A 223,569-nucleotide genomic window follows, 5' to 3' on the forward strand; every position below is an offset into this window, starting at 1 on the left:
GCGGGCGATGGGTTTGCGGTTTGTGTGTGGTTTCGCGACTTGCACAATACCGTATTCCATCGTCCGTTTTCTTGTAAATCAACCGATTATGCGTCGGTCAGCGCCTTAAGTAAGTGCCATTCGGGGCAGACCCAGGTGCAGTTGGCGATCTGGCGGCAGCGAAACACGCTGAAGGGGTCGTCGAGCTCAGCCAGGCGCTCGTCGGTGGCGGTATCGCGGCTGTCGATCAGGAAGCGGTAGGCCTGGATCAGACCGGCCGGACCGATGTACTTGTCCGGGTTCCACCACCAGGAGGGACAGGCCGAGCTGCAGCAGGCACAGAGGATGCATTCGTAGAGGCCATCGAGTTTCTCGCGATCCGCCGGGCGCTGCAGACGCTCGATGGCCGAGGGCGGGTCGTCGTTGATCAGCCAGGGCCGGATCTTCTCGAACTGCCGGAAGAACAGCGCCTGGTCCACCACCAGGTCGCGAATCACCGGCATGCCGGGCAGCGGACGCAGGGTCAAGGTGTCGGAGTCGCCCAGCACCGCCTCCACCGGGGTGATGCAGGCCAGGCCGTTCTTGCCGTTGATGTTCATGCCATCGGAGCCGCACACCCCTTCCCGGCAGGAGCGCCGATAGGCCAGGGTGGGATCTCGCTGCTTGAGGTCCTCGAGGACGTCGAGCACCATGGCCTTGCGAAAACGCTCCTCGACTTCCACGGTTGCCATTCTCGGCAGGTCGTCCTGCTCGGGATGATAGCGATAGAGATGCACCTTGATCATGGGCTAGCCCCCGGCTGGCTTCAGAAAAGTCGATGCGGTACGACTCATGTTCATACGTCAGTTCCTCCCGTCTGTGGCGACCTCCCACTACCGTGAACCGCCAGAGCCAGCGCACGAGCATTAAGATGCATACATTTTGCTTCTTACAGGATAGCCGTCGGAACAGAGGGATCAAGTCGGCCTTCAGCGTGTCCCGCCTCCGGCCTTGAGCCCCAGCCGCCTGGCGAGCTTGTGCAGGTTGCTGGGATCCACCTCCAGCCGCCGGGCGGCCGCCGCCCAGCGCCCGCCACAGGCGACCAGGGCCTCGCGGATCGCCTGGCGCTGAACCTGTTCCACTCGCTCACGTAGCGTCGGTGGCGCGATCTCGTCCGCCCCCTTCGCTATCTCCAATGCACCACCGGACACTTCCGCACGGCCGGGAATGTCGAGCCACTGTGGCACCAGGGTGATGATATCGTCGCGCCGCGCCCCCTGGCTCAATGCCTTGATCGCCGCCCGGCCGATCACGTGCTCGAGCTCGCGCACGTTGCCCGGCCAGGCGTAGGCGAGCAGTGCCGCTTCGGCGTCCGGCGAGAGCCGCAGGCTGCGCACCCCGAGCCGGGCGCGGTTGATCTCCAGGAAATGGCCGGCCAACACCAGCACGTCGCTCCCCCGCTCACGCAGCGGCGGGATCGCCACCGGGTAGGCCGACAGCCGGTGGTAGAGGTCGGCGCGGAAGTGGCCGTCGCGTACCCCGTCGGCCAGGCGACGATTGGTGGCGGCAATGATTCGCACGTCGACCCGGCGCGGGGTGTCCTCGCCCAGGCGCTGCACTTCGCCTTCCTGCAGGGCGCGCAGCAGCTTGGCCTGAACGGGCAGCGGCAACTCGCCTACCTCGTCGAGGAACAGGGTGCCGCCATCGGCCGCCTCGAAGCGACCGGCACGCTCGGCGGTAGCACCGGAGAAGGCCCCCTTCACATGACCGAACAGCTCACTCTCGGCCAGGGACTCTGGCAGCGCGGCACAGTTGACCTGCACCAGCGGCGCGGCGCGGCGGGAAGAGCGCCGGTGCAGGCGACGCGCGAAGAGCTCCTTGCCCACCCCCGTCTCCCCCGTCAGCAGTACCGGCAGGTCGGAGGCCGCCACCACGTCCAGCTCACCCAGCAACCGCTGGAGCACCGCACTGTGGCCGAGGATGTCGCGCGCCTCGGGCACCTCGAGGGGCACACTACCGTCCTGCTGTGCCATGCGCAGGGCGCGCAGATCCCGCTCCAGGCGGCTGACCCGTACCGCCGCCTCGACCAGCAACGCATAGCGCTCCAGGGCCATGCGATCGGCGGCATCGAAGGTGCCCGCCTCCAGCGCATCCAGGGTCAATACGCCCCAGGGTTCGGCTTCCACGTGCAGGCTGATGCCCATGCAGTCGTGAACGTGCAGCGGCTGGCCAGGCTGCTGCTCCACCAGGCCGTCGTAGGGGTCCGGCAGGCTGGCATCCGGCGGGAATAGCGTGGTGTGCCGGCTGGCGAGGATGGTGGCCAGGCGCGGGTGATGGGCCACCTCGAAGCGCCGCCCCAGCGCCTCGCGCACCAGCCCCTCCATGGCCACTGGCACCAGGGCATTCTCCTCCAGGCGCAGCAGGCAGACGGCACCGCAGCGAAACCCCTCGCGCAGGGTGCGCACCAGACGCTGCAGGCGCACGGCGCTGGGCAGGTCGGCGACCAGGTCCGCCAGCAGGGTCTCGTCGAGCATGGTGATTTTTACCTTTCAGGGTTCATTTTACCCGAGATTATTCGGGTAATTTTTACCCTTATGCCGGGGATACCGCAAGAGACGGGCGCTCGCAACCTGGCACGTCCCTTGCTACTCAAGAGTGCCATCCAACTTTATCGAGGAGTCCACACCATGAGCCTGCTGGAACAGAGCGTCGGTCGCACCGCCTTGACCCTGCCCGGTGCCACCCGTGTCTTCCATGACCATAATATCGATTTCTGCTGTGGCGGCCGCCTCGGCCTGCGCGAGGCGGCCGAGCGCGCGGGGCTGGCTGCCGACGCCCTGGTCGCCGAGCTCGAGGCACTGCCGGCCGGTGCCAGCGACGAGCGCGACTGGCAGTCGGCCAGCAACGACGAGCTGATCGACCATCTCCTCACTCGCTACCACGAGGTCCACCGCCAGCAGTTACCCGAGCTGGTGCGCATGGCACGCCGCGTCGAGCAGGTCCATGGCGAGCGCGACACCTGCCCCGACGGGCTGGCCGACCTGCTCACCACGATCCACCAGGAGATGGAGAGCCACATGCAGAAGGAGGAGCAGATCCTCTTCCCGATGCTGCGCCGAGGCCTGGGTGCCCAGGCCCAGGGGCCCATCGCGGTGATGCGCCACGAGCACGACGACCACGGCGAGCATCTCGCCCAGCTGATGGCGCTGACCGACGACATCACCCCGCCGAAGGGTGCCTGCACCACCTGGCGCGCCCTCTACACCGGGCTGCGCGAGTTTCGCGACGACCTGATGCAGCACATCCACCTGGAAAACAACCTGCTCTTCGAACGCGCCGGCTGAGCCGGTCGCACACGCGATGGTGCGTCGCCGCGACCAACGGTGACGCACCGGGGAGGCCACCATGAAAGCCATCGTTCTGGAACGGCTGCACGCCGACCACCACCGCTACGAGGCGCTGCTCTGCATCCTCGATCGTCAGCTGCAGATCGCGACCTGTGAGGAGATCCCCGACTACCGACTGCTGGCGCGGCTTTGCCACTACCTCACCCGGCAGCCCGAGGAGTGGCATCACCGAGTGGAGGATAGCCTCTTCGAGCACCTCGCCGCGCGCCGCCCCGACAGCCGCGACACCCTCGAGGTGCTGGTCGAGGAGCATCGACGCATCACGACCTACGGCCGCGAGCTCGAAGAGGCGTTTCACCGCCTGGCAGACGAAGCGCCGGATGCCGAACTGGAAACCCGCCGGCTCGACCTGGCACGCGCCTTCAGCGAGCTCTACCACCACCACCTGCATACCGAGAACCGCCACGTCTTCCCCCTCATCGAGCAGTGCATCCCCGCCGAAGAGCTGGACAGGATGTCGCCGCGGATCTCGCTCTCGAGTCCTGCCGAAGGCAGCCCCAGCTTCCAGCGGCTCTACCGGCAAATTGCCGACAAGCGCACAGGCCTGCGCCTGGGGCACGGCGAACAGGCCGACTTCTGTCCGCTGTGCGACGCCAAGCCCGACTGAGTCGCCCTGAGGCGCGCCATGGACGAAGGGCCGATGCCGTCTGCGTGCCAGCGAGCACCACACCCTCGGGTTAAGCCGACGTACCAGAGGAAACGCCGCACGGGATGAGGCACGCTACTCTATAGTAGTGACATGAAACTCTTTGCCCTGAATACCAGCAGGCCCTTCGGCGAGCGGGTGGCGAAGGCCCTCGGCATCTCGCTGGCCGAGCATGAGGAGCGCGACTTCGAGGACGGCGAGCACAAGACACGCCCGCTGGTCAGCGTACGCGGCCAGGATGTCTTCGTGATCCAGAGCCTGCACGGCGAGCCAGGGCACAGCGTCAACGACAAGCTGTGTCGGCTGCTGTTCTTCCTGGGTGCCGTGCGCGAAGCCAGCGCTCAGCGTGTCACCGCCGTCATCCCCTATCTGGCTTATGCACGCAAGGACCGCCAGACCAAGCCCCGGGACCCGGTGACCACCCGCTATATGGCCATGTTGCTGGAGGCCATGGGGAGCGATGCGGTCATGACGCTGGATGTCCACAACCTGGTGGCGTTCCAGAACGCCTTTCGCTGCCGCTCGCACGCCCTGGACACTCGTCTCCTGTTGGGTACTCACATGCTGGCCCGCTGTGACGGCCCGGTCGTGGTAGCCTCGCCCGACCCCGGCGGCGTGAAGCGGGCACAGGGCTTCCAGGAGACCTTCCAGACCCTGCTGGGCCGCCACGTCGGCTCGGCCTTCATGGAAAAGCGCCGCAGCGAGGGTGTCGTCAGCGGGACCGCCCTGGTTGGCGACGTCGCCGGCGCCACCGTGCTGGTAGTGGACGACCTGATCAGCACGGGGGGCACGCTGCTACGCGCCGCCGAGGCCTGCCTGTCGCGGGGCGCGCGGTCGGTATACGGCCTGGCGGCACACGGCCTGTTCGTCGGCGACGCCGGCCAGGCAATCAGCGACTCACGACTGACGAAGGTCATCGTCACCGACACCGTACCGCCTCACCGCCTCGATCCCACGGTGGTCCGCGAGCACCTGGAGATCGTCAGTGCCGCCCCGCTGTTCGCCGAAGCGATCCGCCGGACCCATGAGGGTGGGTCGCTCACCGAACTCCTGGAGGCGCCAGGCTAGCGCAGGCCTTCTCCGCCATCGCCAGATAGGCATGGGCCAGCGACTGCCATTTTTCCGGATGGCCAGCGTCCGCGTCGAGCAGGTGGGAAAGCGCCAGGCGCGCCCGGAGGCAGGCCCGGTAGGCCGTGTAGAAGGCCAGCAGCGGCGCGGCGGGACGATCGTCGAGCGCCGGCACGCAGTCACGGATCAGTTGCTCGCCGATCCAGGGTGCCCCCAGGCGCTCGCACTCCATGCCTAGAAAGGCCAGCTCGTCGAAGGGATCCACCTGCCGCAGGGCCCGGCTGAACTCCAGGCAGTCGATGATCACCGGCGGCTCGGAGAGGCAGACATGCTCCGGGCGCAGGTCGCCATGCCCCTCGACGATGCGGCCCTCGTGCACCCGCCGCTCCAGCAGCTCGCCCTCCTCCGTGATCCGGGCGATCTTCGCCAGTACCGCCTCCACCCGGCTCGAGGGAAGCCCGAAGCGCGGATCGGTGAGCACGGCCCGGTTGATGTCCTGCTCATGAGCGAACTGGACAACGTACGCCTCGGGCGCAATGGGCTCCGGCGCCAGCCCCCGGTAAAACTGCGTGAGCCGCTCGGCCACCCGGGTCACCTGCGGGCGTGTCACCGTGCCACGTTCAATGGCCACGTCCAGCATGGTGTGCTCGGGCAGGCGCCGCATCACCACCAGCCAGTCCAGGGTCCGCCCGCCGCCCTGCAGGGCAAGGCAACCAGTCGGGGTAAGGTCGAGCGGCGCCACGCCCAGGTAGACCGTCTCGGCCAGGCGCCGATTGAGGCGCACCTCCTCGCGGCACAGCCACTCCCGCACCCTCAGGGAGCGACCATCACGCGACGCGTACTTGATGGGCTTCTTGAGCTTGTAGACGCGCCCGCCGACCAGGAACACCCAGGACATATGGGTTTCCCGGGTCTCCACCTTCTCCACGTCATCCGCATACGCCTCGGGACGGGAGAGAAACGCGACCTTGTCCGCCAAGGTGATCTCCCGCTCTGGCGACGACGGTTTCGGCGGCTGTTCGGCCATCGACAACACCCTCCTGTGACATCCACGCGTTCGTCCATCCGCATCTTCCCAAGGCTAACCCATCGCTGGCGCGGATGTACCACCCCGCACTGGATGCCGATGCCATGACCCGCGTCAAAGGGTACGGCGGGGCGGTCGACTAGGATGGTCGAGGCTGACACGCGATCCACAAGAGGAGTCCCCATGGAGCTCGTCTGCCCCGCCGGCAACCTGCCCGCCCTGAAGCGTGCCGTGGACGAGGGGGCCGATGCCGTCTATTTCGGCTTCCAGAACGCCACCAACGCCCGCCAGTTCGCCGGGCTCAACTTCACCGAGAAGCGCGCCCGGGAGGGGATCGCCTACGCCCATGCCCGCGGCAAGCGCGTGTTCTGTGCCATCAACACCTACCCGCAGCCCGACGGCTGGGCGCAGTGGACCCGCGCCGTGGACCAGGCCGCCGAGCTCGGCGTCGACGCCCTGATCCTGGCCGACATGGGGCTGCTCGACTACGCCGCCCGCCGCCATCCGGACCTCGCCCGCCACCTCTCGGTGCAGGGCTCGGCCACCAGCCACGAGGCGCTGCGCTTCTACCACGAGCAGTTCGGCATCAAACGTGCCGTGCTGCCCCGGGTGCTGTCGATCACCCAGGTGCGCGACCTGGCCGGGCAGAGCCCGGTGGAACTCGAGGTGTTCGCCTTCGGCAGCCTGTGCATCATGGCCGAGGGGCGCTGCTACCTGTCGTCCTATCTCACCGGCGAGTCGCCCAATACTCGCGGGGTCTGCTCGCCGGCGGCCCAGGTGCGCTGGGAGGAGACCCCCGAGGGGCTGGAGTCGCGCCTGGGCGGCGTGCTGATCGACCGCTACGCCGAGGGCGAACGGGCCGGCTACCCGACCCTGTGCAAGGGGCGCTTCGAGGTCGGCGGCGAGACCTACCATGCCATCGAGGAGCCCACCAGCCTCAACACCCTGGAGCTGCTCCCGGAGCTCGCCGAACTCGGCATCAGCGCGGTGAAGATCGAGGGCCGCCAGCGCAGCCCGGCCTATGTGTCGAAGGTCGCCGGCATCTGGCGCCAGGCGCTCGACCGCCTGGAGCGCACCCCCGAACGCTTCCACCCCGACCCCGCCTGGATGGCCGGCCTCGGCGAGGTCTCCGAGGGTGCCACCACCACCCTGGGCGCCTACGAGCGTCGCTGGAAATAGGAGGCCCCATGCCAACCCCCGACACCCTCAAGCTGTCGCTGGGCCCGGTACTCTTCTACTGGACCCGCGAGCGCTACGCCGACTTCTACCGCGAGGCCGCCGACTGGCCGATCGAGATCGTCACCCTGGGCGAATCGGTCTGCTCGCGCCGCCGCGACATGAAGCTCGACGACTGGTTAGGGCTAGGCCGCGAGCTGGCCCAGAGCGGTAAGCGGGTGGTGCTGGCGAGCCAGACCCTGATCGAGTCGGAGGCCGACCTGCGCGACCTGCGCCGGCTCTGCGACAACGGCGAGTTCGTGGTCGAGGCCAACGACCAGAGCGCGCTGCAGCGCCTCTCCGCCAATGGGCTGCCCATCGTCGCCGGGGCGGCGCTCAACCTCTACAACCCGGCGACCCTGGCGGTGCTGGCCCGCGTCGGCATGCAGCGCTGGCAGGCCCCGGTGGAGATGTCGCGCGATGATCTCGCCCGGCTGCTGGCCGACTGCCACGAGGCGGGCCTCGACGCTCCGTGCGAGGTGTTCGCCTACGGCCACCTGCCGCTCGCCTGGTCGTCGCGCTGCTTCACCGCGCGGCGCTACCAGAAGCCCAAGGACCGCTGTCGGTTCGTCTGCCAGAAGCACCCGGAGGGCCTCGCCCTGCGCTCCCAGGAATCGCGCGAGGTGTTCACCCTCAACGGCATCCAGACCCTCTCCGGCGCCTGCCAGGACCTGCGCCACGAGATCCCGGCCATGGCCGGGATGGGCGTGGCGGTGGCCCGGCTGAGCCCGCGTGCCGAGGGCATGGGCGAGGTGGTGGCCGCCTTCGATGCCGCGCGTCGCGGCGCACTTCCCACCCCCGACCCGTTGAGCCTGGTGGACGCCGAGATCTGCGACGGCTACTGGTACGGCCGCCCCGGCATGGACAACACCCGAGGAGCGACACTCCCATGAGCCGCCTCGCCACGACCATCGATACGGTGGCGCTGCCGGCCCTGCGCCTGCCCATCGCCGGCTTCGACGCCCGTGACGACCAGGCCTTCCCGGGGCACCGGGCGGCGGTGGTCTACCTGCAGGGCTGCCCGCTGCAGTGCGGCTACTGCGAGACCGCGAGCACCATGGCCGCTCCCCGCCGCGGCACTCCGGGGGAGTGGGAGGCGATCGAGGCGCTGCTCGCCGCACGGACCGGCGAACTGGACGCTGTGGTGTTCAGCGGCGGCGAGCCCACCCTGCACGCCGACCTGCCGGCCGCCGCCGACGCCTGCCGGGCCCTGGGCCTGGCGGTGGGGCTGCATACCGCCGGCACCTATCCCGAGCGTCTGGAGCCCCTTCTGCCCCGGCTCGACTGGGTGGCGCTGGATACCAAGGGGCGCGGCGTCGATTTCGACCGCATCGGCGGGCGGCGCGGGATCTGGCAGCGCCACGCCCGCAGCCTGTCGCTGCTGCTGGAGGGCGGCATCCCCTTCGAGTGTCGCACCACGGTGCACTGGCGCGACTTCACCCTGGAGGCGCTGGAGCGGCTGGCCATGACCCTGGCCGACTGCGGCGTGCGCCGCTACGCCATCCAGCTCGCCCGACTGGAGCGCTGCCGGGATCCAGCCTACTGCCGGCCGGTGGCCGACGCCCCGCCCCGGGAGGCGCTGGAGACCCTGGTGCGGCGGCTCGGGCGCCACTTCGATCAGGTCGAGCTGCGCGATTGAAGCTGTTGCCATTATGCTAAGCTACTGTAATTGAAAAGCGATCAGGAGGGCATGATGCGGCTGACAGCTCATCAGCAGCACGTCATCCGGCAGGCCGCCCGCGACTGCTTCGGCCCCGGCGCGCGCGTGACCCTGTTCGGATCCCGCGCCGACGACAGCGCCCGCGGCGGCGACATCGATCTGCTTATCGAGACCGAAATGACCGATGTCGACGACATCGTGCGGGCCGAGATCCGCTTCCAGGTCAAGGTCCAGCAGGCGCTGGGCGAGCAGAAGATCGATCTGCTGATCGACTATGCCGGCCGGGGCGAACATCCGCCGATCTTCGAGATCGCCGAACGCACCGGTGTCAGGCTATGACCGATGCCACCCAACATCAGCTGACCGATGCCTGGCGACAATGCCAGCGCCACTATCACCACCTGCAGCATGCGCTGGGGTCCATGAAGGACCAGCTTCCGCTCACAGGACAAAAGCTCTCCTCTCTGGACGACGACTCCATCCAGGCTCTCGACCAGTTCGTGCTTCGCTTCGGATGGCTGCAGGACGCCATGGGTACTCGGCTGCTGCCGGCGACTCTCGCCGTCCTCCAGGAGCCTTTTGAGGACCGGCCGATGATCGACAAGCTGAACCGCCTGGAGAAGCTGGGGTTCCTCGAGAGCAGCGATCAGTGGCAACAGCTGAGAGTCATCCGCAATCGCTTTTCCCATGATTACCCCGATGACCCCGAGAAGAATGCTGCCCTGCTCAATCTGGCCATTCGATCGATAGACGACGTCATGGCAATCCTGCAGCGCATCGAGACAAAACTCTCTCTCCCGCCACTCGAGCAGGAGCAGTAACCCCCAATGCCACCGCCCCGGGCCACTCTCGTGACCCGGGGCGGTGGGCTGTCGCCGGCAGGCGGTCAGCCTGCCCGCGCTCTTGTTAGCCGCACCGTTGTTACCCGCACTTGGACCAGCCGCAGCCGGCGTAGCAGGTGGGGCAGCCGTCCATCATGATCAGCTCGCCGTTGCACTCGGGGCAGTGGCCGACCACGGTGGGATTGCCACCCTTGTCGTGGGCCTTGCGCTCGGCCTTCTCGATCTCCTCGGGGGTCGGCGGCTGCCAGGGGTGGCCGCTGGCCAGCCGCTGGGCGTAACGGCTGACCAGGTCCTCCACCGGTACCTGGTTGCCGTCCTGATCGAGGAAGCCGCGGCGGTAGAGGATCTGCTGGATCGACCAGGCGATGGCCGCGACCTCGGAGTCGTGGAACATCGGCTTGCCCCAGCGGTTCATGCCGCAACGCACCAGGCCCTTGTCCCAGGCCACCTTGCGCAGGTCGGCCACCGCCTGGGTGACGTAGCCGCCGCGGGCGGCCAGCGACAGGCTGCGCATGGTGGCGGTGATCCACTGGTGTTCGCTGGAGAGCTGGCCGGAGGGGAAGAAGAACTCCACCGGGCGCTCGATCACCACCCGCTTGCCACCCAGCACGCCCTCCACGGGCATGAAGGAGACCAGCAGGTAGACCTTCTTGCGCCCCTCGGCGCCGACGTAGGAGATCTTCTCCGACACGGCCTCGAGCGTGCCCTCGGGGCGCGAGGGAATGCGCACCGTGAGCGGGTTCTCCTCGGCCAGCGGCGGCGCTTCCACCGCCTTCTTGACGCTGTAGGAGACGATCTTCGAGGTGATTTCGACGGCCATCAGGCGGCTCCTCTGGAAAGTTGTGGGGTGGCATTAAGCTTCCATCGCTCGGGGCTGATCCGGCACACGCCATTATTACCACTTGCCATAGGTGCCTTCCTTCAAGGCGTCGTAGAGATTGGCCGCATTGTGCTCCTCGCCGTCGTAGATCACCTTCTCGTCGCCCTTGAGCTCCAGGATCTCGCCGTTCTCGAGTTCGAAGACGTAGGTGGTGTTCTTGAGGTCGTCCTCGCGCACCAGTACGCCCTGGAAGGCCTCGGGGTTGAAGCGGAAGGTGGTGCAGCCCTTGAGCTGGCTCTCGTAGGCGTCGAGGTAGAGGCCCTTGAAGTCGTCGAAGGCGAAGTCGGTGGGCACGTTCACCGTCTTGGAGATCGCCGAGTCGACCCAGGCCTGGGCCGCCGCCTGCACTGCCACGTGCTGCTTCGGGGACACCGCATCGGCGGTGATGAAGTAGTCGGGCAGGTCGCTCTCCACGGCGTCGGCGGCGACGAAGTGACGGTAGGCGGCGAGCTCGAAGGAGACCACCTCGACCTGCTCCTTGGTCTTCTTGCCCGCCTGGATGACGTTGCGGAAGTAGCGGTGCGAGAACGACGGCTCGATGCCATTGGAGGCGTTGTTGCCCAGCGACAGCGAGATGGTGCCGGTGGGTGCGATCGACGAGTGGTGGGTGAAGCGCGCGCCGTGCTCGGAGAGTGCGGCGACCAGCTCCGGCTCGACCTCGGCGACCTTCTGCATGTAGCGGCTGTAGCGAGCGTGCAGCAGGCGGCCCGGCACCTTGTCGCCGACCTCGTAGCCGTCCTTCGCCAGCTCCGGCCGCTCGCGCAGCATCTTCGGCGTGATCTCGAAGTCCTCGGCGAGTATCGGCGCCATGCCCTTCTCGCGGGAGAGTTCCAGCGCCTGCTTCCAGCCCTCGATGGCCAGCGTGCGGCTCACCTCCTCAGTGAAGGCCAGCGACTCGGCGGAGCCGTAGGGGATCTTGAGCATGGTCAGGGTCGAGCCCAGGCCCAGGAAGCCCATGCCGTGGCGGCGCTTGGCCTCGATCTCGCGACGCTGGCCGGCGAGCGGCAGGCTGCTGATCTCCACCACGTTGTCGAGCATGCGGGTGAAGATCGCCACCACCTTGCGGTAGCGCTCCCAGTCGAAGCGCGGCTTCTTGCCGAAGGGCTCGATGACGAAGCGTGTCAGGTTCACCGACCCGAGCAGGCAGGCGCCCTCGGGCGGTAATGGTTGCTCACCGCAATTGTGTGCATGAAAACAATTGGCATCGAAGGTATTGAGGCCCGGCACCTGGACGTCGTACACCTCCTCGATACCCGCTTCTTCATGACCCACTACCCGTGCAACAAATCGCTCTCGATTGAGGCGACGACAGTAGCCATCCAGGAGGGTGTCCAGACGAGCCTGCTTGTCACAGTCGCCAAAGCCGATACGTGAGGCAAAGCACTCGAGATTTTCACCGCTGATGACCAACTCATGCTGAGGCAATGTCGCATAGCCACGATGCCCGCCATGGCCATCCGGTAGCTGGCGGTTCGCTGCCTTGCGCCGATCACGGTAGATCGTGGAGATGATGCCCAAGCGATGCAGCATCCGTTGCACGGCCTCGAGACGCGGTAAATCTGATTGCGATAAGCGCACGCTGACACCCTTGGCCTGGCCGCCCTGAACCGACCCATCGGCATCGAAGAAGCCGCGCAGAAAGCCGACATAAGCACGCGATGAGGCTCGCTCCAGCTCGGGCGTAATGGCCTTGTCACCCGGCCGGATACCCATCTCCAGAGCCAATTCACGCAGCGCTGACGTCGATAGACGATACTCCTCGCGACCACTCACCCGTTGCCAGCCTGCAAAATCGGCGCGATGAGGCAGGCTACGAGCGGCCTTCTCGGCCAATGCCATAATGGAACGTCCCCCTGCCCCGAGACCCTCGGGATGGCCATTGGCAACGGCGGCGCCCGACCAGATGGAAAGCACCGCCTTGTCGCGCTTGATCGTGCCATCACCGACCAGCAAACCGAGCAGGTAACCCTGGTTCTCGTCCAGCGCACCGGTCCACTCGGCGCCGGCACGGTGATCATTGAGAAGCACACGATCCCCCTCCCGCAGCTCTCCGGCAGCACACCACACCGTCTCTGTACGATGCCTCGTGAACGCGGACACACGGCGTACGCGGTGGTCGCTAGTCAGCTTGAGGCTGTAGCCTTCTGCCGTGCGCAGCCGAATGACCGGTTTTCTTGCCGTCAGGAAGAACCCTTCGGGTCCACTCTGATGCGCTTCACCATCAACCACTGCGGTAAAGGGGCGACCAATGAGCTGGGAGACCTGACGAGGCCCCTCGGTGGTCTGCACCCAGGTATCCGCCGTCACGCACGGGTTGGTGGCGCGGATCTCCTCGCAGAACCAGTTGTTGTTCATGCGATTGACCTGGTCGATCAGGATGAAGCCCGGTTCGGCGAAGTCGTAGGTCGAGCGCATGATGGTGTCCCACAGCTCGCGGGCCTTGATCACCTCGACGATGCGGCAGGCCACGCGCCCCTCGTCGTCGACGGTGTAGCCCTCCTCGATCACCGGCCAGTCGCGGTAGATGAGCTCGTCGGGACCCACGTCCTCCTTCTCGCCGGGGTGCAGCGGGAAGGCCAACGGCCAGTCGGTGTCGTTCTTGACCGCCTCCATGAACTCGTCGGTGATCAGCAGCGAGAGGTTGAACTGACGCAGCCGGCCGGCCTCGCGCTTGGCCTCGATGAAGGCGCGCACGTCGGGATGGCCGACGTCGAAGGTGCCCATCTGGGCACCGCGGCGCCCGCCCGCCGAGGCCACCGTGAAGCACATCTTGTCGTAGATATCCATGAACGCCAGGGGGCCGTTGGTACCGGCCCCGGCGCCGAACACGAAGGCCCCCTTGTGGCGCAGAGTGGAGAACTCGTAGCCGATGCCGCAGTTATGAATGACCATCAGACCATTGTTACCGGCCAGATAGTTGTGATGACGCTCTACGGTGAAGTCATAGAAGGTCTCGCCGATATCCAGCCCGCGTCTGATCGACTCGATGGGTCGCAAGCATCGCGCAAGGTCCAACAACGGTTTCAGATGAGGGAAGCGCTCCTCCCACCGATCCAGCCATACACGGCTGATCACATCGCGCAGATGATAGCCATGGTAGAAGCCCAGCACCTGCCGTTCCTTGTGCCCAAGCAAGGTGGCCTCCTTCTCCAGGGCATCACGGAGCGACGGTGGCACCTGGTAGCGGTCATACATGCCGGCTTGGCTGGCGTGGTCATGGATGCGCTGACGCTTGCCACTGTCGGCCATGTACCGAGCGATACGCCTGAGGAAGTCGGAATCGGATATCTTCAGCGTGAAGCCGCCGCCATCTCGAATCAGATGCCCCCGATACCGATGCTCCCGAGGTTTGCGCCGGCCTAAGCCAGCATTGACACCGAATAGCCCCAGCAAGTTCTTGAGGGTCATCAGGAACGCGTTATTCTGCGCGGCGATCGTGACACTGCCCCTTTCCTTGCTGACCGTCCCATCGGTATCGATCAGACCGGCCAGAAATGGCAGAAAGTAGCGCTCCGGATGTCGCGATATCCACTGAGGCACCCGAAGGGTCTGGGACTTCTTGCCGATCTGGTCGTCAACCAGCTCCGCTGCCTTGCTTGCCGAAAAGCTGGATACGGTATAGTCCCATACCAACGTGCCATTATGGGTAGCGGCAGTCATGACACGTGCCTGAGAGCCGCAGAATTCCTGGAAGAACCTGGCATAGCGCTCCACGACTTCTCGCTCTGCAGCACGTATCTTGAAAATCAGGCGCTTCCCTGCGGCATGCGCCCGTTCCGCCCATACGGACCGGGTAGGCTTATAGTCCATGTGCTTTTCATAGGCACTGCCATCGCCCAGGTGGGCACCGGCAAACCATGCCTTCAGTGCCGACGTTTCCTCGGCGGTCCAGGGAAAGACATGGTGGACCAGTCCATCGGTTTCCATCACATCGCCGGCCTGAACATAGGAGAAACGCCCCTGGCGATGCACCAGCACGGGGTGCCGAACGGACGTCTTCAGTGACACCCCGTTGGACACGAGCTCGATATTCTCCTCGCGCGGCACATGGGTGGTCATGTGCCGCTCAATGTGACGCATCTCGAACCGATGAGACTCTCGGTCATAGCAGAGCATCCGACCATGCCGCTCACGCACGGCCTGTTCGGCATTGACCACGCCCTGTTCGGTGACGACCCAGGTATCCGGCGACACGCAGCCCGCCTTGAGGGTCATGCCGGCATCCACCACCGAGTCGAGGATGTCGTGCATGGAGTCGCGGATGGTCCGCGACACGGTGCAGTTGATCAGGCTCACCGCCGCCTTGTAGTCGTCGGCCCCGGCGTTGGACATGATCCGCCCGGCCGGGATGGCGCCGTTCTCCAGCGCCCAGCGGAACTTCGGCAGCCAGGCCTCGGCCTGGTCGCCCTCCACCGCGGCCAGGGCGCGGGCCACCCGCTCCCAGGTCGCCGCCACGTCCTTGTCCACTGGCCGCCCGTGGCGATCCTTGAGCCGGTACTTGGAATCCCAGATGTCGCGGGAGGGCGCCTGCATCGGTACCTCGTGGGATGTCTTGACGGCCTTGGCGGGAGTGCTCATTCAGGGGTCTCCAGAGAAGTCTAGGATAACGGGGGTCAGTGATCGCGGCGCGCCAGCCGCTCGAGCCGTACCAGCCACTCGCCGAGGCGGCCCTGGGCCAGGCCCTCCTCGCGGCCGTCGAGCAGGTTCTTGACCGTCAGGCCCAGCTCGGTGTCGCCCTCGATCAGCAGGCGGCGCTGGAAGAACAGGGCGTCGGGATCCTCGCGGCGGGTCGCCAGGAACAGGAACTCGCGCCAGCCGCCGCGAATGGTGGCCTCGCCCCCATCCGGGCTAAGCCTGAAGCGCTCCCCCTCGAGGGTCAGTGTCAAGGTCACGCCCAGGTCCTCGACCCTCAGGGTGATGCGGCGTCCCTCGAGAGCATCGAACTCGCCCTCGGCCAGCGGCTCGGCGAAGGTGCGGTTGAGGAGCGGTTCGAGCAGGCGCCGCTTGACGGCGACGGGCACCCGCGGGTCGAGGGCACGGATCAGCCGGCTCGGGGCAGGCGGGCGCGGCAGTGACAGGGACGGGAAAGGCAGGGACATGCCAACTCTCCTGATGACGATGCGGCCAGGGCCGCCGAAACGCTCATCCTAGGCCTCATGAAAGACGCTCGCACTGACATGCGTCAAGCCGTCGTCCGCACCGTGTATCCCGATGAGCCAGTACCATATATAGACTATTGGGCAGGCTCAAGCACAAGATGTGCAAAAATGTCGCGGGGTCCCCGCTGCCGCCGCAGGGCCGGCGGCGACGGAAACGCCGGTGTCGCGGGCCAGTTCAGAAGGAGGAGCCGTTCACCCCCACCGGCCAGGGGGCTATCGTTGAACCACAATCTATTAATTAATACTAATGAGCCAGACTGGTGCACAACTTTTCACGATTTTAAAGGGATTTCGCCTCAACATAATGTCAAATCCCTGCATAACCCATGCGTTTGCTGCATAATGGTGCATTGCCTTATAGTGCTGCCGACCCGTTTCGACCGCACAGGAATCTTCCCATGCCCTACGTCCATGACACCCTCGCGGCCCTGCGCAGGAGCAGCCCGGCCCAGACCGAGTTCTACCAGGCCGCCGAGGAGGTGCTGGAGTGCCTGCGCCCGCTCTTCGAGCGCAGCCCCCACTACCTCGACCACAGCATCATCGAGCGCATCGTCGAGCCGGAGCGCCAGATCATGTTCCGCGTCTGCTGGACCGACGACGCCGGCAAGGTGCAGGTCAACAAGGGCTACCGCGTCCAGTTCAACTCCGCCCTCGGCCCCTACAAGGGCGGACTGCGTTTCCACCCCAGCGTCACCTCGGGCACCATCAAGTTCCTCGGCTTCGAGCAGATCTTCAAGAATGCCCTGACCGGGCTGCCCATCGGCGGCGGCAAGGGCGGGTCGGACTTCGACCCCAAGGGCCGGTCGGACGGCGAGATCATGCGCTTCTGCCAGGCATTCATGAACGAGCTCCATCGCCACATCGGCCCGACCACCGACGTGCCGGCCGGCGACATCGGCGTGGGGGCCCGCGAGATCGGCTACCTCTACGGCCAGTACAAGCGCCTGACCGGCCGCTACGAGGGCGTGCTGACCGGCAAGAGCCTCAACTGGGGCGGCTCCCTGGGTCGCAAGGAGGCCACCGGCTACGGCGCCGTCTACTTCGCCGAGAACATGCTCGCGGCCCGTGGCGAGACCCTGGAAGGCAAGACCTGCCTGGTCTCCGGTGCCGGCAACGTGGCCATCTACACCATCGCGAAGCTCCATGAGCTCGGCGCGACCCCTGTCACCTGCTCCGACTCCCGGGGCACCCTCCATGACCCCCGCGGCATCGACCTGGCACTGCTCAAGGAGCTCAAGGAGCTCAAGCGCGTCTCGCTGGAGGCCTACCTGGAGAAGCACCCCGAGGCTTGCTACCTCGCGACGGGCGACTACCCGGCCGACGGCCATGCGGTCTGGCGCATCGAGGGCGACGCGGCCTTCCCCTGCGCCACCCAGAACGAGCTGACCGAGGCCGACGCCGAGGCCCTGCTGGGCAACGGCGTGACCTGCATCAGCGAGGGGGCCAACATGCCCTCCACCGCCGCTGCCGTGGACCGCTTCCTGGCGGCGAAGATCGCCTACGGCCCCGGCAAGGCGGCCAATGCCGGTGGCGTGGCCACCAGTCAGCTGGAGATGGCCCAGAACAGCAGCATGGCGCAGTGGCCACTGGAAAAGGTCGACACCAGACTCAGGGAGATCATGGCCAACATCCACCGCCAGTGTGCCGAGACCGCCGCCGAGTTCAACGCCCCCACCAACCTGGTGCTGGGCGCCAACATCGCCAGCTTCCGCAAGGTGGCCGATGCCATGATCGAGCAGGGCGTCGTCTGAGCTCACTGCCGAGCTCGCGACCAGCCGGCATCGGTCGAAAGCGACACGGCGCCCCGCGGGGCGCCGTCTTCGTCTGGATTCGGCAAGGTACTCAAACGGTGCGCGAGTAGCGCCCCTCGCTGCGTGCCAGATAGGCATCGAAGGCCATGGCGGCGTTGCGCATCATCAGTCGCCCGGCGGGCAGCACCTCGATCTCGCCCTCGCCGATCGCCAGCAGGCCGTCGGCTTCCATCTCGGCGAGTTCGTCGAGGGCGTCGGCAAAGGTGTCGCGGAAGTCGATGCCGTGATCGCGTTCGATGGCGGCGAAGTCGATGCGGCCGTGGCACATCAGGGCATTGATCACATCGCGGCGCAGGCGGTCGTCGTCGCTGAGCCGGTAACCCCGAAAGACCGGCAGGCGGCCGGCCTCCAGCCGATGCTGGTACTGGGCGGTCTCCTTGACGTTCTGGCTGTAGCTGTCGCCGACCTTGCCGATGGCGGTGATGCCGAGCCCGATCATGTCGCAGTCGGCATGGGTCGAGTAGCCCTGGAAGTTGCGCTGCAGGGTGCCGTTCTCGCGGGCCAGGGTCAGCTCGTCCTCGGGCAGCGCGAAGTGGTCCATGCCGATGTAGACATAGCCGGCCGCGGAGAGCCGGTGGATGGTCAGCTCCAGCAGCTCCAGCTTGCGCTCGGGGGGCGGCATGTCCTCGGGACGGATCAGGCGCTGGGCCTTGAACAGCTCCGGCAGGTGGGCATAGCTGTAGGCGGCGATACGGTCTGGCCGCAGGGCGATGATCTTGTCCAGGGTGACGTCGAAGCTCGCCACCGTCTGCAGCGGCAGGCCGTAGATCAGGTCGACGCTGACCGACTGGAACCCCGCCTCGCGGGCCGCCTGCACCAGGGCCACCACCTGCGCTTCGCTCTGGACCCGGTTGACGGCCTGCTGGACGTCCGCATCGAAGTCCTGCACGCCGAAGCTCAGCCGGTTGAAGCCCAGCGCGCGCAGCTCATGGATCTGCCCGGGGGTGACGGTGCGCGGGTCCACCTCCAGGGACAACTCGCGCTCCTGCGGCGGGGCGAAGTGGAAGGCCGCATCCAGCGCCGCCATCAGCTCGCCGAGCTGGGCGTTGCTCAGGTAGGTCGGCGTGCCGCCGCCCAGGTGCAGCTGGGTCATGCGCCGCGAGGCATCGAACAGTGCCCCCTGGCCCCGGATCTCCTGCTTGAGCCACTCGAGGTACTCGGCGGCGCGCTCGGTGTTGTGGGTGATGATCTTGTTGCAGGCGCAGTAGTAGCACAGGCTCTTGCAGAAGGGGATGTGCACGTACACCGACAGCGGCTTGGGCGACTCGGCCCGATTGCTGCGCTCCGCCGCCGCGCGGTAGTCATCCTCGGCGAAGGCCGCGTGGAACTGCGGCGCCGTGGGGTAGGAGGTGTAGCGCGGCCCCGGGCGGTCGTACTTCTCCACCAGGGGGCGATTGAATTGCAGATCGTGTGGCATGGCGTGGAACGGCCTCTTGAAGCCTGTCTTCGAGCAACAACGGGGCAGCGCTCGCGCACCCCGCCGAATAGGGGAAGTATGCCATCCGCCATCCGCAGCGTCGGTACCCTTCAAGAGGTAGCTGACCCAGATCAAAGTAGGGAGGGCATGAGGCAGGCAGGCATTGACTTGGGCCCTTAACATTCATGTAAATTACACCTTATGACACCTCCCGGAGGACGCCATGCGGCCGACCCCGATGATTTCACGACTCGCCTGGAACACCCTGGCCTACGGCTGTATCGGCCTGGGGGCGGTCGGCGTCATGGTGCCGCTGCTGCCGACCACCCCGTTTCTGCTACTGGCCGCCTGGGCCGCCCCCAAGGGGTCGCCGCGCCTGGCACGCTGGCTGTGGTCGCACCCGCGCCTGGGCCCGACCCTGCATGCCTGGCACGCGCAGCGCGCCGTCCCCCGCCGCGCCAAGCGGCTGGCCTGGGGGCTGCTGGCGATGAGCTGGCTGGTGCTATGGCTGGGAGGGGCGCCGCACCCCGTGCTGGCGCTGACGGCGGTACTCTTCGGCGGTGTGGGTACCTTTCTGCTGATGCGACCCGATGCCGCAGCCAGGTCCATCGAGGGCGGCGGGAAAGTGGTAGAATGAAGACCGGTTAGCTCATCGTCCTTAATCGACCCCAAGCCTCGAGGCGCTGGATCCCACCATGCATCTGACCCGCTTCACCGATTACTCCCTGCGCGTGCTGCTCTTCCTGGCCGTCAAGGGCGAGGAGCGCTCCACCATTCACGAGATCGCCGAGCGCTTCGATGTCTCTCACAATCACCTGATGAAGGTGGTGCAGGAACTCAGCCACAAGGGCTACATTACGGCCATCCGCGGCAAGAACGGTGGCCTGCTGCTCAGGAAGGCCCCGGAGGCGATCACCCTCGGCGCCGTGGTGCGCGACACCGAGCACGACCTGCAGCTGGTGGAGTGCTTCGGCGACCACAACGAGTGCCTGATTACCCCGGCGTGCCGCCTCAAGCCAATACTGGGCGAGGCACTGAAGGCCTTTCTCGCCGTGCTCGACCAATACACCCTGGCCGACATGCTGGGGACGCAGCGCCCCGAGCTCGCCCAGCTGCTGCGCATCGAGCCGGCGCCCCGAGCATAGCCGGCGTGCCGAAATGGCGTATGCTGACACACGTCAGTACCTCGCCATGAGCCTGCTGGCACCATGGAACCCTTCGCCCCGGAACCCCGGGTCGCTTGAAGCCAACAAAGATGCACCATGGAGATTGGTTATGAAAAGACTGGCCGCCACCACCCTCACCGGCATCGCCGCCCTGGCACTCTCCGCCCTCGCCCAGGCGGAACCCGACGGCGAGGCGATCTACAACCGGGCCTGCATGGCCTGCCACATGACCGGCGCCGCCGGCGCCCCCATCAAGGGCGACGCGGACGCCTGGGCACCCCGCCTGGAACAGGGCCTGGAGACCCTCTATGACCACTCCATCAATGGCTTCCAGGCCATGCCGGCGAAGGGGGGGCAGGTGAACCTGAGTGACGAGGAGGTCAAGGCCGCGGTCGACTTCATGCTCGAGCCGGTGCTCTGAGACCGAGCCAGCCAGCAGGCCCGGCGGGACCACCCGCCGATGCAACGGGGCGCCATGCAGCATTCGCAGCAAGGCGCCCCGTGACGCTTCCCTCCTGAAGCCCCTTCCCCGCCACTTCGACGCTTCTACCTCCTTGGGGTTACTCCCACAGGCTTGACCCACGTCACCTGCGCCATGACCCATGTCAAGTTGGGCCTACTGGCCAGCTGGCATGATAGAGCCAATTCCAAAAGATTCATATTAAATACCTGTTTGCAAACCGCCCCACGCCACAGGTACGGAAACTAAGGACCCCTCCATGTCTCGCCGGCGCACGCTCCCCCTCCTGGCTCTCTCCTGGCTGCTCGGCCTGCTGCTGCTGGCGAGTGCCCTGCCGGTGAAGGCCATCGAGCTCGAGCAGGTGAGGCCGGACTTCCCCGAGGCGACCCGCCTCTCCCACGCCTATGTGCATGACGTGGCCGCCGCGCCCTGGGCCACGCCGGACGACGATGCCTTCATCCTGGCCAGCGAGGCGTGGTACGTGGTCGGCCATGACCGGCGCGGCGGCATGGGGCACACCCTGGCCTCGTTCCGCGAGCCCCATCACGCCGAGGCGTTCCGCGACACCCACGGCGGCCGGCTGCTCGCCTTCGCCGACATCGACCTGGCGCTGCTCGCCGAGCTGGGCGGCAGCGGCATGCCGGAGACCTCCGGACACGCCGGCCACTGAGCCTTGCCCTCTGCCCCCGAGCCCGCCGGGACAGCCTCGGCGGGCTCTGCTAGCATCCGGGAGTCGTCTCCACGCCACCCAGGATGCTGCTGCCGATGTCATCGCCGGTCACCCGCCTCGCTCGCCTGCTTCCCGCCCTGCTGATCGCGCTGGGCCTGGCCGCCTCCGCCCAGGCCACCACCTTCAACACCGGCGATGTCGAGGCCCATGGCGCCTGGCACTCGCTGACCCTGACGCTGGGCGAGGAGCGCCACTTCCGCGCCATGGAGGGGCGGAGCTACGGCGATTCGCTGCTCAGCGTCAACGTGACGCCGGGGGGCTGCGACCTGCCCTGGCTGGAGCTGCGGGTCGAGCTCGACGAGCACCAGGCCGAGAGTCGCACGGTCAACCGGGTGCCGGTCGATCTGCGGGTCGACCACGAGACCATCCACAGCGGCTGGGCCGAGTTCGTCACCCTGCGCGGCGACAGCGGCTTCTACGTGCACTTCCATCTGGAGGAGCAGCCGCTGCTGCTCGAGGAGATGCGCGCCGGCGAGACCCTGCGCCTGCGCCTGATGCGGGCCGAGGACGACCCCTGGTTCATGACCTTCGACCTCGACGGCGCCGAGGCGGCGCTGGCCCGGATGCTGCGCCAGTGCCGGGCGGCGGCCCCCTGACGGCCAGGCGTTCGGCGCAACGGCCGCGTAGCGAGGGACTCCGCCGGCGGAGTCGACGCAGGGTCAGACCACCTCCACGTCCAGTGGCAGCTCCTCGGCCGGCACCGGGCGGCCGAACAGGTAGCCCTGGAAGGCTCGGCAACCGCGCTCGGCCAGCCAATGCCGGTGGGCCTCGCTCTCGACGCCCTCGGCGATCACCTCGAGCTCCAGGCTGCGGGCCAGCGCGATGATGGTGGCAACGATAGTGGCATCGGTGGGGTCATCGAGCAGGTCACGCACGAAGGACTGGTCGATCTTCAGTTGGTCCAGCGGCAGCCGCTTGAGATAGGCCAGCGACGAATAGCCGGTACCGAAGTCATCCAGGGCGAAGCCGACGCCCAGCGCCTTGAGACGCTGCATCTTCTCCCGGGCGTCTTCGCTGTCTTCCAGAAAGAGGGTCTCGGTCAATTCCAGCTTGAGCCGCTCGGGCTTCGCTCCCGTGGCGACAAGGATGCGCTCGAGTCGCTCGACGAAATCGGGCGCCCGGAACTGGGCACGGCTGACGTTCACCGCGATGGTCAGGTGGTCGGTGGCCGGCGCTGTCGCCCACCCGGCGAGCTGCCGGCAGGCGGTCTCCAGCACCCAGAGCCCCATCGGCACGATCAGGCCATTCTCCTCGGCGACGGGAATGAACACCTCCGGCGATACCAGGCCGCGCTCGGGGTGCTCCCAGCGCAGCAGCGCCTCGACGCCGGTGGTCCGCCCCTCGTCATCGACCTGAATCTGATAGAAGAGCCGCAGCAGCCCATCGGCGAGGGCCTGTCGCAGGTCGGCCTCGAGCCTGGCCCGCTCCATGACCCGGGCCTGCATCGCCGGGTCGAAGAAGCACAGCGCATGGCGACCCGCCGCCTTGGCCTGGTACATGGCCAGGTCGGCCTGCTGCAGGATATCGTTCACCGAGGCGTAGTCATCGGTGAACAGGGTAATGCCGATGCTGCCGCTCACCTGGCAGCGCATCGTGCCCAGCAGGCAAGGTTCCACCAAGCTCGCCAGCAGCTTCTCGCCGACCCGCTCGGCCACCATGGCGGCCTCGTCGGCCTCCCGCCCCAGGTCGTGCAGCATCACCACGAACTCGTCGCCGCCCAGGCGCGCGATGGTGTCGGTCTCGCGGGTGATGGCGGTGAGTCGCTCGGCGATGGTCAGCAGCAATTCGTCGCCGCGGTGATGTCCCAGGCTGTCGTTGATGGTCTTGAAGTTGTCGAGGTCGATGAACATCACCGCCCCATACTCGCCGCTGCGCCGGCTCTCCTTCAGTGCCGACTCGAGCCGGTCGATCAGCAAGCGGCGATTGGGCAGGCCGGTCAGGGGGTCGTAGAAGGCCAGCTGGTGGATCTCCTCCTCGGCGGCCTTGCGCTCGGTGATGTCGCTCAGGGTCGCCACGTAGTTGGTGACCCGGCCGTCATCGTCCTTCACCGCACTGATGGTCAGCCACTGGGGGTAGATATCGCCGCTGCGGCGACGGTTCCAGATCTCGCCCTGCCAGCGGCCCCTGTCGCCGAGGGTGTGCCACATGCGCTGGTAGAAGAGGTCGTCATGGCGCCCGGAGTGGAAGACCCGCGGGGTCGCGCCGATGATCTCCTCGGCGGCATAGCCGGTGACCTGGTGGAAGGTGGTGTTGGCCTGCAGGATCCGCCCGTCGGCATCGGTGATGAACATGCCGAGGTGGGTCTCGAAGGCCAGGGCGGCGATACGCAGCTGGGCCTCCTGCCCCTGGCGGCGGGCCATCTCCCGCTGCCGTTCGGCGAGGGCCTGCCAGCGACACCAGCGCCTCCGCCTTGCGCCCTGCCGCGATACCACCCTGCCCCTTGTTGTTGTTGTCATTGCCAGTGCTGCCCCTGGTCCCTGCTCGCCTGCCCGACGGAACCTCATTGGGCCCAGCGGCACATCACGATGTATCGGCCCCCGGCCGGAAACGGCGCCTCCCTGCCCTTACCTCGATGCCCCCCTCCATGGCGGGCGCCCATTATGCCAGCATATGGCCCGGTAGCCGACAACCGACAGGGGCCTAGATCACCTTGCGCCTCAGCAGGCCGGTGACCGCCTCGCCGATCAGCACCAACACGATGATGGCGATGAGGATGGTGGCCACGGTGGGCCAGGCGAAGGTGTCGATGGACCCCTGCAGGATCACGCCGATGCCGCCGGCCCCCACCAGCCCCAGCACCGTGGACTCGCGGATGTTGATGTCCCAGCGCAGGATGACGATGGCGAAGAAGGCCGGCATCACCTGGGGCACGACGGCGTAGGCGATCACCTTCGCCTTGGAGGCGCCGGTCGCTTCCATGGCCTCCACCGGGCGGCGGTCGATCTCCTCGATCGCCTCGCCCATCAGCTTGCCGATGAAACCGATCGAGCGGAACATGATCGCGAGGATCCCCGCCAGCACCCCGGGGCCGAAGATCGCCACGAACAGCAGCGCCCAGATGATGGTGTTGACCGAACGGCTGGAGACCAGGATGAAACGCCCCAGCCACAGGCAGGCACGGTTGGGCGTGGTGTTCTGGGCGGCGATATAGGAGACCGGCAGGGCGATGAAGATCGTCAGCATGGTCGCGAGCGTGGCGATGTGCACCGTCTCGATCATCGCATTGATGATCTCCCCCAGGCGTCTGGGATCGGGTGGCCACATGCGCGCCCCCAGGCGCGAGATCTGGTTCGGCGCGTCCCAGACCCACGGCCAGAAGATATCGATGTCGCGCACCGCCCAGTAGACCACCATCATCGTCCCCAGCAGGACGGCGTAGCGGATCAGGCGTTCCTTGCGGTCGTAGCGCCGCCAGACGCGATCGGCCAGCAGGTCGGCTTGATCTACCATATCTTCTTCCTCACCCAGCCGCTGATGCCCTCGCTGACCAGGATCACCGCGATGATGATCAGCAGGATGGCGAACGCGAAGTCATAGTCGTAGCGCCCGAAGGCATTCATCAGGGTGCCGCCGATGCCCCCGGCGCCGACGATGCCGACCACCGCGGAGGCCCGCAGGTTGCTGTCGAGCTGGTACATGGAGAGCCCCACCTGGCGCGGCAGGATCTGTGGAAACACGGCATAGACCAGGGTGGCGAAGTAGCCCGCGCCGGTCGCCTTCATGGCCTCGACCTGCCCCCAGTCGATCTCCTCGATCTCCTCGGCGAGCAGCTTGCCGACGAAGCCGATGGAGTAGAGGGTCAGGGTCAGCACGCCCGCCAAGGGGCCGAAGCCCACCGCGGCGACGAAGAGGATGGCAACGATCACCGGGTGGAAGCTGCGCGAGACGATGATCACCGCACGACCCAGCAGATAGATTGGCTTGGGCGCTACGTTCTTGGCCGCCATCACGGCGAAGGGGATCGACAGCATGACGCCCAGCAGGGTGGCCAGGACGGCGATCTGCAGGCTCTCCTTGAAGCCGGTGAGCAACAGACCGCCGCGCTCGAAGCTCGGCGGGAAGCCACCGCCGAAGATACGCGCCGCCCGCGGCAGCCCTTCGGCGATGCGCTCCCAGTTGAACGGCAGGCTGCCCAGGGCCCAGATCAGGTAGGCCACCACCGCCAGCCACAGGCCGTAGCGCAGCCAGGGATTGGCGATGAAGGGCGGCTTGCGCCAGGTCCGGGGCGCCGTCCCGGTGGCGTCAGAGCGGGTCATGGGTCACTCCCCGCTCACCCTTTTTCGGCTTCTCTGCGGCGGGTGGCGTGGTGAGGTCCTCCTCGGGCGCCTCGATGCCGCCGTAGATGGCGTCCAGGGCGTCCTTGGTGAAATCGCCGGGCGCCCCATCGAAGATCATCTTGCCGTGACGCAGGCCGACGATGCGTTCGGTGTAGGCCTTGGCCTGGGCCACGTTGTGGATGTTGATCAGCACCGGCAGCGACAATTCGCTGGCCAGGCTCTGCAACAGCTTCATGATCTGCTCGGAGGTGCGGGGATCCAGTGAGGCGGTGGGCTCGTCGGCGAGCAGGATCTCCGGCTCCTGCATCAGCGCCCGCACCACCCCGACCCGCTGGCGCTCGCCACCGGAGAGGGCGTCGGCGCGCTTGTTGGCATAGTGGGCGATGCCCACTCGCTCCATCAGGGTGAAGGCGCGTTCGATGTCCTCGCGGGGGTAGCGCCGGGTGATCGCCTGGTAGAGATTGACGTAACCGAGCCGGCCGGCCAGCACGTTCTCCATCACCGTGAGGCGATCGATCAGGTTGAAGCCCTGGAAGACCATGCCGATCCGGCGCCGGGCGCGGCGCAGCGCGGCGCCCCTGAGGTTGACCAGCTCGTTGCCGTTGAGCCGGATCGAGCCCGAGGTGGGTTCGACCAGGCGATTGATGCAACGCAGCATGGTGCTCTTGCCGGCCCCCGAGGCGCCGACGATGGCGACCACGCTGCTGCCCTCCACCACTAGGTCCAGCTCCTTGAGTACCGGCTCGTCGTTCCCATAGCGCTTGACCAGCTTCGAGATCTCCAGCATTCACCCACCTCGCTATGCAGAAACCGACCCCCGGCCAGCGGCCGGGGGCTCACACCGTCTCGGACAGGAGACCCGCAGGTCTGTCAGGCTTACTCCTGATCCAGGTCTTCGCGGGTGTAGCGAACGTCGTTGGCCTGCTGGATGGTGCGGATCACCTGCCAGTCCTCCTCGTAGTTGATGGGGATAAACTTCTCCACGCCCTCGAACTCGTCGCCCAGGGCGGTCCCGACGAAGTCGAAGCTGAAGAAGGCTTCCTCGATCTTCTCGACCAGGTCGGGGTGCAGGTTGTGGGCGTAGTTGTAGGAGGTGGTGGGGAAGCGGTCGGACTCGTAGATGATCTTGACGTCCTCCTCGTCGTAGAGGCCACGGGCGGCCATCCGCTCGACCACCTCGGACGCCACCGGGGCGGCGTCGTAGTCCCGGGCCACCACGCCGAGCATCGACTGGTCGTGGCTGCCGGAGTAGACCACCTCGTAGTCCTCGTCGGGGACGACGCCGAGCTCGGGGAACAGCGCCCGGGGCGCCTGGTTGCCGGAGTTGGAGGTCGGCGAGGTGTGGGCGACCCGCTTGCCCTTGAGGTCCTCCATGCTGTCGATGCCGGAATCGACATGGGTATAGACCTGCAGGGTGTAGCCGAACTGGCCGTCATCGGAGCCCATCAGCGCGAAGGGTACGGCACCGGCCAGGTTCACCGCGAAGGGCGTCGGCCCGGTGGAGAACCCGGCGATGTGCAGGCGACCACTGCGCATCGCCTCGACCTGGGCCGAGTTGGACTGCACGGCGAAGAAGCGCACGTCCCGCCCGGTCACCTCCCTGAGGTGATCGATGAACGGCTGCCAGATATCGGAATAGATGGCCGGGTCTTCCACCGGGGTAAAGGCGAAGATGAGGGTATCGGGGTTCGCCCACTCCGACTCATCCGCCGGCAGGTCGGCGACCATGTCACCATCCTCGTCGCAGTAGAGGCTGTCGAGATCGCCCCGGGGGCAGTCGGCGACTGCCGGGGAAGCGAAGGCCAGCAGAGCCAACGAGGCGCTGGCCAGGGCCGCGGCGAAGAGCTTGCCGGAGTCGAGTTTCCTGGATACAGGGAGCGTGTTCATGGCGTGTCTCTCTTTGGCTTGTAGTTATTATGATAATGGCAAAGCATTGATCGAAAGCGAACACAGCATGGCTCGTATGCTCGATTTCGAACACGACACTCTCAATCTAGGAGTCTTGACGATAGCATGTCAACCGAATTCCTCAACGCCCCCGAGGCCTGGCGCAACCGCTACCTGTTGATGCGCCACGGCCATAGCCTAGCCAACGCGCAGGGGCTGATCATCAGCGACCCACGCGCAGGCCTTACCGACTACGGACTCTCTGCCGAGGGCGAGGCGCAACTCGCCCGGCTCGTCGACGCCTGGACCTGGCCCCGCCCCACCCGTATCCATCACTCGGACTTCCTGCGCACCACCCAGACCGCGGCCCGGGTGGCGGCGCGCTTCGGCCTCTCGCCCTGCCCCGAACCACGCCTGCGCGAGCGTCACTTCGGTGACTTCGAGGCCCGTTCCGCCGAGCTCTACCTCAGCGTCTGGGCACAGGACGAGCGCGACCCGTCCCACCGGATCCATGGCGTCGAACCGGTGGTCGCCGTGGCCGAACGGATGCAGGCAATGATCGCATCGCTGGAGCAAGACTTCAGCGACGAGACGGTGCTGCTGGTGAGCCATGGCGACCCGCTGCAGATTCTGCTCACCGCGCTGGAAGGACGACCGTTGAATCGGCACCGGGACCGCCCCCCCTTGATGCCGGCGAGCATCACCCTGCTGGAAGGAGGGCGCATGGCATAATGGGCATCCATCGATGGCGGGAGTAAAGACAGTGGCGGCACTGCTGTTTCGGCTGAACAACGTACCCGACGAGGAGGCCGAGGAGGTACGCCGGCTGCTCGCCGAGCACGGCTTCGATACCTACGAGACCCGCGCCGGTTTCTGGGGGCTGGGCGTGGCGGCGATCTGGCTGCGCGACGAGGCTCAGCACGAGGCCGCCCGCGAGGTGATCGACCGCTATCAGCAGGCGCTGGGCGAACGGGTGCGACGCGAGCGACACGAGCTCGACGCCCGCGGCCTGGGCCCCAGCCTGTGGCGCCACCTGCGGCGACACCCCTTGCGGGTGGTGCTGCTCACCGCCGCGGCCGTGGGCATCCTGGCCCTTTCCCTGCTTCCCTTCCTGGGGCTGATCGACTGACTCGAACGCCCCCGCCCCCCGAGCGTTGACCGCAAGAGCATCGAGCGAAGGCTCATGACGACGCCCGGGTCGCGTGGTGTCAGCCCTGCTGGAGCAACAGCTCCACCCGGCGGTTGGCGGCACGCCCAGCGGCGCTGTCGTTGCTCTCCAGCGGCTGGGTATCGGCATAGCCGATGGCCCGCAGCCGCGTCGCCGGCACGCCCTGCTCGGCAAGGTAGCGCAACACGGCGATGGCGCGCCCGGTGGAGAGCTCCCAGTTCGATGGGAAGCGTGGCGTGGCAATGGGGATATCGTCGGTGTGCCCCTCTACCGAGACCCGGCCATCGAAGTCGGCCAGGGTAGCGACCAGGCCGCGCAGGATCTCGCGGCCGCCGGCAGTGAGTTCGGCCTGGCCGCTGGAGAACAGCAGGTTGTCGTCGATGCGCAGAGTGACGCCCCGATTCCCCTCGACGACGCTGACCCCCTCGATCTCGAGCCCCCGGAAACGCGGCTGCAGGCCATCGTGGCGGGGCTGAAGTCCCGATGCCATCACGCCGATTGCGCCCCTGCTGCCGGCCACCGCCTGGGCGGCCGACTCGGCCATCGGCGACACCTGGCGCGTCGCCTCGCCGCCGTGCTCGCTGCCGGTCACCCTCAGGCCGTTGCCGGCCAGCGACAACAGCAGCACGAACAGGGTGATCAGCAGGGTGAGCACATCGAGGTAGCTCACCAGCCAGCCTTCACCATCGTCGCCCCCCGGCGCCTCCGGCAGCAGCGACTCCCGGGCGTGTCGATCAAGCATGCTGGCCGACCTCGTCGCCGCCCGGCCGGGGCTTGCCGGGCTCACGGATCTCGTCATGGTAGTTGGCCACGAAGGAGTTGAGCGTCTCCTCGATAAAGGAGGGCAGGCGACGCTTGGTGATCAACGAGATCCCCTCGAGCACCATGTTCATGGCGATCAACCGCTCCTCGGTGCGCCGCTCGAGCTTCACCGCGATGGGCTTGAACACCAGGTTGGCCAGCAGGATGCCGTAGAAGGTGGTGAGCAGCGCCACCGCCATGCGCGGGCCGATCACGTGCAGGTCGCCGGCCTCCATCACCTCGAGCATGTTCACCAGCCCCACCAGGGTGCCGATCATGCCGAAGGCCGGGGCATAGGTGGCCATGGTACGGAAGATCTGCGCCTCGGCCTGCTCGCGGGCCTTGAGCCGGGCGATGCGCCAGCGCAGCAGGTCGAAGATCTCCTGCTCCCGGGTGTTGGCGATCACCAGTTGGATGCCGGTGCGCAGGAAGGGGTTGCGGGTGTGCTCCAGGGCCTCCTCCACCGCGCGCACGTCGCCCTTGAACCACAGCCGCGACATGTCCACCAGCTCCTTGATGTCGTCACGGGTGTAGGTGTTCTCGCGGCGGAATACCAGCCCCACCAGGCGAACCACCCGCACCACCTCCTTGAGGGGGTAGCTGATGAAGGTGGCCGCCATGGTGCCGGCCAGCACGATGGCCAGTCCCGGCAGGTTGATGAAGCTCTGGGGCGACTCGGCGGTGAAGAGCAGGACGCTGGCCAGCAGCACGCAACTGGCGAAGATACCGATGAGCGTCGACGGGTTCATGCATGGCTCCTTGCCGGAATAGAAGGGCTTCATCGAGATATCGGCCGCGACGGGCCAAGCTTTACGTCACGTCGCGGACAAGACGCCTGACACAATGATACTCTCCGTTACATCGCCTGCCAGCCACGATCACGACCCTCGGCGGGCGCCTCGCTGCAGGGAGCCATACCATGTCAGAACCGAGGGAAGCCGCCGCCTTCGCCATCGCGCTGCAACCCATCCACGACGCCGATGACCGCCATGTCGCCGACCGCCTGTGCTACCGCCATCACGGCGAGGCGCACGGCGATCCGGTCGCCGCCACCGCGCGGGCCCTGGCCACCGCCATCTACGAGCTGGACGAGGGCAAGCGGCTCGGCCCCCGGGAGCTGATCATCGACCTGCCCATGGAGTGGCTCGAGCGTACCGACCTGCTGCCCTCGCCGGCGCGGCTGGTGATCATCGGCCTGCCGCGCGACCTGCCCGCGACACCCGAGTTCATGGACACCCTCGAGCAGCTGCGCGAGCGCGGCTATCGACTGCTGATGCCCGCCGCCGGCCTGCAGGGCGAGGGGCGGGCGTTCGCTCCGCTGGTCGACCTGATCCGGCTGCGCCACCCCGACGAGCTCGACGCCGACCAGCTGCGCGCCCATCGTCTGCGCGGCACCCGGCTGCTGGCCGAGGAGATCCATGACCCCGACCGGCTCGAGCGCTTCCGCGCCCTCGACTGCCACTACTACGACGGCCGCTACCTGGCCGAGCCGGCCTTCTACGCCGCCCGCCCGCGCGGCCGTCACGGCAACCGCGCCGCCCAGCTGCGCCTGGTCAACGAGCTCTACCGCGAGGATGCCGACCTGCAACGGCTCTTCGAGCTGCTGATCCAGATGCCTCACCTCCATGTGGCGATCCTGCGTCGCGCCAACTCCAGCCTGTTCGGCCAGGGCACGCAACAGACCGACCTCAAGCGGGCCATGCAGGTCATCGGGCTGAACGAGCTGCGCCGGCTGGTGATGACGCTGTCGCTGGCCAGCGACCTGCCCTCGTCGAAGCTCAAGGTGCGCATGGCGCTGATTCGTGCCTTCATGTGCCGCAACCTGGCCACGCCCTTCCGCAACATCGACCCCGAGGACGCCTTCACCACCGGGCTCTTCTCGATGATCGGACCGCTGCTCGACGAGGCCCAGGATGCCCTGCTCGCGGAGCTGCCGCTGGATGCCGCCGTGGCGCGGGCCCTCAGTGATCGGGAGGGCCACCTCGGTGCCCTGCTGACCCTCTGCGAGGAGCACGAGCGCCAGGTCGCCGAAGGCGGCGCCACGGCCAGCCCCGACCGGCTGCAGCAGTGCTATCTCGATGCCCTGGACGAGACCGATGCGCTGATGAGTCGGCTGTAACCTCCCCCACAGGGATTCAATCGTCGCGCAGCCGGGCTCGCAGCCGGCTCACCGCCTGGCCGTGGAGCTGGCAGACCCGCGACTCGGTGACCCCCAGCACGGCGCCGATCTCCTTGAGGTTGAGCTCCTCCTGGTAGTAGAGCGCCATCAGCAGCTTCTCGCGCTCGGGCAGCGCTGCAATCGCCTCGACCAGGCGGCCACGCTGCTCGCCGTCGACCAGGGCGTCGAAGGGCGAGGCCAGCGGGTCGGAGCCGCGCGGCTCCCCTCCCTCCGCCACCAGCTCCTCGAAGGGCAGCAGGTGGCCGTTGTTGGTGTCGCTGAGCAGCTGGCGGTACTCGGCCAGGTCCATCTCCAGCTCGGCGGCGATCTGGTGCTCCTCGGCCGGCCGTCCCATGCGCTGTTCCAGGCGCCGCACCGCCTCGTCCACCGCCCGGGCATTGCGCCGGACGCTGCGCGGCAGCCAGTCGCGACTGCGCAGCTCGTCGAGCATGGCGCCACGGATGCGCTGGCTGGCGAAGGTGGCGAAGCTCGCTCCCTGGCCGGCGTCGAAGCGCCCCATGGCCTCCAGCAGGCCCATGGTGCCGGCCTGGATCAGATCGTTCAGCTCGATGCTCACCGGCAGCCTGACCTGCAGCGCCAGCGCCTGGCGCCGTACCTGGGGCAGGTACTGCGTCAACAGCTCACTCTGGTCGATCTTGCCTTTTGCGGTATACATCCCGTTCGACTGCTCCCGTCAGGACCTTCTCTCGGCGCGAGTTGTACTCAGCGATAGTTGACGATCACCTGTAGCCCCTGCACCGCCACCGCCTGCCGCTGGCCCGGCACCAAAGCGAAGCGGAAGTGCAGCGGCGTATCCGCCACCAGCCCGGCCAGGGCACGGCTGCTGCCCTGGCCCGCCCCCAGCGTCATGCACCCCGACGCATGGCAGAGCCGGGCCCGCACCGACTGGCCGGGCGGCAGCCGGAACTGCCAGGCCACGGTCTCGATCCGCCCCCCCGCGACCGGCCCCGGCGGCGTCAGCGCCGATGACGCCACCTCGCGCTCGGCCAGGGCCACCCGCACGCCCGGCGCCGTGGCCACCCAGCTACCGGCGGCGAGTGCCGGCCCGGCGACCAGCGCCGTGACCAGTATCGCTACCCGGCCGAGCGCCCCCAGGCTAGCGACGCTCATGCCAGCACCACCAGCTCGATGCCCAGATAGGCCGCGGCGGCCTGCTGCAGGTTGTCGAGCAGGCCCCGGCGGGAGATGCCGGGCGGATGCACCGCCAGCAGGCGCCGCGGACCGGGACGCTCGGCGAGCCCGGTCAACACCCGCCAGGCACGGCGGAAGGCCTCGGCATCGCCCTCCACCCACAGCGCCCAGCGCGATTGCTGGGCGGCCAGCAACGCCAGATGGGGACTCGTGACCCCGACCGGGACCACCTGCCAGGCCGCCGGGTCGCCCACCCAGCGCCGCCCCTCACCGGCCCAATGGTCGAACAGGGCGGCGACCCGCCTGGCCTGCCGCGGGGAGCCGTCGGGCAGCCCCACCACCATCAGGGTGACCGGGGATGACATGCGCGCGACCGCCGACGACGGCGGCCGAGCGGCCGGTGAGCCGCCCATCGCCAGCTCGCGCAGCGCCTCGGCCACATACCGCGGACAGCGTTCGCCGTTTGCCGGTGCACTGGACGCCCACTGCCGCAATCCGGCGGCCTGATCGGCCCCCATCAGCCGAGCCCCGCATGGCCCGCCGCCCCCAACTGGCGAAAGGCGTCACGCGCCACGCCGAGATAGAGCAGCGCCTCGAGCAGTGACTCGGCACTGCGCCGACGGCGCCCACCGAGCAGCCCCAGCAGCTCGGCGCGCAGGTCCATCGCCCACTGGGCCTCGCTACGCTCCAGCTGGCCGGCCACCGCGGCCAGGCCGGCGGCGAGCGACAGCCGCAGCGTTGGCGTCATTCCCGGGTAGGCCTCATCGAGCCGCTGAAGCGCGCGGCGGGTCAGCCGTGGCAGGGCCTCGGCGTCGAGCTGGCCGAGCAGCAGCACCACCGCCTCGTCGCCTAGCCACTCGGGCGCCAGCCAGCAGCGGCGCCCCAGCCGCCGGCCGTTCTCGCGCTCCACCAGCTCGCCGAACCAGGCTCGCAGTGGCGCCATTGAGGTCGCGCCGCTCAGCGAGAGCCGTGCCAAGTGGATCCTGGTGTCGCGTCCCTTCAGCCGGCGTATCGGCTCGGCCAGGGGGGCGGCCAGGTCGGCCAGGGTGCCGAGGGCACGCCGCTCACCGGCGTGGACCACGCGCTGGGTGGCCCGGGCCTGGGCGACCCAGGCCCTGTCGCGGGCCGCCAGCCACGCCCGGGCCTCATCGCCGGGCGGCGCCGGCAGCAGGTGGACGCCGGCCCCATGGGCCCGCTCGGCCCAGTCGAGCCGCGCCACCTGGCCCGCCGGCTGACGGTGCTGCAGTCGCGGCAGGGCCGACCAGCCGCCTGAGCCGTCGAGCAACAGGTCGGGCAACGACCAGTTGCCGCCCCGCACTCGGGCCCGCGGCGCCCAGAGCATGCCGCTGGCACGCTCGCCTTCGGTGTCGAACAGGGTCGCCAACCGTTCGTCCTGGAGGCTCGACGGCAACGCCGAGAGCGTCCAGACCGCCTCGAGCGCGGTGAAGCCGGTGATGTGCTCGCGCAGGCCGCCGAGCACCGCCGACAGGCGCCGCCCCTGGCCGAGCAGGCCACGCACGCCGCCGGCAGAGGCCGGTTCCGGTGCTGGCGTGGCGATGCGGGTCGCCAGTGCCTGGTGCACCAGCGTCGTGGTGTCGGCGACCGCCAGGTCCTCCGGCACCCGCTGGCCATGGGCGACGAACAGCAGTCGCAGGCCGTGGCGCATCAGGGCATCGAGCAGCGGCCCGGTGCGCCCCGCCTCGTCCTGTTTGCTGATCACGCAGTCGTCCAGCGAGGCCCCGGCGGCGCGGGCCGCCTGGCGGTAGTTGGTGATCACCTCCTCCAGGGTCTCCGGCTGACTGGCGGCGTTGAGCAGCAGCACCAGGCGCACCGCCACCGGCCCGCCCCGCAGCCGCGCCACCTGCTCGATGAGGCGCCGGTCGCGCTGGCTCATGCCCACGGTGTCGATGATCACGAAGCGCTTGTCGGCCAGCCTCGACAACAGCTCGTCGAGCGGCTGCGCGGCATCCAGGGCATGCATGGGAATGTCGAGCAGCCCGGCGTAGATGCGCAGTTGCTCATGGGCGCCGACACGGAAGCTGTCGGTGGTCACCAGCGCCACCTGGTCGGGGCCGTGGCGCATCACGTAACGCGCCGCCAGCTTGGCGGTGGTGGTGGTCTTGCCGACCCCGGTCGGTCCCACCAGCGCCAGGATCCCCCCCTGCTCGAGCAGCGCAGCCTCGTCGTCGAGCACCGCCAGGCGAGCGCTCAGCTGGCGGCCGAGCCAGGCCAGCAGGCGCGCCTCGTCGGCGTCCTGCAGCTCCGGCGGCAGGCCGGCGAGCAGCTCGTCGGCGATGGCCCGGCCGAAGCCGGCCTCGGCCAGCCATTGCGCCAGTCGCTCGCGACGGCCGGCCTCGGGGGCTCGCTCGGCCCGGGACCGGGACAGCAGGGCGCGCATGTCCTGCATCTCCTTGAGCAGCTGCGCGCTCGTGGCCTGGAAGGCGTCGGCATCGCCTCCCGGCGTCGACGCCGGGGTGGACGCGACCGGCTCGCGATGCCGCGGAGCGGCAGCCGGCCCCGGGGTGGGCCGGGCGTCGGCGGAGGGGCCGGCCAGGGCCTCGGCCGCCTGGTCGGCCAAGGCGAGGATCTCCACCCCGGTCTCGGTGTGGTGATTGGCCAGGATCAGGGCATCGTCGCCCAGGGCGGCGCGCACCTGGCGCATCGCGTCGCGGCTATTGGTTCCGGTGAATCGCATCACGCTCATCTACTCGGTATCCCTCTCATTCATTGTCCGCCCACCAGCTGGGTAACCCGCAGGGTCCGATCGTCGGGAATCTCGGCCTGGGACATTACCACCAGGTGACGCAGCCGCCGGCGCAGGAAGCGCGCCAGCACCGGGCGCAGGACGTGCTGTACCACCAGCACCGGCGGCTCGCCGCTGGCCTCCTGGCGCTCCAGCGCCTGCTCGGCCTGGGTCATCAGGGTCTCGGCCAGCCCCGGCTCCAGGGCGCCGCTGCCGTTCATGGCCTGCATCAGCACTTGCTCGAGCTGCGCCTCCAGGCCGATCACCCTGAGCTCCCCCTCGCCGGGGAACCACTGCTGGACGATGCTGCGGCCCAGGGCGATACGCACCAGGGCGGTCAGTTCGCCGGCGTCCTGCTGCTGGCCGGCGTGCTCGGCCAGGGTGTCGAGGATGGTACGCAGGTCGCGGATCGAGACCTCCTCGTCGAGCAGGTTCTGCAGGATGCGCTGGAACACCGTCAGCGAGAGCGCCTTGGGGACCACCTCCTCGACCAGCGACTTCTGCTCCTCGCCGAGCTTGTCGAGCAGCTTCTGCACCTCCGCACGCCCCAGCATCTCGGCGGCGTGGTGGTGCAGCAGGTGGTTGAGGTGGGTGGCCACCACGGTGCTGGCGTCGACCACCGTGTAGCCGTAAACCTGGGCGTGCTCCCGCTGGCCGCTGTCGATCCATACCGCCGGCAGGCCAAAGGCCGGGTCCCGGGTCGGGGTTCCCTGGAGCTCGCCCGACACCTGGCCCGGGTCGATCGCCAGCCACTTGCCGGGATAGGCCTCGGCGCGGCCGATCTCGGCGCCCTTGAGGGTGATCACGTAGGCGTTGGGCCCGAGTTCCAGGTTGTCGCGGATATGCACCACCGGCGGCAGGAAGCCCACCTCCTGGGCGAACTTCTTGCGCACGCTCTTGATGCGGCCGAGCAGCTCGCCCTCCTGGCGCTGGTCGACCAGCGGGATCAGCCGATGACCGACCTCGAGGCCCAGGGTATCGACCAGCTGGACGTCGTCCCAGCTCGCTTCGGGGGCCTCCGGCACCGGCGGCGGCTCGGCGGCGAGCGCCTCCTCGACCTGGCGCTGCTCCTTCTGGCGGATCAGCCACCAGGCCAGGCCGCCGAGCAACACGGTGAAGATCAGGAACACGACGTTGGGCATGCCCGGCACCAGCCCCAGCAGCCCCATGACCGCCGCCGCCAGGATCATCACCTGGGGGTTGACGAACAGCTGGCTGATCATCTGCTGGCCGACGTCCTGGTCGGTGTTGACCCGGGAGACGGTGACGCCAGCGGCGGTGGAGATCACCAGCGCCGGGATCTGTGCCACCAGGCCGTCGCCGATGGTCATCAGGGTATAGGTACGCGCGGCGCTGCCGAAGTCCATGCCGTGCTGCAGCATGCCGATCAGCAGCCCGCCGATGATGTTGACCACCATGATGACGAGGCCGGCCATGGCGTCACCGCGCACGAACTTGCTGGCGCCGTCCATGGAGCCGTAGAAATCGGCTTCCTGGGCGACCTCGGCACGGCGCTTCCTGGCGTCGTCCTCGCCGATCAGGCCGGCGTTGAGGTCGGCGTCGATGGCCATCTGCTTGCCGGGCATGGCGTCGAGCATGAAGCGCGCGCCCACCTCGGCGATGCGGCCGGCGCCCTTGGTGATGACCATGAAGTTGATGACGATCAGGATCAGGAACACCACCAGGCCCACGGCGAAGTTGCCGCCGACCAGGAACTGGCCGAAGGCCTCGATCACCTTGCCGGCGGCATCGCCGCCCTGGTGCCCCTCCATCAGGATGACCCGGGTCGAGGCCACGTTGAGCGACAGCCGCAGCAGGGTGGTGAACAGCAGCACCGCCGGGAAGGCGGCGAAGTCCAGCGGCTTCTGGGTGAACATGCTGACCAGCAGCACCATCACCGCCAGCGCAATGTTGAAGGTGAAGAACAGATCCAGCGCGAAGGGCGGCAGCGGCAGGATCAGCATCGACATGACCAGCAGGATCAGCAGCGGCCCGGCGAGCAGCTTCATGCGCACGTCGCCCATCCAGTCGCGGTGTCCCAGATAGTCTCCCCAGGCCTTCATGCGTCAGCCTCGCGGTGGCGGCCCGGAATCGCCAGGGATTCCGGTACCGGCAGGTCCTCGGGTGTCGGTGGCACCTCCCCCCCCTCCTGTGGCACCCGCCGCAGCCGGAAGGCCCAGGCCAGGACCTCCGCCACGGCGGTATAGAGTGCTTCGGGGATCTCGGCGTCGAGATCCACGTGATGGTAGAGCGCCCGGGCCAGCGGCGGCGCCTCGAGCCGCGGCACCGCGTGTTCCTCGGCCAGTTCGCGGATGCGCGCGGCGACCTGATCGGCCCCCTTGGCCACCACCCGCGGTGCGGCCATGCCGGTCTCCTCGTACTTCAATGCCACGGCATAGTGGGTCGGGTTGGTGATGATCACGTCGGCCTCGGGCACCTGGCTCATCATCCGCCCCCGGGCCATGGCCTGCTGCTGCTGGCGGATCCGCGCCTTGACATGGGGGTCGCCCTCCGACTCCTTGTGCTCGCGCTTGACCTCCTCCTTGCTCATGCGCAGCTTCTTGGCATGGCTCCACAGCTGGTAGGGCACGTCGATCAGGATCACCACCAGCAGGGTCAGCACGATCAGCCCGCAGGCCAGGGCCGCCAGTTGCAGGGCGCTGGCCAGGGCCAGCTGGATCGGCTGATCCATCAGGCTCATGTAGGTGCCGCGGTGACTCCACAGGAAGGCCACCGCCACGCTGCCCACCAGCAGCGACTTGGCGATCGCCTTGGCCAGTTCCACCAGCGCCTGGACGCCGAAGATGCGCTTGAGCCCCTTCAGCGGGTTGAGCTTCGACAGCTGCGGCTTCAACGACTTGGCCGAGATCAACCAGCCGCCGAGCAGCGCCGGCGCCGTCAGCGCTACCACGGTCAGCAGCAGGAACAGCGGCAGCATCGCCAGCAGCGTCCGCTCGCCCAGGTCCAGGGCGTGGCTGAGCATCGGCGTGGTTTCCAGCGCGTGGCGCCGCTCGAACAGGAAGGCCTGTTCCATCACCAGGCCCAACTGATCGTAGAGCATCGCGCCCATGGCCCACAGCCCGCCCACGCCGCCGAGCAGCAGCATGAAGGTGGTCAACTCCCGGGAACGGGCGACCTGGCCCTCCTCGCGCGCCTTCTCCAGGCGGCGTGGCGTGGCCTCTTCGGTCTTTTCCTGATCGCTGCTCTCGTCGGCCATGGCCAGTCTTCGGGACACTCGTGTGGACCCTGGCCATTGTGGTGACTGGTGGGAAGGGGCAATACGCCGATAAGCGCCGATAATCGTGTCCTGTTCACGACTATCGACGTCGGGGAAGGGAAAGGCTTTCCAGTCGTGCCGGTCAGAACCCCAGCTGGTCGAGCAGGTCGTCGACCTGGTCCTGGCTGCTCACCACATCGACGGCTTCCGCCTTGACCTGGGGGCCGTTGAGCAGGCCCTCCTCGCGCTTGCGCGCGTCGGACTGGCGCTGGCCGTCGGCGCGGCGCTGCATATCATTGCGCTTCTCGCCTTCGGGCACGCTGTCGATCAGCACCTGTACCAGCTGGCTCTCGATCTCGCGGATGACGTCCATCATCTTCTTGATCACCTGGCCGGTCAGGTCCTGGAAGTCCTGGGCCATCATGATCTCGAGCAGCTCCTTGCTGGTGGCCTGGGTCTGCGCCGGTACCTCGGCCAGGTAGGCGCGGGTCTCGGTGACCAGCTCCCGCGCCTCCTCGAGCGCCTTGGGCGCGGCGAACCACTCGGCCCAGCGCCGGTCCAGCTGCTCGGCTCGCTCGCTGAGCCGGTTCTGCAACGGCTGGGCGCGGTCGATGGCGTTGAGCGCCCGCTCGGCGGCCTGCTCGGTCATGGCGGCCACGTAGTTGAGCCGGTCCCGGGCATCGGGAATGGCCTCGGCGGCCCGCTCGATCTCCTTGTCGAGACCGAGCTCGCGCATGCTCTCGCGCAGCATGCGGGTCAGGTGTCCGATGCGCTGCACCAGGTCGTCGCCGGCCCCCGCCTGGGCGATATCGGGCTGCTCGTTCGTGCTCATTGTTCGGTCTCCTTCACCCCGGTGGCCTCACATGCCCAGCTTTTCGAAGATCTTGTTGAGCTTCTCTTCCAGGGTGGCGGCGGTGAAGGGCTTGACCACATAGCCGTTGGCGCCGGCCTGGGCCGCGGCGATGATGTTCTCCTTCTTGGCCTCGGCGGTCACCATCAGCACCGGGAGGTGCTTGAGGCCGTCATCGGCGCGGATCCGCTTGAGCATCTCCAGCCCATCGAGGTTGGGCATGTTCCAGTCGGAGACCACGAACTCGAAGCCGCCGGCCCTGAGCTTGCCAAGGGCGTCCTGGCCGTCCTCGGCCTCCTCCACGTTGATGAAGCCGAGCTCCTTGAGCAGGCTGCGCACGATGCGACGCATGGTCGGAAAGTCATCCACCACCAGGATGCTCATGTTCTTGTCTGCCATCGGGATTCCTCTATCGATTCAGGGCATGCGGGATGGCCGGCGGCCGAACCGCCGGTCGGGTTCGGTAGCTATCGCGTCAGAATTCTTCCCACTCGTCCTCGGTGACCGCCTCGCGGCGTGACGGACGAGGGGCCGGCACCTGCCGGCCGGTAGCCGCCTGGCTGGCCGGCGGCAACGCTGCGGTGGAGCGGTCGGCCTGCGGCAGCGCGGGCTGACTCGCCATCCCGGCCAGGCGGAACACCGCCACGGCCCGCTCCAGGCGGCTCGCCTGCTCCTCGAGCGAGGCCGCGGCGGCCGAGGCCTGCTGCACCAGGGCGGCATTCTGCTGGGTCACCTGGTCCATCTGCCCCACCGCCTGACTGACCTGCTCGATGCCGTCGCTCTGCTCCTGGGACGCGGCGGAGATCTCGTCCATGATGTCGGTGACCCGGCGTACCGCAGTGACCACCTCGTCCATGGTCGTGCCGGCCTGCTCGACCAGCGTCGCGCCCTCCTGCACCTGGGCCACCGAGCCCTCGATCAGCGCCTTGATCTCCTTGGCGGCATCGGCGCTGCGGCTGGCGAGGTTGCGCACCTCGCCGGCCACCACCGCGAAGCCGCGGCCCTGCTCGCCGGCCCGGGCCGCCTCGACGGAGGCGTTGAGCGCCAGGATATTGGTCTGGAAGGCGATCGAGTCGATCACCCCGGTGATGTCGGCGATCTTCTGCGAGCTGGTGGAGATGCCGTGCATGGTCTTGACCACGCGATCCACCACCTCGCCGCCACGCTCGGCGGTCGAGGAGGCATCCAGCGCCAGGCCGCTGGCCTGGCGGGCGTTGTCGGCGTTCTGCTTCACGGTCGCGGTGAGCTGCTCCATGCTCGCCGCGGTTTCCTCGAGCGAGGCGGCCTGCTGTTCGGTACGCGCGGAGAGGTCGGCGTTGCCGCCGGCGATCTCGCGGCTGCCGACATGGATCGAGCCGCTGCTGCCACGCACGTCGGTGACGATCCGCGTCAGGCTCTGCTGCATGTCGCGCATCGCGGTGAAGAGCTTGCTGATCTCGTTGCGACCGAGCACCTGGATCTCCCGGGAGAGGTCCGCCTGGGCGATGGCCTCGAGGCTCGCCACCGCGGCATCCAGCGGGCGAATGACGATGGCGCGCAGCCCGAGGTAGATCAGCACCACCAACAGGCCGATCAGCGCCAGCACGCCCAGCCCGATCCACTCGAAGCGTTGAGCCTGGTCACGGAAATCGGCGACCATCCCGTGGGTACGCTCGAAGCCATAGGCGACGAAGGCCGTCATGCTCTCCGCCAGTGCGGTCGAGGGCGCCTCGAGCTCTTCGCGCAGCCGGTTGAAGCCGGGGGTGTCGAGCTGGCCGAGCCTGTCGTGCTGTCGGCGGGCCAGGGCGAGCACGGCCTGGAAGTCGTCATCGAGGGCGCCGGCCAGGGCCTGGGCCCGCTCGGACTTGGGCGCGCTCGCGAAGCGCTCGAAGCGCTGCTCGGCACGCTCGAGCTGATCCGCCGCCACGGCGGTCTGCTCGTTGGCCTCGCCCATGCGACCGATCATGATCAGGTTGGAGGCGACCTCGAGGTTGACGCGGGCCTGGCTGAGCAGGGCGTCGGCGCGGTTGATCTCGTTGAGCTGCTCGGTGCTGACCTGGTTCAGGGTGGTCAGCGCATGATTGGCATTGCGCTCCGCCACGTAACCCATGGCGGCGATCACCGCGATGAACGCCACGAAGCATCCCAGGACGACGACCATCGCCGCATGGATGCTGATATTACGCAGAAGTCGTGTCATGCCGGCCTTTCCTCGTATAGACGTCGGTATCGTGTGGTTTTCCCTGGTGTTTTCCGTGAAACGGTCCTACACGCGCTGGGCACGGCCGGAGGCCGCCACCAGCGCCATCAGCCGCGGCGCGATGTCGTCGAGCGCCACCACCTCGCTGGCGCCGCCCAGGGCGATGGCCTCGCGCGGCATCCCGAACACCACGCAACTGGCCTCGTCCTGGGCCAGGGTCGGGGCGCCGGCCTGGCGCATCTCGAGCAGCCCCGCCGCGCCGTCCTTGCCCATGCCGGTGAGCAGCACGCCGATGGCGTTGCGCCCGGCGTGGGTCGCCGCCGAGTGGAAGAGCACGTCCACCGAGGGCCGGTGCCGGTTGACCGGCGGTCCGTCGTCCAGCCGTGCAACGTAGTTGGCGCCGCTGCGTGCCAGCTTCAGGTGAGCCTCCCCCGGGGCGATGTAGGCGTGGCCCGGCAGCACCCGTTCGCCCTCCTCGGCCTCCTTGACGCTGATCCGGCACAGCCGGTCGAGCCGCTCGGCGAAGGAGCGGGTGAAGCCGCCCGGCATGTGCTGGGTGATCAGGAGCGCCGGACTGTTGGCCGGCAGCGGCTCCAGCACCCGGCGGATCGCCTCGGTACCGCCGGTGGAGGCGCCGACGATGACCAGCTTCTCGCTGGACACCAGCGGCGCCTCGAGCCGCACCGGCGGCGGGGCATCGCGGCGGGTCGCCTGGCGCGGCCGCGAGCGCGAAGCGGCACGGATCTTCTCGGCGATCTCCTCGGCGTACTCCAGCATGCCGCTGCGGATGCCCAGCGAGGGCTTGGCGACGAAGTCCAGCGCGCCCAGCTCCAGGGCGCGCAGGGTCACCTCGGAGCCGGCCTGGGTCAGCGAGGAGACCATCAGCACCGGCATCGGACGCAGCCGCATCAGGCGCTCGAGGAAATCGAGCCCGTCCATGCGCGGCATCTCCACGTCCAGGGTCAGCACATCGGGGTTGTGCCGCTTGATCAGGTCCCGGGCGGCGAGGGGATCCGCCGCCACCGCCACCACTTCCATGTCCGGCTGGCGGTTGATGATCTCGCTGAGCAGGTCGCGGATCAGCGCCGAGTCGTCGACGCACAGCACCCTTATCCTGGCTGCACTCAAGGCAGGCCTCCTCATCCCTTCGGCGCGACGGCGCAGGATGGCACCGCCTCGAGTTCTGGCTTCATGGTCGTTTATCGGCGGTGAGCCGCGGGACTTTAGGCGGGAGATGCTCAATTTCCCGTCAGGCCCGCGTGTAGACCGTCTGCCCCCGCAGCCGGAACGCCTTGCTGATGTAGGAGAAGTTCTCGGAATGGCCGGCGAACAGCAGGCCGTCGGGCTTGAGCAACGGGGCGAAGCGCTCGAGGATCCGTGCCTGGGTCTCCTTGTCGAAGTAGATCATCACGTTGCGACAGAAGATGGCGTCGAAGGGCCCCTTGAGGGCCCAGCCCGGAGCCAGCAGGTTGAGCGACTCGAACTCCACCAGGGCCCGGATGTCGGGCCGCACCCGGGCCAGCCCCGCCTGGCGTCCCGTGCCCTTCTGGAAGAAGCGCTTGACCCTCGCCTCCTCGAGCTTGTGCACCTGCTCCAGCGGATAGACGCCGGACCGCGCCCGGCCCAGGGCATCGGTGTCGATGTCGGTGCCGATCACCCGAGCCTCCTGGGCCCGGGGGCCCAGGGTCTCGGCCAGCGTCATGGCAATGGAGTAGGGCTCCTCGCCGGTGGAAGCCGCCGCGCTCCAGATCCGCACCGGGCCCGACCGGGTGCGCAGGTGCTCGGCCAGCAGCGGGAAGTGGTGCGCCTCGCGGAAGAAGGCCGTGAGGTTGGTGGTCAGGGCGTTGGTGAAGGCCTCCCACTCGCGGGCCTCGGGCTGGCGCTCGAGTCGTGCCAGGTAGTCGCCGAAGCGGGTCAGGCCGTGATGGCGCAGGCGCTTGGCGAGCCGACTGTAGACCATCTCGCGCTTGTGTTCGGCGAGCACGATGCCGGCGCGCCGGTAGATCAGCTCGCGAATCCGTGCGAAGTCGGCATCGGTCAGCTCCAGATCCCGCTCCAGTCCCCCGGAGGACGACCAGCCACCGGCGGTGAACGCCGGCGGTTCCCGTGATTCGATCAAAACGCCTCCCACTCCTCGACATCGGCGGCCTGGCGACGCACCGGCGGCCGCGACTCGCCCTGGCCGGCTGCGGGCAGGGCGCGGGGCGGGCGGGCGATGCCGCCGGCTCCCTGGTCGGCGGCCCGGGTGCGCCGCTCCTCGAGGCTCGGCGCCCGCTCCATGCCGGCGCCGCGCAGACGGAAGGCCGACACGGCGATCGACAGCAGCTGCGCCTGGCGCTCCAGTTCGGCCGCGGCCCGGGCGCTGGCCTGGACCCGCGCGGCGTTCTGCTGGGTGACCTGGTCCATCTCGGCGATGGCCTGGTTGATCTGGCCGATGCCGCCGCTCTGCTCCTCGGAAGCCGCGGTGATCTCGCCCATGATGTCGTTGACCCGGATGGTCGCCGCCACCACCTCCGCGATGGCCCCCTCCGCCCGCTTGACCACCTCTGCGCCGGAGCCGATCTCCCGGGAGGAGCCGTCGATCAGCGTACGGATCTCCTTGGCGGCGTCGGCCGAGCGTCCGGCCAGGTTGCGGACCTCGCCGGCCACCACGGCGAAGCCACGCCCCTGCTCGCCGGCCCGGGCCGCCTCCACCGAGGCATTGAGCGCCAGGATATTGGTCTGGAAGGCGATGGAGTCGATGACGTCGATGATCTCGGTCATCTTGCGCGAGCTCTCGGTGATGCGCCCCATGGTCGCCACCACCTCGCGCATCAGCTCGCCGGTCTCACCGACACGGCCGGCGTTCTCGGTGGCCAGGCCGCTGGCCTGGCGGGCGTTGTCGGTGTTCTGCTGCACGGTGGTGGTCATCTCCTCCATGCTCGAGGCGGTCTGCTGCAGCGACGCCGCCTGCTGCTCGGTGCGCGAGGAGAGATCGTCGTTGCCGACGGCGATGTCGCGGGCCGCCGGGGTCACCACCGCGATGCCGCCGTGGACATCGCCGACGATGCTGCCGAGGCTCTTGCGCATGATGTCCAGGGCCCCCAGCAGCCTGCCGACCTCGTCGCGGCGGCGCGCCGGCACCCGCGCGGCCAGGTTGCCGGCGGCGATCTGCAGGGTGAAGGCCATGGCCTCACGCAACGGCCCGAGTACCGCCCGCAGCGTCATCACGCCCAGCAGCACCAGCAACAGCAGCCCCACCCCCAGCACCCCGACCTGGGCCAGCAGCATCTGCCGCTGGCCGGCCTCGGCGCTGGCGGCCATCGCCCCGGCGGCCTGGCGCTCGCGCTCGATCAGTGCATTGACCGTGCCCACCAGCTCCCCCGACGACGCCAGCAGCGGCGCCAGCTCGTTGTTGAGCGCCATCAGCGCATCGAAGGGCTCGCCGGTGAGCGATGCCGCCATCGGCAGCAGCCCCTCGTGCAGATAGCCGTTCAGGGCCTCGCCGAAGGCACGAGTCTCGGGCGCGTGATTGACCTCGCGGGCCATGAAGTCGGCCCAGATCGCCTCGAGGCGCTCGACGGCCCGTTCCAGACCCGCGGCGCGCTCCTCGCGCACGTTCATGATCTCCATGCGATCCCGGCCCGCGAGGCTCTGGGGCGCCTCCGCCACCAGTTGGCCGATCTGCTGCAGGCGCACCACATCCTCGAGACCGTCACGGTTGAGCTCCACCAGCCGCTCGCCGGAGGTCTGGAGGCCGAACAGCCCCATGCCCCCACTGGCCAGCAGCAGCAGCGCCGCCACGCCGACCATCAGGGTGATCCGCGCCCGCATGGAAGCGAGATTGAGGCGTGCCAGGGCCCCGCGCAGCCCGCGACGGCGCAGGCGTCCCCGCTCCAGGCGCAGGCGCTTGCCCTGGCCGGCGCGAATCCGGGCATAGTCCGCCTCGGCCCGCTCGATCGCCTCGCGGGTCGCCTTGACCCGGACGGAGGCGTAGCCGACAACCTCGCCCTCCTCGACGATGGGGGTGACGCTGGCGTCGACCCAGTAGTGATCGCCGTTCTTGCACCGGTTCTTGACCAGCCCCCGCCAGCTCTCGCCGGCAGCGAGGGTCTCCCAGAGATTGGCAAAGGCCTCCGGCGGCATGTCCGGGTGGCGCACCAGGTTGTGGGGGGCCCCGACCAGTTCGTCGTGGCTGAAGCCGCTGACCTCGACGAAGGCCGGGTTGGCATAGGTGATCCGCCCCTTGAGGTCGGTACGGGAGATCAGGAAGTGATCGTCCTGGAGCTGGTACTCCTGCCGGGTGACAGGTTGATTGTTGCGCATCGTCGTTTCCCCCGTTGGCGACTCTCGGCGCCGCTCTTGTCGAATGGGTGGGTGTCGATGGAGGCGAGCCCGGCTGACGCACCGACTCACTCGCTGGCGTGCTCGACCAGCGCCATCTCCTCACTGGTCAACAGCTTGTCGATGTCCACCAGCACCAGCATGCGGTCCTCGAGGCTGCCCAGGCCGCTGAGGAAGTCCGACGACAGGGTCACGCCGAACTCCGGTGCCGGCTTGATCTGGTCGGGCGACAGGGTCATCACGTCGGAGACGCCGTCGACCACGATGCCCACGATCCGCTCCTCGACGTTGACCACGATCACCACCGTCTGGCCGCCGTACTCCACCCTGTCGAGGCGGAACTTGATACGCAGGTCGACGATCGGCACGATCACGCCGCGCAGGTTGGTGACCCCCTTGATGAAATCGGGGGCGTTGGCGATCCGCGTGACGTTCTCGTAGCCGCGGATCTCCTGCACCTTGAGGATGTCGACGGCGTACTCCTCGTCGCCCAGCGAGAACACCAGGAACTCACGGTGGTGGGCTTCGGCCGCGGTCAGGGCCATGTCGGTCGTCTGGCTCATGAGGATGTCTCCAGCGCTTGGTGGGATAAGGCTTCGAGAGAGTGGGCGGCGCGCCCGGGACGGCGCGCCTCCTTCTTGCTCCGGCTCAGGCGGTGCAGGCCGGTGATGTCGAGGATCAGGGCCACGCTGCCGTCCCCCAGGATGGTCGCCGCCGACACCCCCGGCACCTTGCGATAGTTGGTTTCCAGGTTCTTCACCACCACCTGCTGCTGGCCGACCAGGTCGTCCACCAGCAGGGCATAGCGGCGCCCCTCGCCCTGCACGATCACCGCGATGGTCTCGGTGAGCTCGGTCCTGGCACCGGGTACGTCCAGGGCCTCGTGGACCGCCACCACCGGCAGGTACTCGTCGCGCACCTTGAGCACCACGTCGTCGCCGGCCATGGCGTAGAGGTCCTCCCTGGCCGGCTGCAGCGACTCGAGCACCGCCGACAACGGCAGGATGAACATCTCGCCGCCCACCTTGATCGACATGCCGTCGAGGATCGCCAGGGTCAGCGGCAGCACGATACGGATCGTCGTGCCCTCGCCGGGCGTCGACACGATCTGCACCTGCCCGCCCATGCCCTGGATGTTGCGCTTGACCACGTCCATGCCGACGCCACGACCGGAGACGTCGGTGACCTCCCTGGCGGTGGAGAAGCCGGGGGCGAAGATCAGCTGCCACACCTCGTCGTCGCTCATGGTGTCCGCGACGCCCAGGCCATTCTCGCGGGCCTTGGCCAGCAGCCTGTCGCGATCGAGGCCGGCCCCGTCGTCGATCACCTCGATAAGGATGCTGCCGCCCTGGTGCCGGGCCGAGAGCGTGAGCCTGCCGGTGCGCGGCTTGCCCGCGGCCGCGCGCACCTCGGGCGACTCGATGCCGTGATCGAGGCTGTTGCGCACCAGGTGAGTCAGCGGATCGATGATGCGTTCGGTGAGGCTCTTGTCGAGCTCGGTGGACTCGCCCTCGGTGACCAGCTCGATCTCCTTGCCGAGCCTGCCCGAGGTCTCGCGCACGACGCGGGGAAAGCGGCTGAAGACGAAGTCCATGGGGATCATGCGGATCGACATCACCGCCTCCTGCAGGTCCCGGGCATTGCGCTGCAGCAGGCTCATGCCGTTGAGCAGGGCGCTGTCGGGGACGACGTCCATCTCGCCGACGGTCTGGTCGAGCATCGACTGGGTGATGATCAGCTCGCCCACCAGGTTGATGATCTGGTCGACCTTGTCCACCGAGACACGGATCGAGGTCGACTCGCCGCCCCCCTTGGCCGCCGGCTTGGGCTTGGCCGGGGGCGCCTTCTTCGCGGCCACAACCGGCTCGGCGGCGGCCTGCGGGGCGGGCGGCTCGGCAGCCACCGGAGCAGTCGACGCCGGCGGTGCCGCGACGGCCGCCGGTGACTCGCCGCCGGCCGCGTGCACCTCGATCTGCTCGGGCTCGATGATGAAGCACATCACCGCCTCGATGTCGTCGGCGTCGGCGGTGGTCTCGAGCGTGACCTCGTAGCGGGCCGCGTCGCCGGACCGGGCACGCACCTCGCCGAGCTGGCCGAGCTCCTCGACCAGCAATTGGCGGTTCTCGTCGCTCACCCCCAGCAGGGCCACGATCAGCTGACCGGTGGCCGAAGCCTCCGACTCGACCACGGGCTCGGGGGCCGGTTCGGCTACCGCCGCCGGGGCGCTTCCGCCGTCGAGGTCCTCGCCGATCTCCTCCAGCGCCAGCTGCTGCAGGGTCCTGCAGATGCGCTCGAAGGCCTCCTGGTCCGGCTCGTTGCCGTGGCGATAGGCATCCAGCTGGTCGTGAAGCATGTCCTTGGTTTCCAGAAAGGTGTCGACGATGTCACGCCGCAGGGCGAGCTCCCCGCGACGCGCATGGTCGAGCAGGTTCTCGAACAAGTGGGTCGTCTTCTGCAGCGCGTCGAAGCCGAAGGTGCCGGCACCACCCTTGATCGAGTGCGCGGCGCGGAAGATCGCATTGAGCTGTTCGGGGTCCGGCTCCTCGACATCCAGTGCCAGAAGGCAGCGCTCCATGTCGGCGAGCAGCTCCTCGGCTTCCTCGAAGAAGGTGTCGTAGAAATCGGTGATATCCATCCGCGTTTTCCACCCTGGGGTTATGGGAGGGCCTCAGGGCCCCTGGTCGCCACCGAGGGCCTGGCGCAGGCTGTCGGTGAACCGATCCACCGGGGCCAGGTCGATGGAGCGGGTCTCTCGCCGCCTGAGCAGCGACGGCATGCCGGGGCCATCCAGCAGGCTGGGCGAACGGATCCGCTCGCTCACCTGCGGGAAGAGCACCAGCAGTTCGATGCGGCGGTTGATCGGGTCGACCGGGGCGGTGTCCGGCATCGGCACTCGGTCGGCGAAGCCCGACACCCGCAGCAGCTTGTCCGGCTCCAGCCCCCCGACCACCAGCTCGCGTCGCGAGGCGTTGGCGCGGTCGCCGGAGAGCTCCCAGTTGCTGTACCCGCGATAACCGTTGAGATAGGCCAGGCTGTCGGTATGGCCGCTGAGGCTCAGATCGTTGGGCAACTCGTTGAGCAGCGGCGCGATGGTGCGCAACAGGTCGCGCATGTAGGGCGCCACCCGGTCGCTGCCCAGGGCGAACATCGGCCGCTGCTCGGTATCGAGCAGCTGGATCCTCAGCCCCTCCTGGGTCAGGTCGAAGCGCAGCTGCGGGCGCAGCTGGCGCAGCTCGGGGTCGGCCTCGATCACCGCCTCGATGCGCCGCTGCAGATCCATGAAGAAACGTCGCTGCTCGTCGCTGGGACGGGGCTGGGAGCGCATATCGATACGCGCCCGCTCACCGTCGGCGTGCGCCGGATCCGGCCCGCCCCCGGGGATGGGCCGGGTGCTGCCGGTGATCCGCTCCCCGCCGGTGATGGCACCGACCAGCGGAGTACGGAAATAGTCGGCGACCCCCTCGCGCTGCTCCGGCGACGCCGCGGCGAGGATCCACATCACCAGGAACAGCGCCATCAAGGCCGTCATGAAGTCGGCCAGGGCGATCTTCCAGCTGCCGCCATGGCGGTGGTTGACCACCTTCTTGCGGCGGATGATGATCGGCCGCCGCTCCCCCGCCGTACTCATGCGTTACCCGCACCCGACCTGGCGTTGCGCACGTACTCCTCGAGCTCGTTGAAGGCGGGACGCTCGGCGGTGTGCAGCGCCTTGCGCCCGAACTCCACCGCCAGTTGCGGCGCATAGCCGTGCAGGCTGGCCAGCAGGGTCACGCGGATGCACTGCAGCATCTTCTCCGCCTCCTTGGCCTGGCGTTCGATGCGGCTGGCCACCGGGTTGATGAAGCCGTAGCCCATCAGGATGCCGAGGAAGGTGCCGACCAGGGCATGGGCGATCATCACGCCCATCTCGTCGGGGCCGGCATCGGCGGTGCTCAGTGCCCTCACCACCCCCATCACCGCGGCCACGATGCCGAAGGCCGGCATGGCGTCGCCGACCTTGGCGATGGCGTCGGCGGGAATGTGCGCCTCCTGCTCGAAGGCCTCGATCTCGTGGAGCATCAGCTCGTCGATCTCCATGGGATCCATGCTGCCGCTGACCATCAGGCGCAGGTAGTCGGTGAGGAAATTCATGATCATCGGGTCGGCGAGCACCTGGGGGTGCTCGTTGAACAAGACACTCTCGGCGGGATTGTCGATGTCGCGTTCGATGCCCAGCATCCCCTCGCGCCGAATCTTGGAGAGCAGCTTGAACTGCAGCGCCATCAGCTCCATGTAGAGCGCCTTGTCGTACTTCTTGGAGCGACGCAGCCGCGAGAAGATACGGAAGGTGGCCTTGATCGCCTTGCCGTTGTTGGCGGCGATGAAGGCGCCGATACCGGCCCCGCCGATCATCAGGAACTCGGTGGGCTGGTAGAGCGGGCCCAGGCTGCCGCCGGCCAGCACGAAGCCACCGAACACGCAGAGGATGACGACGATATATCCAAGGGGTATCAGCACTGCCGGTGTCCTTTTCTCACAACGTTTCTCGTCCCGCGGCTGGCGTTACACCATCGACGTCCCCTACACGCGGCACGGCGAGCGGGAGCGTCATATCCGTTATCGGCAAGGGCGGGAGGGACTTGAGGAGGAGGACGGAAAAAAACGGGGACACGCCCCCCGAACGTCGGACGCCCCGCGAGGGGGCGTCAGCGATCGTCCTGCCGGCGGGCCGGGATCAGGCCTGGTGGCGCAGGGCCTGCCCCTGGCCGCTGGCGACGGCGACTACCGCCGCCTTCTGGCGCTTGCGGGTCTTGCCCGCCCGGGAGGGGGGCTGGCAGATGCCGCATACGTAGTCGTGGGAGGGGCTATGGGCGTGGGCGACGAAGTGGCCGCCACAGCGGGTGCACCCCGAGAGCTGCAGCAGGTCGCTCTCGAAGAAGCGCACCAGGGTCCAGGCCCGGGTCAGGCCCAGCACCGCCTCGACGCCGTCGATCTGCGCCTGCTCCCGGTAGAGCCGGTAGGCGCGCACGAAGGCCTCCATGCGCTCGCAGCCATGGTCTTCCCGCAGCCGCAGGTAGATGTTGTAGAACAGCGAGGAGTGGATGTTGGGCAGCCAGGTGATGAACCAGTCGGCGGAGAACGGCAGCATGCCCTTGGGCGGCGACATGCCGCGGACTTCCTTGTAGAGCTTGATCAGCCGGGCGCGGCTGATGTCGGTTTCGGTCTCCAGCACCTGCAGCCGGGCGCCGAGCTCGATCAGTTCGATGGCCAGCTGCACCTGCTGCATCTCGGCGACCAGGCTCTTCTGTGACATGGTTCAGGCCCCCATGGCCAGCTCGCCCGGGCGGCAAGCCAGCAGCAGCGACGCATGGAAGCGGGAGAGCCCCTGCTCGCGCTGATTATGGGTCACCTGACGCAGCCGCTCGGCGCTGTCGTGGCCAAAGTGACACAGCAGCTGGTTCGTTCGCGCCAGCTTCGCCAGTTGCCGGGAAGTGAGCGACTGCAGCAGCTCCGCCATCTCGTCGTCGATCTTGAGGCGGAACATCGCCGAGGTCCGGTCACTGTGCAGCATGCGCTGCGCGAGCAGCAGATAGGCGAGGTTGAGTTCCTCGATCTCGTCCAGAAGGCTGGTATCGTTCATGGTTCCCTGCGCCTGAGTGGGCCCGCGTGCGGAAGCGACACACGAGGTCATTGCTCTTTTCCGCAGCGGTCATGCTCTGTCGTCACGATCGTCGGTGCGGACTTGATTTCAGTTCGCCATCCGATTGTGAACATTTATTGCCAGCTTGCAATCGTCCGAAACGGCACAGTCAGGAACGGAGAAAATCGGCTCAGGAAATGCCAGAAGAAAAGATGAGAAAAATCATACTCATGGCATGACAGAGCATGATGAGTGTCTATATTGCAACAAAGTTTGCTTTGGGTTTTTACAAAACAATATCTTTTTTTTACAAAAAACTACCTGGTTTTGGCCTGCCCTCGGCCTCATCGGCGATCTCACGCACCCAGACCAGCAACTCGGCGATGACCCGGTAGAGACGCGGCGGAATCCGCTCGTCGAGATCCAGGTGCATCAACAGCGCCACCAGCTCCGGCGCGTCATGCACATGGATGCCCTGACGCCGCGCCTCGGCCATGATGCGCTCGGCGAGCTCGCCATAGCCCTTGGCCACCACCCGCGGGGCATCGTCGCCATCGCGGTAGGCCAGCGCCACGGCCCGCTTGCGTCGTTCCCGGGGCTTGTCGCTCATGGTGTTTCCTCCGCACCGGCCGTTCTGACCCCCACCCTGACATCGGCCAGGCCGCAGGCCTCGAGGCGAGGCGTCAGCCGAGAGAGGCCCTGTTCGAGCTCACGCACCACGCCGGGCTCCCGGGCGCTGAGCTCGAGGTCCAGCCGCTCGCCGCGCAGCCAGAGGTCGACGCCCACCTCCCCCAGGCCGGCCACCTGCAGGGTCATGGCGGAGCGCCACCCCGGCGATTCACGCTCCCGGCGGTCGGCCTCGTCGTCCGGGGCCTCCTGCCCCTCCCGCTCGCCCGGAGGCAGGTGCACCACCAGCGCCATGAAGATGCCCGTCCAGACGTCGCCTTCCCAGCGCAGCACCGGCATGGCCAGCATCTCCAGCTGATGGCGCACGACGCCCTGCAGGCTCTCGTGCAGCGGCTCCCGCGGCGCGGGAGCCGGTCGGCTCATCGCCTCGGACGGTGGCGCCTCCCCCGCTGCCGGGATACCGGGCTCGCGCCCGGCGGCACCCGCGGCGGTGAAGGTCGTGCCGGCCGGCAGCGGCATCGGAGACGTCGCCACTCCCGCCGCCACCGGCCCGGAGGCGGCCGGCGGCCCGGCCCCGCGCTCGACGCCGGCCGGTGCTCCGCCGCCCCTCGCCCGGTCCGCCCCGGACAGCGGCATGTTCGCCGACAGGGGGGCCAGCTGCTCGCGGGCGGCGGCGGGTGAGGCGGGGGAGAAGCTCCGGGTGCGCCACATCTGCGGCTCGCGCAGCAGCTGCTCGCGGGGCAACTCGCCGCGGAACCAGCGCGCCAGATGGGATTCGTAGAACAGGCCGCTGTCACGCACGCTGCCCTGCAGGCGCTCCGCCAGCAGGGTCGGCTTGGCGTCCCCGTCGGTGACCAGCGGGAGGGGCGGGCGCACCACCGAGGGGGGCGCGGGAAAGCGAATCAGCAGGTCGGCGATGGAACGCGCCGCGGGGCTGAAGTGGGTCTGGGTCGAAGGCGGCGGCGCCTCGCCGGTGGGCCGGGGCCCGGCAGGCGCACCCTCGCCCTGCCGGGCCGTGCGGGCGACTTCCGACAGGGGCGAGGAAGGGGCGCGGGCATCGAGCCGGGAATCGCTGTGCAGTGCCCGGGGCGCCTCGGCGGGCGCGACCGGCTTGACCGGCTCGTTGAGTGCCCTGGGCGGCGGGGTGTCGACCCGCTTGCCGAGCACCTGGTGCAGCAGGGTGTCGATGAGCAGGTTGATCCCGCTCACGACGGCTTCTTGGTGAAGCGCTGCTCGGCCTCGATCGTCTGCGGCCCGTAGGTGCGCGACAGGGCCAGTTGCTGCCGCCCGCTGCCGATCAGGCGATCGAGCTCGTCGCGGCGCGCGACGAGGCGCTCACGGATCTCGAGGTCCTGCTCGAGGATGCGCTCGAGCAGCTCGGCCTTGCGTTCGCCCACTTTGTCGTCGAGGGGCAGCTCGGCATCCAGCCGGCCGAGACGCTCGACCTCCACCACGTACTGCGTTTCCTGGTCGACCAGCGCCTCCCAGTCGGCACCCCGGGCCGAATCGAGCATTCGCGAGGAGCGGTCGAGCAACGCCTCGTAGGCGCCGAGCAGGACCTGCTGGGCATTGCCGCCCCCGGGCGGTCTCTGGTGATGTCTCATCGTCAGCCCCCCGTGGCCTGGTCGCCGATCTCGCGCCAGGCGGAGGCCACGTCGTCGAGCAGCGCCTCGGCCTGGGTCAGGCTCGGCTCGTCGTTGTGCAGGTTGGCGGCCAGCAGCAGCCGCGCGATGTAGTCGTAGAGCGCGGCCAGCCGCTCGGCGATCTCGCCGCCCCGCTCGGCGTCGAGCGCCGCCATCAGGCCGTTGTTGACGATATCCAGGGCCTTGGAGATCGCCTTGCCCTTCTCCGCCGTGTTGCCGGCCTGCATGTGGAGGCGGGCGGCACGGATCGAGGCCTGGGCCCCGTCGAACAGCATCACGATCAACCGATGGGGGCTGGCGGCCATGACCCCGCTCTCGACCCCGACCCGGGCATAGGCACCGGCTCCGCGGCCGTAGGCCGCCGCTCCACGCATGGCACTCATGTCATCTCACTCCTGTCGTCTCGCTCGGGCCGGGCTCATGCGGGCGGCACCGACTGGGCCCCGATCACTTCTTGTTGCGCCCGAGCTGGGCATTCATCATGTCGAACTGCTGGGTCAGGTAGGCGCTGGTCTGGTTCATGTTGGCGATCATCGCGTCGAGCTGACCGAACTGGGTGCGGTAGCGCGAGAGGGTCGCCTCGATGGACGTCTCCAGGCGCGCATAGCGGTCGCCCAGGCTGCCGAGACGCGTCTCCAGCCCGCGCTTGGCGTTGTCCAGCAGTCCACGGTCCTTGAGGATCTCGCCCAGCGTCTGGTCGAGCTTGCCGGCCAGCCCACCGGCCTTGTTCTCGCCGGCGAAGAAGTCGGTCAGCGCCTGGCGATCGTTGACGATCACCTCGTCGAGACGCTTCTCGTCGAGCTTGAGGGTGCCGTCGCGCTGCAGGCTGATGCCGATGTCGGAGAGCGCGCGGAACTCGCCTTCCCCCACGCCCCCGGTGAGCACGCCACGCAGCCGCGACTCGACGCTGCGCAGGGTGCCGTCGCCGAGCAGCTCGCCGGCGACGCCGGCGTCGGCGTCGAAGCGGGTCAGGCCGCCGATGGTGCCCTGGAGGTCGTTGTAGGCCTTGACGAAATGGGTGACCGCCTCGCGCATCTCCCGGTTGTTGAGCTCCACCCTGACGGTGGATTCGCCCGCCTCGGCGAGGTTCAGGGTCACGCCCTGGATGGCGCCCTCGACCTGGTTCTTCTGGCTGGTGATGGCGATGCCGTTGACGGTCAGGGTGGCGTTGCGGGCCTCGACCGTCTGCGTCATGGTGCCGGCGGGGCTGCCATCCCCCCCATCCAGCGTGAAGTCGAAGCCATTGTCGCCGGTCAGCGACACCGACTGGATCGCCGCCTGAGTGCCGGTGTCGTTGCTGCTCAGCACCAGCCGGAAGGGCGCCTCCGGGTCGCCGTCGTTGACGATGGACGCGGTGACGCCGCCTTGCTGGGCATTGATGGCATCGCGAATGTCGGCCAGCGAACTGCCGGCTTCCACGCCGAAGGCCAGGGTCTTCTGCTGGTCGCCGCTGCCGACCACGATCTCCATGTCACCGCCGAAGCTGGCTCCCTCGGCGAAACCGCCGGTGGCGATGCTCTGGGACCGCGCCAGCTGGGTCACCTCGACGTCGTAGCGCCCCGGCACCGCGGTGGCGCCGGCGGCGGCCTCGACGCTGCTGCCGGTCACGTTGCTCGAGACGCTCTGGTAGAGCTTGGCGTCGTTGAGTTTGGCCGCCGCGGACTGGAACGACGACAGGGCGCTGCTCAGCTTGCCATAGGCGGAGAGCTTCGCCTGGTGCGATGCCTGCTGCTGCTTGAGCGGCTCGAGCCTGCCGCGCTCGGCATCCCGGAGCTGATCCAGCAGGCCGTTGAGGTCGAGCCCCGACCCGATGCCGAGGGCAGAAATTGTAGCCATGACGTGTCCCTTTCGATGCTGACCAGTGTGACAGGCACGGTGCCGGATATTACGGCGAAAAGCCTCGGCCTGATGGGCTATTTCCCGTTATCGGCGACAAGCCGCGCGACTTTAATCGGCGTTGTCCGTAAAGTCGGCGAGCGATGGCCAGACAAGGCAAAAATCAGCGAAAAAGCGGAGTTTACTTGGGTGTAAATGAGCATTTTAAGCTGATTTTTAACGCCGTATGGGCGAGCGCAGACAGTTTTCGGACAACGCCTGGGCTTAGGTGGAAACCGGCACCTCACCAACCGGCTTGCCCAGCCGCGCCAGCCGCTCGCCCTGCAGCACCTCGCCGAGCGACTCGCCCGGGGGCACGGCGTCCCCGGCGAGCTGTACCCGGGCCGGCTGCCCGCGCGCGTCCAGTCCCTGGACCCAGGCCAGCTCGCCACCCGCGTAGCGCACCAGCGAGCCGATCGGCAGCAGGCCGAAGTGGCGGATGTAGCGCTTTACCCAGCGCGGGTCGAAGCGCGCGGGATGGCCGAGGAGGTGACGATAGATCGCGGCGATGCTCCAGGCGGGGCGATCCGGCCGATCGCGGCGCATGGCCTCCACCACGTCCACCACCATGGCCAGGCGCGTCAGCTCGTGAAGCCGATCCCCCTCCAGTCCAGCGGGATAACCGCTGCCGTCGAGGCGTTCGTTGATGCGCTCCACCACGGCCTCCACCACGCCGCCGGCGAGCCATTGGCAAGGCTCGAGGCGCGGCCGCAACAGCGCCACATGCGCGTGCAGCTCCGTCCGCCGGTCCCCATCGAGCCGGGTCGCCTCGAGCAACGTGTTCGGCAGCAGGGCCTTGCCCAGGTCATGCACCATGGCGCAGGCGGCCATCGCCTTGCGCACGTCGCGGGGCATGGCGACGGTCGCGGCGAGGTCGAGCAGGTGCACCGCCACGGCGAGGCCATGACGCACCATCGCGGTTTCATGCCGCAGGCAGCGGGTGGCGAAGAGCACTCCCTCGCGATCCTCCGCGTGCAGCGCCAGCAGCCGATCGGCATGGCGCGACAGCGGCACCGAACCCAGTGAACGGCCCTGCTGAAGCTCGAGGAGCTGGGCATCCAGATAGCCGGCCACCCTGGCCAGCCGCCTGGCCATGGGCGTGGCATACGCCCGCACATTGCGCCGCCCCACCGGCGGCGACGCCGAGTCCTCGGCCTGGAACAGCGGCGACGGCTGCAGGGTGACGTCGGCCTCGCTGGACTGGCGGACCGCCTCGCGCTCGATCTCGCGCACGAAGAACCACAACTGCCGCTCCTGGGCCCCGCTGGGCGGCACGAACTGGAACCCGGCGCGCACCGCCTGGCGCTCGGCATCGGCCACGTGATGACGCGGGTTCGCCCGGATCACGAAGCGGGTGCCGTTGGGAAAGCAGAGCTCGATCTCCAGCGGCAGGGCCGAGGCCAGCCGGCTCGCCGCCCCGAGGGGCAGCTCCAGCTGGCAGCCCTCGAGCGACAGGTCCTTGAGGTCGCCCTGGATCGGCGCCTCCCCCTCGCCGCCGCGCAGGATGGCCCCCACCTCCATGCCCAGCCGCAGCCGGGCCCGGAAGGATTCGCGTCGCTGCAGGACGTCCAGGCTGAGCGGATAGGGGCACCGGCACTGCAGGCGCCCCTCCGCTTCGACGCACTCGCTCATCACCAGCGGCGGGGTGCGCAGCATCTTGTCGCGCGCCCGGCCCAGCAGGCGAAAGGGCTGGCCCCGCTTGAGTGCCCCGGCGACCTCGCGGATGGCGCTGATGTCGAGCCGCAGGTGATCGCCCGGCTGCTGCGCCGCGACCAGCACCGGCAGCGGCTTGCCGTCCGGCGAGTCGAGCTGCAGGGAGGCGCCGCCCGGCTCGCTCAGCGCCTCGAGCAGCGCCTCGATCTCCGCCGGGCTCTCGACCCGGGTAAAGCTCTTCTGCCGTGGTGTCATCCCCGCCCCTACCTGCCCCATGTAACGAGTCCAATCTTGCCGAACAGAGATCGGTCCTCACCTACCATCGGCCAACGCGGCGGGAACTTGAGCCGGTGGCAGCGTTGCCAGAAGGCATTGTGGCATGACAGCCCCACACACTATGCTTTGCCTGTATCCGGTGCGGGGCGGAAACGGTCTACCCGGTGACTCTTCATGGGAAGCAGGAGCCCCAGTATGTTGCAGGCCCCCGCCAGCCAACAGGACGATGGCTATACCATCGCCGTTCAACCCATCTGCAACGCCCAGATGGCGCATGTCGCCGATGAACTCCTCTACCGCCTGACCCCCGACAGCCAATCCGCGGTGATCGAGGATGCCACCGAAGCCACCGCCAGGGCCTGTGCAGTGGCCTTCTACGAAGTGGGCATCGAGAAGTTGAGTACCGAGCGTCAGCTCTTCATCAACGCCTCCCGAGAGTGGCTGCTCAACCCCGACCTGGCCCCCCTGCCGCCCTACCGGGTGGTGATCGAGATCCTCGAGGATGTCGTGGCCAGCCCCGAGGTACTGAAAGCGGCACGACACTTCCGCCAGCGGGGCTATCGCATCGCCCTGGACGACTTCGTGCTGGGCGAAGAGAATGCCGAACTGATCGAGGTGGCCGACATCGTCAAGGTCGACATCACCCAGCCCCCGGATGCCCAGGCGCTCGAGCTGCTGCGACGCAGCGGGGTCACCCTCCTGGCAGAGCGGGTCGAGACCCATCAGGAGTTCGACACCTATCGCGAGCTGGGCTTCAGCCTGTTCCAGGGGTACTTCTTCTCGCGACCCCAGGTGCTCCAGGACCACCACCCCAAGCGCTCCGCCAACCAGGGGGCGCGACTGAAGCTGCTGGCACACACCTTCCGCGACGACTTCCAGGCCCGGGAGGTGGCCGAGCTGTTGAGTCAGGACCCGTATCTGGTGGCCGCCGTCTTCAAGCGCGCCAACAGCCCCGCCTTCCATACCGGCAAGTGCGCCAGCAACCTCATCCAGTGCATCAACCTGCTGGGCATGCGCGAGATCCGCACCCTGATCACCATCCTCGTGCTGGCTCGCAACGGTCCGGTCTGCCAGTTGGCCCTGCTACAGGCCCTGACCCGCGCCTTCATGTGCGAGCAGCTCGCCCCGCATGTCGCCGGCCTGGACCCCGCCGAGGGCTTCACCATCGGCCTCTTCTCGATGATGGAGCCCATGCTCGGCATGCCGCTCAGCGAGGTGCTGCAAGAGATCCCGCTGGCCGAGACCGCGAAGGCGGCGCTGCTGCACGGTGAGGGCCGTTGGGGGAGCGTGCTCCGGGTTGTCACGGCGCACGAGACCGGGAGCACGTCCCACCGGACCCTCTTCTCGCGGTCACAGGTCAATGACGGCCATCTCGCGGCCGCCACCCGCGCCAGAACCCTGCTGGATGCCGTCGCGAGGTCCTGAGCGGCGTTTCCTCAAGCCACCGGCACCCGAAGGGGGCACGTAAATCCGGGCCTTGAATCGAGGCATCAGGCGAGCGGCCGGATGGACTCGAAGCGCCCCTCCTCGGAGAAGGTCAGGCGGAAGGTACCGTGCACCCCGTCGCGGGTCACCACCCGGCGCAGCGCCTCGGCGGGAAAGATCACCCGTCGCCCGTCCAGGCTGCGGGTATGCACCTGCCCCACCCGCCCCTCGTAGTGGGCCAGGCACGCGTCGTGGGAGAGTTCGATGATCACGTCGATGGTGGGCATGGCGGGCTTGGCGGCACGAATGACCCGGCCATGGTGCCATCCCCGGCCAGCATCGCCAGGGCATGGGCACGCTGCTCCTTCACGGCCTTGTCCAGGATCTCGTGAAGCGTCTCGTACTCCTCCGCCATCTCGGTATCCATGCCGGTAGCCTCGAAGCGCTCCATCGTGCCACGGGTGTCGACGATGAGCCTTTCCAGCTCGTCGATCACCTTCTGGTACTCGGCGTCGGTCATGGTTCACTCCGGTATCGGCGCCATGAAGACAGAAAACCGGCCCCTCGAAAGGAGCCGGTTCGATGGCAGTGCCAAGGGAAAGATAACTCAACCTTAACCCAGCAGCGACAGCACGTTCTGCGGCACCTGGTTGGCCTGCGCCAGGACGGAAGTGCCGGCCTGCTGAAGGATCTGCGCGCGGGTCATGTTGGCGACTTCCACAGCGTAATCGGCATCTTCGATGCGCGAACGGGCGGCAGCGAGGTTGGTTTCGTTGGTGTTGAGGTTGGTGATGGCATCCTCGAAACGGTTCTGCACGGCACCCAGCTCGGAGCGCAGGCTATCGATCTGGTTCAAGGCGGAGTCAAGAGATGCCAGCGGATCGGCTTGCAGTTCGTCGCCCTTGGTCACGGAACCATCAGTATCAAGGGTAGCAGCATTATAGATCACGTTGCCGTCGGCATCAGTGCCTTTGATTACATACTCACCAGTGCCGTTGCCATCCTTATCTTGGATTTCGTGCAGACTTTCATCCGCTGCGAGACCAGAGAGGGTTGCCGATCCTTCCACTGATGTCTGGTCAACGGTGGCAGGGGTACCTGTCGGGGTAGCAACAGTGTCACCGTCATACGCGATATCGCCAGTAGTATGATCGATAGTGGCCGCAAAGAAGTCAGTTCCATCACTGACGAAGTAGTTGCCATCGTCGTCCTGATACAACGCACCATCAGTAGCAACAGCACCATCGCCGCCGGAGTCGGCATCGGTACGGGTGTAGGCGCTCACATCACCTGTCGTGGTAACAGTGTCGCCATTCTCTAAAGCAGCGCCAAGAGTGTCAGTCAACACTACACCCTTAGTGACATCGAAACTATTGAGCTTCAGCGTATCGGAAGTGATTTCCTGCAGGTTGACGGTAATGGTTTGGCCGTCATTGGCACCAACCTGAATCTGCAGGCCACGATCAGACGCCAGCACGTCCACGCCGTTGAAACTGGTCTCGGCCGAGATACGGTCGATCTCTTCGAGACGCTGGCCGATCTCGTCCTGAATGGACTGCAGGTCGTCGGCAGAGTTGGTGTCGTTCTGGGCCTGAACGGTCAGTTCACGAATACGCTGAACGTTGTCGTTGATCTGGTTCAGCGCACCTTCCGCAGTCTGGGAAACGGAGATACCATCATTGGCATTACGCTGCGCCTGAGCCAGACCGTTGATCTGCGAGCTCATGCGGTTGGCGATAGCCTGACCGGCGGCGTCGTCCTTGGCGCTGTTGATGCGCAGGCCGGAGGAGAGCCGCTCCATGGAGGTCTGCAGGGCATTCTGCGACTTGTTCAGATTGGACTGGCCAATCATGGAAGTGATGTTGGTATTGATCACTGACATGGTGATTTCCTTCCTGTGTTGAGGGCTCCATTGGCGGGCCCACTGAACCTTTCAGTTTCCTGGCCCAGCATCTCGGGCCTGCCGCAACGGCGCCGTTGGCCGTTACCCTGTTTAACGGCACCCTTGAGCGGGACTTTAGGGAGGATGCGCAATTTTTGTGTAAATGGGGAAGGAAGGGTGGTAAAGGCTGCCTGTCAGAGGAAGCTCCGGGTCGCGGCCAGACCGATCGGGCGCCTGACGGCGCCAATCGCGCGGCGGAGCCGCACTCCCACGAAGGCTGGATCACCGGCTGCGGTCAGTCGCGGCCCAGTTGGGCATCCATGGCCGTAACCGGCTGGCCATGGATGCCGGCTCAGTCCCCGGCGGTGGCGTCCTCTCGCGCCATCGGAGGCCGCAGCCACCGCCGTTCGAACTCGGCGGCATCGACCGGGCGGCCGGTGAGGTAGCCCTGGATCAGGTCGATGTCGAAGCGGGCCAGCGCCTGGCGCTGGGCCTCGGTCTCCACGCCCTCGGCGACCACGCGCAGGCCCAGCTCGCGGGCCATGCCGCTGACCGCGGCGACGATAGCGCCGCTGTGGCGCGTCTCGCCCAGCCCCTGGATGAAGCTGCGATCGATCTTGAGGGTGCTGACCGGCAGCTCGTGCAGGTAGCTCAGCGACGAGTAGCCGGTGCCGAAGTCGTCGATGGCCACGTGGCCGGAGATGGCGCCCAGGCCCTCGAGGGTCTCCAGCGCCTGGGGGCTTCGCTCCATCAGGGTGCTCTCGGTGAGCTCGAAACCGAGCAGGTGGCCCGGCAGGTCGTGGGCCGCCAGGTGCGCGCGGATCCCCGCTACCAGCCCGGGCCGCATGAACTGCTGGGCGGCCAGGTTGATCGCCACCGGCACCGGCACGAGCCCCGCCCGCCGCCAGTCGGCCAGCTGGCGGCACACCCGCTCCAGCACCCGGTCGCCCAGCGGCACGATGAGCCCCGAGCGCTCGGCCAGGGGGATGAACTCGCTCGGCGGGACGGCGCCGAAGTCGGGGTGGGTCCAGCGCAGCAGCGCCTCGGCGGAGTGCAGGCGGCCGCTACCGTGCTCGATCAGCGGCTGGAAGTGCATCTCGAGTCCCTCGCCGCTCTCCACGGTATTGCGCAGGGCGGTCTCGAGCGCCAGCTGCTGGTGATGCCGAACGTGCATCTCGGCCTGGTAGAGCCGATAGGTGTTGCGCCCCTGCTGCTTGGCCCGGTGCATGGCGGCGTCGGCGTTGCGCACCAGGTCCTCGGGGGTGGTACCGTCGTCCGGGTAGAGGCTGATGCCCACGCTGCAGCCGACACGAAACTCGCGCCCACCCAGCTCGAAGGGCTCGCTGACCGCCTCGATCAGCCGCCGCGCCAGCCGAGCCACCTCGTCCGGGCCATCGAACTCGGGCAGCAGCACGAGGAACTCGTCACCGCCCAGCCGCGCCAGGGTATCGTCCTCGCGCAGACGATGACCCAGCCGCTCCGCGACCCTGAGCAGCAGTTCGTCGCCCACGGCGTGGCCGAGGCTATCGTTGACCTGCTTGAAGTGATCCAGGTCGATGAAGATCACCGCCAGGCGCCGGTCCTGGCGGTGGGCGTGACGAATCGCCAGTTCGAGCCGGTCCTCCAGCAGGCGGCGGTTGGGCAGGCCGGTGAGGGCGTCATAATAGGCCTGCTGGCGCACCCGCTTCTCGTTCTCGCGCAGCTGGGTGATGTCGGTGAACAGCCCCACATAGCGACGGGTCACGCCCTGGTCGTCGGTGATGGCGGTGATGGTCAGTTGCTCCAGGTAAAGCTGGCCACCCTTGCGCCGGTTCCAGATCTCGCCGCGCCAGAAGCCGTGGGCCTGCAGCGCCTGCCACATGTCATGGTAGAAGGCGGCGTCTTGACGGCCCGAGGAGAGCACCGCCGGCGTGCGGCCGACCACCTCCTCCGGTTCGTAGCCGGTGAGGTGGGTGAAGGCCGGGTTGACGAACTCGATGCGCGTCTCGGCATCGGTGATGACGATCCCCTCCTGGGAGGCGCCGATGATCCGCTCGGCGAGTTGCAGGTTCTGGCGCGACTCGGACAGCGCCCGATCGCGTGCGTGGATCAGCTTCTCCTGCTCGCCCAGTGTGAGCCGCGGCCGGTTGGCCCGTGCGACGATCGGGGTGTTACCGGGGTCCTGGCTCATGTCTCTCTCTGTGTGGGATGTGGCGTTCCCGGCAGGGAAACGACCGTTTGCACCGAGTGTAGCGCCTGGGCGGCCGCCCGGCGACGCCGCCGTCCGCCCAGGCCGGCCGCTTGCCCGGCCACCACCTGACAGTCAATCGGCCAAACGGGATAGAGCTTGATGCCACTCGACCAGGGGAGGATTAAAGATGCCGCGCCACGGGCCGATAGCCAGGGGACCAATAATAAACGCGATCCCCGGATGGCAGACCCACAGGAGAGGACACCGCGATGACCCGCATGGAAACCTTCCCCACGACAACGGACAGGGACATCGTCGGCAGGCTCAACCAGGCACTGGACCGCCTCGCCAACATGGAAAACACGAGCTGATTGCCAGATGGATGACCACGACAGAAGCACCAGCAAGCCATCGCTGAAGATCGTCTATTACGGACCCGCCATGAGCGGCAAGACGACTAATCTCTTGCAGTTGCACGCCCACCTGAGCCCGCAGCGCAAGGGCGAGCTGATGGTCATGGAGACCCGTGACGACCGCACCCTGTTCTTCGACATGCTGCCCATCGGCTTCAGGCACGAGAGTGGTCTGGATTTGCGCCTCAAGCTCTATACGGTGCCGGGGCAGGTCCAGCACGACAGTACCCGCAAGGCCGTGCTGTCACGCGCCGATGGCATCGTCTTCGTCGCCGACTCCCAGCTCAACCAGCAGGAGAACAACGCCATCTCGTTCGAGAACCTGGCCGGCAACCTGCTCAAGGTGGGCCTGGATATCGAGCGAATCCCGTTGACGATTCAGTTCAACAAGCGGGATCTCTCGCGGGTCGTGGACGAGGCGACCCTGGAGCGGCGCTGGTCCGGCACCCCGTGGTGGCCCCTGACGCTGGCAAGCGCCCTGAAGGGCCAAGGCGTCGTCGACAGCCTGCAACAACTGCTGATCCGGCTCTATCCCTCCGTCGACCGCGAACACGCACTGCTGGCCGAGCATGGCATCGACGAGGCCACCTTCCTCCAGCATCTGATCGGCACACAGGAGCCCTGACATGCACCGCGACAGCGACGATCTGACGCTCGACGAGCTGCTGACGCCGGCACAGCTGGACAGGACCCTGGCGCTGCTCTCCCGGCTATGCGAGGCCGAGATTGCCCTCACGCCGCCGGAGACTGGCCGCGGGGTACTGGTCGAATTCAACCTGGACCCCGTGGCGCGATTGCAGGCCGACCTGCCGGTGCCCCGGCAACAGGCGGCTGCCGAGCTGGTGGGGCTGATCCTCTTCCATGCCGGCAAGTACCGATTGGCCGCGAACCTCCATCACGAGGCCGCCGACTCGGCCTACCAGGAGCTGCAGCGACAGCACCGCGAGCTCCAGGCATCGGAGGCCCGCTACCGGCAGCTCTCGGCAACCCTGCAGCAGCGGGTCGAGGCCCAGGTCAGGCTGATCGAGACATCGCAGCAGGAGCTCTACGAGAGCGCCCGGCTGCGCGCCGTCGGCCAGCTGGCCGCCGGCATGGCGCACGAGATCAACACGCCGATCGGTTTCATCACCAGCAACCTGGGGATCGCCAGCGAGTACCTGGAAGAGATCGAGGAGGCCGTGAAGAATAACGCCCGGCTGCACGAGACCCTCGCCGATTTCCACGACCTGCTGGAAGAGTCCCGGGCAGGCGCCGAGCGCATCGCCCGGATCGTCCGCGACATCCGCACCTTCGCCAACATCGACCGGGCGGACTGCCACGATTTCGATCTCAACGCGCTGATCGTCACCACGGTCAACCTGATTCAGGCCGAATACCGCCATGAACTGACCGTCGACCTCGAGCTCGGCGACATCCCCCGGCTCACCGGCTACCCGGCGAAGATCGCCCAGGCGCTCTACAACGCGCTCGACAACGCGGTCCACGCGCTAGGTAGCGGAGGTACGGTCACCGTTACCACCCGGCGAGCCGACGACATGGTGGAGGCGTGCATCGCCGACGCAGGCCACGGCATGGGGGAAGAGACACGGTCACGCGCCTTCGAGCCGTTCTTCACCACCCGAGAGGTGGGCAAGGGCACTGGCCTCGGGCTCTGCGTCATCCGCGACGTCGTCGAGGCTCACCACGGGCGGGTCGACCTGAGCAGCCGGGCAGGCCAAGGCACGCGGCTCAGGCTGTCGTTTCCGGCCGATCGGGAGCGCCCATGAGCCGCCGCTACAGCACCCTGTTCACGGGCGATGCGCCGGCGTCCTCGGCCGATCCCGCTCGACCCTATCATCTGCTGTTCGTCGACGACGACCCCGGCATCCTGTCGGCCCTGCGACGGGTCTTTCACCGCGAGAACTACACGCTGCTGTTTGCCGACAGCGCCGAGCGGGCCCTGACGATACTGGAAGAGAACGGCGTCGAGGTGATCATCAGCGACTTCAAGATGCCCGGCATGGATGGCAACGAGCTGCTGAGGATCGTGCGCGAGCGCTGGCCGCAGACCCTGCGCATCATGCTGACGGGCTACGCCAACTCCGACGTGGTCATGGGCTCGATGAAGGACGGCGCCGTCTACCGCTTCAACCTCAAGCCATGGAACGACGATGACCTGAGGCTGACGGTGGCACTGGCCCTGGAACAGTACGAGGCGCGCCGCCGCCAGCGCACCTCATCGGGCCTGTCGAGCTCCGCCCCCTCGGTGAGTCCGTCGCTGGCCGAGGTGAGTGTGGCGCAGCGCAACCAGTTGCCGCGCTTCCTGCATGGCAAGGGCCTGCTCAATGCCCGCCAGCTTCAGCACCTGCACAAGGAGATGCACGCATCCCGGGTGCCTGCCATTCACGCCATCGTGAAGCATGAATGGGCCACTGCCGGGCAGGTGTACGCCCTGCTGCGCGACGAGAAGCTCTGCGAGGAGATCGATCTCAGGGAGGTGGATCTCGACCCCGGACTGTTCGCGCTCATCGCGCTGGCCACCTGCGAGCACCAATGGGTGCTGCCGGCACGGCTGGTGGATGGCCGGCTGGACCTGGCCATGGCCGACCCTCTGGACATGGGCCTGATCGAGGCGATTGCCGTCACCACCGGCCACCGGGTCCGCCCCTTGTTGTGCGAAATGGACCAGCTGGCGAGCACGCTGCAGGAGGCGCACGACCGCCATGGCGGGTTGCAGGAGGTACCAGAGCCGGCGGCCGCCGAGGACCCCTTCGAGGATATCGAGATCCTGCTCGATGACCGAGGCGGCGGCGAAGGGCTCGAGGCGATCCTCGACAGCTCCGTCGACCCGCCTGCGGTCCGCCTGGTCAACGCCATCCTCCTCGAGGCGCTGAACCTCGGGGCCCGGGAGGTGTACCTCCAGCCACGGCTGGAGAGCGTGGCGGTTCGCTATCGCGTCCATGGCCTGCTGCAGGACACGATCCAGATACCCTCGAGCCTGCTCGTGGCGGTGGTCTCGAGGATCAAGGTCATGGCCGAGCTGGATGTTGCCGAACAGCACGCCCCCCAGCAGGGGCACCTGACGGTCAAGACCCCGATGCACATCGTGGACCTGGCCGTCTCGATGTTCCCGACGCCCCACGGCGAGCAGGTCGCCATCAGGCTCGCCCCCAGGAATCGCCCGATCCCGGCGCTGGAGGCGCTCGGCTTGTCGGAGGACAACCGGCAGCGTCTCGTGCATGCCTGTGCACGGCCACAGGGCATGATCCTGGTCGCCGGGCCGCCCGACAGCGGGAAATCCACGCTCCTGCATGCCCTGCTGAAGCACGAGACCCTGGCCGGCGGTCACCACGTCACCATCGCGTCACCCCAGCGGCTCGGCCATGACACCGCCAGGAACGCCACGGGCATCCTCGATGCCGCCATCGCCCAGGGCGCCGAAGCGATCCTGCTCGACGACCAGCAGGACAATGAGGTTCTCGCCAAGGCATTGCGCACCGCCATCGCCGATGGCAAAGTCCTGACGGCCATGCGGGCCATCTCGATCGCCGATGTGTTCTCGCGCTTGCTGGCCTGCCGGGCGAGCACCCATGAGATCGCCTCCGGGCTCGGCACCATCGTGCTGCAGCGCCTGGCCAGAAAGCTGTGCCCCCACTGCCGCGAGCCTGTCCGCCTCGAAGCATCGACCGCCGACCTCGAGGCGTGCCACGCCCTGGGAGGGCCGTTCACCCAACCGCCTCCTCTCGTCTACCGCGCCAAGGGCTGCCACCACTGCCGGCAGGGGTTCCAGGGCCGGATCGGCATCCACGAGGCCGTCCTGGTGACGGACGAGCTACGCCGCGCCATCGCCAGTGATCCCAACCCCTGGGTGCTCCAGTCGCTGGCCAGGGAGGCATCGAATGCCACCCTGCTCGACGATGCCCATGACAAGGTGACCCGGGGAGTCATCACCACCGGCGATGTCCTGAGGGTCATCGGCCCGGGGCCACTCGACTAAAGCCGAGGCGCAACCGGCCGATAGGAGTCACAGGCGCCTTGCGCCCCGCCACCACCTGACTCGGCCGGGACAGCCTCCACGATGAGGGCACGCCACAAGGGAACCACAAGGAGGCCCGCCATGCCGGATGACACCATGACACGCACCTCTCACCTGATCCACGACCTGGAACAGGTCAACACCCAGCTGCTCCAGTCGGAGAAGATGGCCGCCATCGGCCAGCTCGCCGCCGGTGTGGCCCACGAGATCAACAATCCCGTCGGCTATGTGTTCTCCAACCTCAAGACGCTGGCCGGCTATGTGAACGACCTGTTGCGCATCATCGACGCCGCCGGCGAGGTCGCTTCGCTCCAGGAGCTGCAGGCGCTGATCACGAAGTTGGAGTACGGCTATATCCGCGAGGACGTCCAGGCGCTGATCGGCGAGTCCGAGGAGGGTATCGAGCGGGTCACGACCATCATCACGGCGCTCAAGGACTTCTCGCATATCGACGAGGAGGCCTTCCGTGCCGCCGACCTGCATCGCGGCCTCGACTCCACCCTGAACCTGGTCAACAACGAGTTGAAATACAAGGCCGAGGTAGTGAAAGCCTATGGCCAACTGCCGGAGGTGGAGTGCCTGCCGTCTCAGATCAACCAGGTGGCGCTCAACCTGCTGACCAACGCGGCCCATGCCATCGAGGAGCGCGGCTGCATCACGGTGCGTACCGGGCGGCAGGACGACATGGTGTGGTTCGAGGTGGAGGACACCGGCCAGGGCATCAAGGCCGAACACCTCGGGCGGTTGTTCGAGCCTTTCTTCACCACCAAGCCGGTCGGCGAGGGTACCGGGCTCGGGTTGGCGCTATCGTTCAGCATCGTGCAGAAGCATGGCGGGCGTATCGAGGCGACCAGCGAAGAAGGCCAGGGCAGCCGCTTCCGCGTCTGGCTGCCCATCCGGCAGCCCCAGGATGACCGGGAGGCCGCGCCGTCTTGCTGACCGACACCCCACCCCTTCAGGACACCATTGTCGCTACCGTACTGCTGGTGGACGACGAACCGAACATCCTGCGGGCCCTGAAACGTGTCCTGCGCCACGAGCCCTATACGGTGCTGACGGCGGCCGACGGCGAACAGGCCTTGGCCGTCATGCGCGAGTCCGCCGTTGACCTGGTCGTCTCCGATTCCCGCATGCCCGGCATGGATGGTGCCGAGCTACTGAGTCGCATCCAGCAGGAGTGGCCCGACTGCCGCCGCCTGATGCTCACCGGCCACGCCGACATGACGGCGACGATCCGCGCCATCAACGAAGGCCAGCTCTACCGTTACATCGCCAAGCCCTGGAGCGATGACGAGCTCCGCCAGATCCTGCGCCAGGCCCTGGCCCATCTCCAGGCCGAACGGGAACAGCGTCGCCTGGAAGCCCTGACCCTGTCGCAGAACCAGGAGTTGGCGGCACTCAATGAAAGCCTGGAGCAGCGCGTGGCCGCCCGCACCACCGAGCTGCGGGAAGTGGCCGACATGCTGGACCTGGCCTACGGCGAGCTGAAGCGCAGCTATGTGACCGCCACTCAGGTCTTCTCGTCGTTGATCAATCAGCGACTGCCACGCAACCTTCAGACCAATGCCCAGGTCAGCGACCTGGTGAAGGCCTTCGCCGAGACCCACGAACTCGACGAGGAACTCAAGCGCAGCCTGCTGATGGCCGCCGCCCTCTATAACCTCGGCAAGATGACCTGGGACGACCGGATCCTCAATGCGCCCTCCGAACGCCTCTTCGCCGCCGATCGCGAAGCCTACAAGCGCTATCCGGTCACCGGCGAAGGTCTGCTGATGGCACTGGACTATCTCGAGGACACGGCAAGGATCATCCGCCATCACCGGGAGCGCTGGAACGGCAGTGGCTACCCGGATCACCTCAAGGGCGAGGAGATCCCCTACGGCGCCCGCCTGCTGGGCCTCGCCGTGGACTTCATCGAGCTGCAGCGCGGCATGATCCTGCAGCGGCGGCTGCCGCGGGACGACGCCCTGAAACTGCTGAAAAAACTCGGCGGACGCGTCTACGACCCCCGCTTGTGTGAGGCCTTCGTGACGCTGTGCATCGAGCAGGCACCGGACCTGGGCCTGGCCGGCCAGTCGGTGATGTCGCTGGATACCCGCCGGCTGGAGCCGGGCATGATCCTGGTGCGGGACCTGCATTCCGAAAGCGGCATGCTGCTGCTCAACGAGGGCAAGCAGCTCACCCGTGGCCTGATCGATCGGCTGGTACGTTTCGAGGAGACCGAGGACACCAGTTACACCCTCTGGGTCACGCTGCCGGATGGCGACCCGGAATGATAGCGACCGCCATCATCGCTCCTTCAGGTGGAAAACGAATGAAACGACATGCCCTGATCAGCCAGCATTTCAAGGTGCTTCTCGCCCTCGCCTGCCTGTCGCTCGGGGGGCTCGGCCTGCTGGAAGGCTTGATGCAGTGGGAGCCGTCACTGGACATCCAGCTAGTGATCATGCCCGACAGCGCCCTGGCGTTGGGCCTGTTCGGGCTGGCCCTGCTGAGCGGCCTGCGAGGCGCCCTTGCCTGGAGCCGCGGCTGGGCATCGGCGCTGCTGGCAATGGGCATCTACGGCGTGGCGCATAACCTCGTCGCCGGTGGCAGCCAACCGGCGATATCCCTGCTCACCGGCTATGCCGTCACGGGGACCGGCATGGCGGCCCTCTTCGTGCTGCAGGCGCTGAGCCTGCTGTTGAGCGGAGCGTCTGGCGATAAGGCCAGGCGTCTTTCGCTTATCCTGGGGCGGCTCCTGGTGCTGACCGGTGCCGCCTTGCTGCTCGCAGGCTGGCTACCGGACGTGGCGTTGCCCGGGGCGTTCGAACACCCCTTTATCCATCCTCATGCCGGCAGCATCGCCAGCCTCTTCGTTCTCGCCAGCGGACTCGCGGTGCCGGTGCCGCGGCAGGCCTCGCCGGCTCGCGACGCCATGCCGGCACACCTGGCACTGATGGCAGGAGTGCTGGGCGCCTTGCTCTCCACTGGGGGCTGGCTGCTGTTCAGTCAACAGAAGCTGGAGAGTCTCGCCGAGAAGAGCCACCTGGTGCTCGCGCAGGCACAGTCATCGGCCGAGCACGCCCTGGAGGACCATGTAAAGCTGATACAGCGTCAGGCAAACCGCTGGGAAACGCTCGACCGATTACCTTCGCCCGCCCTCTGGCGGCAGGAGTCCCGCAGTTACCTCGATGATTTTCCGGCGCTGGACCTGCTCGGGGTCGTCAACAGCGATTTCCAGCCGGTCATGTTCGAAACACGCCCTCCGCAGCCCCGGGAGTGGCTGTCCCAGGCGCTCGATGGTGATGGCCAACGGCTGAGCCCCGTGATGATGAATCCCGATGGCGATCCGGTTGTGGCGCTGGCCTTGCCCCTGGCAACCATCGATGGCGACCACTGGCTGATCGCCAGCCTGAATGTCGAGACCCTGCTGCATCGGGAGATCGTGCAGGACACCGACAAGTTCATCGTGCACATTCACGAAGGAGCACAACGACTCTTCTCGTCCCGGCCTGCCACTGACCCATCCGAGCTGTTCGCCGCAGGCGAGCGACTCATCGACCTGCCCTTCGAGCGGAGCTGGCGGCTGTCGAGCCACCTCGAGGCTCGAACCCTGAAGCTCTCCTCGGTACTCCCTACCCTGCTGCTGATCAGCGGGCTGGCATTCACCCTCCTGCTGATGACCAGCCTGGGGCTCCACCGTGTCGGCGAGCACCACCGCCAGCGACTGAAAGACTACCAGCAGACTCTTCGAGAGGCGCTTCACCAGCGCGACCAGTTCTTTACCCTGTCGCTGGAGCTGTTCTGCCGTGTCGATCTCGAGGGACGCTTCCTGCAGATCAATCCCGCCATCGAGAGGCTGCTGGGCTATTCCGCCGACAGGCTGGTGGGCGGCCATTACAGCGCACTGGTGCGAGAGGAGGATCACCCTGCCATCGACACGGCCATCGACCAACTGGGGAACGGCCATCCGATTCGGGAGCTCGAAGCCCGGGTGCGGGATGCCGCGGGTCGCGAGCACTGGGTCGAGATCAACGCCGCCCTGGGCGACGAGCGAGTGATCTACGTGGTCGCCCGGGACATCACCAACCGCAAGCGCGCCGAGAGCCAGTTGCGCATCCTCGAGCGCAGCGTGGAGTCGAGCGTCAATGGCGTCGTGATTGCCGATGCCAAGCAGCGGGATCTACCGATCGTCTACGTCAACCCGGCCTTCGAACGCATCACCGGTTACTCGCGGCAAGAAGCCATCGGCCGAAACTGCCGTTTCCTGCAGGGCGAGAATACCGAACCACGAGACCGCAAGGCCCTGCGGGAAGGCATCGCTCTCAAGCGCGACCTGCATGTGGTGGTGCGCAACTATCGCCGCGACGGCACCACCTTCTGGAACGACCTCTATATTTCGCCGGTGAGTGACGAAACCGGCGACGTCACGCACTTCATCGGGGTGCAGAACGATATCTCCACGCAGCGTGAGTACCAGTCCCAACTCGCCTACAACACCAATCACGACGCCCTGACCGGTCTGCCCAACCGCGCCCTGCTGGAGGATCGCCTGAGACAGGGCTGCCAGATCGCCAGTCGTTACCGGCGCCATCTGGCGGTGCTGTTCGTCGACCTGGATGGCTTCACGCCGATCAACGATACCCTCGGCCACGGGATCGGCGACCGTATCCTGGTGGAGGTCGCGCGACGGCTCGAGCAGCAGCTGCGCCACGGCGATACCGTGGCGCGTTTCGGGGGGGACGAGTTCGTGGTGGTGCTGCCGGATCTGGCCAAGGAGGGTGATGTCATGCCGGTGGTCGAGCGGCTGCTGGCGAGTCTCTCGACCCCCTACCAGACAGACGGCAACGAGCTGCACATCACCGCGAGCATCGGCATCGCCTTCAGCGACGGCGACGTCGAACACTCCATGCAACTGCTCCAGCAGGCCACCCTGGCCATGTACAAGGCCAAGCACCAGGGCCGCAATACCTCCCACTGGTACACCCACGATCTCAAGCAGAGGGTCAGTGAGCGGGTATCCCTGCGCAATGCCCTGCAGCGGGCCATCGAGGAGCAGCAATTCGAGCTGCACTATCAGCCCCAGATCCATGGCCCCAGCGGCCAGATCATCGGCGTCGAGGCACTGGTACGCTGGCACCACCCGGAGCAAGGCTTCATTTCACCGGCAGATTTCATCGGCCTTGCCGAGGATACCGGTCAGATCGTGCCCATCAGCGACTGGGTGCTGGCCACGGCCTGCCGCGACGGCCAGCGCCTCAATGCCCTGGGCCTGGGGCGTTTCATCATGGCCGTCAACGTCTCGCCGATGCAGTTCCAGCGCATCGGCTTCGTAGCCGGCGTGCTGCAGACCCTGGAGACCGCACAGCTCGATGCCGATCTGCTCGAACTGGAGCTGACCGAGGGGATCCTGATGGAGAGCAGCGAAACCGCCATCGAGATCCTCCGGGAACTTCGCGGACACGGCATCAGCATTGCCATCGATGACTTCGGCACCGGCTATTCCAGCCTCAGCTACCTGAAGCACCTGCCGATCAACAAGATCAAGATCGATCGCACCTTCGTCAAGGACGTGATCAGCGATCAACGCGATGCGGCCATTGTCCAGGGGGTCGCCTCCATGGCGACCAGGCTGCAGCTGAAGGTCGTCGCCGAGGGCGTCGAGACCCAGGCGCAGTATGCCTATCTGAGCAAGCAGCTCTGCGACACCTTCCAGGGCTACTACTTCGCCCGGCCGATGCCCCTGGAGGACCTGATCCCCTTCCTGGGTGAGCACCACCAGGCGCGGTCACTGGAGCGAACACATCGCGAAGGCGAGCAGGGCGGCCAGACCCTGTTGCTGCTCGACGACGAGGCCAATATCCTGCGCGCCCTGAAACGCGTGCTACGCCGCGACGGCTACCACATCCTGACCGCCGACACGGCCCAGCAGGCCTTCGAGTTGCTCGCCACGGAAGAGGTACAGGTGATCATCAGTGACCAACGCATGCCGGAGATGAGCGGCACCGAGTTCCTCCACCGGGCCAAGGACCTCTACCCCGAGACGATCCAGATCGTGCTCTCCGGCTACACCGACTTGAAGACGGTGACCGAAGCGATCAACGAAGGCGCCATCTACAAGTTCCTGACCAAGCCGTGGGACGATGATGAACTGCGGCTCGTCGTGCAGCAGGCCTTCCGTAAGGCCGCCCTGCAGCGGGTGAAGCGTGGCCGTCCGATTGGCAGCTGACATCCGCACTAAAGTCCCGGCTCAACGCGCCGATACTCTCTTGTGACGAGACCTATCAGGAACGCCGTGACCGGAGCCAGCGCGGCCCATCACGACAGCAAGCACCAGAAGAGGAAGCTGGCCATGAGCTCACCGCTGACCGACGCGACATCCGTACCCTCGACCTCGCCCTTCAACGACCTGACGCCACGCCAGCAGGTCGAGCGGGTACTCGCCAACCTGCCCACCGCCGGCGGCACCCTGGCCCGGGCCGAGAGCAGCAGCGTGGCGCTGGGCAGGGGCGAGCTGGTCGAGCCGATCCAGCGCATCAACGAGGTGATGAGCCACTACGGGGTGCAGTTCGAGCTGGGGGAGTACGAATCGCGGGTGGTGACCCGCATCGTCGACCGCGAGAGCGGCGAGCTGATCCGCCAGATTCCCGCCGACGAGGTACTGAAGATCGCCGAGCGCCTGGAGGAGGTGCAGGGGCGGCTGGTCGACCTGGAGGTGTGACGCTGGGATCGACCCGAGTGTATTTGCGTCGCAAGCGATGAGAGGCAGCAGGAAAGACTAGACCTGCATGTTCATCACGTCCTTGTAGGCCGACACCAGGCGGTTGCGCACCTGAACCCCCATCTGGAAGGCCACGCTGGCCTTCTGCATGTCGACCATCAGGTCGTTGAGCTCGACACCGGGGTCGCCGGCCTGGAAGGCCTCGGCCTTGGCCGCCGACGCCTGCTGCAGGCGATTGATGCGCTGTATCGAGGCCTGCAGCTCACCGGCGAAGCCGCCCGCCCCCACCGCCGTGGCCACCTGCTGGCCCTTGGGTGGCTGGCCGGCGGCCTGGGTCGCCAGCGACTGCATCTGGGTCAGTGCCGACTGGATCGCGGGTGAACTCATGGAAGCCCCTCGCCTGTCACGGTGTAATGGAAGTCATGAAGAAGCAGTGCCGCCAAGGCTAACAGCCCGGGCGGGGTGGCCATGCCGCCAAATGGGCACGAAAAGACGGGCTTTTCCGCGGTTCGCGCTCGACGCTGCCGCGGATAATGGCGTCCATCAGAGTTCCGCCCGTTCGCAGGGCGGCCAACCGCGATGAACGGACGCAGGACATGCCTTCTTCGATGACCGTGGGACCCGGGATCCACTGCACCCCCTCAACGAGGTGGTGCGCATGAGCAATGGTGCCGCGGCCACCGGCTCCCAGGATGCTTCCCGGCAGCAGGATCCTTCCCGCCAGGCGGGCCTCGAGCGCCTGACGGCCCAGCTGCGTGCCAATCCGCTGATCCCGTTGATGATCGCGGGTGCCGCCTCGATCGCCATCGTGGTGGCGTTGCTGATGTGGGCGCGCACCCCCGAGTACCGGGTGCTCTACAGCAACCTCACCGAGGCCGATGGCGGCCGCATCATCGGCGAACTCGACAACCGTGGCGTTCCCTACCGCTTCAGCGAGGGCGGCCAGGCGTTGCTGGTGCCCGGCGATCAGGTGCACGGCCTGCGCCTGCAGCTCGCCGAACAGGGCCTGCCGCGGGGCGGCAACGTCGGCTTCGAGCTGATGGATGGCCAGGCCTTCGGCATCAGCCAGTTCGCCGAGCAGGTCAACTTCCAGCGCGCCCTGGAGGGCGAGCTGGCACGCTCCATGGAGTCCCTGGGCCCGGTGGAGCGCGCCCGGGTGCACCTGGCCCTGGCCAAGCAGTCGGTGTTCGTGCGCGACCGCGAGCCGGCCAAGGCCTCGGTGATCCTCACCCTGCACCCGGGCCGCCAGCTGGGCGACGGCCAGGTCAACGCCATCGTCCACATGGTCGCCAGCAGCGTGCCGGAGCTCGCCGCCGACGACGTCACCGTGGTCGACCAGAACGGCCGCCTGCTGTCGATACAGAGCGCCAACGGCCGCGACCTCGACGGCACCCAGCTCGACTACATCGACGAGGTCGAGCGCTCCTACCGGCGGCGCATCGAGAACATCCTGGTGCCGATCCTCGGCCGCGACAACGTGCGCGCCCAGGTGGCGGCACAGATCGACTTCTCCCGTCGCGAGGAGACCTCGGAGCGCTTCGGCCCCAACCAGCCCCCCAACGAGGCCGCCGTGCGCAGCCGCCAGTCGAGCCTCTCCTACAACGGCGGCGACGACCTGGCGCGGGGCATTCCCGGCGCGTTGAGCAACACCCCGCCCGGCGTGGCGCCGTCGCCCATCGAGCGGCCCGAGGGCGAGGAAGGCGAAGCGGGCGAGGACGCCGGCCAGGGTGCCCCGAACCACCTGCGCCAGGACGACGTCACCAACTACGAGGTCGACCGCAGCGTGGCCCATGTCCAGCATCGCCTGGGCCAGGTGCAGCGCCTCTCCGCCGCGGTGGTGGTCAACTTCCGCGACGAGGTCGACGAGAACGGCGCGCCGGTCCGCGTGGCCCTCTCTCCCGAGGAGATCGCCCAGATCGAGCGCCTGGTGCGCCAGGCCATGGGCTTCTCGGCGGCCCGTGGCGACGAGATCGAGGTGGTCAACAGTCCCTTCAGCCGCGTCGCCGAGCAGGAGGACGGCCTCGAGTGGTGGCAATCGCCGGAGGTCCACCAGCTGGCGCTCACCCTGGGGCGCTACCTGCTGGTGGCGCTGGCCACCCTGCTGCTCTACCTGCTGATCCTGCGCCCGCTGATCAAGCGCCACACCCAGGCACCGGTGGCCCAGCCACTGCCGGGGCCCGCCGTGCGGGTCCAGGTCGGCGAGGGTGCCGAGGAGGGCCCGGCGGCCGCGGGGGACGAGGAGGACACCTATGCGCCGCCGCGCCGGCGCAAGCGCAAGGCCTCGGCCTATGAACAGAACCTCAGCGACCTGCGCGAGATGGCCCATGAGGACCCGCGCATGATCGCCATGATCGTTCGCAGCTGGATGAACAAGCATGACTAAGGCCCAGACGAGCGGCGCGCGCCGCAGCGCCATCCTGCTGCTGGCCCTCGACGAGGACAGCGCGGCGGAGGTGTTCAAGTACCTCTCGGCCGGCGAGATCCAGGAAATCAGCGGCGAGATGGCCCGCCTCGACCAGGTCTCCCACGAGGAGATGCAGCAGGTGCTCGCGGAGTTCCACGCCGAGACCGAGGAGTTCATCGCGCTCAACCTCAACTCCAGCGACCATATCCGCTCGGTGCTGACCAAGGCGCTGGGCAGCGAGCGCGCCTCGAGCCTGATCGAGGACATCCTCGAGACCTCCGGCGCCAGCTCCGGCATCGATGCCCTGAACCTGATGGAGGCCCCGCTGGTGGCCGAGCTGATCCGCGACGAGCACCCGCAGATCATCGCCACCGTGCTGATCCACCTGGAGCGCCACCAGGCCGCCGCCGTGCTCGAGCTGTTCGACGACAAGCTGCGCAACGACGTGGTGCTGCGCATCGCCACCTTCAGCGGGGTGCAGCCCGCGGCCCTGCAGGAGCTCACCGAGGTGCTCACGGGGATGCTCGACGGCCAGAACCTCAAGCGCAGCAAGATGGGTGGCGTGAGGACCGCGGCCGAGATCCTCAACCTGATGAACTCCAGCCAGGAGGAGACCGTCATCGAGACGGTGCGCGCCCACAACGAGGACCTGGCCCAGAAGATCATCGACGAGATGTTCCTGTTCGAGAACCTCCTCGACCTCGACGACCGCAGCATCCAGCTGGTGCTCAAGGAGATCGACACCAACTCCCTGGTGGTCGCCCTCAAGGGCGCCCCCGAAGCGCTCATGGACAAGTTCCTGCGCAACATGTCCCAGCGCGCCGCCGACCTGGTGCGCGAGGACATGGAGGCCCGCGGGCCGATCCGCGTCTCCCAGGTGGAGGCCGAGCAGAAGGCGATCCTGCAGGTCGTCCGGCGCCTCGCCGACACCGGCGAGATCGTGCTGAGCGGCGGGGACGACACCTATGTCTGAGCTGCCCCGCGGCGATACCGCCCGCCAGCCGCTGCGCGACGACGAGGTCGCCTGGCGCCGCTGGGAGATGGACGAGCTCGTCGAGCCGCGCGAGGCAGCCACCGGAGACGACGGCCCCTCGCCGAGCGAGACCGCCCGGCGCCAGGCGGCCTTCCAGCGCCAGGCCGAACTGCGCGCCCTGCGCGAACAGGTGAGCCGGGAGGCCCGTGAGGAGGGCCACCGCGAGGGTCTCGCGGCCGGCCATGCCGAAGGGCTCGCCCAGGGGCTGGCCGAGGGCCGCGAACGGGCCCGCGCCGAGTTCGAGCGCGAGGCGCGCGAGACCCTGGCCCCGCTGCTGTCGCTGGCCGAGCAGTTCGGCGAGGCCCTGGCCCGGCTCGACGAAGAGGTCGCCGGCGAACTGGTCGAGCTGGCGCTGGCCACCGGCCGCCAGCTCGCCGGCGAGGCGCTCAAGGCGCGCCCGCGCCAGGTGCTGGAGATCGTCCGCGCCCTGCTGCACACCGAACCGGCGATGACCGGCAAGCCGCGCCTGTGGCTGCACCCGCTGGACCACAAATTGGTCGCGGAGCACCTCGGCCACGAGCTGGCCGCGGCCGGCTGGACGCTGCAGCCCGACGACCAGCTCAGCCGCGGCGGCTGCCGCGTCACCAGCGCCAGCGGCGAGCTCGACGCCACCTGGGAGAGCCGCTGGCAGGCGGTGAAGGGCCAGGTGCGCCGGCGCCGCCCCGCCGACGGCGACGGGAGCGCCAGGTGAGCGCCGCCGCCCCGGCCAACCCGCACCATCGGCGCTGGCAGGCGTCGCTGCACAAGGTGCGCGCGCGCATCGAGCGCGTGCCGCCCTTCCGCGCCAGCGGCCGGGTGGTGCGCGCCACCGGCATGGTGATCGAGGCCGTCGGCCTGCAGGCGCCGCTGGGCAGCGCCTGCCGCATCGAGCTGCCGGCGCCCTACCGCCACGAGGCGACGCGCCATGCCGAGGCCCAGGTGGTCGGCTTCGCCGGCGAGAAGCTGTTCCTGATGCCGCTGGCCGAGATCACCGGCCTGCTGCCCGGCGCCCGGGTCTTCCCGCTGGGCGAGGGCGGCGGCAACGGCACCCGTCGCTTCCCGCTCGGCGAGGCCCTGCTCGGCCGCGTGGTCGACGGCAACGGCGAGGCGCTCGACGGCATGGGCCCCCTCGACGAGGTGCCCCACGCCACCCTGCAGACCCCGCCGCTCAACCCCCTCTCCCGCGCCCCCATCGAGAGCCAGATCGACGTCGGCATTCGTGCCATCAACGCCCTGCTCGCCGTCGGCCGCGGCCAGCGCATGGGGCTGTTCGCCGGCTCCGGTGTCGGCAAGTCGGTGCTGCTCGGCATGATGGCGCGCTTCACCCGGGCCGACGTCATCGTGGTGGGCCTGATCGGCGAGCGCGGCCGCGAGGTGCAGGACTTCATCGACAACATCCTCGGCCCGGAGGGCCGCCGGCGCGCCGTGGTGGTGGCCGCCCCCGCCGACACCTCGCCGCTGCAGCGGCTGCAGGGTGCGGCCTATGCCACGCGGCTGGCGGAAGGCTTCCGCGACGAGGGCCGCGACGTGCTGCTGATCATGGACTCGCTGACCCGCTACGCCATGGCCCAGCGCGAGATCGCCCTGGCGATCGGCGAGCCGCCGGCCACCAAGGGCTATCCACCCTCGGTGTTCGCCAAGCTGCCGAGCCTGGTGGAGCGGGCCGGCAACGCCGAGCGCGGTGGCGGCTCGATCACCGCCTTCTACACCGTGCTGACCGAAGGCGACGACCAGCAGGACCCCATCGCCGACGCCGCCCGGGCGATCCTCGACGGCCATATCGTGCTGTCGCGGGCACTCGCCGAAGCCGGACACTACCCGGCCATCGACATCGAGGCCTCGATCAGCCGCGCCATGACCGCCATCGTCGACGACGGCCAGCTACAGCTCGCCCAGCGCTTCAAGCGGCTGTTCTCCCGTTACCAGCGCAACCGCGACCTGATCAGCGTCGGCGCCTACAGCCCCGGGCACGATCCACAGCTCGACGAGGCCGTCCAGCGCTACCCGGAGCTGGAGGCCTTCCTGCAACAGCGCATCGACGACTGCGCCCCCCTGGCGGCATCGCACCAGGGGCTGGCCGGCACACTCGGAGGGACACGATGAGCACCGCATCCACACCGCTCGAGACCCTGGTCGACCTGGCCCGGGAGGCCCGCGACCAGGCCGGCCAGGCGCTGGCCGGCGAACGCGCCAGCGAACGCCAGGTGGCGGGACAGCTGGAATCGCTGGGCCGCTACCGGCTGGAATACGCCCAGCGCCTGCAGCAGGCCATGCGCGAGGGCATCGACCCGGCCACCCTGCGCAACTACCAGCACTTCCTCGACTCCCTGGACGACGCCCTGGCCCGCGCCCGTCAGGCGCTGGCGGCCCAGCAGCGGCGCGTCGGCCACAGCCAGGCCCAGTGGCAGCAGGAGCAGCGCAAGCTCTCCTCCTACGACACCCTGGTCTCCCGCCGGGCGATCCAGCAGACCCGGAAGGAGCAGCGCCGGGAGCTGCGCGCCAGCGACGACCTGGTCAACGGTCGCCTGATCCGCGAACGCCACGCCTCGAGCGAACCCTGATTCCGCCGGAGAACCGCCATGGACATCCAGCTGTTACTCGCGTCTGCCTCGGGCCAGGGCCCGACCCCCGCCGGCAAGTCGAGCCCCGGGGCCCGGGGCGACTTCGCCCTGGCGCTGACCCGCGCCGGCACACCGGGAGCCAACGCCCAGGCCCTCGCCGACCATGGCCAGCCGGCCACGGGTGCCGAGCGGCAACCACCGTCCACGGGCGTGGCGGACGGCGGCGAATTCGGCCTCGCCCGGGGCAGCCTGGCGGTAATGATGCAGGCCCTCGGCGAGGACACGCCGGCGCAAGGCGGCGACGCCCGGTTGGCCGAGATCGCCGAGCGCCTGGGGCTGATCGCCGGTGCCGGCCGCGGCGCCGCGGCGGCCCCCGCCGCTGACCTGGCCGAGCGGGCGCTCGATGCCGAGACGCTCGTGGCCCGGATCGATGCCGCCGAGGTCACGCCGGAGGCGGCGCCCAGCCACCCACCCGAAGCGCCCCGGGTCGACGCCGCCGCCTGGCCGGCCATCGCCGGCCAGGCGCCGCAGAACGCGCCGGGCGGCGACCCCCGGGCCGAAGCGCGGCCGGCGCCACGCACCGAACGCCACGGCCCCATGGCCGGCGAGCCGCCGCTGCCCGAACACCGGGTCGCCCCGCAGGCCCTGGAGATGATCCGTACCGCCGGCGAACGCGGCGCTGCCCTGCGTCCCGAGCCGTTGTCCACCGTACAAGCCGCCCGGGGTGACCCCCTGCCGACGGCCGCCGAGGTTCGGCTCGCCGAGCCTCGGGGCGAGAGCTTCACGGCCCTGCTGAACGGCCCGCCGGCCGGCGCGGCCGGCACGTCCGGTGCCGCCCTGCCGGCACCGCTCGCCAGCCCGGCCTGGCCCCAGCAGTTCACGCAGCAGGTCGGCCAGCAATTGGTGATGCTCGGCCAGCGCGGCGGTGAGCAGCGCATCGAGCTGCACCTCAACCCGGCGGAGCTGGGCCCCCTGACGGTCTCGCTGAAGGTGAGCGAGCAGGCCGCCCAGGCCCAGTTCCTGTCGGCCCATGCACCAGTGAGGAGCGCCGTGGAGCAGGCGATCCCCCAGCTGCGCGAGGCGCTGGCCGAACAGGGCATCAGCCTCGGCGAGGCCTCGGTGGGCGAACAGTCGCGTGACGAAACACCCCGCGACGTCGCCGGTCGCGGCACGGCCGGTGGCGGCCTGGCAGGCGAGCCGGGCGACGAAGCCGAGGGCCCCGGCGCTTCAGCCCCACCGGTGGCGGCCGAGCTCGCTCTCGACGGCCGGGTGGATCTCTACGCCTGAGACACGCCTGGCGCATCGCGCAAAAAGCCAAGATAGGCCCTTTCCCGGGGCCTGTTCGTTTCATGGTGCCACGCCTTCGGCCCCCATACTGGGCAGGCTGGCACCACAACCCCCTGGATAGGTAAGGCAATGGCGACATCGAAGGGTGGCTCCGGAAAGCTGCTGTGGCTCATGGTGATCCTGGTGATCCTCTCCTCCTCCGCGGCGGCGGCGGCGATCTACCTGGTGCTCGGCCAACGCCAGGAACCCGCCCAGGCGGCGGTCCAGGCCGAGGCCCTGCCGGAGCGGCGGGCACCGATCTTCGTCAAGATCGACCCCTTCACGGTCAACCTGGCCGACGACGCCTACGGTTCGCGCCTGCTCTATACCGGGCTCTCGCTGAAGGTGGGCGACCAGCAGACCAGGGAGATCCTCGAGGCTCACATGCCCCAGGTGCGCAGCCGCCTGCTGATGATGTTCGCCGGCAAGCAGGCCAGCGAACTGACCGACCCCGGCAGCAAGCAGCGCCTCGGCGACCAGGTGATGGCGGTGCTGGATCCACCGATGACCGACTACCAGCCCGAACTGGTGATCGAAGACGTGCTCTTCACCGAGTTCATCGTGCAATAACCCTCGGGGAACCGATCCCTCATGTCCCAAGACGATCTGCTGTCGCAGGAAGAGATCGACGCCCTGCTCAAGGGCGTCAGCGGCGAGGAGGAGTCCACCGCCGGCGCCGGCGGCGACGACTCGCGTATCCGCCCCTATGACCCGGCGACCCAGCACCGGGTCATCCGCGAGCGCCTGCACGCCCTGGACATCATCAACGAGCGCTTCGCCCGTCACTTCCGCATGGGGCTGTTCAACCTGCTGCGGCGCAGCGCCGACATCACCGTGGATACGGTGCGCTACCAGAGCTACAGCGACTTCTCGCGCAACGTGCCGGTGCCGACCAACATCAACATCATCGCCATGAAGCCGCTGCGCGGCTCGGCCTTGATCGTGTTTCCGCCGAGCCTGGTGTTCCTGGTGGTGGACAACCTCTTCGGTGGCGACGGCCGCTTCCTGACCCGGTCGGAGGGGCGCGAGTTCACCAACACCGAGCAGCGCATCATCATGCGCCTGCTCAACCTGGCCATCGACGCCTACAGCGAGTCGTGGAAGTCGGTCTACCCACTGGAGATCGGCTACCTGCGCTCGGAGATGCAGTCGAAGTTCGCCAACATCACCAACTCGCCCAACGAGATCGTGGTGACCACCTCCTTCAACCTGGAGGTCGGCAACCTCGCCAGCAACTTCCAGATCTGCATGCCCTACTCGATGATCGAGCCGCTGCGCGACCTGCTGGCCAACCCGCTCAACGACGGCCACCACGACCCGGACGGCAGCTGGACCAAGCGCATGGCCGGCGAGATCCGCCACTCGGAGGTGGAGCTGGTGGCCGACTTCACCACGATTCCCACCCGCATCGCCCATGTCATGGCGCTCAAGGTGGGGGACATCCTGCCCCTGGAGCTGCCGGAATCCGTCCTCGCCCGGGTCGACGGGGTGCCGGTGATGGAGTGCGACTACGGCAGCCAGCACGAGCAACGGGCCCTGCGGGTGATCCGCATGATCGACCACGCCCCGACCACCGCGTCGCCCGACGCCTTCGTCAAGGGGTCGGCGCCGCCATCCAAGGAATCCCAGAATGACTGATCCCAAGAAGCCCGATCAGCGCACCGGCGACGACGCCTGGGCCGATGCCATGCTCGAACAGGAAAACGCCGAACAGGAAAACGCCGCACGGCAGGGCGATGGCCCGGCCGACGACGACGACCCCTGGGCCGCGGCCATGGCCGAGCAGGCCGCCGCCGAGTCGGCCGACGAGGCCCCAGCCGAACCGCCCGAGCCCGACCGGGCCCGGGCCGCCGGCGAGAGCGTCTTCCGCCCGCTGGAGCAGGGTGGCGGCAGCGCCGCGGCGCGCGACCTGGAGATGATCATGGATATCCCGGTCAAGCTCGCCGTCGAGCTCGGCCGCACCCGGATCACCATCAAGCAGCTGCTCGAGCTGGCCCAGGGCTCGGTGATCGAGCTCGACGGCCTGGCCGGCGAGCCCATGGACATCCTGATCAACGGCTACCTGATCGCCCAGGGCGAGGTGGTGGTGGTCGACGACAAGTACGGCATCCGCATCACCGAGATCATCACCCCCTCCGAGCGCGTACAGAAGCTGAACAGATGAGCGACTCCCCTGCCTCCCCCGGCGGCCTCGACGCCGTGGCCAGCGGCGACGCCCTGATCGGTCTGGCGACCCTGGGCAAGACCGCCGCCGCCCTGGCACTGATCGTGGTGATCATTGTCGTCGCCAGCGCCGTGCTGAAGCGTGTCGGGGTGAAGCGCCAGGCGCACGGCGGCCGCCTGAGGGTGGTCGGCGGCACCAGCGTGGGCAACCGCGAGCGGGTGGTGATCGTGCAGGTGGAAGCGACCTGGCTGGTCCTGGGGGTGGGCGGCGGCCAGGTCAGCAAGCTCCACGAACTCCCCGCCCCGGCACCGTCCGGGGAGACGACGCACGCGAGCGGGCCGGCCTTCGCCGAGGGCGACAGCTTCGCGACGCGCTTCGCCAAGGCGCTGAAACACAACAGTGGGCTGGGGCGGGAACGATCGTGAACCGGGGTGTTCTGTGCATGGCGGCGGGGCTCGCGGCCCTGCTGCTGCTGTCGCTGCCCGGCACGGCCCTGGCCCAGCAGATCCCCGGCATCGTCAGCCAGCCGCTGGAGGATGGTGGCCAGCAGTGGTCGCTCTCGCTGCAGACGCTGCTGCTGCTGAGCTCCCTGGCCTTCCTGCCGGCCATGCTGCTGATGATGACCGGCTTCACCCGCATCATCATCGTGCTCAGCCTGCTGCGGACCGCCATGGGCACCCAGGCGACACCGCCCAACCAGGTGCTGCTGGGGCTGGCGCTGTTCCTCACCTTCTTCGTGATGGCGCCGGTGTTCAACCTGGTCTACGAGACCGCCTGGCTGCCGCTCACCGCCGAGGAGATCGACTTCGAACAGTTCCTGGTGCTGGCCCAGGAGCCCTTCCGCGAGTTCATGCTGGGCCAGGTCCGCGAGCCCGACCTGGCGCTGTTCGCCCGCCTGGCCGAGGTGGGCCCGATGCAGGGGCCGGAAGACGTGCCGCTGCGCATCCTGGTGCCGGCCTTCGTCACCAGCGAGCTGAAGACCGCCTTCCAGATCGGCTTCACCATCTTCATTCCCTTCCTGATCATCGACCTGGTGGTGGCCAGCACCCTGATGTCGCTGGGCATGATGATGGTGCCGCCGATCACCATCTCGCTGCCGTTCAAGCTGATGCTGTTCGTGCTGGTCGACGGCTGGCAGCTGATCGTGGGCTCGATGGCGGAGAGTTTCTTCCTATGACCGGGAGCGACGCATGACCCCCGAAACGGTGATGGGCCTGGCCTACCAGGGCATGAAGGTGACCCTCTTCCTCGGCGGCCCGCTGCTGCTCACCGCCCTGGTGACCGGCCTCGCCGTCAGCCTGTTCCAGGCCGCCACCCAGATCAACGAGATGACCCTGTCGTTCATCCCCAAGATCCTCGGGGTGTTCGTCGTGCTGGTGCTCGCCGGCCCCTGGCTGCTCAAGCTGATCACCGACTTCACCCGCGAGCTGTTCATGAACATCCCGCTGATGGTGTCGTGATGGCGGGGGGCTGCTGATGGTGGAAGTCACCTTCGCCCAGCTGCAGGGCTGGCTGGTGGCCTTCCTGTGGCCCTTCGCCCGACTCACCGCCTTCCTGGCGGCCTCGCCGCTGTGGGGGCACTCCAGCGTCCCCAACCAGGCCAAGGTGGGCCTGGCCGCCCTGGTGACCGTGGTGATCGCCCCCACCCTGCCGGCGCCGCCGACCGCCGCGGTACTCTCCTGGGCGGGGCTCGGCATCATGATCGAGCAGGTGCTGATCGGCATCGCCATGGGGCTGGTGATGCGCGTCACCTTCGCCGTGGTGCAGGCCACCGGCGAGTTCATCGGCCTGCAGATGGGGCTGGCCTTTGCCACCTTCTTCGACCCCGGCAGCGGCACCAACATGGTGGTGCTGTCGCGCTTCCTCTACATGATCACGCTGCTGATGTTCCTGGCCTTCGACGGCCACCTGATTGTGCTGGAGATACTCGCCACCAGCTTCGTGACCCTGCCCATCGGGCTGGGTGGCTTCAACCCCGGCGGCTTCGAGCTGCTGGTCCGCTACGGCGGCACCATCTTCGTCTCGGGGATGCTGCTGGCCCTGCCGCTGGTCGGGTCGCTGCTGATCATCAGCCTGGCGCTGGGCATCCTCAACCGCTCGGCGCCGCAGCTGACGGTGTTCAACATCGGCTTCCCCACCTCGCTGACCGTGGGGCTGGCACTGATGATGGTGCTGATGACCGACATCGGGCGCTTCCTGCAGCGGCTGTTCGCCCACGCCATCGACTTCCTGCGCCAGCTCCTCGAGGCCCTGGCGCCGCTCCAGGGAATCGGCTGAGCGCAAAAAAAAACCGCCCGGGCCGGAAAGCCTGGGCGGGACAAGTGGCCATGGCGGGAGGTAGCCGCCCCATGGCCGGAGAGAACGGTGCGCGGTCAGCGCAGATAGTCGAAGAGCGACAGCCCCTTGATGTCGACGAAGGCCTTCTGGGCCGCCTGCAGGCCCACCTGGCGCAGGCTGTAATCGGCGATCGCCTCGGCGTAGTCCAGATCGACCAGGTCCGACAGCGTCTGCTCGTAGTTCATCATGCGGTTGCCGCCCACGGCGTCGACCACGTCGAGCTCGTTGAGCCGCGCGCCCACCGAGGCGCGCACGGTGAGGACGTTGTCGAGGCCGTTGTCGAGCTCGCGCATCACGGTGTTGAGGGTATTGCGCAGCTCGGCCTTCTCGGCCGGGGTGGCGGCGGGGGTCTCGAGCACCGCCAGGGCCTTCTCGAAGGACTTGAACAGGTCGGTGTTCATCGCCTCGGCCTGGCCGACCCGGATCTCGTCGCCGACCGCCGGGGTGCCTTCCAGGGTGAGGCTCAGCCCGCCGAAGGCGATCGGCTGGCCGGGGACGTAGGCACCGCCGGTCATCACGCTCCCGTCGGAGGCCGTCACCTCGAAGGTCGGGTTGCCGCCGCCGTCCTCGTCGAAGGTCAACGTATAGGTCTCGCCGAAGCCGGGATCCGCGGGATCGGTGACCTGGGGGCCCTTGAAGGTGACATTGCCGGCGTTGTCGCCGGCTTCGGCGATATACCCCGCCCCGGTGGCCACGCTCTGGAAGATCTTCGCCCCGTTGTCGGCCACCGGCATCAGCCGCGAAGCGTCGATGCGCTGGGCGCGGGTATTCCGGTCGCCGATGTACTCGATATTGCCGTCGCCGTTGCGGATGAAGGGCGGGCTGTCGTCCTTGTAGCCACCGAACAGGTAGCGGCCGTTGCCGTCGGTGGCATTGGCCTGGCCGATCAGGGTCTCGTAGATGCCGCGCAGCTCGGAGGCCACCGACTGGCGGTCGGCGTCGCTCAAGGTATCGCTGGCCGCCTGGACCAGCAGCGTCTTGCCGCTGGTGATGGCGTTGCCGACGCTGTTGAGCACGCTCTCGGACTGGGCGAGGGCATTGCGGGCGCTGACCCGGGCATCGGCGTACTGCTGGGTCACGGCCTTGGCCTGGGAGACACCCACCGCACGGGAGGCGGCCTGGGGGTCGTCGGAGGGATTGACCACCCGGCGACCGGTGGCGATCTGCTGGCCCACCTTGAGGAAGTCGCCCTGCTGGCGGTTCATGGACGAGACGCTCTGCTCGAACATGGTGACGGTGCTGATCCGCATCGCGTGACTCCCTTCGATCAGTTGCGCAGGCCGAGGATGGTATCGAACACCGTGGAGGCGGTGTCGATCACCCGGGCGTTGGCGGCATAGAACTGCTGGTAGCGCATCAGGTTGGCCGCCTCCTCGTCGAGGTTGACCCCGGACTCGGACTGCTGCACGGCCTTGAGCTGGTCGGTCAGGCCCTGGCGGGCCTCGAGGTTGACCTGGACGATGTTGGTACGGTTACCCACGTCGCTGACCATGCCGGCATAGGCCTGACTGAGCGAGGCGCGCCCGCCCACCAGCAGCGCGTCCTGCAGGCCCTGCAGCGCCAGGGCATTGCGGTTGTCGCCGCTGCCGGTGAAGTCGCCATCGTCGTCGGGCTGGGCCGCGGCGATCCTGTCGAGGTCGCGGAGATTGCTCTGCATATCGGCCGCGGCACGGCGCACCGGCTGCACCTCGAAGCGGTCGTTGACCTGGAGGTTGGCCGCATCATCGAAGGTCAGCACCACGCCCCCGAAGCTCAGCGTGCCTTCGGCCGGATCGAAATTCACCTCGTCGGTATCCAGCGCCTGGCCAGTGTCCTGGCGGATCACCTGGAACTCCGGCGGGGGGCCGTCGGCCGTGACCCGCACCCTATAGTCGGTGGCCCGCAGGTCCTGGATGTCGTCCCCATCGAAGCGGGTGGCGTCGATCTGGGCCGTGCCGGCGTTGCGGTCATGGGAATAGGCCCGCGGCGTACCGATGGAGAAGAAGTCACCGCCCGGTTCACCGTTGAGGTCCATCCCCTCGGCATGCTGCGCGTTGAACCCCACCGCCAGCGACACCGCCAGCTGGCCGATCTGGCTCTGGGTCCTGTCCAGGGTCTCGGCGCGGAAGTCCATCAGCCCGCCCAGGGTGCCGCCCTTGACGCTGCTCTCCGGCAGGGCAACCAGGTTGCCGCCCGAGTCGCGATAGCCGAGCACGCTGCGCTGCGGATCGCTGGGGGCGTCCATCGCCTCGAGGCGGTAGTGGTTGGTGCCGGACACCAGCGGCTGGCCGTTGGGCAGGCTGATGTTGTAGGTCTTGCCGTCCTGGACGTTGAGCCGCACGTCCAGGCGCTCGCTGAGTTCGTGCACCAGCTGGTCGCGCTGGTTGAGCAGGCCGTTGGGCGCCTCGCCGTGGCGCGCGCGGGCCAGGGCGATCTCGCGGTTGAGGGTGCCGAGCTGCTCGGTGAGGTTGTTGATCTGGGTGACCTCGTCGGCGATCTGGCCGTTGATGCCCGCCTGCATGTCCTGCAGGTAGCCGTCGAAGGCCCGGAACTGCGCGGTCAGGGTATCGGCGGTGCCGAGCACCCCCTGGCGGGCCGCCGGGTCGGAGGGGGCGCCGGCCAGGTCCTCGAGCGCCGAGAAGAAGTTCTGCATCAGCGGCGCCAGCCCGGCCTCGCGGTCGGCCAGCAGGTTGTCGATCTGGCCGATCTGCCCCTGGTAGGCCGAGAGCGCCTTGGAGCTGCTGGTGGCGGCGTTGAGCTGGCTGGCCACGTACTGGTTGAACTGGCGCTGGATGTCGTTGACCCGCACCCCGCCGTCGGCACGGCTCTCCCCCAGGATCACCAGTTCCCGGTTGTAGCCCGGCGTATAGACGTTGCTGATGTTGTTGCTGGTGGTGTTCAGGGCGTGCTGGGCGGCGTTGAGGCCGCTGAGCCCGATGGAGAAGATGCTCATGCTGTCGTGTCCTTAAGCCAATGCTTCCCTTATCGGCAATGCCGGAAAGAACTTGAGGCCACCGCGCGGGTTCAGTAGCTGAAGAAGACCAGCGACTCGCCGGCCCGCGGCGCCGTCGGCCCCAGGGTGTTCATCACCGCGATCAGCTTGTCGGCGTAGGCCGGGTCGGTGGCATAGCCGCCGGCCTGGAGCTCCCGCGCCGCCTGCTCGGCGCTCGGCGCGGTGGTCACCCGGGCGTAGCGCGGGTTGTCGCCGATCAGCCGGGCATAGTCGGTGAAGGCCGCCGCGAAGGAGTCGTAGACGCGGAAGGTGTCGGTCACCTTGGTGCGCCGGCCATCCAGGTACTCATGGGTGGTGACCTCGGTGGTGGGCCCGCGCCAGCCGCTGCCGGCCTTGATCCCGAACAGGTTGTGGCTGTTGCCCCCGTCGCGGGTGGCGATCTCGTGGCGCCCCCAGCCGGTCTCCAGCGCCGCCTGGGCGAGGATCAGCTCGGCCGGCACCCCGGTGGCGCGACTGGCCGCCCGGGCCGGTGCACTCAGCCTGGCGAGGAAGGCCTGGACGTGATCGGGCGGCGTGCCGTCGGCGCGGGATGCCGGCCGGGTCGCCGCGGCGGACTCCCCGCGCGGCTCGTGCGAGGCCGCCGGCTCGCCGGACGGCTCCGCGGCCAGCCGGTCCAAGAAGCCGGCGGGCGCCGTTTCCAGCGCCTCCATGAAGTTGGCGGGTGCCGCTACCTTTTCGCCTGGCGTCACCGGTTCGGGCGCGTCGTCGGCCGCCCCGGGGCGCAGGGCATCCTGCAGGGGCCGCGGCGCGCCACGGGGGATGCCGGCGATCAGCTCGTCGACGGCGCTGCCCTGCTGCTGCCGCGCCGGCACCATGCCGCTGCCCTCGAGCTGGGCCACCAGGCTGTCGGCCAGGCCGATGCCCCGGGACGCCAGGGTCTGGGACCACTGCTGGTCGAGCAGCGACTGGTAGAACTCGGTCTGCCGGCTGTCGATCAGCCCGGTGGTGGGCACGGCGTCGCGCATGCTCTTGAGCATCATCTGGATGAACAGCGCCTCGAACTGCTGGGCGGCACCGCGTACCCCGCCGGCGGGGTCCTGGCGGGCGCTGTGCTTGAGGCGGTTGAGGCCCTGCATGTCGAGGGCAAACTGACCACCGAGCTCTTCCATGCTCATCACAGGATCTCCAGGTCGGCACGCAGGGAACCGGCGGCCTTGAGGGCCTCGAGGATCGCCATCAGGTCGTCGGGGGTGGCACCGAGCGCATTCAGGGCATTGACCACGTCGACCAGGTCGGCCCCCTCCACCACCCGCAGGTAGGCATCCTGCTGCTGGATCTCGATCCCGGTGTCGGGCACCACCACCGTCTCGCCCTCGCCGAAGGGCGCCGGCTGGCTGACGAGGAAGCGGGTGTCGATGACGATGGAGAGGTTGCCGTGGGCCACGGCGGCGCGGTGCAGCGTCACGGCGCTGTTCATCACCACCGACCCGGTGCGCGAGTTGAACACCACCTTGGCGGGCGCCTCCGTGGGCGTGACCCGGACGTTCTCGACCCGGGCCATGAAGTTGACCCGGGAGTTGTCGTTGGCCGGCCCGTCCAGGGCGATCACCCGACCGTTGCGCGCCGCCGCGACCGGGCGGCCGAACTCGTTGTTGATGGCGCTCACCACCCGCTGGGCGGTGCCGAAGTCGGCCTCCTTGAGCTCGAGTTCGAGCAGGCCGCCGTTGGCGCCGAGATCCAGCGCCACCTCGCGCTCGACCATCGCGCCGCCGGCGATGCGTCCGCCGGCCTGCTGGTTGATCTGCACGCTGGCGCCGCCGGCGGCGGCTCCCGCGCCGGCCACCAGCAGGTTGCCCTGGGCGATGGCATAGGTGTCGCCGTCGGCGCCCTTGAGCGGCGTCATCAGCAGGGTGCCGCCGCGCAGGCTGCGGGCGTTGCCGACCGACGAGACGTTGACGTCGAGACGCTGGCCAGGTCGCGAGAAGGGCGGCAGGTCGGCGGTGACCATCACCGCCGCGACGTTGCGCAGCTGCATGTTGGTGCCCGGCGGCACGGTGATGCCGAGCTGGGAGAGCATGTTGGTCAGGCTCTGGCCGGTGAAGGGTGCCTGCATGGTCTGGTCGCCGGTGCCGTCGAGGCCGACCACCAGGCCGTAACCCACCAGCACGTTGTCGCGCACGCCGGCGAAGCGGGCGAGTTCGCGGATGCGCTCGGCCTGGGCCGGCAGGGCCAGCAGGGTGGCCAGCAGCAGGATGAGCAGCCGCGTGACGAGGCGCCGGGCATGATTTGCGGCACTGGGGTCAGACCCCGGCGGCGTCACATCCGCTCGCGAGGTGCACCGCGACGGGCGACGCGACTCGGCTGGGGTCTGACCCCGGCAGGGCGTACTCATACGCATGCCAACCCCCTTCAGAACGGCGAGATATTGAGGAAGAAGCGCTGCATCCAGCCCAGGTGCTGCGCCTCGTTGATGTAGCCGTTGCCTACGTACTCGATGCGCGCATCGGCCACCGAGGTGGAGGGCACGGTGTTCTGGCCGGTGATGGTGCGCGGGTTGACCACCCCCGAGAAGCGGATGAACTCCGCCCCCTGGTTGATGGCGATCTGCTTCTCGCCGCGCACTCGCAGGTTGCCGTTGTGCATCACCTCGAGCACCGAGACGGTGATGGTGCCGGTGAAGCTGTTGTTGGCCTGGGAGCCGCCACCGCCGTTGAAGTCGCTGCTCCCCGAGAGGTCGAAGCCGATCTCGGCGAGCCGCTCCAGGGCGTCGGGCAGCTGGGCCAGGTCGAGGCTCGCCGAGCCGTTGCGGTTCATGCTGGACTGGGAGTTCTTGCTGGCGCTGACCTCTTCGTCGAGCACGATGGTCAGGATGTCGCCGACCATGCGCGGGCGACGATCCTCGAACAGCGGCTGGGCGCCGCGATGCGCCTGGTAGATCGAGCCATTGGCCAGCCGCGGCGGTGGCTCGGCGATGGTGATCTTCTCCTGCTCGCCGACCACCGAGGCGCGGGGCACCTGGGCACAGCCGCCCAGGGCCAGCACGGCCAGCGCCAGCAGCACCATCGCCGGACGCAGGGAAATCCACCGTCTCATCACGCTCACTCCCGGCCGTCAGGCCTTACAGCTGTGCCAGGCGCGCCAGCATCTCGTCGCTGGTCTGCACCGCCTTGCTGTTGATCTCATAGGCCCGCTGCGTCTGGATCATGCTGACCATCTCCTCCACCACGTTGACGTTGGAGGTCTCCACGTACTCGTGGAACAGCCGCCCCGCCCCGTTCATGCCCGGCATGGCCTCGTTGCGCGGGCCCGAGGAGGTGGTCTCCCGATAGAGGTTGCCGCCGATGCTCTCGAGCCCGGTCGGGTTGACGAAGGTGGAGAGGGTGATCTGCCCCACCTCCAGCGACTGGGTGGTACCCGGCTGGGTCACCGAGACGATGCCGTCCTCGCCGACCGAGACCGAGAGGGCGTTGTCGGGGATGATGATCGCCGGTTCCAGCGGGTAGCCGTTGGCGGTGACCATCTGCCCGTTCTCGTCGAGCTGGAAGCTGCCGTCGCGGGTATAGGCGGTGGAGCCGTCGGGCATCAGCACCTGGAAGAAGCCGTTGCCGTTGATCGCCAGGTCGCGGGAGTTGCCGGTGTGCTCGAGCCCGCCCTGGGTATGCAGCCGCTCGGTGGCGACTGGGCGCACGCCGGTGCCGACCTGCATGCCCGACGGCAGGCGATTCTGCACGTCGTTCTGGGCACCGGGCTGGCGCAGGTTCTGGTAGAGCAGGTCCTCGAACACCGCCCGCGAGCGCTTGAAGCCGTTGGTGCTGACGTTGGCCAGGTTGTTGGAGATGACGTCCAGCTTGACCTGCTGGGATTCCAGGCCGGTCTTGGCCGTCCAGAGTGACTTGATCATGGAAGCATTCCTTTTGCTCGGGCATCAGCCCTGGAGCCTGTAGAGAGCCCTCAGCCCTGTAAAGAGCCCTCAGCCCTGTAGAGAGAGCAGGTTGTTGGCGCGCTGGGCGTTCTCGTCGGCGGTGCCGATGACCTTCATCTGCATCTCGTAGCGGCGGGCCACGTCGATCATCGCGACCATGGCCTCGATGGCGCCGACGTTGCTGCCCTCCAGGGTGCCACTGACCAGGCGTACGTTCTCGTCGGCGGGCAGCGCCGCCACCTCGCCCCCGGCACCAGGCGCCGGGCGAAACAGGCCGTCGTCGCCGCGCTGCAGCGGCTGGGCCTGGGGATCCACCAGCTTGATGCGGCCCACGTCGACCAGGGCGCCGGGCGCCTCGCCGGGGCCGATGGCGCTCAGTGTGCCGTCGGCGCCCACCGAGAGCTGCGAACCCAGCGGCACGACGATCGGCCCGCCCTCGCCGATCACCGGGCGGCCGGCGATCATCAGCAGGCCGTCGCCGTCGACCTGCAGGTCGCCGCGGCGGGTGTAGGCCTCGCTGCCGTCCGGCGCCTGCACCGCGATCCAGCCGTTGCCGTCGATGGCCACGTCGAGCTCGCGACCGGTGGTGGTCATGGGCCCCGGGGTGAAGTCGGTCCCCGGGGTGGTCGCCGCCACCGAGGCGCGGGTGGCCAGCGCCGCCTCGCCCTGTACCGGCACGGCGCGCATGGCGTGCAGCTGGGCACGGAAGCCGGCGGTGTCGACGTTGGCCAGGTTGTGGCTGACCACCGACTGCTGGTCCATGCTCTGCTTGGCGCCGCTCATGGCGGTGTAGAGGATGCGATCCATGGTTCAGGCTCCCGATTCAGCCGCCTCAGCGCAGGTTGATGGCGGTCTGCAGGAGCTCGTCCTGGGTCTTGATGGTCTGGGAGTTGGCCTGATAGGCGCGCTGGGAGACGATCATGTCGACCAGCTGCTTGGCCATGTCGACGTTGGAGGTCTCGATGGCGCCCGACTCGATGCTCCCCAGCAGACCGGTACCCGGCGCTCCCACCAGTTCCTGGCCGGAGTTCGCCGAGGCGCTCCAGGCATTGTCGCCGGCCGGGGTCAGCCCTTCGGGGTTGCGAAAGTGGGCCAGGGCGATCTGGCCGGCCGGGCGCGACTGCTCGTTGGCGTAGTTGCGCAGGATGGTGCCGTCGTTCTGGATGGTGATGCCGACCAGGGCGCCGGAGGTGTAGCCGTTCTGGGTCAGGGCGCTGGTGGTCGAGGTGTTGCCGAACTGGGTGGTACCGGCGATGTTGAGGGTGAAGGTCAGCTCGTCCGGGTCGTCGCCCAGGGTCGCGTCATCGAACGTCATTGCCGGCATGGCACCCGCTGCCGGGGCTAACAAGGTGCCGTTGTTGTTGAACTCGACCTGGAAGTTGTTACCGGCATCGTAATTGCCGTCCATCACCACCTGGGCATCCCAGGTGTTGGAACCCGCCTTCTCGTAGTAGACGGTGATATTGCGCGGATTGCCGAGCGAGTCGTAGACGGTGAAGTTATTGGAGTAGTGGTAGTCGATGTTCTCGGGATCACCGGTAGCGATATTCGTCACCTCGGTAACGCTCCGGCCCTCACCGGCGACCATTCGCGAGTCGAGGTTGAAGGTGGTGGCCACGTCGGTGGTGGCGTTGGCCGGCATCTCGTCGGCGGCCACGTTGAGTACCTGGGGCTGGCCGCCGGCCTGCACCAAGCCCTGAGCATTGAGGCCGTAGCCCATGATGCGCGCCCCGTTGGCGTTCTCGAGGAAGCCGTCCGGCGTCATGCTGAGCTGGCCGTTGCGGGAGTAGACGATCTCGCCGGCCTGCTCGAAGCGGTAGAAGCCCTGGCCCGAGATGGCCAGGTCGAGGTTGCGGTTGGTGGCCTCGAGGTTGCCCTCGCTGAAGTCCTGAAGCACCGCCGAGACCCGGGTGCCGAGGCCGACCCTGGAGTTGGCGAAGACGTCGGCGAACTGGCTGCTCGCGCCCTTGAAGCCCACGGTCTGGGAGTTGGCGATGTTGTTGCCCAGCACGCCCAGGCTGGATTTGGCGGCATTCAGGCCGCTGAGTGCTTGTGAAAAGCTCATGTCTGGTTCCTCTGCCTACCGGCTTGTCGTGGTGGTGCCGCTGCGGCGGCGATGGATGCGAATCACAAGATCTGCCTGACCTGGTCGAGGGTGACCTGACCATAGACGGCCCCCAGGTCGAGGCGCACGCCGCCATTGCCATCGGATGGGGTCACCCCGCCGACCACGGCATAGTTGAGGGTCTCGGCATCGAGCGAGTCGTCGCCCCGGGTGGCCTCGACGCTCACCCGGTAGGCCCCCGGAACGGCGGTGTCGCCTTCGCGGGTCTTGCCGTCCCAGGTGAAGGACTCCACGCCGGCGCTCACCGGGCCGATGTCGTAGCGGTTGATCACCTGGCCGTCGCTGCCGCGGATCGTCACCCGCACGTTGTCGGCAGACTCCCCGAGCTCGATGCCGAAGGGTGTGGTATGCGCCTCGCCTTCGTCACCGGTCTCGAGCAGCACTCGGTCGCCCGGCACCAGCACCCCCTGGCCGATCAGGGCGGTGGCCTGCAGGGTCTGGCCGGCATCGATCTGCTGGGTGATGTCGCCGAGTGTCTTGTTGAGTTCCTCGATGCCGCTGACGGTATTGATCTGGGCCAGCTGGGACGTCATCTCATGGTTCTCCATGGGATTGAGCGGGTCCTGGTTCTCCAGCTGGGTGATCAGCAGAGTCATGAAGTTGTCGCGCAGCTCGGCGGACTGACGGGCATTGGCCTGGGCGGCCGGGCCGGCGTTGACGGTGTTGAGGACGTTGCTACCGATCGGGGACGTCATGGCATCAGCCCTCGCCGAGGGTCAGGGTCTTGAGCATCATCTGCTTGCTGGTGTTCATGACCTCGACGTTGGCCTGGTAGGAGCGCGACGCGGAGATCATGTTGACCATCTCGTGCACCGGCTCGACGTTGGGCATGGTCACGTAGCCCTGCTCGTCGGCGAGCGGATGCTCGGGGCGATACTCCAGGCGCATCGGCGACGGGTCCTCGACCACCTCGCGCACCCCGACGCCGCCGACGCCGTGAGCGGCGGCGGCGCGGCTCTCGAACATCACCTGCTTGGCGCGGTAGGCTTCGCCGCCCGGTCCGGCGACGCTGTCGGCGTTGGCCAGGTTGCTGGCGGTGACGTTCATGCGCTGCGACTGGGCGCTCATGGCCGAGCCGGCGATATCGAACACGGAAAACATCGACATGGCGAAAACTCCTGATCGTTTATTCCGGCTGCATGGCCGACTTGAGGCCCTGGATGCGGCTGTTGAGGATGGTCAGCCCGGCCTGGTAGCGCACCGAGTTGTCGGCGAACGCCGTACGCTCGCGATCCATGTCCACGGTGTTGCCATCGAGGCTGGGCTGGTCGGGCACGCGGTAGAGCAGGCCGCCGCTGGCCGGGGCGAACCCCGCACCGGCGATGTGCCGCTCGGCGGTACGGGCCAGCGCCAGCCCCTGGCCGCTGCCGCGCCCGTGCGCCACGGCCTTCTTCAGCTCGCTGGCGAAGTCCATGTCCCGCGCCTTGTAGCCGGGCGTATCGGCGTTGGCGATGTTGCTGGCCAGCACCTTGTGACGCGCCTGCCGCAGCCCCAGGGCCTGCTGGTGAAAGTTGAAGGCGGCTTCGAGCTGATCGATCACGACGGCGCTCTCCTGAAATACGGAATTCGTTGACGATGGAGAATAGCCAGCCCGGCGTCATCCCAAAGGGACGAACAGCCCCGCTTTCCGCGTCCATTTCGACTCTTTCGCTTTCGTCCGCCCCGCTAGAATGCTCCTGGCGTCCCACCCGACCCTCGCGAGCGCGCCATGACCGATGCCATCACCCGCCGCCCCTCCCGCCTTTCCACGAGGTGCCTCGTCGCCTGCCTGGCGCTGGCGCTGCTGCCGGTCCCTCCGTCGGCCCGGGCGGATGATGCCCTGATGGCCGAGGTACACGCCTTTCTCTACGAGCAGGCACAGACGCATGGCGAGGAGGTGGTCATCGAGGTGCGCCCGCCGTCCGCCCACCTGCCGTCCTGCGAGTCGCCGCAGCCGTTCCTGACCCATGCCAGCCAGCCGGTGCTCGGCCGCGTCTCGGTGGGCGTGCGCTGCGGGGCAGAGGGCCGCCAGGTGCGCTACCTGCAGGCGGAGGTGGGCGTGATCGGCGACTATCCGGTGACGGCCCGCGACATCGCGCCGGGCACCACGATCACCGCCGACCTGCTGGCGACTCGCCGCGGCGACCTGAGCCGGCTGCCGCGCCAGGCGGTGCTCGACCGGGAGCGCATCGTCGGCCAGATCGCCCGGCGCTCGCTGGCCGCCGGCTCGCCGCTGCAGGCCCATCAGTTCCAGGCCCGGGCCCTGGTCGAACGCGGCCAGCGGGTGACGGTCGAAGCCCAAGGGAGCAGCTTTCGCGTGACCCGGGAGGGCGAGGCGCTGGAGCCCGGCGGCGAGGGCGACCGGGTGAGGGTGCGATTCGACAGCCGCGAGCTGGTCACCGCCACGGTCATCGGCGACGCCCGGCTCGCCGTGGACTTCTGAGCCCCCCGTGGCTAGGCTGCCGACCACAGGCCTAAAGTTTCCGTCGAATCGGCCGATAGTCCGGTCAAGCACCCAGAAACCCCCTGCCGGGACACACTTTCTGGACTCACTTCCTGGACTCTCTTCCTGGACACAGGCACCGGTCACGAGGCAACCATCTTGAAGATCGACAACCAGAACCCGCTGATCCGCCCCGGTCAGACGCAGCAGCGCGACGAGACCCAGAAGGCCAAGGGCCCCGACCAGGCGAGCGGCCAGGAAGCTGGCCCGGCGGCGACGACCCACCTGAGCCGGCATGCGACCGACACCAGCCAGGACATCGATACCGCGCGGGTCGAGGAGATTCGCGAGGCGATCCGCGAGGGGCGCCTGGAGATCCGCGCCGAGCGGATCGCCGACGGCCTGATCGCCAATGTGCGCGAGATGCTGGGGAAAGACGAGGCATGAGCCTGAGCCGGCTGCTGAACGGCCAACGGGGACGCCTCGAGGCCCTCGTCGTCCTGCTCGAGGAGGAACTCGAGGCGCTGACCGTCGGACAGATCGACGGCCACCGTCTCGCGCGGATCGCGGCGGAGAAACAGGCGCTGCTGGTCGAGCTCGAGCGCACGGAGCAACTGCGCCGCCAGGTGCAGCAGCGGCTGGGCTATCGCCATGGCCACGAGGGCGCCCTGACAGCCGCCCGGGACGCCGGCTGCCTGGACGACTGGGACGCCACCCTCGCCGCGACCGAACGGGCCGGCCGCCTCAACGCCCTGGCCGGCCAACTGCTGGGCATGCGCCTGGAGCACAACCAGCGCATGCTCGACTTCATTCATACGGTGTCGGAGAAGACCCTCTACGATCCCCGCGGCCGCACCGGCCGCCAGCCCGGGCGCCTCAACGCCTCGGCCTGATTGCCCCCTCGATCGCTAGAACGGCCCCAGAGGCGTGACGGGCCGGCGCTCGCCGGTCCCGTCCCTTGCCCGTCACTCATTCGCCCTGCGCCGCGAGCCACGCCGCCAGGTCGGCGACGCCCAGCGGCGGAGAAAGGAGATTGCCCTGCACCAGGGCGAAGCCCTGTTCGTGGGCCATCGCCAGTTGGGCCTCGGTCTCGACGCCCACCGCCACGGCCTCTATCCCCAGCGCTCCCAGACAGGAGGCCAGCGCCGTCAGGGTACGATCGGCATGAGGGTGGCGACCGACGCCGTTCACCAGGCGCCGGCTGACCTTGGCCCGGGCAACCGGCAGCGTCGACAACTGGAAGAGGTCGAGGGGGGCACAGCCCAGTTCGTCGACCACCAGCTTGACGCCCAGTTGACCGAGCCGCTTGAGCAGGTGGGCATGGGCCTCGCCCCTGGCGATCAGGCCGGCGCCGTCGATCTCCAGCGAGAGCCAGGCGAGCTCCTGCGATTGCTGGCGCAGGAAGCGATCCAGGGGGCGGCTGTCGAAGACCGCCTGCTCGAGCATGGCCGCGTCGAGGTTCACCGCGACACCCAGGGTCGCCAGTGTCGAGCCCTCCTCCTCCCACTGACGATGCTGGAGGATGACCCGCTCGAGCACCCAGCGGTCCAGTCGGATCAATTGCCCCATCTCGGCGGCCTCGGGCAGGAAGTCCCGGGGATGCAGCAAGCCATGATGGGGGTGCTGCCAGCGCACCAGCGCCTCCAGCCCCCGGCAGGTCCCGCCGTCGGGGTCGACCTGGGGCTGGTAGACGATATGGAAGTGCTTGCCCGGCGCCAGCAACGCCTCCTGGAGCTGACGGCGGAAGGCCTCCTGCTCCTCGAGGTGGCGCCGCAGACGGACATCGAAGAAATCGTGGCGAGCCGGCCCCGCCTTGCCGGCCCGGGCCAGCGCCTCTTCGGCGCGGACCATCAACTCCTCGTCACTCTCCCCGTCCTCGGGATAGCGGGCGATGCCGATGGAGGTGGTCAACAGCAGCGGCCGGCCGGCGGCAGCGAAGGGCGCATCCATCGCCTCCAGGAAGCGCTGGGCGACGACCTGGAGACTCGGCGGCGAGACCGGATGCTCGATCAACACCCCCCAGCGCGCCCGTCCCAGGCGCGCCACGCTGTCCTCGCCACGGAAGGTCTGTTCGATGCGCCGGGACACCTGACGCTCCAGCTCACGCGCGACCGCCGGCCCGACACGCCCGGGCAGCGTCGCGTGGCCGTCGAGCTCGATCAACAGCAGGGCGAGCCCCTGGTCGAGACGGTCGGCCCGCTCCATGGCATGGATCAGGCGATCCTGAAACAGCCAGGCGCTGGCCAGGCCGGTGAGGGCATCCCCCGCCATGGCCTCGTCCAGCGCCGCCAGGGTCACCAGTCGCGCCTTCCCGTCGCCCAGCGGTTGCACGATGACCAGCAGCTCACGGGAGACGCCCACCGGATCGTCGAGCTCGAGCGTATGCCATGTCGGCGACGCCTCGTCCGCCAGCGCCTCCGGCAGCAGCTCGGCGATCGGCCGGCCACGCATGGCCTTGAGCGGCCGCCCTGTCAGGGCGCAGAACCGCAGGTTGGCGACCTGCAGCCGGCCACTACCATCGATCACGGCCAGGCCCACCGGCGCATGCTCGAAGGCCAGCGCCGACTGGGCCGCCGGATGAGCCGCCACGCGCCGGCCGGGCGGGGATGACGGGGGGCCCGTTGGTGGATCGGAGGCATCGATGGCCATGGTGGTCTCCTGAAACGGCGGGGCTTTCCCGTGCCCTGTCTAGAAAGCGGCCCGTGCTCGTCGACGTCTCAGACACGGCCCAACTGTACGTAGTTTCGGCCTCGGCGGCGAAAACTTGATACTGAATGGCATCTTTTTGCGGTCGCGCTCGACCCGCCCAGGAACGGGCACGCCCCCACCGGCGGGCCCGGTGGGGGCGCAGGAGCCGCCCGATACGCGGGTCAGCGGTGACCCGAGACGCCGTCAGCTACGAATGAGATGGTCGAAGGCACCCAGCGCCGCCTTGGAGCCCTCGCCCATGGCGATCACGATCTGCTTGTAGGGCACGGTGGTCACGTCACCAGCGGCGAAGACCCCGGGCAGGGTGGTCATGCCGCGCGCGTCGACGATGATCTCGCCACGCTCGGAGAGCTCCACCGGCGAGCCCTTGAGCCACTCGGTGTTGGGCACCAGGCCGATCTGCACGAAGACGCCTTCCAGGTCGAGCGTCCTGCTCTCGCCGCTGGCCCGCTCCTCATAGGTCAGGCCGTTGACCCGGGTGCCGTCGCCATTGACCTCGGTGGTCCTCGCCCCCTTGATCACGGTGACGTTGGGCAGGCTCGCCAGCTTCTTCTGCAGCACGGCATCGGCACGCAGTTCGTCCATGAACTCGATCAGGGTGACCTGGGCCACCAGGCCGGCCAGGTCGATGGCCGCCTCGACACCGGAGTTGCCCCCGCCGATCACCGCCACCCGCTTGCCCTTGAACAGCGGACCGTCGCAGTGGGGGCAGTAGGCCACGCCCTTGTTGCGGTACTCCTCCTCACCGGGAACGCCCATCTGGCGCCAGCGGGCGCCGGTGGCCAGCACCAGGGTCCGGCTCTTGAGGCCGGCGCCGGACGCGAAGCGGATCTCGTGCTCGCCGCCGGGCTCGGCGGCCGGCACCAGCTCGACCGCGCGCTGCAGGTTCATGATGTCGACGTCATACTCCTTGACGTGCTCCTCCAGGGCCGCGGCCAGCTTGGGGCCTTCGGTGTGCGGCACCGAGATGAAGTTCTCGATGGCCAGGGTATCGAGCACCTGGCCGCCGAAACGCTCGGCGGCCACGCCGGTACGGATGCCCTTGCGCGCGGCATAGACGGCCGCCGCGGCACCGGCCGGGCCACCGCCCACCACCAGCACGTCGAAGGCGGCCTTGTCGTTGAGCCTGGCGGCCTCGCGCCGGGCGGCACCGGTGTCCACCTTGGCGAGGATCTGCTCGAGGCTCATGCGGCCCTGGTCGAAGGGCTCGCCATTGAGGTAGATGCTCGGTACCGACATGACCTGGCGCGCTTCCACCTCGTCCTGGAACAGGGCCCCGTCGATGGCCACGTGGCGCACCTTCGGATTGAGGATGGCCATCAGGTTGAGCGCCTGCACCACGTCGGGGCAGTTCTGGCACGACAGCGAGTAGTAGGTCTCGAAGTGCAGGTCGTCCTCGAGGCCCTGGATCTGGTCGATCACCTCCCGGCTCGTCTTGGGCGGGTGGCCACCGATCTGCAGCAGCGCCAGCACCAGCGAGGTGAACTCGTGGCCCATGGGGATGCCGGCGAAGACCAGGCCGGAATCCTCGTCCGGGCGATTGAGCGCGAACGACGGCGTGCGCGGATCGGTGCCATCGGTACGCAGGGAAATCTTGTCGGTCAGGCCGACGATGTCGGTCAAGAGACCGTGCAGTTCCCGGGACTTGGCCCCGTCATCGAGGGACGCGACGATCTCGAAGGGCTGGGTGACCTTTTCCAGATAGGCTTTGAGCTGATTTTTCAGAGAGGCGTCCAACATGACAGCGGCTTCCTTTCATGTCTGCGTTCAGGGGTCACGAGGGGGCCGTGCGCTCGCCCGGACGGGCGTCGCCAGTGGCGTCTCATGACTCGGAAAGAGCACCCGGGCGAGGAACCGCCCGGGTGGGGCTGCGGGACCGTTGCGGCCCCGCGATGACGCTACTTGGGGAAACAGCGTTTCCTTAGATCTTGCCGACCAGGTCCAGGGACGGAGCCAGGGTCTCTTCGCCTTCCTGCCACTTGGCCGGGCAGACTTCGTTCGGGTTGGCACGCACGTACTGGGCGGCCTTGACCTTGCGCAGCAGCTCCTCGGCGTTGCGGCCGATGTTGCCGGCGTTGATCTCGACGATCTGGATCTTGCCGTCCGGGTCGATCACGAAGGTGCCACGCTCGGCCAGGCCGGCATCCTCGATCAGCACCTCGAAGTTGCGCGAGATGGTCAAGGTCGGGTCGGCCAGCATCGGATACTGGATCTTGTTGATGGTCTCGGAGCTGTCGTGCCACGCCTTGTGGGTGAAGTGGGTGTCGGTGGAGACGCCATAGATCTCGACGCCCAGCTTCTGGAACTCTGCGTAGTTGTCCGCCAGGTCACCGAGTTCGGTGGGGCAGACGAAGGTGAAGTCGGCCGGATAGAAGAAGAAGATGCTCCACTTGCCCTTCAGGCTCTCTTCGGTGACGTCGATGAACTCGCCATTGTGGAACGCGGTGGCTTTGAACGGCTTGACTTCGGTGTTGATCAGGGACATCGCGTGGATAACTCCTCGATAGGTGGGTGGTTGATCAGGATACGGGGCCCATGGTAGCCGCTTTTAGACGATTGGCTAAATTGAATGGCGGCATGGAGGCGATAGGAGACGCCTATGCCTCGCCATTCCCCGGCGGCGGAGAGTCGGCTCCCGATGGACCGCGGGAGCGCTCGTGGCGGCCCCCGCGAGGCACTCGAAACCTATCAGCAGGCCGTGAAGAAATCCAGTCCGCGGTGCGCCGGGACCTCATCCCCGGCGGCGAGGGCTCAGGCCGAGGCGATGGATTCGGGGGCGGCCAGTCGCGAGGCGGGATAGATGCAACGGAACAGGGCGCCCTGGCCGGGGCGGGATTCGATCTCCAGGCGGGCGTCGTGGCGCAACAGCACGTGCTTGACGATGGCCAGGCCCAGGCCGGTGCCACCGGTGGCGGCGCTGCGCCCCTTGTCGACCCGGTAGAAGCGCTCGGTGAGCCGGGGGATATGCACCGGATCGATGCCGTCGCCGTCGTCCTCCACCTCCACGCAGGCGCCCCGGGGGTGGGATCTCCAGCGCAGGGTGACATGGCACCCCTCGGGGGTGTAGCGCACGGCGTTGAAGGCGAGGTTGGAGATGGCGCTGCGTGTCTCCTGCTCGCTGGCGATCAGCCGCCGCGGTTCCTCGACCTCCACCCGGATCCGCTGGCGCCCGGCGGAGAGTGCCTCGGCATCGCGACACACGCTCTCCAGCAGCTCGGCCATGGCCAGCGGCGCGTGGTCGTCACCGCCCCGGTCGATCTCCAGCCGCGAGAGCAGCAGCAGGTCGTCGACCAGGTTCTGCATGCGCGTGGCCTGCTCCTGCATCTGGGCGAGGCCACGGGCGAAGCGAGGCGGCAACTGATCGGCGCTCCGCTCGGCGACGTAAGCCGTGTAGGTCTCCAGGTAGCCGGACAGCACGGTCAGCGGCGTACGCAGTTCATGGGAGACGTTGGCCACGAAGTCGCGGCGCATCTGCTCCAGGCGATGCAGGCGGGTGATGTCCCGGGCCATCAGCAGCCGCTCGTCGTCGCCGTAGAGAGTGATCTGGAACTGCAGGATCAGCCGCTCGTCGATGGGCGAAGGCAGGGTCAGGGGGTCGCGGTAGTCGCGGGCATCGAAATAGGCGACGAAACGCGGGTCGCGAATCAGGTTGGTGACGTGCTGCCCGCGGTCGTGGGCGGCCTGCAGGCCGAGCATCCGCGTGGCGGCGCTGTTCCACCACTCCAGGTCGCCGTGCCGGTCGAGCATCACCACGCTGTCGCGCATCGCCTCGGAGGACTCCTGGATGCGCTTGAGGGTGCTGCGCAGCCGGCTCTGGGTGAGGCGCTGGCCCTTCTGGTAGCGGTAGAGCCGGTCGAACAGGTCGCCCCACAGGCCGCTGGCGGCGGGCGGGTCGGCCTGGGGGTTGTGGATCAGCCAGGCGTGCAGGGCGTGCAGCTGGCGCAGGTAGTGGAGCAGGCAGAGCGCCAGGCCGGCGGCGAGGCCGAATCCGGGGGCCGAGAACGGCCAGCCCGCCAGGGCCCCGAGGCCGGCGAGCAGGCCCAGGCGCCAGAGTTCGCGACGCCAGAGGCGCATATCAACCCTTGGCGGAGAACCGATAGCCGGTACCGCGCACGGTCTGGATCAGATGCTGGTGGGCGTCGCCCAGCGCCTTGCGCAGGCGGCGGATATGCACGTCCACAGTACGCTCCTCGACATAGACATTGCCGCCCCACACCTGGTCGAGCAGCTGACTGCGCGTATAGGCGCGCTCCTGGTGGGTCATGAAGAACTGCAGCAGGCGATACTCGGTGGGCCCCATCTCCACCGCGCGGCCGCCGGAGCTGACCCGGTGGCTGACCGGGTCGAGCAGCAGCCCGTCGACCTCCACCGGATCCTCCACGCCCCGCGGCGTGGTGCGGCGCAGAACGGCCTTGAGGCGGGCCACCAGTTCCCGCGGCGAGAAGGGCTTGGTGATGTAGTCGTCGGCGCCGGCCTCGAGCCCCTGGATCTTGTTGTCCTCCTCGCTCTTGGCGGTGAGCATGATGATCGGCAACTCGCTGGTGACCTCCTCGCGCTTGAGGCGCCTGGCCAGTTCGATGCCGCTGGTGCCGGGCATCATCCAGTCGAGCAGCAGCAGGTCGGGCTGGTGGTCGACGACCATGGCGTGCGCCGTCTGGGCGTTGTCCGCCTCGAGCACGCGATAGTCGGCCATCTCCAGCGCCACCGCGATCATCTCGCGGATCGACGCTTCATCATCGACGATCAGAACGGTCTTGGCGGTCATCCCGGAGCCTCGTGGTCAATGACGTGTCGATGACGATGACATCATGCCATCATGACAATTGGATGACACCCATGCCCTGGCCCTGTTACCGCCTCCAGCAATCGCACCACGAGAATCCCGACGAGACGACCTCGTCGCGCCGCTTCACCCAGAAGAAGTGCCAGCAGCGCAAGCTGGCGCGTCTGCGGCGCCTTCGCTCGCTGAAGCGATCTTCTACAGAGGGGAGGCGACCAGGGCCTCGAGCCAGCGTTCGGCCTGCTCCTGCCCGCGCTCACTGGCCGCCCGCCAGGCTCGCTCGGCCAGCACCTCGCGCCCCCAGGCATAGGCCAACTGACCCAGGCGCAGCCAGTCATCGCCGCTGTCGGTCTGTTCGGCCAGCACCTCCCAGGAAGCCAGCGCCCGCTCGCGATCCCGGGCCGCCTCCCAGGCCTGGGCAAGCAGCCGACGATTCGCCTCGCTATCTTCCAGCACACCATCGACGATTCCCGCCTCCAGGTACTCGGCGGCCCGTGCCGGGGTCCCGCCGGCCAGGTGCAGCTCGACCAGCCGGTGCAGGTCGGCCTCCCCGGCCAGCACGCCCCGGCGCCAGCCGGTCTCCCAGATCGCCGCGGCGCGCCCTTCATCGCCCAGCCGCTGCGCCAGGGCCGCGGCCTGGCGCCAGGCTGCGGGATCCCGCGAACCCTCGAGCCCGGCCTCGACCAGCGCCAGCGCCACCTCCTCGCGGCCGGCGCGGCGGTAGACGGCGCTGGCCAGGGCCCGCTGACTCGCCTCGGGCTCGGGCGTCACCGCCAGGGCCCGGGCGACGGCGTCGGCGGCCACCTCCCAGCGTTCCAGCTCGGCCAGGGCCCGGGCCAGGCGCCAGTGACCTTCCACGTCACCGGGATGACGGGCCAGCCAGTCGGCCAGCAGGTCGGCACCGCGTTCGTGCTGACCGGCGGCCAGGCGCAGCCGCGCCTCGTCGCGCTGCCAGCGATCGCGCTGGTCCTCCTCCACCCCCGGCGTCTCGCGGGCCTCGCGCAGCCGCTCGGCCGCCGCGGCGGGGCGGCCGGCACGGACCTCGGCACCGGCCGCCAGCTGCAGATAGAGGGCCCGCGCCCAGCGGTCGGCGTCGTTACCGTCGGCCAGGCGTTCGGCCTGGGCGAGGGCGTGTTCCTTCGCCGCTTCGGTGTCTCCCTGCTCCAGGCGCTGCTGCAGGGTCTCGAGATCGGCGATAACGTCGCCAGGCAGCGGGGGGGCGGCGACCGCCGGCGTGATGATCAGCAGCCAACCGGTGGCACACAGGGTGGCGAGTCGCTTTGCCGACATGACGCTCACCTCAACTGAAATTCCAGACGCTGGCGGGCACGGCGCAGCCCCTCGGCCGGTTCGAAGCGCCAGCGCGCCACCGCCCGGCGGGCGGCGTCCTCGAAAACATTGCGCGGCCGCGCGTCGACGACCCGAATCGTCGAGGTGTCGACGCGGCCATCGCCACGGATCACGAACTCCAGTTCCACATAGCCCTCCAGGCGCTGGCGCCGGGCCCGGGGCGGGTACTCGGGAGGGATCAGGTGAGTGGGCACGAGCGCACCGACCTCCACCGGCTCGCGGGTGGCCGGCTCGGTGCGGGTTTCCGCGGGGGGGGATGGCGCGGGCGGGGCGGGCGACACGGCCGGCCGAGGTGGGGGCTCCGGGGCCGGGGGAGTCGGCTCGGGGGCGGGCTGCGGGGTGGGGGGCTCCGGCGTGGGTTCGGGGGGCGGCTCAGGCTCGGGGATCGCTTCGGCCAGCGCCGGCAGCGTGGTGTCCAGTTCCAGCGGCTCGACGGTCTCCGGCGGCAGCTCCGGTTCGGGCAGGGCGATGGGGCTCTCCAGGGGCGGTGTCGGCTCCGGCAAGGGGGGCGGCGCAGGCGTCGCGGGCGGCATGGTGGGGGCCGCCGGCGCGGTTTCGGCCGGCGACACCGGTGCCGGCTCCTCCTCTGCCACGGGCGCCTCGATGCTGCTCAGCCGGATGGGGTCATCGGGCATGTCCAGCTCCTGCTCGGGGGGCGACACCACCAGGGCCAGCAGCCAGAACAGCACCAGCGCCATGAGCGTACCGGCCAGGGCCGCGGCGGGCCCCCGGATCATGGTGCCCTCCGGATCGCGGCCACCGCGACGTCCTCGACGCCGGCCTGGCGGATACGGTCCATCACCTCGAGCAGCAGGCCAGTGGTGGCGTCGCGATCGGCCTGGATCACCACGCCACCGTCGCCGCTGACCAGGGCGGCCACCCGTTCGCCCACCCGATGGAGATCCACCGGCTGACCATCCACCCAGACGGCACCACCCGGGGTGATCGCCACCATCAGCTGGGCGTCGGGCCGGGGTAAGGCGGCGCTGTGTTCCGGACGCTGGATCTCCACCCCGCTCTCCTTGATGAAGCTGGTGGTGACGATGAAGAAGATCAGCATGATGAAGACCACATCCAGCATCGGGGTCAGGTTGACCTCGCCGGCATCGTCTCCAAGTCCTCCGAGACTACGGCGCCTGCGCATGAGTGTCCTCCACGGCTTCGGCCATGCGGTCGTGCAGCCACTGGTCCTCGCGCCGAATGACCCGTTCGAGTCGGCTGGTGAAGAGCAGGCCGACCACGGCCACTGCCATGCCGGCCAAGGTCGGCAGGGTCGCCCGGGCCACGCCGTCGGCCATGGCGCGGGCCTGGCTGGTCTCGCTCAGCGCCAGGCTGTCGAAGACCGCGATCATGCCGGTCACGGTGCCGAGCAGCCCCAGCAGCGGGCAGAGCGTCACCAGCAGCCTGAGCCAGGGCAGCGGGCGGCGCAGGCGGTTGATCAGCTCCCGGGTCCAGACCTCGCGCAGGGTCAGGGCGCTCCAGCTCGAATGGTCGGGGCGCGCCACCCAGCGGGCGATCAGCCGATGGCGAGCGCGCTGGTAGGTGATGTGGAAGAAGAGCCCCCGCTCCAGCGCGAGGCTGAACAGCAGGGCCGCTACCAGAGCGATCACCACCAGGATGATGCCACCGGCCTCGATCAGCCGTTCCAGGGGGGCGAGCCAGAGAGACAGCATGGCCTTCACTCCTCAGTCCTGGCGAGGCGTGGCCTGCACCGCTCGAGCCGTTCGGCCAGCGCCTCGGTGGCCTGCCCCTCCACCACGCACGCCAGCTGACGGCTGCGTGCGACCAGGGCGGTGTGGGCGAAGAGCAGGGGCACGGCGACAATCAGCCCCAGCACGGTGGTGACCAGGGCCTGGCTGATGCCCCCGGCCATCAATTGCGGGTCGCCGGTGCCGTACACGGTGATCGCCTGGAAGGTGACGATCATGCCGAGGACGGTGCCGAGCAGCCCCAGCAGCGGGGCCACGGCGGCGGTCAGCTTGACCAGCGACTGTCCGCGCTCCAGCCGCGGCAGCTCGGCGAGCACCGCCTCGTCGAGGCGCGCCTCCAGCGCCTCCGGCACCGGGTCATCGGGCAGGGAGTCGAAGCGCTGCAGGACCCGGCCCAGGGGAGTGTCCTCGCGCCGTCGGGTCAGGTCGCGCAACTGGCGACGTGTCGCCCAGCTGATCCACAGCAGATAGGCGTACTGGGCCAGGGCCACCAGCAGGCCGACGCCTCCCAGTCCCACCACCACGTAGCCCACGATGCCCCCCTGGTGGAAGCGCTCCTCCAGGGTCGGACGCTGGGTGAGCGCCATGATCACCTGCCCGCCGGTGGGGTCCAGCAGCAGAGCACTCTCCTCGCCGGCCTGGAAGGCCGCCAGGCTCCGCACCACCCGAGGCGGGGTTCGCTCGAGGACGGCCAGGGTGTCCTCCCCGGCGCCATGTCGCAGCAGGGCCCCGTCGCTGAAGGCCGCCAGGTCGCCCACGCGCACCACCTCCCGGGGAAAGAGCGCACCACTGGCATCGGCCACCGGGGCGATGAACCGCACGATACGACCACTCTCGGCGGTGAGCGCCATCAGGGCATCGCCGAGGGTCTCCAGGTGCTCGGGGGTCAGGACCTCCACATCGTGCAGCCGCGGCGGCAGCGAGGCGCCCCCCACCGTCACCCAACTCTCGGCCAGCGCATCGCGCAACTCGCCGCTGTGACGGGCCAGCACCCCGAGCACCGCGGTCAGGTCGTCGCCCTGCTCGTCCTGGCGATGCGCCAGTTCGGCGCGGCGCTCGGCCAGCTCCGCATCGCGGGCCTGGAGCGCCGCATGGCGCGCCTCGGCCTCGGCATGAGCCTCTCGGGCCTCGTTCAGGGCGGCCTGGAGGGCCTGGCCATCATCGAGAAGCGCCTCGAGCCGGGCCTGGTCGCGTGCCTCCGCGGCCTGGCGCTCGGCGCGCAGTGTCTCGAGCGGCTGGGCCTGGGCCCAGGCCCAGCCCGGCGATGCCAGCAGGAAGGCACCGAGCAGGAGCCTTCTCCGCCAAGGCATGAACATCATGGCTGAGCCTCCCTCCCGAGCGCCGCTCGAGATTCCAGCGCGCGGGACATCGGCAGGCGCAGCAGGGCCGGTGTCCGCTGGTCGCGGGCGATGAGCAGACCACGTCGCACCTCGCGGCGCTCCCGCTCGTCGAGGGCCACCCAGCGCTCCTGGCTGGCGCGCCAGACGCCGCCTTCGCGGCCGTCCGGGGTCAGATAGTAGAGCCCGACCCGACCGAGGCGCAGGAACTCCACTTCGCGGCGTGCCTCGCCCGCCGAGAGGAAGCCCCGCCAGGCATCGAACTCGCTCCCGTAGTCGAGCTCGGTTCGCCAGGCGGCGAGGATCTGCTCCAGCCGCCTGTCAACCGGCATGTCCCGGTCCACCATCGCCGCCTCCAGGCTGGCGACCCGGGCCCGGCGTTCGTCGACCAGGAATGGCAGATCCCGTTCGACCCACCCTCCCAGGCGCTCCACCAGGCGGCGCTGCAGGTCCGGCAGCGCCGCGCGGGTCTCGGCCTGGGCGGCGAGCGCCGCCTCGCGCTGGTCGAGGAGATCGGCCTGGCGTGCCAGATACGGCGCCAGCAGGTCACTCTCGGCATCGAGCCGGCGCGTCTCGCGTTCCAGGCGTCGCAACTCCTCGAGCCGCTCCCGCACCTGGTCATCGGCGGCCTCGATGCGTGCCTGCAGCTCGGCCTGGGCACGTTGTGCCTCGCCGGCTTCCTGCAGTAGCTCGTCGGCGCCGACCGAGGCCGCCACCAGGAGCCAGAGGGTCGCGCCACACAAGAGTGGATGCCAACGCATCTCCACATCCATGCCCCCTAGCGGTTAGAAAACTGGATATCCGGAGAGATTGGCGCCGACCTTCACCGAAGCAGCAGCGACGACGCCAGGCCTACGGCCGGAGTGCCACCGATCTCACTTCAACCCGTGCGGGTGATCGCGATCATCATCCGCGAGCGCCGCAATGCCCCATTTGTCTTGAGACTGTTCTGGTGAGTCACCGGTTCCAGATGAATCAGATTCAGCGTCGGCCGTCCATCTAGCCGCCATTGCCCTGCCACCGCCTCAGGGCGTCGTCGCCGGCCACAGGCTGAGTGCGATCCCGGCGAACACCACCAGGCCCGACCAGTGATTGTTGAGGAAGGCCTGGAAGCAGCGATCGCGCTCCCGGTCGCGGATCAGGAACTGCTGGTGGACGAAGGTCGCCGCCATGGCCGCCAGCCCGAGCCAGAAGAAGCCGCCCAGGGCCAGGCGGGCGCCGGCCCAGGCCAGCAGGACGAGGGTCAGCCCCTGCAGCAGGCCGATCATCACCCGGTCGGCACGGCCGAACAGCACGGCGGTGGACTTGATACCGATCTTCAGATCGTCGTCGCGGTCGACCATGGCGTACTCGGTATCATAGGCCACCGTCCAGGCCACGTTGGCGAAGAACAGCAGCCAGGCCTCGACCGGGACCTGGCCCAGCACCGCGCCGAAGGCCATGGGGATCGCCCAGGAGAAGGCGGCGCCGAGGAACAGCTGGGGGAGGTGGGTGTAGCGCTTCATGAAGGGGTAGATGAAGGCCAGCACCACCCCGACCAGCGACAGCATCACGGTGAAGAGGTTGGTGAACCACACCAGCACGAAGGCCGCCGTCACCAGGATCAGGAACAGCGCCCGGGCCTCGCCCTCGCCGATGCGACCGGTGGCCAGGGGGCGGTTCTTCGTGCGCTTGACGTGGCCGTCGAAGTGGCGGTCGGCGTAGTCGTTGACCACGCAGCCCGCGGCGCGCATCAGGTAGACCCCGGCGACGAAGATCAGCAGCACATGGCGCCCCGGCACGCCCTCGGCGGCGAACCACAGGGCCCAGAGGGTGGGCCACATCAGCAGCCAGGTGCCGATGGGGCGGTCCAGGCGCATCAGGTGCAGGAAGTCGGGGACCCGCGACAGGCCCTTGGGGTGCATCAGGGATCGTTCCATCTCGTCCTCGTGTTATCCGGTTTGGCTGCCCCGGAGCCTAGCGCGAAGGCAGGCCGAGGTCATCCGCCATGCCGTCGAGGAAGAACTCCTGCACCAGCACCGCGAAGCGGCCATGGCGGAATACCGAGCGTCGCCCCCAGGGGCCGTCGTCCGGGTGGAAGGGCGGCGGCGAGGCGGTGACCTCGATGGGGCTGCGCGCGAGGTCCGGCTGACGGAACAACCAGCTGCCCAGCGAGCGCTCACCGAGCCGGTCGAGGCGTTGGCCACGCAGCTGGGCCAGCGGCGCCACCGAACGGGCCACCACCCAGGGACGTTCGTCGAGGCAGAGCGCGACCTGCCGGCACCAGGCATAGCGAGGGTAGGGAATCCCCAGCGCCCTGGCTTCGTCGCGCCGGGGCCGCATCACCCGCTGGTCGAGCAGCCGGACCCGGAAGACACGCCCGCCGGCGGCGGCGGTCAAGCGCGCGGTGAGGGAATCACGGGAGGCGATCCATTGCCACCAGTCGGGGCTCATGGCCGGGCGGGCCGCCGCCAGGGGGCGCCAGGCGGGTCGGGAAGGGCTGGCATCGGGCGTGTGGCCATCGTGCACCGGGGCGCTCCGCGTCACTCTCTCTATCATCCGGGTCTGTGAGGGGCGCCTAGTGTAACATGTGGCCGCGATATGCTTCCCTGTGGCAACCCCGGCGAGGGTCCTGTGCACGAAGGAGTTCCATGAGCGCTCCCCTGACCATCATCGGCTCCGGCATGGCAGGCGTCGGCCTGCTCCGCCAGTTGCGGGCCCTGGACGCCGAGCGTCCCGTCACCCTGATCACCGCCGACAGTGGCGACGACTACGCCAAGCCGCTGCTCTCCACCGGTTTCGCCAAGCGGCTGCCCCCGGGGCGGCTGGCGGCCCGCTCGGCACTGGAGCTGGCCGACCAGCTCGACGCCGTGGTGCGCACCCATACCCGGGTCGACGCCATCGACCCCCGCTCCCGTACCCTGAGCCTCGGCGAGGAGGTCCTGCCCTGGGGCGAGCTGGTGCTGGCCATCGGTGCCCGTCCGGCTCCGCCCTTCGCCATTCCCGAGGCGCTGCACGATCGGGTCTTCACCATCAACGACCTGGACGACTACCGCGTCTTCCACACCGCCCTGTCGGCGCTCGGCCGTCCGGCACGGGTGGCGATCATCGGGGTGGGACTGGTGGGCTGCGAATTCGCCAACGACCTCGCCGGTGGCGGCCACGAGGTCAGCCTGGTGGCACCGGAGAACGCCCCGCTGCCGAGGCTGCTGCCCGCTCCCCTGGGCCAGGCGCTGGGTGAGGCCTTCTCCGCGGCGGGGATGCAGCTGTACCTGGGGCGCCACCTGGAGGCCCTGGAGGCGGCAGGCCGTCACGTCGGCGTGGCGTTGAGCGATGGCGGTCGACTCGAGGTCGACCTGGTGCTGGTGGCCACCGGGTTGCGGCCCCGCACCGAGCTGGCCGAAGCCGCCGGGCTCGCGGTCGGGGAGACGGGGATCCTCACCGACCGCCTGCTCGCCACCTCGGCTCCCGGCGTCTTTGCCCTGGGCGACGTGGCCTGCGTCGCTGGCGTCAATGCCATGTATGTCCAGCCCTTGCAGGCCAGCGCCAAGGCCCTGGCGAGGACACTGGCCGGCACTCCCACGCCGGTGACCTACGGCGCTTGGCCGGTGCTGGTCAAGACGCCCCTGCTACCGGTGGTGGCACTGCCCCCCGCCCGGGAGCCGGCGCACTGGCGCATCGAGGGGGAAGGGGGAGATCTGGCTGCCTTGGCCGAGATCGAGGACGGACGTTTGATCGGATTTGCGTTGACAGGGGCCTGCGTCCGTCGGAAAGTCGAACTGGCGCGGGCGGCACCGCCGTTGCTAGGCTAGTGTCGTCAATGATGCCGCCTCCGGCGCTTCGTGCGGGTAGATTGCGTCATTGCTGGTTGGTGTCATTCGCATGTCGCCATTCCGGTTGCACGTCACCCGACCCGGACAGAGTGTTCCGGGGAGGCCGCATGCGAGTGATGCAAAAGCAGGGTTCATCGACTCGAATATCAACAACAACACCGGCGAGCGATATCGCCGGACATCAAGCCAATACCAGGAGGGCTGTATGCGTAAACCAGAACTCGCCGCGGCGATTGCCGAGCGTGCCGATCTCTCCAAGGACAAGGCGAGCCAGGTGCTCAACGTCATCCTCGACGAGATCACCGGCAGCGTGTCCCAGGGGCAGGACGTCTCATTGATCGGCTTCGGCACTTTCACCGTGCGCGAGCGCGCCGCTCGGACCGGCAAGAATCCCCAGACCGGCGCCCCACTCAACATCCCGGCCAGCAAGACCGTGGCCTTCAAGCCGGGCAAGGGGCTCAAGGACGCCGTCGCCAAATAGGCCGCCTCGACAGCAGATCGGTGCCTTGAAGCGGCCCGCGGCAACGCGGGCCGCGGAAGTTTCTTCTCTACTCCTCTGGCGGCGGACTCGACATGAAGCTGCGACTGATGCTCTGGCTGCTGGGACTGCTGCTCAAGCGTGCCCTGCGCCGCAAGCCCCGTTTTCGTGAACTGCTCACCGCAATGCGGGGACTCGATTGGGGCATCGCCACCGAGGACCTCTCCATCGCCCGCCATTACCGCATGTCGACCCATGGCATCCGCACCGGGGCAGGCCTGCCGGTGGATCTCGACCTCGAGCTACGCTTCGAGGACGAGGCCACGGCGCTCAAGGTGCTGAAGAAGCCCACCCAGCAGGCCTTTCTCGACGGCATGATGGCCGGTAGCGTCCGCCTGGTCGGCGACTCCGGCGACCTGCAGAAGCTGCAGAAGTTGCTCAAGCACCTCTAGGGTCAGAACCGCTCCGGCCCACTGGCATGCCCCCTGGTTTCTGCCCCCTCAAGCGGCTAACGCGGGGTGTGCTCGGGGTGCCACAAAGCCCAGGGCTGATGTGGCCGTTCTTCACGGTAATACCGCATCCAACGGTCGATCATGGCCCTGGCTTGGCACAGCGGTTCGCAGCGTTGGAAAAATGAAAAGCCCTTGCGAGGCGCAAGGGCTCTGAAAGTCATCAGGGGTCAATGGGAAGATCCATTTTGGTTATCGGAATACCTCAGAAAAGGATCATTGATCGGGCCACTCCGGAAGCTGGGGCTCACCAGCACAGGGTGAATGCTCGTAGTCATATGATCCCGAAAGGAAGCTTGCATCAGGTCTCGGGGATCATTGACCGGTTCACTCCGGAAGCTGGGGCTCACCAGCCCGTTGGTACCGTTCCCCGTCACATAACCCCGAAAGGCAGCTTGCATCATGTCTCGAGGATCGTTGATCGGGTCACTTCTCATGCTTGGGCTGGCCAGTTCCTCGGCAGTAACGATCACCGCCGGCAGGGTCAGCTGATCGGAGAATGCCAGAGGACTGGTCACCAGCCCCATGGTAATGCCGAGAACGCCAAGCTGCTTGATAAGGGTCGTGGAATTCATGATGCACCTCTCATTGGCTTTCAGTCGAGCTGGGAGGGACCCACGCAGTGTGAATCCTTGCTACTTTGTAGCGAGAGGCGGGCTGTTGCTTACAGATAAAGTGGGGTTGTTAATATCACTCTCTTACATGAAAGAAATAAAATATCATGTAAGAACCTCGCTGCTTTGCCGACTAAAGAATTGGGGTCGATTTCCCCTTCTGGTGACGTTGGCGTTGATCGGCCAAGCCGCTGAGCAAGGCGGTGGAGAGGCTCGTGGCGCCGAGCCGTGCCATGGGTAAGCCCGGCCAATGAGGCCTGCCGTGCGGTGATCCACGGCCACGGGCCTGCCGGGTGGCATGCGAAACACTGGTAGCACTGACGGGTAGTGAAGGACTGGTCGTAGAGCCAGCCCCAAAAAAAACGGGTGACACGTTCAAGGTCCTGGCGGGATGCAAGGGCCTTGAAGGTCACCGCGGAGAAGGTCCTGTTCAGCTATATTAGTAAATTAGGAAATGATCGGTAGTCGGGTCACTCCGGATGCTTGAGCTAACCAGCAGGGGGTGAATGCTCGTAGTCAAATGCTCCCGTAAGGCAGCTTGCATTATGTCTCGGGGATCGTTGACCGGTTCACTCCGGAAGCTTGGGGTCACCAGGCCGTTGGAACCGTTCGCCGCCACATAACCCCGAAAGGCAGCTTGCATCATGTCTTGAGGATCATTGACCGGATCACTCCGGAAGCTTGGGCTGGCCAGCTCCTCGGCGGTAATGATCACCACCGGCAGGGTCCGCTCATCGGAGAATGCCAGCGGACTGGCCAGCAGCCCCATGGAAACGCCGAGTATGCCAAGCTTCTTGATAAGTATTCTGTTTCCCATAATACACCTCCCACTTCATTACCGCTACGGAAAGTAGCCGGGAACACTGTGTGTTTCCATGAAACTTGGTAACACGGCGTGTTCCCATGTAGCTTAGTTGAGAAAGGCGGGAGCGAACTTACAGGAAAACTCCGATAGTAAATAATATTACGCTCCATGTAAGGAGCGAATAGCTATGTAAAAAATGTGCCTGTTTTATCGACTAATTAAATCGCCGCAATTTCCTTTTCCTCGGCTCCAGAAAACACTCCTCGTTTCATCACTTCACAGCCGCGAGCCACCCCGGAGGGAATGTCATCACAACCACTCACGGGGTCGGCAGGGTCGGTCCGGTGGGCGCTACACTTGCCCGTAGCGCCCGGCCGCTTCGCCCAGCCAGCGGCGGATCAGCGGCCGGCTGGCCTCGGGGTGGGTGGCGAGCAGCGCCTCGGCCAGCGGCGAGACCCGCTCGAGCAGGTCGGCGTCGCGTTCCAGGTCGGCGATCTTCATCTGGGCGAGCCCCGTCTGGCGGGTGCCCAGCACCTCGCCGGGGCCGCGCAGCGCCAGGTCCTTCTCGGCGATGCGGAAGCCGTCGGTGGTCTCGCGCATCACCGCCAGGCGCTCGCGGGAGTGGGCCGACAGGGGCCCATGGTAGAGCAGCACGCAGAAGCTCTCGGTCGAGCCGCGCCCGACCCGGCCGCGTAGCTGGTGCAGCTGGGAGAGCCCCAGCCGCTCGGGGTTCTCGATGATCATCAGGCTGGCGTTGGGCACGTCGACGCCCACCTCGATCACCGTGGTGGCCACCAGCAGGTCGAGCTCGCCGGCCTTGAAGGCGTCCATCACCTCGGCCTTCTCGCCGGCCTTCATGCGCCCGTGGACCAGGCCGATGGAAAGCTCCGGCAGCGCCTCGGTGAGTTCGTCGCGGGTCGCCTCGGCGGCCTGGCACTGCAGCGCCTCGGACTCCTCGATCAGGGTGCAGACCCAGTAGGCCTGGCGGCCCCCGGCGCAGGCGTGGCGGATACGCGCCACCACCTCGGGGCGGCGCTCGTCGGGCACCACCACCGTCTTCACCGGGGTGCGGCCGGGGGGCAGCTCGTCGATCACCGAGACATCCAGGTCGGCATAGGCGCTCATCGCCAGGGTGCGAGGAATGGGGGTGGCGGTCATCACCAGCTGGTGCGGGGTCAGGCCGCCGGCCTCGCCCTTTTCGCGCAGCGCCAGGCGCTGGTGCACACCGAAGCGGTGCTGCTCGTCGACGATGGCCAACCCCAGGCGCTGGAAATGCACGTCGCCCTGGAACAGGGCGTGGGTGCCCACCACCATGCGCGCCCGGCCGTCGAGGATCGCCGCCTTGGTGTCGAGGCGCGCCTTGCCCTTGAGCTTGCCGGCCAGCCAGGCGACCTCGATGCCGAGTGGCTCGAACCAGGCGCGAAAGGCGCGATAATGCTGCTCGGCGAGGAGCTCGGTGGGCGCCATCATCGCCGCCTGGCAGTCGCCGGCGATGGCCGACAGCGCGGCCATGGCCGCCACCACCGTCTTGCCCGAGCCCACGTCGCCCTGTACCAGGCGCAGCATGGGGACCTCGCGGGCCAGGTCGGCGCCGATCTCGTCGAGCACGCGGCGCTGGGCGCCGGTCAGCGAGAAGGGCAGCTGGGTGAGGAAGCGCGCCTGCAGGCTACGCCCGCCGGGGAGGCGGGGCGCCCCGTCCTCCTGGATGCGCAGGCGTACCTCGCGCAGGCTGAGCTGGTGGGCGAGCAGCTCCTCCAGCGCCAGGCGCCGGCTGGCCGGGTGGCGGCCACCGGCGAGCTGTTCCGGGTCGGCATCCGGCGGTGGCTGGTGCAGCACCCTCAGGCTGTGATGCAGCTCGGGCAGGCCGAAACGCGTGCGCAGGGGCTCGGGAATCCAGTCGGGCAGCGCCTCCGGGGCGGCGGCGAGCCGCTCGATCGCCTGCTCGATCAGGGCGCGGAGGCGGGTCTGGTGCAGGCCCTCGGTGGCGGGATAGATGGGGGTGAGGTGATCCTCCACCGGCGGGGCCTCGGCGCTGAGCAGCCGATATTCCGGATGATAGAGCTCGAGTCCGGTGGCGCCGGCCCGGGCCTCGCCGAAGCAGCGCACCCGCACACCGGCATGGAACTGTTGCTGCTGGGCCGGCGAGAAGTGGAAGAAGCGCAGGCTGAGGATGCCGGACCCGTCGCGCAGTCGTACCAGCAGGCTGCGCCGTCGGCCGCGGACCACCTCGCCGGCCACCACCTCGCCCTCCACCACCGCCTCGTGCCCGGCGCGCAGGGTACCGATGGGGGTGATGCGGGTACGATCCTGATAGCGCAGCGGCAGGTGAAACAGCAGGTCGGCGACGCTGTCGATGCGCAGGCGTGCCAGCTTCAGCGCCAGCGCTTCACCGACCCCCTGGAGCGATGTGACCGGCGCGTCAAGAGCGGTGATGTCAGCGCTCATGCCGGCTCGAGTTCGACCTCACGGCAGCGGGCGATGGCGTCGGTCACGGCATCGATGGCCCGGGGCCGCGGGAAGCTGGCCCGCCAGGCGATGGCCACGGTACGCGAGGGGGACGGCGGGTTGAAGGGCCGGCTGGTCAGCAGGCCGCTCTCGTAGTGGCCGGTGCCGATCGCCGAGCGTGGCAGCACCGTGATGCCCAGCTTGGAGGCGACCATGTGACGGATGGTCTCCAGGGAGCCGCCTTCGGCGGTGAGGGTGTTGCTGGGGCTGTTGAGCTTGTGGCTGATGGCCGGACAGGCCTCGAGGATCTGGTCGCGGAAGCAGTGGCCCTCCCCGAGCAGTAGCAGGCGTTCGTCGAGGAGGTCCTCCTTGTCGATGCTCCGTCGCTCGGCCCAGGGGTGATCGGCCGGAATCAGCACCTCGAACTCCTCCGCGTAGAGCGCCTTGGTGACCACGTCGGTCTCGGTGAACGGCAGGGCAATGATGATGGCATCCAGCTCTCCGTTTCTCAGCTTGCGCCTCAAGTTGCCGGTGAAGCCCTCCTCGATGTAGAGCGGCATCTGGGGGGCGCTGGCCGCCAGTGCCGGCACCAGGTGCGGGAAGAGGTAGGGGCCGATGGTGTAGATGGCGCCGAGGCGCAGGGGGCTGGCCAGCTGGTCGCGGCCGGACGTGGCCAGTTCCTTGATCACACTGCTCTGTTCGAGCACGCGCTGGGCCTGTTCGACGATCTTCTCGCCCAGGGGCGTGACCTGCACGGTGGACTTCGAACGCTCGAACAGCGCCACGCCCAGTTCCTCCTCGAGCTTCTTGACCGCCACCGACAGGGTCGGCTGGGAAACGAAGCAGCGCTCGGCGGCACGCCCGAAGTGGCGTTCCTGGGCCAGGGTTACGATGTAGCGAAGTTCTGTTAGAGTCATCTTGGTGCCGGTAGGCATCCTCTCGATACGGGGGTTGTCCCGAGGCACGGGAGCGCAATGCACAGGGACAGAATAATGCCAATAGGGACTTTTTATCAGGGGGCGAAGGAAAGGTGAAGACAACGACACTCATTCTTGGCTGTGGCGATATCGGCACGGCCCTGGGACGACGCCTTCGGCAAGCGGGCCAGCGGGTGGTCGGCGTGCGGCGCAATGCCACGGCCCTGGACGACAGCGGCCTCGAGGCCGTGTCCATGGACCTCGGCGATGCCCCGGCCCTGGCCGAACTCCCCGATGCCGACGTACTGGTCTATGTGGTCAGCGCCGATCACTTCGACGAGGAGGCCTATCGCGCGGCCTATCCCGATGGGCTCAAGGCCGTACTGGCCGAGTACGCCGGTCGTCCCAAGCCGCCGCGGCACGTCTTCTTCGTCTCCTCCACCAGCGTCTACGCCCAGCAAGGGGGCGAGGTGGTCGACGAGGCCAGCCCCACCGCCCCCTCCGGCTTCTCCGGACAGCTGATGCGCACGGCCGAGCAGGCGCTGATCGATCACGCGTTGCCGGGCACCGCGGTACGCTTCTCGGGCATCTACGGTCCCGGTCGCGACCGCCTGATCCGCCAGGTGAGCGAAGGACGCATCGCCCCGGCCAGTCCGCCGATGTACTCCAATCGCATCCATCGCGACGACTGTGCCGGGGTGCTGGCACACCTGATCGACCTGGCCCTGGCCGGCGAACGGCTCCATGAGCTCTATCTCGCCAGCGACTGCGAGCCGGCGCCGCTGCATGAGGTCATGACCTGGCTGGCGCAGCAGCTCAAGGTCCAGGCCACCGAGACCATCCAGTCGCCACTGCGTCGTCGGGCCAGCAAGCGCTGCGACAACACCCGACTGCTCGAGAGTGGCTACGTCTTCCGCTACCCCAGCTACCGCGAGGGCTATACCCAGGTGCTCAAGGAAGGCGGCTTCCTGCCCGAGAAGGCCTGACCGCCCCTGGCGGCTCCCTGGCGATTCGGGCTCACAGCGAGAAGCGGTAGCCCAGCGTCAGGGTCTCGAAGCCGTCATTGGGATGCTTGATCCCGGCGTTGGAGTAGTGCGTCAGGGCCAGCGAGAGTTCGCCGCCGGCCCATGGCAGGCCCAGCGCCACGCGATCCTCGAACTGGAAGGCGGTGGAGAGCTCCCGGGCGCCCAGGCGGGTCTCCAGGAACAGGGCCGCACCGATGCCGCCCTCGAGGAACACGCCATGCTCGCCGGCGAAGGTGTAGCGCAGCGCCGGCGAGAGCAGCCAGGCGGCATTGCCATCCTGTTCGCGACTCGACAGCAGCAGCAGACCGGTGGCCAACCGCAGGTCGAGGCGGGGATGGAAACGCTCGAGCCCGATCAGGCGATCGACCTCGGCCTTCAGAGCCACCGTGGACTCGCTGGTGGCGCCGGCGGCCACGGCGCCATCGGCCATGACCGGGCCGCTACCCAGGAGTGCCGCGATCCCGACGATGGTCGCCCTGCCTGCCTTGCGGGACATTCCCTTCCCCCTCTTGGTTTTCCACCGACGAATCAGGCGGCTCCCGACCGCGCCAGGGTGATATAGCGAGCGCCCCGATCGTCGATGATGGAGTGAATCAGCTCAAGCTGATTATAGGGCCAGTCGAGCCGCACGTGCGGCAGTTCGCCGGTCTCGAGGGAGGCGGCATGCCGCAGCAGGGTGATATGGGGCACGAAGCTGGCCGGGCGGCTCGTCAGGCCACGCCGCTCCAGGCCGTCCCACAGCCGGCCGTGCAGCGCCTGGAGCGCCGTGTCGGGGCGGCGAGCCCCGACCCAGACGATTCCCGGTCGCCGGAAGCTGCCCCAGTGATCGAGCCGCCAGCGGCCGGGCGCGACCGCCAGCGCGCGCGCCCAGTCGGCCAGCTCGGTGGCCTGCGCCTCGCGCACCTCGCCGAGGAAGGCCAGGGTCAGGTGCAGGCTCGCGTCCGGCACGCGCCGCCCGCCGCAACGGGCGTGGGCGGTATCCGCCAGCTCGCCGAGCCGCGCCCGCACTGCGGGCGGCGGCACCAGCGCCAGGAAGAGTCTCAATCGCCGATGACCATGACAGCTTCCGCCTCGAACTGGGCGCCCTTGGGCAGCGCCTTCACCCCCACCGCGGCGCGGGCCGGGAAGGGAGCGGTGAAGAACTCCTCCATCACCTTGTTGACGATGGTGAAGTTGCCCAGGTCGACCAGGTAGAGGTTGATCTTGACGATCTCGCCGAGCGAGCCGGCGGCCTCCTCGCACACGGCCTGCAGGTTGGTGAAGACCTGGCGGGCCTGGGCCTCGAAGTCGTCGGAGACGATCTCCATGGTGGCCGGGTCGAGCGGGATCTGGCCGGAGAGGTAGACGGTGTTACCGGCCTTGATGGCCTGGGAGTAGGGACCGATGGCGGCGGGCGCCTTGTCGGTATTGATCACTGCCTTGTTGCTCATGGGAGTTCTCCGCGTTGTCGTTCGATGATCGAGGGCGTTCCACCCAGGGTCGCCGATGAATAGGTGACCCGCCCTCGTGGCGACGAGGGCGGGCCGCTCAGGGAATGCCTCAGTTGCCGACGCGCGAGATCCTGCCGATATGGGACAGGTTGCGCAAGCGCTTGATGATCCTGGCCAGATGTACGCGATCGCGTACTGCCAGGGTCAGGTTAACGATCGACAGCCGGGCGTCACGCTCCTCGATACCAATGCGCTCGATGTTGGCCTCGGCATCGGTGACCAGCCCGGCGAGTTCGGCCACCAGACCGCGGCGACTCTCCATTTCCAGCCGCAACGCGACGGGGAAGTCCTCGTCGATCTCGTCGGACCACTCCAGGGCGAACAGTTTGTCCGGATCGCTCCCCAGCTCACCGAGGTTGCGGCACTCGGTGCGATGCACCACGATCCCCTTGCCCACCGAGAGATGGCCGATCACCGGGTCGCCGGGCAGCGGATGGCAGCAGCGGGCGAACTTGATCACCATGCCCTCGGCACCGCTGATCACGACGGGGCCATGGGAGCGCCCCTGGCGATCCGTCGCCTCGCGCGCCTCGCCATGCTGCAGGTCGATCAGGCGACGGGCCACCACATGGGCGACCCGGGTGCCCAGCCCGATGGACTCCAGCAGGGCATCGTCGTTCTTCAGCGAGAGCTCGGCCAGCAGGGTCCGGAGCGGCCCCTCGGGCAGCTCTTCCAGGCTGGTCTCGAAGTCGGCCAGGGACTTGTTGAGCAGCCGGCGGCCGAGCTGTACCGCCTCGGTCTGCTGCTGGTGTTTCAGGGCATGGCGGATCGCCGAGCGTGCCTTGGCGGTGACCACGAAGTTGAGCCAGGCGAGGTTGGGCTTGGCCCCGGGGGCGGTGATGATCTCCAGGGTCTGGCCGCTCTCGAGGCGGGTGGAGAGTGGCGCCAGGTGGCGGTCGATGCGACAGGCGATGCAGCTGTTGCCGATGTCGGTATGCACGCTGTAGGCGAAATCGATCACCGTGGCGCCCTGGGGCAGCTCCATGATGTCGCCCTTGGGGGTGAAGACGTAGATGTCGTCGGGGAAGAGGTCGTTCTTGACGTGCTCGATGAACTCCAGCGAATCCCCGGCGTGGCGCTGCATCTCCAGCAGCCCCTTGACCCAGGCCCGGGCCCGGGCATGGCTGCCCTCGGCGATGGGGTGCTCGGTCTGGCCGGCCTTGTAGAGCCAGTGGGCGGCGATGCCGTTGTTGGCCATGGCCTCCATCTCGCGGGTGCGGATCTGCACCTCGATGGGCATGCCGCCGCTGCCGAACAGGGTGGTGTGCAGGCTCTGGTAGCCGTTGGCCTTGGGGATGGCGATGTAGTCCTTGAAGCGCCCCGGGACCGGCTTGTAGAGGTTGTGCACCACGCCGAGGATGCGATAGCAGCTGTCGACGTCCTCGGTGATGATGCGAAAGCCAAAGACATCCATGATCTCGGCGAAGGGCTTGCGCTGGTCGCGCATCTTCTTGTAGATCGACAGCAGGTGCTTCTGGCGGCCGACCACGGTGCCGGACAGCCCCTCGTCGTCGAGGCTCGTCTGCAGGGCGTTCTGGATCTGGCGGATCGCCGAGCGGCGGTGGCCGCGGGCGCTGGAAACGGCGCGCTTGATGCGCTCGGCACGCATCGGGTGCAGGGCCTGGAAGGCGAGGTCCTCGAGCTCCACCCGGATGGTGTTGATGCCCAGCCGGCTGGCGATGCGGGCGTAGATCTCGAGCGTCTCGCGGGCGATGCGGCGCTTCTTCTCGGGACGCAGGGCGCCCAGGGTACGCATGTTGTGCAGGCGGTCGGCGAGCTTGACGATGATCACCCGGATGTCCCACGACATCGCCAGCACCATCTTCTGGAAGTTCTCGGCCTGGGCGACCGCCTTGTCCTCGAAGGTGATCTGGGTCAGCTTGGAGACGCCGTCGACCAGCTCCGCCACCGGCTTGCCGAACTGTTCGGCCAGGGCCTCCTTGCCGACCCCGGTGTCCTCGATCACGTCGTGCAGCATGGCAGCCATCAGGCTCTGATGGTCCATGTGCATATTGGCCAGGATATTGGCCACCGCCAGGGGATGCGTCACATAGGGCTCACCGGAGCGACGCCGCTGGCCGTCGTGGGCCTGCTCGGCATAGTAGAAGGCACGCTTGACCTGCTGGATCTCGTCCTGGGGGAGGTAGCCGCCGAGACGGTCGGCCAGGTCATCGATGGTGAACATGCGGCGCGCCCTGAATCCTGCGTGAGTGCCCTGCGAAGTGAGACGGCGGGACGCCGTCGTGCGGGATCACTCCTCGCCGGCAAAGCCTGGCTCGGGTTCGCGACGGATGCGCACCGGCGCTTCGACCGGTTCGTCGAGCACGTTCTCGTCGATCAGGCCTTCGGCGATCTCGCGCAGGGCCATGACGGTGGCCTTGTCGTTCTCCCAGGGCAACAGGGCATCGCGGGAGCCGCGGGCCAGCTGGCGGGCTCGCTGGGTGGAGATCATCACCAGCTTGAAGCGGTTTTCGACGTTTTCCAGACAATCTTCGACTGTGACTCGCGCCATGGATGCCTTCCTGAATGCTGGTAGGGAATCGACGCCGGCCCCCGGCGAGGGTGATCGCGGGCGGAGATTCCACCTATGGATAGACCCGATAGGTTACTCGACGCCCGGCTCCCCTGACAAGCGCCGCGGCGGGGTTTCGGGATAAGCGCCTGCGGCTGGGGCCATGACAAGCGCCTGCGTCTGGGGGTCATGACAAGCGCCTGCGGCTGGGGTCAGGATAAAAGCGCCGCGAGCAGCGGACCATGACGCTCGCGGATTCGCTCACGGGTCAGGCGGCTGGCGATGACCAGCGACTGGAGCTCGCGCAGGGCGGTGGTGAAGTCATCGTTGATCACCAGGTAGTCGTACTCGTCGTGGTGCGACATCTCGTTGACCGCCTCACGCATGCGCCGGGCGATCACCGCATGCTCGTCGGTGCCACGGCTGGCCAGGCGGTGCTCCAGCTCGCTGCGGGAGGGCGGCAGGATGAAGATCGAGACGGCCTCGGGCAGCTGGCTGCGCACCTGACGGGCACCCTGCCAGTCGATCTCCAGGATGACGTCCTGGCCAGCGTCCAGCATGGCTTCCACCGCCGGGCGGGAGGTGCCGTAGTAGTTGTCGAACACCCGGGCATACTCGAAGAACTCGCCCCGCTCGATCATCGCCTCGAAGTCCGGCACGTCGACGAAGTGGTAGTTGACGCCGTCCACCTCACCGGGCCGGCGCTCGCGGGTGGTGTGCGAGACCGAGACCTGGATGCCGTCGAGGCTCTCGATCAGCTCGCGCACCAGGCTGGTCTTGCCGGCACCGGAGGGGGCGGAAATGATGAAGAGGGTACCTTGGGCCATGGGCATGCGTCCGGTTGCGACGATTCGAGGGGAAACGCGCATTATCGCACATTGCCTCGCCGCTTCTACCCCGTCGCCGCCGGATTCCTGCCGAAGCGTTCGCCCAGCTTCTCGGTGAAAAGCTCCAGCGCGTACTGGGCCGCCACCGAGTTGCCGTTGTCGTCGAGCGCCGGGGACCAGGCACAGACCGACAGCCGGCCGGGCACGATGGCGACGATGCCGCCGCCGACGCCACTCTTGGCGGGTAGCCCCACGCGGTAGGCGAAGTCACCCGCGGCATCGTACATGCCGCAGGTGAACATGATCGAATTGATCCGGCGCGCCAGGTCCGGGGGGATGAACGACTTGCCGGTCATCAGGGCGTGGCCGTCTGCGGCCAGGTAGTTCATGGCGACGGCGAGGTCGCGGCAGCTCATGCGTAGCGAGCAGCAGGAGAAATAGGCGTCGAGGACAGCGTCGACATCGTTGTCGATATTGCCGAAGGCCTTCATCAGGTAGGCCATGGCGGCATTTCGGGCGCGGTGCTGCCATTCCGACGCCAGCACGTGCCTGTCGATCAGGATCGAGGTGTTGCCGGACAGAGCCCTGGCGATGTCCTGGATATGCTTCGAGGGGGTGGCGAAGCCGCTGACCAGGTGGTCGGCGATCACGATGGCGCCGGCATTGATGAAGGGATTGCGCGGCTTGCCGCGCTCCGCCTCGAGCTGGGTCAGGGAGTTGAACGGCATGCCCGAGGGATTGAGGCCCACGCGCTCCCACAGCGCCTCGCCGTGGGTACGCAAGGCCAGGGTGAGCAGCAGGACCTTGGCGATGCTCTGGATCGAGAACGCCTCCCGCGCGTCGCCCGCGGCGAAGATCTCGCCCTCGTTGGTACAGATCGTGATGCCGAAGCGGCTGGCATCCTGCTCCGCCAGCGCCGGGATGTAGTCGGCGACGCGACCTGTTCCGAGCTTCGTTCTGGCCCGCTCGTTTATCTCGTCTACCCAATCCTGCATCTTCACCATGCGTTCAGGCACCAGGTTGTCAGGCGTAGTTGCACAAGTGGCAAGCGATAAGGGAAGCCGGCCCGGAGCGACATGGTCGCTGCCGGGCCGGACGCAACGCGGGTGCTGGTTACCCGCTCAGGTGGAGGGAGGCGTGACGGCCGGTGTCCGCTGCAGCCGCTGCCGGTCCTCGGGCTCGATGTCCCAGGCCGCGGGATCGATGCTCAGGTCGGCGAACTTGCCGGCGTCAAAGATCGGCTGCTCGATACCCGCCTCGATCTGCTCGTCGAAGTCGCGCATGAAACGCAGGCCCGGCTTGAGCAGCAGGATCAGGGCAACGAGGTTGGCCAGGGCCAGGAAGCCCATGGTCACGTCGGCAAAGGCGAATACGGTACCCAGATCGGTGATCGCCCCCCAGCTACACAGGCCGATGACGGCGACCCGGAACAGGTTGAACAACATCTTGTTCTGGTCACTCAGGAAGTTGATGCTGTTTTCCCCGAGGTAGTAGTTGTAGAGGATGGTGCTGAAGCCGAACATGAGCAGCGCGACACTGACGAAGCTGCGTCCCCATTCGCCCACATGATCGGCGAGTGAGGCCTGGGTCAGGGCCACCCCGCCGATATCGGCACCGGATGCCGGATCGTAGACACCGCTGAGCAGGATGATGAAGGCGGTGGCCGAACAGATGATCAGGGTATCGATGAACACCGAGAAGGCCTGGACGATGCCCTGGTTGGCCGGGTGTGGCACATAGGCGACCGCCGCCACGTTCGGCGCGCTGCCCAGCCCCGCCTCGTTGGAGAACAGGCCGCGCTTGACCCCCATCAGGATGGCCGCGCCGACACCGCCGCCGATCGCCTGCTCGAGGCCGAAGGCACTATTGACGATCAGCAGGATCGCCTCGGGAATCCGGGTGACGTTCGTGCTCAGCACCACGATGGCAATCAGCAGATAACCGGCTGCCATGACCGGCACCACCACTTCCGCCACCCGGGCGATCCGCTTGACACCTCCGAAGATGATCAGGCCGACGATCACGGCAAGGGCGATGCCGGTGTAGGTGACCGGTATGCCGAAGGCGTCATTGACGGAAGTCGCGACGGCGTAGGATTGCAGGGCGGTAAAGCCGAAGCCGAAGGTGACCAGCAACAACACCGAATAGAGGGCCGCCAGCCAGTGCCATCGGCTGCCGAGCCCGCGGGCAATGTAATACGCCGGACCACCGCGATACGTGCCGTCGGGCTGCGCCGTCTTGTACGCCTGGGCGAGGGTGCATTCGAGATAGCTGGTGGCCATGCCCATCAGGCCGACCAGCCACATCCAGAAGATGGCCCCCGGGCCGCCGAGGGTGATCGCCACCGCCACCCCGGCGATGTTGCCGCCACCGACGCGGCCGGCGACGGACAGCAGCAGGGCCTGGAAGGAGCTCAGATGGCCATGCGTGTCCCGCTTGAACGCCTGGCTGGCGCTCAGGATCCGGAACATTCGAGTGAAATAACGAAACTGGACGAACCGGGAGGCCAGGGTAAAGCCGATGCCGACCGCGATCAGCAGCACGATCAGCACCTTACCCCACAGGATGTCGTTGATCAGCTCCAGCATCATGCCTCCCCCTCTGAGGTTGTCGGGGGAAGGGAGCGCGATGGGGTCCGCAGCGTGGCGGCGGTCGTCATTGTTGTTGGCATGGTGGGTCTAACCTCTTGCTCGCGTGTAGTGAAGCCGGCTCGTCGTGGCGAGCCCGGATCATGAAAGAGCAAGGGGCATGCCAACCCTGTAGGTCTATCTAACCAGTTGTTATATCGGGAATATTCGGCAAGAGGCGGTAAGCGATCCCTGGCGAAGGGGTATAACCAGAGGGGGCCGACCAAGCCCTGTGATCATGGAAAAGGCTTTTTATACAATGGGTTGCATTGGCTATAACCATCGTTATGGGTATTGCCAGGGTTATAGGGGTTCGGCGCGCCGCTTCTTCAACCGCTTGCTCAGCGCCGGCTGGGATATCCCCAGCAGGCGCGAGGCGATGGATTGGTTACCTTCGGCACGCCGCATCGCTTCCTGTACCAACAGGTCGGCGACCTCGTTCAGCGTCGGCAGCGGCTCGTCGGAGGCGAACACGGCCCGCTCGGCGGCACCGTCCAGAGGCGAATCCTGGCATGCCTGCCGGGTGGCACGCTTGAAGACCTCCATGGACAGCGTCCTGGATCGATGCACGCTCATGGCATCGAAGGCCATGGCGCGCAGCTCGCGGACATTGCCGGGGAAGTCGTAGTTGGCGAGCAGCACGGGCAGTTCCGCCGGGAAGGTCGGCTTGCTCTTGCCGAGCTCGTCGGCCGCTTCGGCGAGGAAGTGCTCCAGCAGCAGCGGGATGTCCTGCTTGCGTTGCCGTAGTGGCGGAACAAGGACCTGATGCGTGCGCAGGCGGTAGTAGAGGTCCTTGCGAAACTCACCCTGGCGCTGCTTCTCGTCCAGGTCCTGGTGGGTCGCCACCACGACCCGTGCCCGCAGGCGCTTGGGACGATCGCTGCCGAGCGGGTAGTAATCCCCCTCCTGGAGCAGGCGCAGCAGCTTCACCTGGGAGGCCATGCTGAGATCGCCGATCTCGTCGAGGAACAGCGTGCCGCCGGCGGCCTGCTCGATCATGCCGGCGCGTGGCCGATCGGCGCCGGTGAAGGCGCCACGCTGATGGCCGAACAGGGTGTCGGCGAAGACGTTGTCGTCCAGCCCCGCGACGTTGACGCCCACCAGCGGGCCCTCGCGGCCACTCAGCGCATGGGCGGCGCGGGCGATCAGTTCCTTGCCCACGCCGCTCTCGCCACCGATCAGCAGCGGCTGGCTGGTTGGCGCCACCGACTCCAGGTACTGGAAAACCGAACGCATGCCCTTGTCGGCGGTGATGATATGGGCGAAGGCCTCGGGGTGCTCGAGGGTATCGTAGAGGAAGCGCTTGCGCAGTTCCTGGTTCTCCTGGCGCAGCTCCTGCAGGCGAATGGCACGCTTGATGCCCTCGAGCAGCCGGCCTTCCTCGTCGGTCTTGACGAAGTAGTCGAAGGCGCCCAGCTTGATGCAGTTCACGGCCGTTTCCACCTGGTTCAGCCCGCTGATCACGATGACATCGATATCCGGATGTTCCTCGACGATGCGGGCCAACAGCTGCTCGCCCGAGAGGTGGGGCATGGTCAGGTCGAGGGTCACCAGGCCGATGTTCTCGCGTGCCAGAAGCGTCAGCACCTCCCGGCTGTCCCGGCAGCGGTGGATGTTGGTGATGCCGCCGGAGCGCTCCAGCGCGATGCTCAGGCTGCGCAGGAAGGAGGGCTCGTCGTCGACGAGCAGCAGGCCGAAGGAGGGGTAGAGGTTGTTCGTCATCGGGCGCTTCACCCACCTACTGTCGAGAGTTTCGCGATGTGTCACGGTGCGCGGGCGTCACGGCCATTCAGACCGGCAGCGGCTGCCGGGAGGTGGCTTCCCGAGCCGGCTGTGCCGATGCCGGCAGAATGAGAGTGACGGTCGTCCCTTCGCCGGGCCGGGAGTCGAACGCCAGGCTACCATGGTGCTCGCGCACGATGCCGGCGGACACGGACAGCCCCAGCCCGGTACCGCCGCACTCGCGGCGGGTGGTGAAGAACGGGTCCGTCAGTCGGCTCAACGCCTCGGCATCGATGCCCCTGCCCTGGTCGCGGACTTCCAGTACCACCCCCCTGGTCGGATCATGGCGTGTCGTCAGGAAGATGCCCTGGTCCGTGCTCTCCAGGGCCTGGCAGGCGTTCAACACCAGGTTGATCACGACCTGCTCGATGCGCTGGGCGTTGCCCTCGAGCGGCGGCAGGTCGCTGGCGTAGTGCGTCTCGAAGCGGCTGGTGGCCTTGCGAATCGAATTGTCGACCAGGCGCACGGCGGTGGTGACCACCTCGTTGAGATCCAGGGTCTCGCCCAGGTCGACACGGCCCTGCCGGGCGAAATCCTTGAGGTCGCCGACGATGCGCTTGATGCGTTGGGTACCTTCCAGCATCTCGTCGAGCATCGGCGGGATCTCCTCGCGCATCCGGGAATAGGCCAGCCCGCCGAGCATGAAATCGCCGTGCGTGCGGTAGTGCGCGTCGAGGATGGGCGCGGCATCGGCATAGGCGTCGCGCAGCACCGGCAGGTTCAGCAGCAGCAGGCTGCTGGGGTTGTTGATCTCGTGTGCCACACCGGACACCAGGATGCCCAGGGAGGTCATCTTGTCGGCCTGGATCAGTTGCTGCTGATGCAGCCGCAGCTCCTCGGTGCGGCTCGCCACCTCCTTCTTGAGCATGCGGTTCCAGACCACGATGCCGCCCAGGATCAGCAGCAGGAGCCCCGAGACCGCCGCCCCCACCTGGCCGATCTTCTTCCAGGGAATGCCGTCCGAGCTTTCCAGGGGGCCCAGCCACTTGTCGTAGATTGCCTGGTGGCGGCCGGTGTTCTTGAGAATGGCGAGCCCTTCGCTGAACTGGGCGAGCAGGTTCGAGTTGCCTTGCTTCACCGCGTAGCCGTAGCGCAGCGAGAAAGGGCGTGCCACCGGCCCGAGATTGGTCAACCCCAGCTCCCGGCTGAGATAGAGTGCCGGCAGGTTGGCCACCAGCGCGTAGTCGTGCTGGCCGGCGGCGAGCAGGCGCAAGGCATCGGCGTGGGTGTCCGTGGGGAACAGCCGGGCCCCCACCTCATGCTCGATCAGGTAGTCGTGCATGATGTCGCCGCGCTGGACGATCACCTCCTTGTCGCGCAACTCCTCTACCGCGACTATCGGGTCGCCACGACGGGCGAAGATCGACTGATGGACGATGGCGTGGGGCGGAGCGAAATCGAACCGCCCGGCGCGTTCGTCGGAGTAGGACATGCCCTGGAGGATATCGATCTCGCCGCTCTCCAGGCCGCGCCTGACCTCGCTCCAGGTATCCAGCTCGATGCGTACCTCGAGCCCCATCACCTCGGCGATGGCCCGGGTCAACTCGACGTTGTAGCCGGCCGGCAGGCCCTCGTCGTCCAGAAACTCGTACGGAGGATGGTAGTGATCCCCGCCGACGACGATGGTGGCGTCGCCGGCGGGGGACGCTTCTTGCCCCCAGCCCGGCAACGGCACCAGGGCAAGACTGACGGCAGCCGCGACCGCCCACAGCAGGCCCGATGCGGCGGGGGCAGTCGTACGTCGTGGTGGCGCCTGGCTTGCCGTCATCGGCCGTTACTCGATGTTCTGGATCTGCTCGCGCATCTGCTCGATCAGCACCTTGAGCTCGACCGCGCAGCGCGTGGTGCTGGCGACCACCGCCTTGGAGGAGAGGGTGTTGGCCTCGCGGTTGAGTTCCTGCATCAGGAAGTCGAGGCGCCGTCCCACGGGCCCCTGCTGGCCCAGCTGGCGCTCGACCTCGCCGACATGGGTCGCCAGGCGGTCGAGCTCCTCGTCGACGTCGGCCTTCTGGGCCAGCAGCACCAGCTCGGCCTCGAGCCGCTGGGGGTCGAGGTCGGCCTTGACGGCCTCGAGGCGCTCCAGCAGTTGGGCACGCTGGCGCTCGAGGATCTCCGGCATCAGCCGGCGCACCTCAGCCACCTGGGCGTTCACCGCCGCCAGCCGTTCGCGGATCATGACCGCCAGCTTGTCGCCCTCCCGGGCACGGCCGGCGAGCAGGTCGTCGAGGGCGGCATGGAACAGTGCCGTGGCCTCGGCCTTGACGGCCTCGAGATCCGGGCCTTGGGCGTCGAGCACGCCGGGGTGATCGAGCAGCGCCAGGGCGTCGGGCATGGGAGCGTCGCTCACCACCCCACGCACCTCGTCCAGCGCCGCGGCCAGGGCCTCGAGGCGTTCGCGACTGACGGTCAGGGTCGCCGCGCCGCTGGCCGGCTCGAAGCGCAGGGTGCACTCCACCTTGCCGCGCGCCAGGCGCGAGCGCAGCGCCTCGCGGAACATCGGCTCCAGGTCACGCAGGCTCTCCGGCAGGCGGAAGTGGGGATCGAGATAGCGCTGGTTCACCGAGCGCAGCTCCAGTTGCAGGCTGCCCCAGTCGGCCTCCCGGCTCAGGCGGGCGAAGGCGGTCATGCTGTGAGCCATGGGAACTCCTGTTGCGTCGCGGCGGTGAAGGCCCAGTGTAACCGATTAAGGGTGTAGAATGGCGGCCCCTGGCCGACCCCGGCCGTGACGCTCATTCGAACGACGAGAGGTTCTATGCGCCCCAGTGGACGACAGCCCGACCAGCCCCGCGAGATCCGCCTGACCCGTGACTATACCCGCCACGCCGAGGGCTCGGTGCTGGTGGAGTTCGGTGATACCCGGGTGCTGTGCAACGCCAGTGTCGAGGCCGGGGTACCGCGCTGGCTGCGCGGCAAGAATCAGGGCTGGGTCACCGCCGAGTACGGCATGCTGCCCCGCGCCACCCATACCCGCGGCGGCCGCGAGGCGGCCCGGGGCAAGCAGGGCGGGCGTACCCTGGAGATCCAGCGGCTGATCGGTCGCTCGCTGCGCGCAGCGGTCAACCTCAAGAAGCTCGGCGAGTTCACCATCACCGTGGACTGCGACGTCATCCAGGCCGATGGCGGCACCCGCACCGCCTCGATTACCGGTGGCTGCGTGGCACTGATCGACGCCATCCGCTACCTGCAGCGCGAAAAGAAGATCAAGGGCGATCCCTTCGTGCAGCTGGTCAGCTCGGTGTCGGTGGGCATCTTCAAGGGCGTGCCGGTGGTCGACCTCGACTATCCCGAGGACAGCGGCGCCGATACCGACATGAACGTGGTGATGGCCGAGAGCGGCGGGATGATCGAGGTGCAGGGCACCGCCGAGGCGGGTACCTTCTCCCGTGTGGAGCTCGACGCCATGCTCGATCTGGCCGAGCAGGCGGGGGCCGAGCTGTTCGGCCACCAGCGTGAGGCGTTGGGAATCCGCGGCTGAGCCGGCGGCCCTTTCCAGCACCCTGCAAATGCAGCACGCCGGCCCCTGGGCCGGCGTGTTGCGTTCCAGACGGGCCGGAACGGCGACGAAGGGCGCGATCAGAGCGTCAGGTCGTACTCGACGATCAGCGGGGCGAACTCGGAGAAGGTGGCGTCGGTGTCGATCCAGGCATCCACCACGTGGCGGCGGAAGTTGGGGCCCACCACCTGGTAGTCGATGCGCCAGCCTTCCTGGCGCGAACGCGGCACTTCCTGGTCGAGCTTCGGCCACCAGGTGTATTCGCCGGCGTCGCGGTTGATCTCGCGGAAGGTGTCGATGAAGCCGGTAGGGCCGAACACCTGGTCCATCCAGGCCCGCTCCTCGGGTCTGAAGCCGGGCGTGGTCTGGTTATCCGCCCAGTTCTCCAGGTCGATGGTCTTGTGGGCGATGTGCCAGGTGCCGCAGATGATGTATTCCCGGCGCTTGCGGGCCATCTTGGCCAGGTACTCCTGATACTGGGCCATGAAGGTCTGCTTGGCGGTCGGATCGCTGCCGTCGGGCATCAGGAAGCTGGCGATGCTGAAGCGATCGTAGTCGGCCTGCAGGAAGCGGCCCTCGTGGTCGCACTGCGGGAAGCCCAGGCCGTACATGATGGCCTTGGGGATCTTGCGGCAGTAGAGCCCCACCCCGGAGAAGCCGTCCTGCTCGGCGTCGAGGAAGTAGCCCTCGTAGCCTTCCGGGTAGAGGATGCTGTCGTCCAGCTCGAAGCTCTTGGCCTTGAGGTTCTGTACGCAGACGACATCGGCATCCTGGCTGGCCAGCCAGTCGAGAAAGCCTCGACCGACGGCCTCCCGGATGCCGTTGACATTGATGGTGGCGATTTTCATACATGGTCCCTTTTGCGTCGCGCGTGTATGATACCCGACGTTGCGACGTTTGGGTAAATGGCCTTTGCCCATGAACATGATAAGAGAGGCCGAGGTGGAGAGTAACGGCGTGCCCAGGCAACAGGACGGCGAGTTGCAAGCCTACCAGCGAGAGTTCATCGAGTTCGCCATCGACCAGGGCGTGCTGCGCTTCGGCGAGTTCACCCTCAAGTCGGGTCGGGTCAGTCCCTATTTCTTCAACGCCGGGCTGTTCCGCACCGGCCGGGCCCTGGCCCGCCTCGGCCGCTTCTACGCCCGCGCCATCGCCGACAGCGGCCTGGCAATCGACGTGCTGTTCGGCCCCGCTTACAAGGGCATTCCGCTGGCCGCCACCACCGCCGTGGCCCTGGCCGACCATCATGATCGCGACCTGCCCTACGCCTTCAACCGCAAGGAAGCCAAGGCCCATGGCGAGGGGGGCAGCATCGTCGGCGCCGAACTGGCCGGTGATATCCTGATCATCGACGACGTGATCACCGCCGGCACCGCCATTCGCGAGGTGATGGGCCTGATCGAGGCCGCGGGAGCCCGCGCCGCCGGCGTGGTCATCGCCCTGGACCGCCAGGAGCGCGGCAACGGCGCGAAGAGCGCCATCCAGGAGGTCGAGGCGAGCTACGGCATGCCGGTGATCAGTATCGTGACGCTGGACATGGTACTGGCCTATCTTGAACAGCATGCAGGCGATGAACTCCAGGGCCATGCGGCGGCCATCCGTGACTATCGCGAGCGCTACGGCGTGCGGGCCGCTGATGTCGATTCACAGCAGTCATGCCCACCGGGTGGACAAGGAGAGTGACATGAGACTGGTCATCATCACCATCGCCGGAGCGGCGCTGCTGGGCTTTACAACCCTCGCCCAGGCCCAGACCGCCAGCCTGGACCTCAACCTCAGCGAGGACGCCGTGCAGTTCGAGGCGGCCAGCGAAATCACCGACGGTATCGCCCTGGGCGGTGGCGTGATCGACAGCGACTACCGTCGCGATGCCACGGCCTTCCATGCCCAGTTGCTCGGCGTGGAGCGCACCGCCGAGTATGATGTCGGCGTGGGCGCCCGCTGGACCCAATTCGACACCGACCACGGCAAGGGCGGCGGCCTGGGCCTCGGTGGCTACGGCTATGCCTATGTACCCGCCATGCCGGCGCTCTCGCTTGGGGGGTATGGCTTCTACACCCCGAGCGTGGTCAACACCCGCGACCTGGACGACGGCTACGAGCTGGGTGTGCGGGCCCGCTACGCCTTCACCCCCAACGTCGACGGCTATGTCGGCTATCGGGCGCTGCGCGCCGATTTCGACGGCGACCGCGGCAGTTCTTCGCGCACCCTGGACAGCGGCCCCCTGGTGGGCGTACGTCTCTCCTTCTGAGCCGCTCCCGTGCCTTTCGCCTCGGGCCCCGGATGGGGCCCGACTGCGTTGCGCCCCCCGGCAGGAATCCCATGCTCGATATCGTCCTCTACCAGCCGGAGATCGCCCCCAACACCGGCAACCTGATCCGGCTGTGTGCCAACACCGGCTTCCGCCTGCACCTGATCGAACCACTGGGCTTCGAACTCGACGACAAGCGGTTGCGGCGTGCCGGGCTCGACTACCACGAGTGGGCCCGGGTGACGACACATCCCGACTGGCGCGCCTTTCTCGATGCGGTGGCACCCGAGCGGGTGTTCGCCGTATCGACTCGGGGGCGGACCGGCTATCATGAGCCGGCCTATCGAGAGGGGGATGTCCTGGTGTTCGGCCCCGAGACCCGCGGCCTGCCCCAGGCGATGCTCGACGCCCTGCCTGAATCCCGGCGCCTGCGGATTCCCATGCTGCCCGAGAGCCGCAGCCTCAACCTCTCCAACGCCTGCGCGGTGGTCGTCTTCGAGGCCTGGCGCCAGCTGGGATTCGCGGGAGCCGGCCTGCCGGGGGCCGGACCGTCGGGATCCGTGACCATCGGTCCCCTGGAGGAGTAAGCGATGTCGATCAAGCAGCGCCTGGCCAAGTTGAACCCCCGTCAGCAGGAGGCGGTGCGCTACATCGACGGCCCCTGCCTGGTGCTGGCCGGCGCCGGCTCCGGCAAGACCAGCGTGATCACCACCAAGATCGCCTACCTGGTGCAGGAGTGCGGCATGAGCGCGCGACGTATCGCCGCCGTGACCTTCACCAACAAGGCCGCACGCGAGATGAAGGAGCGGGTGGGATCGATGCTCAAGGGGCGCGAGGGGCACGGCCTGACCGTCTCCACCTTCCACACCCTGGGGCTCAACATCATCCGCGGCGAGCTCAAGGCGCTGGGCTACAAGCCCGGCTTCTCGCTGTTTGACCCCGAGGACGCCAAGGCGCTGCTGCGCGACCTGATGAACAAGGATGCCCAGGTCGACGCCGATCAGATCAACCGGGTCCAGCACCAGATCTCCCAGTGGAAGAACGACCTGATCCTGCCCGGCCAGGCGCTCTCCCACGCCGCCGACGACGACGAGCTGTTCGCCGCCCGGGTCTTCGAGGCCTACGGCCGCCACCTCAAGGCCTATAACGCCGTCGATTTCGACGACCTGATCCTGCTGCCGGTGGTGCTGCTGCGCGACGACCCCGAGGCACTCGCCCGGTGGCGGCGCAAGATCCACTACATGCTGGTGGACGAGTACCAGGACACCAACGTCAGCCAGTACCAGCTGGTCCAGTTGCTGATGAGCGAGCGCAAGACCTTCACCGTGGTCGGCGACGACGACCAGTCGATCTATGCCTGGCGCGGCGCCCGGCCGGAGAACCTGGTGACCCTGGGCGAGGACTTCCCGCGTCTCAATGTCATCAAGCTGGAACAGAACTACCGCTCCACCGGTACCATCCTGCGCGCCGCCAACACCCTGATCAGTAACAACCCCCACGTCTACGACAAGACGCTGTGGTCGGAAATGGGCGAGGGTGCGGCGATCCGCGTGGTGGTCAACCGCCACGAGGAGGCCGAAGCCGAGCGGGTGGCCAGCGAGATCCTCACCCGACGCATCAAGGAGCGCGCCGAGTGGCGCGACTTCGCGGTGCTCTACCGCGGCAACTTCCAGGCCCGGCTGCTCGAGCTGAAACTGCAGCACTACCAGATCCCCTACAAGCTCTCCGGCGGCACCTCCTTCTTCTCGCGCAACGAGATCAAGGACGCCATGGCCTACCTGCGCCTGCTGATCAACCCGGCCGACGACAACGCCTTCCTGCGCATCGTCAATGTGCCGCGCCGGGAGATCGGCCCCGGCACCCTGGAGAAGCTCGCCAACTATGCCAACGATCAGGCCACCGGGCGCGGCATCTCGCTGTTCGCCGCCTGTCACGAACTGGGCCTGGAGCAGGTGCTGCCCACGCGGGCCGTGGAACGGCTGTCGCGTTTCACCCACTTCATCGATGGCGTGCGCCGGCGCATGGATCAGGGCGATGCCATCGCCGCCATCCGCGAGATGATCCGCGAGATGGACTACGAGGCGTGGCTCTACCAGAACGCCAGCGCCCCGACCATCGCCGAGCGGCGCATGGCCAACGTCTGGATCCTGATCGACCAGCTCGAGAAATCGATGCAGCGCGAGCCGGAAGAGACCACGGCGAGCGAGGAAACCGAGACCGAGGGTGTCGAGGCCGCCATCTCACGCCTGGTGCTGCGCGATATCCTCGAGCAGCAGGCCGAGGAGGACGACTCCGACCGGGTGCAGTTGCTCACCATGCACGCCTCCAAGGGGCTGGAGTTCCCCCACGTCTACCTGATGGGGCTCGAGGAGGAGCTGCTGCCCCACCGCAACGCCATCGAGGCCGGCACCGTGGAGGAGGAGCGTCGCCTGGCCTATGTGGGCATCACCCGGGCGCGGCGCACCCTGACCCTGACCCTGGCGCGTCAGCGCAAGGCCTACGGCGAACTGATGGACTGCGCGCCGAGCCGCTTCCTCGACGAACTGCCCGCCGATGCCCTCGACTGGGAAGGGCGCGCCGACAAGGAGGACCCGGACAAGAAGCAGGCCCGGGGCCAGGATGCCATCGCCGGGCTGCGCTCCTTGTTGGGATGATCCCGGCTGCGGGCTGCGGGCTGCGGTGATGGCGTTGCGTGAGAGCGGCTTGCGGCGCGATAGCGACCGACCGTCAGACGATGCGCGAAACAACGCGAGCGGGGCGCCCGAAGGCGCCCCGCTCGCTTCCCCGTGGCCGGAAGCTACAGCACCGGCTCGACGAGGAAGTCGGTCGCGGCACGGACCTCGTCGTCGGAGAGGCTGGTATTGCCCCCCTTGGGCGGCATGGCACCGATACCGTTGATGGCGTGGTCGTAGAGCGTTTCGATGTCCTGATCGATGCGACCCTCCCATTCACCGGCTTCGCCACGACGCGGAGCGCCGGCGGCACCGGTCATGTGGCAGGCCATGCAGGCCTGGTTGTAGATCGCCTCGCCGTCGATGCCGGCATGGGCCGGCTCGTCGCCTGCGGCTTCTTCGACGGCTTCGTCAGCGGCCACGGCCGGGGCTTCGGCCTCTTCCTCCGCTGGGCCCTCTTCGGTCACGGCTTCCTCTGCAGCGACCTCCTCGCCACCCACTTCCGGCACGTCCATCACCGGCTCGAGCAGGTAGGCGGTCACGGCCTCCATCTCTGCGTCGCTGAGATTCGGGTTGCCGCCCCGTGGCGGCATGGCACCGATACCGTTGATGGAGTGATCCAACAGGGTGGCGAACCCCTGATCGACACGCTCGGCCCAGGCGTCGGCATCGCCGCGTACCGGGGCGCCGGCGGCACCGGACTCGTGGCAGGCCATGCAGACGCGGTTGTAGATGGCTTCGCCGTCGATGCCATTGGCGGCGGCTGGCTCGGCGGCCGCCGCGGCCGCGGTACCGCACTCCTCGCCCTGCAGGCACAGCTCGCCCACCGGTTTGAGACGCTCGGCGATGGCATCACGGTCCACCTCGGCCTGGGCGGAGGCCACGCCTGCGCTCAGCCCCAGGGCGGCCAGGCCCCCCATGATCAGCTTGCTGGATTTCACTCTCACCACCTCTTGACGGTCCTGTAATCGAATCTGCCCGTGGCGACGTCGCGAACGGCATCACGACAGCCGAGGGACGCCCTGACGCGCACAATGGGCGACAGTATACCGGCAACGCATTCGGCTGGAAAATGCCGCGGCCAACGTCTTTGGCCGTATCGCCGCGGGGCCCCGAGGCTCCTGCTGGACAGGAGAGGGGCAGCCGGGTAGGATGTGGACCGCTCGATGACGCCGCGTCTCGAGCCACAAGCGCCCGTAGCTCAGCTGGATAGAGTATCGGCCTCCGAAGCCGAGGGTCGCAGGTTCAAGTCCTGCCGGGCGCGCCAGACAGACACGGAGGGGCCCGCGAGCGATCGCGGGCCCCTCTCGTTGCGCGCCCCTTCCGGGAAAGCTCCCGGGACCATGCGCTCGCCTCAGTGGTGGTGATCGTCGGCGTCGCGGCGGCCCTCCCGGGCACTCTGCACCCAGACCTCTACCTCGATCTCCCCGCGCTCGGCGAACTCCAGGGTCAACGGGAAGCGTTCGCCCTCGTTGAGCGGGGTGACGAGGTTCATCAGCATCAGATGGTAGCCGCTACCCGGCCGCATGGTCTGGAGGGTCCCGGCCGGGATCTCGATCCGTTCGACTCGCCGCATCTGCATCACGCCATCGGCCATGGCCATGTCATGCAACTCCACCGACTCGCTGGCGGGCGTACGGGCCCCCACCAGCACGGCGTGCTCTCTCCCTTCCACCTGGATATCCACATAGGCTGCGGCATGGGGAATGCTGGGCGGCGCCGGCGTGGCGAAGGGATGGCTGACGCGTACGTCGCCCAGGCGGTAGTCATGGGCCATGGCGGTGACGGAGAAGACCAGGCCGGCGGCGAGCGGCAGGGAAGCACGAAGCGACATGAGACGGTTTCCTTCTCGGCCGAACGATGAGTTCGCCTACAGCATAGCAGCCCCCTCATGGCCCCATCAGCGCCCGCTCGGAATCGACTCCAGGCCGCGGTAGTGGCGCTCCCACATCAGCACCGCACCGGCGACGGCCCCGGGCAGCAGGAAGAGGTTGGCCAGCGGGATCCAGGTGATCAGGGTCACCCAACCACCGTAGCTCAACGTTGGCCACCAGCGGGAGGCCAGGCGGCGACGCATGTCGGCGAAACCGACCTTGTTGTTGTCCATGGGATAGTCGAGATAGGTGATGGCCATGATCCAGGCCGAGAAGGCGATCCACAGCAGCGGGGCGATCAGGTTGATCAGCGGGATCCAACTGATCACGAACAGCAGCGCCATGCGCGGCAGGATATAGACCAGCTTGACCAGCTCGCGCCCCAGGGCGTCGACGGCGGTCCTCGCCAGGCCGCGGTCGTCCAGCGGCGGTCGCCCGGTGGCAACCACCTCCACCTTCGCCGCCAGGAAGCCGTAGAAGGGGGCGGCGATCAGGTGGGTCACCAGGGTGAAGGTGAAGAACACGATCAGCACCAGGCCGATCACGAACAGCGGCCAGATCAGCCATTCGAGCCACGCCAGCCACCCCGGCACCATGGCCATCCAGCCGTCGAGCCAGCCAGCGAAGTTGGCCAGCACATAGCGCAGCATGGCCGCATAGACCAGCAGGTTGACGGCGATGGGCACGAACACATAGCGACGCAGGCCGCGACCATAGACCAACCGGGTACCGCGGGAAAGGGCCGAGAAGGCATCGAGCATGGGAAACCCTCGAGGAAGGCAGCGCATTCGACAATGCAATGCAACAGGCCACCGCCCGGAGGCGGTGGCCTGTTGCATTGACGGCTAATCGGCGGCGCGGGTCAACCCTTGCGGGTCAGCGACTGCTCGTCGAGCTCGTCCGGGTCGGTATGACGGATATCGAGCCCCTTGACCAGGTAGACCACGTACTCGGCCAGGTTGTTGGCATGGTCGCCGATGCGCTCCAGGGCGCGCAGGATCCACATCACGCTGAGCACCGGCGAGATCGCGCGGGCGTCCTCCATCATGAAGGTCATCAGCGCACGCATGGCGCTCTGATACTCGCTGTCCACCTGCTCGTCCTCGTGGACCACCTTGAGGGCCAGCTCGGTATCGAAGCGGGCGAAGGAGGTCAGGGCATCGCGCACCATCTTGCGCACGTGCTCGCTGATCAACCTCACCTCGACGAAGCCGCGGGAGCCGTTGTTGGCCTCCACCAGGCCGATGGCGTTGCGGGCGATCTTGCTGGCCTCGTCGCCGATGCGCTCGAGATCCGAGGCCGCACGGATCACCGCCAGTACCAGGCGCAGGTCGGACGCCGCCGGCTGGCGACGGGCCAGCACCCGGGTGCACTCCTCGTCGAGGCGGATCTGCATCTCGTTGACCTGATGGTCGCTGTCGATCACCCGCTCGGCCAGGCGGGTATCGCCGTCGAGCAGCGCCGTGACCGCGTCCTGGACCTGCTTCTCCACCAGGCCGCCCATGGCCATCAGGCGGGTCTTGAGCTCCTCGAGCTCCTGGTTGAACTGCCGGGAGATATGCTGGCTGTGGGTATCGCTGGTAATGTCCATGAGGCTCTCCTCGGGGCAGGGCGTCAGGCCATGCGCCCGGTGATGTAGTTCTCGGTGCGCCGCAGGCGCGGGTTGGTGAACAGCTCGTCGGTGGGGCCATACTCCACCAGCTCGCCCTCCTGCAGGAAGGCGGTGTAGTCAGAGACCCGCGCCGCCTGCTGCATGTTGTGGGTGACCAACACCAGGGTCAGCTGCGACTTCAGGTTACGGATCAGCTCCTCGATCTTCAGCGTCGAGATGGGGTCCAACGCCGAGGCCGGCTCGTCGAGCAGCAGTACCTCGGGCTTCACCGCCAGGGTCCGGGCGATCACCAGGCGTTGCTGCTGGCCGCCCGAGAGCGACCAGGCGGAAGCCCGTAGACGATCCTTCACCTCGTGCCACAGCGCCGCCGAGGTCAACGCCCACTCGACCACGTCGTCCATCTGTCGCCGGCGCAGCCCCCCAAGCAGGCGCAGGCCGAAGGCCACGTTGTCGTAGATCGACATCGGGAAGGGATTGGGCACCTGGAACACCATGCCCACCCGCCGCCGCAGCTCGGCCACCGCCACCTCGGGGGCGTGGATGTCGTCACCCTCGAGCAGGATGCGCCCCTGCCGCTCCACCTCCTCGTTGAGGTCATGGAGGCGATTGAGGGCGCGCAGCAGGGTCGACTTGCCGCAGCCCGAGGGTCCGATGAAGGCCGTCACCCGATGTCGCGGCACCCGCAGTGTGAGATCCCGCAGCGCCGGCTTGTCGCCGTAGGCGAGACTCAGGCCCTCGATCTCCAGGCAACTGGCCTCGCGGTCGAAGGCGAGGATCGGCGCTCGCGGCTGCGGAAACACGGACATCGAGGTCACTCCTCCCGGCACCAGGGCGCTCAATGGCGCGGCAAGGCCCCATGACGCACCTTCAGATGATGACGCAGAAATATTGCAGTCAGGTTAAGCACCAGGATCACCAGCACCAGCAGCAGCGCCGTGGCATAGACCAGCGGCAGCGCGGCCTGGACATCGCCGCCGTGGAAGGCGACGTCGTAGATGTGGTAACCCAGGTGCATGAACTTCCGTTCAAGATGCAGGAAGGGGAAGTCGCCGTCCACCGGCACCTGGGGCGCCAGCTTGGCCACCCCCACCAGCATCAGCGGTGCCACCTCGCCGGCGGCCCGGGCCACCGCCAGGATCACCCCGGTAAGCATCGCCGGCGTGGCCATCGGCAGCACCACCCGGGTGAGCATCTCCAGGCGGGTGGCGCCGAGGGCCAGGGCGCCCTCGCGCTGGTGATCGGGAATCCGCGCCAGCCCCTCCTCGGTGGCCACGATCACCACCGGCAGGGTCAACAGCGCCAGGGTCAGCGAGGCCCACAGCAGCCCACCGGTACCGAAGGTGGGCGACGGCAGCGAGTCCTCGAAGAACCATTCGTCCAGCGAACCGCCGATACCATAGACGAACACCCCGAGGCCGAAGACGCCATAGACGATGGAGGGCACGCCGGCCAGGTTGCGCACGGCGATGCGCACCAGCCGGGTGAGGCGCCCCTGGTAGGCCACCTCGTTGAGGTAGATCGCCGCGAGCACGCCGAAGGGCGTGACCAGCACCGACATCAGCAGCACCATCAGCACGGTGCCGAAGATCGCCGGCCACACGCCGCCGGCGGTATTGGCGGCCCGTGGCCCCTCGGAGAGAAAGCGCCAGACGCCCCGGCCCCAGGCGCCGAGCTTGTCGAGCGGTGACATGGCATTGGGCCGCCGAGCGCTCATCACGTCGACCAGTGGCTGCGTGAGCCGCCGGCCATCGGCGCTCTCCAGCGCCAGGCGATCATTCCCCATCGCGGCCTGGAGCTCGCGCAGCCGGGCATTGGCGCGGGCCAGCCTACGACTCGCCTCGGCATCGGGCCCGGCCACCAGACGCGCCGCCAGCGGCAGGATCGTCTCCCGGCGCAGCCTGGCCTGTTCCTCGCGCAGCGCCTCGAGCTCGACGAGACGCGCCTGGAGGATCGGCCAGGCCGTACCGCCCTCACCGAGCACCCGACCCTCGCGCTCCACCGCCAGCAGCCGGCCGATGAACTGCCCCCAGCGGCGGCGCTCCAGCACCACCAGCGCATCCGGATGGCTCACCCCGGCGATCTCGTCCAGCGCCACCCAGGTCCAGATGCCGCCATCCAGGTCGCGGTTGGCGGTGCGATAGAGCCGCTCGCGTCCCGCCTGCCCGGGCAGCCGCTCCTCCTTCACCGCCTCGCCGGCCAGCCAGCGGCCATTCTCGAGCTCCACCAGCGCCACCGGTGCCGGCCAGAAGTGGCCCAGGCCGCGCACGGCCAACAGCAGCAGCAGGGCACTCAGCATCAGCAACGAAAGCGCCACGCTGCCCGCTGCCAGCCAGGGCCAGGGCCCCTCACCTCGCGCCCGGCGGGCGCGAGGCGGGTCGTGGGGCATCATGGCGCGCCCCCCAGTCGCCGGTAGCGACGCCGTAGCCGGACGCGTACCACCTCCGCCAGGGTATTGACCAGGAAGGTGAAGACGAACAGTACAAGCGCCGCGAACAGCAGCAACCGGTAGTGAGTACCGCCGGGGGCGGCCTCGGGCAGCTCGATGGCGATGCTGGCAGCCATCGAGCGCATGCCATCGAAGGGGCTCAGGGTCATCAGCGCGGTATTGCCGCTGGCCATCAGCACGATCATGGTCTCGCCCACCGCCCGACCGGCGCCGATCATCACCGCCGAGAAGATCCCGGGGCTGGCCGCGGGCAGCATCACCTTCCACAGGGTCTGCCAGCGGGTCGCACCCAGCGCCTGGGCCCCTTCGCCGAGGCTTCCCGGTACGCCGGAGAGCGCGTCCTCGGCGAGGGCATAGACGCTGGGCATCACCGCGACGCCCATGGCCAGCCCGACGATCATGGCGTTGCGGCTGGCATAGTCGAGCCCCAGGCGGGTCTCCAGCCAGCCACGCAGGTCACCGCCGAACCAACCGGCCTCCAGCCAGGGGGCGAGGGCCAGCGCCGCGGCCACCAGCAGCAGCAGCCAGGGCACCAGCCAGAGCCCGGCCCAACCCAGCGGCAGACCGCGGCGCAACGCCATCGGCAGGCGCGTCCAGCCCCAGCCGGCGATCAGCACCCCCGGCGGCAGCAGCATCACCAGTGCCAGGGCCCCGGCCAGGTGCCGCTCCACCCAGGGGGCGAGTACCAGCCCGGCGATGAAGCCGACCACCACCCCGGGCAGTGCCTCCATCAGCTCCAGGGTAGGCTTGATGCGGCTGCGCAGCCGCCGCGACATGAACATGGCGGAGTGGATCGCCGCCCCCAGCGCCAGCGGCACGGCGATCACCAGCGCCCAGGCCGCCGCCTTGAGGGTACCCCAGGCGAGCGGGGTCATGCCGTATTGCGGCCGTTCCACCGCCGCGGTCACCGTGGGCTGCCAGCGATGTCGGGGCGCGTCGTAGCCCTCGTAGGGTTGCGGCAGCCACAGCGCCTGCCAGCTCACCTCGGGCGCCGTTCCTGCCGGGGAGGGCCAGAACAACGGCATCACTTCCACCACCAGGAAGACCCCGATGGCCAGCAACGCCGCCACCACCCCGATGCCGCCGGCGGTGATCAGCGCGGTCGCCAGACGGTCGCGGCCCCGGCGCAGGCGCTGTCGCAGATGCATTGACGGTGAGGGGTCGCTCATGGCCACGGCCTTCGGGGAGTTGCCCCAGCAAAATACGACAGAATCATGACACTCCCGTGACAGCGTCAGGGGGCATCGTGCAAGCCCAGCCGTCGACGCTGGCGCTCCAGGGTGGCCTGAGGCAGCGCGATGAAGCCGAGCTCGGACACCGTCTCCTGCCCTTCGGGCGAGAGGACCAGCTCGATGAAGGCGCGCTCCGGGCCGGGAAGCGTCTCGCCCGGCGGCAGGTTGAGATAGAGATAGAGGGTCCGGGAGAGGGGATAGTCGCCCCGGCGAACGTGCTCGGGGTCCGGCCGGAACGCCTTGCCCCCGGCATCGGCCAGGGCCAGGGCGCGCACCCCCGAGGTGAGGTGGTTGCGTCCGGCATAGCCGATCGCCCGCGGCGACGCCGTCACCGCCGCCACCACCGCCGCCGAGCCGGCATGCTCGTCGATGCGCATCCGGAAGTCGCCGTGGCACAGCGCACGCTGCTTGAACAACCCGTAGGTCCCCGAGGCGGCGTTGCGACCGTGCAGTGCGAGCCGCCCGCCCGGCCGCTCGATGCCCAGCTCGCGCCAGTGGGTGATGCCATGCTCGCCGCCGCAGCGACGGGTATCCGAGAAGATCGCATCCACCTCGGCGAGACGCAGGCTCTCCAGGGGGTTATGGCGATGCACCACGACCACCAGGGCATCCCGTGCGACCTCGATCTCCACCGGTGGATAGCCGTGGCGCGCGACGAAATCACGGCGCTCGGCATCGGACATGGCACGGGACATGGGGCCCAGCCGCGTCGAGCCGGCGATCAGCGCCGGGGGAGCGCTGGCGGAGCCGCTGGCCTGCAGCTGCAGTCGGATGCCAGGATGACGCTCGGTGAGCCGTTCTCCCCAGCGCAGCATCAAGCCCGCCAGGGTGTCCGAACCGACCGTACCCAGGGTGCCCGCCACCTCGTCGGCCAGGGCGGCGGGCATCGCCAGGATCAGTACCAGGGCCCCCAGCCAGCGGCGTCGTGCCTTCCCGCATCGTTGCATGCTGCCTCCCGAGAAACGCCCCCACGCCCGAGTCATGACATCGCAATGCTGGTGGCGGAGCAGCCCCAGCGTATACCATGCCGCTGTCGACCGGCCTGCCACCGCCCCCGGCAACAGGCCCATGGAATTTCACGACAAGATGTCACAACAACAAGTCAGGCAGACACTCCATCATGACTGAACTCGATGATGTACCCGCCCCCCAGGGCCAGCTGACCCTCAAGCTGCTGGCCAGTCGCCAGGATACCAATCTCCATGGCGACATCGCCGGAGGCTGGCTGGTGGCCCACATGGACCAGGCCGCCGAGCTGACTGCCGGCCGCGAGGCACATGGCCGCACCGCCACCGTGGCCATCGAGGCCATGGACTTCCTCTGCCCGGTACGGGTCGGCTCCATGGTCAATATCTTCACCGCGGTGCGCGAGATCGGCCACAGTTCGATCAAGATCGACGTGGAGGTATGGATCCGCTCCCCCCAGGAACGCGACCCGGACGAGTTGCACAAGGTCACCGAGGCCCGCTTCGTGATGGTGGCCCTGGACGACAACGGCCGCATCCGCGCCGTCCGCCAGAACGGCTGAGCCTCTCTCCATGACGGTCATTCTCCATAACGATCATGGGCGCCACCGGGGCGCCCATGACCGCGTCCGTCGAGTCGCGGATCAGCCCCCTACCGCTTCGCGACCTTTCAGGTAGGCGTATTCGCCGATGTCGCTGAAGGGTCGCACCAGGCGCTGGAAGGCCAGGTAGGACTCGTAGACCTTGGCCGAATCCGGGTCGCTGTCGACCTGTGCCTGGATGACCTCCCTGGCGGACTCGTAGAGCGCCGCCATGACGTCATCGGGGAAGGTCCGCAGCTGCACGCCGTGCTCGTTGACCAGGGTATCCAGGGCCTGGGAGTTGCGATAGGCAAACTCGCTGATCATCGCCAGGTTCGAGGCCTTGGCGGCTTCGCGCACCACGTCCTTGAGGTCGTCCGGCAGGGCGTTCCAGGCATCCAGGTTGACGGTCCCCTCGAGGATGGCGCTGGGCTCGTTCCACACCGTGGTGTAGTAGTAGTCGGCCACCTGGTGCAGGCCGAAGGCCAGGTCGTTGTAGGGACCGACCCAGTCGGCGGCGTCGAGCACCCCGGTCTGCATCGAGGTGAAGATCTCGCCACCGGGCATGTTCACCGTGGTCACCCCGATGCCGTTCATCGCTTCGCCGGCCAGCCCCGGCAGCCGCAGCTTGAGGCCCTGCATGTCGGCGAGCGAGTTCACCTCCCGCTTGAACCAGCCGGCCATCTGGGTACCGGTGTTGCCCACCGGGAACGGCTTCAGGTTGTGCTTGGCGTAGACCTCGTCCCACAGCTCCTGGCCGCCCCCATGGTAGAGCCAGGCATTGGTCTCGGTGGTGTTCATGCCGAAGGGCACGGCGGTGAAGAACTGGGAGGCCGCGACCTTGCCGCGCCAGTAGTAGGCAGCGGAGTGGCCCATCTCGGCGGTACCGGCGGCCACTGCATCGAACACCTCCAGCGCCGGTACCAGCTCGCCGGCCCCGTGCACGCGAATGCGCATGCGACCGTTGGAGAGCTTCTCGATGCGCTCGGCAAAATCGTTGGCGCCGGTGCCCAGGGCGGGGAAGTTCTTCGGCCAGGAGGTCACCATGTCCCAGGTGATGGTCTCCTGGGCCTTGGCGGTGGAAACGAAGGGGGCGGCGACGACACCGGCGGCACCGACACCCACGGTCTTGAGGCTGTTCTTGAGAAAGAGACGGCGTTGCATGGCGAGCGTGACTCCTGGTGATTGTTCTGATCCACGCTCATGCCGGGAGCCGCTGGTTCAAGTCACGAGAGATGCAGCAGCGCTTCCCGAAGCGCGGTATGTCCGCCAGTGAGTATGCTTCATTGCTGAATTGCCCGGCAAGCATGGCCCTTTGACGTGGACGTCAACGGAAACTCGCTCGGCGCCTAGGAGCCTGTCGGACTTGACCGATCGTCGCGAGAAACACGAATTTCGAGACAAGTTTATCGATCTGATGAGGCGAATAGCCCGCTATTTAACGAATCAGATCGAATGAAATTGGCCGAAAGGTCGGGTTTCGTAGTAGATCAGCGTTAAGTCCGACAGGCTCCTACAGCGGCGTCAGCTTGGCGAAGCCCAGCACCAGCCACTTGTCGCCCTCGCCCTCGAAGCTGACCTGGACCCGGGCGCGCTCGCCCTCACCCTCGGCGTTGAGGATCACCCCCTCACCGAACACCGGATGCCGGACGCGTTGGCCCAGGCTCAGGCTGGGCAGGTCACCGCCACCGTTCACCGAGGTCTGGCGCGACAGCCCCACCGCCGGCCGGCCGGCGGTCAGCGGCCGCGAGATCTGGCCACGCAGACGCACCTCCTCCAGGAACTCGTCGGGGATCTCGCGCAGGAAGCGCGACGGCCGCTGGAAGGTCTCCTTGCCGTGCAGGCGGCGCAGCTCGGCATGGGTCAGGTAGAGCTTGCGCATGGCACGGGTCAGGCCCACGTAGCAGAGCCGGCGCTCCTCCTCGAGGCGCCCCGGTTCTTCCATGGACATCTTGTGCGGGAACAGCCCCTCCTCGACCCCGGCGATGAACACCACCGGGAACTCCAGCCCCTTGGCCGAGTGCAGGGTCATCAGCTGCACGCAGTCCTCGAAGTCGTCGGCCTCGTGGTCGCCGGCGTTGAGCGCCGCCTCGGCGAGGAAGCCCTCCAGCGCCACGGCCCCCTCGCCGGCCACGGGCGGGTCCAGGGCCTCGCCCTGGGTGAAGGCGCGGGCCGCCGTGACCAGTTCCTCGAGGTTCTCGACCCTCGCCTGGCCCTTCTCGCCCTTCTCGCTGCGGTGGTGCTCGACCAGCCCCGAGGCCTCATTCACGTGGTCGATGATCTCGTGCAGCGCGAGGCCGGCGGTGTCGTTGTCGAGCCGCTCGATCAGGTCGGCGAAGGCCTTGACCGCCGAGCCGGCACGGCCCCTGAGCGAACCGTCGCTGATGCCGTCGTGCAGCGCCTGCCACAGCGGGACACCGGTCAGGCGCGCCCGCTCGCGCAGGAGTTCCACGGTGCGGGTGCCGATGCCCCGGGCCGGCACATTGATCACTCGCTCGAGCGAGGCGTCGTCGTCGCGGTTGAGCAGCAATCGCAGGTAGGCCAGGGCGTTCTTGATCTCGAGGCGCTCGTAGAAGCGCTGGCCGCCGTAGATGCGGTAGGGTACCCCCTGGCGGATCAGGGTCTCCTCGAGCACCCGGGACTGGGCGTTGGAGCGGTAGAGGATCGCGATCTCGCGGCGGCTATGGCCCTCGTTCACCTTCTCCTTGATCGTGTCGACGATGAAGCGTGCCTCATCGAGATCATTGAAGCCGCTGTAAACGGAGATCGGCTCGCCGCGGGCACCGGCCGTCCACAGCTCCTTGCCCATGCGCGAGGCGTTGTGGCTGATCAGCGCATTGGCGGCGTCGAGGATGGCGCTGGTGGAGCGGTAGTTCTGCTCCAGGCGCACGGTGCGGGTGTCGCGGAACTCCTGTTCGAAGCGCCGGATGTTCTCGACCCGAGCGCCGCGCCAGCCATAGATCGACTGGTCGTCGTCGCCGACCACCGTCATCGGTGTGTGCATGCCGGTGAGCAGCTTGAGCCAGGCGTACTGCAGGGTGTTGGTGTCCTGGAACTCGTCGACCAGCACATGGGCGAAGCGCTCCTGATAGTGGGCGAGCAGCGCGGGGTTGTCGCGCAGGAGTTCCAGGCTCCTGAGCAGCAGTTCGCCGAAGTCGACCAGTCCGCCGCGCTCGCAGGTCAGCTGGTAGCGCTCGTAGAGCTCGACCATCTGGCTCATGTAGGCGTCGCCGTGGGCATCCACCTGGTGCGGGCGCAGTCCCTCCTCCTTGCAGCCGGAGATGAACGATTGCACCTGGCGCGGCGGGAAGCGTTCGTCGTCGACGCGGTGATCCTTGAGCAGGCGCTTGATCAGCCGCAACTGGTCGTCCGAGTCGATGATCTGGAAGTGCTGCGGTAGCCGCGCATCCTGCCAGTGGGTACGCAGCAGGCGGTGGGCGATGGAGTGGAAGGTGCCGACCCAGACGTTGCGCAGCGACAGGCCCAGCAGCGCCTCGAGGCGGGTGCGCATCTCGCGAGCCGCCTTGTTGGTGAAGGTCACGGCGAGCACCGCATAGGGGGAGAGCCCCTCGGCCTGCATCAGCCAGGCGATGCGATGCACCAGCACCCGGGTCTTGCCCGAACCGGCGCCGGCCAGCACCAGCATGTTGCCCTGGGGGGCGCTGACCGCCTCGCGCTGGGCGGGGTTCAACTGATCGAGGATCGCCGTGACGTCGTCCATATCGGGGGCTACTGCGGGTAGAAAAATGGACGCTCAGCTTAGCATATCAACCAGTCCAATCATCGAGGCGAGCGGCGCCGGGGACAGGTCGAAGCGGAGGTCATTCGTCAGGGATGACGAATGTAGCGCCCAAGGATGGGTTCACAGCGCCTCCGCATAGACCTGTGGCCGGGTAAGCCGCGTCTTCAGGTGGCTATGGCTTGCCTTCCTGCTCGGGAAACCTCAACGGCGTCAGGCTCTTCTTCACCGCCTTGAGCTGTTCGGCGAGCCTGGGGCCGCGGGTCTTGGCCACGCCCACGGCGAGCACGTCGACCAGCACCAGGTGGGCGATGCGCGAACTCATCGGGGTGTAGATCTCGGTGTCCTCGTGGACGTCGATGTAGAGCGGCAGGGTGACCTCCTCGGCCAGCGGCGACCCGCTGGGACACAGGCCGATCACCGTGGCGCCGGCCTCGCGGGCCAGGCGCACGCTGGCCACCAGGGCGCGGGTGCGGCCGGTCTGGGAGATGGCCACCACCACGTCGCCATCGTTGAGCGTCACCGCCGACATGTTCTGCATGTGCGGGTCGGCGTAGGCGGCGGTGGAGATCTGCAGGCGAAAGAACTTGTGCTGGGCGTCGAAGGCCACCGCCCCGGAGGCGCCGAAGCCGTAGAACTCGACGCGGTTGGCCATGGCCAGGGCGTTGATCGCCCGGCTCAACGCCTCGTTGTCGAGCCGGTCGCGCACCGACAGCAGGGTGCCCACGGTGGAGTCGAAGATGCTGTGGGAGAATTCCGCCACCGAGTCGCTGTCGTTCATCGAGAACTGGGCGAACTGGCTGCCGGTGGCAAGCATCTGGGCGAGCTTGAGCTTGAAGTCCTGAAAGCCGTTGCAGCCGAGCGCCCGGCAGAAGCGTACCACGGTGGGCTCGCTGACCTTGGCCTCGGTAGCCAGATCGACGATGCGCATGTGGATGACTTCCTCGGGGTTGCGCAGCACGAAGCGCGCGACCTTCTGCTCGGAGCGGCGGAAGTGCTCCATGCGACGCCTCATCTCATCGAACAGGGCACGGCTCACGCGAAACTCCTTGCTTGTAGGTCGCCGCACCCCGGGGATGAAGCGACGCAAACGGTGGCTGGTTCATGGACACAGTATGCCCCAAGCCGGGGATCGATGCGCGCCGCCCGGGGATTCGGCCCGGCAATCGCCGCGAAGGCCTGGCGTTGCCACCAATCGCCTCACGTCGTCATCATTCTGTCAAGTGCGATATAGTAAGAAATGCAGTGTCGCGCAGCGTCCCTGAAGCCGGCACTTTCACTGCAGACAGGAGAGTCGATCATGCGCAATGTCGAACGGTTATCCTCCCTGAAGAGTGAACTTCTCGACATCTTCATGAGCATGCAGGTCGCCGAACACGAGCAGCGCTCACGGACCGCCGCCCAGCGCAACCTCCGTGCCCGCCGTGGCATCGAGTTGCACAACGAGTTCAAGCGACTATCCCGGGACATCGCCCAGTTGCCCGAGGACGAACCGCCCGAGGACGAGATGCACTGAACGCCCCGGCCCGCCGCGGGCCGAGGACGCTTCTAGACGCAGCGAGCCCCGCTCCCGCGGGGCTCGGAGGGGGCTTCGCCCCCGGCACATCGGCAATGACTCACAGGCTGGAGACGAACACCAGGATCACCCCGATGGGCGCGACATAGCGCGCCACCAGGTGCCAGAGTTTCTCGACCCCCCCCTCGATATTCAGCTCGGCGGCCACACTGCGGCGATCCAGGCACCAGGCGACGAAGACGATCGCCCCCAGGCCGGTCAGCGGCAGCAGGATCTTGCTGGTGAAGGTGTCCAGCAGATCGAAGACGTTGAGGCCGAACAGCACCGGCACGTCCCAGACGTTGAACGACATCAGCGCCGCGATACCCAGCGCCCAGACCGCCACGCCGCCGGCCAGGGTGGCCACCACCCGGGTCAACGGGGTGCGCTCCTCGACGAACTCCACCACCGGCTCGAGCAGCGAGATCGCCGAGGTCAGGGCCGCGAAGGTGAGCAGGAGGAAGAACATCAGGCCGAGCAGGGTGCCTCCGGTCATGTTGCCGAAGGCCAGCGGCAGGGTGACGAAGATCAGCCCCGGGCCTTCGCCGGCACTCAACCCGTTGGCGAACACGATGGGGAAGATCGCCAGCCCCGCCAGCAGCGCGATGACGGTGTCCAGGATGATCACCGTGCGTGCGGTGCCGAGCAGGTTGACGTCCTCGCCCAGGTAGGAGCCGTAGGCCATCATGATGCCCATGCCCAGCGACAGGGTGAAGAAGGCCTGGCCCATGGCGGCCAGTACCACGCCGCCGGTGAGGGCACTCCAGTCGGGGCGGAACATGAAGGCCAGCGCCTCGCCGAAGTGACCGGTGGTCATGCCGTAGCCGACCAGGATCAGCATCAGCACCACCAGGGCCGGCATCAGGGTGCGCACCGCTCCCTCCAGGCCCTTGGTCACGCCTCGTGCGACGATCCACACCACCAGCGCCATGAAGGCCGTATGCCACAGCAGCAGCACGCCGGGGCTGGCCAGCAGGTTACCGAAGATGGCCCCCACGCCATCGGCGTCCTGACCGGTGAAGGTGCCGGTGACCGAATTCAGGGTATAGGAGAGCGACCAGCCGCCGATCACGCTGTAGAAGGAGAGGATCAGGAAGGCCGCCAGCACTCCGCTGACCCCCAGCAACGCCCAGGCTCGTGGCTGGCCGCTCTTGCCGGCCAGCTCGAGCATGGAATTGACGGGATTCTTCTGGCCGCGGCGGCCGATCAGCCACTCGGCGACCAGGATCGGCAGGCCGACCACCGCCACGCAGGCGAGGTAGACCAGCACGAAGGCGGCACCGCCGCTGTCGCCGACCATGTAGGAGAAACGCCAGATATTGCCCAGCCCCACCGCCGAACCGGTGGCCGCCAGGATAAAGGCCATCTTGGATGACCACTGTGCATGGGATAGTTTCGACATGTTCCACCCTGATTGTGCGTGTCGCCATCGATCGGTCGGATGCGATGACGGCTTGTGCTTGTTGTTGCCACGTCCAGGACGCCATGGGTCGCATGGCGCCGACCAGAGCATGACAGGATCCAGGCAGGATCACCGCCAAGTCGCGCGCCGCTGCCGAGGCCAGGTGAGGCCGGAGCAGGGAGCGCTGCATGCCTGGATGCCGCGAGATAAGCACAGGTTTAGCGCAAATCCCGGGAATATCCATGGGTAATGGCATGCAGGGCCATAAAACTATCCGATCATACGCTTGATGGCTAGCCGTCGGACGAGAAAGACGGAGCGGGCGACGCGACTCCCGCGTAGCGACGTCAGAACAGCGCCTCCTGACGCTCGCCGGGGAAGCGCGAAAGCGCCGGCAGCGAACAGTGTTCGGCCAGGCGGGAATGGAGGCGCCGCGCGAGTTCCGGCGCCTGCCGGTTATCGGGCGTATGCACAAGCAGGAAAGGGGTTTTCCCCTGTTTTATCCACAGGCCGAGGCGTTCGATCCAGGGCTGGAAATAGCGTTCGTTGAGCCCGGTGTCGATGTGTCCGATGAAGCGCACCAGCGGACTCCCCCCCGTGGAAAGCACGTGTAATGGGCGTTTCGGCTTCTCGCCCTGGGCCTTGAGCAGACCAGGGTGGTCGCCGGCCGGCGTGGCGAAGAGCGGCCGGACATCGAGCATCACCCGGTCGGCGCCGTGAGTTATCAACAATCGGTTCAGGGCGATCTCGGCCGCCCCCTTGTGGAAAAATTCCCTGTGACGCACCTCCACGGCACAGGGAATGCCTGTGGGCCAGCGCGACAGCAGGGCTTCCAGCCGGGGTAGCTCATCGACCCCGAAATCCCTCGGCAACTGGACCATCAGCGGACCGAGGCGATCGTGCAGGGGAGCTAGGGCCTCGAGGAAGCCGTCGACGTCGGCCTCGACCCCGGCCAGGCGCCGCTCGTGGGTCAGGGCCGCCGGCAGCTTGAAGCAGAAGCGGAAACCCGGCGGCGCCTGGCGCGCCCAGTCCGCCACCGTCTCGGCACGCGGCGCGCCGCTGTAGAAGGTGGTATTGCCCTCGACGGTGGAAAACACCCGGGCGTACTCCTCGAGCAGGCCGGCATTGCCGCCATGGGGCGGATAGAGGGTGCCACGCCACGCCTGCTTGGCCCACATGGGCAATCCGAGATACAGTCCCGACATACCGATCACTCTTCTGTAACAAAAAGGCAAGGTAACGCCGAGGACCCGCTGGCAGCATGAGCGCCAATACGCCTCACGGAAGGGGGAAACGCCACCCGGCGCTCAGCGATGCCCATGGAGACGAACCTGAATCTCGCCCTGTTCGAGCTGCTCAATGCCCCGCCCGATGCCGACCCCCGCTGGCTGCTGGTGGCCGAGATCGGTGCGGTCTACCTGATCTGGATGATTCCGGCGCTGCTGGTGATCGGCTGGCTGCGCGGCAGCGACCGCCTGCGCGAACCGCTGCTGGAAGCCTTCCTTGCCACCCTGCTGGCGCTGGCGGCGAGTGGGCTGATCGGCCTGCTGTGGCCCCTGCCACGCCCCTTCATGGTGCCCGTCGGCCAGACCTTTCTGGAACACGCGCCGACGCCGGCCTTTCCCAGCAACCACCTCACCATCATGCTGACCGTGGCCTTCAGCCTGATGCTGCACGCCGGTACCCGGCGCCTCGGGCGCTACCTGCTGCTGCTGGCGCTGCCGGTCGCGCTGGCCCGCGTTCACCTGGGCGTCCACTTCCCCCGGGACATGCTGGGTGCCGCCCTGCTGGCCGCCGGCATGGCCCTGCTGGTGGGCGCCAGCCGCGACTGGCTGGTGCGGCCCTTCTACCGCCGGGTGGCGCGACGCCTCTACCACTGGCTGTTCGCGCCACTGATCGCCCGGGGCTGGGTGAAGCCCTGAGGCCCCCCGGCCGAGTTCCTCCAGGGGAAGGCCCACCGCCACCGAGCTACTCCACGGTCACGGATTTGGCGAGGTTGCGCGGCTGGTCCACATCGGTGCCCTTGAGCACCGCCACATGGTAGCTGAGCAGTTGCAGCGGCACAGTGTAGAGGATCGGCGCCAGCGCCTCGTGGACATGGGGCAGGCACAGTACCCGGATGCCTTCCTCCTCCTCCAGCTTGACCTGCTCGTCGGCAAAGACGAACAGCTCGCCGCCCCGCGCCCGCACCTCCTGGAGGTTGGACTTGAGCTTGTCGAGCAACTCGTCGTTGGGGGCGACGGAGATGACCGGCATCTCGCTGTCCACCAGCGCCAGCGGGCCGTGCTTGAGCTCGCCGGCCGGGTAGGCCTCGGCGTGGATGTAGGAGATCTCCTTGAGCTTGAGCGCCCCCTCCAGGGCGATGGGGAAGTGCGCCCCGCGCCCCAGGAAGAGCGCATGCTGCTTCTCGGCGAAGGCGGTGGAGAGCGCCTCGATCTGCGGATCGAGGTCCAGGACCCGCTCCACCAGGCCGGGCAGGCCGCGCAGGGCGGCCACCAGCTCGGCCTGTACCCCCTCGTCCAGCCCCTTGACCCGGCCCAGTGCCAGGGTCAACAGCATCAGCGCGGTGAGCTGGGTGGTGAAGGCCTTGGTCGAGGCCACGCCGATCTCGGGGCCGGCCTGGGTCATCAGGGTCAGGTCGGACTCGCGTACCAGGGAGCTGCCCGGCACGTTGCAGATCGCCAGGCTGGCGAGATATCCACGCTCGCGGGCGAAGCGCAGCGCCGCCAGGGTGTCGGCGGTCTCCCCCGACTGGGAGAGCGTCACGAACAGGGTGCCGTCGGGCACCACCACCTGGCGGTAGCGATACTCCGAGGCGACCTCGACCTGCACCGGGACGCCCGCGAAACGCTCGAGCCAGTAGCGCGCCACCAGGCCCGCGTGATAGCTGGTGCCGCAGGCAACGACATGGACCTGGCGCACCCGGTCGAACAGCGCCTCGGCCTCGGGGCCAAAGCTCTCCACCAGCACCGACCGCTCCCCCAGGCGCCCCTCCAGGGCCGCGGCGATCACCGCCGGCTGCTCATGGATCTCCTTGAGCATGAAGTGACGGTAGTCGCCCTTGCTGGCCGCCCCGTCACCGTGCTCGAAGGTCTGCGCCTCGCGCTCGACCGCCTGCCCCGCGGCGTCGAACACCGCAACGCCGCCCCGCGACGAGAGGCGTACCACGTCCCCCTCCTGCAGGTAGACGAAGCGGTCGGTGACCTGCAGCAGGGCCAGGGGGTCGGAGCCCAGGAAGGCCTCGTCGATGCCCACGCCCACCACCAGCGGGCTACCCTTGCGGGCGCCGACGACCACGTCGGGCTCGTCGACGTGCATCACGGCCAGCGCATAGGCGCCCTCGAGCCGGGCCAGCACCCGCTGCACCGCGGCCAGCAGGCCGCCGCCGAGGCGGTACTCCCGGTCCACCAGGTGGGCCACCACCTCGGTATCGGTCTGGGACTCGAAGACATAGCCGGCGTCGCGGAGCTCCTGACGCAGCGCCTCGTGATTCTCGATGATGCCGTTGTGTACCACCACCAGGCGCTCACCCGACCGGTGCGGGTGGGCATTCTCCTCGGTGGGCCGACCATGGGTGGCCCAGCGGGTATGGGCGATACCGCAGCGGCCGGACAGCGGTTCGCCCGCAAGCCGCGCCTCGAGTGCCGCCACCTTGCCTACCGTACGGCATCGCTGCAGGCCTCCCTCGAGGGAGAGCACGGCCATCCCCGCCGAATCGTAGCCGCGATACTCGAGCCGCTTGAGTCCCTCGAGCAGGATGCCCTGGACGTTGCGCTCGGCAACGGCACCGACGATTCCACACATAGACGTTCTCCTCAGGGTTCCTGGCGCTTGGTCGGCCGCGGCCAGTCGGCCTTGCTGATCTGGCGACCGCGGGAGACCGCCAGGGCGTTGTCGGGCACGTCCTTGCTGATAGTGGAACCGGCGCCCACGGTGGCCCCCTTGCCGACGCTGACCGGCGCCACCAGCGCGGTGTTGGAGCCGATGAAGGCCGCGTCGCCGATCTCGGTGCGGTGCTTGTTGGCGCCGTCGTAGTTGCAGGTGATGGTGCCGGCGCCGACGTTGACGTCGCGCCCCAGGGAGGCATCGCCCACATAGCTCAAGTGGTTGATCTTGCTGCCCTCGCCCACCTCGGCGTTCTTGGTCTCGACGAAGTTGCCGACCCTGGCCCCCACCGCCAGCCGCGAACCGGGGCGCAGCCGGGCGAAGGGGCCGATGCGGTTGTGGCCGGCCGCCACCGCGCCCTCGATGACGCTGTGGGGCTCGACCCGTGTCTCGGCACCGATGTGGCTGTCGCGGATCACGCAGTGGGGGCCGATGCGGACGCCCTCGCCCAGTTCCACCTCGCCCTCGAAGATGCAGCCCACGTCGATCTCCACGTCATGGCCACAGGTCAAGGTTCCGCGGATGTCGAGGCGCTCGGGGTCGAGCAGCGCCACGCCCTCGGCCATCAGGTGATCGGCCAGCTCGCGCTGATGGGCCCGCTCCAGGCGGGCCATCTGGGCGCGGTTGTTGACCCCCTCGACCTCGAGCGGATTGGCCGGCTGGGTGGTGACGATCCTCACTCCCTCGGCTGCCGCCATGGCGATCACATCGGTCAGGTAGTACTCGCCCTGGGCATTGTCGGCCGACAGCTGCGGCAGCCAGCGCCGGAGCTGGGCCGCGGTCATGGCCATGATGCCGGTGTTGCACTCGCGGATGGCGAGCTCGGCCTGGGAGGCGTCCTTGTGCTCGACGATGGCCACCGCCTCGCCCGCGGCGTTGCGCAGGATACGACCGTAGCCACCGGGCTCGTCGAGGGTCACGGTCAGGAGTCCCAAATGCTGCTCGTCGACGCCCTCGAGCAGGCTCGCCAGGGTCTCGCGGCGGATCAGCGGCACGTCGCCATAGAGTACCAGCACCTTGCCGTGGCCGAGCCCGTCGAGGGCCTGGGCGACGGCGTGCCCGGTGCCCTTCTGCTCCGCCTGCAGGGCGAAGCGCACTTCGTCGTCGGCCAGCGCCTCGCGCACATGCCCGGCTCCGTGGCCGATCACCACATGGGTGCGATCGGCGGCGAGCCCTCGGGCGGTGTCGATCACGTGACGCACCATCGGCTTGCCGGCCAGCCGGTGCAGCACCTTGGGCAACGTCGAGCGCATCCGCGTGCCCTGTCCGGCCGCGAGAATCACCACGTCGAGCGTCATCAATGACTCCTTGTCCATTGTCGTCAATCGTTACATTCTAGATGGTTCCGGGTCCGCCGCTCCATGCCGACCCGGACTGATTTACCCCTCACCGCACCTCGAGGCCGAGCTCCTCGACCAGCGCCTCGCCGAAGGTCTCGACGAAACCGGGACTGACCCGGCTGCTCCAGTCCTCGTCCTCGCGCACGATCATCAGCACGCTGAGGCCCTGCTCCCTGGCCAGTGCCATCCCCTGCTCCTCGCCCAGCACCATCAGCGCCGTGGCCCAGGCATCCGCCCAGGCGTTGGAGGGGTGGGCCACCGTCACCGAGGCCAGCCGATGCTCGATGGGTCGGCCGGTACGCGGATCCAGGGTGTGAGAGTAACGCCGGCCGTCGTCCTCGAAGTAGTTGCGGTAATCGCCGGAGGTGGCGACCGAGATGTCATGCAGCGGTACCACGTGACGCGCTTCCTGCCGGTCGTCCAGGGGCGCCTCGATGCCGATGCGCCAGGGCTGGCTCGCGCCATCGCGATAGCCGCGCACGACCAGATCCCCGCCCAGGTTGACCAGGTAGTGCTCGATGCCCTGGCGGTCCAGATAGGCCGCCACCCGGTCGGTGCCGTGCCCCTTGGCCACGCCGCCGAGATCGACGACGACGTCGCCCAGTCGGCGGGCCTGGAACCTCTCCACGTCGACCTCGATGCTGTCAGGGCCCACCTCGGCCAGCCGCTCGGCCAGGGTCGCGTCGTCGGGGATCTCCCGCGGGCGGGCCTCGGCGCCGAAGCTCCACAGATTGACCAGGCCACCGACGGTCATGTCGAAGGCGCCGTCACTGGCCTCGGCCACCGCCCGGCCGATCGCCAGCACCTCGATCAACTCGTCGGAGAGCGGTTGCCACTCGCCGATCGGTGCCTGGTTGAAGGCCAAGAGCTCCGAATCCTCGCGGTAGATCGACATCGCGGCATCCACCGCCTCGAGCTCCTCCAGGAAGCCCTCCTCGAGCGCCCGGGCCTGGCCCTGGGTCAAGTCATCGGCGATGGTGACCTGGTAGAAACTGCCGAAGATGCTGCCCTCCAGACGCACCGGCGATTCCAGCGGTCGGTCACTCTCCGAACAGGCCGCCAGCAGCAGGACCAGCGCGAGCAGCAGCGGCAGTGTCAACGGTCGAACAGGATGCATCGCTCAAGATCTCCAGGGAACGGGTGGTGCGAGCTTACCAGAACAGCCACAGCAGCCAGAGCCCCAATGCCAGGCGATACACCACGAACGGCTGCATGCCGATCCGGCGGATGAAGGCCAGGAAGTAGTGGATGCAGAGGTAGGCGCTCATGCCCGACAGCAGGGTCCCCACTGCCAGGGTCGACCAGTCCGTCGCCCGGGGCTCGTTGACCAGGCCGGCGATCTCCAGCGCGCTGGCCAGCACGATGACCGGAATCGACAGCAAGAAGGAGAAGCGCGCCGCCCCTTCGCGACTCATGCCGAGCAGCAGCGCCGCGGTGATGGTGATCCCCGAGCGCGAGGTGCCGGGGATCAGCGCCAGGGCCTGGGCACCGCCGATCAGCAGGGCGTCCTTCAGGGTCAACTGGTACTCGCTGCGCCCGGCATGTCGGCGCCAGTCGGCATAGCCGAGCAGCACGCCGAAGCCGATCAGGCCGGCGGCGATGATCAGCGGTGAGCGCATACCGACCTCGATGGCGTCGTGGAAGACGAAGCCGACCACACAGACCGGGATCGTCGCCAGCAGCACCCACCAGGCCAGGCGGGCATCCTGGTCGGGTACTCCACCGCGCAGCGACGCGGTCCAGCTGACGACCATCCGCCCGAGTTCGTGGCGGAAATAGAGCACCACCGCTGCCAGGCTGCCGAGGTGCAGCGCGACATCGAAGGCCAGCCCCTGATCGTCCCAGTCGGTGAGCACCGGGACCAGGATCAGGTGGGCGGAGCTGGAGACGGGCAGGAACTCGGTCAGTCCCTGGACGACGGAGAGAACGGCGACCTGAAGCCAGTCCATGGCGGTTCCTGCGTGGGTTAACGGAGTCGGATACGACGCAAGCGCAAACCAGGGGTCTCGATCGGCCCCACCATCGGAGACCGGCCATTGCCTGGCCGATGCCGAGCATACACATCCGGCATGGCATTGTCCGCCTCGTCACCGTGCCGGCCGAACCGAGACTGGGTGCGATCGGCGACGCTCCCATCGTCGATCATAGCCCGGCCAGGATCGCCGTGGCGATGCTGAAATAGATCAGCACCCCCGAGGCATCGATCAGCGTCGTCACCAGCGGTGCCGAGGCCGTGGCCGGGTCCCAGCCCAGGCGATCGAGCAAAAACGGCAGGCACATGCCCAGCAGGCTGCCGAACAGCACGATGGTGACCATGCTCATGGCCACCACCATGGCCACCGCCTCGCCGCCGCGCAGCACGCCGATCGGCGCCACCGCCAGCGCCATGGTCAGCCCCAGGGAACCGGCCACCAGCAGCTCCCGGCCGAGCAGCTTTCCCCAGTCCTTGACCCCGACGTCGCCGGTGGCCATGCCGCGCACCATCAGGGTGGCGGCCTGGGCCCCGGCGTTGCCGCCGCTGCCGATCAGCAGCGGCAGAAAGAACACCAGGGCCACCTGGGCGGCGATGGTGTCCTCGAAATAGGCGATGCCGGCGCCGGAGAAGAGGTTACCGAACACCAGCAGCACCAGCCAGATCACCCGCTTGCGATAGAGGCTCCACAGCGGCACCCGGCTGACGCCATCCTCGAGCTGGCCGATGGACATCCCCTTGTGGATATCCTCGGTGGCCTCGGATTCGGCCACGTCCATGGCGTCATCGTGAGTGACGATACCGATCAGGCGCTGCTCGGCGTCGACCACCGGCACCGCCAGCAGGTCGTAGCGGGCCACCGCGCGGGCGACCTCCTCCTGCTCCTCGTCGACGGAGATGCTGATCACGTCCTTGATCATCAGGTCGTCGACCCTCGCCCCGGGACGCGCCACCATCAGCTGGCGCAGCGACAGGGTCCCGGCCAGGCGGCCGTCCGGATCGATGATATAGAGCTGGTAGACGGTCTCCGCGTCCGGCGCCGTCTGGCGCACCCGCATCATCGCCTGGGACACCGTCATGCCGCTGGGAATGGCCACGTAATCCGAGGTCATGATCGCCCCGGCGGTGCCCTCCTCGTAGCTCGCCAGGCGCTTGAGATCCTCGCGCTCCTGCCGTGCCATGCGCCGCAGCAGGCCTTCGCGGCGATCCTCGTCGAGCAGGTTGAAGAGGTCGGCGCGCTCGTCCGACCCCATCTCCACCAGCACCGCGAGCAGCGTTTCGTCGGACATGGCCTCGGCCACGTCGGTCTGCTCCTCGCCCGGCAGGTAGCCGAGCACATTGGCCCGCCGTTCGATGGGCAGGCTGTCGAGCAGGCCGAGGGCGAGGGGGAGGTCATCCTCGTCGGCGAGGATGTCCTCGACGATCTCGGCGATATCCGCGGAACGCAACTCCGGCAGCAAGTCTTCGAGACGCTCGCCCTGGTCCTCGGCCAGTGCCCTCAGCAGCGCCTCCTTCTGTTCCTGCAGGGTCTCATTCAATGACATGGGCATCCTCCTGACGCCACCAGGCTGCAGGCAGCGGCTGCCTACTTGGAGACGTGTTGTGCTGCGCGCATGATATCAGACACGAAAACGCCCCCCGAACACCGATCCGGGGGGCGTCTTCCACGGCAGGAGCGTCGATCAGCCCTTGCCGGCCTTCTTGCGCAGTTGCTGGATGGTCCGCAGCTGGGCCACGGCTTCGGCGAGCTCGGCCGCGGCGCGGCTGTAATCGAGCTCCGCGGACTGGTCGTTGAACGCCTTCAGCGCATGCTTGCGCGCTTCCTCGGCGGCCGCCTCGTCCAGGTCCTTGGCGCGGGCCGCCGAGTCGGCAAGGATGGTCACCACGTCCGGCTGCACTTCGAGAAAGCCGCCGGAGACGTAGTAGTTCTCCTCGGCGCCACCGTCGTGGATCACGCGGATCGGCCCCGGCTGCAGCTCGGTCAGCAACGGGGCGTGCCCGGGCAGGATGCCCAGGTCACCCATGATGCCGGCGGCGACGACCTGCTCGACCTGGCCGGAGAACACCGCTTCCTCGGCGCTGACGATTTCGCACTTGAAGCTGTTCGCCATAGTCTTGTCCTCTTGATGGACGACCTTACTTCATCTGGTTGGCTTTCTCGACGGCCTCGTCGATGCTGCCCACCATGTAGAAGGCCTGCTCCGGCAGGTGGTCGTACTCGCCGTTGAGGATGCCCTGGAAACCACGGATGGTATCCTTCAGCGCCACGTACTTGCCCGGGGAACCGGTGAACACCTCGGCGACGAAGAACGGCTGCGACAGGAAGCGCTGGATCTTGCGCGCCCGGGCCACGGCCTGCTTGTCCTCGTCGGACAGCTCGTCCATGCCCAGGATCGCGATGATGTCCTTGAGCTCCTTGTAGCGCTGCAGCACGTTCTGCACGCCGCGCGCGGTGTCGTAGTGCTCCTCGCCGACCACCAGCGGGTCGAGCTGACGCGAGGTGGAGTCCAGCGGGTCGATCGCCGGGTAGATGCCCAGCTCGGCGATGGAGCGCGCCAGTACCACGGTGGCGTCCAGGTGCGAGAAGGTGGTCGCCGGCGACGGGTCGGTCAGGTCGTCCGCGGGCACGTAGACCGCCTGCACGGAGGTGATCGAGCCGGTCTTGGTGGAGGTGATGCGCTCCTGCAGGACGCCCATCTCCTCGGCCAGGGTCGGCTGGTAACCCACCGCGGAGGGCATCCGCCCCAGCAGGGCCGACACCTCGGTACCGGCCAGGGTGTAGCGGTAGATGTTGTCGACGAACAGCAGCACGTCGCGGCCCTCATCGCGGAACTTCTCGGCGATGGTCAGGCCGGTCAGGGCCACGCGCAGGCGGTTACCGGGCGGCTCGTTCATCTGACCGTAGACCAGCGACACCTTGTCGATGACGTTGGATTCGGTCATCTCGTGGTAGAAGTCGTTCCCCTCGCGGGTCCGCTCGCCCACCCCGGCGAACACCGAGTAGCCGCTGTGCTCGGTGGCGATGTTGCGGATCAGCTCCATCATGTTGACGGTCTTGCCCACGCCGGCGCCGCCGAACAGGCCGACCTTGCCGCCCTTGGCGAAGGGGCAGACCAGGTCGATGACCTTGATACCGGTCTCCAGCAGCTCCTCGGAGGCCGCCTGATCGGCGTAACTCGGCGCCTTGCGGTGGATCGGCATGCGCTCGGTCTCACCGATCTCGCCGGCCTCGTCGATGGGCTCGCCGAGCACGTTCATGATGCGGCCCAGGGTCTCCTTGCCCACCGGGACGGAGATGGCCGCGCCGGTGTTGGTGACCTCCAGGCCGCGCTTGAGACCCTCGGTGGAGCCCATGGCGATGGTGCGCACCACGCCGTCGCCCAGCTGCTGCTGGACCTCGAGCACGGTCTCCTTCTCGGAGACCTTCAGCGCGTCGTAGACCTTGGGAACATTGTCCCGCGGAAACTCTACGTCAATCACCGCGCCGATGATTTGTACGATACGTCCGCTCATCTTGGTTCCTCTCAAAACCCTGAAAATGAAACCTGCATGCCGGGAGGGCCAGGCCCTCCCCTGGCGCTATACGGCGGCGGCGCCACCGACGATCTCGGAGATCTCCTGGGTGATGGCGGCCTGGCGGGCCTTGTTGTAGACCATCTCCAGGTCGTCGATCAGACCACCGGCGTTGTCGGTGGCGCTCTTCATGGCGATCATCCGCGCCGCCTGCTCACAGGCGCCGTTCTCGACCACCGATTGATAGACCTGGGATTCGATGAAGCGAATCAGCAGGCTATCGAGCAGCGCCTTGGCATCCGGCTCATACAGGTAGTCCCAACCGCCGGGACGCTTGTCGGAATACTCGTGGTGCCCGTTGTTGCCCATGTCGGGGGACAGGGGCAACAGCTGCCTGACCACCGGCTTCTGGGTCATGGTGTTGACGAACTCGTTGTACACCACGTAGAGCCGGTCCAGGCGCCCCTCGTCATAGGCATCCAGCATGACCTTCACGCTGCCGATCAGGTCCTCGACCTCGGGCGACTCGCCCAGGTGACTCTTTGCCGCCACGAGGTTGCCCCCGTAGCTGCGGAAGAAGCCGCCGGCCTTGCTGCCCAGGGCGCAGAAGTCGAGCTCCGCACCCTTGTCGCGCCATGCCTTGGCGTCCCTCAGCACGGCCTTGAACAGGTTGACGTTCAGGCCGCCGCACAGGCCGCGGTCGGTGGAGACGACGATATAACCGACCCGCTTGGCCTCCCGCTCGATCATGTAGTCGTGGCGGTATTCGGGTTGGGCGTCGGCGATATGGCCCACGACGTTGCGGATCTGGCGAGCATAAGGCTGGCTGGCCTTCATCAGATCCTGCGCCTTACGCATCTTCGACGCAGCGACCATTTCCATGGCGCTGGTGATCTTCTGCGTGTTCTTGATGCTCCCGATCTGGGTGCGTATCTCTTTTGCAGCTGCCATAGCGATCTACCCTTCGTTCGTGGCTCTCAGAAAGCTCCAGGGCCCGCCCTCGCGGGCGGGCCAGCGGATTACCAGCTCTGAGTGGCCTTGAACTTCTCGAGACCCGCCTTCAGCCCCTGCTGGATCTCGTCGCTGTAGTCGCCGGTCTGGTTGATCTTGTCGAGCAGCTCGGCATGCTCGGACTTCATGTAGTCGTGCAGGGCACGCTCGAAGTCCAGCACCTTGCTCACGTCGACGTCGTCCAGGTGGCCCTCGTTGGCGGCGTACAGGGACACCCCCATCTCGGCCACGGAGAGCGGCGAGTACTGCTTCTGCTTCATCAGCTCGGTGACGCGCTGACCGTGCTCGAGCTGCTTGCGGGTGGCCTCGTCCAGGTCGGAGGCGAACTGGGAGAAGGCCGCCAGTTCGCGGTACTGGGCGAGCGCCAGGCGCACGCCGCCGCCGAGCTTCTTGATGATCTTGGTCTGGGCCGAGCCACCGACGCGGGAGACCGACAGGCCGGCGTTGATGGCCGGGCGGATACCCGCGTTGAACAGGTCGGTCTCGAGGAAGATCTGACCGTCGGTGATGGAGATCACGTTGGTCGGAACGAAGGCCGAGACGTCGCCGCCCTGGGTCTCGATGATCGGCAGTGCGGTCAGCGAGCCGGTCTTGCCCTTGACCTCGCCATTGGTGAACTTCTCGACATACTCGGCGTTGACGCGAGCGGCACGCTCGAGCAGGCGCGAGTGGAGATAGAAGACGTCACCCGGGTAGGCTTCACGGCCCGGCGGACGACGCAGCAGCAGCGAGACCTGACGGTAGGCCCAGGCCTGCTTGGTGAGGTCGTCGTAGACGATCAGCGCGTCTTCGCCGCGGTCGCGGAAGTACTCGCCCATGGTGCAGCCGGCGTAGGGGGCGAGGAACTGCATCGGGGCCGGGTCGGAGGCGCCGGCGGCGACCACGATGGTGTGCTCCATGGCGCCGTGCTCCTCGAGCTTGCGCACCACGGTGGCGATGGTCGACTGCTTCTGGCCGATGGCCACGTAGACGCAGATGACGCCCTTGCCCTTCTGGTTGATGATGGTGTCGACGGCGATCGCCGACTTGCCGATCTGACGGTCGCCGATGATCAGCTCACGCTGGCCGCGACCGATCGGCACCATGGCGTCGATCGACTTGAGGCCGGTCTGGATCGGCTGGTCGACCGACTGGCGGGTGATGACGCCCGGGGCGACCTTCTCCACCGCATCGGTCATCTTGGCGTTGATATCGCCCTTGCCGTCGATGGGGTTGCCCAGCGGGTCGACCACGCGGCCAACCAGTTCGGGACCCACCGGCACCTCGAGGATACGACCGGTACACTGGGCGGTCATGCCCTCTTCGAGCTGCAGGTAGTCGCCCAGCACCACGGCGCCCACGGAGTCGCGCTCGAGGTTGAGCACCATGCCGTAGATGCTGCCGGGGAATTCGATCATCTCGCCGAACATCGCGTCCTCGAGGCCGTGAATCTTCACGATGCCGTCGGAGACGCTGACGATGGTGCCCTGGTTACGGGCTTCGGATGCGACATCAAGCTTCTCGATCCGCTGCTTGATGATGTCGCTGATCTCGGAAGGATTCAGTTGCTGCATGCCATGTCCCTCAGACTCAGGCGGTAAGGGCTTCGGAGAGGCGAGTCAGTCGACCGCGCATCGACCCGTCGATGACGGTGTCGCCGGCGCGCAGGATGACGCCTCCGAGAAGCTTCGGATCCACCTGAGTGGTAATGGAGATTTCGCGATTCAGGCGCTTCTTGAGCGCACCGGCGAGCTTCTGCTGCTGTTTGTCGTCCAGCGGGAAGGCCGAGACCACGGTGACGTCGACGCGCTTCTCGTGCTCCGCGCGCAGACGCTCGAACTGCTCGGCGATGGCGGTCAGGGCCGACAGGCGCCCCTTCTCCCCCAGGGTCGCGAGGAAGCGGCGTGCCGCGTCGTCGACACCGACATCGGCCACCTCGATGACCAGGGTCACCTTGCGCTCGGTGGTCAGCTTCGGGCTCGACAGCAGCTTCTGGACGTCATGATTCGCCACGACCAGGCTCAGCTTCCCGAGCCACTCGGCCCAGTCGTCCAGCGCCTGGTGATCGCGCGCGTACTCGAATGCCGCCTTGGCATAGGGTCGAGCGACGGTAGACGTTTCCGCCATGGGTCACCTCCTCACAGTTCGGCGGCAAGCTTGTCGAGCAGCTTGCGATGCGCCTTCTCGTCGATGGAGGCTTCCAGGACGCGCTCGGCACCACTGACGGCGAGCGTCGATACCTGGGCACGGAGCTCGTCCTTGGCGCGATTGACTTCCTGCTCGATCTCGGAGCGGGCACTGGCCACCAGGCGCTCGCCTTCGGCACGGGCCTGCTCGCGAGCTTCCTCGATCATCTGGGAAGACCGCTTCTGCGCCTGCTCGAGAATCTGGGAGGCCTGTTCCTTGCTTTCGCGCAGGGTCTCGGCAGCCTGCTCCTGGGCACGCTCGAGGTCGCGGCTGGCACGGCTCGCCGCGTCGAGGCCATCGGCGATCTTCTTCTGGCGCTCGTGGAGCGCATTGCTGATCGGCGGCCACACGTACTTTATGCTGAACCAGACAAAGATCGCGAAGGCGATCGTCTGCCCGATAAGCGTCATGTTGATATTCACAGGGATATACCTCTGACAGTTTCGTGGCGACCGGAAACGAGCAAACCGAGCGCAGGGCGCTCGGTGCTGTCGTTAACCGGCGACGACGAAGATCAGGTACATCGCGATACCGACACCGATCATCGGCACGGCGTCGAGCAGGCCGGCCATGATGAAGGTCTTGGTCTGCAGCTGGTCACCCAGCTCGGGCTGGCGAGCGGTGGACTCGAGCAGCTTGCCGCCCAGCAGGGCGAAGCCGATACCGGTAGCCAGAGCGCCCAGGCCGATGATGATGGCAGCAGCAATGTAGACCATTTCCATGAGAGATCTCCTGATTTCGATTTGAGTTTCAAGGGGTTAAGGGTTGATGAAGTTGCAAGCGTTGCTCGGGTTCAGTGGTGCTCGTGCGCGGCGCTCAGGTACACGATGGTCAACACCGTGAAGATGAAGGCCTGCAGGGTCACCACCAGGATGTGGAAGATCGCCCAGGGCACGTCCAGTACCCAGATGGCCCAGAACGGCAGCAGGGCGATCAGGATGAAGATGACCTCGCCGGCAAACATGTTACCGAAGAGACGCATGGCAAGACTGAAGGGCTTGACCAGCAGGCCAATGACCTCGAGCACCAGGTTGAAGGGAATCAGCGCCCAGTGATCGAAGGGGGTCAGTGACAGTTCCCGGGCGAAGCCCCCGGCCCCCTTGACCTTGATACTGTAGTAGATGATCAGGATGAAGACGCCCAGTGCCATGCCCAGGGTGGCGTTGGGGTCGGTGGTGGGCACGATCTTCATGTACTCGACCCCGAGGCGAGAGAACAGCTCGGGGAAGTAGTCGACCGGCAGGATCTTGAGGCTGTTCATCAGCAGGATCCAGATGAACAGCGTCAGCGCCAGCGGGGCGATGATCGGGTTCTTGCCGTGGAAGGCGGAGCGGGTGAGGTTCTCGATGAATTCGATGACCATCTCGACGCCGTTCTGCAGCATCCCGGGGACCCCGGTGGTGGCCATCTTGCCGGCCTTGCGGAACAAGCCGATGAACAGCAGCCCCATGGCGATGGACCACCCCATGGTATCGAGGTGGATGGCCCAGAAGCCCATTTCCTGGGCCTCCTCGGCACCATGCGCCAGCGACCAGCCGTTCTCGGGATGCCTGCCGAAGGTCAGGTTCTGCAGGTGGTGCTGGATGTAGTACGTCGCCGTGACTTCATTGTCTGCTGCCATGCGGTGATTACCTCGGTTCAGGGGGTCGGCCTTTCACGCAGTAGCCAGGGAGCCAGCCAGTGCACGAAGAGTGCCGCCACATATGCGCTGAAGAAAAAAATCGGGTTTGAGGGGGGCACTGTGATGAAGACCACCACGAACAGTGCCACCGTCAAACCGAACTTTCCCGCCTCGGCGCGGTAGAAATTCGACACGTAGCGCCTCGCCTGCCGCCCGCCCCGCACGCGTTCCAGGCGCCAGACGAAATAGAGCTGGGGTACCAGGCAGACCAGCCCGCCACTGAGTGCCGAGACCAGGGCGTCGCCACCCGACACCGCACCCGCCGCCAACGCCATGCCCAGTACGACGAGCCCCTGTGCCACCAGCAGGCGGCGAAATGACGGTCGCCGCCGGGCGGCAGAGGCTCTGCGCATGGTGCCGGTTCCGCTGCCGAACTGCGTGTCATGACATTCCGCGCCCCCTGGGGCGCGGGCAAACCACCGCGGATTATAGGGAAGCCCCCCCGGGCCTTCAACCGACGCGGCGCCGATTTCACGCGTCTCCGCTCACTATTCGACCAAAGGTGCAGGCATTGTCGACAGGCTTGCGTCGCTCCCCGGGGTCAACGGATGTGCTCGAGAATGCCGTCGAGCTCGTCGAGGCTGGCATAACGGATCGTGACCCGCCCCTTGCCGCCGCGCCCGTGCTGGATCTTCACCGGGGCACCGAGCAGCTCCCCCAGCCGCGTCTCGAGGCGCGCTACATCGGGGCTCGGCGCCGGCCGCTCGGCCTTCCTCGGCTCGCCGGCGGCGAGGCGCTTGACCAGCGCCTCGGTGTCGCGGACGGTGAGATCCTTGTTGACCACCTCGTGGGCCGCCTTGCGCTGCTTCGCCCCGGAGAGCGCCAGCAGGGCCCGGGCGTGCCCCATGTCGAGGTCGCCGCGCTCGAGCAGGGTCTGGACCTCCGGGTCGAGGGCGAGCAGGCGCAGCAGGTTGGCCACCTGGGCCCGCGAGCGGCCCACCGCATCGGCCGCCTGCTGCTGGGTGAGTTCGAACTCCTCGAGCAGGCGCTTGAGGGCCATGGCCTCTTCGACCGGGTTGAGGTTCTCGCGCTGGATGTTCTCGATCAGCGCCAGCGCCAGCGCGACCTGGTCGCTGACCTCGCGCACCACGGCGGGAATGACGTCCAGTTCCGCCAACTGGGCGGCTCGCCAGCGCCGCTCGCCGGCGATGATCTCGTAGCGCTCCTCGCCGATCGGGCGCACCACGATGGGCTGCATCACGCCCTGGGCGCGAATCGAGTCGGCGAGCTCCTCGAGCGCCTCGGGCTGGATATCGCGCCGCGGCTGGTACTTGCCGCGGGTGAGCTGGCCCAGCGGCAGGCGTTCGAGTCGCTCCTCGGCCACCGGCGCCTCGCCCTCCTCCGGCCCGGTCGGGTCGACCCCCGGAAGGTCCAGGTTCTCGCGGCGGCGGGCATTGGCCCCGATCAGGGCATCCAGGCCGCGTCCCAGGGCGCGTTTATTGCGCGTCATCGACATTCCCTCATCACAGCGAGTTGCAAGGCTCGGGCTATAGCGACAGCCGGCGGATCAGTTCCTTGGCCAGTACCCGATGGGCCTGGCTACCGCGCGAGAAACGCGCGTACTTGGTCACCGGGAGTCCGTGACTCGGCGCCTCGGCGACCCGCACGTTGCGCGGGATCGTGGTCTTGAGCAGGGCGTCGCCGAAGTAGTCACGCAGCTGCTTGCTGACGTCCCGGGTCAAGCTGTTGCGCGAGTCGAACATGGTCCGCAGGATGCCATAGACCTCCAGGTCCCGGTTCACGCTGTCCTTGATCTGTTCCACGGTATCGAGCAGCGCCGAGAGCCCCTCCAGGGCGTAGAACTCGCACTGCAGCGGAATCAGCACGCCGTTGGCCGCGGTCAGGGCGTTGACGGTCAGCATGTTGAGCGACGGCGGACAGTCGATCAGCACCACGTCGTACTCGCCGGCCACGTCGGAGAGGGACTCGATCAGGCAGCGCTCGCGTCCCTCGTGGCGGTCGAGCAGCTCGACCTCGGCCGCGGTCAGGTCGCCGTTACCCGGCAACAGGGCGAAGCCGGCCGCCGGGCAGTCGAGAATCACCTCGATCGAGCGTCGCTCTCCCAGCAGGACGTCGAGCACGCTGCCGTCGAGCGTGTGCTTGTCGACGCCGCTGCCCATGGTGGCGTGGCCCTGGGGATCCAGATCGACCAGCAGCACGCGACGGTCCAGGGCCGCCAGGCTGGCGGCCAGGTTCACGGCGGTGGTGGTCTTGCCCACGCCGCCCTTCTGGTTGGTCAAGGCAATGATCTTGGTCACGGTCGTCATCCTTGGGGTGACGGACGCCTCAGGGGCGGCCTGGGGTGGAACCTTGGCGTTCGAGTATCACGAGTCGACGGCTACCGCTCTCGAAGGGAACCGTCAGCTCGTGACGCGCGATCGGCGCGACCTCGACGGGCAGTCCGGCCAGTTCATCCTCGACGGCCGGCCCCTTCATGGCCAGCCATTGCCCCCGGGGGGCGAGCAGGTGCCCGCTCAGCGAGACGAAATCGCCCAGGCTGGCGAAGGCCCGTGAGATGACCTGGTCGAAGCCTCCCTGGAATGCCTCGACCCGCGCCTGCACCGGGGTGACGTTGGCCAGCCCCAATTCCAGCACGGCCTGGCGTTGAAAGCGTACTTTCTTGCCGTTGCTGTCGAGCAGCGTGATCGCCAACTCCGGCCTGAGGATCGCCAGCACCAGCCCCGGCAACCCCGGCCCCGCCCCCACGTCGAGCAGCGTCGGGCCGGTGACGAAGGGCAGCACCGCGGCGCTGTCGAGCAGGTGCTTGGTCACCATCTCACCGGGCGTGCGTACCGCGGTGAGGTTATAGGCGCGATTCCACTTGTGCAACAGCGCCAAGAGCTCCAGCAGGCGACGCCGCTGCTCATCATCCGCGCCGACGTCCAGCTCGGCCAGGCCGCGCGCGAGGCGGGTCTCGACGGTCGCATCGAGGGCAGTCGGCGTCATCCGTTGACCACCCGTTCGTCGGCGAGAAGCCGACGCTTCTTGAGGTGGATCAACAGGATCGACACCGCCGCCGGGGTCACGCCGGAGATGCGCGAGGCCTGGGCGAGGGTGGCCGGGCGAGCCTCGGCGAGCTTCTGACGGATCTCGTGGGACAGGCCCTCGACCCGGTCATAGTCGAGGTCGGCGGGCAGCGGCGTCGCCTCGTGGCGCTTGAGCTTGTCGATCTCGTCCTGCTGGCGGTCGATGTAGCCCTGGTACTTGGCCTGGATCTGCACCTGCTCGGCGACCGTATCGTCGGTCACCGGCTCGCCGACGAGTCCGGCCACGTCACCGTAGCCGAGCTCGGGACGCTTGAGCAGATCCATCAGGCTGTACTCGCGGGCGAGCGGCTTGGCGGTCTTCGTCTCGACGGCCACTGCCGCCGGGGAGCCCGGCTGCACCCAGGTGGCCCGGAGCCGGGCACTCTCGGCCTCGATCGCCTCGCGCTTGTCGCTGAACGCCGTCCAGCGGGCGTCGTCCACCAGACCCAGTTCGCGGCCGCGCTCGGTGAGGCGAAGGTCGGCGTTGTCCTCGCGCAGCAGCAGGCGATATTCGGCGCGGGAGGTGAACATCCGGTACGGCTCCCTCGTCCCCAGGGTGATCAGGTCATCCACCAGCACGCCCAGGTAGGCTTCGTCACGACGCGGCCACCAGGCGTCGAGCCCACGGGCGCGGCGTGCGGCGTTGAGACCAGCGAGCAGGCCCTGGGCGCCGGCCTCCTCGTAACCGGTGGTGCCGTTGATCTGCCCGGCGAAGAACAGGTTGTGGATAAATTTCGTTTCCAGCGAGTGCTTCAGGTCGCGGGGGTCGAAGTAGTCGTACTCGATGGCGTAGCCGGGTCGGGTGATATGGGCGTTCTCCAGGCCCGCGATGGAGCGCACCACCTGCAGCTGCACGTCGAAGGGCAGCGAGGTGGAGATGCCGTTGGGGTAGAGCTCGTGGGTGTCGAGGCCCTCGGGTTCGATGAACACCTGATGGCTCGCCTTGTCGGCGAAGCGGTGCACCTTGTCCTCGATGGAAGGGCAGTAGCGCGGCCCCACCCCTTCGATCACGCCGGAGTACATCGGCGAGCGGTCGAGGTTGGCGTGGATGATCTCGTGGGTACGTTCGTTGGTGTGGGCGATGTGGCAGCTCACCTGCCGCGGATGCAGATCGCGCCGGCCCATGAACGACATCACCGGGGTGGGAGTGTCACCGGGCTGCTCCTCGAGCACGGAGAAGTCGAGGCTGCGCGCATCCAGCCGCGGCGGGGTGCCGGTCTTGAGCCGGTCGACCCGGAACGGCAACGCCCGTAGCCGCTCGGCCAGGGCGTTGGAGGGCGGGTCGCCGGCGCGACCGCCGCGGCTGCGGTCGAGCCCGATATGGATCACGCCACCGAGGAAAGTCCCGGTGGAGAGCACGACGGTCTCGCCGAGAAAGCGGATCCCGGTCTCGGTGACCACGCCACGTACCGTATCGCCATCGACGATCAGGTCACCGGCCGCCTGCTGGAACAGCGTCAGGTTGGGCTGGTTCTCCAGTATCCCGCGAATGGCGGCCTTGTAGCGTACCCGGTCGGCCTGGGCGCGAGTGGCGCGCACGGCCGGGCCCTTGCGGGCGTTGAGCACGCGAAACTGGATGCTCCCCAGATCGGTGGCCAGGGCCATGGCACCGCCCAGGGCATCGATCTCCTTGACCAGATGACTCTTGCCGATGCCGCCGATGGCGGGATTGCAGGACATCTGACCCAGCGTCTCGATGTTGTGGGTGAGCAGCAGGGTCTGACAGCCCATGCGGGCGGAGGCCAGGGCGGCTTCGGTTCCCGCATGGCCACCGCCGATGACGATGACGTCAAAGCGGTCGGGATACTCCAAGGTGCACCTCGTTTGGCGCCGTGGCGCCGATGTCGTTGATACGGGTCGTCGGAAAGTGGGTCCGAATCAGCCCGGCAGTATAAACCCCCTGTGGGTAATCGTCAGGGTTTTCCACACCCCGACCCCGTCGAGGGAGGGAGCCTCCCCTTCCGAGTCATTAGTTAAAACAGAATAAAGAGAGAAGTTCTGTTGTGGTAGTGATTATAGGTGTGGACAAAATCCGGGGATAACCCAATTTATCTCTTTTTTATCAACAGGATATATTGTTGACCAAAAGCTGGACAAGGGGCTGGCTGGCTGCGGACAGGCGGTCGGGAGCCTGTGGATGGAACGGCGACTTGCCCACAGCGGCGTCGGCGCACCGCTTGTCCACCGGCGGCTACCCGGCTTGTGCCCGCGACTGTGAACACCCCTTCGCGATTGCAACGAAGCCCGCCATGACGGGGGAGCCGGCGCCTTGGAGAAGCCCTGTCCAGGAATTCTGTCCACAGGCGGAAAAAAGGCCCTGTCGATAACGACAGGGCCCCGGGAGTGACGTGAAAAAGCCGGATTCAGTGCTTGAGCACCCGGGCGAGGAAGTTGCGGGTGCGTTCCTGTTGGGGAGCGTCGAAGAGCCGCTCGGGTGGTCCCTGCTCGACGATCTCTCCCTGGTGGATGAAGATCACCCGGTCGGCAACCTCGCGGGCGAAGCCCATCTCGTGGGTGACGATCACCATGGTCATGCCCTCTTTCGCCAGCTCGCGCATGGCATCGAGAACCTCGCCGATCATCTCCGGGTCGAGCGCCGAGGTGGGCTCGTCGAACAGCATCAGCCGCGGCTCCATGGCCAGCGCCCGGGCCAGGGCCACGCGCTGCTGCTGGCCGCCGGAGAGCTGGGCGGGATGCTTGGCACTCTGGTCGGCGATACCCACCCGCTCGAGCAGCCGTTCGGCGATCTCGACGGCATCCGCCCGGCTCCAGCCGCGCACCTTCATCGGCGCCAGGATGACGTTGTCGAGCACGCTGAGGTGCGGAAAGAGGTTGAACTGCTGGAACACCATGCCGACTTCGGTACGGATCTTCTGCAGCGCCCTGGCACTCTTGCCGTCGGGCAGCAACTCCTTAGCGTCGACCTCGATATGGCCCTGCTGGAACTCCTCGAGGCCATTGATGCAGCGGATCAGGGTCGACTTGCCGGAACCGCTGGCGCCGATCACCACCACCACCTCACCGGGCTGGACCTCGAGGTCGATCTCCTTGAGCACGTGCAGGCTGCCGAAGTGCTTGTTGACCTTCTCCATGCGCACGATGGGCGTCGTGCTCGTCTTGCTCTGTGTCATGCGGTGGCTCCCCTAGCTGTCTCGTGACTCCTTCACTGGCCAACCAGGCCACGGCGCTCGAGCAGGCGCAGGGCGATGGAGAGGCTCCAGGTGATGGCCAGGTACATCAGGGCCACCATGAAATAGACTTCGAGGGCGGTGAAGGTGGTGGCGATGTAGATCTGGCCCTGGCGCACCAGTTCGCCGACGCCGATCACCGAGAACAGCGAGGTGTCCTTGATGCTGATGATGCCCTGGTTGCCGAGTGGCGGGATCATGCGCCGGAAGGCCTGGGGCCAGATCACGTAGCGGAAGGCCTGGGTGCGGGAGAGCCCCAGCGACAGCGAGGCCTCTCGTTGGCCGCGCTCGATGGATTGCACGCCGCCGCGCACCACTTCGGAGATGTAGGCCCCGGAGTTGACCGCGATGGCGGCGATGCCGGCGGTGAGGGCGTTGATCGGGCCGCCGAGGATCTGGGGCAGGCCATAGAAGATGAACAGCACCTGGACCAGGATGGGGGTGCCGCGGAACACCTCGATGTAGAGGATCGCGGGAAAGCGCAGCCAGCGCAGCGGGCTGATGCGCAGCAGGCCGAAGATGATGCCGATGACGAAGCCGATGGCGAGGCCGCCGAAGGAGATCACCAGGGTCCAGGGAATGCCCGGCAACAGGTGGGGAATCGAGCGCAGGGCCGCCAGCCAGTCGAATTGAAAGGTCACGTCCACGAGCGGGTCTCCGGAATGTCGGGGGGGAACCTGAAACGATCCGGGGCCGGGCGGCAGCACCTCCCGGCCCCGCTCATGACTCGCCCGGTGGCGAGGCGATCAGGCCGACGGGGCGATCAATCGTCGCTCGGCGACTCGCCGAACCACTTCGCGTAGATCTCGTCGTAGGTGCCGTCCTCGCGCATCTCGGCCAGGGCCTCGTTTACCGGCGTGACCCACCGGCTGCCCTTGTGGAAGACGATTCCGTACTGCTGACCCTCGTAGAGCGGACCGACCACCTTGGTACGCCCTTCGCCGCGGGTCTGGGCGAAGTAGGAGACGTTGGGGGCGTCGTAGAAGGCGGCATCCACGTTGCGACCCAGCAGCGCCATGTACATGTCGCTGTTGCCCGGATAGGGGGTGATGTCGGCGCGGTCGCCCAGGGTCTCCTGAAGGAAGTCGTAGCTGGTGGAGCCGATGCGGGTGGCGATGGACATGCCCTCGAGATCCTCGATGGTCTCGACGCTGTCGTTGTCGGCGCGCACGATGATGCGCAGGCCGGAGTCGTAGTAGGGGTCGGAGAAATCGACGATCTCGGCGCGTTCCTCGGTGATGGTCACGCCAGCGATGGCGATCTCCTGGCTGCCGGTCTGCACCGCGGGAATGATCCCGGCAAACTCCATGGTGGTGAGGTTGATCTCGAAGCCGGCCCGTTCGGCGACTTCGTTGATCATGTCCATGTCGAAGCCGATCATCTCGCCGGTATCGGGATCCAGCATCTCGAAGGGTACGAAGCTGGGATCGGTGACCACATTGACGGTGGGCGTCTGGGCCAGGGCGTGACCGGCGAGGCCGAGGCCCAGCGACAGGGTGGCGGCTAGTGTGACTTGCTTCAGCGCGGGCGAAGCGATGGAGGATCTGTTCATGTGGCTCCCCGTGTTATAGGACTTTTCCGGTGGGATTCGCCCTTTCAACCTTGGCGAGCTTCCCGGGAACCGTCAAGTCGCGGGGAGACCCGGGGTCAGACCATGAAGGAGGCGCCGCAGCCGCAGGTGGTGGTGGCGTTGGGGTTCTGGACCAGGAAGCGGGCGCCGGCCAGGCCCTCCTCGAAATCCACCGTGGAGCCGACCAGGTACTGGTACGAGAGCGGGTCGATCACCAGGGCGACATCGCCGAAGGGGATCAGGGTGTCGTCCTCGGCGACCTCGTCGGCGAAATCGAAGCCGTACTGGAAGCCGGAACAACCGCCGCCGGTCACGTAGACCCGCAGCTTCAGCTCGGCGTTGTCCTCTTCCTCGATCAATGCCTTGAGACGCGCACGGGCGCTGTCCGACAGCATCAAGGGGGTGGGGACGAAGGATTCGGCACCGCTCATGGAAGAGCTCCCTGAAGGGAAATGGAGAATTCGACCATCCATTATCCCCAATCCCCAGCAAAAGGGTCAACTTTTGTGGGAGTGACCTTCGCTGCGACCTGCCCCCGGCACCCCTCGGTGGCTTGGATGATGGCGTCAGGGCATTAGCGCCGGGGCGGCGAGGCCGGCGTTCTCGGCGAAGCCGAACATCAGGTTGAGGTTCTGGACCGCCTGGCCGGAGGCGCCCTTGACCAGGTTGTCGATCACCGACAGCACCACCACGGTGTCGCCGTCGCCGGGGCGGTGCACGGCGATACGGCAGAGGTTGGCGCCCTTGACGCTGCGCGTCTCGGGATGGCTGCCGGGGGGCATGACGTCGACGAAGGGCTCGTCCGCGAAGCGTGTCTCGAACAGCGCCTGCAGGTCGCCCGGCTCGCCCGTCAGGCGGCCGTAGAGGGTGGCGTGGATGCCGCGGATCATCGGGGTGAGGTGGGGCACGAAGGTCAGGCCCACCGGACCGCCCGCGGCGTCGCCGAGCCCCTGGCGGATCTCCGGCAGGTGGCGGTGGCCGCTGGCGCCGTAGGCCTTCATCGATTCACTGGCCTCGGCGAGCAGCGAGGGCACCTTGGCACCGCGGCCGGCCCCGGTGACGCCGGACTTGCAGTCGGCGATCACCCGGTCGGCGTCGATCAGGCCGGCCTCGAGCAGCGGCAGCAGGCCGAGCTGCACGGCGGTGGGATAGCAGCCGGGCACGGCGATCAGGCGTGCTTGCCGGATGCGCTCACGGTGCATCTCCGGCAACCCGTAGACCGCCTCGTCAAGCAGCGCCGGGGCACCGTGGGGCTGACCGTACCAGTGGGCCCACTCCTCGGCATCGCGCAGGCGGAAGTCCGCCGAGAGGTCGATCACCCGGGTCCCCTTGTCGAGCAGCTCGCCGGCCAGGGCGTGGGCCACGCCGTGAGGCGTGGCGAAGAACACCGCATCGCAGGCGCCGAGGCGCTCGGCGTCGGGCTCGCTGAAGGCCAGGTCGTCGTAGTGGCCGCGCAGGTTGGGGTACATGTCGCCGACGCGCACGCCCGTCTCGGAACGGGAGGTGATCGCCTCCACCTCGACCTCGGGGTGCTGGGCCAGCAGCCTGAGCAGTTCGACCCCGGTGTACCCGGTGCCGCCGACGATTCCGACCTTGATCACGATCCCCTCCTTCCCGATGGCCTGATGCGTCTGTCGCCCCGGCGTGGACGCTGCGTCGAACGCCTGCCGCAGCCGGGACCTCTGATGACGCTTATGATACACAAGAGAGGGGGCGCCTACCCAGACCGCTCTCCGCCACCGGATAAACAGGATCGTTGCCGTGCCGCGCTTCTCGCTCCCCGACCTCAGCCTGGAAGGCTTCCGCCGCCAGCTGGCCAATGTCGATGCCCTGCCCCAGCTGTGCGTGCTGGGCGTGATCTCGGGGCTGATCACGGGGGGGCTGATGGTGGGCTTCCGCCTGCTGCTCGACCTGGGGGCCCTGGCTTTCATGCCGGGGGGCGATTCCGAGGCCTTCGAGGGTCTCTCCCGCGAGGTGCGCGCCGCCCTGCCGCTGGTGGCGGTCGCCTTCATCGGGTTCCTGCTGTGGCGCCAGCCGCCGGCGGCCCGCAAGCTGGGTGTGGGCCACGTGATCGAGCGGCTGACCTACCACCAGGGGCGCTTTCCGTTGCGCAACTGGCTCAACCAGTGGTGGGTCGGGGTGGTGTCGGTGCTCGGTGGGCTCTCCGCCGGGCGCGAGGGGCCGGCGATCCACCTCGGCGCGGCGGCCTCCAGCGGCCTGGGTCAGCAGTTGCGACTGCCCCACAACAGCCTGCGGGTACTGGTGGCCTGTGGCACGGCGGCGGGCATCTCCGCCTCCTTCAATACCCCCATCGCCGGGGTCATCTTCGCCATGGAAGTGGTGATGATGGAGTACACCATCGCCGGCTTCATGCCGGTGATCCTCGCCTCGACCATGGGGGCCGTGGTGGCGCAGCTGGTCTACGGCTCCGAGCCGGCCTTCCAGGTACCCACGGTGAGCCTGGAATCGATGTTCAACCTGCCCTGGATCGTGATCTCCGCCCTGCTGATCGGGCTGCTGGCCGGCGCCTTCATCCATGTGGCGAAGAGCTCGCGGATCACCGGCCGGCCGGTCTGGCTGCGTCTGTCGCTGGTCGCGGTGGCCACGGCGGGCGTGGCCTGGTGGTACCCGGAGGTACAAGGCATCGGCTATGACAGCCTGGCGGCCTCGCTCAGCGGTGAGCTGGCCGTCGACGTGCTGCTGGCGCTGGTGGTGGCGAAACTGCTGCTCACGGCCCTCACCGTGGCCAGCGGCGTCCCGATCGGCATCATCGGCCCGGTGCTGGTGGTCGGTGCCGCCGCAGGCGCCCTGATGGGCCTGGCGGGGGGCTGGCTGTGGCCGGGCACCGCCGCCGACCCCGGGCTCTACGCCATGCTCGGCATGGCGGCGATGATGGGCGCCGTGCTGCAGGCACCGCTGGCCGCCCTGATGGCCCTGCTCGAACTGACTCACAACCCCAACATCATCCTGCCCGGCATGCTGGCGGTGGTGGTGTCCGGGCTCACCACCCGCCAACTGTGCCGCTGCGATGGATTCTTCATCAGCGTCACCCGCCATGGCCTGCATCCCCTGCAGCAGCCGCTGATGCAGGCGCTCTCCCGTGTCTCGGTGCCGGCGGTCATGGAGCGCAGCCTGGTGCGAACGCCGCGGATGGTGACCCGCGACCAGGCCCAGGCGCTGCTCGAGCCCAACCCGGTCTGGGTGCTGATCGAACGCTCCTCCGGCGACAAGCCGACCCTGGCGCTCAAGGCCGCCGACCTGGCGCGCTGGCTGATGGGGCACGACGAGACGGCGGCCGGGGGGGAGCGCGACGAGGGCGAGTTGCTCGACCTGCTGGAGATTCCCGGCCAGCGTCTCGAGATGGCGCCGATCCACCTGCAGGCGACCCTGTCCGAGGCCTTCGCCCGGCTCAACGACGAGGCGGTGGATGCCCTCTACGTGGAGCATGGCCACCGGCCGAAGCAGAAACGGATTTCCGGTATCATCACCCGCGGCGCCATCGAGCGCTATTACCGATTCGACCCCTCATCTCCGTCCTGAGGAGCTCAAATGTACCTGTGGATCAAGGCCCTGCACCTGATCGCCATGGTGACCTGGTTCGCCGCCCTGTTCTATCTACCGCGGCTCTTTGTCTATCACGCCATGGCTCGCGATAGGGACGAGCGGCAGGCCATCGATCATTTCCTGGTGATGGAACGCAAGCTCTACCGCGGCATCATGACGCCGTCGATGCTCGTCGTGCTGCTGTTCGGTGGTTGGATGCTGTACCTGATGCCTTCCTGGCTCGGCCAGGGCTGGATGCACGTCAAGCTGCTGCTGGTGGCGCTGCTGGTGGCCTATCACCATGTCTGCCTGATCTACCTGAAGCAGTTCGCGCAGGAGCGCTGCACGCGGAGCCACGTCTTCTTCCGCTGGTTCAACGAGCTGCCGGTGATCGCGCTGCTGGCGATCGTTCTGCTCGCCGTGCTCAAGCCCTTCTGATGATGACCGCTCACGACGTCTCTCCCCATCTGCCGGTCGTGCTGGTGCTGGCGGGCCACGATCCCACCGGCGGGGCCGGCCTGGTGGCCGACGCCGAGGCGATCGCCGCCTGTGGCGGCTGGGCGCTGACGATTCCCACGGCGCTGACGGTACAGAACTGTCGAGACGTGGCCGGGGTGCTGCCGGTCGATCCCGATGCCATTCGCACCATGGCCTCGGCACTCGACGGGTTCGAGATCGCCGCCATCAAGGTCGGGCTGGTGGCCGACACGGCGATCCTCGACGCGGTGACCGATATCGTCCGCTGCCATCCCGGGGTGCCGCTGGTGGTGGATCCGGTGCTCAAGGCGGGCGGCGGCAGTGAGTTATCCACAGCCGAGCTGGTGGATGCCTTCCGCGAGCGCCTGCTGCCGCTGGTGGATATTCTCACCCCCAATCGTCTCGAGCTGCAGCGACTGGCCGTGGCCACCCAAGGCGACGATACCGAGCGCGCGGTGGAACTGATGTCGCTGGGCTGCCAGGCGGTGCTGGTCACCGGCACCGACGACCCGAGCGGGCGAGTGCCGGCCGACCGGATCGAGCATACCCTGCATGCCATGGACGTGAGCCGGCAGTGGTCCTGGCCACGGCTCGACGGCGACTTCCATGGCTCCGGATGTACGCTCGCCGCGGCATTGGCGGCACGCCTGGCGGCGGGAGAGTCGGTGGTGACGGCCTGCGAACAGGCCCAGGCGTTCACCTGGCAGGCGTTGGCCCACGGTTGGCAACCGGGCCAGGATCAGGCGTTGCCGCGGCGACTCTGGCAGCTGCCGGCGCCGGTGGCCTTTCCCGGGAGCGCATCGCGTGAGTGAGGGCGGGCTGGCCATCGTCGGCGCGAGCACCGAGAATGGAGCAAGGAGGCCGGCAGGCTTCACGGGCCGCGAGGCACTTCTTCACCGCCTTTCCCCCGCTTGCCGGCAAGTTGTCCAGTGATTTGTCCACAAGCCCGATGGCGCGGCTTGATACCACTTTCGTTTGCATGAGGTAGACATGACCACATCCGCTCAGCTCTTCGAACAGGCCTGCCGTCACATCCCCGGGGGCGTCAATTCGCCGGTGCGTGCCTTCAAGGGACTGGAGCGCCCGCCGGTGTTCATGGAGCGTGCCCAGGGCGCCTACCTGTTCGATGTGGAAGGCAAGCGCTACGTCGATTACGTGGGCTCCTGGGGGCCGATGATCACCGGTCATGCCGACCCGGATGTGCTCGGTGCCGTGCGCGAGCGGCTCGACCACGGCCTCTCCTTCGGTACCCCCACGGCCATCGAGACCACCATGGCCGACCTGATCTGCGAGATGATCCCCTCCATCGAGATGGTGCGCATGGTGAACTCCGGTACCGAGGCCACGATGTCGGCGATTCGTCTGGCGCGTGGCGTCACCGGGCGTGACAAGATCGTCAAGTTCGAGGGCAACTACCATGGCCACTCCGATTCGCTGCTGGTCAAGGCCGGTTCCGGCGCCCTGACCCATGGCGAGCCCAGCTCGCCGGGCGTGCCGGCCTCCCTGGCCGAGCACACCATCACCCTGCCCTATAACGACCTGGATGCGGTGGAGCAGTGCTTCGAGGAGCTCGGCGACCAGGTGGCTGCCATCATCGTCGAACCGGTCGCCGGCAACATGAACTGCATCCCGCCGCAGCCGGGCTTCCTGGAGACCCTGCGGCGGGTCTGCAACGCCTACGACAGCGTGCTGATCTTCGACGAGGTGATGACCGGCTTCCGGGTCGCCCTGGGCGGGGCGCAGGCCCACTACGACGTCAAGCCGGATCTCACCTGCCTGGGCAAGATCGTCGGCGGCGGCATGCCGGTGGGGGCCTTCGGCGGCAGCAGGACGATCATGTCCAACATCTCGCCGCTGGGGCCGATCTACCAGGCCGGCACCCTGTCGGGCAACCCCCTGGCCATGGCCGCCGGCATCGCCCTGCTCTCCAAGTTGCGGGCCCCGGGCTTCCACAAGGCCCTGGCCCAGCGGGTCGATACCCTCTGCCACGGCCTGCAGGAGCGCGCCGACGCGGCCGGCGTCGACATGATCACCCAGCGGGTCGGCGGCATGTTCGGCGTCTTCTTTACCCGCCAGAGCCGGGTCGACAACTTTGCCCAGGCCACGGCCTGCGATGCCGGCGCCTTCCGCCGCTTCTTCTCGGCGATGCTCGATCAGGGGGTCTACCTGGCACCCTCGGCCTATGAGGCCGGTTTCATGTCCAGTGCCCACACGCCGGAGGACATCCAGGTGACCCTGGATGCCGCTGAGCAGGCCCTGGGCGTCATGCAGCAGGCTTGAGTCTCCGCCTGCTGGCGGCGGCTTGCCGAGATCGGATGGAGACGCGCTATGAGCCAGAAAACGGAGGCTGCCCCATCGCCGGGTGAAGCCCTCGAACTGGAGGCGCTGGTCGAGCGGCTGGCGGTCTTTCACCGCGATGCCGCCCTGTCGTCGGCCTCCGCCGATGCCGGCCGGCAGGCGGCTGAGGCCATGGCCATGGGCGAAGTGCGGGCTATCCAACAGCGCCTCGAGGGTGACGAGGATCGGGCCCGCCTGGCGCATCTCGTCGATTGGCTCGAGCAGGATATCCAGCGTCTCGCGCCGGTCTTCGAGGATCGCCGGCAGCGGCTGTGCCGCAGTTGGGCACTCGATCGCCCGGATAGTCGACTCTGCCACCGGGGACGGGTCCTGCTGGCCAATGCCCTCGGTCGGGACCTCGCGGGCCCCGGCGTGGCGTTGCCGGCCGACCCGGCCAGCGATCTCGCCGCGTTGCTGGTGGGACTGGAGAGCCGCGACGCGCAGGGGTTGGCACGCCAGGCCCTGGATCACTACCTGCGGCTCTCCGGCGATTACCAAGCGACCAGGCTGCTGTCGCTGTTCCGGACCTGTCATGCCCTCAGCGGGGCGCGAAGGGCCCTGGAGCGGCGTCCCGCGGCCGGTCAGGATCCCGAACATCCGGCGCTGCTCGCCGAGACCATGGCCGAGTGCCGCCACTACCTCGGCCTGGCCGAGAGCCACGCCGAATTCCGCTTTCCCCCGCTGGTGATCGCCGTCGGCGTGTCCGGCAGTGGCAAGAGTCGTTTCACCAGCGGGCTGGTACAGAAGCTGGGAGCCGTGAGGCTCTGTTCCGATGTCGAACGACGTCGGCTATACGGCATCGATCCACAGGCCTCTGCCACGGAACCGCCTGTGGATATCTTCTCGGGGGCGGCGACCGAACGCACCTACCGGCAACTCGCCGATCTGGCCGGGACGCTGCTGGATGCGGGCTTCGCCGCCTGCGTCGACGGGACCTGCCTGCGCCGCTGGCAGCGCGACCTGTTGCGCCTGCAGGCCGAGGCCAGGGGGTTGCCGTGCCTGCTCGTCAGCTTCGAGGCCGATGAGGCCACCCTGCGTCGGCGCATCGAGAAACGGGCCAGGCAGCAGGGGGTCGCCGTGGAGGAGAGCCTGTCGGTATTGACCCGTCAGCAGGCGGATCTGGAGCCCTTCGCCGACGAGGAGCGACTCCATCTGGTCCGGTTGGACACCACCGCCGACAACGCCGCCGAGACCCTGGCGGGGCTGATCCAGGAGCATGTCCGGCTGATCTGAGGCGCCCCGGTTCAGTGGCCGTTGGATACCACGGGGGGCTCGTTGCGTCGGCGACGACCGACCAGCGGCGGGGGGGCGCCCAGATTCTGGCGCGCCCAGTTCACCGCCTGGATGCGGTTGTGTACCTTGATCTTGCGGAAGATGTTGTAGAGGTGCGACTTGACGGTGTGCTCGCTGACGAACAGCTGGTCGGCGATCTCGGTGTTCGACGCCCCGGTACCCAGCATGGCGATGATCTCCAGTTCCCGATGGGTCAAGCCGCAGACCGGGCGGTAGGAGTTGAGCTGCTGGCGACGGAAGAACTGGATCATGCGGGTCATCAGCGAGCGTGACATCCAGAGGTAGCCGTCGAGCAGGGTATTGAGCCCCTTGCAGATCAGCGGCAGGGGATCGCTGCGATAGAAGACCCCCTGCAGGTTCATGGCGGAGAGCACCTCCACCGCGTGATCCTCGTCACGCAGGTTGAAGGCGGCCAGCGTCATGCCGGTCTCCTCGGCCGCCTTGACATGCCACTGCTGCATGGTGGCTTCGTCGATGTGATCGGCATCGAGCAGGACCAGCACGCGAGAGGGATCCCTGCCCTTCCAGTCGGCTGCCGGCGCCACGACCGACACCGGGCAGTCGAGTTGCTGATGCAGGTAGTCGATGAACAACTGCGTCTGTGGATTGCTGGTCGTCACCAGCAGTACGATTCCTTTACCCTGATTCATGATGCGACTCCCACGTAAGCGCAGGTGGAGTCCCCCATCCCTGACCATCCTTCAGGCTGAGCGGGACTTTACTGAAGAGGTCAACTGAGTGTTGGTCAAGATGTAACAATTTATTACTAACTTTTGGTTATGTCTTTCCTTCCTCTTAGAATGATTGTCTGGTCATTCGTGAATAGCCAATATCGACAATGACTTACATGGGAGGCGAGAAACGGACAACGGTGACCTCAACTGGGAAAACAATGAAATTCATGCCCATTCCGTGTCAGACTTGCCTCTCGTTCCTGAACTTTAGTCTGTGTTTTCACATGTCGACAGTATGAGATCCATCATTCAAACGCCTGCATTTCCCTTGCCAGGCCCGACTCGTAGAATGGGCATCCCCGTCAACCTGGAGAACCGACCATGACCCCGACCCCCCTGGTGTTGGCCAGCGGCAATGCCGGAAAGCTGCGGGAGTTCCACCAGCTGCTCGGTCCCCTGGGATTCGATGTCCACCCCCAGGCCGATTTCGACGTGCCCGAGGTCGACGAAACCGGCCTGACCTTCGTCGAGAACGCCCTGCTCAAGGCCCGCCAGGCGAGTCGAGTCAGCGGCCTGCCGGCCCTGGCCGATGACTCGGGGCTCGAGGTGGATGCGTTGCACGGCCAGCCGGGTATCCAGTCGGCGCGCTATGCCGGGGAGCCGAAGAGCGATGCCCGCAACAACGAGAAGCTGCTGGAGGCCTTGTCCACCGTACCGGAGGGCAGTCGTACCGGGCGCTACTGGTGCGTACTGGTCTATCTTCGCCATGCCGAGGATCCCGTACCGCTGATCGTGCAGCGCAGCTGGGAGGGCGAGATCCTGGCCCATCCCCGTGGTGAGGGGGGCTTCGGCTATGACCCGCTGTTCTGGCTGCCCGATCGGGGCATGAGCGTCGCCGAGCTTTCCGCCGAGGTGAAGAACCGCTTCAGCCATCGCGGCCGCGCCGCGGAGGCCCTGGTGGAGGCCCTGCGCGAGGGGCCCGATCGGCGATGAGTGGCCGTGCGATGGACGCCCCCCCTGCCCTGCCGCCCCTGGCGCTCTATGTTCACGTGCCTTGGTGCGTGCGCAAGTGCCCCTATTGCGACTTCAATTCCCACGGCATCGGACGCGGCGCGGTGCTGCCCGAGGAGCCGTACCTGCAGGCCCTGATCGCCGACCTCGATGCCGACCTGCCGCTGGCGGACGGCCGCGAATTGGTCAGCGTCTTCATCGGTGGCGGTACGCCCAGCCTGATGTCCCCTCGGTTCTATGCGCGCCTGCTCGAGTCGCTGGCCGAACGGCTGCCCCTGGCGGAGGACATCGAAATCACCCTCGAGGCCAATCCGGGAACCCTGGAGCGCGGCCGCTTCGCCGGCTATCGGGCCGCGGGGATCAACCGCCTGTCGCTGGGGGTGCAGAGCTTCCGCGACGAGCAGCTCGCGGCGCTGGGCCGAATCCACTCGGGAGCCGACGCGGAGGCCGCCGTGGCCGAGGCCAGGCGAGCCGGTTTCGACAACCTCAACCTGGACCTCATGCATGGCCTGCCGGGACAGACGCCGGATCTGGCCCTCGCCGATCTGGAGGCCGCGCTTGCCCTGTCACCGGAACACCTGTCCTGGTACCAGTTGACGCTGGAGCCCAATACCGAGTTTCATTCCCACCCACCAGCGCTCCCCGAGGAGGAGGTGCTGTGGGATATTCAGGACCTGGGCCATGAACGACTCGAAGCCGACGGCCTGGTGCGCTACGAGATTTCTGCCTATTCGCGGCCCGGCCGCCGTTCGCATCACAACCTCAACTACTGGCGCTTCGGGGACTACCTGGGGATCGGCGCGGGGGCTCACGGCAAGCTGAGCCGAATCGAGGTGGACGGCGGGATGGCCATCGAGCGACGCTGGAAGTCGCGCCAGCCGGATGCCTATCTGCGCCGGCGCGAGGACCCGCGGGGCTTCGTCGCGGGCCGCGGCCTCATCGACGAGGCAGAGTTGCCGCTGGAATTCGCCATGAACGCGCTGCGCCTGGTAGAGGGTGTCCCCGTGGCGACCTGGTCGGCGAGTACCGGGCGCGAGCCGTCACGCCTGGAGGACAGGCTGGCGGTGGCGCGCAAAAAAGGACTTCTTGTGGAAGATGCCGGCCGGCTGCAGGCATCTCCTCAAGGTCTATTATTCTTGAACGAGCTGCTGGGCCTGATCAGTCAGGACCGGGGCTGTCAGGGATGAGCATCGCAGGTCATTTCGAATACCAAGGAGACACGACCCCATGATCAAGCCTCTTCGTCTTTTCGTGCCGGTGGCCGCCGCCGCCCTGCTGGTGGGCTGTGCTACGACCGACCCCTACTCCGGGGAGACCCAGCGCAGCAAGACCGGGACCGGTGCTGCCATTGGCGCCGCCGTGGGCGCCGCCGCCGGTGCGCTCAGTGGAGACGGCAGCACCAGCCGTCGCGATCGCGCCCTGATCGGCGCCGCCGTGGGTGCCGCTGCGGGTGCCGGCGTCGGCGCCTACATGGACCGCCAGGAGGAGCAGTTGCGCGCCAGCACGCAGGGCACCGGGATCGAGGTCGATCGCCGCGGCGACGACATCGTGCTCAACATGCCCAGCAGCGTGACTTTCGGCTTCGACTCCAGCGAGTTGACCCCGAGCGCCCGCAACGCGCTCAACGACGTCTCCTCGGTCCTGACCCAGTACACCGATACCCGGGTCAATGTCGCCGGCCATACCGACAGCACCGGCAATGCCGACTACAATCAGCGGCTCTCCGAGCGACGTGCCGAGTCCGTCGGCAACTATCTGGCGCAGTCCGGTGTCTCGCGTAACCGCCTGCAGATGAGAGGGTATGGCCAGACCCAGCCCATTGCGAGTAACGACAACGAGGCGGGGCGTGCCCAGAACCGCCGCGTCGAGATCACGCTGTCGCCGATCGAGTCCCAGTTCCAGCAATAAGGCCTGTCTGTAGCTCGCTGCCGCCGATACGGGCCCGTCACTGTCTCAGTGGCGGGCCCTTTGCTTGCCGAATCACGGATGCCGATCCATGCTTTCCTACCAGCACGCCTATCATGCCGGCAATTTCGCCGACGTTCACAAGCACATGACGCTCTTTGCCGTCATCGATCATCTATTACGTAAGAGATCGTCCATTACGTATATCGATACCCATGCCGGTCGAGGCGTCTATCCCCTGGGGGCGGAGGAGACGAGCAGGCTTCAGGAGTACCGCCAGGGGGTGGCACCGCTGTGGCGGGCGCGCAAGGCGTTGGCGGAGGAGCCGCTGCTCCACGCCTGGCTGGCCTCGCTGGCCGGGCTACAGCAGCACGAGGGAGAATTGGATCGCTATCCGGGGTCCCCCTGGTGGCTGGCGCAGCGGCTGCGCCCGGTCGACCAGCTGGTGCTGTTCGAACTGCACCCGGGCGAACATGACCATCTCGCCCGTCAGCGCCTGCCCGACAACGTGCGGCGTATCCACGGCGACGGCCTGCGCGGGCTCCAGCAGCGGTTGCCGGTATCGACACCGCGACTCTGCGGACTGATCGATCCCAGCTACGAACGCAAGTCGGAATACGCCGAGGTGGCAAAGACGCTGTTGAAGGTGATGCGCAAGGTGCGTCACGCCGTGATGCTGGTGTGGTACCCGCTGCTGCCGACGGGGCGCCATCATGAGTTGCTGGAAGGGCTGCGTGACGGTGGGCTGCGCAAGATCTGGCGCAGCGAGTTGATCCTGCGTGAGCTCTCCACGGACGAGCGGGGCATGGTCGGCAGTGGCATGCTGGTGGTGAACCCGCCCTGGGGGCTCGACGCGCGGCTCGCCGCCGCCATGTCGCGGGTCACGCCGCTGCTGGGCGAGACCTGCCGTTATCACAGCGGCTGGTGGGTAGAGGAGTAGGGGCCTCCCGACCGCCGAAGACCTCGCCGAGCAGCCGTCGGGTGGGGGGGAGATAAGCGCCGTTATTTTCCGATGCAGAAGCTGCCGAAGATCTCGCCGAGCAGGTCATCGGCGCTGAACTCGCCGGTGATCTCGCCCAACGCCTGCTGGGCGTCGCGCAGGTCCTCGGCGAGCAGCTCCCCGGCCCCGTAGCCGACCAGCTGCTCCTCACCGTTGGTGAGCGCTCGCTTCGCCCTGTCGAGGGCGTCCAGGTGGCGTCGGCGTGCCGAGAAACGTCCCTCGGTGGTGGTCGCATAGCCCATCACCGCCTTGAGATGCTCCTTCAGGTTATCCACACCCTCGCCGGTCTTCGCCGAGAGCCGGATCACCGGGGTGGCTGTGGACAAGTCGATGCCCGGGGTCTCGTGGCTGGCATCGATCTTGTTGCGCACCAGGGTCAGGCGTGAGGCATCGGCCAGGCGGGCGACGAACTCGGGCCAGATGGCCATGGGATCGGTGGCGTCGGAGGTGGCGGCGTCGACCAGCAACAGCACCCGGTCGGCCTTCTCGATCTCGCGCCAGGCCCGGGCCACGCCGATCTTCTCCACCGCATCGGGGGTGTCGCGCAGCCCGGCGGTATCGATCACGTGCAGGGGCATGCCATCGATATGGATATGCTCGCGCAGCACGTCGCGGGTGGTGCCCTCGATCTCGGTGACGATGGCGGTCTCCTGCTCGGTCAGCGCATTGAGCAGGCTCGACTTGCCGGCGTTGGGGCGGCCGGCGATCACCACATTCATGCCTTCGCGCATCAGCGCTCCCTGGCCGGCGGCGGCGCGTACCCCGGCGAGTTCGGCCTGCACCCCGGCGAGCATCGTCGCCACCTTGCCATCGGCGAGAAAGTCGATCTCCTCCTCGGGGAAGTCGATGGCCGCCTCCACGTACATGCGCAGCTCGATCAGGCGGGCCACCAGGGCCTCGACCCGACGCGAGAACTCCCCCTGCAGCGAGCGCAGGGCATTCTCGGCGGCGGTGCGCGAGCTGGCGTCGATCAGGTCGGCGATGGCCTCGGCCTGGGCCAGGTCGAGCTTGTCGTTGAGGAAGGCGCGTTCGGAGAACTCCCCGGGGCGCGCCGGGCGGGCGCCAAGCTGCACGCAGCGCTCGAGCAGCAGGTCCATGAGCACCGGGCCGCCATGGCCCTGAAGCTCCAGGACGTCCTCGCCGGTGAAGGAGTGGGGGCCGGCGAAGTAGAGGGCGATGCCCTCGTCGATCACCGCGTGATCGCCCCGGAAGGGGCCGTAGTGGGCGCGGCGCGGGGGAGGGCAGTGCCCCACCACCGCCTCGGCGATCGCCACGCAGGCGGGCCCTGAGACGCGAATGATGCCGACGCCGCCACGTCCCGGCGGGGTGGCGAGTGCCGCAATGGTGTCCTGGAGGTAAAGGGGCGCGGGCATCGTCTTCTCCTCATCGCGTCGTGGGTCATTGTCCGTGCCGGGTGTCCCAGACGCCAGACCCCCGCCGGGGCGGGGGTCTGGAGGCGCGGGAGAGGCCGATCCTACTTGGTCTTCATGCCCTTGCCGATACTGGGGTCGCTCTCGATCTTGCGCGTGATCACGTACTGCTGGGCGATCGAGATGACGTTGTTGACCACCCAGTAGATAACCAGGCCAGCCGGGAACCACAGGAAGAAGAAGGTGAAGACGACCGGCAGCATCTTCATGATCTTCGCCTGCATGGGGTCCGGCGGTGTCGGATTGAGCAGCTGCTGCACGAACATCGAGGCGCCCATCAGGATCGGCAGGATGAAGAACGGATCCTTCACCGACAGGTCCTGGATCCAGAACATGAAGGGCGCGTGGCGCAGCTCGACGGATTCCAGCAGCATCCAGTAGAGGGCGATGAACACCGGCATCTGCACCAGGATCGGCAGGCAGCCACCCAGAGGATTGATCTTCTCCTTCTGGTAGAACTTCATCATCTCCTGGGACATCTTCTGGCGGTCGTCGCCGTACTGCTCCTTGAGGCGTTGCATCTCCGGGCCCAGCTTGCGCATGCGCGCCATGGACTTGTAGGCCTTGGCGGAGAGTGGCCACATGGCCAGCTTGACCAGGACGGTGAGCAAGACGATGGACCAGCCCCAGTTGCCGATCAGGCTGTGAATCTGGTCGAGCAGCCAGAACAGCGGGTTGGCGATGAACCATAGCCAGCCGAAGTCGACGGTCAGGCGCAGGTTGGGGGCCACGGCCTCCATGTAGTCCTGCACCTTGGGGCCGACGTAGAGGGTCGCGCCGAGCCGTGCCTCGCCATCCGCGGCCACGCTGCTGACCGGGCCGGCGAAGGCCGCCACGTTGCGGTTCTGCGAATCGGTGGTCGCGTAGTAGAGGTTTCGCTGATTCTGGGCGGGTGCCCAGGCGGAGACGAAGTAGTGCTGGATGATGGCCACCCAGCCGCCCTCGACGTCACGGTTCGGAAACTTGCCGGCCTGGATATCGTCGAAGTCGACCTTCTCGTAACGATTGTCCGGCGACGAGTAGGCGGCGCCCAGGTAGCTCCTCATGCCGAGGGCCGGGCCGCTGGAGGGGTCGGGGCTGTTGTCCCGGGCCAGTTGGCCGATGAAGCGCGCGGTGACCGGCTCCTCGGTGTGGTTGGCCAGGTAGTAGTTCACGTCCACTGCATAGCTGCCACGCTCGAAGGTGAAGCGCTTGATGACGTCGACGCCGTTGACCTCGGCGGTCAGGTCCACCTCGAGGCGGTTGTCGTTCTCGGACAGGCGATAGTCGGTGCGCTCGGCAGAGAAGGTGATGCGCCCGGCGTGGCCATCGAGTTGGAGCCCCGACCGGGCCACGTAACTTCGGCTTTCGCTGTCGGAAAGCAGCACATAGGGGCGGTCGGAATCCAGCGTGAAGCGATGCTGCGGCAGGGCGGCATAGACGATGTCACCGCCCTGGGGGTCGATGCGCACATCGAGGACGTCGGTGATCACGGCCACCAGTTCGCGGCTGCGGAGGGGCGCGTCCGGCTCGCCCGGCATCTCCTGGCCGATGTCGCTTTCGGCTCGAGGCGTTGTCGGCACCGCGAGGTCGTCGCCTCCTTCCGGTGCAGCGGCTTCCTCGCCGGGGGCACCGGTCGTGATGGCGGGGGCTTCCGGTTCAGGGGCTACCTGACCGTAATCCTGGTTCCACTGTACGACGATCAGGTAGGCGAGGACCGCCAGAGGAATCAGCAAGAGGAGTCGTTTTACGTCCATTAGGGTTCTGCCCGATGGGTGGTGAACATTCCGATGGCGCAGTGCGGGTCGCACGCTCGATATACACGAAAGCCTGCCGAAGGCAGGCTAGGCGCCGCACGCGGACTCCCGGCGCTCGGCATGGCGGTATCGATGATCGGCCGACAAGAGGCATTGGCTCTCATGCAGACTCCGTGACTGGCCGATCTCCGCGGTGGCCGATGCCCGGCGGCGCAGGTGGCAGCATGCCCTGGGCCCATCAGTCGTCGCTCTTCGACTTCTGCACGTCTCGCGTCAGACGCTTCCACATGCCGTGAAGCTGGCGATGCAGGCTATCGTTGTCGAGCTCGTGAACGCCCCGCCTGGCCAGAATCACGATGTCCACGGAGGGCAGGCGCTGTTGCTGCAGCCGGATCGACTCGCGAGCGAGTCGCTTGAGGCGGTTGCGGTCGACGGCTCGTCGGACGTTCTTCTTGCTGAAGACCAGGCCGAGGCGGGGATGTCCCAGGTCGTTGGGAGTGGCCAGTGCCAGCAGCCCCTTGCCATGGACCTTGTATGCAGCCGTATCGAAGACACGCCGATAGTCCCCGGCCGTCAGCAGACGCAGACGCCGGGGAAAGTCCTGACGGGACACGTGCGGTCCGCGTTCAGGCGCTCAGGCGCTTGCGACCCTTGGCACGGCGACGCGCCAGAACGGCACGGCCATTCTTGGTGGCCATGCGGGCACGGAAGCCGTGCACACGCTTGCGCTTGAGAACGCTCGGTTGAAAGGTGCGTTTCATAACTCGTTATTCCCACGTGGTTTTCAGGAAGATTCGGCAATTTCGAGGCGTCCGGATCCCGTGTCGGAACCCGGGGGGGTTCGGCTCAAGACCGGAAATTGTAGTGATTTCGGCGCTCCGGTGCAATTTTTCCGTGTGCGATAGTGGCGCGCCGCATGGGCCAAACAACCATTACTATTAGGTATTTTTAGATGATGTTGTTATTAATACTGGGGATATTTTCTGTGGATATCTTTTTATAGCCACATATAATCAATGCGTTATGGTGTAGTAAAGGCTGTGGGAAAGTGACGTATGACCGGCGGACGACCTGTTCGCCAGCGGTGGACTACCGCAGGGGTCTTTCCCACCGCGCCGAGTCGTCCCGTGGGCATCGCCGGGTTGTCCCCACGGGTGGCGAAGGGTTGTCCACAGCAGACCGCAAGGGGAGGGATCGTGTGGATAACCTGGACCCTGGACGATACAATGGCGATCGTTTTTTCGATGAATGGTGAGGTCGCGTGTCGCTCGCTCTCTGGCAACAGTGTCTGGACTACCTGCAGGACGAACTGAATTCCCAGCAGTTCAATACCTGGATTCGCCCGTTGCAGGCGGAGGAGGGGGAGTCCAACGAACTTTGTCTGCTGGCGCCCAACCGCTTCGTCCGGGATTGGGTCAGTGACAAGTATGCCAAGCGTATCAGTGAATTGATGCGGGAGCTGTCGCCCGCCAAGCCCCCCAAGGTGGTGCTGTCGGTGGGCAGTCGTCGCACGGCGACCGCTCCCCAGCCGCGTGAGCTCGGCAACCCGGTCTCGGCCAGTCCCCGACAACCGACGGCGCCTGCGGTTCAGGTGCCGCCGCGCGCCGAGGTGGGTGACGAGCGCGAGATCGAGGCGCTGCGCGAGGAGGGGAGGGCCAATCGCCGGCCCGGCGAGCGCCAGGTCCAGGTCGAGGGGAGCCTCAAGCACAACAGCGGGCTCAACCCCAACTTTACCTTCGAGACCTTCGTCGAGGGCAAGTCCAACCAACTGGCGAGAGCCGCCTCGCGGCAGGTGTCGGAGAACCCCGGGGGGGCCTACAACCCGCTGTTCCTCTATGGTGGCGTGGGTCTCGGCAAGACCCACCTGATGCATGCGGTGGGCAACGCGCTGGCCGGGCGTCGCGAGAATGCCCGCGTGGTCTACCTGCATTCCGAACGTTTCGTGGCCGACATGGTCAAGGCGCTGCAGCTCAATGCCATCAACGACTTCAAGCGTTTCTATCGGAGCGTGGATGCCCTGTTGATCGATGACATCCAGTTCTTCGCCGGCAAGGAGCGTTCCCAGGAAGAGTTCTTTCATACCTTCAATGCGCTGCTCGAGGGCGGTCAGCAGATGATCCTCACATCTGATCGTTACCCCAAGGAAATCAATGGGGTAGAGGAGAGATTGAAGTCACGCTTTGGTTGGGGGCTGACGGTAGCCATCGAGCCGCCCGAGCTCGAGACTCGGGTGGCGATCCTGATGAAGAAGGCCGATCAGGCCAAGGTCGAGTTGCCTCACGACGCCGCCTTCTTCATTGCCCAGAAGATCCGTTCGAATGTCCGCGAGCTGGAGGGGGCGCTGAAGAAGGTGATCGCCGACTCCCACTTCATGGGCAAACCGATCACCCAGGATTTCATTCGCGAGTCGCTCAAGGACCTGCTGGCTCTGCAGGACAAGCAGGTGGGGGTCGACAACATCCAGCGCACCGTGGCCGAGTACTACAAGATCAAGCTCTCCGACCTGCTGTCGAAGCGTCGCTCGCGTTCGGTGGCCAGGCCCCGGCAGGTGGCCATGGCGTTGGCCAAGGAGCTGACCAATCACAGCCTGCCGGAGATAGGCGATGCCTTCGGCGGTCGCGATCACACCACGGTGTTGCACGCTTGTCGCAAGGTGCAGGCTCTGCAGGAAGAGAACGCCGATATCCGCGAGGATTACAAGAATCTGCTGCGTCTGCTGACCAGCTAGGTAGGTTGCCTTCCAGCCATCGTCATTCAAGAACAGCGTTGCCGATCGACCGGCCCGGCTATTCCGCTGCCGGCCGAATCCTTAAGGACAAGACGTGGAGCCGACATGAAATTTTCCATCTCTCGAGAAGCTCTGCTGCGCCCGCTGACGCTGGTTGCCGGCGTGGTGGAGCGCCGCCAGACCCTGCCGGTATTGTCCAACGTGCTGATCCAGGTCGACCAGGATCAGGTGGCGCTGACCGGCACCGACCTGGAGGTCGAGCTCATCGGGCGTACCGCAGCGAGTCTCGTGGAGGAGCCGGGCGCTGCCACCGTGCCGGCGCGCAAGCTGATGGACATCTGCAAGTCGCTGCCGGAGCAGTCCGAGATCCAGCTTTCCCTGGAGGACGGGCGGGCCGTGCTGCGTAGCGGGCGTTCACGCTTCACCCTTTCCACCCTGCCGGTAGCCGAGTTTCCCAATATCGAGGATAGCCAGGGCAGCACCGAACTCAGCCTGCCGCGGGGCACCCTCAAGCACCTGATCGATGCCACCGCCTTCGCCATGGCACAGCAGGACGTACGCTATTATCTCAATGGCATGCTGCTCGAATTGCGCTCGAACCTGGTGCGTGCCGTGGCGACCGACGGCCACCGCCTGGCGGTCTGCTCCCGACCCACGGAGATCCAGGTCGAGCCCGCCCAGAAGCTGATCGTGCCGCGCAAGGGCATCCTCGAACTGGCACGCCTGCTGGATGACGGCGACGAGCCCGTGAGCCTGACCCTGGGGGCCAGCCACGTGAGGGCCCATACCGGCGACTTCACCTTCACCTCGAAGCTGGTGGATGGCAAGTTCCCGGACTACGAGCGGGTCGTGCCCCGCGGTGGCGACAAGGTGTTCATCGCCGAGCGTGCCGAGTTGCGTCAGGTACTGTCGCGGACTGCCATTCTCTCCAACGAGAAGTATCGTGGCGTACGCCTGCACCTGGAGGAGGGCAACCTGCGCGTGATGGCCAACAACCCCGAGCAGGAGGAGGCCGAGGAGAATGTGGCCATCGAGTACAACGGTGGGGCCATGGAGATCGGCTTCAATGTCGGCTATCTGGTCGATGTGTTGAATGCGCTGGATGAGGACCGGGTGCAGATGACCCTGGCCGATCCCAACAGCAGCGCCTTGATGGAAGAGCCGGGGGGGGGTGATGCCCTCTACGTCGTCATGCCGATGCGCCTCTGACCCTCCTGGCGCCGCCTCGTGCGGCGTCGGCTAGCCTCCCCATATCCCATGCCTCTCGATCGCCTTACCATTCAGGGCCTGCGCAACCTGCAGGCCCTCGATCTCCGTCCCGGGCCGCGGATCAACCTTCTCACCGGTGCCAACGGCAGCGGCAAGACCAGTCTGCTGGAGGGTATCCATATCCTCGGCATGGGGCGCTCCTTTCGCACGCGTCGGCTCCACCATGCCATGGCCCATGACGCCGATGTCCTGACGCTGCACGGGCGGCTTACGGGGGATCCTCCCGTGCCCTTCGGTGTGCGGCGTCATCGTGATTCACCCGAGCTGGAGATGCGCCTTGCCGGCGAGCGCATCGGGCGTATTTCTCGGCTGGTCGAGACCCTGCCGTTGCAGTTGATCAACCCCGATGCTTTCCGCCTGCTCGAGGGCCCTCCGGCCGGTCGGCGGGAGTTTCTCGATTGGGGGGTGTTTCACGTGAAACACGAATTTCTCGACGTCTGGCAGCGGGCACGGCGGGCACTGAAACATCGGAATGCCTTGCTCAGGCATGGTAGAATGGACGATGGTTCCCTGCCGGCCTGGGAGCAGGAGCTGGTGCACTGGAGCGAGCGGCTCGACGGCTTGCGTCGCGCCTGGATGGAGGCCTTCCTGCCGGTCTTCGAGGAAACGTTGGCAGGTTTGCTGCCGCTTCCGGAACTGCAACTTCGCTACTCCCGTGGCTGGGACCGCCGCCGAGATCTCGGCGACATCCTGCGCCAGGGAAGGGAAACCGACCGGCAGATGGGATTCACCCAGCAGGGCCCGCAGCGTGCCGATTTAGGCATTCGGCTGGGCCGACGTCCGGCCGTTGAGGTGCTCTCGCGGGGACAGCAGAAGCTGGTCGTCAGTGCCTTGAAACTGGCACAGGGGCGATTGCTCGAGGCGAACACAGGGCGAACCTGTGTTTACCTGATCGACGACCTGCCCGCCGAACTGGACAGCGAACATCGTCGAGTGTTCTGCGACTGGTTGGAGAGAATGCACTGCCAGGTGTTCATCACCAGCGTCGATCATGACGCCCTGGCAGATCTGTGGCAACCCGAGACCCCGGTGGAGATGTTTCACGTGAAACGTTCGAGTGAAGGGGCAGGTCAGGTGTTGCCACTGGACAGACAGACTTCATGACGGAGTAGTCAATGAGCGAACAGGCTTACGACTCATCGAGCATCAAGGTTCTCAAGGGGCTGGATGCCGTACGCAAGCGTCCCGGGATGTACATCGGCGATACCGATGACGGGACCGGCCTGCACCACATGGTGTTCGAGCTGGTGGACAACTCCATCGATGAAGCCCTGGCTGGTTACTGCAGCGAGATCCGTGTGATCATCCACCCCGATGAATCGATCACCGTCAGCGACAACGGACGCGGCGTGCCTACCGATCTCCATGAGGGAGAGGGGGTGTCGGCGGCCGAGGTGATCATGACGGTGCTCCATGCCGGGGGCAAGTTCGATGACAATTCCTACAAGGTCTCGGGGGGCCTGCATGGTGTTGGCGTGTCGGTGGTCAACGCCCTGTCCGAGGAGCTGAAGCTGACCATTTGGCGTGCCGGACAGGTCCATGAGCAGATCTATCATCACGGCGTCCCCCAGGCACCCCTGGCAGTGGTCGGCAAGACCGAGAAGAGTGGTACCCGGGTCCATTTCCGACCCTCGTCGAATACCTTCGCCAACATCGAGTTTCACTATGACATCCTCGCCAAGCGCCTGAGAGAACTCTCTTTTCTCAACTCGGGCGTGGCCATTCGCCTGGTCGACGAGCGCAGCGGCAAGGAGGAGCTCTTCCACTACGAGGGCGGCCTCAAGGCGTTCGTCGACCACCTGAACACCAACAAGACGGTGCTCAACCCGGTGTTCCATTTCGAGGCGGAGCGCGAGGATGGCGTGGTCGTCGAGGTGGCCATGCAGTGGAGCGACTCCTTCTCGGAGAACATCTTCTGTTACACCAACAACATTCCCCAGCGGGATGGCGGCACCCACCTGGCGGGCTTCCGGGCAGCCCTGACCCGCAGCCTCAACCACTATATCGAGGCGGAAGGGCTACTCAAGAAATCCAAGATCAATACCTCCGGTGACGACGCACGCGAGGGGCTGACGGCGATCATTTCGGTGAAGGTGCCGGATCCCAAGTTTTCCTCCCAGACCAAGGACAAACTGGTCTCCTCGGAGGTCAAGACCGCGGTGGAGCAGGAGATGGGACGCCTGTTCTCCGAGTATCTGATCGAGAAGCCCAACGAGGCCAAGGCGATCGTCAACAAGATGCTCGATGCCGCCAGGGCCCGCGAGGCGGCGCGCAAGGCACGTGACATGACGCGTCGCAAGGGCGCGCTGGACATCGCCGGCCTGCCCGGCAAGTTGGCCGATTGCCAGGAGAAGGATCCGAGCCTCTCCGAGCTGTTCCTGGTCGAGGGTGACTCGGCCGGCGGCAGTGCCAAGCAGGGTCGCGCCCGTCGCACCCAGGCGATTCTGCCGCTCAAGGGCAAGATCCTCAACGTGGAGAAGGCCCGCTTCGACAAGATGCTCTCCTCGGCGGAGGTGGGTACCCTGATCACCGCACTCGGCTGCGGCATCGGCCGCGAGGAGTTCAACCCCGACAAGCTGCGTTACCACTCGATCATCATCATGACCGACGCCGATGTCGACGGCTCTCACATCCGCACGCTGTTGCTGACCTTCTTCTTCCGCCAGATGTCACAGCTGATCGAGCGGGGCCATGTCTTCATCGCCCAACCGCCGCTCTACAAGATCAAGCGTGGCAAGCAGGAGAGCTACCTCAAGGACGAACAGGCCCTGATCGACTACCTGACCACCACCGCCCTGGACGGAGGTCGCCTCTATGTCAATGCGGATGCACCGGGCATCAGTGGTGCGGGGCTCGAGAGCCTGGTCAACCAGTACCGCGACGTGATGAAGCGGATCGAACGCCTTTCCCGGGTCTATCCCAACGAGGTGCTGCGCCGGATCGTTCATGCGGCCCGCCTGGAGGGCGAGGTGAGCCTCAAGGATCGCGTGACCATGCAGAACTGGATCGAGTACCTCCAGGCGGAGATGGACGCCCTGGTGGCCTACGAGGGCGGGCCGCGCTACACCTTCCGGCTCGAAGAAGACAGCGAGCGCGGACTCTACCTGCCGGCGGTCACCCTGGCGGCTCATGGGGTGACCACCGACTACGTGTGGGGCATCGACTTCTTCACCAGCGCCGATTACCGCATCATGGCCGATCTCGGCGAGACCCTGGACGGCCTGCTGGAAGAGGGGGCCTACGTGGCGCGCGGCGAGCGCCAGAAGCCGGTTTCCACCTTCTACGAGGCGCTGGAATGGTTGATGGCCGAGGCCCAGCGTGGGCTTTCCATCCAGCGTTACAAGGGGCTGGGCGAGATGAACCCCGACCAGCTGTGGGAGACCACCATGAACCCGGAGACGCGGCGCATGCTGCGGGTTTCCATCGAAGATGCGGTGGCCGCCGACATGATGTTCAACACCCTGATGGGGGACGAGGTGGAGCCGCGGCGCGACTTCATCGAGCGCAATGCCCTGGTGGCCAATCTCGACGTCTAGCGATCCCCGGGCCGGGGTGTTTCACGTGAAACACATTTCCGGCAGCCAGCATGACGAAGCCGGCCGGTTGGCCGGCTTCGTCGTTCTGTGGTTGTCGTTGTGACAGGCTGGGCTGACGGCCATGCCGCCAAAGGGGCAGTCGCTATCGAGGGGCAGCCAGAAGCCAGTCGACGAAGGCGGCCAGGTCGTCGAACACAGGAACATCCTGCAGGCCTTCGCCCTTGGCCAGGGTGCGTTCCCCCTTGCCTGTCTTGACCAGCACCGGGCGGCACCCCAGAGGTTCTCCTGCTTGGAGGTCGCGCAGGCTGTCGCCGACCATCCAGCTGCCCGCGAGTGTCTCGAGGGACAGGGCGTCCCGAATCTGTTCCAGCAGACCCGGCAAGGGTTTGCGGCAATCACAGGCATCATCGGGGCCGTGGGGACAGTGGGCAATATGGGCGATCTTCCCCCCCGCGGCGGCAACCCGTCGCTCGAGTTCGGCATGCATGGCCGCGAGGGTGGTCTCGCTGTAGAGGCCGCGTGCGATACCCGACTGGTTGGTGGCAATCGCGACCTGCCAGCCTGCCCGGGTCAGGCGTGCGATCGCCTCGATGGCACTAGGGTAGGGGACCCACTCGTCGAGAGATTTCACATAGTCGTCGGAGTCATGATTGATAACACCGTCTCGGTCGAGGATCACGAGTCTGGGGGGAGTGGTCATGGGCATAAGCGGAATGTCGCCGGATCAGCAGTGGGAGGGGTGGACAGAGTGTTTCACGTGGAACAACAGCTGCCAAGCTTCGCCCTTGAGCGATTAACCGGCAGCTTGAAGGATACGTCCGAACCTTCAGGCAGCGGGGTGTTGGTAGAAGGCGTTTGCAGTTTTCCGCGGGGAAGTGTTCCACGTGAAACATCGAGGCCTGGCGGGCATGAAAAAGGGCCGAGATCCCTCCTCGGCCCAATCATGAGGCGCGGGTTACTGCTGGAGCTGGGCGATATCGGCCACTTCCAGGAACAGTGCCTGCAGGCCGGCGAGCAGGGCCAGTCGATTGCGGCGCACCGCCTCGTCCTCGGCCATGACCATGACCCGGTCGAAGAAGGCATCGACCGGCTCGCGAAGGCCCGACAGGACATCGAGTGCCTCACGATAGCGCCCTTCGGCGAACAGTGGCATTACCGCCTCGCGCCGCTTGGCGAGGGCGGCATGGAGAGCCTTCTCGGCGGGTTCCTGGAGCAGGGTGTCATCGACGTGCGTCGAGCCATCGTGTTTCTGTTTGGCGAGGATGTTGGAGACCCGCTTGTTGGCAGCGGCCAGGGCGGCGGCCTCGTCGCGGCTGGCGAAGGCCTGCACCGCCCGCAGGCGACGGGCGAAGTCGAGAGGTCGAGTGACCGGGCGGGCCCGCACGGCGAGATAGACCTCGGCCTCGATGCCTTCGTCCTGGCCCCAGGCACGGAAGCGGTCGAGCATGTAGTCGAGTACCTCATCGACCAGGTGCTCGGCGTAGGGCAGCTCCTGGTGCTGAGCGGCCGCCAGCTCGAGCAGCTCGCGCAGGTCGAGGGCCAGCTCACCCTTGATCAGGATGTTGAGCACGCCGATGGCCGCACGGCGCAGGGCGAAGGGGTCCTTGGTGCCGGTGGGGCGTGCCCCGATGCCGAAGATGCCGGTCAGCGTATCGAGCCGGTCGGCCAGCGCCAGGGCCAGGCCGGTACGGGTGCGGGGGATCTCGTCGCCGGCGAAGCGTGGCAGGTACTGCTCTTCCAGCGCCTGGGCCACATCGGCGGGCTCACCATCGTGGGTGGCATAGTAGCGGCCCATGATGCCCTGCAGCTCGGGAAACTCCAGCACCATCTCGGTGATCAGGTCGCATTTGGCGAGCTCAGCGGCACGGCGGGCATGGGCCACGTCGCCGTCGATGCGACCGGCGATGAAGGCCGCCACGGCGGCGGAGCGGTGCGCCTTGTCGGCCAGGGTGCCGAGTTGTTGCTGGAACACCACGTGGGAGAGGCCACCGATGCGCTCGGCCAGGGTCTGCCTGCGGTCGGTGTCGTAGAAGAAGGCGGCATCGGCCAGGCGCGGCCGGATCACCTTCTCGTTGCCTTCGATGACCTGTCGGGGGTCCTGGCTGTCGATATTGGAGATGGTGATGAACAACGGCTTCAGGCGGCCCTGGTCGTCGAGCAGGTGGAAGTACTTCTGGTTGGCCTTCATCGAGGAGATCAGGCACTCCGCCGGCACCTCGAGGAAGCGCTCGTCGAAGCTGCCGGTCAGGGCCACCGGCCATTCGACCAGGCCGCTGACCTCGGTGAGCAGCTCCTCGTCGATCACCGCCAGCGCATCCTGGACCTCGGCTTCGGCCAGCACCTGCTCGCGGATACGCTCGCGACGCCTGTCCCGGTCGGCCAGCACCCAGGCACTCTCCAGGGCGGCGAGGTAGTCATCGGCATGTTCGAGCGCGATGGGGTCGGGCGCATGGAAGCGGTGCCCGCGGGTGGTGCGGCCGGCGGACAGCCCCAGGACCTCGGCGTCGACCACCGCGTTGCCGTAGAGCATCACCAGCCAGTGTACGGGCCGGGAGAACTCGATGCGGGAGGTGCCCCAGCGCATGTTCTTGGGAACCGGCAGGGTGGCAACGGCCTTCTCGACGATGGCAGGCAGCAGGCGGGTGGTGGCCTCGCCCGGTTGCCGTTCACGGTAGCCGAGCCAGGTGCCCTTGTCGGTCTCCAGATGGATCAGGTGGTCGACGCCGACGCCGCAGGAGCGGGCAAAGCCCTCGGCGGCCCTGGTCGGCTGGCCATCCTTGAAGGCTGCGGCCAGCGCCGGACCGCGACGCTCGACCTCGCGATCCGGCTGCTTGTCGGCAAGCTCGTGGATCTGGACTGCCAGGCGCCGCGGGCTGGCATGGGCCAGTACCTCGCCGAAGGCGACCTCGGCCTCGGACAGGCCGCGGCGAATGCCCTCGGCCAGGGCGTCGGAGAGGCCGTCGATGGCGCTCGGCGGCAGTTCCTCGACGCCCAGTTCAACCAGTAGGGTGTTGACAGCCATGCTCATGCGTCTCCCTGTTCGGCTAGCGGCGCTTCGGCCAGCAGTTCGTTGCGCAGGGCCTCGGGGGCGAGCGGGAAGCCGGCGGCCTTGCGTGATTCGTAATAGGCGTGGGCCACGTCACGGGCCATGGTACGCACGCGCAGGATGTAACGCTGGCGTTCGGTGACCGAGATGGCGTGACGGGCATCCAGCAGGTTGAAGGTGTGCGAGGCCTTTAGCACCTGCTCGTAGGCAGGCAGCGGCAGGGAAGCCTCGAGCAACTTGGCGCACTCCCGCTCCTGATGGTCGAAGGCGGCGAACAGGGCCGACACGTCGGCGTACTCGAAGTTGTAGGCAGACTGCTCGCGCTCGTTCTGCAGGTAGACGTCGCCATAGCTGACGCGGCTGCCGTCCGGTGCAATGGCCCAGACCAGGTCGTAGACGCTGTCGACGTCCTGCAGGTACATGGCGATGCGCTCGAGGCCATAGGTCAGCTCGCCGGTGACCGGATAGCACTCCAGGCCGCCGGCCTGCTGGAAGTAGGTGAACTGGGTCACCTCCATGCCGTTGAGCCAGACCTCCCAGCCCAGCCCCCAGGCGCCGAGGGTGGGAGACTCCCAGTTGTCCTCGACGAAGCGGATGTCGTGCACCAGCGGGTCGAGGCCCAGGCGCTTGAGTGAGCCCAGGTAGAGTTCCTGGAGCTCGCCGGGGGAGGGCTTCATTACCACCTGGAACTGGTAGTAGTGCTGCAGGCGATTGGGGTTTTCGCCGTAACGCCCGTCCGTGGGCCGGCGGGAGGGCTGCACATAGGCGGCATTCCAGGTCTCGGGGCCGATGGAGCGGAGGAAGGTGGCCGGATGGAAGGTGCCGGCACCGACTTCCATGTCCAGCGGCTGCAGGATCACGCAGCCCTGTTCGGCCCAGTACTGCTGCAGGGCGAGGATCAGGCCCTGGAAGGTCGAGACGTCTGGCGTCGACCCTGGGGTCGAGGTCGACGGGGGTGTCGAGAGCGTCTGCGACGGGTTTGGCGAGGGAGTCATTGCGAAAGCACCGTTGGCCATGAATTCACGAGGCGTCAAGTATACAATCACAGGCAGATCGGTTATAGGCGCAGTCCGCTGCGCCCCAACGAGGACATCCCATGATCGTAGTGACAGGCGGGGCCGGCTTCATCGGCTCGAATCTGGTCAAGGCACTCAACGCCCGCGGCCGCGACGACGTGTTGGTGGTCGACGACCTGCGCGACGGCACCAAGTTCGTCAACCTGGCCGACTGTACCCTCGGCGACTACCTGGACAAGGACGACTTCCGCGCCCGGGTCGAGGCGTCGCTGCGTGGTGAGCCCGCCAACCTGCCACCCATCGAGGCAATCTTTCATGAAGGGGCCTGCTCCGACACCACCGAGTGGGACGGGCGCTTCATGCTCGACAACAACTTCGAGTACTCGAAGATCCTGCTCGACTTCTGTCAGCGACAGGGCATTCCCTTCCTCTACGCCTCCTCGGCGGCCACCTACGGCGGCAGCCAGGTATTCCGCGAGGAGCCCGAGTTCGAGAAGCCGCTCAACGTCTACGGCTACTCCAAGCTGCTGTTCGACCAGTACGTGCGGGCGCGCTGGGCGGATTTTCATAGCCAGGTGGTGGGCTTCCGCTACTTCAACGTCTACGGACCGAGGGAGCAGCACAAGGGCAAGATGGCCAGCGTCGCCTACCACCATCACACCCAGATCAGCACCGGCGAGAACCTCCGGCTGTTCGGCGCCTGGGACGGCTATGAGGCGGGTATGCAGAGCCGCGACTTCGTCTATGTGGGCGACGTGGTCGACGTCAACCTCTGGTTCCTCGACCACCCGGATGTGTCGGGCATCTTCAACCTGGGGACCGGTCGCGCCGAACCGTTCAAGGCGATCGGCGAATCGGTGATCGGCTTCCACGGCAAGGGCGATATCGAGTACATCGACTTCCCCGAGGAGCTCAAGGGGCGCTACCAGAGCTATACCCGGGCCGATATCTCGCGGCTGCGGGCCGCCGGCTACGAGCGTGAGTTCCGGACCGTCGCCGAGGGGGTACGCGAGTACCTGGAGTGGCTGCATGGCTGAGGCCGGTACCGCGTGCCCGGCAAGGGGCGAGCGGATCCTGGTGGTGGGGCCGTCCTGGGTGGGCGACATGGTCATGGCCCAGAGCCTGCTGATGACCCTCAAGGGCCGTCACCCCGGTTGCCGTATCGGTGTGGTGGCCCCGGCCTGGTCGCGGCCGATCCTCGAACGCATGGCGGAGGTCGACGAGGTGGTGAGCCTGGCGACGGGGCACGGCGAGTTCGGCTGGCATGCGCGCCGGGCGCTGGCCCGGCAGCTGCGTGGGCGCTTCGATCGGGCCATCGTGCTGCCGCGTTCCTGGAAGTCGGCCCTGGTCCCCTTCCTGGCGGGCATTCCATGGCGTACCGGCTTCACCGGCGAGCAGCGCTATGGCCTGCTCAACGACCGTCGCCGACTCGACAAGGCAGTACTGGATCAGACGGTCAAGCGCTTCGTTGCCCTCGGCATGCCCAGGGCGGAGGCCGAAGAGGGAGCCTTCCCCATCCCCCGCCCACGCCTCGCCGTCGATGCCGACAATCTCGAGGCCTTGCGCCTGGCCCATGGGCTCTCATCGCGTCCCGCCATCGGCATGATGCCGGGAGCGGAATATGGCCCGGCCAAGCAGTGGCCGCTCGCCTATTTCCGTGAGCTGGCCGGTTGGCTCACGGCCGAAGGCTTCGAGGTGCGGGTGCTGGGCGGGCCCAAGGACGAGGCGGCCGGCGAGATGATCGGCGCCGGGCAGCCCCATGTGCATAACCTGTGCGGCCGCACCCGGCTGGCGGACGCCGTCGACCTGCTGGCGGACTGTCGGCAGGTGGTCACCAACGACTCGGGCCTGATGCACGTGGCGGCGGCGGTGGGAAGTCGTGTCCAGGCGATCTACGGCTCCTCCTCGCCACGCTATACGCCACCGCTGACCGACAACGCCGCGATCCACTATCTCGGGCTCTCCTGCTCGCCCTGCTTCGAACGGACCTGCCCGCTGGGGCATACCCACTGTCTGGTGCAGCTGTCGCCGGAGTGCCTGCTGAAGGCGGTGCTGGGCTCGACCGAGACGGTTATCGCCCGGGAGTGAGCCCGCCCGATCACTGCACCTTGGCGGGCTCCTCGCCGGTGGCATCCTCCGGGTTCTCCACGATCTGTTCCTGCGGTGGCGGCTCCGCTTCGGGCGGCCGCTCCGGCACCAACCCGTCCCACATGTGCTTCTGCAGCGCCGTTTCTTCACGCAGGCGGGCGTTGACGAACTCCCGGTCGTAGAGCTCCAGCAGGGTCGGAGAAGAGGAGAGCAGCGAAGCCCCCAGGCCGGCACGGTTGTCGTCGATCTCGAACCCCATGGCCTCGAGGATGGTGGGGAAGACGTCGACCATGGAGGATTCCCGCCGCACGCGGCCCAGGGGAACCTCGGGACCCAGCAGCATGAAGGTGTTGTCCCGCTCGCTGCGGATCAGGTCGTCCCACACCGAGACGCGCATGGTCAGGTGATCGCTGGCGATCACCACCAGGGTGTTGTCCAGCAGGCCCTCGGCCTCGAGCCGTTCGACCAGGTTCCGGGTCAGCCAGGCCGAGCACTCGACCGAAAAAAGGATGTCGGTGCCGTCGAAGTCGCCCTGGCGATCGATGCAGCTCTGGGCCGGATAGCCGTGGGGCGCGTGGCCGGCGAGGGTCAGGGTGACGACCCCCCAGGGGTCGCCGGTCTCGTCGAGGCGGCGAATCTCCTCCAGGATGAAGTCGTAGAGGGAGTCGTCGTAGAGCCCCCAGTTGTTGAGGTACTCGGGATCCTCCAGCCGCGGGCGCAGCTCCTCGCGGCCGAGGACGGTGTCGAAGCCATGGTCCTCGTAGAAGACGCCCTTGCCAGCGAAGGCCGTGCTCGCCCCTCCCAGGTAGGCGAGTCGGTAGCCCTGGTCGGCGAGCAGGTCGCCGAGGCAGTCGATGCCGGGCACCACCTGGCCCAGGGGCTCGAACTGGCTGTCGTGAAGCAGGCCGGCGGGCATCAATGGCGTGCCGCACTGGCTGGCGATCATGCCGGCCATGGTCCAGCCGGTGTTGTCGAGCTGGCGCACCGCCTCGAAGACCCGGCCCTGCTCGCCGAGGGCCTCCAGGTCGGCATAGGCGTCGCCGAAACGTTCGCGGTCGGCGTAGGTGCGCTCGATGCTCTCCAGATAGAGCAGCAGCAGGTTGGGCGGGGCCTCGGGTGCCTGGCGGATGGCCGGCGCGACATAGCGGCGCTCCAGCCAGGCGCCGTCGTCGGTGACGATGGCGGCCCCGCGTTGGGTGATGCCGTAGAGCAGGGGGTTGCTGGCCAGCAGGCCCAGGGCCAGCAGGCGCTCCCATAGCCGCCAGCGGTGGTCGGTCCTGACCAGCCAGGTGAAGGAGACGAGCAGGGCGACCATCGACAGGTTGTAGAGCACCGCCGTCAGCTTGCGATCGACTCCGCCGTGATCGGTCATGCCCGCCTGCAGGTGAAAGAACACCGCCCCCAGGTCGACGTTGCCGAAGCTGTCGGCAAGGTAGACATAGAGCCCCCAGAGGGCGATGGGCAGCAGCGACCAGGGCCAGACGCGGGCCTGCGGACGCGAATGGCGCGGCGCCCCCCAGCGCAGCAGCCAGCCCAGCCCGAGCCAGGCGGCGGCGAGCGGCAGCATCCACCACCGTGGCAGCAGGGTAAGGGTCACGGCGGCATGACCGATACTCAGCCCGATGACGAGCAGGGCCCACCAGCGTGGCCGTTGCAGGGGGGAGAGGTGAGCGGGGATGGGCATGACGATATCCCGGTTGGATTCCTGGTCAGCTTATCAAGGAGGAGGAGTGGGATGGAGTCCCCGACCGCTGCTTCGGGGCGCGCTTGACCCCATCATGCATCGTCCGGGTGCCTTTCGTTCTCGTACAGCTCGTTGAGCTTGGCGTATTTCATGTAAGCATGGAAGGCGGTGGTGATGGTCACCGTCAGGCCGTCGGCCCCTTGCAGGATGCCGCCCTTGAGGATCAGCTTGCGCAGAGTCGCCGTCGCGGCATGCACGGCGGGGCGCCATACCGAGGGGGGGATCCCCCGCTCCTTCATGGCCCAGGCATCCCGGGTGGAGAGCTGGTCGATGCGCTGTATCCAGTGGGAGAGGCCGTCATAGGTGAAATGACGGATGTGTGAGCCGGTATCCTCGACCTTAGGTGCGCGTACCGAGGCGTGGCCCTTCTTCGGCAGGTAGCCCGAGGTGGTGCGATTGTAGAGCCGCACCACCTTGTCCGGATAGAAACCGGCGGCCTTGATCCAGTGGTTGGCGCAGAAGTTGCGACGGTTGAAGCGGTAGGCCAGGGCGGGATCCTCCAGGGACAGGGCCTGGATGGCGGCCACGGCGTCTTCCTCCAGTCGCTCGTCCGCATCCAGGGTGAGGATCCAGTCGTTGACGGCATGGGGAACACCATGGGCCTTCTGGGGACCGTCGCCGAGATACTCCTGCAACAGGACCCGGGCTCCCATGTCTTCGGCGATCCGCACGGTGTCGTCCTGGCTCAGCGAGTCGACGACGATGACCTCGCTGCAGACGCGTTGCAGGGAGTCGATGCAGGCGGCGATCCGCTGCTGTTCGTTGAGGGTGATGACGATGCCGGTGATGGGCTTCATGACGAGGACTCGCTGACGATGGGGCTCTGGATGTGGTGGGCAATGCACTCTGCCGCCGCTGTCAGGTCGATGCTCGACATGTCGGTTTCGCCGGCACCATCCGGTGGGCTGAAGGCCAGGCGGTGAGCCGGGGCATTGCAGGTCTGCCAGCGCAGCGGGGTGGCCGAGCGTCGTGCCGGATAGAAGCCCGCCGTGGGGCGATCCAGGCAACCCGCGATATGCAGCGGACCGGTGGAGCCGGCGATGAACAGGTCGGCCGCCGCGAGGCTCAGGGCGAAGTCATCGAGACCCCTGCGCGGTGGCAGGCGGGCGGCACAGAGTCCCGCGGCGATGAGCCGGTCACACAGCGCGTCGGCGACGGCTTCCTCGCCGGGCCCGGCGGTCAGCAGCCAGGCGGGCCGCACGGTGTCATCGAGTCGCCGCGCGATGGCGCAGGCCAGGGTGGCGTACTGTTCGAGTGACAGGTTCACCGCCGAGCCACCGTGGCCGGCATGGACGAAGAGCCAGGGCCGCGAGTCGTCGAGGCCGAGCTCGTCGACGATGCGGGCCCGCTGAGCCTCTCGAGTGCCCGCCGGCAGTCGCCAGAAGGGCGGCTCGGGCGCCGAGGGCAGGGTGTAGCCGAGTTCGCCGAGCAGCGCCTCGGCCAGCTCCAGGTTGTAGCGGTACTCCGGCTTCTGCGAACGCGACCTGCGCTGAGCGACGCGACGGTTGTAGAATAACTGGGCCCACTTGGTGGCCGGGCCCAGGCGCAACGGTATGCCGGCCCGCCAGCCCAGCCAGCCGATACGGGGCGTGGAGAAGAGCGTCAGCAGGGCGTCGAAGCGACCCTGGCGCAGCCTGGCCAGCAGCTCGCGTCGGCCACGGGCTCCGGCATCATCGCCCGGATCGAGGAGCACCTCGTCGACCCAGGGGCAGAGCCTGGCGATCGGGGCGGTGTAGGCCGGCACCAGCACGCTCACATGAGGTGCCGGGTCGGCCGCCTTGAGACAGGCCAGCGCCGGCCAGGCCAACATGAAGTCACCGAGCTTGTCGTTGCGAACCACCAGCAGGCGGGAGTGGTGCTGCTCGTCCATTGCAGTGGCGGAAATTGTCGTCATCCGGGCTCCCGAGCCCCGATACCGGAAAGGAGTCAACCTTGTCCCACAAGGTCATGCATATCTGCCTCTCGCACGGCTGGGGCGGACTGGAAATGTATCCCTCACGGATTATACCCGAGCTGAAGCGTCAGGGGTGGGAGCCCCATGGTCTGGCCCTGGCCGGCTCCCGCGTCGCCGGGAGCCTGGAGGAAGCCGGCGTCTCGACGCTGCGGGTGCCGACGCGGGGCCGGGCCCTGCTCGCGGTGGCACGGATCCTCGCTTACCTGAAGGCCCACGACATTCGCGTGCTGCACTGCCACAAGTCCAGCGACCTGCGCCTCGCCGCCCTGCTGGCGACCCTGCGGCCGGCGCTGCGGCTCTTCTTCACCGACCATATGGGCGTCACCCGGCCGAAGAAGGATCCCTACCACCGCTGGGCCTATGGCCGTGTCACCCGGCTGTTCGCCATCAGCGAGGCGACCCGACGACGCAATCTGGCCGCCTTCCCGCTGCCGGCCGAGCGCATCCGCCAGCTCTACCTGGGCATCGATCCCGCCCCCTACGCGCCCCGCCTCTCGCCGCAGGAGGGCGAGGCCCTGCGGGCCTCCCTCGGCATCCCGGCCGGTGCCGTGGCGATCGGGCTGCCGGGACGACTCACCCCGGGCAAGGGGCAGCGGGTCTGGATCGATGCCCTGGCACGACTGGTCGAAGCCCAACCGGCGCTGCCCTGGCACGGGGTGCTGATCGGCGGCCTGACGGCCGGCGAGGGCAGCGACGAGGCCTATGTGCAAGACTTGCGCTCGAGGGTGGCCGGGCTCGGGTTGCAGGACAGGGTCACCTTTACCGGCTTTCGCCGCGACCTGCCGCGGCTGTTCGAGGCCCTCGACATCGTCTGCGTGCCCTCGCGTAACGAGGCCTTCGGCCTGACGGTGATCGAAGCCATGGCCGCCGGCAAGGCGGTCGTCGGTGCCGACAGCGGCGCCATCCCCGAACTGATCACCGCCGACAACGGTCGGCTGGCAGCCCCCGAGGACCCTGTGGCCTGGGCCGCCGCCCTGGCCGAGCTGGTCGCCAACGAGGGCCTGCGACGGCGATTGGGCGAGTCGGCCCAACGCCTGATCCGCAAGCACTTCACTCTTGAGGCCCATGTCAGGGCACTGATCGAGGAATATGGTGGCTGAGGGGGGTCAACGCGGTGGCGCTTCGTAGCCCCGCCGGATGGCGGCCATGGCCGCGTCGGCATCGAATTTCGCCAGCGAGCGCTGGAGACGATCGAGATTCGCCGCCTGCCAGGCGCCCGGGGGTCGCAGCCGGCAGCGGTCGAGGTCGATCAGCCAGACGGTCTCCCGCTCGTCGACGAGCAGGTTGCGGGCGTTGAGGTCCACGTGGTCGAGGCCGGCATCGTGGAAGCGACGGACCGTGGTGCCAACGGTTTCCAGCAGAGACGTGTCGACGTCTCGCCGGGAGAGCCGCTCGGCCAGGGCGCGGGCGCCGGGAAGACGCACCGTGAGCAGTGCGGCCTCGTAGGTCAGGCCGTGGCGTGTCACGCTGGCGGCGATCGGCCGCGGCACCGGCAGGCCGCGCTCGTACAGGGCGGCGGTCAGGCGCAGCTCGCGGAAGGCGCGGCTGCGCTCCAGGCCGGTCCACAGGTAGCGGGCCGCGCTGATCCGGGCCACCAGGCCGCCGCGGCGATAGGGGCGCAGCACCCACTGCTCGCGCCCGGCATCGAGAAACAGGCTGGCGCCGCGGCCGGGGGCCTCGCCGACGACACGGCCCTCTCGCCGCCACTGGTCGGGATCGAAGGCCTGCGGGGTGATCGGCGGGCCGATTTGTGGCGCCTCGCGGGCGTCACATAAACTGTCCGCATCATATAGAATGGAAACCTTTCCCGTTCGAAATGTTGCCAAGCGCATGAAGCATCCTCTGCCCGCCCAACCCCGGCACATCGGCGTGCTGCGACTCTCCGCCCTGGGCGATGTCTGCAACCTGGTGCCGACGGTACGCGCCCTGCAGCGCCAGTGGCCCGAGGCGCGTATCACCTGGATCATCGGCAAGGGCGAGCACAGTCTACTGGCCGGCCTCACCGGGGTCGAGTTCGTCGTCTACGACAAGGCCACCGGCCTGGCCGGGATGCGCCGGCTGTGGCGCGAGCTGGCGGACACTCGCTTCGACGTCCTGCTGCACATGCAGCAGGCGCTGCGCGCCAGCGTCCTCTCGCTGGGCCTGAAGGCCGACGTACGGGTGGGGTACGACAGGGCCCGTGCCAAGGATGCCCAGCACTGGTTCACCCATCGCCACCTGGCACCGCACCCCCGGGCCCATGTGCTGGAGTCGTTCCTGGACTTCGCCCGCCTGCTGGGGGTCGAGGACCTCTCGCTGGAATGGAACCTGCCGGTGCCCGAGGCCGCGTTCGACGAGGCCCTGGCCCTGACCGGCGACGCCGCCTACCTGCTGATGAGCCCCTGCGCCAACCCCCGGCTGCGCAATTTCCGCAACTGGTCCGCCGAGGGCTATGCGGCGGTGATCGAGCACGCCTGGGTGCAGCACGGGCTGCGGGCGGTGCTCACCGGCGGCGGCAGCACCCAGGAGCGCGAGATGGGGGAGCGCATCCAGGCCCTCAGCCGGCCGGAGGCGGTGATCGACGCCATCGGCGGTACCTCGCTCAAGGGGCTGCTGGCGCTGATCGCCCGGGCCCGGGCCGTCGTCGCACCCGACTCGGGCCCGGTGCACATGGCCAATGCCCTGGGCACGCCGGTGGTGGGCCTCTATGCCACCACCAACCCCGAGCGCGCCGCCCCCTACCTCTGGCGCGAGTTCGTGGTCGACCGCTATCCCCAGGCGGTACGCACCTACCTGCACAAATCACCCGGGGAGGTGCCCTGGGGACAGCGGGTGCGCCACCCCGATGCCATGTCGCTGATCCGTGCCGAGGACGTGATCGAGCGACTCGAAGCCGTGCTCGCCCACGCCACCGCTCACCAGGACACGGAGTCCCCTGCCGATGAAGCTTGATCTGACAGCCATGGAACGCTCGCGCCTGCTGGTCGTGGGCGATGTGATGCTCGACCGCTACTGGCACGGCGGCACCTCGCGCATCTCCCCGGAGGCGCCGGTACCGGTGGTGCGCGTGGAGGAGGCCGAGGACCGGCCCGGCGGCGCCGCCAACGTGGCGCTCAATATCGCCTCCCTGGGGGCGCAGGCCGCCCTGGCCGGCATGGTGGGCGACGACGACAACGCCGACCGCCTGAGCAGCCGCCTGGAGAGCTCCGGAGTGAGCGCTCACTTCGAGCGCAGCCCCGGCATTCCCACCATCACCAAGCTGCGGGTGATGAGCCGCAACCAGCAGCTGATCCGCCTGGACTTCGAGCAGGGGCTCGGCGAGGTGGATACCTCGGGGCTGCTGGCGCGGGTCGAGGCGGCCCTGCCCGACTGCGACCTGGTGATCCTCTCCGACTACGGCAAGGGCACCCTGAACCGTGTCGAGGATCTTATCCGGCTGGTGAGGGGGACCGGCAGGCGCGTACTGGTGGATCCGAAGGGCAGCGACTTCCGCCGCTACCGCGGGGCCAGCGTGATCACCCCCAACCTGGCCGAATTCGAGGCCGTGGTGGGCCACTGCCGCGACGACGCCGAGTTGGCCGCTCGGGGGGAGGCGCTGTGCGCCGAACTCGAACTCGAGGCGCTGCTGATCACCCGCAGCGAGAAGGGCATGACCCTGATTCGCACCGACCACGAGCCCCTGCATCTGCCGACCCGGGCCCGGGAGGTCTACGACGTCACGGGCGCCGGCGATACCGTGATCGGCGTGCTGGGGCTGGCGCTGGCCGCCGGCCACGGTTTCCCCGAGGCGATGACCCTGGCCAACCTGGCGGCCGGGCTGGTGGTGGCCAAGCCGGGCACCGCCACGCTCTCCATCGCCGAGCTCTACACCGCCCTGCACGGCGACAAGCTGGCCGAGTTCGGCGTCATCGAGGAGAGGCCGCTGGTGGAGGCGGTGCGAGCCGCCCAGGCCCGTGGCGAACGGGTGGTGATGACCAACGGCTGCTTCGACATCCTGCACGCCGGTCACGTGGCCTACCTGGAGCAGGCCCACAAGCTCGGCGACCGGCTGATCGTGGCGGTCAACGACGACGCCTCCATCGCCCGTCTCAAGGGCCCCAAGCGGCCCATCAACGCCCTGGCACGGCGCATGCAGGTGCTGGCCGGCCTGGGAGCCGTGGACTGGGTGGTGGCCTTCGCCGAGGACACCCCGCAGCGGCTGATCGAGGCGGTGCTGCCGGACGTGCTGGTCAAGGGGGGGGACTATCGGCCCGAGCAGATCGCCGGCGGCGAGGCCGTGCGTGAGGCCGGTGGCGAGGTGAGGGTACTGGGCTTCGAGGATGGCGTCTCCACCACGGCGATGATCTCCACCATCCTCGACCGCGAGGCCTGATGGCGTCCGGCTCTCCCTGGGCGCGTCGGCTCTATTCGGCGGCCCTCTACCTGCTCTCCCCGCTGATCTGGCGGCGGGTCTGGCGCGAGCGACTGCCCGGCCGTTCCCGGCGAGAACGGCTGGGCCAGGTTCCCCCCGCTGCGCCCGGCGGACGAACGATCTGGCTGCACTGCGCCTCGGTGGGCGAGGTGCAGGCCGCCCGACCACTGATCGAGGCGCTGCTGGCGCACTATCCCGAGCATCGCCTCACCGTCACCACCATGACCGCCACCGGCGCCGAGCGGGTGGTGGCGCTGGTCGAGGCCATGCCGGGGCAAGGCGAGCCGTCGCGCCTTGGCCATGCCTTCGTGCCACTGGATTTCCCCGGCGTGGCGAGGCGCTTCGTCGCCCGTCTCCGCCCGGAGTTGGCGCTGTTCTTCGAGACCGAGCTGTGGCCCAACCTGCTGCATGCCTGCCGGCAGCGTGGCGTGCCGGTGGCGGTGGTCAATGGCCGGCTCTCGCCCCGAGCCTTCCGCGGCTATCGCCGCCTGCGCCCGCTGATGCGGGATGCCTTGGGGCGGGTCGACTGGCTCGCCGCCAAGTCCGAGGCCGACGCGGAGCGTTTCCGCGGGCTCGGCATGCCGGCCGGCAGAATCGAGGTGGTCGGTTCGCTGAAGTTCGATATCAGCGTCAATGGCGAGGCCCGGGAGGTGAGTGAGCGCTTGCGCACTTCGTTGGGCGAGCGCCCCGTCTGGGTGGCCGGCTCCACCCACCCCGGCGAGGACGAGCAGGTGCTGGCCGCCCATGTCCGGTTGCGCGCGTCATTGCCGGACGCCCTGCTGATCCTGGTGCCCCGCCATCCCCGGCGCTTCGACGCAGTGGCCGAGCTGTGCCGCGCGCACGGCATGTCGCTGGCCCGGCGCTCGCGGGACGAGTGGCCCGACGAGCGCACCGCCGTCTACCTGGGCGACACCATGGGCGAGCTGCTGAGCCTCTACGGCGCGGGTGACCTGGCCTTCGTCGGCGGCAGTCTGGTGCCGATCGGCGGCCACAATCTGCTGGAGCCCGCCGCCATGGGTGTGCCGGTGCTCAGCGGGCCGGAACTGGCCAACTTCGAGGACGTGGCCGAGGTGCTGGGCGAGGCCGGGGCGCTGGTGGAGGTGGCCGATGATGCGGCCCTGACCACGGCCCTGGCCCGGCTGTTCGCCGACCAGGGCGAACGTCGGCGCCTGGCCGAGGCCGGGCAGCGAGTGGTGGCCGCCAATCGCGGGGCCCTCGAGCGGACGCTGAGCGGCCTGTCGGGGCTTCTGCCGCCGTAGTGAGTGCCCACTCACGGCGTGCCGAGCACACGACTCAGGCGGGAGTGAAACGCTCCACCCCGGAGGCGGTGCCGAGCAGTAGCACGTCGGCACCACGGGCCGCGAAGAGACCGTTGGTGACCACGCCAACGATGCCGTTCAAGCGTGCCTCCATGGCCACGGGATCGTCGATCATGAACTCGAAGCAGTCGAGGATCTGGTTGCCGTTGTCGGTGACCACACCTTCCCGGTAGACCGGGTCGGCTCCCAGCTTGACCAGTTCCCGGGCCACGTAGGAGCGCGCCATGGGAATCACCTCCACCGGTAGCGGGAATTCGCCCAGCCGCTCGACCCGCTTGGAGGCGTCGGCGATGCAGATGAAGCGCTCGGCGCAGGCGGCGACGATCTTCTCCCGGGTGAGGGCCGCACCGCCGCCCTTGATCATGTGGAGGTGAGCGTTCACTTCGTCGGCACCGTCGATATAGAAGGGCACGGTGCCCACGCTGTTGAGCTCGAAGACCTCGATGCCATGGCCGCGCAGGCGCTCGGCGCTGGCCTCGGAGCTGGCGACTGCCCCCTGGAAGTCGTCGCGGAGCCTGGCCAGGCGGTCGATGAAGCGGTTGGCGGTGGAGCCGGTACCGATTCCAAGGATGGTATCGCGCTCGAGCCGCGGTTCGATCTCGGCGATGGCGGCGGCGGCCACGGCGTCCTTCAGTTCGTCCTGGGTCATGGGGAGCTCACTGTCTGGTGGATGGCGGTGGGCCATTATAGGCCAGCGAGCGGCCCATGCCGATGGCGGTACGCTGGACGGCGAGGCGCCGGAGATGCTACCTATAGTGGTTCTCTGCAGCGCACGCTGCCGCTCCTCTGCGCCACCCTTGGAACCTCAGGATGCTCGAAGCTACCGTCAAGAAGATCCTCCAGGCTCATGTCTACGAAGCCGCACGTGAAACGCCCATCTCCCCGGCCCCCTTCCTGTCACGGCGCTTCAACAACCAGATCCTGATCAAGCGCGAGGACCTGCAGCCGGTCTACTCGTTCAAGATTCGCGGCGCCTACAACAAGATGGCGCAGCTCTCCGAGGAGCAGAAGGCCAAGGGCGTGATCGCCGCCTCGGCGGGTAACCATGCCCAGGGGCTGGCCATGGCGGCCAGGCAGATGGGCGTCAAGGCGGTCATCGTCATGCCGCGCATCACCCCGGACATCAAGGTCCAGGCGGTACGCGCCCGGGGCGCCAAGGTCGTGCTCAAGGGCGATGCCTTCGCCGCCGCCGCCGAGCACGCCCAGGAACTCATCGCCGAGCACGGCTACACCTACATTCCCCCCTTCGACGACATCGACGTCATCGCCGGCCAGGGCACCGTGGCCATGGAGATCCTGCGCCAGCACAGCGGGCCGCTGGACGCCATCTTCGTGCCGGTGGGCGGTGGCGGGTTGATCGCCGGCGTGGCGGCCTACGTCAAGTACCTGCGGCCCGACATCAAGGTGATCGGGGTGGAGGCCGAGGACAGTGCCTGCCTCAAGGCGGCGCTCGCGGCCGGCAAGCGGGTGACGCTCGACCAGGTCGGCGTCTTCGCCGAAGGCGTGGCGGTGGCGCAGATTGGCAAGGTGCCGTTCAAGATAATGCGCGACCTGATAGACGACGTCATCACCGTCTCAGCCGACGAGATGTGCGCGGCGGTCAAGGATATCTTCGATGACACCCGAGCGGTGTCGGAGACCTCGGGGGCGCTGTCGCTGGCCGGCCTCAAGAAGTACATCCAGCAGACCGGGGTCGAGGGCCAGACCCTGCTGTGCATCAATTCCGGCGCGAACACCAACTTCGACCGTCTGCAGCACATCGCCGAGCGTACCGAGCTCGGTGAGCAGCGCGAAGCGATCCTGGCGGTGACCATTCCCGAGCGCCCCGGCAGCTTCAAGAAGTTCTGCAAGACCATCGGCAAGCGCATGGTCACCGAGTTCAACTACCGCTATGCCGACCCGGACCAGGCCCACATCTTCGTTGGCGTGCAGGTCAAGCCGGGCGGCGAGGATCGCCAGGCGGTAACCGACAAGCTGCACGAAGCCGGCTATCCGGTGGTCGACCTCACCGACAATGAGCTGGCCAAACTGCATATTCGCCACCTCGGTGGCGGTCGGCCCAAGGAGCACTTCGACGAGGAGGTCTACCGCTTCGAGTTCCCCGAGCGTCCAGGGGCCCTGATGAACTTCCTCACCCATCTGCCCCAGGACTGGAACATCTCGCTGTTCCATTACCGCAATCACGGTGCGGCCTACGGACGGGTGCTGGTCGGCATGCAGGTGCCCAATGGCGACCGCTCCCACGTCGAGGAGTATTTCGACGAGATCGGCTACCGCTACTGGAAGGAGTCGGACAACTCCGCCTATCGGCTGTTCATGGCCTGAGGATAAGCTCCGGTGTGAGCGCTGACTCACTGCACAGGCCGGAGCAACCAAGTGTTTAAAAATGTAACATCTGCTGAATGAAGGTTGTCAGCATGTAGGCTGTCACCCTATAGTCACAGCGTTGCCGAGGCCTGATTGGCTGCAGGAGGCGACACCCTGGCAAGGTCTTCACAACGAACGTCTCGACCCTTCGCGGTCCAGTCTCCAACGGAGTAGGCAATGAAGCGCAAGCCCGATCTGGTCATGGCACTGCTGCTGGTCTTCGGCATCGGCGTCGTGGCAACCGGCTATGCCCAGGCGCTGGTCGGGAGCTAGTGCGTTCCGGCTGACAGCGCCATGACCAGACCCGCCGTTTGACGGGCCGATGCATCGCATCGGCCCGTTCGCGTATCAGGGGCGGATGACCCGGGCGTCGCTGACGATGGCATCGAGCGGTATGTCCCAGGGGGCGGTGGGTAGTTGCTCGACCCGCTGGCAGTCGTGGGCCAGGCCGATCAACCGGGGGCGTGGCCCCGGGTGGCGAGTGAAGGCCAGGGTGCGGTCGTAGAAGCCGCCGCCCATGCCCAGGCGTTGGCCGTCGTCGTCGAAGCCCACCAGCGGCAGCAGGATCAGGTCCAGCGCCCAGGCCGGGCGCCGCCGGGCACGGTGGGCGCCATGGCGGGTCTCGGGCTCGGGGATGCCGAAGCGATTCGCCGTCATCGGGGTGCCGGGATGGTAGTGGACGAACCACAGCGCATTGTGGGAGAGCGGCTTGAGGACCGGCAGGTGGACCCGGGCGTTACGCCGCCGGAACCAGGGGATCAGCCCGGTGGGATCGATCTCGCCGTCGTTGGGCAGATAGAGGGCCACGCGGCGGGCACGCTGGACCTCCGGCAGCCGGCGTAGGCGTTGCGCCAGCCGCAGGGCCGCCTGCCGTTGCTGGAGCGACGTCAGGGCACGACGCCGACGCCGCAACTCGCGACGCAGCTCATGGCGAGGCACATCGAAGGCAAGGGGTGCGGCAAGATCCTGCATGGTGGTCATGTCGGACGAGGTTCCCCAGAGTGCCGCTGTCGTTCTGGCCCTTGAACCCAGTGGTTCAAGGTGGGTGGCCGCAGCCGAACCGTCAGGCTTTCCGACGCACGGACATGCACACGGGTCCGGCTAGCATATGGCCCCCTGGGTACTGCGCATAGGCTCGAGGGACGATAACGACTGGCAAACACCCCAGGGAACATCCTCATCCTAACAGAGCTGGCGATGGGGCCAAAGTGCTGATTGCTCATCGACGGGGGGTGTCGGCGAGCGCCTGCTCGAGTCGGGCGCTGAGCTGGCTCAGGCTCTGCTCGCCCTCGCGCTGGGCATCGAGCGTCTCGAGCAGCTCGTTGGTGATGTTCAGCGCCGCCATGATGGCGATCTTCTCGGCACCCAGCACCTTGCCGCGGGCATGGATGCCGTGCATGGCGCGGTCCAGGTAGCGGGCGGCCCGCTCGAGCTTGTCCTGCTCGTCGGGCGGGCAGGCGATGACGTAACTGCGCCCCAGCAAGGTGATTTCGGTGGTCGGCCGCGAGGCGTCGGTCATGGCGGGCTCCGGTTCGGTCCAGCCGGGCGGGGCGCGGGCCGCGCCTCCCGGTGGTCCGATGCGTTAACATCCAGGAATGGAATCGATTCGAACTTCACTATAAGAGAGCCCTTCTCGGGCGGTCAACGCGCCCCGGAACATCACCGCCCTCTGTCGGCATGACCCCATCACGGACTTTCCCTATGTCACTGATCAACGAACGCCAGGATTTCTCCACCATCGCCGATCTCTTCCTGCTGCACGGCAGCATGCAGTCACCGGCCTTTCTCGACGGCAGGCTCAGTGCCGCCCTGGCCCTCCACGATCTCTCCGCCGAGGCCTGGTTGGAGCAGGTCTGTCTCTCCCTCGGCGTCGAGCAGCCTCGCGACGAGCCGGCCGCCGAGCGCTTCCTCGCCTGGCGGCGCCAGACGCTGGATGCCCTCTCGGCGGCGGAACTCGGCTTCGAGCCGCTGCTGCCTGACGAGCTGTTCTCCCTGGCCGAGCGTGCCCAGGGGCTCAAGGAGTGGACGCTGGGCTTCCTCGAGGTGGTCGAGGACGCCGGCGAGTCGCCGCGGCAGACCTGGTCGGCCCCCTTGCGCGAGGCTCTGGAGGACCTCGCGGGCCTCGCGGCCATGGAGACCGACATCGACGACAGCGCCGAGAACGAGAATGACCTCTTTTCCCTGACCGAGCATGCGCGGATGGCCGCCATGCTGCTCTACACCGAGCAGCACCCGGGCAAGCCGCAGGTCGAGCGGGTCGACGACGAGACCCGCCACTGAGGTCACCCAACCCCATCACCTACCGAGGAGCCGCGATGCTGCCCGAGATCCTGCCCCGTCCCGCCGCCATTGGCAACGACGAATACCATGCCCGCCGGCAGGCGTTGATGGAAACGCTGCCGGCCGACAGCGCCGTGTTGCTGCCCGGTGCCGCCCTGGTCACCCGCTCGCGCGACAGCGAATTCCCCTTTCGCCAGGACAGCGACTTCCACTACCTGACCGGCTTTCCCGAGCCCGAGGCCCTGCTGCTCCTGCTGCCGGGCCGCGAGGCGGGCGAGAGCGTGCTGTTCTGCCAGGATCGCGCCCCGAGCCTGGAGGCCTGGACCGGGATTCGCCTCGGTGCCGAAGGGGCCGTGCGCGAGCACGGGGTCGACCAGGCCTTCGAGAACGTCGAACGCGATGAGCGCCTCGAGGAACTCCTCGACGGCCGCCGTACCCTCTACCTGCCCCTGGCGGATGCCGGCGCCCTGGCCCTCGCCGATCGGGTGCGGGGCCGCCTGGCCGCCCGGGTGCGGCGCGGGGCTCGCCCGCCCGAGGCCTTTGCCGATATCGCCCCACTGCTCCACGCGCGGCGCCTGGTCAAGAGCGACGCGGAGCTCGCCCTGATGCGCCACGCCGCTGCGATCTCGGCCCGGGCCCACGTGCGTGCCATGCAGGCGGCTCGGCCGGGGCTGGCCGAATATCACCTGCAGGCCGAGCTGGAGCACGAGTTCCGTTGGCAGGGCGGCAGCGGCCCGGCCTATGCCAGTATCGTCGGTGGCGGCGCCAACGCTTGTGTGCTGCACTACATCGAGAACGACGCGCCCCTGTGCGAGGGTGACCTGGTGCTGATCGATGCCGGTGCCGAGTTCGACCTCTACGCCGGCGATATCACCCGCACCTTCCCGGTCAACGGCCGCTTCAGCGCCGCACAGCGCTCGCTCTACGAGGTCGTGCTCGGGGTGCAGGAACGGGCCGTTGGGGCTGTCAGGCCCGGCGCCACCCTGGTCGAGATCCACGACCAGGTGGTGCGGGGCCTCACCGAAGGGTTGATCGGCCTGGGGCTGCTCGAGGGCGAGGTGCAGGCCCGTATCGACGACGAGAGCTATCGTCGCTTCTACCTGCACTCCACCTCCCACTGGCTGGGGCTCGACGTCCACGACGCGGGGCCCTACCGCCGCGATGGCGAGCCCCTGCCCCTGGAGCCGGGCATGGTGCTGACCATCGAGCCGGGGCTCTACGTGCCCGCCGACGACGACATCCCCGCGCCCTTCCGCGGCACCGGCATCCGGATCGAGGACGACGTGGTGGTCACCGCCACCGGTCATGAGGTGCTCTCCGCCGGGGTGCCCAAACGGGTGGCCGATATCGAGGCGCTGATGGTCAGGAAATGACCGATCGGGATCTCCGCGAAATGCCTTTATGTAAAGTACATTATGAAATCATGAGAGGGCCACGATGACGGATGCCGCGGGGCAGCGGGTGGATATCGCCATTGTCGGCGGCGGGCTGGTGGGAGCGAGCCTGGGGTGCGCGCTGGCACCGCTGATCGAGCGCTGGGGGCTGTCGGTGGCGGTGATCGAGGCCGCCCCCCTGCTCGACCGGGCGGCGGCACCCTGGCAGCCCAGCTTCGATGCCCGGGCCAGCGCCATCGCCGAGGGCTCGGCGAGCCACTTCGCCGCCATGGGCCTGTGGCCCGCCATGGCCGAGCAGGCCGCGCCGATCCGCCAGATCCATGTCAGCGAACAGGGGCGCCTCGGGGCGACCCGGCTGCGCAGCGAGGAGCTGGGCGTCGAGGCGCTGGGCCACGTGATCCCGAACGCCTGGATGGGGCGGGTGCTGCATCGTCGGCTGGTGCAACTGCCGCTGGCCTGGCACTGTCCTGCCCGGGTCGAGGATATCCGCCCGGCGGCGGAGGGGTATCGACTGCGTCTCTCCGATGGTGGCCGGCTCCAGGCGGGATTGACGGTGCTCGCCGACGGCGGACGTTCCGGCCTCAAGGAGCGGCTCGGCATCGCGAGTCGCGAGCGGCCCTATGACCAGGTGGCGCTGATCGCCAGCGTGGAGGTGAGCGAGCCCCACGACGGCGTGGCCTGGGAGCGCTTCACCCGCGAGGGGCCCATCGCCCTGTTGCCGTTGCGCGGCCAGGCCATGGAGCTGATCTGGACCCACGGCGCCGGCCGGGAGTCTCGCCGGCTGACACTCGCCGACGGTGACTTCCTCGCCGAGCTGCAGCAGGCCTTCGGCGAGCGCGCCGGGCGCTTTCGCCGGGTCGGCCGCCGGCACGCCTACCCGCTGTCGCTGATCACCGCCCGGGAGTCCGTTCGTCCCGGGCTCGCCGTGCTGGGCAATGCCGCCCACTCGCTGCACCCGGTGGCCGGCCAGGGCTTCAACCTGGCCCTGCGCGGGGTGATGGACCTGGTCGCCGCCCTGGAGGCGGGGCTCGATGGCGGTGAAGCGCCCGGTGGCATGGCCGTGCTGGCCGACTTCGAGGCCCGTCGCAGCGACGACCGCCACAACGTGATCCGCTTCAGCGATGGCCTGATCCGGTTGTTCGGCATCGACGCCCCGCTGCTGTCCCATGCCCGGGCCGTGGGGCTGGTGGGGCTGAACCTGGCGGGTCCCCTGCGTCGTACCCTGGCGCGGCGTGCCATGGGACTGGAGCGATAGCCATGGACATGATGGCTCGGACGATGGCAGTCGCTCAGGAGAGGCAGGACCCCATGCAGGACGACAGTCGGCAAGAAACGCAGCCGAGTGACCGGGAGCGCGGTGGGGAGAGGGAGGTCGTCGAGGTGGTGATCGTCGGCGGCGGCATGGTGGGGGCCACCCTGGCCTGCCTGCTCGGCAACGCCGGGGTGGCGGTGGCCCTGCTCGATGCCCGCGAGGGGCCGCTGGACATGGCGGCGGCGGGACGGGGTCGACCCGGCATGCGGGTCAGCGCCCTGACGCCGGTCTCGCAGCGGCTGCTCGAGGGGCTGGGCGCCTGGGACTGGATGCAGGGCCGGCGAATCAGTCCCTACCGCTTCATGCAGGTGTGGGACGCCGAGGGCAGCGGCGAGGTGAACTTCTCCGCCGGTCAGGCCGGGGTGCCGCTGCTGGGGCATATCGTCGAGAACGACGTGATCCTCGCCGCCCTGGAGTCACGCCTCGCCGAGCTGCCCGGGGTGCGGCGCTACTATGGAGCCCGGGTCGCCGGGCTCGACTGGCGGGGCACCGAGCGAGAAGTGGTGCTGGCCGACGGCCGCCGGCTGGCCGCCCCCCTGGTGGTGGCCGCCGACGGCGCCCGTTCGCCGCTGCGGGAGATGGCGGGCATCGAGGTCAGCGCCCGGGACACCGGCCATGTGGCGGTGGTCACCACGGTCCGGACGGCGCGCCCCCACGGCGAGGTGGCCCGCCAGGCGTTCCTGCCCACCGGACCCCTGGCCTTCCTGCCGCTGGTCGTCGACGGCGAGTCCCGTCATTGCTCGATCGTCTGGTCGACGTCGCCTGGGGAGGCCGAGCGCCTGGTCGCGCTGCCGCCCGAGGCGCTGGCCCGCGAGATGGCCGGGGCCATCGAGCATCGCCTCGGTGAGGTGGAAGTGGTCGACCGGGCCCTGGCGGTGCCGTTGACCCAGCGCCATGCCGCGCGTTACGCGTTGCCGGGGTTGGCGCTGGTGGGCGACGCCGCCCACAGCATCCACCCACTGGCGGGACAGGGGGTGAACCTGGGATTGATGGACGTGGCGGTACTGGCCGAGGAGCTGGTGGCCGGACGCGCCCGCGGGGTGGCGCCGGGCGACGAGCGCCTGCTGGCCCGCTATGCGCGGCGCCGGCGCGGGGACAACGCCGCCATGC

At 67.6% G+C, this 223,569-nt stretch carries 212 protein-coding genes, 1 tRNA gene and 1 other RNA gene (1 of these 214 only partly in view); 79 read left to right on the plus strand and 135 right to left on the minus strand.

Features of this window, described 5'->3' with window-relative positions; translation table 11 throughout:
- Nucleotides 1–86 precede the first annotated feature (86 nt).
- Complete coding sequence (locus tag AC5W54_RS00005) at nucleotides 87–761, minus strand: succinate dehydrogenase iron-sulfur subunit (RefSeq protein WP_495960431.1); 675 nt, start codon at nucleotides 759–761, stop codon at nucleotides 87–89.
- Nucleotides 762–947: 186 nt separating this feature from the next.
- The gene (gene norR / locus AC5W54_RS00010; protein WP_495960012.1) at nucleotides 948–2,492 is read right to left on the minus strand and encodes a nitric oxide reductase transcriptional regulator NorR; all 1,545 of its coding nucleotides are present in this window, start codon (nucleotides 2,490–2,492) and stop codon (nucleotides 948–950) included.
- Between the two features lie 153 nt (nucleotides 2,493–2,645).
- Here norR and ytfE point away from each other — a divergent pair, with 153 nt between their 5' ends.
- The 3 genes from ytfE to AC5W54_RS00025 all read left to right on the plus strand — a co-directional run bounded on the left by ytfE (nucleotide 2,646) and on the right by AC5W54_RS00025 (nucleotide 5,079).
- Complete coding sequence (gene ytfE, locus AC5W54_RS00015; RefSeq protein ID WP_495960013.1) at nucleotides 2,646–3,302, plus strand: iron-sulfur cluster repair protein YtfE; 657 nt, start codon at nucleotides 2,646–2,648, stop codon at nucleotides 3,300–3,302.
- 61 nt (nucleotides 3,303–3,363) lie between these two features.
- Entirely contained in the window at nucleotides 3,364–3,972 is a 609-nt protein-coding gene (locus AC5W54_RS00020) for a hemerythrin domain-containing protein (protein WP_495960014.1), read from the plus strand.
- A 132-nt stretch (nucleotides 3,973–4,104) separates the two neighbouring features.
- Entirely contained in the window at nucleotides 4,105–5,079 is a 975-nt protein-coding gene (locus AC5W54_RS00025; RefSeq protein WP_495960015.1) for a ribose-phosphate diphosphokinase, read from the plus strand.
- On the opposite strand, the gene AC5W54_RS00030 is transcribed toward AC5W54_RS00025, so the two are convergent.
- A complete protein-coding gene (locus AC5W54_RS00030; RefSeq protein WP_495960016.1) occupies nucleotides 5,051–6,058 on the minus strand; it encodes a hypothetical protein in 1,008 nt (335 codons plus the stop codon). The two genes, AC5W54_RS00025 and AC5W54_RS00030, sit on opposite strands and share 29 nt — an antisense overlap.
- Nucleotides 6,059–6,289: 231 nt before the next feature.
- Here AC5W54_RS00030 and ubiU point away from each other — a divergent pair, with 231 nt between their 5' ends.
- The 5 genes from ubiU to AC5W54_RS00055 are packed head-to-tail and all read left to right on the plus strand — an operon-like array spanning nucleotide 6,290 to nucleotide 9,802.
- Nucleotides 6,290–7,285 carry a ubiquinone anaerobic biosynthesis protein UbiU gene (ubiU, locus tag AC5W54_RS00035; RefSeq protein ID WP_495960017.1) on the plus strand — a complete coding sequence of 332 codons (996 nt, stop codon included), beginning with the start codon at nucleotides 6,290–6,292 and terminating at the stop codon, nucleotides 7,283–7,285.
- Nucleotides 7,286–7,293: 8 nt separating this feature from the next.
- Nucleotides 7,294–8,214 (plus strand): U32 family peptidase, encoded by a 921-nt coding sequence (locus AC5W54_RS00040; protein WP_495960018.1) that lies wholly within the window; start codon nucleotides 7,294–7,296, stop codon nucleotides 8,212–8,214.
- The gene (locus tag AC5W54_RS00045; protein ID WP_495960019.1) at nucleotides 8,211–8,960 is read left to right on the plus strand and encodes an anaerobic ribonucleoside-triphosphate reductase activating protein; all 750 of its coding nucleotides are present in this window, start codon (nucleotides 8,211–8,213) and stop codon (nucleotides 8,958–8,960) included. The genes AC5W54_RS00040 and AC5W54_RS00045 overlap by 4 nt, the downstream gene beginning before the upstream one ends.
- A gap of 54 nt (nucleotides 8,961–9,014) precedes the next feature.
- A complete protein-coding gene (locus tag AC5W54_RS00050; protein WP_495960020.1) occupies nucleotides 9,015–9,320 on the plus strand; it encodes a nucleotidyltransferase domain-containing protein in 306 nt (101 codons plus the stop codon).
- On the plus strand, nucleotides 9,317–9,802 hold the full coding sequence (locus tag AC5W54_RS00055; protein ID WP_495960021.1) for a hypothetical protein: 486 nt from the start codon (nucleotides 9,317–9,319) through the stop codon (nucleotides 9,800–9,802). The genes AC5W54_RS00050 and AC5W54_RS00055 overlap by 4 nt, the downstream gene beginning before the upstream one ends.
- A gap of 100 nt (nucleotides 9,803–9,902) precedes the next feature.
- On the opposite strand, the gene AC5W54_RS00060 is transcribed toward AC5W54_RS00055, so the two are convergent.
- The 3 genes from AC5W54_RS00060 to ubiT form a co-directional block, all read right to left on the minus strand.
- On the minus strand, nucleotides 9,903–10,643 hold the full coding sequence (locus AC5W54_RS00060; protein WP_495960022.1) for a ribonucleoside-diphosphate reductase: 741 nt from the start codon (nucleotides 10,641–10,643) through the stop codon (nucleotides 9,903–9,905).
- Between the two features lie 75 nt (nucleotides 10,644–10,718).
- Nucleotides 10,719–15,281 (minus strand): ribonucleotide reductase barrel domain-containing protein, encoded by a 4,563-nt coding sequence (locus tag AC5W54_RS00065; RefSeq protein WP_495960023.1) that lies wholly within the window; start codon nucleotides 15,279–15,281, stop codon nucleotides 10,719–10,721.
- A 35-nt stretch (nucleotides 15,282–15,316) separates the two neighbouring features.
- Entirely contained in the window at nucleotides 15,317–15,802 is a 486-nt protein-coding gene (gene ubiT / locus AC5W54_RS00070) for a ubiquinone anaerobic biosynthesis accessory factor UbiT (protein ID WP_495960024.1), read from the minus strand.
- Nucleotides 15,803–16,260: 458 nt separating this feature from the next.
- On the opposite strand from ubiT, the gene gdhA reads away from it, so the two are divergent.
- A complete protein-coding gene (gene gdhA / locus AC5W54_RS00075; RefSeq protein ID WP_495960025.1) occupies nucleotides 16,261–17,613 on the plus strand; it encodes an NADP-specific glutamate dehydrogenase in 1,353 nt (450 codons plus the stop codon).
- Between the two features lie 91 nt (nucleotides 17,614–17,704).
- Here the strand turns inward: gdhA and hemN are convergent, their stop codons facing one another.
- Nucleotides 17,705–19,090 carry an oxygen-independent coproporphyrinogen III oxidase gene (hemN, locus tag AC5W54_RS00080; RefSeq protein WP_495960026.1) on the minus strand — a complete coding sequence of 462 codons (1,386 nt, stop codon included), beginning with the start codon at nucleotides 19,088–19,090 and terminating at the stop codon, nucleotides 17,705–17,707.
- A 223-nt stretch (nucleotides 19,091–19,313) separates the two neighbouring features.
- On the opposite strand from hemN, the gene AC5W54_RS00085 reads away from it, so the two are divergent.
- From AC5W54_RS00085 to AC5W54_RS00105, 5 genes are all read left to right on the plus strand, one after another.
- Nucleotides 19,314–19,727, plus strand: a complete 414-nt coding sequence (locus tag AC5W54_RS00085; RefSeq protein ID WP_495960027.1) for a YbaN family protein — start codon at nucleotides 19,314–19,316, stop codon at nucleotides 19,725–19,727.
- 58 nt (nucleotides 19,728–19,785) lie between these two features.
- Nucleotides 19,786–20,235, plus strand: coding sequence for an Rrf2 family transcriptional regulator (locus AC5W54_RS00090; protein ID WP_495960028.1), 450 nt, complete (start codon nucleotides 19,786–19,788; stop codon nucleotides 20,233–20,235).
- A gap of 130 nt (nucleotides 20,236–20,365) precedes the next feature.
- Entirely contained in the window at nucleotides 20,366–20,677 is a 312-nt protein-coding gene (locus tag AC5W54_RS00095; RefSeq protein WP_495960029.1) for a c-type cytochrome, read from the plus strand.
- 298 nt (nucleotides 20,678–20,975) lie between these two features.
- Nucleotides 20,976–21,386, plus strand: a complete 411-nt coding sequence (locus tag AC5W54_RS00100; protein ID WP_495960030.1) for a nitrous oxide reductase accessory protein NosL — start codon at nucleotides 20,976–20,978, stop codon at nucleotides 21,384–21,386.
- A 95-nt stretch (nucleotides 21,387–21,481) separates the two neighbouring features.
- Entirely contained in the window at nucleotides 21,482–22,042 is a 561-nt protein-coding gene (locus AC5W54_RS00105; RefSeq protein ID WP_495960031.1) for a hypothetical protein, read from the plus strand.
- A 63-nt stretch (nucleotides 22,043–22,105) separates the two neighbouring features.
- On the opposite strand, the gene AC5W54_RS00110 is transcribed toward AC5W54_RS00105, so the two are convergent.
- The 5 genes from AC5W54_RS00110 to phnD form a co-directional block, all read right to left on the minus strand.
- Nucleotides 22,106–23,806: a putative bifunctional diguanylate cyclase/phosphodiesterase gene (locus AC5W54_RS00110; RefSeq protein WP_495960032.1), complete on the minus strand. Its 1,701-nt coding sequence runs from the start codon at nucleotides 23,804–23,806 to the stop codon at nucleotides 22,106–22,108.
- A 280-nt stretch (nucleotides 23,807–24,086) separates the two neighbouring features.
- Nucleotides 24,087–24,896 (minus strand): phosphonate ABC transporter, permease protein PhnE, encoded by an 810-nt coding sequence (gene phnE / locus AC5W54_RS00115; RefSeq protein ID WP_495960033.1) that lies wholly within the window; start codon nucleotides 24,894–24,896, stop codon nucleotides 24,087–24,089.
- Complete coding sequence (gene phnE, locus AC5W54_RS00120) at nucleotides 24,890–25,702, minus strand: phosphonate ABC transporter, permease protein PhnE (RefSeq protein ID WP_495960034.1); 813 nt, start codon at nucleotides 25,700–25,702, stop codon at nucleotides 24,890–24,892. The genes phnE (AC5W54_RS00115) and phnE (AC5W54_RS00120) overlap by 7 nt, the downstream gene beginning before the upstream one ends.
- Nucleotides 25,689–26,510: a phosphonate ABC transporter ATP-binding protein gene (phnC, locus tag AC5W54_RS00125; protein WP_495960035.1), complete on the minus strand. Its 822-nt coding sequence runs from the start codon at nucleotides 26,508–26,510 to the stop codon at nucleotides 25,689–25,691. Before phnC ends, phnE (AC5W54_RS00120) begins: the two co-directional genes overlap by 14 nt.
- Before the next feature lie 89 nt (nucleotides 26,511–26,599).
- A complete protein-coding gene (phnD, locus tag AC5W54_RS00130) occupies nucleotides 26,600–27,610 on the minus strand; it encodes a phosphate/phosphite/phosphonate ABC transporter substrate-binding protein (RefSeq protein WP_495960036.1) in 1,011 nt (336 codons plus the stop codon).
- Between the two features lie 126 nt (nucleotides 27,611–27,736).
- Here phnD and AC5W54_RS00135 point away from each other — a divergent pair, with 126 nt between their 5' ends.
- Together AC5W54_RS00135 and AC5W54_RS00140 are read left to right on the plus strand one after the other, a co-directional pair.
- Nucleotides 27,737–28,342: a histidine phosphatase family protein gene (locus tag AC5W54_RS00135; protein ID WP_495960037.1), complete on the plus strand. Its 606-nt coding sequence runs from the start codon at nucleotides 27,737–27,739 to the stop codon at nucleotides 28,340–28,342.
- A gap of 31 nt (nucleotides 28,343–28,373) precedes the next feature.
- Complete coding sequence (locus AC5W54_RS00140) at nucleotides 28,374–28,739, plus strand: DUF6164 family protein (RefSeq protein WP_495960038.1); 366 nt, start codon at nucleotides 28,374–28,376, stop codon at nucleotides 28,737–28,739.
- A gap of 79 nt (nucleotides 28,740–28,818) precedes the next feature.
- Here AC5W54_RS00140 and AC5W54_RS00145 read toward each other — a convergent pair whose 3' ends face one another.
- Both AC5W54_RS00145 and AC5W54_RS00150 read right to left on the minus strand, forming a co-directional pair.
- Nucleotides 28,819–29,520, minus strand: coding sequence for an OmpA/MotB family protein (locus AC5W54_RS00145; RefSeq protein WP_495960039.1), 702 nt, complete (start codon nucleotides 29,518–29,520; stop codon nucleotides 28,819–28,821).
- Nucleotides 29,513–30,328 carry a motility protein A gene (locus AC5W54_RS00150; RefSeq protein WP_495960040.1) on the minus strand — a complete coding sequence of 272 codons (816 nt, stop codon included), beginning with the start codon at nucleotides 30,326–30,328 and terminating at the stop codon, nucleotides 29,513–29,515. The genes AC5W54_RS00145 and AC5W54_RS00150 overlap by 8 nt, the downstream gene beginning before the upstream one ends.
- A gap of 170 nt (nucleotides 30,329–30,498) precedes the next feature.
- On the opposite strand from AC5W54_RS00150, the gene AC5W54_RS00155 reads away from it, so the two are divergent.
- On the plus strand, nucleotides 30,499–31,698 hold the full coding sequence (locus AC5W54_RS00155) for an EAL and HDOD domain-containing protein (protein WP_495960041.1): 1,200 nt from the start codon (nucleotides 30,499–30,501) through the stop codon (nucleotides 31,696–31,698).
- A gap of 16 nt (nucleotides 31,699–31,714) precedes the next feature.
- On the opposite strand, the gene AC5W54_RS00160 is transcribed toward AC5W54_RS00155, so the two are convergent.
- From AC5W54_RS00160 to fliD, 23 genes are all read right to left on the minus strand, one after another.
- The gene (locus tag AC5W54_RS00160; protein ID WP_495960042.1) at nucleotides 31,715–32,413 is read right to left on the minus strand and encodes an RNA polymerase sigma factor FliA; all 699 of its coding nucleotides are present in this window, start codon (nucleotides 32,411–32,413) and stop codon (nucleotides 31,715–31,717) included.
- Nucleotides 32,414–32,460: 47 nt separating this feature from the next.
- The gene (locus tag AC5W54_RS00165; RefSeq protein WP_495960043.1) at nucleotides 32,461–32,868 is read right to left on the minus strand and encodes a flagellar protein FlhE; all 408 of its coding nucleotides are present in this window, start codon (nucleotides 32,866–32,868) and stop codon (nucleotides 32,461–32,463) included.
- Entirely contained in the window at nucleotides 32,865–33,407 is a 543-nt protein-coding gene (locus AC5W54_RS00170; protein ID WP_495960044.1) for a hypothetical protein, read from the minus strand. The genes AC5W54_RS00165 and AC5W54_RS00170 overlap by 4 nt, the downstream gene beginning before the upstream one ends.
- Nucleotides 33,407–35,593, minus strand: coding sequence for a flagellar biosynthesis GTPase FlhF (gene flhF, locus AC5W54_RS00175; protein ID WP_495960045.1), 2,187 nt, complete (start codon nucleotides 35,591–35,593; stop codon nucleotides 33,407–33,409). Before flhF ends, AC5W54_RS00170 begins: the two co-directional genes overlap by 1 nt.
- A gap of 20 nt (nucleotides 35,594–35,613) precedes the next feature.
- Nucleotides 35,614–37,695: a flagellar biosynthesis protein FlhA gene (flhA, locus tag AC5W54_RS00180; RefSeq protein WP_495960046.1), complete on the minus strand. Its 2,082-nt coding sequence runs from the start codon at nucleotides 37,693–37,695 to the stop codon at nucleotides 35,614–35,616.
- On the minus strand, nucleotides 37,692–38,849 hold the full coding sequence (flhB, locus tag AC5W54_RS00185; RefSeq protein WP_495960432.1) for a flagellar biosynthesis protein FlhB: 1,158 nt from the start codon (nucleotides 38,847–38,849) through the stop codon (nucleotides 37,692–37,694). The genes flhA and flhB overlap by 4 nt, the downstream gene beginning before the upstream one ends.
- 142 nt (nucleotides 38,850–38,991) lie before the next feature.
- Nucleotides 38,992–39,681 (minus strand): protein phosphatase CheZ, encoded by a 690-nt coding sequence (gene cheZ, locus AC5W54_RS00190; RefSeq protein ID WP_495960047.1) that lies wholly within the window; start codon nucleotides 39,679–39,681, stop codon nucleotides 38,992–38,994.
- Nucleotides 39,682–39,708: 27 nt separating this feature from the next.
- Entirely contained in the window at nucleotides 39,709–40,098 is a 390-nt protein-coding gene (cheY, locus tag AC5W54_RS00195) for a chemotaxis response regulator CheY (protein ID WP_495960048.1), read from the minus strand.
- 76 nt (nucleotides 40,099–40,174) lie between these two features.
- Complete coding sequence (locus tag AC5W54_RS00200) at nucleotides 40,175–41,878, minus strand: methyl-accepting chemotaxis protein (RefSeq protein WP_495960049.1); 1,704 nt, start codon at nucleotides 41,876–41,878, stop codon at nucleotides 40,175–40,177.
- A gap of 66 nt (nucleotides 41,879–41,944) precedes the next feature.
- Entirely contained in the window at nucleotides 41,945–43,006 is a 1,062-nt protein-coding gene (locus AC5W54_RS00205; protein WP_495960050.1) for a protein-glutamate methylesterase/protein-glutamine glutaminase, read from the minus strand.
- A gap of 121 nt (nucleotides 43,007–43,127) precedes the next feature.
- A complete protein-coding gene (locus tag AC5W54_RS00210; RefSeq protein ID WP_495960051.1) occupies nucleotides 43,128–43,997 on the minus strand; it encodes a CheR family methyltransferase in 870 nt (289 codons plus the stop codon).
- Complete coding sequence (locus tag AC5W54_RS00215) at nucleotides 43,994–46,183, minus strand: methyl-accepting chemotaxis protein (RefSeq protein ID WP_495960052.1); 2,190 nt, start codon at nucleotides 46,181–46,183, stop codon at nucleotides 43,994–43,996. Before AC5W54_RS00215 ends, AC5W54_RS00210 begins: the two co-directional genes overlap by 4 nt.
- Nucleotides 46,184–46,269: 86 nt before the next feature.
- Nucleotides 46,270–46,764 (minus strand): chemotaxis protein CheW, encoded by a 495-nt coding sequence (locus tag AC5W54_RS00220; RefSeq protein WP_495960053.1) that lies wholly within the window; start codon nucleotides 46,762–46,764, stop codon nucleotides 46,270–46,272.
- The gene (gene cheA, locus AC5W54_RS00225) at nucleotides 46,761–48,836 is read right to left on the minus strand and encodes a chemotaxis protein CheA (RefSeq protein ID WP_495960054.1); all 2,076 of its coding nucleotides are present in this window, start codon (nucleotides 48,834–48,836) and stop codon (nucleotides 46,761–46,763) included. The genes AC5W54_RS00220 and cheA overlap by 4 nt, the downstream gene beginning before the upstream one ends.
- Nucleotides 48,837–48,869: 33 nt before the next feature.
- Nucleotides 48,870–49,829: a flagellar motor protein MotB gene (motB, locus tag AC5W54_RS00230; protein ID WP_495960055.1), complete on the minus strand. Its 960-nt coding sequence runs from the start codon at nucleotides 49,827–49,829 to the stop codon at nucleotides 48,870–48,872.
- Complete coding sequence (motA, locus tag AC5W54_RS00235; protein ID WP_495960056.1) at nucleotides 49,826–50,698, minus strand: flagellar motor stator protein MotA; 873 nt, start codon at nucleotides 50,696–50,698, stop codon at nucleotides 49,826–49,828. Before motA ends, motB begins: the two co-directional genes overlap by 4 nt.
- Nucleotides 50,699–50,915: 217 nt before the next feature.
- Nucleotides 50,916–51,494, minus strand: a complete 579-nt coding sequence (flhC, locus tag AC5W54_RS00240) for a flagellar transcriptional regulator FlhC (RefSeq protein WP_495960057.1) — start codon at nucleotides 51,492–51,494, stop codon at nucleotides 50,916–50,918.
- 3 nt (nucleotides 51,495–51,497) lie between these two features.
- The gene (flhD, locus tag AC5W54_RS00245; RefSeq protein WP_495960058.1) at nucleotides 51,498–51,821 is read right to left on the minus strand and encodes a flagellar transcriptional regulator FlhD; all 324 of its coding nucleotides are present in this window, start codon (nucleotides 51,819–51,821) and stop codon (nucleotides 51,498–51,500) included.
- A 307-nt stretch (nucleotides 51,822–52,128) separates the two neighbouring features.
- Nucleotides 52,129–52,431 (minus strand): EscU/YscU/HrcU family type III secretion system export apparatus switch protein, encoded by a 303-nt coding sequence (locus AC5W54_RS00250; protein ID WP_495960059.1) that lies wholly within the window; start codon nucleotides 52,429–52,431, stop codon nucleotides 52,129–52,131.
- Entirely contained in the window at nucleotides 52,428–53,657 is a 1,230-nt protein-coding gene (gene fliK, locus AC5W54_RS00255; RefSeq protein ID WP_495960060.1) for a flagellar hook-length control protein FliK, read from the minus strand. The genes AC5W54_RS00250 and fliK overlap by 4 nt, the downstream gene beginning before the upstream one ends.
- A complete protein-coding gene (locus AC5W54_RS00260; protein WP_495960061.1) occupies nucleotides 53,654–54,052 on the minus strand; it encodes a flagellar protein FliT in 399 nt (132 codons plus the stop codon). Before AC5W54_RS00260 ends, fliK begins: the two co-directional genes overlap by 4 nt.
- A 2-nt stretch (nucleotides 54,053–54,054) precedes the next feature.
- Nucleotides 54,055–54,474, minus strand: coding sequence for a flagellar export chaperone FliS (gene fliS, locus AC5W54_RS00265; RefSeq protein ID WP_495960062.1), 420 nt, complete (start codon nucleotides 54,472–54,474; stop codon nucleotides 54,055–54,057).
- A 64-nt stretch (nucleotides 54,475–54,538) separates the two neighbouring features.
- The gene (gene fliD / locus AC5W54_RS00270; protein WP_495960063.1) at nucleotides 54,539–55,927 is read right to left on the minus strand and encodes a flagellar filament capping protein FliD; all 1,389 of its coding nucleotides are present in this window, start codon (nucleotides 55,925–55,927) and stop codon (nucleotides 54,539–54,541) included.
- A gap of 15 nt (nucleotides 55,928–55,942) precedes the next feature.
- Between fliD and AC5W54_RS00275 the strand changes: the two genes are divergently transcribed.
- Nucleotides 55,943–56,122, plus strand: coding sequence for a hypothetical protein (locus AC5W54_RS00275; RefSeq protein WP_495960064.1), 180 nt, complete (start codon nucleotides 55,943–55,945; stop codon nucleotides 56,120–56,122).
- A gap of 69 nt (nucleotides 56,123–56,191) precedes the next feature.
- Here the strand turns inward: AC5W54_RS00275 and AC5W54_RS00280 are convergent, their stop codons facing one another.
- Nucleotides 56,192–57,874, minus strand: a complete 1,683-nt coding sequence (locus AC5W54_RS00280; RefSeq protein ID WP_495960065.1) for an HD domain-containing phosphohydrolase — start codon at nucleotides 57,872–57,874, stop codon at nucleotides 56,192–56,194.
- A gap of 216 nt (nucleotides 57,875–58,090) precedes the next feature.
- Between AC5W54_RS00280 and AC5W54_RS00285 the strand changes: the two genes are divergently transcribed.
- Entirely contained in the window at nucleotides 58,091–59,320 is a 1,230-nt protein-coding gene (locus AC5W54_RS00285) for an EAL and HDOD domain-containing protein (protein WP_495960066.1), read from the plus strand.
- 65 nt (nucleotides 59,321–59,385) lie between these two features.
- Here AC5W54_RS00285 and AC5W54_RS00290 read toward each other — a convergent pair whose 3' ends face one another.
- The 4 genes from AC5W54_RS00290 to AC5W54_RS00305 all read right to left on the minus strand — a co-directional run bounded on the left by AC5W54_RS00290 (nucleotide 59,386) and on the right by AC5W54_RS00305 (nucleotide 63,372).
- Nucleotides 59,386–59,607 carry a DUF2835 domain-containing protein gene (locus tag AC5W54_RS00290; RefSeq protein ID WP_495960067.1) on the minus strand — a complete coding sequence of 74 codons (222 nt, stop codon included), beginning with the start codon at nucleotides 59,605–59,607 and terminating at the stop codon, nucleotides 59,386–59,388.
- On the minus strand, nucleotides 59,589–59,840 hold the full coding sequence (locus AC5W54_RS00295; protein ID WP_495960068.1) for a hypothetical protein: 252 nt from the start codon (nucleotides 59,838–59,840) through the stop codon (nucleotides 59,589–59,591). Before AC5W54_RS00295 ends, AC5W54_RS00290 begins: the two co-directional genes overlap by 19 nt.
- A gap of 93 nt (nucleotides 59,841–59,933) precedes the next feature.
- Nucleotides 59,934–61,202 carry a FliC/FljB family flagellin gene (locus AC5W54_RS00300; protein ID WP_495960069.1) on the minus strand — a complete coding sequence of 423 codons (1,269 nt, stop codon included), beginning with the start codon at nucleotides 61,200–61,202 and terminating at the stop codon, nucleotides 59,934–59,936.
- A gap of 352 nt (nucleotides 61,203–61,554) precedes the next feature.
- Nucleotides 61,555–63,372: a putative bifunctional diguanylate cyclase/phosphodiesterase gene (locus AC5W54_RS00305; protein WP_495960070.1), complete on the minus strand. Its 1,818-nt coding sequence runs from the start codon at nucleotides 63,370–63,372 to the stop codon at nucleotides 61,555–61,557.
- Nucleotides 63,373–63,750: 378 nt separating this feature from the next.
- On the opposite strand from AC5W54_RS00305, the gene AC5W54_RS00310 reads away from it, so the two are divergent.
- The 7 genes from AC5W54_RS00310 to AC5W54_RS00340 all read left to right on the plus strand — a co-directional run bounded on the left by AC5W54_RS00310 (nucleotide 63,751) and on the right by AC5W54_RS00340 (nucleotide 74,503).
- Nucleotides 63,751–64,410 carry a GTP-binding protein gene (locus AC5W54_RS00310; protein WP_495960071.1) on the plus strand — a complete coding sequence of 220 codons (660 nt, stop codon included), beginning with the start codon at nucleotides 63,751–63,753 and terminating at the stop codon, nucleotides 64,408–64,410.
- A 1-nt stretch (nucleotide 64,411) separates the two neighbouring features.
- Entirely contained in the window at nucleotides 64,412–65,551 is a 1,140-nt protein-coding gene (locus AC5W54_RS00315) for a sensor histidine kinase (RefSeq protein WP_495960072.1), read from the plus strand.
- Nucleotides 65,548–67,761, plus strand: a complete 2,214-nt coding sequence (locus AC5W54_RS00320) for an ATPase, T2SS/T4P/T4SS family (protein ID WP_495960073.1) — start codon at nucleotides 65,548–65,550, stop codon at nucleotides 67,759–67,761. Before AC5W54_RS00315 ends, AC5W54_RS00320 begins: the two co-directional genes overlap by 4 nt.
- A gap of 120 nt (nucleotides 67,762–67,881) precedes the next feature.
- On the plus strand, nucleotides 67,882–68,739 hold the full coding sequence (locus AC5W54_RS00325) for an ATP-binding protein (protein WP_495960074.1): 858 nt from the start codon (nucleotides 67,882–67,884) through the stop codon (nucleotides 68,737–68,739).
- Nucleotides 68,733–70,076, plus strand: a complete 1,344-nt coding sequence (gene nosR, locus AC5W54_RS00330; RefSeq protein WP_495960075.1) for a response regulator c-di-GMP phosphodiesterase, NosR family — start codon at nucleotides 68,733–68,735, stop codon at nucleotides 70,074–70,076. Before AC5W54_RS00325 ends, nosR begins: the two co-directional genes overlap by 7 nt.
- 38 nt (nucleotides 70,077–70,114) lie before the next feature.
- On the plus strand, nucleotides 70,115–74,011 hold the full coding sequence (locus AC5W54_RS00335) for an EAL domain-containing protein (protein ID WP_495960076.1): 3,897 nt from the start codon (nucleotides 70,115–70,117) through the stop codon (nucleotides 74,009–74,011).
- A gap of 123 nt (nucleotides 74,012–74,134) precedes the next feature.
- The gene (locus AC5W54_RS00340; protein WP_495960077.1) at nucleotides 74,135–74,503 is read left to right on the plus strand and encodes a flagellar protein FlaG; all 369 of its coding nucleotides are present in this window, start codon (nucleotides 74,135–74,137) and stop codon (nucleotides 74,501–74,503) included.
- Between the two features lie 57 nt (nucleotides 74,504–74,560).
- Here the strand turns inward: AC5W54_RS00340 and fliE are convergent, their stop codons facing one another.
- Nucleotides 74,561–74,890, minus strand: a complete 330-nt coding sequence (gene fliE / locus AC5W54_RS00345) for a flagellar hook-basal body complex protein FliE (RefSeq protein WP_495960078.1) — start codon at nucleotides 74,888–74,890, stop codon at nucleotides 74,561–74,563.
- Nucleotides 74,891–75,161: 271 nt separating this feature from the next.
- Between fliE and fliF the strand changes: the two genes are divergently transcribed.
- The 13 genes from fliF (at nucleotide 75,162) to fliR (ending at nucleotide 86,247) form a co-directional block, all read left to right on the plus strand.
- The gene (gene fliF / locus AC5W54_RS00350) at nucleotides 75,162–76,886 is read left to right on the plus strand and encodes a flagellar basal-body MS-ring/collar protein FliF (RefSeq protein ID WP_495960079.1); all 1,725 of its coding nucleotides are present in this window, start codon (nucleotides 75,162–75,164) and stop codon (nucleotides 76,884–76,886) included.
- Complete coding sequence (gene fliG / locus AC5W54_RS00355) at nucleotides 76,879–77,880, plus strand: flagellar motor switch protein FliG (protein ID WP_495960080.1); 1,002 nt, start codon at nucleotides 76,879–76,881, stop codon at nucleotides 77,878–77,880. The genes fliF and fliG overlap by 8 nt, the downstream gene beginning before the upstream one ends.
- Complete coding sequence (locus AC5W54_RS00360; protein WP_495960081.1) at nucleotides 77,873–78,631, plus strand: flagellar assembly protein FliH; 759 nt, start codon at nucleotides 77,873–77,875, stop codon at nucleotides 78,629–78,631. The genes fliG and AC5W54_RS00360 overlap by 8 nt, the downstream gene beginning before the upstream one ends.
- The gene (gene fliI, locus AC5W54_RS00365) at nucleotides 78,628–80,022 is read left to right on the plus strand and encodes a flagellar protein export ATPase FliI (protein ID WP_495960082.1); all 1,395 of its coding nucleotides are present in this window, start codon (nucleotides 78,628–78,630) and stop codon (nucleotides 80,020–80,022) included. The genes AC5W54_RS00360 and fliI overlap by 4 nt, the downstream gene beginning before the upstream one ends.
- Nucleotides 80,019–80,480: a flagellar export protein FliJ gene (gene fliJ / locus AC5W54_RS00370; RefSeq protein ID WP_495960083.1), complete on the plus strand. Its 462-nt coding sequence runs from the start codon at nucleotides 80,019–80,021 to the stop codon at nucleotides 80,478–80,480. Before fliI ends, fliJ begins: the two co-directional genes overlap by 4 nt.
- 18 nt (nucleotides 80,481–80,498) lie before the next feature.
- Nucleotides 80,499–81,767 carry a flagellar hook-length control protein FliK gene (locus AC5W54_RS00375; RefSeq protein ID WP_495960084.1) on the plus strand — a complete coding sequence of 423 codons (1,269 nt, stop codon included), beginning with the start codon at nucleotides 80,499–80,501 and terminating at the stop codon, nucleotides 81,765–81,767.
- A gap of 129 nt (nucleotides 81,768–81,896) precedes the next feature.
- Nucleotides 81,897–82,376 (plus strand): flagellar basal body-associated protein FliL, encoded by a 480-nt coding sequence (fliL, locus tag AC5W54_RS00380; RefSeq protein WP_495960085.1) that lies wholly within the window; start codon nucleotides 81,897–81,899, stop codon nucleotides 82,374–82,376.
- Between the two features lie 21 nt (nucleotides 82,377–82,397).
- Nucleotides 82,398–83,444, plus strand: coding sequence for a flagellar motor switch protein FliM (gene fliM / locus AC5W54_RS00385; RefSeq protein WP_495960086.1), 1,047 nt, complete (start codon nucleotides 82,398–82,400; stop codon nucleotides 83,442–83,444).
- Nucleotides 83,437–83,970: a flagellar motor switch protein FliN gene (fliN, locus tag AC5W54_RS00390; protein WP_495960087.1), complete on the plus strand. Its 534-nt coding sequence runs from the start codon at nucleotides 83,437–83,439 to the stop codon at nucleotides 83,968–83,970. Before fliM ends, fliN begins: the two co-directional genes overlap by 8 nt.
- A complete protein-coding gene (gene fliO / locus AC5W54_RS00395; RefSeq protein ID WP_495960088.1) occupies nucleotides 83,967–84,395 on the plus strand; it encodes a flagellar biosynthetic protein FliO in 429 nt (142 codons plus the stop codon). Before fliN ends, fliO begins: the two co-directional genes overlap by 4 nt.
- 17 nt (nucleotides 84,396–84,412) lie before the next feature.
- Nucleotides 84,413–85,147 carry a flagellar type III secretion system pore protein FliP gene (gene fliP, locus AC5W54_RS00400; protein WP_495960433.1) on the plus strand — a complete coding sequence of 245 codons (735 nt, stop codon included), beginning with the start codon at nucleotides 84,413–84,415 and terminating at the stop codon, nucleotides 85,145–85,147.
- 13 nt (nucleotides 85,148–85,160) lie between these two features.
- Nucleotides 85,161–85,430, plus strand: a complete 270-nt coding sequence (gene fliQ, locus AC5W54_RS00405) for a flagellar biosynthesis protein FliQ (protein ID WP_495960089.1) — start codon at nucleotides 85,161–85,163, stop codon at nucleotides 85,428–85,430.
- Between the two features lie 16 nt (nucleotides 85,431–85,446).
- Entirely contained in the window at nucleotides 85,447–86,247 is an 801-nt protein-coding gene (gene fliR, locus AC5W54_RS00410; protein ID WP_495960090.1) for a flagellar biosynthetic protein FliR, read from the plus strand.
- A 95-nt stretch (nucleotides 86,248–86,342) separates the two neighbouring features.
- Here the strand turns inward: fliR and flgL are convergent, their stop codons facing one another.
- From flgL to flgB, 11 genes are all read right to left on the minus strand, one after another.
- Nucleotides 86,343–87,557 carry a flagellar hook-associated protein FlgL gene (gene flgL, locus AC5W54_RS00415; RefSeq protein WP_495960091.1) on the minus strand — a complete coding sequence of 405 codons (1,215 nt, stop codon included), beginning with the start codon at nucleotides 87,555–87,557 and terminating at the stop codon, nucleotides 86,343–86,345.
- A 17-nt stretch (nucleotides 87,558–87,574) separates the two neighbouring features.
- Nucleotides 87,575–89,239, minus strand: a complete 1,665-nt coding sequence (gene flgK, locus AC5W54_RS00420) for a flagellar hook-associated protein FlgK (RefSeq protein WP_495960092.1) — start codon at nucleotides 89,237–89,239, stop codon at nucleotides 87,575–87,577.
- 71 nt (nucleotides 89,240–89,310) lie between these two features.
- Nucleotides 89,311–90,414 (minus strand): flagellar assembly peptidoglycan hydrolase FlgJ, encoded by a 1,104-nt coding sequence (gene flgJ, locus AC5W54_RS00425; protein WP_495960093.1) that lies wholly within the window; start codon nucleotides 90,412–90,414, stop codon nucleotides 89,311–89,313.
- The gene (locus AC5W54_RS00430) at nucleotides 90,414–91,637 is read right to left on the minus strand and encodes a flagellar basal body P-ring protein FlgI (RefSeq protein ID WP_495960094.1); all 1,224 of its coding nucleotides are present in this window, start codon (nucleotides 91,635–91,637) and stop codon (nucleotides 90,414–90,416) included. The genes flgJ and AC5W54_RS00430 overlap by 1 nt, the downstream gene beginning before the upstream one ends.
- A gap of 11 nt (nucleotides 91,638–91,648) precedes the next feature.
- Nucleotides 91,649–92,332: a flagellar basal body L-ring protein FlgH gene (locus AC5W54_RS00435; RefSeq protein ID WP_495960095.1), complete on the minus strand. Its 684-nt coding sequence runs from the start codon at nucleotides 92,330–92,332 to the stop codon at nucleotides 91,649–91,651.
- Nucleotides 92,333–92,357: 25 nt separating this feature from the next.
- Nucleotides 92,358–93,140: a flagellar basal-body rod protein FlgG gene (gene flgG / locus AC5W54_RS00440; RefSeq protein ID WP_495960096.1), complete on the minus strand. Its 783-nt coding sequence runs from the start codon at nucleotides 93,138–93,140 to the stop codon at nucleotides 92,358–92,360.
- A gap of 69 nt (nucleotides 93,141–93,209) precedes the next feature.
- Complete coding sequence (gene flgF, locus AC5W54_RS00445) at nucleotides 93,210–93,968, minus strand: flagellar basal-body rod protein FlgF (RefSeq protein WP_495960097.1); 759 nt, start codon at nucleotides 93,966–93,968, stop codon at nucleotides 93,210–93,212.
- A gap of 25 nt (nucleotides 93,969–93,993) precedes the next feature.
- Nucleotides 93,994–95,226: a flagellar hook protein FlgE gene (gene flgE, locus AC5W54_RS00450; RefSeq protein WP_495960098.1), complete on the minus strand. Its 1,233-nt coding sequence runs from the start codon at nucleotides 95,224–95,226 to the stop codon at nucleotides 93,994–93,996.
- Nucleotides 95,227–95,288: 62 nt separating this feature from the next.
- The gene (gene flgD / locus AC5W54_RS00455; protein ID WP_495960099.1) at nucleotides 95,289–95,981 is read right to left on the minus strand and encodes a flagellar hook assembly protein FlgD; all 693 of its coding nucleotides are present in this window, start codon (nucleotides 95,979–95,981) and stop codon (nucleotides 95,289–95,291) included.
- Nucleotides 95,982–95,985: 4 nt separating this feature from the next.
- Nucleotides 95,986–96,393: a flagellar basal body rod protein FlgC gene (gene flgC / locus AC5W54_RS00460; RefSeq protein WP_495960100.1), complete on the minus strand. Its 408-nt coding sequence runs from the start codon at nucleotides 96,391–96,393 to the stop codon at nucleotides 95,986–95,988.
- 19 nt (nucleotides 96,394–96,412) lie between these two features.
- The gene (gene flgB / locus AC5W54_RS00465) at nucleotides 96,413–96,826 is read right to left on the minus strand and encodes a flagellar basal body rod protein FlgB (protein WP_495960101.1); all 414 of its coding nucleotides are present in this window, start codon (nucleotides 96,824–96,826) and stop codon (nucleotides 96,413–96,415) included.
- A gap of 168 nt (nucleotides 96,827–96,994) precedes the next feature.
- On the opposite strand from flgB, the gene flgA reads away from it, so the two are divergent.
- The 3 genes from flgA to AC5W54_RS00480 all read left to right on the plus strand — a co-directional run bounded on the left by flgA (nucleotide 96,995) and on the right by AC5W54_RS00480 (nucleotide 98,601).
- Entirely contained in the window at nucleotides 96,995–97,708 is a 714-nt protein-coding gene (gene flgA / locus AC5W54_RS00470; protein ID WP_495960102.1) for a flagellar basal body P-ring formation chaperone FlgA, read from the plus strand.
- A gap of 159 nt (nucleotides 97,709–97,867) precedes the next feature.
- Nucleotides 97,868–98,155 carry a flagellar biosynthesis anti-sigma factor FlgM gene (flgM, locus tag AC5W54_RS00475; RefSeq protein ID WP_495960103.1) on the plus strand — a complete coding sequence of 96 codons (288 nt, stop codon included), beginning with the start codon at nucleotides 97,868–97,870 and terminating at the stop codon, nucleotides 98,153–98,155.
- Nucleotides 98,152–98,601: a flagella synthesis protein FlgN gene (locus AC5W54_RS00480; RefSeq protein ID WP_495960104.1), complete on the plus strand. Its 450-nt coding sequence runs from the start codon at nucleotides 98,152–98,154 to the stop codon at nucleotides 98,599–98,601. The genes flgM and AC5W54_RS00480 overlap by 4 nt, the downstream gene beginning before the upstream one ends.
- Before the next feature lie 76 nt (nucleotides 98,602–98,677).
- Here the strand turns inward: AC5W54_RS00480 and AC5W54_RS00485 are convergent, their stop codons facing one another.
- The 13 genes from AC5W54_RS00485 to AC5W54_RS00545 form a co-directional block, all read right to left on the minus strand.
- On the minus strand, nucleotides 98,678–100,357 hold the full coding sequence (locus AC5W54_RS00485) for an EAL domain-containing protein (RefSeq protein WP_495960105.1): 1,680 nt from the start codon (nucleotides 100,355–100,357) through the stop codon (nucleotides 98,678–98,680).
- 243 nt (nucleotides 100,358–100,600) lie between these two features.
- Nucleotides 100,601–102,157 (minus strand): alkyl hydroperoxide reductase subunit F, encoded by a 1,557-nt coding sequence (gene ahpF / locus AC5W54_RS00490; RefSeq protein WP_495960106.1) that lies wholly within the window; start codon nucleotides 102,155–102,157, stop codon nucleotides 100,601–100,603.
- A 181-nt stretch (nucleotides 102,158–102,338) separates the two neighbouring features.
- Nucleotides 102,339–102,902: an alkyl hydroperoxide reductase subunit C gene (gene ahpC / locus AC5W54_RS00495; protein WP_495960107.1), complete on the minus strand. Its 564-nt coding sequence runs from the start codon at nucleotides 102,900–102,902 to the stop codon at nucleotides 102,339–102,341.
- Between the two features lie 266 nt (nucleotides 102,903–103,168).
- The gene (phoR, locus tag AC5W54_RS00500) at nucleotides 103,169–104,491 is read right to left on the minus strand and encodes a phosphate regulon sensor histidine kinase PhoR (RefSeq protein ID WP_495960108.1); all 1,323 of its coding nucleotides are present in this window, start codon (nucleotides 104,489–104,491) and stop codon (nucleotides 103,169–103,171) included.
- 1 nt (nucleotide 104,492) lies between these two features.
- On the minus strand, nucleotides 104,493–105,182 hold the full coding sequence (gene phoB, locus AC5W54_RS00505) for a phosphate regulon transcriptional regulator PhoB (protein ID WP_495960109.1): 690 nt from the start codon (nucleotides 105,180–105,182) through the stop codon (nucleotides 104,493–104,495).
- A 213-nt stretch (nucleotides 105,183–105,395) separates the two neighbouring features.
- Nucleotides 105,396–106,487 carry a hypothetical protein gene (locus tag AC5W54_RS00510; protein WP_495960110.1) on the minus strand — a complete coding sequence of 364 codons (1,092 nt, stop codon included), beginning with the start codon at nucleotides 106,485–106,487 and terminating at the stop codon, nucleotides 105,396–105,398.
- A gap of 5 nt (nucleotides 106,488–106,492) precedes the next feature.
- A complete protein-coding gene (locus tag AC5W54_RS00515) occupies nucleotides 106,493–107,284 on the minus strand; it encodes a TonB family protein (protein WP_495960111.1) in 792 nt (263 codons plus the stop codon).
- Complete coding sequence (locus AC5W54_RS00520; RefSeq protein ID WP_495960112.1) at nucleotides 107,281–107,691, minus strand: ExbD/TolR family protein; 411 nt, start codon at nucleotides 107,689–107,691, stop codon at nucleotides 107,281–107,283. The genes AC5W54_RS00515 and AC5W54_RS00520 overlap by 4 nt, the downstream gene beginning before the upstream one ends.
- Nucleotides 107,675–108,220, minus strand: coding sequence for a MotA/TolQ/ExbB proton channel family protein (locus tag AC5W54_RS00525; RefSeq protein ID WP_495960113.1), 546 nt, complete (start codon nucleotides 108,218–108,220; stop codon nucleotides 107,675–107,677). Before AC5W54_RS00525 ends, AC5W54_RS00520 begins: the two co-directional genes overlap by 17 nt.
- A 5-nt stretch (nucleotides 108,221–108,225) precedes the next feature.
- On the minus strand, nucleotides 108,226–109,572 hold the full coding sequence (locus AC5W54_RS00530) for a MotA/TolQ/ExbB proton channel family protein (RefSeq protein WP_495960434.1): 1,347 nt from the start codon (nucleotides 109,570–109,572) through the stop codon (nucleotides 108,226–108,228).
- Nucleotides 109,572–110,354, minus strand: coding sequence for a DUF3450 family protein (locus AC5W54_RS00535; RefSeq protein WP_495960114.1), 783 nt, complete (start codon nucleotides 110,352–110,354; stop codon nucleotides 109,572–109,574). Before AC5W54_RS00535 ends, AC5W54_RS00530 begins: the two co-directional genes overlap by 1 nt.
- A 264-nt stretch (nucleotides 110,355–110,618) precedes the next feature.
- On the minus strand, nucleotides 110,619–111,512 hold the full coding sequence (gene ubiA / locus AC5W54_RS00540; protein WP_495960115.1) for a 4-hydroxybenzoate octaprenyltransferase: 894 nt from the start codon (nucleotides 111,510–111,512) through the stop codon (nucleotides 110,619–110,621).
- A 37-nt stretch (nucleotides 111,513–111,549) separates the two neighbouring features.
- A complete protein-coding gene (locus AC5W54_RS00545; RefSeq protein WP_495960116.1) occupies nucleotides 111,550–112,119 on the minus strand; it encodes a chorismate--pyruvate lyase family protein in 570 nt (189 codons plus the stop codon).
- A gap of 104 nt (nucleotides 112,120–112,223) precedes the next feature.
- Here AC5W54_RS00545 and AC5W54_RS00550 point away from each other — a divergent pair, with 104 nt between their 5' ends.
- The 3 genes from AC5W54_RS00550 (at nucleotide 112,224) to AC5W54_RS00560 (ending at nucleotide 114,335) form a co-directional block, all read left to right on the plus strand.
- Nucleotides 112,224–113,384, plus strand: a complete 1,161-nt coding sequence (locus AC5W54_RS00550) for an FAD-dependent oxidoreductase (protein ID WP_495960117.1) — start codon at nucleotides 112,224–112,226, stop codon at nucleotides 113,382–113,384.
- Between the two features lie 70 nt (nucleotides 113,385–113,454).
- Complete coding sequence (locus AC5W54_RS00555; protein WP_495960118.1) at nucleotides 113,455–113,886, plus strand: HU family DNA-binding protein; 432 nt, start codon at nucleotides 113,455–113,457, stop codon at nucleotides 113,884–113,886.
- Between the two features lie 92 nt (nucleotides 113,887–113,978).
- Nucleotides 113,979–114,335 (plus strand): hypothetical protein, encoded by a 357-nt coding sequence (locus AC5W54_RS00560; RefSeq protein ID WP_495960119.1) that lies wholly within the window; start codon nucleotides 113,979–113,981, stop codon nucleotides 114,333–114,335.
- Nucleotides 114,336–114,562: 227 nt separating this feature from the next.
- Here the strand turns inward: AC5W54_RS00560 and AC5W54_RS00565 are convergent, their stop codons facing one another.
- From AC5W54_RS00565 to AC5W54_RS00580, 4 genes are all read right to left on the minus strand, one after another.
- Nucleotides 114,563–114,967, minus strand: a complete 405-nt coding sequence (locus tag AC5W54_RS00565; RefSeq protein ID WP_495960120.1) for a hypothetical protein — start codon at nucleotides 114,965–114,967, stop codon at nucleotides 114,563–114,565.
- Nucleotides 114,968–115,445: 478 nt separating this feature from the next.
- Nucleotides 115,446–115,823: a hypothetical protein gene (locus tag AC5W54_RS00570; RefSeq protein WP_495960121.1), complete on the minus strand. Its 378-nt coding sequence runs from the start codon at nucleotides 115,821–115,823 to the stop codon at nucleotides 115,446–115,448.
- A gap of 339 nt (nucleotides 115,824–116,162) precedes the next feature.
- Nucleotides 116,163–118,256 carry an ATP-dependent DNA helicase RecG gene (recG, locus tag AC5W54_RS00575; RefSeq protein ID WP_495960122.1) on the minus strand — a complete coding sequence of 698 codons (2,094 nt, stop codon included), beginning with the start codon at nucleotides 118,254–118,256 and terminating at the stop codon, nucleotides 116,163–116,165.
- Nucleotides 118,253–119,173, minus strand: coding sequence for a hydrogen peroxide-inducible genes activator (locus AC5W54_RS00580; RefSeq protein WP_495960123.1), 921 nt, complete (start codon nucleotides 119,171–119,173; stop codon nucleotides 118,253–118,255). The genes recG and AC5W54_RS00580 overlap by 4 nt, the downstream gene beginning before the upstream one ends.
- 113 nt (nucleotides 119,174–119,286) lie before the next feature.
- Between AC5W54_RS00580 and AC5W54_RS00585 the strand changes: the two genes are divergently transcribed.
- Nucleotides 119,287–120,159 carry an SDR family oxidoreductase gene (locus tag AC5W54_RS00585; protein WP_495960124.1) on the plus strand — a complete coding sequence of 291 codons (873 nt, stop codon included), beginning with the start codon at nucleotides 119,287–119,289 and terminating at the stop codon, nucleotides 120,157–120,159.
- Nucleotides 120,160–120,190: 31 nt separating this feature from the next.
- On the opposite strand, the gene AC5W54_RS00590 is transcribed toward AC5W54_RS00585, so the two are convergent.
- The 11 genes from AC5W54_RS00590 to AC5W54_RS00640 form a co-directional block, all read right to left on the minus strand.
- Complete coding sequence (locus AC5W54_RS00590) at nucleotides 120,191–120,694, minus strand: acyloxyacyl hydrolase (protein WP_495960125.1); 504 nt, start codon at nucleotides 120,692–120,694, stop codon at nucleotides 120,191–120,193.
- Nucleotides 120,695–120,726: 32 nt separating this feature from the next.
- Nucleotides 120,727–121,242 (minus strand): RNA 2',3'-cyclic phosphodiesterase, encoded by a 516-nt coding sequence (gene thpR, locus AC5W54_RS00595; protein ID WP_495960126.1) that lies wholly within the window; start codon nucleotides 121,240–121,242, stop codon nucleotides 120,727–120,729.
- Nucleotides 121,239–121,628: a RidA family protein gene (locus AC5W54_RS00600; RefSeq protein ID WP_495960127.1), complete on the minus strand. Its 390-nt coding sequence runs from the start codon at nucleotides 121,626–121,628 to the stop codon at nucleotides 121,239–121,241. Before AC5W54_RS00600 ends, thpR begins: the two co-directional genes overlap by 4 nt.
- 109 nt (nucleotides 121,629–121,737) lie before the next feature.
- Nucleotides 121,738–123,873 carry a RelA/SpoT family protein gene (locus AC5W54_RS00605; RefSeq protein ID WP_495960128.1) on the minus strand — a complete coding sequence of 712 codons (2,136 nt, stop codon included), beginning with the start codon at nucleotides 123,871–123,873 and terminating at the stop codon, nucleotides 121,738–121,740.
- A 66-nt stretch (nucleotides 123,874–123,939) separates the two neighbouring features.
- Nucleotides 123,940–124,200 (minus strand): DNA-directed RNA polymerase subunit omega, encoded by a 261-nt coding sequence (rpoZ, locus tag AC5W54_RS00610; RefSeq protein WP_495960129.1) that lies wholly within the window; start codon nucleotides 124,198–124,200, stop codon nucleotides 123,940–123,942.
- Between the two features lie 212 nt (nucleotides 124,201–124,412).
- Nucleotides 124,413–125,027, minus strand: a complete 615-nt coding sequence (gene gmk, locus AC5W54_RS00615) for a guanylate kinase (RefSeq protein WP_495960130.1) — start codon at nucleotides 125,025–125,027, stop codon at nucleotides 124,413–124,415.
- Between the two features lie 65 nt (nucleotides 125,028–125,092).
- Nucleotides 125,093–126,031, minus strand: a complete 939-nt coding sequence (gene glsB / locus AC5W54_RS00620) for a glutaminase B (protein ID WP_495960131.1) — start codon at nucleotides 126,029–126,031, stop codon at nucleotides 125,093–125,095.
- A gap of 117 nt (nucleotides 126,032–126,148) precedes the next feature.
- A complete protein-coding gene (locus tag AC5W54_RS00625) occupies nucleotides 126,149–127,615 on the minus strand; it encodes an alanine/glycine:cation symporter family protein (RefSeq protein WP_495960435.1) in 1,467 nt (488 codons plus the stop codon).
- 342 nt (nucleotides 127,616–127,957) lie between these two features.
- Nucleotides 127,958–129,376, minus strand: a complete 1,419-nt coding sequence (locus AC5W54_RS00630; RefSeq protein ID WP_495960132.1) for a sigma-54-dependent transcriptional regulator — start codon at nucleotides 129,374–129,376, stop codon at nucleotides 127,958–127,960.
- A 67-nt stretch (nucleotides 129,377–129,443) separates the two neighbouring features.
- Nucleotides 129,444–131,204 (minus strand): transporter substrate-binding domain-containing protein, encoded by a 1,761-nt coding sequence (locus tag AC5W54_RS00635; protein ID WP_495960133.1) that lies wholly within the window; start codon nucleotides 131,202–131,204, stop codon nucleotides 129,444–129,446.
- A 6-nt stretch (nucleotides 131,205–131,210) separates the two neighbouring features.
- Nucleotides 131,211–132,074, minus strand: coding sequence for a YicC/YloC family endoribonuclease (locus AC5W54_RS00640; protein ID WP_495960134.1), 864 nt, complete (start codon nucleotides 132,072–132,074; stop codon nucleotides 131,211–131,213).
- A gap of 114 nt (nucleotides 132,075–132,188) precedes the next feature.
- Here AC5W54_RS00640 and rph point away from each other — a divergent pair, with 114 nt between their 5' ends.
- Nucleotides 132,189–132,911 (plus strand): ribonuclease PH, encoded by a 723-nt coding sequence (rph, locus tag AC5W54_RS00645; protein ID WP_495960135.1) that lies wholly within the window; start codon nucleotides 132,189–132,191, stop codon nucleotides 132,909–132,911.
- 98 nt (nucleotides 132,912–133,009) lie between these two features.
- On the opposite strand, the gene AC5W54_RS00650 is transcribed toward rph, so the two are convergent.
- Nucleotides 133,010–133,777, minus strand: coding sequence for an exodeoxyribonuclease III (locus AC5W54_RS00650; RefSeq protein ID WP_495960136.1), 768 nt, complete (start codon nucleotides 133,775–133,777; stop codon nucleotides 133,010–133,012).
- A gap of 76 nt (nucleotides 133,778–133,853) precedes the next feature.
- On the opposite strand from AC5W54_RS00650, the gene pyrE reads away from it, so the two are divergent.
- The 4 genes from pyrE (at nucleotide 133,854) to rep (ending at nucleotide 137,834) form a co-directional block, all read left to right on the plus strand.
- A complete protein-coding gene (gene pyrE / locus AC5W54_RS00655; RefSeq protein ID WP_495960436.1) occupies nucleotides 133,854–134,612 on the plus strand; it encodes an orotate phosphoribosyltransferase in 759 nt (252 codons plus the stop codon).
- A 1-nt stretch (nucleotide 134,613) separates the two neighbouring features.
- Nucleotides 134,614–135,180 carry a YfaZ family outer membrane protein gene (locus tag AC5W54_RS00660; RefSeq protein WP_495960137.1) on the plus strand — a complete coding sequence of 189 codons (567 nt, stop codon included), beginning with the start codon at nucleotides 134,614–134,616 and terminating at the stop codon, nucleotides 135,178–135,180.
- A 71-nt stretch (nucleotides 135,181–135,251) separates the two neighbouring features.
- On the plus strand, nucleotides 135,252–135,767 hold the full coding sequence (gene trmL, locus AC5W54_RS00665; protein WP_495960138.1) for a tRNA (uridine(34)/cytosine(34)/5-carboxymethylaminomethyluridine(34)-2'-O)-methyltransferase TrmL: 516 nt from the start codon (nucleotides 135,252–135,254) through the stop codon (nucleotides 135,765–135,767).
- 3 nt (nucleotides 135,768–135,770) lie between these two features.
- Nucleotides 135,771–137,834 carry a DNA helicase Rep gene (gene rep / locus AC5W54_RS00670; protein WP_495960139.1) on the plus strand — a complete coding sequence of 688 codons (2,064 nt, stop codon included), beginning with the start codon at nucleotides 135,771–135,773 and terminating at the stop codon, nucleotides 137,832–137,834.
- Between the two features lie 143 nt (nucleotides 137,835–137,977).
- On the opposite strand, the gene AC5W54_RS00675 is transcribed toward rep, so the two are convergent.
- Complete coding sequence (locus AC5W54_RS00675; protein WP_495960140.1) at nucleotides 137,978–138,793, minus strand: c-type cytochrome; 816 nt, start codon at nucleotides 138,791–138,793, stop codon at nucleotides 137,978–137,980.
- 249 nt (nucleotides 138,794–139,042) lie between these two features.
- On the opposite strand from AC5W54_RS00675, the gene AC5W54_RS00680 reads away from it, so the two are divergent.
- Nucleotides 139,043–139,119: transfer RNA gene (locus AC5W54_RS00680), tRNA-Arg, on the plus strand.
- Between the two features lie 87 nt (nucleotides 139,120–139,206).
- Here the strand turns inward: AC5W54_RS00680 and AC5W54_RS00685 are convergent.
- The 7 genes from AC5W54_RS00685 to AC5W54_RS00715 all read right to left on the minus strand — a co-directional run bounded on the left by AC5W54_RS00685 (nucleotide 139,207) and on the right by AC5W54_RS00715 (nucleotide 145,963).
- Nucleotides 139,207–139,686 (minus strand): copper chaperone PCu(A)C, encoded by a 480-nt coding sequence (locus AC5W54_RS00685; RefSeq protein ID WP_495960141.1) that lies wholly within the window; start codon nucleotides 139,684–139,686, stop codon nucleotides 139,207–139,209.
- A 66-nt stretch (nucleotides 139,687–139,752) separates the two neighbouring features.
- Entirely contained in the window at nucleotides 139,753–140,487 is a 735-nt protein-coding gene (cysZ, locus tag AC5W54_RS00690) for a sulfate transporter CysZ (protein WP_495960142.1), read from the minus strand.
- A gap of 101 nt (nucleotides 140,488–140,588) precedes the next feature.
- Nucleotides 140,589–141,317 (minus strand): phosphate signaling complex protein PhoU, encoded by a 729-nt coding sequence (gene phoU / locus AC5W54_RS00695; protein WP_495960143.1) that lies wholly within the window; start codon nucleotides 141,315–141,317, stop codon nucleotides 140,589–140,591.
- Between the two features lie 23 nt (nucleotides 141,318–141,340).
- Nucleotides 141,341–142,144, minus strand: a complete 804-nt coding sequence (gene pstB / locus AC5W54_RS00700) for a phosphate ABC transporter ATP-binding protein PstB (protein ID WP_495960144.1) — start codon at nucleotides 142,142–142,144, stop codon at nucleotides 141,341–141,343.
- A 29-nt stretch (nucleotides 142,145–142,173) separates the two neighbouring features.
- Entirely contained in the window at nucleotides 142,174–143,727 is a 1,554-nt protein-coding gene (gene pstA, locus AC5W54_RS00705; RefSeq protein ID WP_495960145.1) for a phosphate ABC transporter permease PstA, read from the minus strand.
- Complete coding sequence (locus tag AC5W54_RS00710; protein WP_495960146.1) at nucleotides 143,724–144,953, minus strand: ABC transporter permease subunit; 1,230 nt, start codon at nucleotides 144,951–144,953, stop codon at nucleotides 143,724–143,726. The genes pstA and AC5W54_RS00710 overlap by 4 nt, the downstream gene beginning before the upstream one ends.
- A gap of 65 nt (nucleotides 144,954–145,018) precedes the next feature.
- On the minus strand, nucleotides 145,019–145,963 hold the full coding sequence (locus AC5W54_RS00715) for a PstS family phosphate ABC transporter substrate-binding protein (RefSeq protein WP_495960147.1): 945 nt from the start codon (nucleotides 145,961–145,963) through the stop codon (nucleotides 145,019–145,021).
- A 173-nt stretch (nucleotides 145,964–146,136) separates the two neighbouring features.
- Here AC5W54_RS00715 and AC5W54_RS00720 point away from each other — a divergent pair, with 173 nt between their 5' ends.
- A complete protein-coding gene (locus tag AC5W54_RS00720; RefSeq protein WP_495960148.1) occupies nucleotides 146,137–146,544 on the plus strand; it encodes an acyl-CoA thioesterase in 408 nt (135 codons plus the stop codon).
- 81 nt (nucleotides 146,545–146,625) lie between these two features.
- Here AC5W54_RS00720 and AC5W54_RS00725 read toward each other — a convergent pair whose 3' ends face one another.
- From AC5W54_RS00725 to hexR, 3 genes are all read right to left on the minus strand, one after another.
- Nucleotides 146,626–147,726, minus strand: a complete 1,101-nt coding sequence (locus tag AC5W54_RS00725) for a TRAP transporter substrate-binding protein (RefSeq protein WP_495960149.1) — start codon at nucleotides 147,724–147,726, stop codon at nucleotides 146,626–146,628.
- A gap of 349 nt (nucleotides 147,727–148,075) precedes the next feature.
- The gene (gene uvrD / locus AC5W54_RS00730; RefSeq protein WP_495960150.1) at nucleotides 148,076–150,283 is read right to left on the minus strand and encodes a DNA helicase II; all 2,208 of its coding nucleotides are present in this window, start codon (nucleotides 150,281–150,283) and stop codon (nucleotides 148,076–148,078) included.
- 193 nt (nucleotides 150,284–150,476) lie between these two features.
- On the minus strand, nucleotides 150,477–151,340 hold the full coding sequence (gene hexR, locus AC5W54_RS00735) for a transcriptional regulator HexR (protein WP_495960151.1): 864 nt from the start codon (nucleotides 151,338–151,340) through the stop codon (nucleotides 150,477–150,479).
- Between the two features lie 261 nt (nucleotides 151,341–151,601).
- On the opposite strand from hexR, the gene AC5W54_RS00740 reads away from it, so the two are divergent.
- Nucleotides 151,602–151,817 (plus strand): PA3496 family putative envelope integrity protein, encoded by a 216-nt coding sequence (locus AC5W54_RS00740; protein ID WP_495960152.1) that lies wholly within the window; start codon nucleotides 151,602–151,604, stop codon nucleotides 151,815–151,817.
- Between the two features lie 100 nt (nucleotides 151,818–151,917).
- On the opposite strand, the gene AC5W54_RS00745 is transcribed toward AC5W54_RS00740, so the two are convergent.
- Both AC5W54_RS00745 and AC5W54_RS00750 read right to left on the minus strand, forming a co-directional pair.
- Nucleotides 151,918–153,258, minus strand: a complete 1,341-nt coding sequence (locus AC5W54_RS00745; protein WP_495960153.1) for a sodium-dependent transporter — start codon at nucleotides 153,256–153,258, stop codon at nucleotides 151,918–151,920.
- A gap of 347 nt (nucleotides 153,259–153,605) precedes the next feature.
- A complete protein-coding gene (locus tag AC5W54_RS00750; protein WP_495960154.1) occupies nucleotides 153,606–154,463 on the minus strand; it encodes a DUF72 domain-containing protein in 858 nt (285 codons plus the stop codon).
- 114 nt (nucleotides 154,464–154,577) lie between these two features.
- Here AC5W54_RS00750 and AC5W54_RS00755 point away from each other — a divergent pair, with 114 nt between their 5' ends.
- Nucleotides 154,578–155,180 (plus strand): phosphatase PAP2 family protein, encoded by a 603-nt coding sequence (locus AC5W54_RS00755; protein WP_495960155.1) that lies wholly within the window; start codon nucleotides 154,578–154,580, stop codon nucleotides 155,178–155,180.
- 46 nt (nucleotides 155,181–155,226) lie between these two features.
- Here AC5W54_RS00755 and glmS read toward each other — a convergent pair whose 3' ends face one another.
- The 23 genes from glmS to argC form a co-directional block, all read right to left on the minus strand.
- On the minus strand, nucleotides 155,227–157,062 hold the full coding sequence (gene glmS, locus AC5W54_RS00760; protein ID WP_495960156.1) for a glutamine--fructose-6-phosphate transaminase (isomerizing): 1,836 nt from the start codon (nucleotides 157,060–157,062) through the stop codon (nucleotides 155,227–155,229).
- A gap of 11 nt (nucleotides 157,063–157,073) precedes the next feature.
- On the minus strand, nucleotides 157,074–158,441 hold the full coding sequence (glmU, locus tag AC5W54_RS00765) for a bifunctional UDP-N-acetylglucosamine diphosphorylase/glucosamine-1-phosphate N-acetyltransferase GlmU (protein ID WP_495960157.1): 1,368 nt from the start codon (nucleotides 158,439–158,441) through the stop codon (nucleotides 157,074–157,076).
- 88 nt (nucleotides 158,442–158,529) lie between these two features.
- On the minus strand, nucleotides 158,530–159,600 hold the full coding sequence (locus tag AC5W54_RS00770) for an FAD:protein FMN transferase (RefSeq protein ID WP_495960158.1): 1,071 nt from the start codon (nucleotides 159,598–159,600) through the stop codon (nucleotides 158,530–158,532).
- Between the two features lie 34 nt (nucleotides 159,601–159,634).
- A complete protein-coding gene (locus AC5W54_RS00775) occupies nucleotides 159,635–160,432 on the minus strand; it encodes an undecaprenyl-diphosphate phosphatase (protein ID WP_495960159.1) in 798 nt (265 codons plus the stop codon).
- 193 nt (nucleotides 160,433–160,625) lie between these two features.
- Nucleotides 160,626–161,999, minus strand: a complete 1,374-nt coding sequence (mgtE, locus tag AC5W54_RS00780; RefSeq protein ID WP_495960160.1) for a magnesium transporter — start codon at nucleotides 161,997–161,999, stop codon at nucleotides 160,626–160,628.
- 138 nt (nucleotides 162,000–162,137) lie between these two features.
- Nucleotides 162,138–162,566, minus strand: a complete 429-nt coding sequence (locus AC5W54_RS00785; protein ID WP_495960161.1) for a F0F1 ATP synthase subunit epsilon — start codon at nucleotides 162,564–162,566, stop codon at nucleotides 162,138–162,140.
- Nucleotides 162,567–162,591: 25 nt separating this feature from the next.
- Nucleotides 162,592–163,968 carry a F0F1 ATP synthase subunit beta gene (atpD, locus tag AC5W54_RS00790; RefSeq protein WP_495960162.1) on the minus strand — a complete coding sequence of 459 codons (1,377 nt, stop codon included), beginning with the start codon at nucleotides 163,966–163,968 and terminating at the stop codon, nucleotides 162,592–162,594.
- Between the two features lie 66 nt (nucleotides 163,969–164,034).
- Nucleotides 164,035–164,919, minus strand: a complete 885-nt coding sequence (atpG, locus tag AC5W54_RS00795) for a F0F1 ATP synthase subunit gamma (protein ID WP_495960163.1) — start codon at nucleotides 164,917–164,919, stop codon at nucleotides 164,035–164,037.
- 68 nt (nucleotides 164,920–164,987) lie between these two features.
- On the minus strand, nucleotides 164,988–166,532 hold the full coding sequence (gene atpA, locus AC5W54_RS00800; RefSeq protein WP_495960164.1) for a F0F1 ATP synthase subunit alpha: 1,545 nt from the start codon (nucleotides 166,530–166,532) through the stop codon (nucleotides 164,988–164,990).
- A 16-nt stretch (nucleotides 166,533–166,548) separates the two neighbouring features.
- On the minus strand, nucleotides 166,549–167,085 hold the full coding sequence (locus tag AC5W54_RS00805) for a F0F1 ATP synthase subunit delta (protein ID WP_495960165.1): 537 nt from the start codon (nucleotides 167,083–167,085) through the stop codon (nucleotides 166,549–166,551).
- An 11-nt stretch (nucleotides 167,086–167,096) separates the two neighbouring features.
- The gene (locus AC5W54_RS00810; RefSeq protein WP_495960166.1) at nucleotides 167,097–167,567 is read right to left on the minus strand and encodes a F0F1 ATP synthase subunit B; all 471 of its coding nucleotides are present in this window, start codon (nucleotides 167,565–167,567) and stop codon (nucleotides 167,097–167,099) included.
- 72 nt (nucleotides 167,568–167,639) lie between these two features.
- On the minus strand, nucleotides 167,640–167,867 hold the full coding sequence (gene atpE / locus AC5W54_RS00815; RefSeq protein WP_089682691.1) for a F0F1 ATP synthase subunit C: 228 nt from the start codon (nucleotides 167,865–167,867) through the stop codon (nucleotides 167,640–167,642).
- A 71-nt stretch (nucleotides 167,868–167,938) separates the two neighbouring features.
- Nucleotides 167,939–168,766, minus strand: coding sequence for a F0F1 ATP synthase subunit A (gene atpB, locus AC5W54_RS00820; protein WP_495960167.1), 828 nt, complete (start codon nucleotides 168,764–168,766; stop codon nucleotides 167,939–167,941).
- 17 nt (nucleotides 168,767–168,783) lie between these two features.
- Entirely contained in the window at nucleotides 168,784–169,179 is a 396-nt protein-coding gene (locus AC5W54_RS00825) for an ATP synthase subunit I (RefSeq protein ID WP_495960168.1), read from the minus strand.
- A gap of 188 nt (nucleotides 169,180–169,367) precedes the next feature.
- A complete protein-coding gene (locus AC5W54_RS00830) occupies nucleotides 169,368–170,276 on the minus strand; it encodes a ParB/RepB/Spo0J family partition protein (RefSeq protein ID WP_495960169.1) in 909 nt (302 codons plus the stop codon).
- Nucleotides 170,277–170,313: 37 nt separating this feature from the next.
- The gene (locus AC5W54_RS00835; protein WP_495960170.1) at nucleotides 170,314–171,084 is read right to left on the minus strand and encodes a ParA family protein; all 771 of its coding nucleotides are present in this window, start codon (nucleotides 171,082–171,084) and stop codon (nucleotides 170,314–170,316) included.
- Nucleotides 171,085–171,112: 28 nt separating this feature from the next.
- Complete coding sequence (gene rsmG, locus AC5W54_RS00840; protein WP_495960171.1) at nucleotides 171,113–171,772, minus strand: 16S rRNA (guanine(527)-N(7))-methyltransferase RsmG; 660 nt, start codon at nucleotides 171,770–171,772, stop codon at nucleotides 171,113–171,115.
- Nucleotides 171,769–173,664, minus strand: coding sequence for a tRNA uridine-5-carboxymethylaminomethyl(34) synthesis enzyme MnmG (gene mnmG, locus AC5W54_RS00845; protein WP_495960172.1), 1,896 nt, complete (start codon nucleotides 173,662–173,664; stop codon nucleotides 171,769–171,771). The genes rsmG and mnmG overlap by 4 nt, the downstream gene beginning before the upstream one ends.
- A gap of 551 nt (nucleotides 173,665–174,215) precedes the next feature.
- Complete coding sequence (locus tag AC5W54_RS00850) at nucleotides 174,216–174,983, minus strand: amino acid ABC transporter ATP-binding protein (RefSeq protein ID WP_495960173.1); 768 nt, start codon at nucleotides 174,981–174,983, stop codon at nucleotides 174,216–174,218.
- Between the two features lie 32 nt (nucleotides 174,984–175,015).
- Nucleotides 175,016–175,687 carry an amino acid ABC transporter permease gene (locus AC5W54_RS00855; RefSeq protein WP_495960174.1) on the minus strand — a complete coding sequence of 224 codons (672 nt, stop codon included), beginning with the start codon at nucleotides 175,685–175,687 and terminating at the stop codon, nucleotides 175,016–175,018.
- Between the two features lie 116 nt (nucleotides 175,688–175,803).
- On the minus strand, nucleotides 175,804–176,592 hold the full coding sequence (locus AC5W54_RS00860) for a transporter substrate-binding domain-containing protein (protein ID WP_495960175.1): 789 nt from the start codon (nucleotides 176,590–176,592) through the stop codon (nucleotides 175,804–175,806).
- Between the two features lie 95 nt (nucleotides 176,593–176,687).
- Nucleotides 176,688–177,041: an iron-sulfur cluster insertion protein ErpA gene (gene erpA / locus AC5W54_RS00865; RefSeq protein ID WP_495960176.1), complete on the minus strand. Its 354-nt coding sequence runs from the start codon at nucleotides 177,039–177,041 to the stop codon at nucleotides 176,688–176,690.
- Nucleotides 177,042–177,176: 135 nt separating this feature from the next.
- Nucleotides 177,177–178,211: an N-acetyl-gamma-glutamyl-phosphate reductase gene (gene argC / locus AC5W54_RS00870; protein WP_495960177.1), complete on the minus strand. Its 1,035-nt coding sequence runs from the start codon at nucleotides 178,209–178,211 to the stop codon at nucleotides 177,177–177,179.
- Between the two features lie 160 nt (nucleotides 178,212–178,371).
- Here argC and AC5W54_RS00875 point away from each other — a divergent pair, with 160 nt between their 5' ends.
- The 5 genes from AC5W54_RS00875 (at nucleotide 178,372) to AC5W54_RS00895 (ending at nucleotide 184,200) form a co-directional block, all read left to right on the plus strand.
- Entirely contained in the window at nucleotides 178,372–180,150 is a 1,779-nt protein-coding gene (locus AC5W54_RS00875) for a chloride channel protein (RefSeq protein WP_495960178.1), read from the plus strand.
- Nucleotides 180,151–180,159: 9 nt separating this feature from the next.
- Nucleotides 180,160–180,591 carry a protoporphyrinogen oxidase HemJ gene (gene hemJ, locus AC5W54_RS00880; protein WP_495960179.1) on the plus strand — a complete coding sequence of 144 codons (432 nt, stop codon included), beginning with the start codon at nucleotides 180,160–180,162 and terminating at the stop codon, nucleotides 180,589–180,591.
- Entirely contained in the window at nucleotides 180,591–181,442 is an 852-nt protein-coding gene (thiD, locus tag AC5W54_RS00885; RefSeq protein WP_495960180.1) for a bifunctional hydroxymethylpyrimidine kinase/phosphomethylpyrimidine kinase, read from the plus strand. The genes hemJ and thiD overlap by 1 nt, the downstream gene beginning before the upstream one ends.
- Before the next feature lie 178 nt (nucleotides 181,443–181,620).
- Nucleotides 181,621–182,910 (plus strand): glutamate-1-semialdehyde 2,1-aminomutase, encoded by a 1,290-nt coding sequence (gene hemL / locus AC5W54_RS00890; protein WP_495960181.1) that lies wholly within the window; start codon nucleotides 181,621–181,623, stop codon nucleotides 182,908–182,910.
- Between the two features lie 48 nt (nucleotides 182,911–182,958).
- Nucleotides 182,959–184,200: a P-loop nucleotide/nucleoside kinase family protein gene (locus AC5W54_RS00895; protein WP_495960182.1), complete on the plus strand. Its 1,242-nt coding sequence runs from the start codon at nucleotides 182,959–182,961 to the stop codon at nucleotides 184,198–184,200.
- Between the two features lie 11 nt (nucleotides 184,201–184,211).
- Here the strand turns inward: AC5W54_RS00895 and AC5W54_RS00900 are convergent, their stop codons facing one another.
- Nucleotides 184,212–184,910: a LuxR C-terminal-related transcriptional regulator gene (locus tag AC5W54_RS00900; RefSeq protein WP_495960183.1), complete on the minus strand. Its 699-nt coding sequence runs from the start codon at nucleotides 184,908–184,910 to the stop codon at nucleotides 184,212–184,214.
- A 405-nt stretch (nucleotides 184,911–185,315) separates the two neighbouring features.
- Between AC5W54_RS00900 and rdgB the strand changes: the two genes are divergently transcribed.
- The 4 genes from rdgB (at nucleotide 185,316) to AC5W54_RS00920 (ending at nucleotide 188,790) form a co-directional block, all read left to right on the plus strand.
- A complete protein-coding gene (gene rdgB, locus AC5W54_RS00905; protein ID WP_495960184.1) occupies nucleotides 185,316–185,927 on the plus strand; it encodes an RdgB/HAM1 family non-canonical purine NTP pyrophosphatase in 612 nt (203 codons plus the stop codon).
- Nucleotides 185,928–185,938: 11 nt separating this feature from the next.
- Nucleotides 185,939–187,132: a radical SAM family heme chaperone HemW gene (gene hemW / locus AC5W54_RS00910; protein WP_495960185.1), complete on the plus strand. Its 1,194-nt coding sequence runs from the start codon at nucleotides 185,939–185,941 to the stop codon at nucleotides 187,130–187,132.
- A 40-nt stretch (nucleotides 187,133–187,172) separates the two neighbouring features.
- Nucleotides 187,173–187,853 carry a YiaD family glycine zipper/OmpA-like lipoprotein gene (locus AC5W54_RS00915; protein ID WP_495960186.1) on the plus strand — a complete coding sequence of 227 codons (681 nt, stop codon included), beginning with the start codon at nucleotides 187,173–187,175 and terminating at the stop codon, nucleotides 187,851–187,853.
- An 88-nt stretch (nucleotides 187,854–187,941) separates the two neighbouring features.
- Complete coding sequence (locus tag AC5W54_RS00920) at nucleotides 187,942–188,790, plus strand: 23S rRNA (adenine(2030)-N(6))-methyltransferase RlmJ (RefSeq protein WP_495960187.1); 849 nt, start codon at nucleotides 187,942–187,944, stop codon at nucleotides 188,788–188,790.
- A 62-nt stretch (nucleotides 188,791–188,852) separates the two neighbouring features.
- On the opposite strand, the gene mnmE is transcribed toward AC5W54_RS00920, so the two are convergent.
- From mnmE to rpmH, 4 genes are all read right to left on the minus strand, one after another.
- On the minus strand, nucleotides 188,853–190,223 hold the full coding sequence (mnmE, locus tag AC5W54_RS00925; protein ID WP_495960188.1) for a tRNA uridine-5-carboxymethylaminomethyl(34) synthesis GTPase MnmE: 1,371 nt from the start codon (nucleotides 190,221–190,223) through the stop codon (nucleotides 188,853–188,855).
- Between the two features lie 101 nt (nucleotides 190,224–190,324).
- The gene (yidC, locus tag AC5W54_RS00930; protein WP_495960189.1) at nucleotides 190,325–192,016 is read right to left on the minus strand and encodes a membrane protein insertase YidC; all 1,692 of its coding nucleotides are present in this window, start codon (nucleotides 192,014–192,016) and stop codon (nucleotides 190,325–190,327) included.
- Between the two features lie 238 nt (nucleotides 192,017–192,254).
- Entirely contained in the window at nucleotides 192,255–192,629 is a 375-nt protein-coding gene (gene rnpA / locus AC5W54_RS00935) for a ribonuclease P protein component (RefSeq protein ID WP_495960190.1), read from the minus strand.
- Nucleotides 192,630–192,642: 13 nt separating this feature from the next.
- Nucleotides 192,643–192,777, minus strand: a complete 135-nt coding sequence (rpmH, locus tag AC5W54_RS00940; RefSeq protein WP_010626003.1) for a 50S ribosomal protein L34 — start codon at nucleotides 192,775–192,777, stop codon at nucleotides 192,643–192,645.
- Nucleotides 192,778–193,277: 500 nt separating this feature from the next.
- On the opposite strand from rpmH, the gene dnaA reads away from it, so the two are divergent.
- From dnaA to gyrB, 4 genes are all read left to right on the plus strand, one after another.
- A complete protein-coding gene (gene dnaA, locus AC5W54_RS00945) occupies nucleotides 193,278–194,744 on the plus strand; it encodes a chromosomal replication initiator protein DnaA (protein ID WP_495960191.1) in 1,467 nt (488 codons plus the stop codon).
- A gap of 105 nt (nucleotides 194,745–194,849) precedes the next feature.
- Complete coding sequence (gene dnaN, locus AC5W54_RS00950) at nucleotides 194,850–195,953, plus strand: DNA polymerase III subunit beta (RefSeq protein WP_495960192.1); 1,104 nt, start codon at nucleotides 194,850–194,852, stop codon at nucleotides 195,951–195,953.
- 48 nt (nucleotides 195,954–196,001) lie between these two features.
- Nucleotides 196,002–197,117 carry a DNA replication/repair protein RecF gene (gene recF / locus AC5W54_RS00955; protein ID WP_495960193.1) on the plus strand — a complete coding sequence of 372 codons (1,116 nt, stop codon included), beginning with the start codon at nucleotides 196,002–196,004 and terminating at the stop codon, nucleotides 197,115–197,117.
- 11 nt (nucleotides 197,118–197,128) lie between these two features.
- Complete coding sequence (gene gyrB / locus AC5W54_RS00960; protein WP_495960194.1) at nucleotides 197,129–199,549, plus strand: DNA topoisomerase (ATP-hydrolyzing) subunit B; 2,421 nt, start codon at nucleotides 197,129–197,131, stop codon at nucleotides 199,547–199,549.
- Between the two features lie 142 nt (nucleotides 199,550–199,691).
- Here gyrB and gmhB read toward each other — a convergent pair whose 3' ends face one another.
- From gmhB to glyQ, 3 genes are all read right to left on the minus strand, one after another.
- Nucleotides 199,692–200,249: a D-glycero-beta-D-manno-heptose 1,7-bisphosphate 7-phosphatase gene (gene gmhB / locus AC5W54_RS00965; protein ID WP_495960195.1), complete on the minus strand. Its 558-nt coding sequence runs from the start codon at nucleotides 200,247–200,249 to the stop codon at nucleotides 199,692–199,694.
- Nucleotides 200,250–200,504: 255 nt separating this feature from the next.
- Entirely contained in the window at nucleotides 200,505–202,571 is a 2,067-nt protein-coding gene (glyS, locus tag AC5W54_RS00970; protein ID WP_495960196.1) for a glycine--tRNA ligase subunit beta, read from the minus strand.
- Nucleotides 202,572–202,573: 2 nt separating this feature from the next.
- Entirely contained in the window at nucleotides 202,574–203,590 is a 1,017-nt protein-coding gene (gene glyQ, locus AC5W54_RS00975; protein ID WP_495960197.1) for a glycine--tRNA ligase subunit alpha, read from the minus strand.
- A 101-nt stretch (nucleotides 203,591–203,691) separates the two neighbouring features.
- On the opposite strand from glyQ, the gene rfaD reads away from it, so the two are divergent.
- Both rfaD and waaF read left to right on the plus strand, forming a co-directional pair.
- Nucleotides 203,692–204,648 (plus strand): ADP-glyceromanno-heptose 6-epimerase, encoded by a 957-nt coding sequence (gene rfaD / locus AC5W54_RS00980; protein ID WP_495960198.1) that lies wholly within the window; start codon nucleotides 203,692–203,694, stop codon nucleotides 204,646–204,648.
- Nucleotides 204,641–205,699 carry a lipopolysaccharide heptosyltransferase II gene (gene waaF / locus AC5W54_RS00985; protein WP_495960199.1) on the plus strand — a complete coding sequence of 353 codons (1,059 nt, stop codon included), beginning with the start codon at nucleotides 204,641–204,643 and terminating at the stop codon, nucleotides 205,697–205,699. Before rfaD ends, waaF begins: the two co-directional genes overlap by 8 nt.
- Before the next feature lie 10 nt (nucleotides 205,700–205,709).
- Here waaF and AC5W54_RS00990 read toward each other — a convergent pair whose 3' ends face one another.
- The 3 genes from AC5W54_RS00990 to AC5W54_RS01000 form a co-directional block, all read right to left on the minus strand.
- On the minus strand, nucleotides 205,710–207,383 hold the full coding sequence (locus AC5W54_RS00990; RefSeq protein ID WP_495960200.1) for a sulfatase-like hydrolase/transferase: 1,674 nt from the start codon (nucleotides 207,381–207,383) through the stop codon (nucleotides 205,710–205,712).
- 92 nt (nucleotides 207,384–207,475) lie between these two features.
- On the minus strand, nucleotides 207,476–208,240 hold the full coding sequence (locus AC5W54_RS00995; RefSeq protein ID WP_495960201.1) for a glycosyltransferase family 2 protein: 765 nt from the start codon (nucleotides 208,238–208,240) through the stop codon (nucleotides 207,476–207,478).
- Nucleotides 208,237–209,337 (minus strand): glycosyltransferase family 9 protein, encoded by a 1,101-nt coding sequence (locus AC5W54_RS01000; protein WP_495960202.1) that lies wholly within the window; start codon nucleotides 209,335–209,337, stop codon nucleotides 208,237–208,239. The genes AC5W54_RS00995 and AC5W54_RS01000 overlap by 4 nt, the downstream gene beginning before the upstream one ends.
- A gap of 38 nt (nucleotides 209,338–209,375) precedes the next feature.
- Here AC5W54_RS01000 and AC5W54_RS01005 point away from each other — a divergent pair, with 38 nt between their 5' ends.
- Entirely contained in the window at nucleotides 209,376–210,497 is a 1,122-nt protein-coding gene (locus tag AC5W54_RS01005; RefSeq protein ID WP_495960203.1) for a glycosyltransferase family 4 protein, read from the plus strand.
- Between the two features lie 6 nt (nucleotides 210,498–210,503).
- Here AC5W54_RS01005 and AC5W54_RS01010 read toward each other — a convergent pair whose 3' ends face one another.
- Nucleotides 210,504–211,229: a 3-deoxy-D-manno-octulosonic acid kinase gene (locus AC5W54_RS01010; protein WP_495960204.1), complete on the minus strand. Its 726-nt coding sequence runs from the start codon at nucleotides 211,227–211,229 to the stop codon at nucleotides 210,504–210,506.
- On the opposite strand from AC5W54_RS01010, the gene AC5W54_RS01015 reads away from it, so the two are divergent.
- The 3 genes from AC5W54_RS01015 to waaA are packed head-to-tail and all read left to right on the plus strand — an operon-like array spanning nucleotide 211,228 to nucleotide 215,046.
- Nucleotides 211,228–212,328 (plus strand): glycosyltransferase family 9 protein, encoded by a 1,101-nt coding sequence (locus tag AC5W54_RS01015; RefSeq protein ID WP_495960205.1) that lies wholly within the window; start codon nucleotides 211,228–211,230, stop codon nucleotides 212,326–212,328. The two genes, AC5W54_RS01010 and AC5W54_RS01015, sit on opposite strands and share 2 nt — an antisense overlap.
- The gene (gene hldE / locus AC5W54_RS01020; RefSeq protein ID WP_495960206.1) at nucleotides 212,318–213,748 is read left to right on the plus strand and encodes a bifunctional D-glycero-beta-D-manno-heptose-7-phosphate kinase/D-glycero-beta-D-manno-heptose 1-phosphate adenylyltransferase HldE; all 1,431 of its coding nucleotides are present in this window, start codon (nucleotides 212,318–212,320) and stop codon (nucleotides 213,746–213,748) included. Before AC5W54_RS01015 ends, hldE begins: the two co-directional genes overlap by 11 nt.
- Nucleotides 213,748–215,046 (plus strand): lipid IV(A) 3-deoxy-D-manno-octulosonic acid transferase, encoded by a 1,299-nt coding sequence (waaA, locus tag AC5W54_RS01025; RefSeq protein ID WP_495960207.1) that lies wholly within the window; start codon nucleotides 213,748–213,750, stop codon nucleotides 215,044–215,046. The genes hldE and waaA overlap by 1 nt, the downstream gene beginning before the upstream one ends.
- A 34-nt stretch (nucleotides 215,047–215,080) precedes the next feature.
- On the opposite strand, the gene rpiA is transcribed toward waaA, so the two are convergent.
- Nucleotides 215,081–215,755, minus strand: a complete 675-nt coding sequence (rpiA, locus tag AC5W54_RS01030; RefSeq protein WP_495960208.1) for a ribose-5-phosphate isomerase RpiA — start codon at nucleotides 215,753–215,755, stop codon at nucleotides 215,081–215,083.
- Nucleotides 215,756–215,916: 161 nt separating this feature from the next.
- Between rpiA and ilvA the strand changes: the two genes are divergently transcribed.
- Entirely contained in the window at nucleotides 215,917–217,431 is a 1,515-nt protein-coding gene (gene ilvA / locus AC5W54_RS01035) for a threonine ammonia-lyase, biosynthetic (RefSeq protein WP_495960209.1), read from the plus strand.
- A 390-nt stretch (nucleotides 217,432–217,821) separates the two neighbouring features.
- Here ilvA and AC5W54_RS01040 read toward each other — a convergent pair whose 3' ends face one another.
- The 3 genes from AC5W54_RS01040 to AC5W54_RS01050 form a co-directional block, all read right to left on the minus strand.
- Nucleotides 217,822–218,454 (minus strand): 5-formyltetrahydrofolate cyclo-ligase, encoded by a 633-nt coding sequence (locus AC5W54_RS01040; RefSeq protein WP_495960210.1) that lies wholly within the window; start codon nucleotides 218,452–218,454, stop codon nucleotides 217,822–217,824.
- An 8-nt stretch (nucleotides 218,455–218,462) separates the two neighbouring features.
- A non-coding RNA gene (gene ssrS / locus AC5W54_RS01045) (6S RNA) lies at nucleotides 218,463–218,647 on the minus strand.
- A gap of 45 nt (nucleotides 218,648–218,692) precedes the next feature.
- Entirely contained in the window at nucleotides 218,693–218,992 is a 300-nt protein-coding gene (locus AC5W54_RS01050) for a cell division protein ZapA (protein WP_495960211.1), read from the minus strand.
- A 182-nt stretch (nucleotides 218,993–219,174) separates the two neighbouring features.
- Here AC5W54_RS01050 and AC5W54_RS01055 point away from each other — a divergent pair, with 182 nt between their 5' ends.
- The 4 genes from AC5W54_RS01055 to AC5W54_RS01070 form a co-directional block, all read left to right on the plus strand.
- Nucleotides 219,175–219,753: a UPF0149 family protein gene (locus tag AC5W54_RS01055; protein ID WP_495960212.1), complete on the plus strand. Its 579-nt coding sequence runs from the start codon at nucleotides 219,175–219,177 to the stop codon at nucleotides 219,751–219,753.
- A gap of 35 nt (nucleotides 219,754–219,788) precedes the next feature.
- On the plus strand, nucleotides 219,789–221,126 hold the full coding sequence (gene pepP, locus AC5W54_RS01060) for a Xaa-Pro aminopeptidase (protein ID WP_495960213.1): 1,338 nt from the start codon (nucleotides 219,789–219,791) through the stop codon (nucleotides 221,124–221,126).
- Nucleotides 221,127–221,190: 64 nt separating this feature from the next.
- A complete protein-coding gene (ubiH, locus tag AC5W54_RS01065; protein ID WP_495960214.1) occupies nucleotides 221,191–222,402 on the plus strand; it encodes a 2-octaprenyl-6-methoxyphenyl hydroxylase in 1,212 nt (403 codons plus the stop codon).
- Between the two features lie 53 nt (nucleotides 222,403–222,455).
- Nucleotides 222,456–223,569 carry the 5' portion of a UbiH/UbiF/VisC/COQ6 family ubiquinone biosynthesis hydroxylase gene (locus AC5W54_RS01070; RefSeq protein ID WP_495960215.1) on the plus strand. The gene runs 167 nt beyond the window's last position, so 1,114 of the gene's 1,281 nt are visible here — the first part of the coding sequence; its start codon is at nucleotides 222,456–222,458; its stop codon lies beyond the right edge, outside the window.

The organism is Halomonas sp. LMYGS-3 (assembly GCF_059509875.1).

Bases quoted from the DNA above. Each gene is read 5' to 3' on its own strand.
- fliF (WP_495960079.1), top strand. From the start codon at position 75,162: ATGAGCAATGGTGCCGCGGCCACCGGCTCCCAGGATGCTTCCCGGCAG.
- AC5W54_RS00630 (WP_495960132.1), bottom strand. From the start codon at position 129,376: ATGACGAACAACCTCTACCCCTCCTTCGGCCTGCTGCTCGTCGACGAC.
- fliM (WP_495960086.1), top strand. From the start codon at position 82,398: ATGTCCCAAGACGATCTGCTGTCGCAGGAAGAGATCGACGCCCTGCTC.
- flgE (WP_495960098.1), bottom strand. From the start codon at position 95,226: ATGAGCTTTTCACAAGCACTCAGCGGCCTGAATGCCGCCAAATCCAGC.
- glyQ (WP_495960197.1), bottom strand. From the start codon at position 203,590: ATGACTCCCTCGCCAAACCCGTCGCAGACGCTCTCGACACCCCCGTCG.
- hemL (WP_495960181.1), top strand. From the start codon at position 181,621: ATGACCACATCCGCTCAGCTCTTCGAACAGGCCTGCCGTCACATCCCC.
- recF (WP_495960193.1), top strand. From the start codon at position 196,002: ATGCCTCTCGATCGCCTTACCATTCAGGGCCTGCGCAACCTGCAGGCC.
- AC5W54_RS00480 (WP_495960104.1), top strand. From the start codon at position 98,152: ATGAGCCTGAGCCGGCTGCTGAACGGCCAACGGGGACGCCTCGAGGCC.
- AC5W54_RS00100 (WP_495960030.1), top strand. From the start codon at position 20,976: ATGTCTCGCCGGCGCACGCTCCCCCTCCTGGCTCTCTCCTGGCTGCTC.
- phoB (WP_495960109.1), bottom strand. From the start codon at position 105,182: ATGACCGCCAAGACCGTTCTGATCGTCGATGATGAAGCGTCGATCCGC.
- AC5W54_RS00215 (WP_495960052.1), bottom strand. From the start codon at position 46,183: ATGCGCAACAATCAACCTGTCACCCGGCAGGAGTACCAGCTCCAGGAC.
- AC5W54_RS00580 (WP_495960123.1), bottom strand. From the start codon at position 119,173: ATGACTCTAACAGAACTTCGCTACATCGTAACCCTGGCCCAGGAACGC.
- AC5W54_RS00825 (WP_495960168.1), bottom strand. From the start codon at position 169,179: ATGCGCAGAGCCTCTGCCGCCCGGCGGCGACCGTCATTTCGCCGCCTG.
- rfaD (WP_495960198.1), top strand. From the start codon at position 203,692: ATGATCGTAGTGACAGGCGGGGCCGGCTTCATCGGCTCGAATCTGGTC.
- AC5W54_RS01010 (WP_495960204.1), bottom strand. From the start codon at position 211,229: ATGCGCTTGGCAACATTTCGAACGGGAAAGGTTTCCATTCTATATGAT.
- AC5W54_RS00290 (WP_495960067.1), bottom strand. From the start codon at position 59,607: ATGCCCACCATCGACGTGATCATCGAACTCTCCCACGACGCGTGCCTG.
- rdgB (WP_495960184.1), top strand. From the start codon at position 185,316: ATGACCCCGACCCCCCTGGTGTTGGCCAGCGGCAATGCCGGAAAGCTG.
- flhC (WP_495960057.1), bottom strand. From the start codon at position 51,494: ATGTCACAGAAGAGCCTGGTCGCCGAGATGCAGCAGGTGCAGCTGGCC.
- AC5W54_RS00740 (WP_495960152.1), top strand. From the start codon at position 151,602: ATGCGCAATGTCGAACGGTTATCCTCCCTGAAGAGTGAACTTCTCGAC.
- AC5W54_RS00520 (WP_495960112.1), bottom strand. From the start codon at position 107,691: ATGCGCAGGCGCCGTAGTCTCGGAGGACTTGGAGACGATGCCGGCGAG.
- rpmH (WP_010626003.1), bottom strand. From the start codon at position 192,777: ATGAAACGCACCTTTCAACCGAGCGTTCTCAAGCGCAAGCGTGTGCAC.
- AC5W54_RS00150 (WP_495960040.1), bottom strand. From the start codon at position 30,328: ATGAACCCGTCGACGCTCATCGGTATCTTCGCCAGTTGCGTGCTGCTG.
- AC5W54_RS00565 (WP_495960120.1), bottom strand. From the start codon at position 114,967: ATGAATTCCACGACCCTTATCAAGCAGCTTGGCGTTCTCGGCATTACC.
- cheZ (WP_495960047.1), bottom strand. From the start codon at position 39,681: ATGAGCACGAACGAGCAGCCCGATATCGCCCAGGCGGGGGCCGGCGAC.
- gyrB (WP_495960194.1), top strand. From the start codon at position 197,129: ATGAGCGAACAGGCTTACGACTCATCGAGCATCAAGGTTCTCAAGGGG.
- AC5W54_RS00895 (WP_495960182.1), top strand. From the start codon at position 182,959: ATGAGCCAGAAAACGGAGGCTGCCCCATCGCCGGGTGAAGCCCTCGAA.
- AC5W54_RS00605 (WP_495960128.1), bottom strand. From the start codon at position 123,873: ATGTTCACCATCGATGACCTGGCCGACCGTCTCGGCGGCTACCTCCCC.
- AC5W54_RS00725 (WP_495960149.1), bottom strand. From the start codon at position 147,726: ATGCAACGCCGTCTCTTTCTCAAGAACAGCCTCAAGACCGTGGGTGTC.
- AC5W54_RS00750 (WP_495960154.1), bottom strand. From the start codon at position 154,463: ATGTCGGGACTGTATCTCGGATTGCCCATGTGGGCCAAGCAGGCGTGG.
- AC5W54_RS00600 (WP_495960127.1), bottom strand. From the start codon at position 121,628: ATGAGCAACAAGGCAGTGATCAATACCGACAAGGCGCCCGCCGCCATC.
- hemW (WP_495960185.1), top strand. From the start codon at position 185,939: ATGGACGCCCCCCCTGCCCTGCCGCCCCTGGCGCTCTATGTTCACGTG.
- pepP (WP_495960213.1), top strand. From the start codon at position 219,789: ATGCTGCCCGAGATCCTGCCCCGTCCCGCCGCCATTGGCAACGACGAA.
- AC5W54_RS01040 (WP_495960210.1), bottom strand. From the start codon at position 218,454: ATGACCACCATGCAGGATCTTGCCGCACCCCTTGCCTTCGATGTGCCT.
- glyS (WP_495960196.1), bottom strand. From the start codon at position 202,571: ATGGCTGTCAACACCCTACTGGTTGAACTGGGCGTCGAGGAACTGCCG.
- AC5W54_RS00430 (WP_495960094.1), bottom strand. From the start codon at position 91,637: ATGCGTATGAGTACGCCCTGCCGGGGTCAGACCCCAGCCGAGTCGCGT.
- flgC (WP_495960100.1), bottom strand. From the start codon at position 96,393: ATGTCGATGTTTTCCGTGTTCGATATCGCCGGCTCGGCCATGAGCGCC.
- gmhB (WP_495960195.1), bottom strand. From the start codon at position 200,249: ATGACCACTCCCCCCAGACTCGTGATCCTCGACCGAGACGGTGTTATC.
- hldE (WP_495960206.1), top strand. From the start codon at position 212,318: ATGAAGCTTGATCTGACAGCCATGGAACGCTCGCGCCTGCTGGTCGTG.
- phoR (WP_495960108.1), bottom strand. From the start codon at position 104,491: ATGCGCCTCTGGCGTCGCGAACTCTGGCGCCTGGGCCTGCTCGCCGGC.
- AC5W54_RS00915 (WP_495960186.1), top strand. From the start codon at position 187,173: ATGATCAAGCCTCTTCGTCTTTTCGTGCCGGTGGCCGCCGCCGCCCTG.
- gdhA (WP_495960025.1), top strand. From the start codon at position 16,261: ATGCCCTACGTCCATGACACCCTCGCGGCCCTGCGCAGGAGCAGCCCG.
- AC5W54_RS00920 (WP_495960187.1), top strand. From the start codon at position 187,942: ATGCTTTCCTACCAGCACGCCTATCATGCCGGCAATTTCGCCGACGTT.
- fliP (WP_495960433.1), top strand. From the start codon at position 84,413: ATGGCGGCGGGGCTCGCGGCCCTGCTGCTGCTGTCGCTGCCCGGCACG.
- AC5W54_RS00020 (WP_495960014.1), top strand. From the start codon at position 3,364: ATGAAAGCCATCGTTCTGGAACGGCTGCACGCCGACCACCACCGCTAC.
- AC5W54_RS00510 (WP_495960110.1), bottom strand. From the start codon at position 106,487: ATGTCGGCAAAGCGACTCGCCACCCTGTGTGCCACCGGTTGGCTGCTG.
- flhD (WP_495960058.1), bottom strand. From the start codon at position 51,821: ATGAACGATACCAGCCTTCTGGACGAGATCGAGGAACTCAACCTCGCC.
- glmU (WP_495960157.1), bottom strand. From the start codon at position 158,441: ATGACGCTCGACGTGGTGATTCTCGCGGCCGGACAGGGCACGCGGATG.
- fliN (WP_495960087.1), top strand. From the start codon at position 83,437: ATGACTGATCCCAAGAAGCCCGATCAGCGCACCGGCGACGACGCCTGG.
- fliG (WP_495960080.1), top strand. From the start codon at position 76,879: ATGACTAAGGCCCAGACGAGCGGCGCGCGCCGCAGCGCCATCCTGCTG.
- AC5W54_RS00990 (WP_495960200.1), bottom strand. From the start codon at position 207,383: ATGCCCATCCCCGCTCACCTCTCCCCCCTGCAACGGCCACGCTGGTGG.
- pstA (WP_495960145.1), bottom strand. From the start codon at position 143,727: ATGATGCCCCACGACCCGCCTCGCGCCCGCCGGGCGCGAGGTGAGGGG.
- AC5W54_RS00755 (WP_495960155.1), top strand. From the start codon at position 154,578: ATGGAGACGAACCTGAATCTCGCCCTGTTCGAGCTGCTCAATGCCCCG.
- AC5W54_RS00640 (WP_495960134.1), bottom strand. From the start codon at position 132,074: ATGGCTCACAGCATGACCGCCTTCGCCCGCCTGAGCCGGGAGGCCGAC.
- pstB (WP_495960144.1), bottom strand. From the start codon at position 142,144: ATGTCCGTGTTTCCGCAGCCGCGAGCGCCGATCCTCGCCTTCGACCGC.
- rph (WP_495960135.1), top strand. From the start codon at position 132,189: ATGCGCCCCAGTGGACGACAGCCCGACCAGCCCCGCGAGATCCGCCTG.
- AC5W54_RS00325 (WP_495960074.1), top strand. From the start codon at position 67,882: ATGCCGGATGACACCATGACACGCACCTCTCACCTGATCCACGACCTG.
- AC5W54_RS00625 (WP_495960435.1), bottom strand. From the start codon at position 127,615: ATGCTGGAGCTGATCAACGACATCCTGTGGGGTAAGGTGCTGATCGTG.
- AC5W54_RS00095 (WP_495960029.1), top strand. From the start codon at position 20,366: ATGAAAAGACTGGCCGCCACCACCCTCACCGGCATCGCCGCCCTGGCA.
- AC5W54_RS00155 (WP_495960041.1), top strand. From the start codon at position 30,499: ATGTCAGAACCGAGGGAAGCCGCCGCCTTCGCCATCGCGCTGCAACCC.
- AC5W54_RS00135 (WP_495960037.1), top strand. From the start codon at position 27,737: ATGTCAACCGAATTCCTCAACGCCCCCGAGGCCTGGCGCAACCGCTAC.
- flgD (WP_495960099.1), bottom strand. From the start codon at position 95,981: ATGACGTCCCCGATCGGTAGCAACGTCCTCAACACCGTCAACGCCGGC.
- norR (WP_495960012.1), bottom strand. From the start codon at position 2,492: ATGCTCGACGAGACCCTGCTGGCGGACCTGGTCGCCGACCTGCCCAGC.
- AC5W54_RS00025 (WP_495960015.1), top strand. From the start codon at position 4,105: ATGAAACTCTTTGCCCTGAATACCAGCAGGCCCTTCGGCGAGCGGGTG.
- AC5W54_RS00635 (WP_495960133.1), bottom strand. From the start codon at position 131,204: ATGACGGCAAGCCAGGCGCCACCACGACGTACGACTGCCCCCGCCGCA.
- AC5W54_RS00860 (WP_495960175.1), bottom strand. From the start codon at position 176,592: ATGAACAGATCCTCCATCGCTTCGCCCGCGCTGAAGCAAGTCACACTA.
- flhB (WP_495960432.1), bottom strand. From the start codon at position 38,849: ATGGCCGACGAGAGCAGCGATCAGGAAAAGACCGAAGAGGCCACGCCA.
- AC5W54_RS00170 (WP_495960044.1), bottom strand. From the start codon at position 33,407: ATGGGGGCCGATCAGGCCGCCGGATTGCGGCAGTGGGCGTCCAGTGCA.
- flgL (WP_495960091.1), bottom strand. From the start codon at position 87,557: ATGCGGATCAGCACCGTCACCATGTTCGAGCAGAGCGTCTCGTCCATG.
- AC5W54_RS00200 (WP_495960049.1), bottom strand. From the start codon at position 41,878: ATGACACGACTTCTGCGTAATATCAGCATCCATGCGGCGATGGTCGTC.
- uvrD (WP_495960150.1), bottom strand. From the start codon at position 150,283: ATGGACGACGTCACGGCGATCCTCGATCAGTTGAACCCCGCCCAGCGC.
- erpA (WP_495960176.1), bottom strand. From the start codon at position 177,041: ATGAGCGGTGCCGAATCCTTCGTCCCCACCCCCTTGATGCTGTCGGAC.
- AC5W54_RS00275 (WP_495960064.1), top strand. From the start codon at position 55,943: ATGCTGACCAGTGTGACAGGCACGGTGCCGGATATTACGGCGAAAAGC.
- fliO (WP_495960088.1), top strand. From the start codon at position 83,967: ATGAGCGACTCCCCTGCCTCCCCCGGCGGCCTCGACGCCGTGGCCAGC.
- fliS (WP_495960062.1), bottom strand. From the start codon at position 54,474: ATGAGTGCCATGCGTGGAGCGGCGGCCTACGGCCGCGGAGCCGGTGCC.
- AC5W54_RS01000 (WP_495960202.1), bottom strand. From the start codon at position 209,337: ATGACGACAATTTCCGCCACTGCAATGGACGAGCAGCACCACTCCCGC.
- ahpC (WP_495960107.1), bottom strand. From the start codon at position 102,902: ATGTCCCTGATCAACACCGAAGTCAAGCCGTTCAAAGCCACCGCGTTC.
- AC5W54_RS00085 (WP_495960027.1), top strand. From the start codon at position 19,314: ATGCGGCCGACCCCGATGATTTCACGACTCGCCTGGAACACCCTGGCC.
- AC5W54_RS00045 (WP_495960019.1), top strand. From the start codon at position 8,211: ATGAGCCGCCTCGCCACGACCATCGATACGGTGGCGCTGCCGGCCCTG.
- flgK (WP_495960092.1), bottom strand. From the start codon at position 89,239: ATGAGCATCTTCTCCATCGGGCTCAGCGGCCTCAACGCCGCCCAGCAC.
- AC5W54_RS00310 (WP_495960071.1), top strand. From the start codon at position 63,751: ATGGATGACCACGACAGAAGCACCAGCAAGCCATCGCTGAAGATCGTC.
- rpoZ (WP_495960129.1), bottom strand. From the start codon at position 124,200: ATGGCGCGAGTCACAGTCGAAGATTGTCTGGAAAACGTCGAAAACCGC.
- AC5W54_RS00060 (WP_495960022.1), bottom strand. From the start codon at position 10,643: ATGGCCGTCGAAATCACCTCGAAGATCGTCTCCTACAGCGTCAAGAAG.
- AC5W54_RS00775 (WP_495960159.1), bottom strand. From the start codon at position 160,432: ATGGACTGGCTTCAGGTCGCCGTTCTCTCCGTCGTCCAGGGACTGACC.
- fliQ (WP_495960089.1), top strand. From the start codon at position 85,161: ATGACCCCCGAAACGGTGATGGGCCTGGCCTACCAGGGCATGAAGGTG.
- AC5W54_RS00485 (WP_495960105.1), bottom strand. From the start codon at position 100,357: ATGGCCATCGATGCCTCCGATCCACCAACGGGCCCCCCGTCATCCCCG.
- AC5W54_RS00090 (WP_495960028.1), top strand. From the start codon at position 19,786: ATGCATCTGACCCGCTTCACCGATTACTCCCTGCGCGTGCTGCTCTTC.
- AC5W54_RS00900 (WP_495960183.1), bottom strand. From the start codon at position 184,910: ATGAATCAGGGTAAAGGAATCGTACTGCTGGTGACGACCAGCAATCCA.
- gmk (WP_495960130.1), bottom strand. From the start codon at position 125,027: ATGGCCCAAGGTACCCTCTTCATCATTTCCGCCCCCTCCGGTGCCGGC.
- cheA (WP_495960054.1), bottom strand. From the start codon at position 48,836: ATGGATATCACCGATTTCTACGACACCTTCTTCGAGGAAGCCGAGGAG.
- AC5W54_RS00570 (WP_495960121.1), bottom strand. From the start codon at position 115,823: ATGGGAAACAGAATACTTATCAAGAAGCTTGGCATACTCGGCGTTTCC.
- rsmG (WP_495960171.1), bottom strand. From the start codon at position 171,772: ATGACGCCGACTGCCCTCGATGCGACCGTCGAGACCCGCCTCGCGCGC.
- AC5W54_RS00660 (WP_495960137.1), top strand. From the start codon at position 134,614: ATGAGACTGGTCATCATCACCATCGCCGGAGCGGCGCTGCTGGGCTTT.
- AC5W54_RS00220 (WP_495960053.1), bottom strand. From the start codon at position 46,764: ATGAGCCAGACGACCGACATGGCCCTGACCGCGGCCGAAGCCCACCAC.
- waaA (WP_495960207.1), top strand. From the start codon at position 213,748: ATGGCGTCCGGCTCTCCCTGGGCGCGTCGGCTCTATTCGGCGGCCCTC.
- AC5W54_RS00315 (WP_495960072.1), top strand. From the start codon at position 64,412: ATGCACCGCGACAGCGACGATCTGACGCTCGACGAGCTGCTGACGCCG.
- AC5W54_RS00555 (WP_495960118.1), top strand. From the start codon at position 113,455: ATGTCGCCATTCCGGTTGCACGTCACCCGACCCGGACAGAGTGTTCCG.
- ubiU (WP_495960017.1), top strand. From the start codon at position 6,290: ATGGAGCTCGTCTGCCCCGCCGGCAACCTGCCCGCCCTGAAGCGTGCC.
- recG (WP_495960122.1), bottom strand. From the start codon at position 118,256: ATGAGCGCTGACATCACCGCTCTTGACGCGCCGGTCACATCGCTCCAG.
- phnD (WP_495960036.1), bottom strand. From the start codon at position 27,610: ATGAACACGCTCCCTGTATCCAGGAAACTCGACTCCGGCAAGCTCTTC.
- flgG (WP_495960096.1), bottom strand. From the start codon at position 93,140: ATGATCAAGTCACTCTGGACGGCCAAGACCGGCCTGGAATCCCAGCAG.
- atpD (WP_495960162.1), bottom strand. From the start codon at position 163,968: ATGAGCGGACGTATCGTACAAATCATCGGCGCGGTGATTGACGTAGAG.
- AC5W54_RS00040 (WP_495960018.1), top strand. From the start codon at position 7,294: ATGCCAACCCCCGACACCCTCAAGCTGTCGCTGGGCCCGGTACTCTTC.
- AC5W54_RS01050 (WP_495960211.1), bottom strand. From the start codon at position 218,992: ATGACCGACGCCTCGCGGCCGACCACCGAAATCACCTTGCTGGGGCGC.
- cheY (WP_495960048.1), bottom strand. From the start codon at position 40,098: ATGGCAGACAAGAACATGAGCATCCTGGTGGTGGATGACTTTCCGACC.
- flgA (WP_495960102.1), top strand. From the start codon at position 96,995: ATGACCGATGCCATCACCCGCCGCCCCTCCCGCCTTTCCACGAGGTGC.
- mgtE (WP_495960160.1), bottom strand. From the start codon at position 161,999: ATGTCATTGAATGAGACCCTGCAGGAACAGAAGGAGGCGCTGCTGAGG.
- ubiA (WP_495960115.1), bottom strand. From the start codon at position 111,512: ATGGAACGATCCCTGATGCACCCCAAGGGCCTGTCGCGGGTCCCCGAC.
- AC5W54_RS00300 (WP_495960069.1), bottom strand. From the start codon at position 61,202: ATGTCAGTGATCAATACCAACATCACTTCCATGATTGGCCAGTCCAAT.
- AC5W54_RS00710 (WP_495960146.1), bottom strand. From the start codon at position 144,953: ATGAGCGACCCCTCACCGTCAATGCATCTGCGACAGCGCCTGCGCCGG.
- AC5W54_RS00720 (WP_495960148.1), top strand. From the start codon at position 146,137: ATGACTGAACTCGATGATGTACCCGCCCCCCAGGGCCAGCTGACCCTC.
- atpA (WP_495960164.1), bottom strand. From the start codon at position 166,532: ATGCAGCAACTGAATCCTTCCGAGATCAGCGACATCATCAAGCAGCGG.
- phnE (WP_495960033.1), bottom strand. From the start codon at position 24,896: ATGGTAGATCAAGCCGACCTGCTGGCCGATCGCGTCTGGCGGCGCTAC.
- ilvA (WP_495960209.1), top strand. From the start codon at position 215,917: ATGCTCGAAGCTACCGTCAAGAAGATCCTCCAGGCTCATGTCTACGAA.
- dnaN (WP_495960192.1), top strand. From the start codon at position 194,850: ATGAAATTTTCCATCTCTCGAGAAGCTCTGCTGCGCCCGCTGACGCTG.
- waaF (WP_495960199.1), top strand. From the start codon at position 204,641: ATGGCTGAGGCCGGTACCGCGTGCCCGGCAAGGGGCGAGCGGATCCTG.
- atpG (WP_495960163.1), bottom strand. From the start codon at position 164,919: ATGGCAGCTGCAAAAGAGATACGCACCCAGATCGGGAGCATCAAGAAC.
- atpB (WP_495960167.1), bottom strand. From the start codon at position 168,766: ATGGCAGCAGACAATGAAGTCACGGCGACGTACTACATCCAGCACCAC.
- AC5W54_RS00280 (WP_495960065.1), bottom strand. From the start codon at position 57,874: ATGACACCACGGCAGAAGAGCTTTACCCGGGTCGAGAGCCCGGCGGAG.
- AC5W54_RS00535 (WP_495960114.1), bottom strand. From the start codon at position 110,354: ATGCGTTGGCATCCACTCTTGTGTGGCGCGACCCTCTGGCTCCTGGTG.
- trmL (WP_495960138.1), top strand. From the start codon at position 135,252: ATGCTCGATATCGTCCTCTACCAGCCGGAGATCGCCCCCAACACCGGC.
- flgJ (WP_495960093.1), bottom strand. From the start codon at position 90,414: ATGAGCATGGAAGAGCTCGGTGGTCAGTTTGCCCTCGACATGCAGGGC.
- AC5W54_RS00055 (WP_495960021.1), top strand. From the start codon at position 9,317: ATGACCGATGCCACCCAACATCAGCTGACCGATGCCTGGCGACAATGC.
- AC5W54_RS00305 (WP_495960070.1), bottom strand. From the start codon at position 63,372: ATGAGCCAGGACCCCGGTAACACCCCGATCGTCGCACGGGCCAACCGG.
- pyrE (WP_495960436.1), top strand. From the start codon at position 133,854: ATGATAAGAGAGGCCGAGGTGGAGAGTAACGGCGTGCCCAGGCAACAG.
- thiD (WP_495960180.1), top strand. From the start codon at position 180,591: ATGATGACCGCTCACGACGTCTCTCCCCATCTGCCGGTCGTGCTGGTG.
- ubiH (WP_495960214.1), top strand. From the start codon at position 221,191: ATGACGGATGCCGCGGGGCAGCGGGTGGATATCGCCATTGTCGGCGGC.
- AC5W54_RS00650 (WP_495960136.1), bottom strand. From the start codon at position 133,777: ATGAAAATCGCCACCATCAATGTCAACGGCATCCGGGAGGCCGTCGGT.
- flhF (WP_495960045.1), bottom strand. From the start codon at position 35,593: ATGAGCGTGATGCGATTCACCGGAACCAATAGCCGCGACGCGATGCGC.
- AC5W54_RS00320 (WP_495960073.1), top strand. From the start codon at position 65,548: ATGAGCCGCCGCTACAGCACCCTGTTCACGGGCGATGCGCCGGCGTCC.
- AC5W54_RS00065 (WP_495960023.1), bottom strand. From the start codon at position 15,281: ATGAGCACTCCCGCCAAGGCCGTCAAGACATCCCACGAGGTACCGATG.
- AC5W54_RS01015 (WP_495960205.1), top strand. From the start codon at position 211,228: ATGAAGCATCCTCTGCCCGCCCAACCCCGGCACATCGGCGTGCTGCGA.
- AC5W54_RS00550 (WP_495960117.1), top strand. From the start codon at position 112,224: ATGAGCGCTCCCCTGACCATCATCGGCTCCGGCATGGCAGGCGTCGGC.
- AC5W54_RS00295 (WP_495960068.1), bottom strand. From the start codon at position 59,840: ATGACCGACGCCGAGTACCAGAAGGTGATCGACGAGCTGGAAAGGCTC.
- fliL (WP_495960085.1), top strand. From the start codon at position 81,897: ATGGCGACATCGAAGGGTGGCTCCGGAAAGCTGCTGTGGCTCATGGTG.
- cysZ (WP_495960142.1), bottom strand. From the start codon at position 140,487: ATGCTCGATGCCTTCTCGGCCCTTTCCCGCGGTACCCGGTTGGTCTAT.
- AC5W54_RS00105 (WP_495960031.1), top strand. From the start codon at position 21,482: ATGTCATCGCCGGTCACCCGCCTCGCTCGCCTGCTTCCCGCCCTGCTG.
- AC5W54_RS00745 (WP_495960153.1), bottom strand. From the start codon at position 153,258: ATGTCGAAACTATCCCATGCACAGTGGTCATCCAAGATGGCCTTTATC.
- AC5W54_RS00770 (WP_495960158.1), bottom strand. From the start codon at position 159,600: ATGCATCCTGTTCGACCGTTGACACTGCCGCTGCTGCTCGCGCTGGTC.
- AC5W54_RS00830 (WP_495960169.1), bottom strand. From the start codon at position 170,276: ATGACGCGCAATAAACGCGCCCTGGGACGCGGCCTGGATGCCCTGATC.
- AC5W54_RS00335 (WP_495960076.1), top strand. From the start codon at position 70,115: ATGAAACGACATGCCCTGATCAGCCAGCATTTCAAGGTGCTTCTCGCC.
- AC5W54_RS00995 (WP_495960201.1), bottom strand. From the start codon at position 208,240: ATGAAGCCCATCACCGGCATCGTCATCACCCTCAACGAACAGCAGCGG.
- fliE (WP_495960078.1), bottom strand. From the start codon at position 74,890: ATGAGTTCACCCGCGATCCAGTCGGCACTGACCCAGATGCAGTCGCTG.
- yidC (WP_495960189.1), bottom strand. From the start codon at position 192,016: ATGGACGTAAAACGACTCCTCTTGCTGATTCCTCTGGCGGTCCTCGCC.
- ahpF (WP_495960106.1), bottom strand. From the start codon at position 102,157: ATGTTGGACGCCTCTCTGAAAAATCAGCTCAAAGCCTATCTGGAAAAG.
- mnmE (WP_495960188.1), bottom strand. From the start codon at position 190,223: ATGCCCGCGCCCCTTTACCTCCAGGACACCATTGCGGCACTCGCCACC.
- rpiA (WP_495960208.1), bottom strand. From the start codon at position 215,755: ATGACCCAGGACGAACTGAAGGACGCCGTGGCCGCCGCCGCCATCGCC.
- AC5W54_RS00165 (WP_495960043.1), bottom strand. From the start codon at position 32,868: ATGAGCGTCGCTAGCCTGGGGGCGCTCGGCCGGGTAGCGATACTGGTC.
- hemJ (WP_495960179.1), top strand. From the start codon at position 180,160: ATGTACCTGTGGATCAAGGCCCTGCACCTGATCGCCATGGTGACCTGG.
- phoU (WP_495960143.1), bottom strand. From the start codon at position 141,317: ATGGACATTACCAGCGATACCCACAGCCAGCATATCTCCCGGCAGTTC.
- rep (WP_495960139.1), top strand. From the start codon at position 135,771: ATGTCGATCAAGCAGCGCCTGGCCAAGTTGAACCCCCGTCAGCAGGAG.
- fliR (WP_495960090.1), top strand. From the start codon at position 85,447: ATGGTGGAAGTCACCTTCGCCCAGCTGCAGGGCTGGCTGGTGGCCTTC.
- hemN (WP_495960026.1), bottom strand. From the start codon at position 19,090: ATGCCACACGATCTGCAATTCAATCGCCCCCTGGTGGAGAAGTACGAC.
- AC5W54_RS00285 (WP_495960066.1), top strand. From the start codon at position 58,091: ATGTTGCAGGCCCCCGCCAGCCAACAGGACGATGGCTATACCATCGCC.
- AC5W54_RS00850 (WP_495960173.1), bottom strand. From the start codon at position 174,983: ATGACACAGAGCAAGACGAGCACGACGCCCATCGTGCGCATGGAGAAG.
- AC5W54_RS00685 (WP_495960141.1), bottom strand. From the start codon at position 139,686: ATGTCGCTTCGTGCTTCCCTGCCGCTCGCCGCCGGCCTGGTCTTCTCC.
- AC5W54_RS00590 (WP_495960125.1), bottom strand. From the start codon at position 120,694: ATGTCCCGCAAGGCAGGCAGGGCGACCATCGTCGGGATCGCGGCACTC.
- AC5W54_RS00525 (WP_495960113.1), bottom strand. From the start codon at position 108,220: ATGCTGTCTCTCTGGCTCGCCCCCCTGGAACGGCTGATCGAGGCCGGT.
- glmS (WP_495960156.1), bottom strand. From the start codon at position 157,062: ATGTGTGGAATCGTCGGTGCCGTTGCCGAGCGCAACGTCCAGGGCATC.
- AC5W54_RS00530 (WP_495960434.1), bottom strand. From the start codon at position 109,572: ATGTTCATGCCTTGGCGGAGAAGGCTCCTGCTCGGTGCCTTCCTGCTG.
- fliJ (WP_495960083.1), top strand. From the start codon at position 80,019: ATGAGCACCGCATCCACACCGCTCGAGACCCTGGTCGACCTGGCCCGG.
- AC5W54_RS00360 (WP_495960081.1), top strand. From the start codon at position 77,873: ATGTCTGAGCTGCCCCGCGGCGATACCGCCCGCCAGCCGCTGCGCGAC.
- AC5W54_RS00340 (WP_495960077.1), top strand. From the start codon at position 74,135: ATGAGCTCACCGCTGACCGACGCGACATCCGTACCCTCGACCTCGCCC.
- flgF (WP_495960097.1), bottom strand. From the start codon at position 93,968: ATGGATCGCATCCTCTACACCGCCATGAGCGGCGCCAAGCAGAGCATG.
- AC5W54_RS00515 (WP_495960111.1), bottom strand. From the start codon at position 107,284: ATGATCCGGGGGCCCGCCGCGGCCCTGGCCGGTACGCTCATGGCGCTG.
- AC5W54_RS00110 (WP_495960032.1), bottom strand. From the start codon at position 23,806: ATGGCCCGCCGCCAGGGGCAGGAGGCCCAGCTGCGTATCGCCGCCCTG.
- AC5W54_RS00715 (WP_495960147.1), bottom strand. From the start codon at position 145,963: ATGCAACGATGCGGGAAGGCACGACGCCGCTGGCTGGGGGCCCTGGTA.
- AC5W54_RS00435 (WP_495960095.1), bottom strand. From the start codon at position 92,332: ATGAGACGGTGGATTTCCCTGCGTCCGGCGATGGTGCTGCTGGCGCTG.
- ytfE (WP_495960013.1), top strand. From the start codon at position 2,646: ATGAGCCTGCTGGAACAGAGCGTCGGTCGCACCGCCTTGACCCTGCCC.
- atpE (WP_089682691.1), bottom strand. From the start codon at position 167,867: ATGGAAATGGTCTACATTGCTGCTGCCATCATCATCGGCCTGGGCGCT.
- phnC (WP_495960035.1), bottom strand. From the start codon at position 26,510: ATGCTGGAGATCTCGAAGCTGGTCAAGCGCTATGGGAACGACGAGCCG.
- motB (WP_495960055.1), bottom strand. From the start codon at position 49,829: ATGAGTACGGCGGGGGAGCGGCGGCCGATCATCATCCGCCGCAAGAAG.
- fliD (WP_495960063.1), bottom strand. From the start codon at position 55,927: ATGGCTACAATTTCTGCCCTCGGCATCGGGTCGGGGCTCGACCTCAAC.
- AC5W54_RS00375 (WP_495960084.1), top strand. From the start codon at position 80,499: ATGGACATCCAGCTGTTACTCGCGTCTGCCTCGGGCCAGGGCCCGACC.
- AC5W54_RS00050 (WP_495960020.1), top strand. From the start codon at position 9,015: ATGCGGCTGACAGCTCATCAGCAGCACGTCATCCGGCAGGCCGCCCGC.
- ubiT (WP_495960024.1), bottom strand. From the start codon at position 15,802: ATGTCCCTGCCTTTCCCGTCCCTGTCACTGCCGCGCCCGCCTGCCCCG.
- glsB (WP_495960131.1), bottom strand. From the start codon at position 126,031: ATGGTGAAGATGCAGGATTGGGTAGACGAGATAAACGAGCGGGCCAGA.
- phnE (WP_495960034.1), bottom strand. From the start codon at position 25,702: ATGACCCGCTCTGACGCCACCGGGACGGCGCCCCGGACCTGGCGCAAG.
- AC5W54_RS00560 (WP_495960119.1), top strand. From the start codon at position 113,979: ATGAAGCTGCGACTGATGCTCTGGCTGCTGGGACTGCTGCTCAAGCGT.
- AC5W54_RS01055 (WP_495960212.1), top strand. From the start codon at position 219,175: ATGTCACTGATCAACGAACGCCAGGATTTCTCCACCATCGCCGATCTC.
- AC5W54_RS00145 (WP_495960039.1), bottom strand. From the start codon at position 29,520: ATGCTTGATCGACACGCCCGGGAGTCGCTGCTGCCGGAGGCGCCGGGG.
- AC5W54_RS00250 (WP_495960059.1), bottom strand. From the start codon at position 52,431: ATGAGCGACAAGCCCCGGGAACGACGCAAGCGGGCCGTGGCGCTGGCC.
- AC5W54_RS00805 (WP_495960165.1), bottom strand. From the start codon at position 167,085: ATGGCGGAAACGTCTACCGTCGCTCGACCCTATGCCAAGGCGGCATTC.
- AC5W54_RS00260 (WP_495960061.1), bottom strand. From the start codon at position 54,052: ATGAGACATCACCAGAGACCGCCCGGGGGCGGCAATGCCCAGCAGGTC.
- flhA (WP_495960046.1), bottom strand. From the start codon at position 37,695: ATGAAGGCCTGGGGAGACTATCTGGGACACCGCGACTGGATGGGCGAC.
- AC5W54_RS00160 (WP_495960042.1), bottom strand. From the start codon at position 32,413: ATGTATACCGCAAAAGGCAAGATCGACCAGAGTGAGCTGTTGACGCAG.
- AC5W54_RS00785 (WP_495960161.1), bottom strand. From the start codon at position 162,566: ATGGCGAACAGCTTCAAGTGCGAAATCGTCAGCGCCGAGGAAGCGGTG.